At 64.5% G+C, this 169,294-nt stretch carries 147 protein-coding genes, 1 tRNA gene and 6 pseudogenes; 101 read left to right on the top strand and 53 right to left on the bottom strand.

Features of this window, described 5'->3' with window-relative positions; genetic code table 11:
- From AB4Y44_RS14380 to AB4Y44_RS14390, 3 genes are all read right to left on the bottom strand, one after another.
- On the bottom strand, positions 1 to 708 hold a 708-nt coding region (locus tag AB4Y44_RS14380), incomplete at its 3' end, for an electron transfer flavoprotein subunit alpha/FixB family protein (protein WP_368699986.1).
- Between the two features lie 2 nt (positions 709 to 710).
- Entirely contained in the window at positions 711 to 1,484 is a 774-nt protein-coding gene (locus AB4Y44_RS14385; protein ID WP_342922458.1) for an electron transfer flavoprotein subunit beta/FixA family protein, read from the bottom strand.
- Positions 1,485 to 1,528: 44 nt separating this feature from the next.
- Positions 1,529 to 2,716 carry an FAD-dependent oxidoreductase gene (locus AB4Y44_RS14390; protein ID WP_342922457.1) on the bottom strand — a complete coding sequence of 396 codons (1,188 nt, stop codon included), beginning with the start codon at positions 2,714 to 2,716 and terminating at the stop codon, positions 1,529 to 1,531.
- 183 nt (positions 2,717 to 2,899) lie between these two features.
- Here AB4Y44_RS14390 and AB4Y44_RS14395 point away from each other — a divergent pair, with 183 nt between their 5' ends.
- Together AB4Y44_RS14395 and hutG are read left to right on the top strand one after the other, a co-directional pair.
- On the top strand, positions 2,900 to 3,865 hold the full coding sequence (locus AB4Y44_RS14395) for a LysR family transcriptional regulator (RefSeq protein ID WP_342922456.1): 966 nt from the start codon (positions 2,900 to 2,902) through the stop codon (positions 3,863 to 3,865).
- Between the two features lie 35 nt (positions 3,866 to 3,900).
- Positions 3,901 to 4,716 carry an N-formylglutamate deformylase gene (gene hutG / locus AB4Y44_RS14400; RefSeq protein WP_342922455.1) on the top strand — a complete coding sequence of 272 codons (816 nt, stop codon included), beginning with the start codon at positions 3,901 to 3,903 and terminating at the stop codon, positions 4,714 to 4,716.
- A gap of 238 nt (positions 4,717 to 4,954) precedes the next feature.
- Here the strand turns inward: hutG and AB4Y44_RS14405 are convergent, their stop codons facing one another.
- The gene (locus AB4Y44_RS14405) at positions 4,955 to 5,557 is read right to left on the bottom strand and encodes an XRE family transcriptional regulator (RefSeq protein WP_342922454.1); all 603 of its coding nucleotides are present in this window, start codon (positions 5,555 to 5,557) and stop codon (positions 4,955 to 4,957) included.
- Between the two features lie 180 nt (positions 5,558 to 5,737).
- Here AB4Y44_RS14405 and glnT point away from each other — a divergent pair, with 180 nt between their 5' ends.
- From glnT to AB4Y44_RS14430, 5 genes are all read left to right on the top strand, one after another.
- A complete protein-coding gene (gene glnT / locus AB4Y44_RS14410) occupies positions 5,738 to 7,123 on the top strand; it encodes a type III glutamate--ammonia ligase (RefSeq protein WP_342922453.1) in 1,386 nt (461 codons plus the stop codon).
- A gap of 11 nt (positions 7,124 to 7,134) precedes the next feature.
- Positions 7,135 to 8,043, top strand: a complete 909-nt coding sequence (locus tag AB4Y44_RS14415; protein ID WP_368699987.1) for a class II glutamine amidotransferase — start codon at positions 7,135 to 7,137, stop codon at positions 8,041 to 8,043.
- Entirely contained in the window at positions 8,031 to 8,720 is a 690-nt protein-coding gene (locus tag AB4Y44_RS14420) for a protein glxC (RefSeq protein WP_342922451.1), read from the top strand. The genes AB4Y44_RS14415 and AB4Y44_RS14420 overlap by 13 nt, the downstream gene beginning before the upstream one ends.
- Positions 8,721 to 8,742: 22 nt before the next feature.
- Positions 8,743 to 10,107, top strand: coding sequence for an FMN-binding glutamate synthase family protein (locus AB4Y44_RS14425; protein WP_342922450.1), 1,365 nt, complete (start codon positions 8,743 to 8,745; stop codon positions 10,105 to 10,107).
- Positions 10,108 to 10,336: 229 nt separating this feature from the next.
- A complete protein-coding gene (locus tag AB4Y44_RS14430; RefSeq protein WP_368699988.1) occupies positions 10,337 to 11,728 on the top strand; it encodes an ammonium transporter in 1,392 nt (463 codons plus the stop codon).
- A 67-nt stretch (positions 11,729 to 11,795) separates the two neighbouring features.
- On the opposite strand, the gene AB4Y44_RS14435 is transcribed toward AB4Y44_RS14430, so the two are convergent.
- From AB4Y44_RS14435 to AB4Y44_RS14460, 6 genes are all read right to left on the bottom strand, one after another.
- Positions 11,796 to 13,235 carry a cytosine permease gene (locus AB4Y44_RS14435; protein WP_368699989.1) on the bottom strand — a complete coding sequence of 480 codons (1,440 nt, stop codon included), beginning with the start codon at positions 13,233 to 13,235 and terminating at the stop codon, positions 11,796 to 11,798.
- A 116-nt stretch (positions 13,236 to 13,351) separates the two neighbouring features.
- Entirely contained in the window at positions 13,352 to 14,821 is a 1,470-nt protein-coding gene (locus AB4Y44_RS14440) for an aldehyde dehydrogenase (protein WP_368699990.1), read from the bottom strand.
- A gap of 12 nt (positions 14,822 to 14,833) precedes the next feature.
- On the bottom strand, positions 14,834 to 15,871 hold the full coding sequence (locus tag AB4Y44_RS14445) for an LLM class flavin-dependent oxidoreductase (RefSeq protein WP_342922446.1): 1,038 nt from the start codon (positions 15,869 to 15,871) through the stop codon (positions 14,834 to 14,836).
- Between the two features lie 11 nt (positions 15,872 to 15,882).
- Positions 15,883 to 16,842 (bottom strand): flavin reductase, encoded by a 960-nt coding sequence (locus AB4Y44_RS14450; RefSeq protein ID WP_368699991.1) that lies wholly within the window; start codon positions 16,840 to 16,842, stop codon positions 15,883 to 15,885.
- Position 16,843: 1 nt separating this feature from the next.
- Positions 16,844 to 17,662 (bottom strand): alpha/beta fold hydrolase, encoded by an 819-nt coding sequence (locus AB4Y44_RS14455; RefSeq protein ID WP_368699992.1) that lies wholly within the window; start codon positions 17,660 to 17,662, stop codon positions 16,844 to 16,846.
- Positions 17,631 to 18,233 (bottom strand): amino acid synthesis family protein, encoded by a 603-nt coding sequence (locus AB4Y44_RS14460; protein WP_158761342.1) that lies wholly within the window; start codon positions 18,231 to 18,233, stop codon positions 17,631 to 17,633. Before AB4Y44_RS14460 ends, AB4Y44_RS14455 begins: the two co-directional genes overlap by 32 nt.
- A gap of 151 nt (positions 18,234 to 18,384) precedes the next feature.
- Here AB4Y44_RS14460 and AB4Y44_RS14465 point away from each other — a divergent pair, with 151 nt between their 5' ends.
- The 13 genes from AB4Y44_RS14465 to AB4Y44_RS14525 all read left to right on the top strand — a co-directional run bounded on the left by AB4Y44_RS14465 (position 18,385) and on the right by AB4Y44_RS14525 (position 32,165).
- Positions 18,385 to 18,675: a DUF1330 domain-containing protein gene (locus tag AB4Y44_RS14465; RefSeq protein ID WP_342922443.1), complete on the top strand. Its 291-nt coding sequence runs from the start codon at positions 18,385 to 18,387 to the stop codon at positions 18,673 to 18,675.
- 125 nt (positions 18,676 to 18,800) lie between these two features.
- Positions 18,801 to 19,487: a GntR family transcriptional regulator gene (locus AB4Y44_RS14470; protein ID WP_342922442.1), complete on the top strand. Its 687-nt coding sequence runs from the start codon at positions 18,801 to 18,803 to the stop codon at positions 19,485 to 19,487.
- 295 nt (positions 19,488 to 19,782) lie between these two features.
- Complete coding sequence (locus tag AB4Y44_RS14475; RefSeq protein WP_368699993.1) at positions 19,783 to 20,673, top strand: alpha/beta fold hydrolase; 891 nt, start codon at positions 19,783 to 19,785, stop codon at positions 20,671 to 20,673.
- Entirely contained in the window at positions 20,666 to 21,634 is a 969-nt protein-coding gene (locus AB4Y44_RS14480; RefSeq protein WP_368699994.1) for a flavin reductase family protein, read from the top strand. The genes AB4Y44_RS14475 and AB4Y44_RS14480 overlap by 8 nt, the downstream gene beginning before the upstream one ends.
- A 117-nt stretch (positions 21,635 to 21,751) precedes the next feature.
- Positions 21,752 to 22,783, top strand: coding sequence for an ABC transporter substrate-binding protein (locus AB4Y44_RS14485; protein ID WP_342922439.1), 1,032 nt, complete (start codon positions 21,752 to 21,754; stop codon positions 22,781 to 22,783).
- A gap of 41 nt (positions 22,784 to 22,824) precedes the next feature.
- Positions 22,825 to 23,709, top strand: coding sequence for an ABC transporter permease (locus AB4Y44_RS14490; protein ID WP_342922438.1), 885 nt, complete (start codon positions 22,825 to 22,827; stop codon positions 23,707 to 23,709).
- 1 nt (position 23,710) lies between these two features.
- Positions 23,711 to 24,505: an ABC transporter permease gene (locus AB4Y44_RS14495; protein ID WP_368699995.1), complete on the top strand. Its 795-nt coding sequence runs from the start codon at positions 23,711 to 23,713 to the stop codon at positions 24,503 to 24,505.
- Between the two features lie 16 nt (positions 24,506 to 24,521).
- Positions 24,522 to 25,610 carry an ABC transporter ATP-binding protein gene (locus AB4Y44_RS14500; RefSeq protein WP_342922436.1) on the top strand — a complete coding sequence of 363 codons (1,089 nt, stop codon included), beginning with the start codon at positions 24,522 to 24,524 and terminating at the stop codon, positions 25,608 to 25,610.
- 11 nt (positions 25,611 to 25,621) lie between these two features.
- Positions 25,622 to 26,329, top strand: a complete 708-nt coding sequence (locus AB4Y44_RS14505) for a GntR family transcriptional regulator (protein ID WP_342922435.1) — start codon at positions 25,622 to 25,624, stop codon at positions 26,327 to 26,329.
- Between the two features lie 122 nt (positions 26,330 to 26,451).
- Positions 26,452 to 27,585 (top strand): porin, encoded by a 1,134-nt coding sequence (locus tag AB4Y44_RS14510; protein ID WP_368700074.1) that lies wholly within the window; start codon positions 26,452 to 26,454, stop codon positions 27,583 to 27,585.
- A gap of 80 nt (positions 27,586 to 27,665) precedes the next feature.
- Positions 27,666 to 29,126: an NAD-dependent succinate-semialdehyde dehydrogenase gene (locus AB4Y44_RS14515; RefSeq protein ID WP_342922434.1), complete on the top strand. Its 1,461-nt coding sequence runs from the start codon at positions 27,666 to 27,668 to the stop codon at positions 29,124 to 29,126.
- Positions 29,127 to 29,161: 35 nt separating this feature from the next.
- Positions 29,162 to 30,535 carry an MFS transporter gene (locus AB4Y44_RS14520; protein WP_368699996.1) on the top strand — a complete coding sequence of 458 codons (1,374 nt, stop codon included), beginning with the start codon at positions 29,162 to 29,164 and terminating at the stop codon, positions 30,533 to 30,535.
- 31 nt (positions 30,536 to 30,566) lie between these two features.
- Positions 30,567 to 32,165 carry a methyl-accepting chemotaxis protein gene (locus tag AB4Y44_RS14525; RefSeq protein ID WP_368699997.1) on the top strand — a complete coding sequence of 533 codons (1,599 nt, stop codon included), beginning with the start codon at positions 30,567 to 30,569 and terminating at the stop codon, positions 32,163 to 32,165.
- Between the two features lie 1,711 nt (positions 32,166 to 33,876).
- Here the strand turns inward: AB4Y44_RS14525 and AB4Y44_RS14530 are convergent.
- From AB4Y44_RS14530 to AB4Y44_RS14550, 5 genes and pseudogenes are all read right to left on the bottom strand, one after another.
- Positions 33,877 to 34,251, bottom strand: coding sequence for a hypothetical protein (locus AB4Y44_RS14530; RefSeq protein WP_368699998.1), 375 nt, complete (start codon positions 34,249 to 34,251; stop codon positions 33,877 to 33,879).
- 77 nt (positions 34,252 to 34,328) lie between these two features.
- Positions 34,329 to 34,539, bottom strand: a pseudogene (locus tag AB4Y44_RS14535) (co-chaperone GroES); the annotation flags it as partial.
- A gap of 343 nt (positions 34,540 to 34,882) precedes the next feature.
- Positions 34,883 to 36,001, bottom strand: a complete 1,119-nt coding sequence (locus tag AB4Y44_RS14540; RefSeq protein WP_368699999.1) for an RNA polymerase subunit sigma-28 — start codon at positions 35,999 to 36,001, stop codon at positions 34,883 to 34,885.
- Positions 36,002 to 36,281: 280 nt separating this feature from the next.
- Positions 36,282 to 36,809, bottom strand: coding sequence for a hypothetical protein (locus tag AB4Y44_RS14545; RefSeq protein ID WP_342922469.1), 528 nt, complete (start codon positions 36,807 to 36,809; stop codon positions 36,282 to 36,284).
- 517 nt (positions 36,810 to 37,326) lie between these two features.
- Positions 37,327 to 37,494, bottom strand: a complete 168-nt coding sequence (locus AB4Y44_RS14550; protein WP_368700000.1) for a hypothetical protein — start codon at positions 37,492 to 37,494, stop codon at positions 37,327 to 37,329.
- 514 nt (positions 37,495 to 38,008) lie between these two features.
- Between AB4Y44_RS14550 and AB4Y44_RS14555 the strand changes: the two genes are divergently transcribed.
- From AB4Y44_RS14555 to AB4Y44_RS14575, 5 genes are all read left to right on the top strand, one after another.
- On the top strand, positions 38,009 to 39,226 hold the full coding sequence (locus tag AB4Y44_RS14555) for an ATP-binding protein (RefSeq protein ID WP_368700001.1): 1,218 nt from the start codon (positions 38,009 to 38,011) through the stop codon (positions 39,224 to 39,226).
- 514 nt (positions 39,227 to 39,740) lie between these two features.
- Positions 39,741 to 40,181: an Hsp20/alpha crystallin family protein gene (locus tag AB4Y44_RS14560; protein ID WP_342922428.1), complete on the top strand. Its 441-nt coding sequence runs from the start codon at positions 39,741 to 39,743 to the stop codon at positions 40,179 to 40,181.
- Between the two features lie 15 nt (positions 40,182 to 40,196).
- The gene (locus AB4Y44_RS14565) at positions 40,197 to 40,604 is read left to right on the top strand and encodes an Hsp20/alpha crystallin family protein (protein WP_368700002.1); all 408 of its coding nucleotides are present in this window, start codon (positions 40,197 to 40,199) and stop codon (positions 40,602 to 40,604) included.
- 362 nt (positions 40,605 to 40,966) lie between these two features.
- Positions 40,967 to 41,536 (top strand): Hsp20/alpha crystallin family protein, encoded by a 570-nt coding sequence (locus AB4Y44_RS14570; RefSeq protein ID WP_342922426.1) that lies wholly within the window; start codon positions 40,967 to 40,969, stop codon positions 41,534 to 41,536.
- Between the two features lie 44 nt (positions 41,537 to 41,580).
- A tRNA-Lys gene (locus tag AB4Y44_RS14575) sits at positions 41,581 to 41,653 on the top strand.
- 136 nt (positions 41,654 to 41,789) lie between these two features.
- Here the strand turns inward: AB4Y44_RS14575 and AB4Y44_RS14580 are convergent.
- The 5 genes and pseudogenes from AB4Y44_RS14580 to AB4Y44_RS14600 form a co-directional block, all read right to left on the bottom strand.
- Positions 41,790 to 42,179 carry a hypothetical protein gene (locus AB4Y44_RS14580; RefSeq protein ID WP_342922425.1) on the bottom strand — a complete coding sequence of 130 codons (390 nt, stop codon included), beginning with the start codon at positions 42,177 to 42,179 and terminating at the stop codon, positions 41,790 to 41,792.
- 92 nt (positions 42,180 to 42,271) lie between these two features.
- Entirely contained in the window at positions 42,272 to 42,526 is a 255-nt protein-coding gene (locus tag AB4Y44_RS14585) for a hypothetical protein (protein WP_368700003.1), read from the bottom strand.
- Between the two features lie 109 nt (positions 42,527 to 42,635).
- On the bottom strand, positions 42,636 to 44,258 hold the full coding sequence (gene groL / locus AB4Y44_RS14590) for a chaperonin GroEL (protein ID WP_342922423.1): 1,623 nt from the start codon (positions 44,256 to 44,258) through the stop codon (positions 42,636 to 42,638).
- 75 nt (positions 44,259 to 44,333) lie between these two features.
- The gene (gene groES / locus AB4Y44_RS14595) at positions 44,334 to 44,651 is read right to left on the bottom strand and encodes a co-chaperone GroES (protein WP_238468788.1); all 318 of its coding nucleotides are present in this window, start codon (positions 44,649 to 44,651) and stop codon (positions 44,334 to 44,336) included.
- A gap of 271 nt (positions 44,652 to 44,922) precedes the next feature.
- Positions 44,923 to 45,075 (bottom strand): annotated as a pseudogene (locus tag AB4Y44_RS14600) (diguanylate cyclase); the annotation flags it as partial.
- A 195-nt stretch (positions 45,076 to 45,270) separates the two neighbouring features.
- Here AB4Y44_RS14600 and AB4Y44_RS14605 point away from each other — a divergent pair.
- The 11 genes from AB4Y44_RS14605 (at position 45,271) to AB4Y44_RS14655 (ending at position 53,822) form a co-directional block, all read left to right on the top strand.
- Complete coding sequence (locus AB4Y44_RS14605) at positions 45,271 to 45,711, top strand: Hsp20/alpha crystallin family protein (RefSeq protein WP_342922421.1); 441 nt, start codon at positions 45,271 to 45,273, stop codon at positions 45,709 to 45,711.
- A gap of 39 nt (positions 45,712 to 45,750) precedes the next feature.
- A complete protein-coding gene (locus AB4Y44_RS14610) occupies positions 45,751 to 46,164 on the top strand; it encodes an Hsp20/alpha crystallin family protein (RefSeq protein WP_342922420.1) in 414 nt (137 codons plus the stop codon).
- Between the two features lie 80 nt (positions 46,165 to 46,244).
- Complete coding sequence (locus AB4Y44_RS14615; RefSeq protein WP_342922419.1) at positions 46,245 to 46,526, top strand: DUF6566 family protein; 282 nt, start codon at positions 46,245 to 46,247, stop codon at positions 46,524 to 46,526.
- Positions 46,527 to 46,631: 105 nt separating this feature from the next.
- Entirely contained in the window at positions 46,632 to 46,940 is a 309-nt protein-coding gene (locus tag AB4Y44_RS14620; protein WP_342922418.1) for a hypothetical protein, read from the top strand.
- Positions 46,941 to 47,177: 237 nt separating this feature from the next.
- On the top strand, positions 47,178 to 47,420 hold the full coding sequence (locus tag AB4Y44_RS14625; RefSeq protein ID WP_238468362.1) for a hypothetical protein: 243 nt from the start codon (positions 47,178 to 47,180) through the stop codon (positions 47,418 to 47,420).
- A gap of 32 nt (positions 47,421 to 47,452) precedes the next feature.
- Positions 47,453 to 48,046: a hypothetical protein gene (locus AB4Y44_RS14630; RefSeq protein ID WP_368700004.1), complete on the top strand. Its 594-nt coding sequence runs from the start codon at positions 47,453 to 47,455 to the stop codon at positions 48,044 to 48,046.
- A 269-nt stretch (positions 48,047 to 48,315) separates the two neighbouring features.
- Positions 48,316 to 49,281 (top strand): LysR family transcriptional regulator, encoded by a 966-nt coding sequence (locus AB4Y44_RS14635; protein WP_368700005.1) that lies wholly within the window; start codon positions 48,316 to 48,318, stop codon positions 49,279 to 49,281.
- A gap of 52 nt (positions 49,282 to 49,333) precedes the next feature.
- Positions 49,334 to 50,743, top strand: coding sequence for an FAD-dependent tricarballylate dehydrogenase TcuA (gene tcuA / locus AB4Y44_RS14640; protein WP_342922415.1), 1,410 nt, complete (start codon positions 49,334 to 49,336; stop codon positions 50,741 to 50,743).
- The gene (gene tcuB / locus AB4Y44_RS14645) at positions 50,730 to 51,950 is read left to right on the top strand and encodes a tricarballylate utilization 4Fe-4S protein TcuB (RefSeq protein ID WP_368700006.1); all 1,221 of its coding nucleotides are present in this window, start codon (positions 50,730 to 50,732) and stop codon (positions 51,948 to 51,950) included. Before tcuA ends, tcuB begins: the two co-directional genes overlap by 14 nt.
- Before the next feature lie 64 nt (positions 51,951 to 52,014).
- Positions 52,015 to 53,334, top strand: coding sequence for an MFS transporter (locus tag AB4Y44_RS14650; RefSeq protein WP_342922413.1), 1,320 nt, complete (start codon positions 52,015 to 52,017; stop codon positions 53,332 to 53,334).
- A 155-nt stretch (positions 53,335 to 53,489) separates the two neighbouring features.
- Positions 53,490 to 53,822, top strand: coding sequence for a LysR family transcriptional regulator (locus AB4Y44_RS14655; protein ID WP_368700007.1), 333 nt, complete (start codon positions 53,490 to 53,492; stop codon positions 53,820 to 53,822).
- Here AB4Y44_RS14655 and AB4Y44_RS14660 read toward each other — a convergent pair.
- On the bottom strand, positions 53,790 to 54,512 hold the full coding sequence (locus AB4Y44_RS14660) for a FadR/GntR family transcriptional regulator (protein ID WP_368700008.1): 723 nt from the start codon (positions 54,510 to 54,512) through the stop codon (positions 53,790 to 53,792). The two genes, AB4Y44_RS14655 and AB4Y44_RS14660, sit on opposite strands and share 33 nt — an antisense overlap.
- A 231-nt stretch (positions 54,513 to 54,743) precedes the next feature.
- On the opposite strand from AB4Y44_RS14660, the gene AB4Y44_RS14665 reads away from it, so the two are divergent.
- The 9 genes and pseudogenes from AB4Y44_RS14665 to AB4Y44_RS14705 form a co-directional block, all read left to right on the top strand.
- The gene (locus AB4Y44_RS14665) at positions 54,744 to 56,294 is read left to right on the top strand and encodes a sugar ABC transporter ATP-binding protein (protein ID WP_368700009.1); all 1,551 of its coding nucleotides are present in this window, start codon (positions 54,744 to 54,746) and stop codon (positions 56,292 to 56,294) included.
- Positions 56,287 to 57,318 carry an ABC transporter permease gene (locus AB4Y44_RS14670; RefSeq protein ID WP_368700010.1) on the top strand — a complete coding sequence of 344 codons (1,032 nt, stop codon included), beginning with the start codon at positions 56,287 to 56,289 and terminating at the stop codon, positions 57,316 to 57,318. The genes AB4Y44_RS14665 and AB4Y44_RS14670 overlap by 8 nt, the downstream gene beginning before the upstream one ends.
- Before the next feature lie 53 nt (positions 57,319 to 57,371).
- On the top strand, positions 57,372 to 58,319 hold the full coding sequence (locus tag AB4Y44_RS14675; RefSeq protein WP_342922408.1) for an ABC transporter substrate-binding protein: 948 nt from the start codon (positions 57,372 to 57,374) through the stop codon (positions 58,317 to 58,319).
- A gap of 82 nt (positions 58,320 to 58,401) precedes the next feature.
- Positions 58,402 to 59,418, top strand: coding sequence for an aldo/keto reductase (locus tag AB4Y44_RS14680; protein WP_368700011.1), 1,017 nt, complete (start codon positions 58,402 to 58,404; stop codon positions 59,416 to 59,418).
- A gap of 134 nt (positions 59,419 to 59,552) precedes the next feature.
- The gene (locus AB4Y44_RS14685) at positions 59,553 to 60,563 is read left to right on the top strand and encodes a zinc-binding alcohol dehydrogenase family protein (RefSeq protein WP_368700012.1); all 1,011 of its coding nucleotides are present in this window, start codon (positions 59,553 to 59,555) and stop codon (positions 60,561 to 60,563) included.
- Positions 60,564 to 60,594: 31 nt separating this feature from the next.
- Positions 60,595 to 61,755 (top strand): mannitol dehydrogenase family protein, encoded by a 1,161-nt coding sequence (locus AB4Y44_RS14690; protein WP_368700013.1) that lies wholly within the window; start codon positions 60,595 to 60,597, stop codon positions 61,753 to 61,755.
- Complete coding sequence (locus AB4Y44_RS14695) at positions 61,752 to 63,278, top strand: altronate dehydratase family protein (protein ID WP_342922404.1); 1,527 nt, start codon at positions 61,752 to 61,754, stop codon at positions 63,276 to 63,278. Before AB4Y44_RS14690 ends, AB4Y44_RS14695 begins: the two co-directional genes overlap by 4 nt.
- A 416-nt stretch (positions 63,279 to 63,694) precedes the next feature.
- The gene (locus tag AB4Y44_RS14700; RefSeq protein ID WP_368700014.1) at positions 63,695 to 64,033 is read left to right on the top strand and encodes an L-rhamnose mutarotase; all 339 of its coding nucleotides are present in this window, start codon (positions 63,695 to 63,697) and stop codon (positions 64,031 to 64,033) included.
- 119 nt (positions 64,034 to 64,152) lie between these two features.
- Positions 64,153 to 64,317, top strand: a pseudogene (locus AB4Y44_RS14705) (tartrate dehydrogenase); the annotation flags it as partial.
- A gap of 51 nt (positions 64,318 to 64,368) precedes the next feature.
- On the opposite strand, the gene AB4Y44_RS14710 reads toward AB4Y44_RS14705, so the two are convergent.
- The 4 genes from AB4Y44_RS14710 to AB4Y44_RS14725 all read right to left on the bottom strand — a co-directional run bounded on the left by AB4Y44_RS14710 (position 64,369) and on the right by AB4Y44_RS14725 (position 69,350).
- Entirely contained in the window at positions 64,369 to 65,466 is a 1,098-nt protein-coding gene (locus tag AB4Y44_RS14710) for a PAS domain-containing protein (RefSeq protein ID WP_342922402.1), read from the bottom strand.
- A gap of 222 nt (positions 65,467 to 65,688) precedes the next feature.
- Entirely contained in the window at positions 65,689 to 66,651 is a 963-nt protein-coding gene (locus AB4Y44_RS14715; RefSeq protein ID WP_342922401.1) for a PDR/VanB family oxidoreductase, read from the bottom strand.
- A gap of 80 nt (positions 66,652 to 66,731) precedes the next feature.
- Positions 66,732 to 68,192 (bottom strand): NAD-dependent succinate-semialdehyde dehydrogenase, encoded by a 1,461-nt coding sequence (locus AB4Y44_RS14720; protein ID WP_368700015.1) that lies wholly within the window; start codon positions 68,190 to 68,192, stop codon positions 66,732 to 66,734.
- Between the two features lie 9 nt (positions 68,193 to 68,201).
- On the bottom strand, positions 68,202 to 69,350 hold the full coding sequence (locus AB4Y44_RS14725) for a ring-hydroxylating oxygenase subunit alpha (protein ID WP_342922399.1): 1,149 nt from the start codon (positions 69,348 to 69,350) through the stop codon (positions 68,202 to 68,204).
- Positions 69,351 to 69,746: 396 nt separating this feature from the next.
- On the opposite strand from AB4Y44_RS14725, the gene AB4Y44_RS14730 reads away from it, so the two are divergent.
- The 8 genes and pseudogenes from AB4Y44_RS14730 (at position 69,747) to AB4Y44_RS14765 (ending at position 79,791) form a co-directional block, all read left to right on the top strand.
- Entirely contained in the window at positions 69,747 to 71,192 is a 1,446-nt protein-coding gene (locus tag AB4Y44_RS14730; RefSeq protein ID WP_368700016.1) for a cytosine permease, read from the top strand.
- A gap of 24 nt (positions 71,193 to 71,216) precedes the next feature.
- Positions 71,217 to 72,368 (top strand): porin, encoded by a 1,152-nt coding sequence (locus AB4Y44_RS14735; protein WP_368700017.1) that lies wholly within the window; start codon positions 71,217 to 71,219, stop codon positions 72,366 to 72,368.
- Positions 72,368 to 72,493: pseudogene (locus AB4Y44_RS14740) on the top strand (LysR family transcriptional regulator); the annotation flags it as partial. The gene AB4Y44_RS14735 and the pseudogene AB4Y44_RS14740, both read left to right, overlap by 1 nt.
- Positions 72,494 to 72,549: 56 nt before the next feature.
- The gene (locus AB4Y44_RS14745) at positions 72,550 to 73,785 is read left to right on the top strand and encodes an SRPBCC family protein (protein WP_368700018.1); all 1,236 of its coding nucleotides are present in this window, start codon (positions 72,550 to 72,552) and stop codon (positions 73,783 to 73,785) included.
- A gap of 256 nt (positions 73,786 to 74,041) precedes the next feature.
- The gene (locus AB4Y44_RS14750; protein ID WP_368700019.1) at positions 74,042 to 75,631 is read left to right on the top strand and encodes an amino acid permease; all 1,590 of its coding nucleotides are present in this window, start codon (positions 74,042 to 74,044) and stop codon (positions 75,629 to 75,631) included.
- Between the two features lie 63 nt (positions 75,632 to 75,694).
- Positions 75,695 to 76,963, top strand: coding sequence for an NAD(P)/FAD-dependent oxidoreductase (locus tag AB4Y44_RS14755; protein WP_368700020.1), 1,269 nt, complete (start codon positions 75,695 to 75,697; stop codon positions 76,961 to 76,963).
- Between the two features lie 168 nt (positions 76,964 to 77,131).
- Positions 77,132 to 78,550 (top strand): MFS transporter, encoded by a 1,419-nt coding sequence (locus AB4Y44_RS14760; protein WP_368700021.1) that lies wholly within the window; start codon positions 77,132 to 77,134, stop codon positions 78,548 to 78,550.
- Positions 78,547 to 79,791 carry an amidohydrolase family protein gene (locus AB4Y44_RS14765; protein ID WP_368700022.1) on the top strand — a complete coding sequence of 415 codons (1,245 nt, stop codon included), beginning with the start codon at positions 78,547 to 78,549 and terminating at the stop codon, positions 79,789 to 79,791. Before AB4Y44_RS14760 ends, AB4Y44_RS14765 begins: the two co-directional genes overlap by 4 nt.
- Positions 79,792 to 79,856: 65 nt before the next feature.
- Here AB4Y44_RS14765 and AB4Y44_RS14770 read toward each other — a convergent pair whose 3' ends face one another.
- On the bottom strand, positions 79,857 to 81,596 hold the full coding sequence (locus AB4Y44_RS14770) for a glycerol-3-phosphate dehydrogenase/oxidase (RefSeq protein ID WP_368700023.1): 1,740 nt from the start codon (positions 81,594 to 81,596) through the stop codon (positions 79,857 to 79,859).
- A gap of 15 nt (positions 81,597 to 81,611) precedes the next feature.
- A complete protein-coding gene (locus AB4Y44_RS14775; RefSeq protein ID WP_368700024.1) occupies positions 81,612 to 83,129 on the bottom strand; it encodes an FGGY-family carbohydrate kinase in 1,518 nt (505 codons plus the stop codon).
- A gap of 181 nt (positions 83,130 to 83,310) precedes the next feature.
- Between AB4Y44_RS14775 and AB4Y44_RS14780 the strand changes: the two genes are divergently transcribed.
- The 12 genes from AB4Y44_RS14780 (at position 83,311) to AB4Y44_RS14835 (ending at position 95,878) form a co-directional block, all read left to right on the top strand.
- Positions 83,311 to 84,288, top strand: a complete 978-nt coding sequence (locus tag AB4Y44_RS14780; RefSeq protein WP_368700025.1) for a sugar-binding transcriptional regulator — start codon at positions 83,311 to 83,313, stop codon at positions 84,286 to 84,288.
- Positions 84,288 to 85,910: an FGGY-family carbohydrate kinase gene (locus AB4Y44_RS14785; protein WP_368700075.1), complete on the top strand. Its 1,623-nt coding sequence runs from the start codon at positions 84,288 to 84,290 to the stop codon at positions 85,908 to 85,910. Before AB4Y44_RS14780 ends, AB4Y44_RS14785 begins: the two co-directional genes overlap by 1 nt.
- 20 nt (positions 85,911 to 85,930) lie before the next feature.
- Complete coding sequence (locus tag AB4Y44_RS14790) at positions 85,931 to 87,439, top strand: glycerol-3-phosphate dehydrogenase (protein WP_368700026.1); 1,509 nt, start codon at positions 85,931 to 85,933, stop codon at positions 87,437 to 87,439.
- A gap of 47 nt (positions 87,440 to 87,486) precedes the next feature.
- A complete protein-coding gene (locus tag AB4Y44_RS14795; RefSeq protein ID WP_368700027.1) occupies positions 87,487 to 88,419 on the top strand; it encodes a sugar phosphate isomerase/epimerase family protein in 933 nt (310 codons plus the stop codon).
- A 12-nt stretch (positions 88,420 to 88,431) separates the two neighbouring features.
- Complete coding sequence (locus AB4Y44_RS14800) at positions 88,432 to 89,454, top strand: dihydroxyacetone kinase subunit DhaK (RefSeq protein WP_368700028.1); 1,023 nt, start codon at positions 88,432 to 88,434, stop codon at positions 89,452 to 89,454.
- The gene (dhaL, locus tag AB4Y44_RS14805; RefSeq protein WP_368700029.1) at positions 89,451 to 90,104 is read left to right on the top strand and encodes a dihydroxyacetone kinase subunit DhaL; all 654 of its coding nucleotides are present in this window, start codon (positions 89,451 to 89,453) and stop codon (positions 90,102 to 90,104) included. The genes AB4Y44_RS14800 and dhaL overlap by 4 nt, the downstream gene beginning before the upstream one ends.
- A gap of 51 nt (positions 90,105 to 90,155) precedes the next feature.
- Positions 90,156 to 90,812, top strand: a complete 657-nt coding sequence (locus AB4Y44_RS14810) for a DUF2291 family protein (protein WP_368700030.1) — start codon at positions 90,156 to 90,158, stop codon at positions 90,810 to 90,812.
- Complete coding sequence (locus AB4Y44_RS14815; protein ID WP_368700031.1) at positions 90,809 to 92,365, top strand: sugar ABC transporter ATP-binding protein; 1,557 nt, start codon at positions 90,809 to 90,811, stop codon at positions 92,363 to 92,365. The genes AB4Y44_RS14810 and AB4Y44_RS14815 overlap by 4 nt, the downstream gene beginning before the upstream one ends.
- Before the next feature lie 27 nt (positions 92,366 to 92,392).
- The gene (locus tag AB4Y44_RS14820) at positions 92,393 to 93,487 is read left to right on the top strand and encodes an ABC transporter permease (protein WP_368700032.1); all 1,095 of its coding nucleotides are present in this window, start codon (positions 92,393 to 92,395) and stop codon (positions 93,485 to 93,487) included.
- A gap of 69 nt (positions 93,488 to 93,556) precedes the next feature.
- A complete protein-coding gene (locus tag AB4Y44_RS14825) occupies positions 93,557 to 94,507 on the top strand; it encodes a D-ribose ABC transporter substrate-binding protein (RefSeq protein ID WP_368700033.1) in 951 nt (316 codons plus the stop codon).
- Between the two features lie 110 nt (positions 94,508 to 94,617).
- The gene (locus tag AB4Y44_RS14830; RefSeq protein WP_368700034.1) at positions 94,618 to 95,379 is read left to right on the top strand and encodes a triose-phosphate isomerase; all 762 of its coding nucleotides are present in this window, start codon (positions 94,618 to 94,620) and stop codon (positions 95,377 to 95,379) included.
- A 43-nt stretch (positions 95,380 to 95,422) separates the two neighbouring features.
- Positions 95,423 to 95,878, top strand: coding sequence for an RpiB/LacA/LacB family sugar-phosphate isomerase (locus tag AB4Y44_RS14835; protein WP_069267212.1), 456 nt, complete (start codon positions 95,423 to 95,425; stop codon positions 95,876 to 95,878).
- 32 nt (positions 95,879 to 95,910) lie between these two features.
- Here the strand turns inward: AB4Y44_RS14835 and AB4Y44_RS14840 are convergent, their stop codons facing one another.
- Both AB4Y44_RS14840 and AB4Y44_RS14845 read right to left on the bottom strand, forming a co-directional pair.
- Positions 95,911 to 96,567, bottom strand: coding sequence for a methionine ABC transporter permease (locus tag AB4Y44_RS14840; protein WP_368700035.1), 657 nt, complete (start codon positions 96,565 to 96,567; stop codon positions 95,911 to 95,913).
- Positions 96,568 to 96,609: 42 nt separating this feature from the next.
- Positions 96,610 to 97,425, bottom strand: coding sequence for a MetQ/NlpA family ABC transporter substrate-binding protein (locus AB4Y44_RS14845; RefSeq protein WP_342922392.1), 816 nt, complete (start codon positions 97,423 to 97,425; stop codon positions 96,610 to 96,612).
- 295 nt (positions 97,426 to 97,720) lie between these two features.
- Here AB4Y44_RS14845 and AB4Y44_RS14850 point away from each other — a divergent pair, with 295 nt between their 5' ends.
- Together AB4Y44_RS14850 and AB4Y44_RS14855 are read left to right on the top strand one after the other, a co-directional pair.
- Positions 97,721 to 98,449 (top strand): basic amino acid ABC transporter substrate-binding protein, encoded by a 729-nt coding sequence (locus AB4Y44_RS14850; RefSeq protein ID WP_368700076.1) that lies wholly within the window; start codon positions 97,721 to 97,723, stop codon positions 98,447 to 98,449.
- Between the two features lie 63 nt (positions 98,450 to 98,512).
- Positions 98,513 to 99,295 (top strand): amino acid ABC transporter permease, encoded by a 783-nt coding sequence (locus AB4Y44_RS14855; RefSeq protein ID WP_342922391.1) that lies wholly within the window; start codon positions 98,513 to 98,515, stop codon positions 99,293 to 99,295.
- 62 nt (positions 99,296 to 99,357) lie between these two features.
- Here AB4Y44_RS14855 and speB read toward each other — a convergent pair whose 3' ends face one another.
- Positions 99,358 to 100,311 (bottom strand): agmatinase, encoded by a 954-nt coding sequence (speB, locus tag AB4Y44_RS14860; protein WP_342922390.1) that lies wholly within the window; start codon positions 100,309 to 100,311, stop codon positions 99,358 to 99,360.
- Positions 100,312 to 100,635: 324 nt separating this feature from the next.
- On the opposite strand from speB, the gene AB4Y44_RS14865 reads away from it, so the two are divergent.
- From AB4Y44_RS14865 to AB4Y44_RS14915, 11 genes are all read left to right on the top strand, one after another.
- Positions 100,636 to 102,330 carry a 5-guanidino-2-oxopentanoate decarboxylase gene (locus AB4Y44_RS14865; protein ID WP_368700036.1) on the top strand — a complete coding sequence of 565 codons (1,695 nt, stop codon included), beginning with the start codon at positions 100,636 to 100,638 and terminating at the stop codon, positions 102,328 to 102,330.
- Complete coding sequence (locus tag AB4Y44_RS14870; protein WP_342922388.1) at positions 102,327 to 103,820, top strand: aldehyde dehydrogenase family protein; 1,494 nt, start codon at positions 102,327 to 102,329, stop codon at positions 103,818 to 103,820. Before AB4Y44_RS14865 ends, AB4Y44_RS14870 begins: the two co-directional genes overlap by 4 nt.
- A 146-nt stretch (positions 103,821 to 103,966) precedes the next feature.
- Positions 103,967 to 105,064, top strand: coding sequence for a PotD/PotF family extracellular solute-binding protein (locus tag AB4Y44_RS14875; protein WP_368700037.1), 1,098 nt, complete (start codon positions 103,967 to 103,969; stop codon positions 105,062 to 105,064).
- Positions 105,065 to 105,069: 5 nt separating this feature from the next.
- Entirely contained in the window at positions 105,070 to 105,996 is a 927-nt protein-coding gene (locus AB4Y44_RS14880; protein ID WP_342922386.1) for an ABC transporter permease, read from the top strand.
- Positions 105,993 to 106,835 carry an ABC transporter permease gene (locus AB4Y44_RS14885; protein WP_368700038.1) on the top strand — a complete coding sequence of 281 codons (843 nt, stop codon included), beginning with the start codon at positions 105,993 to 105,995 and terminating at the stop codon, positions 106,833 to 106,835. Before AB4Y44_RS14880 ends, AB4Y44_RS14885 begins: the two co-directional genes overlap by 4 nt.
- Positions 106,836 to 106,876: 41 nt before the next feature.
- Positions 106,877 to 107,950 (top strand): ABC transporter ATP-binding protein, encoded by a 1,074-nt coding sequence (locus AB4Y44_RS14890; protein WP_342922384.1) that lies wholly within the window; start codon positions 106,877 to 106,879, stop codon positions 107,948 to 107,950.
- Positions 107,951 to 108,005: 55 nt separating this feature from the next.
- Complete coding sequence (locus AB4Y44_RS14895) at positions 108,006 to 108,830, top strand: transporter substrate-binding domain-containing protein (RefSeq protein WP_368700039.1); 825 nt, start codon at positions 108,006 to 108,008, stop codon at positions 108,828 to 108,830.
- Between the two features lie 43 nt (positions 108,831 to 108,873).
- A complete protein-coding gene (locus AB4Y44_RS14900; protein ID WP_368700040.1) occupies positions 108,874 to 109,632 on the top strand; it encodes an amino acid ABC transporter permease in 759 nt (252 codons plus the stop codon).
- On the top strand, positions 109,632 to 110,288 hold the full coding sequence (locus AB4Y44_RS14905; protein ID WP_368700041.1) for an amino acid ABC transporter permease: 657 nt from the start codon (positions 109,632 to 109,634) through the stop codon (positions 110,286 to 110,288). The genes AB4Y44_RS14900 and AB4Y44_RS14905 overlap by 1 nt, the downstream gene beginning before the upstream one ends.
- Positions 110,289 to 110,327: 39 nt before the next feature.
- Positions 110,328 to 111,053: an amino acid ABC transporter ATP-binding protein gene (locus AB4Y44_RS14910; protein ID WP_368700042.1), complete on the top strand. Its 726-nt coding sequence runs from the start codon at positions 110,328 to 110,330 to the stop codon at positions 111,051 to 111,053.
- Positions 111,054 to 111,085: 32 nt separating this feature from the next.
- Positions 111,086 to 111,982 carry a LysR substrate-binding domain-containing protein gene (locus AB4Y44_RS14915; RefSeq protein WP_368700043.1) on the top strand — a complete coding sequence of 299 codons (897 nt, stop codon included), beginning with the start codon at positions 111,086 to 111,088 and terminating at the stop codon, positions 111,980 to 111,982.
- Positions 111,983 to 112,007: 25 nt separating this feature from the next.
- Here the strand turns inward: AB4Y44_RS14915 and AB4Y44_RS14920 are convergent, their stop codons facing one another.
- The 10 genes from AB4Y44_RS14920 to AB4Y44_RS14965 all read right to left on the bottom strand — a co-directional run bounded on the left by AB4Y44_RS14920 (position 112,008) and on the right by AB4Y44_RS14965 (position 122,821).
- Entirely contained in the window at positions 112,008 to 113,648 is a 1,641-nt protein-coding gene (locus tag AB4Y44_RS14920; protein WP_368700044.1) for a Na/Pi cotransporter family protein, read from the bottom strand.
- Between the two features lie 27 nt (positions 113,649 to 113,675).
- A complete protein-coding gene (locus AB4Y44_RS14925; RefSeq protein ID WP_368700045.1) occupies positions 113,676 to 113,852 on the bottom strand; it encodes a hypothetical protein in 177 nt (58 codons plus the stop codon).
- Positions 113,852 to 114,649, bottom strand: a complete 798-nt coding sequence (locus AB4Y44_RS14930) for an ABC transporter permease subunit (protein WP_133184943.1) — start codon at positions 114,647 to 114,649, stop codon at positions 113,852 to 113,854. The genes AB4Y44_RS14925 and AB4Y44_RS14930 overlap by 1 nt, the downstream gene beginning before the upstream one ends.
- On the bottom strand, positions 114,633 to 115,529 hold the full coding sequence (locus AB4Y44_RS14935; protein WP_368700046.1) for a 2-aminoethylphosphonate ABC transporter permease subunit: 897 nt from the start codon (positions 115,527 to 115,529) through the stop codon (positions 114,633 to 114,635). Before AB4Y44_RS14935 ends, AB4Y44_RS14930 begins: the two co-directional genes overlap by 17 nt.
- Positions 115,522 to 116,676, bottom strand: a complete 1,155-nt coding sequence (locus tag AB4Y44_RS14940) for an ABC transporter ATP-binding protein (protein ID WP_342922374.1) — start codon at positions 116,674 to 116,676, stop codon at positions 115,522 to 115,524. The genes AB4Y44_RS14935 and AB4Y44_RS14940 overlap by 8 nt, the downstream gene beginning before the upstream one ends.
- A complete protein-coding gene (locus AB4Y44_RS14945) occupies positions 116,676 to 117,707 on the bottom strand; it encodes a 2-aminoethylphosphonate ABC transporter substrate-binding protein (protein WP_342922373.1) in 1,032 nt (343 codons plus the stop codon). The genes AB4Y44_RS14940 and AB4Y44_RS14945 overlap by 1 nt, the downstream gene beginning before the upstream one ends.
- An 89-nt stretch (positions 117,708 to 117,796) precedes the next feature.
- Positions 117,797 to 119,245: a phosphonoacetaldehyde dehydrogenase gene (gene phnY, locus AB4Y44_RS14950; protein WP_368700047.1), complete on the bottom strand. Its 1,449-nt coding sequence runs from the start codon at positions 119,243 to 119,245 to the stop codon at positions 117,797 to 117,799.
- Between the two features lie 77 nt (positions 119,246 to 119,322).
- Positions 119,323 to 120,594, bottom strand: a complete 1,272-nt coding sequence (phnA, locus tag AB4Y44_RS14955) for a phosphonoacetate hydrolase (RefSeq protein ID WP_368700048.1) — start codon at positions 120,592 to 120,594, stop codon at positions 119,323 to 119,325.
- Positions 120,595 to 120,605: 11 nt separating this feature from the next.
- On the bottom strand, positions 120,606 to 121,766 hold the full coding sequence (locus tag AB4Y44_RS14960; protein WP_368700049.1) for a 2-aminoethylphosphonate--pyruvate transaminase: 1,161 nt from the start codon (positions 121,764 to 121,766) through the stop codon (positions 120,606 to 120,608).
- Between the two features lie 233 nt (positions 121,767 to 121,999).
- Positions 122,000 to 122,821 (bottom strand): DeoR/GlpR family DNA-binding transcription regulator, encoded by an 822-nt coding sequence (locus AB4Y44_RS14965; protein ID WP_342922369.1) that lies wholly within the window; start codon positions 122,819 to 122,821, stop codon positions 122,000 to 122,002.
- Between the two features lie 291 nt (positions 122,822 to 123,112).
- Between AB4Y44_RS14965 and AB4Y44_RS14970 the strand changes: the two genes are divergently transcribed.
- The 5 genes from AB4Y44_RS14970 (at position 123,113) to AB4Y44_RS14990 (ending at position 131,621) form a co-directional block, all read left to right on the top strand.
- A complete protein-coding gene (locus tag AB4Y44_RS14970) occupies positions 123,113 to 125,593 on the top strand; it encodes an FAD-dependent oxidoreductase (protein ID WP_368700050.1) in 2,481 nt (826 codons plus the stop codon).
- 71 nt (positions 125,594 to 125,664) lie between these two features.
- Positions 125,665 to 126,528: a LysR substrate-binding domain-containing protein gene (locus AB4Y44_RS14975; RefSeq protein ID WP_368700051.1), complete on the top strand. Its 864-nt coding sequence runs from the start codon at positions 125,665 to 125,667 to the stop codon at positions 126,526 to 126,528.
- Between the two features lie 391 nt (positions 126,529 to 126,919).
- Positions 126,920 to 129,865, top strand: a complete 2,946-nt coding sequence (locus AB4Y44_RS14980) for a molybdopterin oxidoreductase family protein (RefSeq protein ID WP_368700052.1) — start codon at positions 126,920 to 126,922, stop codon at positions 129,863 to 129,865.
- 15 nt (positions 129,866 to 129,880) lie between these two features.
- Positions 129,881 to 130,615, top strand: a complete 735-nt coding sequence (locus AB4Y44_RS14985) for a 4Fe-4S dicluster domain-containing protein (protein WP_368700053.1) — start codon at positions 129,881 to 129,883, stop codon at positions 130,613 to 130,615.
- A gap of 52 nt (positions 130,616 to 130,667) precedes the next feature.
- Positions 130,668 to 131,621: a dimethyl sulfoxide reductase anchor subunit family protein gene (locus tag AB4Y44_RS14990; protein WP_368700054.1), complete on the top strand. Its 954-nt coding sequence runs from the start codon at positions 130,668 to 130,670 to the stop codon at positions 131,619 to 131,621.
- Between the two features lie 46 nt (positions 131,622 to 131,667).
- Here the strand turns inward: AB4Y44_RS14990 and AB4Y44_RS14995 are convergent, their stop codons facing one another.
- Entirely contained in the window at positions 131,668 to 132,432 is a 765-nt protein-coding gene (locus tag AB4Y44_RS14995) for an IclR family transcriptional regulator (RefSeq protein WP_368687784.1), read from the bottom strand.
- Between the two features lie 218 nt (positions 132,433 to 132,650).
- Here AB4Y44_RS14995 and AB4Y44_RS15000 point away from each other — a divergent pair, with 218 nt between their 5' ends.
- From AB4Y44_RS15000 to AB4Y44_RS15010, 3 genes are all read left to right on the top strand, one after another.
- Complete coding sequence (locus AB4Y44_RS15000) at positions 132,651 to 134,105, top strand: aldehyde dehydrogenase family protein (RefSeq protein WP_368700055.1); 1,455 nt, start codon at positions 132,651 to 132,653, stop codon at positions 134,103 to 134,105.
- Positions 134,102 to 135,769 carry an AMP-binding protein gene (locus AB4Y44_RS15005; protein WP_368700056.1) on the top strand — a complete coding sequence of 556 codons (1,668 nt, stop codon included), beginning with the start codon at positions 134,102 to 134,104 and terminating at the stop codon, positions 135,767 to 135,769. Before AB4Y44_RS15000 ends, AB4Y44_RS15005 begins: the two co-directional genes overlap by 4 nt.
- 67 nt (positions 135,770 to 135,836) lie before the next feature.
- On the top strand, positions 135,837 to 137,219 hold the full coding sequence (locus AB4Y44_RS15010) for an MFS transporter (RefSeq protein ID WP_342922361.1): 1,383 nt from the start codon (positions 135,837 to 135,839) through the stop codon (positions 137,217 to 137,219).
- Between the two features lie 97 nt (positions 137,220 to 137,316).
- Here AB4Y44_RS15010 and AB4Y44_RS15015 read toward each other — a convergent pair whose 3' ends face one another.
- A complete protein-coding gene (locus AB4Y44_RS15015; protein ID WP_368700057.1) occupies positions 137,317 to 138,234 on the bottom strand; it encodes an NAD(P)-dependent oxidoreductase in 918 nt (305 codons plus the stop codon).
- A 233-nt stretch (positions 138,235 to 138,467) separates the two neighbouring features.
- Between AB4Y44_RS15015 and AB4Y44_RS15020 the strand changes: the two genes are divergently transcribed.
- The 4 genes from AB4Y44_RS15020 to AB4Y44_RS15035 all read left to right on the top strand — a co-directional run bounded on the left by AB4Y44_RS15020 (position 138,468) and on the right by AB4Y44_RS15035 (position 142,855).
- Positions 138,468 to 138,671: a DUF3311 domain-containing protein gene (locus AB4Y44_RS15020; protein ID WP_324157821.1), complete on the top strand. Its 204-nt coding sequence runs from the start codon at positions 138,468 to 138,470 to the stop codon at positions 138,669 to 138,671.
- Positions 138,672 to 138,746: 75 nt separating this feature from the next.
- The gene (locus AB4Y44_RS15025) at positions 138,747 to 140,159 is read left to right on the top strand and encodes a sodium:solute symporter (RefSeq protein ID WP_368700058.1); all 1,413 of its coding nucleotides are present in this window, start codon (positions 138,747 to 138,749) and stop codon (positions 140,157 to 140,159) included.
- Positions 140,160 to 140,174: 15 nt separating this feature from the next.
- On the top strand, positions 140,175 to 141,851 hold the full coding sequence (locus AB4Y44_RS15030; protein ID WP_368700059.1) for an amidohydrolase: 1,677 nt from the start codon (positions 140,175 to 140,177) through the stop codon (positions 141,849 to 141,851).
- The gene (locus AB4Y44_RS15035; RefSeq protein ID WP_368700060.1) at positions 141,848 to 142,855 is read left to right on the top strand and encodes a GTP-binding protein; all 1,008 of its coding nucleotides are present in this window, start codon (positions 141,848 to 141,850) and stop codon (positions 142,853 to 142,855) included. Before AB4Y44_RS15030 ends, AB4Y44_RS15035 begins: the two co-directional genes overlap by 4 nt.
- A 39-nt stretch (positions 142,856 to 142,894) precedes the next feature.
- Here AB4Y44_RS15035 and AB4Y44_RS15040 read toward each other — a convergent pair whose 3' ends face one another.
- The 3 genes from AB4Y44_RS15040 to AB4Y44_RS15050 all read right to left on the bottom strand — a co-directional run bounded on the left by AB4Y44_RS15040 (position 142,895) and on the right by AB4Y44_RS15050 (position 147,050).
- Positions 142,895 to 144,214, bottom strand: coding sequence for an MFS transporter (locus tag AB4Y44_RS15040; protein ID WP_368700061.1), 1,320 nt, complete (start codon positions 144,212 to 144,214; stop codon positions 142,895 to 142,897).
- A 137-nt stretch (positions 144,215 to 144,351) separates the two neighbouring features.
- Positions 144,352 to 145,989, bottom strand: coding sequence for a GMC family oxidoreductase (locus AB4Y44_RS15045; protein ID WP_368700077.1), 1,638 nt, complete (start codon positions 145,987 to 145,989; stop codon positions 144,352 to 144,354).
- Between the two features lie 197 nt (positions 145,990 to 146,186).
- Entirely contained in the window at positions 146,187 to 147,050 is an 864-nt protein-coding gene (locus tag AB4Y44_RS15050; protein WP_368700062.1) for an IclR family transcriptional regulator, read from the bottom strand.
- Positions 147,051 to 147,382: 332 nt separating this feature from the next.
- On the opposite strand from AB4Y44_RS15050, the gene AB4Y44_RS15055 reads away from it, so the two are divergent.
- The 4 genes from AB4Y44_RS15055 to AB4Y44_RS15070 all read left to right on the top strand — a co-directional run bounded on the left by AB4Y44_RS15055 (position 147,383) and on the right by AB4Y44_RS15070 (position 153,662).
- Positions 147,383 to 148,798 (top strand): NAD(P)/FAD-dependent oxidoreductase, encoded by a 1,416-nt coding sequence (locus AB4Y44_RS15055; protein ID WP_368700063.1) that lies wholly within the window; start codon positions 147,383 to 147,385, stop codon positions 148,796 to 148,798.
- Between the two features lie 627 nt (positions 148,799 to 149,425).
- A complete protein-coding gene (locus AB4Y44_RS15060; RefSeq protein WP_368700064.1) occupies positions 149,426 to 150,895 on the top strand; it encodes an amino acid permease in 1,470 nt (489 codons plus the stop codon).
- 62 nt (positions 150,896 to 150,957) lie between these two features.
- Positions 150,958 to 151,938, top strand: coding sequence for an AAA family ATPase (locus AB4Y44_RS15065; protein ID WP_368700078.1), 981 nt, complete (start codon positions 150,958 to 150,960; stop codon positions 151,936 to 151,938).
- Entirely contained in the window at positions 151,935 to 153,662 is a 1,728-nt protein-coding gene (locus AB4Y44_RS15070; RefSeq protein ID WP_368700065.1) for a cobalt chelatase, read from the top strand. Before AB4Y44_RS15065 ends, AB4Y44_RS15070 begins: the two co-directional genes overlap by 4 nt.
- A gap of 60 nt (positions 153,663 to 153,722) precedes the next feature.
- On the opposite strand, the gene AB4Y44_RS15075 is transcribed toward AB4Y44_RS15070, so the two are convergent.
- From AB4Y44_RS15075 to AB4Y44_RS15095, 5 genes are all read right to left on the bottom strand, one after another.
- Positions 153,723 to 154,484 carry a sulfite exporter TauE/SafE family protein gene (locus AB4Y44_RS15075; RefSeq protein ID WP_368700066.1) on the bottom strand — a complete coding sequence of 254 codons (762 nt, stop codon included), beginning with the start codon at positions 154,482 to 154,484 and terminating at the stop codon, positions 153,723 to 153,725.
- The gene (pta, locus tag AB4Y44_RS15080; protein ID WP_368700067.1) at positions 154,481 to 155,521 is read right to left on the bottom strand and encodes a phosphate acetyltransferase; all 1,041 of its coding nucleotides are present in this window, start codon (positions 155,519 to 155,521) and stop codon (positions 154,481 to 154,483) included. Before pta ends, AB4Y44_RS15075 begins: the two co-directional genes overlap by 4 nt.
- 166 nt (positions 155,522 to 155,687) lie before the next feature.
- Complete coding sequence (gene xsc, locus AB4Y44_RS15085; protein WP_342922348.1) at positions 155,688 to 157,499, bottom strand: sulfoacetaldehyde acetyltransferase; 1,812 nt, start codon at positions 157,497 to 157,499, stop codon at positions 155,688 to 155,690.
- A gap of 157 nt (positions 157,500 to 157,656) precedes the next feature.
- The gene (locus AB4Y44_RS15090) at positions 157,657 to 158,061 is read right to left on the bottom strand and encodes a nuclear transport factor 2 family protein (RefSeq protein WP_342922347.1); all 405 of its coding nucleotides are present in this window, start codon (positions 158,059 to 158,061) and stop codon (positions 157,657 to 157,659) included.
- 151 nt (positions 158,062 to 158,212) lie between these two features.
- Positions 158,213 to 159,787, bottom strand: a complete 1,575-nt coding sequence (locus AB4Y44_RS15095; protein WP_368700068.1) for a PLP-dependent aminotransferase family protein — start codon at positions 159,785 to 159,787, stop codon at positions 158,213 to 158,215.
- 566 nt (positions 159,788 to 160,353) lie between these two features.
- Between AB4Y44_RS15095 and AB4Y44_RS15100 the strand changes: the two genes are divergently transcribed.
- The 3 genes from AB4Y44_RS15100 to AB4Y44_RS15110 are packed head-to-tail and all read left to right on the top strand — an operon-like array spanning position 160,354 to position 162,999.
- Positions 160,354 to 161,181, top strand: coding sequence for an ABC transporter permease (locus AB4Y44_RS15100; protein ID WP_368700069.1), 828 nt, complete (start codon positions 160,354 to 160,356; stop codon positions 161,179 to 161,181).
- A gap of 24 nt (positions 161,182 to 161,205) precedes the next feature.
- Positions 161,206 to 162,225: an ABC transporter substrate-binding protein gene (locus AB4Y44_RS15105; protein WP_368700070.1), complete on the top strand. Its 1,020-nt coding sequence runs from the start codon at positions 161,206 to 161,208 to the stop codon at positions 162,223 to 162,225.
- 36 nt (positions 162,226 to 162,261) lie between these two features.
- Positions 162,262 to 162,999, top strand: a complete 738-nt coding sequence (locus tag AB4Y44_RS15110; RefSeq protein WP_342922343.1) for an ABC transporter ATP-binding protein — start codon at positions 162,262 to 162,264, stop codon at positions 162,997 to 162,999.
- An 8-nt stretch (positions 163,000 to 163,007) separates the two neighbouring features.
- On the opposite strand, the gene mdtD is transcribed toward AB4Y44_RS15110, so the two are convergent.
- A complete protein-coding gene (mdtD, locus tag AB4Y44_RS15115) occupies positions 163,008 to 164,474 on the bottom strand; it encodes a multidrug transporter subunit MdtD (RefSeq protein WP_368700079.1) in 1,467 nt (488 codons plus the stop codon).
- An 84-nt stretch (positions 164,475 to 164,558) separates the two neighbouring features.
- Here mdtD and AB4Y44_RS15120 point away from each other — a divergent pair, with 84 nt between their 5' ends.
- A complete protein-coding gene (locus AB4Y44_RS15120; protein WP_368700071.1) occupies positions 164,559 to 165,419 on the top strand; it encodes a LysR family transcriptional regulator in 861 nt (286 codons plus the stop codon).
- A 41-nt stretch (positions 165,420 to 165,460) separates the two neighbouring features.
- Here AB4Y44_RS15120 and AB4Y44_RS15125 read toward each other — a convergent pair whose 3' ends face one another.
- Together AB4Y44_RS15125 and AB4Y44_RS15130 are read right to left on the bottom strand one after the other, a co-directional pair.
- A complete protein-coding gene (locus AB4Y44_RS15125; protein WP_342922471.1) occupies positions 165,461 to 165,583 on the bottom strand; it encodes a hypothetical protein in 123 nt (40 codons plus the stop codon).
- Between the two features lie 155 nt (positions 165,584 to 165,738).
- Positions 165,739 to 165,969, bottom strand: a pseudogene (locus AB4Y44_RS15130) (LysR substrate-binding domain-containing protein); the annotation flags it as partial.
- Between the two features lie 74 nt (positions 165,970 to 166,043).
- Between AB4Y44_RS15130 and AB4Y44_RS15135 the strand changes: the two are divergent.
- From AB4Y44_RS15135 to AB4Y44_RS15145, 3 genes and pseudogenes are all read left to right on the top strand, one after another.
- Positions 166,044 to 166,199, top strand: a pseudogene (locus AB4Y44_RS15135) (helix-turn-helix domain-containing protein); the annotation flags it as partial.
- A 507-nt stretch (positions 166,200 to 166,706) separates the two neighbouring features.
- Entirely contained in the window at positions 166,707 to 167,708 is a 1,002-nt protein-coding gene (locus tag AB4Y44_RS15140) for a UPF0149 family protein (protein ID WP_368700072.1), read from the top strand.
- Between the two features lie 211 nt (positions 167,709 to 167,919).
- The coding region (locus AB4Y44_RS15145; protein WP_368700073.1) for an SNF2 helicase-associated domain-containing protein at positions 167,920 to 169,294 on the top strand (1,375 nt) is incomplete at its 3' end.

The raw sequence follows: 169,294 nt of genomic DNA on the forward strand, positions 1-169,294 counted from the left end.
GGCGTTCGGCGCGTAGCCGGCATCGACGGCGGCGCGCGAGGCGCCGAGTGCGGCGCCCAGCGTGTCGGCAAGCCGTCCGAGGCGCGCCATGTTCTCCTGTGAGGCGAGGCCGCGGCCGCCTGCAATCACGACGCGCGCAGTGCCCAGGTCTTGCCCGCTTTGTTCGGCGGCGCGACGCTCGACGAGCCGCGTGGCCGCGAACGGGGGAATCGGTGCGAGCGCAACGACATCCGCTGCGCCGCCTTTTGCTGCCACGGGGGCGAACGACGAGGGTCGCACGCTGGCATAAGTGAGCGCCGTGGCGCTCGTCACCGTCGCGATCACACTGCCCGCATAGAGGCCGCGCACGAACTGCGTGCACTCGCGAATGGCGATCACGTCGGCGATGAATGCGGACTCGGAGAGCGCCGCCGCGCGTGGCAGCGCCGCCCGGCTGGAGGCGCGATGTGCCGCGAGCACCGTCGAATAGTCTCCCGCGAGGGCGAGCAATTGCGCCGCGATGGTTTCGGGCGCGAGCGCATCGGCTGCGCCAGCGGAAGCGACCAGTACGCGCTCGATGCCACTCACACGCGCCGCCGCCGGCGCGCTCGACGCATCGAATACGAGCAGATCGACGGGCTGCCCCAGTTGCAGCGCAGCGCCCGTCACTCGCAGCGTGACATCGGCAATCGACCCCACATCGGTGTCGGCCAGAACCAGCGTTCTCATAGTCAAACTCCCACGGATTCAAATACGCGTCGATCGGCAAGTGTTGCAAGCAGCGCTCCGACGTCGTCTACCTTCACACCAGGCTCGCGCACCGGAGGATCGTTTAGTTTCAGCACATGGCTGCGTGCGTCGGACACGCCGCCGAGCGTCGCCGCTTCACGCGCGGCAAGCGGCTTCTGCTTGGCCTTGACGATGCTCGGCAGCGTCACGCGGCGCGGTTCGGCCAGTCGAAGATCTGCGCTGACCACGGCGGGGCCGTCGAGCTGCCACGTCGCCGTACCCGCATCATCACCGCAGTTCACGCGCCAGCCGCCGTCCACTGCTTCGAGTGCGCTCGCGTTCAGCGCCTGCGGCCAACCCAGTAGCGCGGCGAGCATGGCGGCCACGCCGCCCACGTCGCCGTCGATGGCCTGCTTGCCGCACAGCACGAGACCATATTCGGCCTCCTTGATGTGCGTGGCCACGAGCCGCGCAACGGCCAGCGAATCGAGCGAGGCCGTAGCAGAACCCGTGTCGATCAGCACGGCGCCGTCGGCGCCCATGGCGAGCGCGGTGCGCAGCACGTCCTGGTGCGCGGGCAGGCCGCAGGTCAGCACCGTGACATGCGAGGCCACGCCAGCCTCTTTCAGTTGCAGCGCCTTTTCGAGCGCGCATTCGTCGAACGGATTGAGCGACATCTTGAGTCCGGCCGTATCGATCGCGCCGGCGGCGCTCAAGCGCACACGCACGTTCGGATCGACCACGCGTTTTACGGGCACCAGAATGCGGACAGTCATCAGTTTTCTCCTGTTTGCATGCGAAAGCACATCGGTCGATGGCGTTACGACACCGCGCCCAGACCGTACTTGCCGGTCAGCAGCGCGCCGCTTGCAAAGCGTTCGAGTGCATACGGTTCGAGGGAGACGTCGGGGGGCAGGCCGAGCGCGTGCTGCGCGAGCAGCTTGCCGATGCCCGGCGAGAGCTTGAAGCCGTGGCCCGAGAAGCCGAAGCCCACGGTGAGGCCTTCCACGTCGGCGATGTTGCCGAGCACGGGGTTCCAGTCGGGCGTGACGTCGTACACGCCGGTCCACGAAGAGGCGAGTCCCGCCGTTTCGTAGGCGGGGAAGTGTTCTGCCACCTGCGCGCCGACTTCCGCCACATAGTCGAGCGAGATATCGCCCTGCTCGGTCTCGGGCGCGTTGAGCGTGTCACCCACCACGCCTTCTGAGACCAGCATCTGGCTACCGCCGTAGCTGCGGAAATAGAGCATGCCCGGCGAGCCGAGATCCTTGAACGCCGGCATGGCGAACGTGTAGGGCGCGGCTTCGCATTCGAGTGCGAGCACGGTGTGGCGCTCGGGCTTGACCGGCAGCGGCACCCCGATCCACTCGGAGAGTTCGGGCGTCCAGATGTTCTGCGTGCTGATGAGCGTGCCGCAGCCAAAGCGCCCCGCCGTCGTTTCCACGCCTACCACGCGGCGGCCCTCGCGCACGACACCGGTCACGCGCACGCCTTCCATGATCTTGACGCCGCGCCGGCGTGCGGAGCGCGCGAAGCTGGTCGCGACGAGGTAGGCGTCGGCAAAACCGGCTTCGGGTTCGAAGCCGATCAGCGCGGCGTCGTCGAAGGTGGCGATGGGCAGGCGCGCCTGCGCCGCCTGGCGGTCGAGCAGTTGCACCTCGATGCCCATGTCCTGCTGCGCGCGCAGCGAGGCGGCCAGCGGGTCGAGCTTGTCACCTTCGGGCGCGCTGATCATGTAGCCGCATTTGATGAGGCCGCACGACGCTTCGTCATCGCCGAGATAGTCGGCGAAATTGTTGAACGCCCACCAGGAGGCGCGCGCGAGTTCGACGTTCTGGCGCACCGAGTAATGCGTGCGCAGCAGCCCGGAGGACTGCGAGGTGGTACCGGCGCCGATCGTGCCCTGATCGAGGACGAGAACGCTTTTCGCGCCGAGCGCTGCGAGATGGTGGGCGACGGACGTGCCGATCACGCCGGCGCCGATCACGACATAGTCAAAGTGGCTCATGGGGCCCCCGAGGGTGAACGATGGGCAAATTCTGCGTCCGGGGTGCGCGCCATAATTTTGTATTAGGCAAACTTATGGTTCATCACCGCAATCGCTCATCCTCCGCGTGCTGGCCGTCCAGGGCGGCATCATGCGGAAGACGGCGCGGTGGCGTCATTTGCCCGGACATCCGTGGAGCAGCCCATGAGACGTACCCACGCGCCTATCGACCTCAACGCCTTGCAGGCCTTTCTTGCGGTGTGCGAAACCGGATCGATGACAGGCGCGGCCAAGCAGCTCGGCGTGAGCCAGAGCGCGGTGAGTCAGGCAATCGCGGCGCTCGAGCGCGACCAGGGCGTAGTCCTGTTCGATCGCGAGAGCCGGCCTCCACGCCCGAACGTCGCGGGCCGCGCGCTGCTTGAACTGGCGGGCTCGCTGCTCGAGCACGCGCAGATGGTCAGTGCGCGCATTGGCGACGCGTCGAACGCGGGCACCTTGCCGGTAAGGCTTGGCTGCGTGGATTCGTTCGCGGCGACCGTGGGCCCGGAACTGATTCGCGCGGTGTCGGGCTCGGCGCGGCAGATTGCGTTGTGGTCCGGCTTGACCCCGGGTTTGAGCAAGCAGCTACACGATCGCGAACTCGATCTCGCGGTATGCACGCAGACGACGCTCAACGACGCGCGCATCGTCGAGGTGCCGCTGTTTTCGGAAGCATTCGTCGTGGTCGTTTCACGCGCGTTGCTCGCGGAGCGCAGGAACATCGACTGGCGCACGCTTGCGCTCGAAATGCCGATGATCCGCTACACCCCGCGCTCGGTGATCGGACAGCAGGTCGAGCGTTATGCGCGGCACCTCGGCATCAATAGTCCGCGCCGCTATGAATTCGACGCGACCGACCCGCTCCTGAGCCTCGTCGCGGCCCGGCTCGGCTTTGCGATTTCCACGCCGCTGTGTCTCTGGCAGGCGCGCCATTATTTGCCCGAGATCGACGTGTTGCCGCTGCCAGCCGGACGGCTCGGGCGGCGTGACTTCTTCCTGCTGCATCGGCAGGGTGAGTGGGACGCATTCGCACATGAAATCGTCGCATTGACGCGGCGTGTCCTGGACGCCTCCATCAGGCCGGCGCTCGCGCGCGCCTTGCCGCAACTGCCGGAAGACGCTTTGATGTAGCCGAATCGAAATTTTTGTACGAGAGGAGTATGAAGATGTCCGAACTATTTTCGCTGGAGCGCGGCGACGCGCCGTTGCTCGTATCGATACCGCATCTGGGCACGCAGATTCCCGCAGCGCTGCGCCATCTCTATACGGACGAAGCGCTCACCGTTGCCGATACGGACTGGCATCTCGATCGTCTTTATGCCTTTGTGCGTGCGCTTGGCGCGACGGTGATCGGCGCGCGCGTCTCGCGCTATGTGATCGATCTGAACCGGCCGCCCAACGACGAAAGCCTCTATCCCGGCCAGACGACGACGGGCCTGTGCCCCGGCGAAGCGTTCCGCGGCGAACCCATCTACGGGCCCGGCTGCGCACCCGACGCGGCGGAGCGGGCCACGCGCGTCGCGCAATACTGGCAGCCGTATCACGACGCGCTTGCGGCGGAGCTTGCGCGACTGCGCGAGCGGCACGCGAACGTGCTGCTGTGGGAAGCGCATTCGATCGCGAGTGTGCTGCCGCGGCTGTTCGACGACAAGCTGCCCGACCTCAACCTGGGCACGCAGGACGGACGCACCTGCTCGCACGTGGTGCAGCAGGCCGCTGTCGATGCGATGGCCGCGAGCCCGTACACGTGGGTCGCGAACGGGCGCTTCAAGGGCGGCTACATCACGCGAAACTACGGCGCGCCGGAACGCGGCATTCATGCGGTTCAACTGGAGATGTGCCAGTCCACCTACATGAACGAGCGTGCGCCATTCGACTACGTCGTGGAACGTGCCGAAACCGTGCAGCCCACGCTTTCCCGCATGGTCGGTTCGGCGCTCGACGCAGTGCAGGCGCTCGCACCGACGTCCGCGCTTTCATAAGCAATTCTGATACTCGAACGTAAGCCCGCGTCCTGATTCAGTGCAGTGGCGCACAGCAGGCAGGAAAACCGCGCACCGTCAGCAGGCAAACAACGATGCGAGCGAATCAGGAAAGCGAGATGGCGAGGGCCCGCATGCGCGCCAGGTGTTTATCGGCAGGAATGTTTTATTCATGGGGATAAACATGGCACGGACGTTGCATAAGAGGTAGTGCAGGCAAGATGGCAGGGCCCGTGCCTCAATCGGCAGTTCCCGGCGGATAGATGAAGATCGACAGGAACTGGATGGGCGTCTTGATGAGTCGCTCGGGGCCATGAGGAATGTCGGCCTGGAAGGTGAGCGTGTCGCCGGGATGGAGGATGTAGGTCTGCTGGCCGTGGCGGTATTCGATCACGCCCTTGAGCATGTGGATGAACTCCGTGCCCGGATGCTCGAAGGTCGGGAACCGCTCGGCTTCGTCTTCGAGGGTGATGAGAAAGGGTTCGAAGGCTTTGCGCGGGCCCTGGTCGTAGGCAAGCAGATGATAGGTGTGGCCGCGTTTGGTGCCCTTGCGAACGACTTCCATGCCGGCGCCTTTCTTGACGAGCTGCGCGTCGCCTTGCGGAACGTCGAAGTTGCGAAAGAGCGTGGAGAGCGAGACGCCGAGGGCTTGTGCAATGCGGTGCAGAACGTCTAGTCCGGTAGAGGTCTGCGCGTTCTCGATCTTCGAGAGCATGCCGCGGCTGATGCCGGCCTGGTCGGCGACCTGGGCGATGGTCAGATCGTGACGCTGGCGTAGTTCGCGGATCGTCGCGCCCAGGTAGCGTTCGAGTGGTGCTTTGCTGTCGTCCCCGATTTGCATGTTCGGCCTCGGTTAAAAGCAGAAGCGTAGCAGGCGGAGCGCATACGTGTGCGCTGAATGTTTCATGTCAAGAAATAAAGTTGCATATGGAGAATTTTCGAAAAGGACAATGCGCGTGCGCACCGACGTGATGTCGGGCGCACCGCTCTTTCAACCGCGGATGAGTTGCAAGGAGTGACGATGAATCTCAATGACGCAAAACTGCCGGTCAACGAGCTGGGAAGCGTGCCGCGCTTCGGCTCGGCCGACGACGCGCAGAGCTGGCTCAGTCAGCAGGGCGTGAAATACGTGCTGGCGCAGTTCGTGGATATTCACGGCGTGGCGAAGGCCAAGTCGGTGCCGGTCTCGCATCTGAAAACGGTGCTCAAGGCCGGCGCCGGTTTCGCAGGCTTCGCGATCTGGGGCGTGGGCATCGAGCCGAATGGCCCGGACTTCATGGCGGTGGGCGAACTCTCGACGCTTACGCCGGTGCCGTGGCAGCCAGGTCTCGCGCGTATCGTCTGCGACGGACACGTCGAAGGCGAGCCCTGGGCCTACGACACGCGTGTGACGCTCAAGCGTCAGGTCGCGCGCGTGACCGAACGCGGCTGGACGCTTTTTACCGGCCTCGAACCTGAATTCTCGCTGCTGCGCCGCTCAGCATCGGGCACGCTCGAACCATGCGACCCGAGCGACACGCTTGCGAAACCGTGCTACGACTACAAGGGGCTTTCGCGCACACGCGTGTTTCTCGAGCGCCTGACAGACGCCATGCGCGCGGTCGGCATCGACGTCTATCAGATCGATCACGAAGACGCCAACGGCCAGTTCGAAATCAACTACACGTATGCCGATTGCCTGACCTCGTGCGATCACTACGTGTTCTTCAAGATGGCCGCCTCCGAGATCGCCAACGATCTCGGCATGATCTGCTCGTTCATGGCCAAGCCGTTTGCGAACCGGCCGGGCAACGGCATGCACATGCACGTCTCGATCGGCGACGGCAAGCGCAACCTGTTCGCCGACGCCGCCGATCCGCTCGGCATGGGACTCTCGAAGCTCGGCTACCAGTTCACTGCGGGCCTGCTCAAACATGCGCCCGCGCTCACGGCGCTGTGCAATCCGACGGTGAACTCGTACAAGCGCCTCGTGGTAGGCCGCTCGCTCACTGGCGCGACATGGGCGCCCGCCTATGTGAGCTACGGCGACAACAACCGCTCGACGATGGTGCGCATGCCGGGCGAGCGCATCGAACTGCGCCTGCCCGATGGCTCGTGCAATCCGTATCTCGCGACGGCGGCCGTGATCGCGGCGGGGCTGGACGGGATCGACAGTGAACTCGATCCGGGCGCGCCCGCCAACGAAAACCTCTACGAGTGGTCGCCCGCGAAGCTTGCTGAGCACGGCATCACGGTGCTGCCTCAAAACCTCGAACAGGCGCTCGACGCGCTCGAAGCGGACACGCTCATCTGCGAGGCGCTTGGTCCGGTTGCGCAGGAATTCATCAAGCTCAAACGCATGGAATGGCTCGAATACATGCGGCACGTTTCCGACTGGGAACTGAAGAGCTACCTCGAATTTTTCTAAGGAGAAAACCTATGTGTGGAATCGTAGGCTTGCTGGTGAAGACGCCAGCGCTACGCGAGAAGCTCGGCGAACTGATGGTGCCGATGCTGATCGGCATGACCGAGCGCGGTCCCGATTCGGCGGGCCTGGCCGTCTTCGGCAAGGAAGTGGATGCAAGCCAGCGCAAGCTGAGCCTCTATTCGGGCTTCACGGAAGAGGGCGCGCAGTTTCCGTGGCAAACGCTGCTCGACAGGCTCAACCTTGCAATGGACGTGACGGCGCGCATCGACGCGAAAGCCAATCATGCGGTGCTCACGCTGCAGGGCAATCCGGACACCGTGAAGGCGTGGCTTAACGAGCAGTATCCGAAACTTTATCTGCTTTCCACGGGCCGCTCGATCGATCTGTACAAGGACATCGGGTCGCCTGCCGAGGTGGCGCAGCGCTACGACTTCACGAGGCTCAAGGGCTCGCACCTCGTGGGCCACACGCGCATGGCAACGGAGTCGGCGGTCACGCCCGACCGGGCGCATCCGTTCACGGCCGGTGAAGATTTTTGCCTCGTGCACAACGGCTCGCTCTCGAACCCGTATGGCGTGCGTCGCAAGCTGGAGCCGCTCGGTATCCACTTCGATACCGACAACGATACGGAAGCCGCGTGCCGCTTTCTCGAATGGCGCCTGCGTGAAGGCGACTCGCTGCCCGATGCGCTGCAAAAAGGCTTCGAGGAACTGGACGGTTTCTACACGTTCCTGATGGGCACGTCGAGCGAGCTTGCGCTCATTCGCGATCCGTTCGCGTGTAAACCCGCTGTCGTGGCCGAAAACGACGACTACGTGGCGATCGCTTCCGAGTTCCGCTCGCTCGCGCATTTGCCCGACATTCGCAACGCGAAGGTATTCGAACCCGCACCCGAGGAGATGTACGTATGGAAGGCGTGATTTTCGATCTGGAAGGAAAGGGCGTCCGGGAACTCAACGAGTACCTGCATGGCGACGGCGCGATACTGAACGGCCAGCGCGTGAGCGTGACCTCGCCCAACGGCGCGCACAACATTGCGGTGGGTGTGGACGCCAACGTGCAGATCACCGTCGAAGGCCATGCGGGCTACTACGCCGGCGGCATGAACAAGCGCGCGAGCATCGTGATCGAAGGCAGCGCCGGGACGGGCGTGGGCGAGAACATGATGAGCGGCAAGGTGCATGTGCGCGGCTTCGCCTCGAACGGCGCGGGCGCCTCGGCCCACGGCGGCCTGCTCGTGATCGACGGCGACGCGGGCCTGCGCTGCGGCATCTCGCTCAAGGGCGGCGACATCGTGGTGGGCGGCTCGGTGGGCAGCTTCTCCGCGTTCATGGCGCAGGCGGGCCGCATGGTGATTTGCGGCGACGCGGGCGACGCGCTTGGCGATTCGCTCTACGAAGCGGTGCTCTACGTGAAGGGCAACGTGAAATCGCTCGGCGCCGACGCGCAATTCGAGCCGATGACCGACGCCGACCTCAGCGCCGTGCGCGAACTGCTCGGCGCGGCAGGGCTCGATCACGATCCGGCGCAGTTCCGCCGCATCGCTTCGGCCCGCACGCTCTATCACTGGAACGCCGACGCGGACCAGGAATACTGAACACACGATCGAGAAGGTCCCCATGGAAACCAAACCGGTTCATTTCGCGCGTCTGCAACAGGAAGAGTCCAGCACCTTCGACCGCAAGACCATCGACTACATTCACACCGCTGCTCAGCGCGGCCTCTATGAAATTCGCGGCCTCGGTTCGAAGAAGAGCGTGCCGCACTTCGACGACCTGCTGTTTCTCGGCGCCTCGCTCTCGCGCTATCCGCTCGAAGGCTATCGCGAGAAGTGCAGCTCGCAGACCGTGCTCGGCACGCGCTTTGCGAAGAAGCCGATCGTGCTCGACACGCCTGTGACCATTGCGGGCATGAGCTTCGGGGCGCTCTCCGCGAACGTGAAAGAAGCACTGGGTCGCGCGGCCACGGCGGCGGGCACCTCGACCACCACCGGTGACGGCGGCATGACGCAGGAAGAGCGCCAGTCATCGAAGACGCTGGTCTATCAATGTCTGCCTTCGCGCTACGGCTTCAATCCCGACGACGTGCGCCGCGCCGATGCCATCGAAGTCGTGATCGGCCAGGGCGCCAAGCCGGGCGGCGGCGGCATGCTGCTCGGCCAGAAGGTGAATCCGCGTGTGGCATCGATGCGCACGCTGCCCGCAGGCGTCGACCAGCGCTCGGCGAGCCGCCACCCCGACTGGACCGGCCCCGATGACCTCGCCATCAAGATTCAGGAACTGCGCGAGATCACCGACTGGCAGAAGCCCATCTACGTGAAGGTCGCGGCCACGCGCACGTTCAACGACGTGAAGCTCGCCGTGCACGCGGGCGCCGACGTGGTCGTGATCGACGGCATGCAGGGCGGCACGGCGGCCACGCAAAGCTGCTTCATCGACAACGTGGGCATTCCGACGCTCGCGGCGGTGCGCCAGGCCGTGGATGCGCTCGAAGACCTCGACATGAAGGGCAAGGTGCAACTGATCGTCTCGGGCGGCATTCGCACGGGCGCAGACGTGGCGAAGGCGCTCGCGCTCGGCGCGGACGCGGTGGCCATCGGCCAGGGCGTGCTGATGGCGCTCGGCTGCAACAGCGAATCGTATTTCCAGAACGGCGCGCTCCACTCGGCGGTGGGCGACTACGCGGCGCTCAACACCGCGCCGGGCTTCTGCCATCACTGCCACACGGGCAAATGCCCGGTGGGCGTGACGACGCAGGACGCCGTGCTCGAAAAGCGCCTGGAACCGGAAGAGGGCGCGCGCCGCGTTAAGAACTACCTCAAGACGCTCACGATGGAACTCACGACCATCGCGCGCGCGTGCGGCAAGCAGAACGTGCATCACCTGGAGCCGGAAGACCTCGTGGCGTTGACGGTCGAATCGGCGGCCATGGCGCGCGTGCCGCTGGCGGGCACATCGTGGATTCCCGGTTTGAACATGCGTTGATCGTGCCGTAGAACAAGACGTAACGCAAGCCGTAAAACAAGCGGTATTTGCAGCACCGGGCGCGCGGGCGAGGAGACTGCCGCGCGCACCGTCGAAACGCGCAAGCGGGCGCACGACAAGCCGGCAGCGCAGGCCATGCACTGTTATCCAACTTCTTTCCCACACGCGCGTCGTGAAGGCCGCGCCGCTTGCGCGCGCCTTAAGCAACGCCTTTCTACAGGATCGTGCAATGAAAAGCTTGGGCAAACTACTCGTGGTAATCGGCGCACTGGCGCTCTCGCTGCCTGCGCTCGCACAAGGCGCCGCCGCGCCGGTGCCGAACAAGGGCGACACCGCATGGATGATCGTCGCGACGCTGCTGGTCGTCATGATGGCGGCGCCGGGCCTCGGTCTCTTTTACGGTGGCATGGTGCGCGCGAAGAACATGCTTTCCGTGCTGATGCAGACGCTTGTGATTTTCTGTCTGCTCGGCGTGCTGTGGGCCGTGTATGGCTACAGCGTTGCGTTCACCGAGGGCAATGCGTTTTTTGGTGGCTTCAGCAAGATGTTTCTCGCGGGCTTGACGCCCGACACCACCGCCGCCACGTTCAGCAAGGGCGTGGTGATTCCCGAATTCATCTACGTGTCGTTCCAGCTCACGTTTGCGGCGATCACGCCCGCACTCATCATTGGCGGCATTGCCGAGCGCGCGAAGTTCTCGGCGGTGCTGGCCTTCATGGTGCTGTGGTTTACGTTCTCGTACCTGCCGATTGCGCACATGGTCTGGTATTGGGCGGGACCCGACGCGTACACGAGCGCCGCGGCGGCAGAAAAGGCCAACGCGACAGCGGGCTTCCTGTTCCAGAAGGGCGCGCTCGACTTCGCGGGCGGCACGGTCGTGCATATCAACGCGGGCATTGCGGCCCTGGTGGGCGCGATCATGATCGGCAAGCGTGTGGGCTTCGGGCGCGAGCACATGGCGCCGCACAGCCTCACGATGACGATGATCGGTGGCTCGCTGCTGTGGGTGGGCTGGTTCGGCTTCAACGTAGGCTCGAATCTCGAAGCGAACGGCGCGGCAGCGCTCGCCTTCGTCACCACGCTGCTTGCGACCTGCGCGGCGACCGTCTCATGGACCGTCGTGGAGTGGACGCTCAAGGGCAAGCCGTCGATGCTCGGCGCGGTATCCGGCGCCATTGCGGGGCTCGTGGTGATCACGCCCGCATGCGGCTTCGTCGGACCGATGGGCGCGATCATTATGGGCTTCATCGCGGGCGCGCTCTGCTACTGGGGCGTGAACGGCCTCAAGCGCCTGCTTGGCGTGGACGATTCGCTCGACGTGTTCGGCGTGCACTGCATCGGCGGCATTGCGGGCGCGCTGCTCACGGGTGTGTTTGCTTCACCGAAGCTTGGTGGCACGGGCGTCTATGACTATGTGGCGAACAAGGTTGGCGACTACGATATGGCGAGCCAGATGATCTCTCAATGCTGGGGCGTGGGCACGTCGCTGGTGTGGTCGGCCGTGGTGTCGTTCGTCGCGTTCAAGCTCGTTGATATGGTGATTGGCCTGCGCGTCGACCAGGAAGGCGAGCGCGAAGGCCTGGACGTCAGCTCGCACGGCGAGACCGCGTACAACGGCTGAGCACGATCGCAGCTTGTCGCAAACGCCTGCGTTCAGTTAAGGCCTGCGCCAGCCGTCACGCGGTTGCTCAGGCCGCTTCCCTGACCGGGGCCGCTCGTTCGGCCGCGCGAGCCTCTGGCGCAGCCGTGCGCGTGGAACGCGAACGGTCCTTCGAAGCGAACACGTAGTAGGTCAGCGCAGTCGCGACGAGGCCAACCATCCACGAGACATCGGCGTTGCCGACGATCGACGCGAGCGCGCCGTGGAAAAAGCTTTCCGCCATGAATGGCACCTGAACTGCGATGCCGAAGAGGTAGATGGCGATGGCCTTGAAGTTGAAGGACCCGTACACGCCACCGTGGCTGCTCACAATTTCCGCGACGCGATAGCGCCGGTGGTTGATCAGATAGAAGTCGACCAGATTGATCGCGACCCACGGCGCGAGCACGATGCGCATCGCAAAGATCGCCGTCAGGAAGATCGCGATGAAATTGCTCGAGGCCCACAGCGCCGTGACAGTAGAGGCGACCAGCAAGGCGGTCGAAAAGACGATGCGCACCGTGCGGCCAGGCACCCAGTCGGGGCGGAAGGTCTGCGCGGCGGTAATGAACGACAACACCCCGCCATACAGATTCATCCCGTTGTGGCCAATGATGTTGACGAGGAAGAGGAAGATCAGCACATAGCCGAACACGCCCGTTTGGGTGCGGATGGCTTGCATGGCGTCGGTGGAGTGGCCGGTGCTGACCGCCAGCACGCCGAAGAGAAACGCGAAAATGGTGCCGAGCGAGGTGCCGAAATACGTGAACGCGAAGGTCTTCGCAAAGCCCGCCGAGGTCGGCAGGTAGCGCGAATAGTCGGACGTATAGGGCGCGAAGCTGATTTGCCAGACGGCGCACAGCCCGAACGTCGCGAACCAGTTCGACACGTCGAAATGCCCCTGCCGCAAGATCTGCGCGTTGAGCCCCGGCGCCATCATGATCATGCCGATCAGTAGCGCGCCGCCCATGAACCAGGCGCCAATCTTGTTGAAGCGGTGGATGAAGTGATAGCCGATCACGCCGACGAGCGTCGCGAGAATGGCGCCGAGTACGGTGCCTACCGGCACGGGCACCGCGGGCGCGGCGGTGTGGAGCGTCTTGCCCGCCAGGATGATGTTCGAGACGAAGAAGCCGAGATAGATCAGCGTGGTGAAACTGACCACGAGCAGCGAGCCATAGCGGCCGAATTGCGCGCGGCTTTGAATCATCTGTGGCACACCGACGAGCGGGCCTTGCGCAGAGGTGAGGGCGTGAAAAATGGCGCCGAAGAATTGCCCGGCGACGATGGCGAGAATCGCGCTCATCACGTCGAGGTGAAAGACCAGAACCGAAGTCGCGCCGGAAATCACCGCAAGCGGCGCGACATTCGTGCAGAACCACAACGTGAACAGATCGGCTGGCTTGCCATGCCGATTCTCGGGAGCGACATACTCGATCGAGTTGCTTTCAATGGTCAGAACGCTGTTGTCGTTCGCCGGGTTTTTCATAGTGTCTCCATCTTTATTGCACAGGCCGAGCCACGCCACGAAGGTGGCGCGGCATGGCCTTGAACGGCTTTGAAGCGGCTTTGGAACGGCTTTGAAGCGGTGCAGCGGGGAACGGATCAGCGCATCACGAACGGATCGCTGATCGGTTCGTCCGAGGTGCGCAGCCACACGGACTTCGTCGTCGTGTATTCGAGCGCGGCAGCCATGCCGCCCTCGCGGCCGTGCCCGGAAAGCCCGAAGCCGCCGAACGGCACGAGCGGCGAAACCGCCCGATAGGTGTTGATCCAGACGATCCCCGAGCGCACGCGCCGCGAAATGCGATGTGCGCGGGTGAGGTTGGTGGTGAAGATGCCCGCCGCGAGTCCGTAGGCGGTGCTGTTCGCCTTCTCGATAGCTTCCTGTTCCGAAGCGAACGTATCCACCGAAAGCACGGGCCCAAACAACTCCGTCGTGATGCTGTCCGCGTGGCTCGCGCCCGAGCAGTCCAGAATCGTCGGCGCGTAGTAGTAGCCGTCACGCGCCAGCGCCTTGCCGCCGGCAAGCACCTTTGCACCCTGACTCACGGAACTCGCGACGATCTTCTCGATGTTACGCAGTTGTCGTTCCGTGCACAGCGGCCCGTATTCCGTCGTCATTTCATCGGGCGAGCCCACGCGAATGCGCGAAACGCGCTCCACGAGCAACGCGAGGAATTCGTCTTTGACGGACGCCTCGATCAAAAGACGCGAGCCCGCCACGCAGCTTTGGCCGCTTGCGGCGAAAATCGCCGCGACCTGCGCATTCACCGCGCTCTGAATATCGGTATCGGCGAACACGATGAACGGCGACTTGCCGCCTAGTTCCAGCGAGACCTTGGCAAGATTGTTCGACGTGTTCCTGACGATATGCCGCGCGGTTTCAGGGCCGCCCGTGAAGGCCACCTTGTCCACCTTGGGATGACTGCTGAGCACCGCGCCGCATTCCGGCCCGAAGCCGGTGATCACGTTGACTACGCCCGGCGGAAATCCTGCCTCGTGCACGAGCCTCGCGAACTCGAGCAGCGGGCCGGGGGCTTCCTCGGAAGCCTTCAGGACGACCGTGCAGCCGGCGGCGAGCGCCGGCCCGACCTTCACGGCGGAAAGGAACAACTGGCTGTTCCATGGAACGATGGCGGCGACCACGCCGACGGGTTGCCGTTCGAGCCAGACCTGCATGTCAGGCTTATCGACGGGAATATGGCTACCCTCGATCTTGTCGGCGATCCCGGCGTAGTAACGGTAGAACTCGGCCACATAAGCGATCTGGCTCGACGTCTCGCGAATGATCTTGCCGGTGTCGTTCGTTTCAATTTCAGCGAGTCGCGGCGCAGCCTTTTCGACGAGCCCGGCCAGCTTGTGCAGCAGCTTGCCGCGCGCCGAGGCGGTGAGGCCGGCCCACGCAGAATCGGTCAGCGCGCGGTTGGCCGCCTCGACGGCACGGTTGACCTGCTCCGCGCGCGCTTCGGGCATTTGCGCCCACACTTTGCCCGTGGCCGGGTTCACGCTGCCGAACGTCGCGGCGCCCGGTTCGAACTGGCCGTCGATATATAGCTGAAAATGAAAATCCATGGAATCCGCCCCTTACCTGAATGCAGGCATGACGTCGTTGATCATGCGCTCGAGTGACGCCTTCTTACGCTCGAAGCTCATGCCGGTATCGATCCAGAACGAGTACTCGTCGAAGCCGAGTTTCTCGTAGGCCCGCAGACGCCCAATCACTTCCTCGGGCGTGCCGATGACGTTGTTCTTGCGCATCGCCTCCGGCGTGTAGAACGGGTGAGCGCCGATCTCTTCCTTCGTGAGCGGCTTGATCATGCCGCGGCTCACAGGGCGCTCATTCTTGAACCACGCGCCGAAGTAGTTGTAGAACGTGTTCACTTCGTCGGCCGCGATCTGCGCGTCGTCTTCGCCGCTCGCCACATACGTGTGACGCAGCAGCATGATCTGCGGGCGCGGCACGTTGCTGAACTTCTCGCACGCGGCGTTGAAGTGGCCGACGAGCTTCTCGACCTCTTCGTCGCCGAAATGCAGCGGCGTGACCTGCACGTTGCAACCGTTGGACACCGCGAATTCGTGGCTGTTCGGATCGCGCGCGGCCACCCAGATCGGCGGATGCGGGCGCTGCAGCGGCAACGGCGAAGACGTGGTCGAGGGGAATTTCCAGAACTCGCCTTCGTGCGCGTAATCGCCTTCCCAGAGCTTTTTCACGGCCGGAATGAGTTCGCGCATGCGCTGGCCTGCGCCCCACGCGTCGAGCCCCGGCATCAGGCGTTCGTACTCGAACGAGTATGCGCCTCGTGCGATGCCCAGATCCAGACGACCATTCGAGATGATGTCGGTCATCGCGGCTTCGCCCGCGAGCTTGATCGGGTGCCAGAAGGGCGCAATGACCGTGCCAGTGCCGAGCCTCACGTTCTTAGTCTTGTTGGCGAGGTCCGCGATGTTGAGGAACGGATTGGGCGCGATCGTGAAGTCCATCGCGTGGTGCTCGCCGGTCCAGATGGCGTGCATGCCGCCGCGATCGGCGATCTGGCACAGCTCGACCATTTCGTCATACAACTGCTTCTGACTGGTCTGGTCGGAGACGCGCTCCATGTGAACGAATAGTGAGAATCGCATGATGGAACCTTTCAGGAATGAAGCGGGCGGACTGTGCCGTTGCTATGGTCGCCGAAGTACATCCCGTAGCTCTTCAGTTCGCTTTCCTTGCGGTAGCGCTGGAGCATGCTGGCGAGTGCGCTGTCCTGGAACGCTTGCGTTTGCACGTCTTCCAGGCTGACGAACTGGGCCGAGGCGTCGCCCGTTGCGGCGAGTTCATCGGGGGCGCTGCACAGGAACGAGATGTACTGGTAATGGGTTTCGGTATTGTTGTAGACCGAATAGATGAAGCTTGCCGATGCATCGGGCTGGTACTTCGTGAAGATCTCGGCGAGCGCCTTGTCGGCGCCTTCCTTGCCGATTTCTTTCGAGGGCAGGCCCCATTTGCCGTCTGCGGTTTTCACGAGCAGCACCTTGTCCTCGCGCGCGATGATCGCGCTTACGATGACTTTCGGACCCGCGATGACTTCCGCCGACACCTTGGCCGGCGTGAAATAGCCGCCGCGATAGTAGCCAAGACCGGCGAAGCCCGCGGAATGAAACGCCTCGACCCGGCCGACGATCAGCGCGTGGTCGCCCGCGTCGATCACGGCGTGCGTCGTGCAGTCGAACCAGGCGCTGACGTCGCCGATGAGCGGGTTGCGGTTGGCGCTCAATTGCCAGTTCACGTTGGCGAAGCGGTCGTCGCTCGGCCGCGCGAACGTGTTGGACAAATCCTTTTGTCCTTCCGCGAGGATGTTGATGGCGAAATGGCCCGCGGTGGAAAACGTCTGGTAATTGCTCGACGTCTTCGCAATGCTCACCAGCAGCAGAGCGGGGTCGAGCGAAACGGACGAAAACGAATTGGCGGTGAAGCCGAGCGGCTTGCCGTCGTCCGTCGCGGTGGTCACGATCGTCACGCCCGTCATGAACGCGCCGAACGCGTCGCGCAGTTCGCGCGTGTTGATCTTCGCTGCTTCCGGTTGTACTACCTGGCTCGTGTCTTGGCTCATTTCACAATTCCACTTCGTGATTTTCCGCCTGCGGCTCCGTTTGCAACCAGGCCCGCAGCGCGCGATTGACTTCGTCAGGCGCGGTCAGGTTCACCATGTGGCGCTCGTTTTCGAGCACCACGACTGTGCCGTTGTGCGCGGCTTGCGCCATCTGTCTTGCCATCTCCGGCGTCGAGTTCGGATCGTCGGAGCCGGTCAGGACGAGAGCAGGGCAGCGAATCGTGTGCCAGCCGTCGGCGTACACATCGTCGCCGCCAGCAAACGCCGTATAGGCCGTGGCGTAGCCCGCGAGGTTCACCGACTTCAGCCACGACTCGACCTTTTGCGCCGCCACTTGCTGCGCCTCCTCGGCGTTGAACCAGCGCCGCAGCGGCGTATCCACATCGATGGTGCCGGAGCGCAACTCGGCGGCACGCTGCAGCACGGCGTCGCGCGCCGCTTCGGTGCGCCGGTACACACCGTTCAAGACTGCCACACGCTTGACCAGATCGGAACGCGTGACCGCGACGCCGGCCGCGATCAGCGAACCCATCGAGTGCCCCGCCAGATTGACGGGACCCACGTGCAGCGCCTCGATGAAACTGGTTGCCCACTCAACGAACTGCGGCAAGCCGGCACCCGCTTCGAGCGCATCGCTTTGACCGTGGCCCGGCATGTCGACTGAAATCACGCGGAATTCGGCCGAGAGGTCTTCGATCTGCGGATACCACGCGCTCGCCTGCATGCCCACGCCGTGAATCAGCACGAGCGGTTCGCCCGCGCCTTGCTCCAGATAGTGCGCGACGCGCTTATTTGACAGCTGCAGGGTTCTTGACGTCATTTCCGAGCTCTGCGAGGTCTTTGTAGCGATCGCCAATGCGGTGATGCGGACGGCCACCCGTTGCGGCGCCAATGGCGATGACGAGTTCGTCGGCGGCCGGCGCATCGGCAATCGAAAACTGCAGCGTGAGGTAGTGCGAGCGGCGGCCTTCGTCGTTCTTGTCCATCATCGGGATGAGCAGCGGCGCATTGGCCGGGCCGCGCGTGTTGTTGAACGCGAGATACGACTTCGCGCCTACAGCAGAGCGATAGGTGTTGCCGAAGTGCAGCGTGTGAATGAGCGCGGACGCATGCTCCAGTTCGCCCGAAAGACCCACGATGGCGCTCTTGCCGAACGCTTCGACCGCTTCGCCCGAACCGGCTTCGTCGATGATGAGCTTCGTGAGGTGTTCGCTCAGTTGCGGCGCGAGTGCGCGAATCTCGGGCGAGAGGTCTTCCACGTAACCGCGGCCCGCCCACGGGTTCTTGATCACCGCGACCGCGCCGATCATTTTCAGCGGCTTCGCAGCGGCCTTGTCGCCGTCTACGAAGACGTTCTCGACATGGAGGATGGATTTGCGAATCAGGCTCATGGCAACTTCCTTCGTACGTTGATTGTGCGAAGCATTGTGGTATACCATGTTACGGCATGCCATGAGTGTTAACCCGATAACAGGCCGCGCGCCCCGGCTGGGAAGCCTGCCGTGCCTTTTGTCCCATTCAGGAAAATGAAAAGGAGGAGAGATGACTGCATACTGGATCGCCCATGTGACCGTGCTGGATCCCGCGAAATACAAGGACTACACGGACATCGCACCGCTGGCGTTCAAGCAATTCGGCGCCGTCTTCCTGGCACGCGGCGGCGCGGCGCAGGTGCTGGAAGGCGAGTCGTTCGCACGGCATGTCGTGATCCGGTTCCCGGACATGCAAACGGCGCTCGACTGTTATCACTCGCCGGAGTATCAGGCGGCAAAAGCGAAGCGCGATGGACATTGCGTGGCCCACATCACGATCGTCGAGGGCCTTGAAAGCTGAATGTGCCCTTGCTTGGGGCGCCATGGCGTTGGCAAAAGGAAAGCCGGAGCTTAATTGCGTCATAATATGGCATTCCACGCCCACGCCTGGTGCGCGGGCGTTCGTCCCTCTCCTGAACGCTGCCTATGCAAGACCTCAAAATCGACCGCAATGCCAAGACCCTGCGTGAGCTCACGCTCGACAAACTGCGCGGCGCGATAGTCCAGGGGTATTTCCGGCCGGGCACGCGGCTCGTCGAACGCACGTTGTGCGACGAGCTTGGCGTGAGCCGCACGGTGGTGCGCGAGGTGCTGCGCCATCTGGAAACCGAAGGCTTGGTTGAAATCGTTGCGGGAAAAGGCCCGATCGTGGCGCGGCTCGACCCCGCGCAAGTGGGCGAGATCTACGAGCTGCGCGGGCTGCTCGAAGCCAACGCCGCCCGGGCCTGCGCCGAAAACGCCACGCCGGAAGTCGTGGAGCAGTTGCGCGCGATCCGCGCGATCATCGAAGACGCGTTCGAAAAGCGCGACCTGCCGCGCGTGGTGGAGCACACCGAACGCTTCTATGAAACGCTGTTCGAAGCCGCCAACAAGCAGGTGTCGCTCACGGTGGTCAAGACGCTCAACGCGCGCATCAACCGCTTGCGTGCGTTGACCATCGCGATGCCCGGGCGCGGTGGCGACTCCAATCGCGAAATGAACCTGTTGCTCGACGCCATCGAGCGGCGCGACGGCGAAGCGGCCTCCGCGGCGTCGTTCGCGCATATCAAACGGGTCTCCGAGCTGGCGCTGTCGGCGCTCGCCCAGCAGAACGAAGCACCAGGCGACGCCTGACGCGCATTTCAGCGCAGACAAAAAGAAAGGCCGCCGGCATGTGCCGGCGGCCTTTCTTTTTGTCTGCTCAATCCGTTCAAGGCGGACCTGGTGCGAAGCACGCCAATAAAGTCAGGGGAGAACTCATGGTATTCCATAATATTGATCACGTTGTTGTGAACCGTAAGATGGCATACCATAATCTCATCGAACGCGATCAGCGGACCCGCTCTAGATCAGGAGGCTCCATGAACTTTGCACAAGGTACCGGCCGCTGGTCCGCATGGCTTGCATCGCTGTGCCGAGCGTGAATCCCATGAAGCCTGAGTGCGCTCGCGAACGCCCCATCGCGCTTGTTCAGCGCGGCCGAACCGCTGGCACGAGCTATAGCGTGTACGCGCCGCAATCTGACGCCGCGTGCGAAACCGTGGTACTGATCCATGGCGTGGGCATGGATCAGAGTGTGTGGGCGCCGCAGATCGATGCGTTGTCCGAATCGTTTCGCGTCGTCGCCTACGACATGCTGGGGCATGGCGAGAGCGCGTTGCCGAGCGCGCAGCCCACGCTCGACGAATACGCCGCGCAACTCGAGTCGCTGCTCGACGCCATCCAGGTCGAGCGCGCACACGTGGTGGGGCATTCGATGGGCGCGCTCGTCGCGCTCGAATTCGCGCTGCTCAACGCGCCGCGCACGTTGAGCGTGGTTGCGCTGAACGCGGTGTACGACCGCACGCCAGCGCAGCGCGAAGCGGTGATGACGCGCGCGGCCAGTCTCGGCGAAGCGCCTGCAGCAAGCGGCGTGGACGCGACGCTCTCGCGCTGGTTCGGCAACCCGATTCCGGGGCATCTGACCCAGGCGGCGCAGGCGGTGCGTGCGCTGCTGCTCGCCGTCGATCCCGTGGGCTACGCGCGCACGTATCGCCTTTTCGCATCTTCCGACGACGCGCACGTGGGGCGTCTCGCAAGTCTTGCGGTGCCGGCGCTCTTTCTCACCGGCGAGTGCGATCCGAATTCGAGCGGGCAGATGTCGCACGCGATGGCGGCGGTCGCGCCCCGCGCCCGCGCGGAAGTGATCGCGAACGCGCGCCACATGATGAACGTCACCGACCCGGAACGCGTCAACGCAAGCCTGCTCGCGTTCCTGGCCGAGGCATCGGCGACGCAGGCGGCCAATACCGCAGCAAACACAGGAGAACGCCATGGCTGAGCTGATGACTGCCCACCCCGCGCAACCGGCTTTCGATATCGCCGAATTTCGCCGCGCGCTGGGCGCTTTCGTGACGGGCGTGACCGTCGTCACTACGATCCAGCCCGATGGCTCGCCGCGCGGCTTCACGGCCAACTCGTTCACCTCGGTGTCGCTCGATCCGCCGCTCATTCTGGTGTGCATCGCGAAGACGGCGTCGAGTTATGCGGTGTTCTCGCAAACGCGCCGCTTCGCCGTGAGCGTGCTCGCCGAAGACCAGCAGCAGGTTTCGGGCGTGTTCGCCTCGAAGGCCGCCGACAAGTTCGCGCAGGTGCCCTGGAGCACGCGCAAAACCGGCGCGCCCGTGATGGACGGCGCGGCGGCGAGCTTCGACTGCACGACGCATGATGTCGTGGACGCGGGCGACCACATGATCCTGATCGGCCGCGTGGTGGACTTCGTGCAAACGAGTTCGACGCCGCTTGGCTACTGCCGCGGTGCATACGTGAACTTCAGCCTCTCGCAGGATGCACTGGCCGCAGCCGGTGTGCGAGCGAAAGTGGGCGCGATTCTCGAGCACCGCGACGGGCTCGTGCTGATCGACACGCCCAATGGCGTGGCGTTGCCGACGGGCATCAAGCTCGAACCGGCAAGCGACGCGGCGAGCCTGCGCGGCGTGCTCGCGAAACTCGGCCTGCGCGCGCATCTCGACTTTCTCTTCGCCGTGTTCGAAGACGGCGGAGGCAGAGGGCCGGGCGAGCATATCTATTACCGCGGTCGGGTGATTCACAGCGGCTCGCCCTGGCTCGACAGCAGCATCCGCATCGTGCCGCTCTCGCAGATCCCCTGGGACGAAGTGAGCGACGACGCTGTGCGCTCGATGCTCGAACGCTATGTGCGCGAACGCAAGCAGGACGCATTCGGCATTTACGTGGGCGACAGCGAAGCCGGCACCGTGCAGGCGCTCGCCCTCGCGCATTGAAGAGGCGCCGGCCAGCAGAAGGGCTGCAGCACGATGCAGAACATAAACAAGAAGCCGGCACGAATCTCGCCGCCGGCCTGACGAAGCGACAACCACCCGTTTCCCCTGGAGAAAGACATGAGCAGCAGAAGCATCCCGTTTATTGCACCGATCGCCGTGCTTTGCGCATCTGCGCTCACGGTTGCGCCGGCATTTGCCGCAGATTCCATCGTCTTCACGAGCTGGGGCGGCACCACGCAATCGTCGCAACAGAAGGACTGGGCACAGCCGTTCACGCAGGCGAGCGGCATCACCGTGCTGATGGACGGCCCGACCGACTACGGCAAGCTCAAGGCGATGGTCGACAGCGGCAACGTGAGCTGGGACGTCGTGGACGTGGAGGGCGACTTCGCCTATGCCGCGCAGAAGGCCGGCCTGATCGAGCCGATCGACTATTCGGTGGTGAAGAAGGACGATCTGGACCCGCGCTTCGCGTCGCAGGCCGCGGTGGGCAGCTTCTATTACTCGTTCGTGCTCGGCTACAACAAGGCGAAATACACGGGCGCGCAGCCGCAAACGTGGGCTGACCTGTTCGACACCGGGCGCTTCCCCGGCAAGCGCACGTTCTACAAGTGGTCGGCGCCGGGCGTGCTCGAAATCGCGCTGCTCGCCGACGGCGTGCCGCCCAACAAGCTCTATCCGCTCGACCTCGACCGCGCGTTCAAGAAGCTCGACACGATCAAGAGCAACATCGTGTGGTGGAGCGGTGGCGCGCAGTCGCAGCAACTGCTCGCGTCAGGCGAGGCGCCGATCGGCATGTTCTGGAACGGACGCCTGCACGCGCTCGCGCAAACCGGCGTGCCCGTCGGCATTTCGTGGAACCAGAACCTCACCGCCGCCGACATGCTCGTGATCCCGAAGGGCGCGAAGCACCGCGACGCCGCGATGAAGTATCTCGCCGCGGCGACGAGCCCGCAGGCCCAGGCCAAATTTGCAGCCGATACGGGTTACGCGCCGATCAACGTGAAGTCGGCCGCACTGATGTCGCCGGCCATGGCGAAGACGCTGCCCGATCAATACAAGGCATCGCAGATCAATCTCGACATGAAGTACTGGGCCGAAAACCGCGATGCGATTGCGAAGCGCTGGTACGCGTGGCAATCGAAGTAAAGCGAGTCCCGACGTCGCGAACCGGTTCAAAAGGAAACATCATGCCTAACGTATTGAGTACCGTCGCGCACCCGGCCGCGGCAGCCACGCGCAAACGGCGCGACTGGCGCAGCATGCGACTGCTGGCGCCCGCCATGCTGCTGCTCGTGATCTTCTTCCTGCTGCCGGTGCTCTCGCTGCTGCTGCGCAGCGTTCTGGAGCCGACGCCGGGTCTGCACAACTATCAACAGTTGCTCGGCTCGACCACGTATTTGCGCGTGTTCGGCAATACGTTTCTCGTGGCGACGGTCGTGACGCTCGTTACGCTGCTCGTGGGCTTTCCGATGGCGTGGCTGCTCGCCATCGCGCCGCGCAAGGTCAGCGCCGTGTTCTTCGCGATCCTGCTGCTGTCGATGTGGACCAACCTGCTCGCACGGACCTTCGCATGGATGGTGCTGCTGCAGGAAACGGGCCCGATCAACCGCATGCTGATGGCGAGCGGCGTGATCCATGAGCCGCTCTCGCTCGTCAACAACTTGACGGGGGTGACGATCGGCATGACCTACATCATGCTGCCGTTTCTCGTGATGCCGCTGCACGCCACGCTGCGCAGCATCGACCCTTCGACGCTGCGCGCCGCCGCCGTGTGCGGTGCAAGCCGCTGGCAGGCCTTCTGGCGCATTCTCGTGCCGCTCGCCATGCCGGGCGTCGCCTCGGGCGCGCTCATGGTGTTCGTGATGGCGCTGGGCTACTTCGTCACGCCCGCACTGCTGGGCGGACCCTCGTACATGATGCTCGCGGAACTCATTGCGCAGCTCGTGCAGGAACTCTTGAACTGGGGCCTCGCCGGCGCCGCCGCGTTCGTGCTGCTCGCCGTGACGCTCTCGCTCTATGCGCTGCAACTGCGCTTCACGCGGAATGCCCGCGCAAGTCTCGGAGGGCGCTGACATGTTGCTCGATTTCGATCGCCTGGGCGCGTTGCGCTGGATGTTGCTGGCCGTGGGCGGGGCCGTCGCGCTGTTTCTCCTGCTGCCGATCGTCTTTATCGTCGCGCTCTCGTTCGGCGACTCGCAGTGGCTCATCTTTCCAGCGCCGGGCTGGACGCTCGAGTGGTACCGGCAGCTCTTCACCGATGCGGGCTGGATCGACTCGCTGCTCACGAGCGCGAAGCTCGCCGTGATCGTCACGGTGCTCTCCGTCGCCATCGGTTTCCTCGCTTCGCTTGCGCTCGTACGCGGCAGGTTTCGCGGGCGTGGCGCGGTGCAGGCCTTCTTCATCACGCCAATGGTGCTTCCGGTCGTGGTGCTTGCCGTCGCGCTCTATGCGTTCTTCCTGCGCGTCGGCATGAACGGGACGATGACGGGCTTCGTGACCGGCCACCTGATCATCGCCTTGCCGTTCTCGATCATCTCGATCAGCAATTCGCTCTCGAGCTTCGACACGTCGCTGGAAGACGCCGCGCTCATTTGCGGCGCCTCGCCGCTGATGGTGAAGCTGAAGGTGACGCTGCCAGCCATCCGGCTCGGGCTCTATGCCGCGGCGATCTTTTCGTTCCTCGCTTCGTGGGACGAGGTGGTCGTGTCCATCTTCATGTCGAGCCCGACGCTGCAGACGCTGCCGGTGCGGATCTGGTCCACGCTGCGCCAGGACCTCACGCCTGTCGTTGCAGCGGCGTCTTCGCTACTCGTCGCGTTGACAACGTTATTGATGCTGGCGGGCGCTCTCGTGCGTCGCGGCCGCTAATCGAGGTAAACAAGCCATGACTGCTTTCCTGCAAATCCAGCGCCTGCGCAAGACCTACGACGACGTCGTCGCCATCGACCAGGTGTCGCTCGATGTGCGCAAGGGCGAATTCATGACGTTCCTCGGACCGTCGGGGTCGGGCAAGAGCACGACGCTCTATATCGTCGCGGGCTTCCAGGAGCCCACGGAAGGCCGCGTGCTGCTCGACGGCAAGCCGCTGCTGGCGGTGGCGCCCAACAAGCGCAACATCGGCATGGTGTTTCAGCGCTATACGCTCTTTCCGCATCTCACGGTGGGTGAGAACGTGGCGTTTCCGCTGCGCGTGCGCCGCCGCCCCGAAGCCGAAGTCACGGCGAAGGTGGAAAAGATGCTCAAGCTCGTGCATCTGTCCGAGTGCCGCGACCGTATGCCCGCACAGCTCTCGGGCGGCCAACAGCAGCGCGTGGCGATTGCGCGCGCGCTGGCTTACGATCCGCCCGTGCTGCTGATGGACGAACCGCTCTCGGCGCTCGACAAGAAGCTGCGCGAGGAAATCCAGCTCGAATTGCGCCGCATTCACCAGGAAACGGGCGTGACGATCCTCTACGTCACGCACGATCAGGAGGAAGCGCTGCGACTTTCCGACCGCATCGCCGTGTTCAACAAAGGCCGCATCGAGCAGGTCGGCACGGGCGAGGAGCTTTACGCGAACCCGGCTTCGCGCTTTGTCGCGAGCTTCATCGGCAATTCGAATTTCCTGCCCGTGAAGGTGACGAGGAGCAGCGAAGGGCGCATGAACGGCGTGTTCCCGAATGGCCTTGAAATCGCCTCGGACGCCTTCAATCCGTCACTCGCCGCCGGCGACGACGGCACGCTGATGATCCGCCCGGAGCAGATGCGCATCAGCTCGCTGCAAGGCGCAAACGGCACGACAGGCTTGCCCGTGACCGTGCGCGACGTCACCTATCTCGGCGACGCCATGCACTATGCGGTGGCCACGCCCTGGCAGCAGGAGATTTCGATCCGCATGCCGGCGGCGCATCGCCACGACGGCGGCATCATGATCGGCACGCAGGCGCTCGTCGACTGGGACGCGCGCGACGTGCGCCTGTTCGCGCAAGCGTGACGGCGGCTGTCATGAGTGACGCACTGCCATCGCTGCGGGTCGAACGCCCCACGGCCACCTTGCGGGAACTCGCGCTCGAAAAAATGCGCACGGCCATTCTGGAGGCGCATTTTCATCCAGGCGAGCGGCTGGTCGAGCGCTCGCTGTGCGAGATTCTCGGCGTGAGCCGCACCGTGGTGCGGGAGGTTTTACGTCATCTGGAAACGGAGGGTCTCGTCGACTCGATTCCGAACCAGGGGCCGATCGTCGCCGTGCTCGATTTCGACACGGCGGCCGAGATCTACGAAATACGCGCGCTGCTCGAAGGCGAAGCCGCCATGGCATGTGCGCAGCATGCCGACGAGCGCATCGTCGCGGATCTCGCCGGCTTCATCGACCGGATCCAGGCGGCCTTCGAAGCGCAGGACCATCCGGCCGTGAGGACGCTCACCACGGCCTTCTACGAGCGCATGTTCGTTGCCGGGCAAAAGCGTGTGGCCTGGGAAATCGTGCAGTCGTTGACTGCGCGCATCAACCGCTTGCGAGCCCTGACGATCGCTTCCGACGACCGTGGCCGCCAGGCCGTCGATGAGATGCACCGCATCCTGAACGCCATTCAAGCCGGCAACGCAGCCGGCGCACGCGAGGCCGCGATCGCACACGTGGACAGGGTGGCCGAGATCGCACGCAAGCTGCTGGCCCAGGGGCACGAACACGCGCTTTGGCGCCAGGCAGGATAAAGCGGCTGGCTTCGGTTTGGCTTCCGTGGTTCAAGCAACGAGCATCATTTCCATTAATTAGTAATACAAATTACTGACAACAGCAAGGAGAAGACGTGGCGAGCTGGGGACTCAAGAAAACATTGGCGTTCGCGCTATTGGGAAGTGCGTTCGTTGCGACGGGTGCGCACGCGCAGTCGTCCGTCACGCTATATGGCGTGATCGACGAGGGGATCGACTATGTCAACAACAGCGGCGGCCATTCGCTCTGGCGCATGCGCGACGGCACGTACGACGGCGTTTACGGCAGCCGCTGGGGCCTGAAGGGCACGGAAGATCTCGGCAGCGGGCTGAGCGCGCTGTTCAAGCTCGAATCGGGCTTCAGCACCGAGAACGGGCAAATGCGTCAGGGTGGGCGCTTATTCGGACGCCAGGCCTACGTCGGCCTTTCCGACACGCGCTTTGGCACGGTCACGCTGGGCCGCCAGTACGACTCCGTGGTGGATTACCTGCAACCGCTCACGGCGCCGGGCCAGCTTGGCGGCCCGCTCGTGCACGCCGGCGATATCGACAACACCGACAACTCGTTTCGCGTGGACAACGCGATCAAGTACGCGAGCCCGAAGATCGGGGGGCTGACCTTCGGCGGAGTGTATTCGTTCACCAACACCAACGCGTCGGGGCGCGGCACGACGGGCTTGTGGAGCCTCGGCGCGAGTTACTCGCTCGGTTCCCTGACCGTTGCCGGCGCCTACCTGTACGCAAAAGACCCCGCGCTGCTCCTGAGCGACGGCAACTACGTAGGCAACACCACCGGCGCGGATGTCGGCGCGAGTGGCCCGTTCAGCTACGTCGGCAACCCTCGTAACGAGCAGATATTCGGCGCGGGCGTGAACTACGCGCTCGGCTCGGCGACGCTCGGCATCGATTACACCAATACGAAGTTCAATGACGCTAACGGCACCGATGGCACGGTGATCTTCACGAACTACGAGGCGTGGGGCCGCTACAACATCACACCGGCATGGTACGTCGGTGCGCAATACGTCTATACGCACGGCAGCATTGGCTACAGCCAGGCGGTTCCGATCTATCACCAGGTGGGACTCACAACGTCGTACTCACTCTCGAAGCGCACGGCGCTCTATGCGATGGGCGTGTGGCAGAAGGCAGCGGGCGCGGCAACCAATGCCGACATCTTCGACGGCGCGGTGGGCTCTGCGTCGTCCAACAACCATCAGATCGCGGTACGCGTAGGCATGTACCACCAGTTCTGATCGTTGGAGCGCTCCGCCCGGTGAGCAGCTGCGGGCGGAGCGCGGCATCAACCCAAATTTTTGCACCGAAGGAAAGTCACGTGGAACTGAAGACCCTGTTGAAGGATGCGGCGCTGTTGCGCCAACAGGCTTATATCGATGGGCAATGGTGCCCCGCCGACTCGGGCGCGAGCTTCGACGTGTTCGACCCGGCGACGGGCGCACCGCTCGGCAGCGTTCCTTTGATGGGAGAAGCTGAAACGGCGCGGGCCATCGAGGCGGCCAACGCCGCGTGGCCAGCGTGGCGTGCGCGCACGGCCAGGGAGCGTGCGGCAGTCATGCGCCGCTGGTACGAATTGATGATCGAGCACGCCGACGATCTCGCGCTGATCCTGACTGCGGAACAAGGCAAGCCGCTCGCGGAGGCGAAGGGCGAGATCGCCTATGGCGCGTCGTTCATCGAATGGTTCGCGGAGGAAGGCAAGCGCGTAGCGGGCGACACGCTAGCCACGCCCGCGTCGGACAAGCGACTCGTGGTCATCAAGGAACCGATCGGCGTTTGCGCCGCCATCACGCCGTGGAATTTCCCGACGGCGATGATTACGCGCAAGGTGGGGCCGGCGCTCGCGGCAGGCTGCCCGATCGTCGTGAAGCCTGCGGAAGCCACGCCGTTTTCCGCACTCGCGCTCGCGGTGCTGGCGGAGCGCGCCGGCGTGCCACGGGGCGTGCTCAATATCGTCACCGGTGACCCCAAGGCGATTGGCGGCGCGCTGACAAGCAGTCCTGTGGTTCGCAAGCTCTCCTTTACCGGCTCGACGGCTGTGGGGCGCTTGCTGATGGCGCAGAGCGCGCCAACGGTGAAAAAGGTGACGCTCGAGCTCGGCGGCAACGCGCCGTTCATCGTATTCGACGACGCGGATCTCGACGCCGCGGTGGAAGGCGCCATCGCCTCGAAGTACCGCAATAACGGGCAAACGTGCGTCTGCACGAATCGCTTCTATGTGCATGAGCGGGTTTACGACGCGTTCGCCACGAAGCTGGCGGCAGCCGTGAAGGGGTTGAAGGTAGGGCACGGCACGGAGGGCGGCGTCACGCTGGGACCGCTCATCAACGAGGCAGCGGTCAGAAAGGTCGAAGCGCATATCGCCGATGCAGTGGGTAAAGGCGCGACGCTCGCCACGGGCGGAAAGCGTCACGCGCTCGGTCATGGCTTTTTCGAGCCCACGGTGCTGACCGGCGTCACCGCGCAAATGGATGTGGCGAGAGAAGAGACCTTCGGCCCGCTTGCGCCGCTGTTGCGCTTCTCGAGCGACGAAGAAGTGGTGAATCTCGCCAACGACACGGAGTTCGGACTCGCCGCCTATTTCTACAGCCGCGATATCGGCCGCGTCTGGCGCGTGGCGGAGCAGCTCGAATACGGCATGGTGGGCATCAATACTGGCTTGATCTCGAACGAAGTGGCGCCGTTCGGCGGCGTGAAGCAATCGGGTCTGGGCAGGGAAGGGTCGCACTACGGCATCGATGACTATCTCGTCATCAAGTACCTGTGCATGGCGGTTTGATCGCCGGACACACATAAAAAGGGGAGCACGCCGCCATGAGTACGCCGTCATCGAGCCGCGCCGAGGTCGCGCTGGATCGAGCGCAAAGCGAAACCGGTCACCGCCTCGATGCCGCGACCATTGCGATACCGACTCGCGTGACGCTGCGGGTCGTCGCGATCTGCCTCGCGATGATCCTTGCCGAAGGCTACGACGTCGCCATTTACGGGGCGGTGCTGCCCATGCTCACGCATGGCACCGCCTGGTCCTTGTCGGCGCTGCAACTGGGCGCGATCGCAAGCTGCTCGCTGGCGGGCATGATGATCGGCGCGATGGGCGCGGGCACGCTCAGCGACATGATCGGGCGGCGGCGCATGCTGCTCGGCAGCGCGGCGCTCTTTTCCGCGATGATGGCAGCCGCCGCGCTCGCGCCAACGCCAGCGTGGTTCGTCGTCGCGCGGATCGTGGGCGGACTCGGGCTTGGCGGCGTCGTGCCGACCGCGGCGGCGCTCACCGTTGAATACTCGCCGCCTGGGCGCCGTTCTTTCAACTATGCCTTGATTTACACGGGATATTCGCTGGGCGGCATTCTGGTCGCGCTGCTCGCGATGAACTGGTTGCCCACGCACGGCTGGCGGTTGCTGTTCGGCGTGGGCGCCGCGCCGCTCATCCTCGTGGCGCTCACGGCGCGCCATTTGCCGGAGTCGCTGGAGTTCCTGTTGGCGAGAAACCGCATGGCGGAGGCACGCAGCGTCGCGCGAGCGCTCGGCATCCGGCATTCGGCGCTCGAGAACGAAGCCGAAACGCGGGCCGTGCTCGCTACAAACGCCGAGAAAGCCGCACCGATTCGCACGCTCTTCGACGCATCCAATGTGCGCGCGACCCTGGCGTTCTGGATCGCGATGTTCATGGGCTTGCTTTTGCTCTACGGCCTGAGCACCTGGTTGCCCCAACTCATGCGCAAGGCCGGCTTTCCGCTCGGATCGAGCCTCGCATTGCTGGTGATGCTCAATTCAACGGCGGCTTTGGGCTCGCTGCTTGGCGGCGCGGTAGCGGACCGCCTGGGTTCGAAGTGCGTGGTCAGCGTGCTTTATCTGCTCGCAGCAGCCAGCCTGTGCGCGTTGCCGTTCGCCCATGGCACGCTGCAAACCTATGTGCTCGTGGGCATTGCCGGGGTGGGCACGATTGGAAACGCGATGCTGCTTGGCGCGTACATCACGCGCTACTATCCGCCCCGCAACCGGGCGACGGGTATTGGCTGGGCGCTGGGCATCGGGCGTTTCGGCGCAATCGCCGGGCCCTTGATCGGCGGCGCGCTGGTACAGGCGAGCGCGCCGCTGCGGTGGAATTTCTACGCATTTGCGGGCGCGGGTGTCGCGGCGGCGCTAGCTGTGCTAGCCGTACCGAAACACGTTTCGAATATGGAATAACAACGAGCGGGTTGGCGCTATTTCCTCCATCATGAAGCTAATAAAGAACCTACCCATTGCGGCAAAAACCGGCGTTGCATTTGCCTGTGCAATCTTTTTCTTCGTGGTCAGTGCGTGCATTTGCCTCGCCAGTGTCCGGGCAATCGATCAGAAGCAGAAGGAGTTCGAAGCATCTGAGCAAACGCTGCTTCTACTAAAGGACGGGACATCCGATTACCTCAACATCATCTGGGCCGTGCTGGCGAACAATCTGAACGGAAAGCCCGGACACAAGGCGTGGATCGACCAGCACCGGGCGGATTTTGGAACGCGACTGGCGGCCCTGCGCACGCTTGACGGTACGCCAGACACCACGCATCTGACGCAAGCCTGCCAGCAGGAATATGACCGTTGGCTCAATACGGTCGTCGATCCCCTGGTGGACATGCGCAAGAAGGTAGACGCTTTCTCTGTCAACGTGAGCGATCTCTCGGCACTCACTGAGGGCTTCGGATCGTACCTGGGCACAGACAAGCTCATTGCCGCCGTCGACAAGCTCGAACGCTACGAAAAAGACCGTATGCTTGCGAGCGCCAGTGAACTGGATTCGCTGCGTGCCCGAATCTACGTGACGATATTGACGAGCACCGTAATCGCGGTCATTGCGTCCATTCTTGCCGCTACGTGGCTTTCGCGCCAGGTGTCCCGTCCGCTCAAGCAAGCCGTTACCGTTGCCACACGCGTGGCAGAAGGCGACCTCACAGGGAATATCGAAGCGGCGTCGATGGACGAGACCGGACAACTCATGCGCGCCTTGAATGCAATGAACGAGAGCCTCGCGAGAATCGTCAGCGGCGTTCGAACGGGTACGGAAAGCATCGCGACCGCATCGAGCGAGATCGCGGCCGGGAATTTTGATCTCTCGTCGCGCACTGAACAACAGGTTAGCTCGCTCGAAGAAACGGCGGCCAGCATGACGCAGCTAACCCATACCGTTCGACAGAACGCGGACAATGCGCGGCAGGCGAATGCATTAGCTACGCGAGCGTCCGGCATGGCGGAGGCGGGAGACGAGTCGGTCTTGAATATGGTTCAGACCATTCGCAATATCAGTAGTAGCTCGAACCAGATCTCCGAGATCACCGCCGTGATCGAGGGCATTGCGTTTCAGACCAATATCCTTGCGCTGAACGCCGCTGTCGAAGCGGCGCGCGCCGGCGAGCAGGGCCGTGGCTTCGCGGTGGTCGCAAGCGAAGTCCGCGGGCTTGCACAGCGCTCGGCTACGGCTGCCAAGGAAATCAAGGAGTTGATTGATTCGTCGGTGGTGGCGATCCTGAGCAGTTCGAAGCAGGCAGACGCCGTGGGCGAGGCAATATCGGAAGTGAAGATAGCGATAAAGCAGGTTGCCGGCATCGTCGGCGAAATTGCCGACGCCTCCGACGAACAGAGCCGCGGAATCGACGAAGTCAATCAGGCAGTGAACCAGATGGACCGGTTTACCCAGCAGAATGCGGCGCTCGTGGAGCAAGCGGCCGCAGCGGCGCGCTCTCTTGAAGAGCAGTCGATGCATCTCAAGAATGCCGTAGCCGTGTTTGCGCTCGGCGGACGGGATAAGGTGCGTGCAAGCCAAGATCATGCGCATGCGCCGTAATGAGAGATGGAGGACGAGTGTCGCCCAGTCCGTGGTCAGTTTCCCATGCTGAGCTTAATCAGCGGCTCCGGAATTGTAATGCGGACCTTGTTGTGTGTGGTGGGGGACGGCGCATCTAAGCATTCGTGGATGCCTCCACATTTAAAATAAATATAATTAGTGAAGTGTGATACGTATTCCTTATTAAATAATGTGCACGTTTACTCAATGGCGTCAGCATGAGCGACCCGCGTCGCTCACGTGAGTGGAGTTCTTTGGATTGCGTTTTTTTCCAGGCGGGCAAGCCAGATTGCCGATCATCCGCGCCGTCTGTCGACGCCACGATAACGCCGCACTGACTCCGCCGTGACACCGTCAGCCGCCGCAGTGTTGGTTTCGCGTCAGTTAGGCGGATGGCCTGCTGGTCACGGATGGATGGGCTTGTTCGTGAGGAGGTAAAGCGTGATCCGCAACGAACTCGTTACGTCGTACCGCTCCGCACGCCGAGCGGTACGACACCGTCAACACGGCCGCTTATACATCCCAGCCAGCTCGGGGTTCGAACCAGTTCGGTACTGGCATGCCGACGTGCTTGCACAGGATCTCGATCAAATTTTTGATTTTCGAAGGGAGCGATTCGAAAAACGGAGCTGGCATGCATTTTTGAATATTCGTCATTGGACCAACGCCGCTCTGTGTCACGGGAATATCCTTAGACAAATGCGCCACTTTTCAGTGGGCGTATTTTTCTCGTGAAGTTGACGCCAGTGTGAAAACGTCTTTTCACCAACACAATTTACGAACGCTTCGAGGCAAGCTGCGGCATTAATGACTGCCTCAATTCTCTCGCTGTATATTTCATCGGGAAACGAGCCTTTGGCAGCCTCCAGTTCAGCGGCTCTTCGGCAGTGCCTTACCATTGCGCGGTAGAAGATTGGCTAGGCATGGAAGCGGGTATACATCTTCCCATCACGCAGACTGAATTCTTCGAACGAAGACAGAAGAGGCGGAGGAGACGCTGCTTCCTTACCCGCCTGCTTCATGGCCGATTGAAGAGAGTGAAGTTGCGCACGAATGGGAACCCGAATCGACTCTAGCCATTCAAAAAATTCACGAATCTCGTCTGCCGGTGGCCGACCAGTACCTTCAGCACGCGTTGCGTCCAGGGCTGTGAAACGTGGCGTGATTTCATCTATCGCTGAAAGGTCAATCTCGTCCGAAACCCATTTTCCGTAGTTCCGATTCTCAACTGTCAAAAACTCGGCGATCTGCCACTGCCAGAGTTTCCCCTCGTCGAATACCTGAAAGTGCGAATACGCGGACAGTTTTGGATCCCAGACTTCATAAGGGTTATCCGCCGACTGAAGCTCGGCTCAGGCAGGCGGCGCATGCGCGATGCGGCCGGGCAGTACCTTCCCGGCTACGTGGTCTCACCGCTGCTTCCCCCCACGCGCGTGCTCTGGCTGGATTATCCCGCCGACGGGGATGCCTTGGGCATTGTGCGTTCGACCACGCATGTCGTCCCGCTCCGCGAGACGGCCACTCGCGGCTGATCTGATCGCGCTCGCACCGCCCGTTGTTCTGGAACCGCTATGGGCGCTTTCCTCTGTCAACCGCGCGTGAGGCTGGTCCCCGTTGCCGGCGAAAGATCGACCGGCGCGGGCATTCGCATGCGGCTGCAGCAACCTGGTCAGGCCGTGCGGAAGTTGATGTTCGGGCGCTTCCCCTTGCCTTACCAGACCGGAAACACGACGTCCGGCTGCGGCGAAAATTGAATGCCCGAGCCGGGGCAGATCACGCGGCCCCGGACGGCGACGCGCTGGTTCAGGTACGGTAGCAGGAGCGTGGGGGCTGGTGCGCCTCCTTCACCAAGGAGAATGTCGGACACTTCCTTGTCATTGCACGGCGACGTCGAGGGGCGATCCAGCATGATCGTTGTATAGTCGCCCGGCGCGTACTTCCCGCTGCCACGCTGAATAGTCCCAGTGATCCAGATGTCGTATTGCAGGGGCAACGTCGGCAGCGGCGGGCTGGCAGACATGGCGTTCTCTGACCATAGCCCGGCAATCACAATTGCCGGGACCAGGATACGCAATCGTCTTTTCATGGCGCAAGCCTTTTGACGTCCGGTGCACGTCACTGTTTTCTTTTCACTCCTCCGAAGTCGGCATCTATCACATCCTCGTACTTGCCGAACAGCACATGGTCTCCAACCTTCAGATCCGGCACGCACCGTTTGGCCGTCCTGGAACCGCTTTCCGGGGCCAACGGCGATGACTTCACCCTGATCGGGTTTCTCACCGGCGGTAGCCGGTATGACGATGCCTGCCGCGATCTTGCGCTCCTTTTCGACACGCTTGACCACGAGCCGGTCATGCAAGGGCGTGAGCTTCATGATCCTGCTCCCTGAGACGCCGTGCGGGCGTGGCCAGCTCCCGCATGCGTACCAGTGCGCCTGCTCCCGGAGGGCCTGCGGACCAGTTTGGCGGGCGCCGTCGCAACATGGCCGACCGGCCCAACCGTGGCCGGTCGCACCGCAGGCGCGATCGAAGCCGTTGCCGCGCACGCCACGGGATCGCTCGCGGGGAACGTTTCCTGCAACGCTTGATCAAGCAGTTTGTCGATGTCAACGACGCTATCTCGCGTCAATATCGTGGTCGGTTTCATCGTTGGCCTCCGTCGTCAGTCGGGAAAATTCGGTCCTCCCGCGATCAACCATGATCTGGCCGCCTGCGTTTTTATGGGAGATCGCGGCGTGTCGCCTCGTCGAAATCCCTGGCCAGCCCGGGCGCGAGCGGCAGCGTCCCCGGCACGATGTAACCGGCGGGCTCGGCCGTCGCCTCGGGTGTCAGTCGCAGGTCAGCGAGTCTGGCCCTGAGGAACGCGTCGGCATGCGCAAGCCGGTCCTCAAGTTCCGGCTCCGTAATGCCCAGAACCTGCGCTGCGGCATCCGCAGGCTGCGCTTCGAGGCGGCAGAGCGTGACAGCCCGTCGCCAGGGTTCCGGCAGCTCCGCAAGCAGCGTTGCCACCAGCTCGCGAAGTTCCCGGGTCATGACCACATCCTCCGGCGTGTCGTCCATTGCCGGCACCACGTCCTCGAGACACAGGACCTCGTCGGGCTGCCAGTACTCGAACAGAAGTTCGTCGTCCTCATCGTGTGGCTCGTGCAGCTGGACGGGTAGCCTGCCTTCGAGTGAAATGCATCGGCCTTCCTCGCTCTGTCGATGCGCCACTTCGCCGGCAAGCTGTTCCAGCGCGATCTGGTAGAGCCACTGCAGCGGTTCGAGCTGCCGCGGGCGCTCTGCCTGTCGCTCGCAGGCACGGGCCAGGGCCTCGTCGACGATGTCGTCGACCGTCGGGTCGCCTGTCGCGAGATCGCCCCGCGCCTGGAGATATGCGAGTTCCCGCTGAACGAAGCGTTGCAGCGGTGCGAGCAGGGGGCGCACGAACTCGCCGAACCACGCTGATCTGGCGTCCGTCTGCTCCGCCAGTGCCGCCTTGAACCGCCGCAACCCGGCGCGCCGTTCCTTGCGGCGCCAGGCATCCTCGTGACGCAGATGCGCGACGTGTCGTTCGAGCTGCCGCTCCAGTTCAGTCATGGAGAGTTCGATCGCCGTGGCCGGCTCCGGCGAATCATTCCCGCTCGCGAGAGTTCCTCCTGGTAACACCACCTGGAACCGTACGCGGTAGATACCGCGATGCCGGCTTCTTTCCACCGTCGCATGCAGCCGCGCCAGCCCGGCCGGAAAATGCGACAGATGCGGCTTCAGGCGTCGCTGCGTAAGGCGGCCAATCAGGTCTTCCAGCTCCGGGCGGGAGAGCTTCGCAACGTTGCGGTAACTGATCGACGTTTTCATCTCAAACCTGCGCATATCCGGGCGCGCCTCGGTGGCAAGCGACGCTAAGCCCGTTTGGCCCGGGCCCCACGCCAATTGGGGCGGTGGGCCGGATCTGTGAATACATGCCTGCTGCCTCGCCAGTCGTGCCAGCCTGTGTCCAGTAGTCAGAGGTCCTGCTTAAAATCGCCAGCCAGGTACCCACAGCGAAGCTGACGAGTCGGGCACTCGGGCAGCGACGCCGCGCATTGCCGGACGTCTCCTTGGCGCGCAACGCCCTGCAGAATGCGCCGCGCGACTCTCATCCCTCCGTGTCGCTAGCGCCACCGGCGTCCGGTTCCCTTTTTTCCAGAGCCAGGTACGTGTGGGCCGCCACCAGCCCGAACACGATGTGATTGAAGAAACTCACCCAGCCCCGGGCATCGGCAAACCAGGAGAACCATTGCGTCATGCCATAAAAGTTGACCACGTACAGCAGGACACCGAATACGGCACCCACCAGCGAAGCCATCCCGACGCTGGAATCCAGGCTGAATGGCGCCATGATCACCGCCAGAATGACCGCGAAGAGGATCGCGAGCACGAAGTGCGTGAGCAGCGCCACCATTACGACGCCCGGTGCAAACGTAGCGGGTTGTGCGAGCAAGTCGCGGCCCGTCACGATTGCCGCAATCATCCGCAGCGGCGACCATACGCTTCGCCCCGCAACGCCCATGGCAAAAAGTTCGATCACCAGGAAAACCGCGCCCGCCACGCATCCGCCCATGACCGCTGCGGGCCACTCAGGCATACGGCGAACGAAATGATGTGAATGCATGTGAAGTTCCATCATGACCTCCTCGAGACCTTCGGGGCTTTCCTCACCGACGCCACCGCCAGACCGCCTCCACGACATCCGGCGGCGGTCCGCAAAACGCACGACGGTTCACGAGCCGCACGGCGTACTCCAGTGCTTCCGATTCCGCCTCTGCACGACTCGGCCAGCGCCGGCAGAGCCGTGGCAGGTGCCAGTTCACGAAGACCTCGCCATCCCTCAAGACCTGAACAAATACAAGATATCCGTTCGCCGCCGTTCGCTCCTGGCATGCTGCCGGGCGTACGTGTCTCACCGCCATGGTGTGCATACGGACCTCCAGTCCGTTGCGCATCTCGACTCTCACCCGTTCCATTGAGGCACCCCCTCGCGCGTGCACCGGTATCGCACCAGCCGTGCGGGGCTCCAGCGAAAACCGCTCAGAACCTGGTGCCCATCGCTTCATGGAACCACGGCCGGCGTACCGCATGATCGACGTACCGACGTCGCGAGCGGTGCTCGCACGGCAGCCGCGCTGCTAACCGCGGCGCAGCTAAAACGTGAGTTGCCGAAACGTCTGCCGCACGACGGCAATGCGGTCCGACAGCGTGGGTCGAGCACGCTGCGTGACCGGCCGGAAACCGCCGGTAAGGACGACTATCGTACGGTGGAGGTGCTCGAACAGCGTGGTCGAAGCCGAGCGTAGGTGAGGGTAGCTCATCGTCTTCTCCTTCGACGCAGCAAGGAAGAGAACGGGCTTGCGCGCTCCAGTTCGCCTGCCATGCTGCGGGGCAAACAAATCGAAACACGCAGCATGCAACCGGTCCATCACCGTGCACACTGCCTGAGCTGGATATAAGTTAGTTTCACTGATGAAAATTTTCAAGGTCGTGCGAGGGATCCCCGCAACCTGGACGACGAGCCAGTTTGCGGCTTCCGGTGGCCGAAAACCGGAGTGACCTGTACGGACCGGATCGCGTCAGAATATGCATCCGTGCCTCACGGAGGACACCATCTTTTCACGGTAGCGAGCAGCAGCGCCACCTCAGGCTGGTCGTCGACAGGCAGGATAGAAGGCATTCTGCTGGTCGGTAGAGTCGTTTCCGCGACGCGGAGCAAATAGCGTTCCCGAGCGCTGGCCTCAAAGATACTGGCCGCCGAGGCGGTGCGATGGAACGATAATGTGTCCTCGCATGCGCGTCTTTGCGCAACGATTCACGCATTGGGTACGGATCATGACCGATTCTCGAACGGGAACCCTGCACGCCCTCGCCGGATTTCTCCGACGGGAACAGGTGCGCCTGACGGAAAGGTGGATGCAGGCGGTTGCTGCCGATCCCGACCTCATCGAGGCGGACCGGCTGACCTGGGAGCAACTGGCCGACCACCTGCCCGCCATCCTGAGCGGCATCTGCGTCGCGCTCGAAGAGCAGGATCTCCAGCCGGTAGAACGGGCCATCGAACGCGATGCGAGGCAACACGGAAGTGTGCGCTGGCAGCAGGGTTACCGCATTGATGAACTCGTGCGTGAACTGGAGCTGTTCCGGCAGGAACTGGGCAACGCCGTCCGGGCCTTCGCGGAGTCCGACGGCACGTTCGCCCGCGACCATGAATCCCGCGCCCTGCGCCTGATCGACGAGGCGCTCAGTTTTGTCACCCTGGCGTCCATTCGCGAGGCCATCAGCGAACGTGACCGGACCATCGCGGAATACACGAGCCAGCTGGAGCGAGCCAACCGGGCGTTACGGGAACAGCAACGCCGGGTCAGCGAATTGCACCGGTCGCGCATGCAGATCACGCGCAGCCTCGTGCACGACCTGCGCAACTTCCTGAATGCCTTTTCGGTCGACCTGCAGCTGATTGCGCGTGTTCCATCCAGAGCCGAGGCCGGGCTGGCGCTTGCGACCCGGCAGGCAAATGACATGAAGCAGCTGGTCGACGAAATGATGGAGTATTCGGTCGTCGTTGGCGAAAACAACCAGAACTGCATCGAGCCGGTCGATCTGCCCATGCTGTTCGACGAACTGGTCACGGCCGCCCGTCCGGGGATCGAAGCGAAGGGCCTGCGTCTGTCTGCCCGCCTTGAGGCCGGACTGGTCCGGGTGCGGTCGAGCCGCATCAGGCTCAAGCAGGTTGCGCTGAACCTGCTGTCGAATGCGACGAAATATACCCGCGAAGGGGAAATCGAACTGGTCATCGAGAGATGCGGAGACAGCCAGTGGTCCATGCGGGTTGCCGACACCGGTGTCGGCATTGCACCGTCAGACACGGAACGCGTATTCAGGGAGTTCGAGCGGGCCGCTGGCGATGACGTCCCGGGTGCCGGTCTGGGGCTGGCGATCGTCAGGGAGCTGTGCCACTCGCTCGAGGGCGAGATCCATTTCGAGTCCCGCGAGGGGCAAGGCACGACGTTCGAAATCCGCTTTCCTCTCGACCTGAAGCCGATAGGCTGAAGCTGCGGCCGCCGGCGCGCGATCTGACAGGCTGCGCGCAGGGTGCGCGCCTCGCGATCGGTGTTCTTCGTGTGTCGATGACGCGGATCCAGCCCGACCTGTCCTCCACCGCACGCCCTGGTCGCGCTGGAGGCACGCTCAGGCAGCCAGTCCTGCTATCCCGTTTTCAGTCCGCATCACTGGATCGGCGGTGCGGTGCACAGCTTTTCGGCCAGAGCCGTACACGGTGCGGGCCCAGGGTCAACCAGTCGGTATCGAATTCCATCATGTCCGCCACTTGCTGCATGGTTCCGCCGCGATGATAGGATCTGACAAAAATTCTTCAAGGGCGCTCCCCTGCATTTCCCCCTTGAAATCCTCGTCAGAGTGCCTATCTTAGGTTTCGCTCAGGCAGACGCGCGGCTCGCAATGTCCCGTGCGCTGCGTGTTTCGATTTGTTTTGCCAGACGCTGGCAGGCGAACTGGAGCGCGTAGGCCCGTTCGCCTCCCGGCATCACTTGAGGAGAACTGCATCATGAGCGATTTCTACTCCGGATCTGACCTCTTCAGCGAGTTCGACCGACTGCAACGGCAGATGGCAAACCTCTTTGGTACCTTCCCGTCCAGTCTTCGGGCGAGCCGCTTCGGCGCGTTTCCGCCGGTCAACATTGGCGCGACCGACGACTCGATCGAGATCGTCGCATTTGCACCCGGCGTCAATGCGGCGGAACTCGACGTCTCGATCGACAAGGGGCTGCTGACCATCAGCGGTGAGCGCAAACCTGCACAGCCGGATACCAGCGAGGACACGCGTCTATATGCGCAGGAGCGCTTCACTGGCGCGTTCCGGCGGGTGATCGAGCTGCCGGAGAATGCAGATCCCGACAAGGTTCAGGCGCGCTACGAGAATGGCTGCCTGTCGATCGCTATCGGCAAGCGCGAATCCTCGAAGCCTCGCGCGATCACTGTCCAGTAATCCGGGGAGCCGAAAATGAGCGATACCACTGAATTGAGCAGGCGCGACCCGTCGGCCGTCACGCGCCCCGGGGATGAGCCGTCGGCGCGACGGATGACAATTACTCCCGCCGTCGATATCTACGAGGACAGTCAAGGCGTCACACTTTGGGCCGACCTGCCAGGAGTTACCAGGGACAAGCTCGATGTGCGGGTCCATGACGGCAATCTCGCCATCGAGGCTGAGGCTGTCGTGCCGACACCGGCAAATCTGCGGCTGCAGCATGCCGAGGTCCGTGAGCCGCGCTTTGCGCGCACGTTCACGCTCTCCCCGGACTTCGACACATCGAAGATCGAGGCAAATCTGAAGGACGGCGTACTGAAGCTCATGATCCCACGCCGTGACGAGGCGCGCCCGCGGCGGATCGAAGTGCGTACGGGCTGAAGTCGGCGCGTGATGCGGCAACGGCAGGAAGCACAGCGGGTGGCGGCGGCCTCGCTGCCCCCGCCGACAGCGCAGGCCCGGACGAGCGAGGCCGCTCCCGACGGCAATGTCCGTGGCCAGCATTGCGATGGCCGACTGCCACCTGCACCAGCATGCACGGCGGTGGTTCACCGCAGCAGAAGCGCCGCGCGATGCGCTGTCGTGCGCCGTCAGTAGGATTGGAAAGGGAACATTCGCGGCCGCGGAGCGCAAGGCGGGCGGCCAAACCGCTCCCGAGGCCCAGTCCGAAAACGTCGACGGTGGAAAGGCAGCGGTGCGGGTGCCATAACCGGTTCTCCTGCCAGGTTCCAGAGGAGGAAACGATGAATCCCGATCCGAAAAAGTGGAATCCCTTCAAGTTCCTTCGCGGGGCTGTGCGCAAGTCCGATGCGGACAGCACGGAAAGCCCGCCGACGAGCGAAAACGAACAATGGCGGGCCCCGCTGCCCGACATTGCGCGATTGTTCTCACGGGAACCATGGCGCGCAGTGGAGGAGTTTTTTCACGACCCGTTTGCAGGCCGTAGCGCGCTCGAACGATGGTTCGGCGACTTCAGTTCATCACGCTTCCAGCCGCGCATCGACGTCGTCGATGAGGGACCGGTGCTGCGCGTGACCGCAGAACTGCCCGGGATGGAGCGCGAAGATGTGAAGGTGAGCGTCGAGGACGGCGCAATCGTGCTGCGTGGTGAGAAAAAGCAGGACGTGCGCAGTGAGGAAAACGGCTGCTACCGGCTGGAGCGTGCGCATGGACGCTTCGTGCGCACGATCCCGATGCCTGAATACGCCGATCCCGGACGCGCCCTGGCAAAATTCGACAGCGGTGTGCTCACGTTGACCGTACCGAAAACAGAGCCGGTACCGTCCACGAGTCGCACGATCGATATCAGTTAGGGCGAGCCTGCAAAGCGCAATGACGGCGGGCAAAAAAGAGGACTGGGTCGTTAGCTCAGCTGGTAGAGCAGCGGACTTTTAATCCGTTGGTCACTGGTTCGAATCCAGTACGACCCACATGCAGCCGCGCATCCGACGCCAGCCGGCAAACGTGGCTTCGACTCCGTTTGACTGCAGGCACGGGCGGGAGAACGGTCCCTCCAGAATCAGGGACATCAAAAGCGCCCGTCTCGGGGCGAGGACGGCGCCAGGTTCAACCAGGCCATGGATGGCGGTCAGCCACCGGTGTGCACGGGGTTCCCGACAAACATCTTATGGCGTGGTCCTTCGGGCCGGGTCGAATCTCGCACCAGAATTCCTGGTGGCGGGCGCCGAGACGTCGGGCCGCCTCATAGCGATGAAAATGACTGGCAAGCCAGAACTGGCAGCCATCAAAGAAGACCTTCATCGCCGGCTGCGCCCCGCGCATGAATCCGCTGCGGACGGCAGCCATAGCGTCCTGCAGCGCAGCATCAGCGAACAACCCCTTAGAGGCAAGCTCATCGTCAACCGAGAGCTGCAAGAACTTGAGATAGTCCCGGCCGAGCACGCCGCCGGGAAGTTTCACCGAAGAGCGGGCGGGCGAACGAGGATGGCTGGGCATGATGTCTGATTCTGCGGGGACAGCAAGACGGTCGTGATGCGGGCTATGTCGCCACACTCCCGATCCCGATCGATCTGGCTGGCCGGGGCAGTTCATTCCTCAGCCATAAGATGGCGGATAACCAGCGCCGGGTCGGCGATATCCAGAATCAGCCGGCGAAGGATGCGCCTGCGCATGTGCTCCTCGTCGAGCGTCCACGGTGCGCCCTTTTCGCTGAGATAGCGAGCGAGGGCATCCTGGTTGTCTGCGCCTGCCGGCAGGTCAAGCCGCACGGCCAGCAGTCCCGCCACGACGTCATCGATCTCGATGTCGAGCGGTCTTGAGTCAATGAAGAGTTCGAGTTTCATGACGGTCTCGGGCAAAAAGCGGCACTGCCCCCGCGAAGACTAAAAGAACAGTGCCGAAGAAAATGCACCGGCCGGGCTGGACGACCGGTGCAGAGCGGAACCGATGCGGTCAGTACTCCAGTTCCGGGGCGCTCGCCTGCGCCGGCTTCTCGTCCTTCGGCGCGTCGGCCACCGTTGCATCCGTCGTCAGGATCAGCCCTGCGATCGATGCGGCGTTCTGCAGAGCCGTGCGCGTGACCTTGGTGGGATCGACCACACCCGCCTCGACAAGATCGCCGTATTCACCGGTGGCCGCGTTGTAGCCGAAGTTGCCCTTGCCCTCGAGCACCTTCGCGATGACCACCGAAGGCTCATCGCCGGCGTTCGAGGCGATCACGCGCATTGGCGCTTCGAGTGCGCGCAGGACGATCTGGATGCCCGCGTCCTGATCACTGTTGACGCCATTCAGGCTCGTCACGGCCGAACGCGCGCGTACGAGCGCGACGCCACCACCCGGCACGATGCCTTCCTCGACCGCCGCACGCGTGGCGTGCAGTGCGTCGTCGACGCGGTCTTTCTTCTCCTTCATCTCGACTTCGGTCGCCGCGCCGACCTTGATCACGGCCACGCCGCCGGCGAGCTTTGCCACGCGCTCCTGCAGCTTCTCGCGATCGTAGTCACTCGTCGCTTCCTCGATCTGCGCACGGATGGCCTTCACGCGCGCCTCGATGCGCTTCTCGTCACCGGCGCCGTCGATGATGATGGTGTCGTCCTTGCGTACCTCGACACGTTTCGCGCTCCCGAGATCTTCGAGCGTGGCCTTCTGCAACTGCTTGCCGGTCTCTTCCGAGATGACGGTCGCACCCGTGAGAATGGCGATGTCTTCAAGCATCGCCTTGCGACGATCGCCGAAACCGGGCGCCTTGACGGCGGCAACCTTCAGGATGCCGCGCATCGCGTTGACTACAAGCGTAGCCAGTGCTTCACCGTCAATGTCTTCCGCGACGATCAGCAGGGGCTTGCCTGCCTTGGAGCTCGCTTCGAGGACCGGGAGCAGGTCCCGGATATTCGAGATCTTTTTGTCGTGCAGCAGGATCAGCGCGTCGTCGAGATATGCGGCCTGCTTGTCGGGATCGTTGATGAAGTAGGGGCTCACGTAGCCGCGGTCGAACTGCATGCCCTCGACCACGTCGAGTTCGTTCTCGAGTGACTTGCCATCCTCGACCGTGATCACGCCTTCCTTGCCGACTCTCTCCATCGCGTCAGCGATGATTTTCCCGATTGCCTCGTCGGAGTTGGCCGAGATGGAACCGACTTGAGCGATTTCGCGGTTCGTCGAAATCGGTTTGGACAGCTTGCGCAGTTCGTCGAGCACGGCGGCGACAGCCTTGTCGATACCGCGCTTCAGATCCATCGGGTTCATGCCCGCGGCGACGTGTTTCATGCCTTCCTGCACGATCGCCTGGGCAAGCACCGTGGCTGTGGTGGTGCCGTCGCCGGCCACATCGGCTGTTTTCGATGCGACCTGTTTCACCACCTGCGCACCCATGTTCTCGAAGCGGTCCTTCAGCTCGATTTCTTTCGCGACCGACACGCCATCCTTCGTGATGGTCGGCGCACCGAAGCTGCGCTCGATCAGCACGTTGCGGCCTTTGGGTCCGAGCGTGACCTTCACGGCGTCGGCGAGCACGTTCACGCCCTTGACGATACGGGCGCGGGCGCTGTCATGGAATTTGACGTCTTTTGCACTCATGTTGTTGCTCCGGGTAAAGTCGTAGACTCAACACGTCGCGAACGACCGGGCGGGTGTCCGCGACCGGTCGAAAGTTCAGGCGGCCTTGCGGGCGGCACCCGCGTCGGCCTCGAGAACGCCCATGACGTCCTCCTCGCGCATGACGAGCAGTTCCTCGCCATCGACCTTGACGGTCTGGCCTGCGTATTTGCCGAAGAGCACCTGGTCACCGACCTTCAGCTGGAGCGCGCGCAGCGTTCCATCCTGCAGCAGCCGGCCGCTGCCGACGGCGACGACTTCGCCCTGTTCTGGTTTTTCTGCCGCTGAGTCGGGAATCACGATGCCCGAGGCCGTCGTCCGCTGCGTTTCGATTCGCTTGACGATAACCCGGTCGTAGAGGGGACGAATCTGCATTTCCATCTCCTGAGCGATTAAAGGATCACCAATAAGGGAATCCGGCTGCATATGGGGCGCGTGAAAAGCCTCCGTGCAGCCGAGCCAATGTCTGGCGGAAAGCGAAATAGAGGCGGCCATCGCGCCCTTCAAGGGGGCGTGAAAATAGCTATTTGTAACAAATTGTTTCAGTGCGACAGCAGGACGCGATGGACGGCGCCGAGGCGATAAACCGTGCGGCCGCGCCCGCCAGGCCGGCGGGGCGCCGGTGATACCGGACACGGTGGCTGGCGGGCAGGACAAGCGGCGTCGCGCGCCAGAATCCGTGCCAGTGGAGTATTGCGATGAGCGGCGTATTCACCTGCGCCGCCGCCATGACGGTGACGGCAAAGAGCGGCAGGCGCACGGTGCGGATCTGCTCCTGAAGCCTGTCGAAAAGGTCCATGAAGCCTCCCGGTTGACATGTTGCAGGGCCTCTTGAAATTTCCGTTCCTTGCGCTATTTTATGCATCGCTCAGGCAGTCGCGATAAGCGCTGCGTGTTTCGATTTGTTTGTCGGCGGGGCTTCCCACGGGCAGGCGGACTGGAGCGCGTGGTTCCGTTCGTCTTCGTGCGCGGCCCCGGTTTCTGGGAGCCAGTCATGAGCGATCTTTTCTTCAGCACCGATCTGCTGGGCGAATTCGACCGCCTGCAACGGCAGATGGCCGGCGTCTTTGCGGGCTTGCCCGCAAGCCTGCGCGCCACGCGCAGCGAAACCTTTCCACCCGTCAACATCGGCAGCACCGACGACAGCGTCGAGATCGTCGCGTTCGCGCCAGGACTCGATCCGGCAGCAATCGACGTCTCGATCGACAAGGGGGTGCTGACGATCAGTGGCGAGCGCAAGCCGCCGCAACCTGAAGCGGACGATGAGACGCGCGTCTACGCCAGGGAGCGCTTCATGGGGGCATTCCGGCGCGTGATCGAGCTGCCGCAGCACGCGGTCCCCGACAAGGTCAGTGCGCGCTATGTGAACGGCTGCCTGACGGTGAGCGTCGGTCGTTCCGAGGCGTCGAAGCCACGCGCCATCGCCGTCCAGTGAGCCGGCGCAAATGGAGTACGTGAAAGCACGGAGGACATCATGAACGACAGCACTGAACTGGCCACCCGTGAGTCGCGCACTGACGTTGCCTCGCGCGAGGGTGCGCAACCTGCGAAGCAGCTGACCCGGATCTCACCTGCGGTTGACATCTTCGAGGACAGCCGCGGCATCACGCTATATGCCGACTTGCCGGGCGTGCCGCGCGAAAAGCTCGACGTGCGCGTGCAGGACGGCAGTCTGAACATCGAGGCCGAGGCAGTGATTCCGGCTCCATCAGGACTGCGCCTGCAGCATGGCGAGATGCTCCACCCGCACTTCAGACGCGCCTTCACGCTTAGCCCCGATTTCGACGCCTCGCGCATCGACGCGCAGTTGCGCGATGGCGTCCTGAAGCTCACCGTTCCTCGTCGTGAGGAGGCAAAGCCGCGACGCATTGAGGTGAGCGTTGGCTAGGCGTACGCACAGGGGCAAGTCCGGTCATGCGGCGTGGGCCGCACGGCCCGCGCCGCGTGACCTGTCACGCGGAGGTATTTATGGACAACGTACGCAGCGAATGCTGGAAGGGCTTCGTGATCGAGACCAGCGCGTTTCCGGTTCGGCACTGCGCGCTGCCTCACGCCGGCCGCGATACGTACGTGGCCGTCGTGCGCATCCGGCACGCGGAGCAGACGGTCGCGGACTGGCATCTGCCGCGCTACGCCCAGCACTGGGCAAGCGTGGACGAGGCGCATCGGGAGACGGTCGAGTACGCAATACGCGCCATCAACGCGGGCTGTCTGAACGACACGGGTTCGCCGGCGCGATTCCTCGCGTGACAGCGCCGCGTTGCATGGTAGCGCAGCCCCTGTCCGGCTTGCACTACGTTTCGTTTTTCTGCAGGGGGCCGCTGCTTTCGGGACCCTGCTTTACGGGAGAAGAAAATGCTCAGTCCACACGAATTTGCGACGCTGATGCTGGTTCGTCAGGCGCCGGACCAGCTCGACATGGACCGCGCCGAGCTCGACGCGCTGCTCGAACGCCAGCTGGTCATGCTGGAACATTGCGCCGAGGGCGCACGCCGCGCATACCTGACCGGGAAGGGCCGAACGTTTCTCGACGCGCTCCACCCGGGGGGCGCAAGCCGTCGATGCCGGAAGACCGCCGGCAACGGCGGTGGGGAGAGGCCGGAGCCGTCCCCCGTGCCGGGCAGCCAACCGACGGATATCGTGGTGCCGGGACATGCAGACTGAATGGTTGTGCGATCGCAACGCCTGGCTTGTCATCTCCGCGGTCGCGTGTGGGCGCGAGGTTGCCGTGAAACTCTCCGGTAACCGCGGTGCGATACAGGTCGTCGCGGCAGCGTCCAATCGATGGCGACCCGAGCGTGCAGGTCGGGGAATGACAGTTGCTGCACTTAACAGACTGGACGACGCGAATTCCGCGTGTCCGGAACTGTTTCGGAAATGATGCTCAGCCGGAGGTGTGATATGCAAACGGACAAAGTCATCGAGTATCACGGCTGCGAGGTCCGGCCGGTGGTCACCGCCACCGGGAGTGGCCGTTACACAGCTGCGGCCGTCGTCACCGACCGGGCGGGCGAAATACGCACGCTCGGTGTCGATGGAGATTTTGCCAACGTCCAGGAGGCACGCGATGAAGCGCTGGAGCTTGCCGTCGCATGGATCCAGCAGCGCTCGGTTGTTTCGGACCGGTATGTCCGACGGACCTAGCCTCCAATCAGCAACTGCCGTCCGGACGCAGGGTGAACAACGGTGCATTCGAGGGTCGATCCGAGTCCGGTTCGCCGTGCTTCCGGAACTGTTTGGGCACAAGCCACCTCGAGGAAAAGAGAATGACAGATATTGCAGTCATCGATCCCGACGACGAAGACGTGCTTTATGAACGCATCCGGCTCCTGCTCTTTAGCGCTGACCTGCCGGTGCAGCGTCTGCAGGCCGACATCGACGATATCGGACGTTTCACCACGCCGGATGTGCGCTCACCGCACGTGCGCCTGGTCGAGGCCATGCCGCCGCTTACGCCCGCTGCGGAAGCGATCGTGCGCGCCATGATCCGCGCATACGGCATTGAGCTGTTCGGGCGCGGCAGCGCGAATTCCGGGCTGCGTGCCTTGATCAAGGCTGGACCAGTCAAGTTTGGACAAACCGCCTTGATGCTGGGGCCTGACGCGCCCGTGCCGGTGCGTGCCCGTGCGCTCGTCGAGGAGTTCAACCGAATTTTCGAGCGCTACCCCGAAAGCGGTTTCCCGCAGGCGCGATACTTTCTTTCGGCTATCGGGCTGCCAGTCGGGCGCGACATGAATTCGCGAGAGCGTCGCTCCCTCCAGCGCAACTAGCCGGCGTTAAGTAGCGTCGGCAGATACCTTTGCGCGCCGGATCCAGACACTGCGCGACCTGCCGACTGCAGAGCGCTCCGCAAGCTTGGAGAACTCGATATGACGGGTAGTCAGTCCGATAGGGAGGAAGCGATCAATGGGGAATGAGTTTCTCCTTGGCGAGTTACGAGCGCTGGCATGACGGGTGCGCGAGGCGCCGCGAGAAGCCCTTTGCGTCCAGTGCCATTCTGCGACAATATCGGCGAACTCTCGTCTTCGCCGATCGTGAAATGGAACTCAGACAACTACGCTATTTTCTCAGCGTCGTCGAGCATGGCAGCATGGGCAAGGCCGCGCTGGAACTCGGCGTTGTCACTTCCGCGCTGAGCCAGCAGATCAGCCGTCTGGAAGGCGAACTGTCTACGCGCCTGCTGCAGCGGACCTCCAGCGGTGCCGTGCCCACCGACGCCGGTCTCGCGTTCTGGCGCCAGGCGCAACTCGCGCTGCGCCATATCGACGATGCTGCGCTCGCCGCCCGCGCCGCCCGGCTCTCGGGCCACGTGAGCGTGGGCATGGCGCCCAGCACCGCCAGCGTACTCGGCGTCGCCTTCATGCAGGCCATGCGCACGCGCTATCCCGACGTGCGCCTGCGCATCGTCGAAAGCCTCTCCGGCTATCTCGCCTCCATGTTGAGCGCGCGCCAGATCGATCTGGCCGTGCTCTTCCGCCCGGAACCCGCGCAGCGCTGGAGCGTGGTATCGCTGCTCGACGAGCGGCTCTTCGTGATTGGCGCTCCCGAACTGGCAGGCATGCCAACCGGCGTATCCGTGAAGCTCGGGAAACTGGGCGAGCTGCCGCTCGTGCTGCCCAGCGGCGTACATGGTTTGCGCTCGCTGCTTTCCGCTTCGTTCCGGCGCGCCCGTTATGAGCCGAACATCGTGGCCGAGGTGGACGGCCTCGCTTTGCTGATGGACTTCGTGCGCGCGGGCAGCGCTGCGACCATCCAGCCCGGCGCCGCGCTCGCGCGGCCGGAGAACGGTGTGCTGGCAAGCGTGCCGGTGGCCGAAAGCTACGCAACGCGGCCCAACATGATCGCGAGCGTCTCCGACGACGAGCTTTCGCCTGCGGGGCTCGCCGCTCGTGTGGTGCTCGCCGACGTGGCCCGCCAGCTCGTGCGCGAAGGCCGCTGGCCGGGGGCGCGCCTGCGCCAGGCGGAGGCCTTCACAAAAACTGAAGGCCCGTTGACGACCCCCTGATGGCGGAGGCCGAGCGCGACCGTTAGAGTGCGTCCGAAAGGAGGCAAATACGATGGTCGATGTACTTGTGGTCGGAGGAGGCAATGCTGCGCTCTGTGCGGCGTTGATGGCGCGCGAAGCGGGCGCGTCGGTTCTGATGCTCGAATCGGCGCCGCGCGAATGGCGCGGCGGCAATTCCCAGCACACGCGCAATTTGCGCTGCATGCACGACGCGCCGCAGGACGTCCTGGTTGACGCGTATCCGGAAGAGGAATATTGGCAGGACCTCCTGAAGGTCACCGGCGGCATTACCAATGAGCATCTCGCGCGGCTCACGATCCGCGCGTCGTCCTCATGCCGCCCCTGGATGCAAAAGCACGGCGTGCGCTTTCAGCCGCCGCTTTCCGGCGCGCTGCACGTGGCGCGCACGAACGCCTTCTTCATGGGCGGCGGCAAGGCGCTCGTCAACGCGTATTACCGCAGCGCGGAAGCACTGGGCGTGCAAATTCGCTACGACACACCCATCGACGCGCTGGAACTGGACTGCGGCCGCTTCGTCGCGGCGAAGAGCGGCCGCCAACGCTTCGAGGCGCGCGCCTGCGTGCTGGCCGCGGGCGGCTTCGAATCGAACCGCGAATGGCTGCGCGAGGCGTGGGGGCAGAACGAGCGGGGCGAGTGGCCCGCCGACAATTTCCTGATCCGTGGCACGCGCTTCAACAAGGGCGTGCTGATCCGGCACATGATGGATGCCGGCGCGGACATGATCGGCGACCCGTCGCAATCGCACTGCGTCGCCATCGACGCCCGCGCCCCGCTCTATGACGGCGGTATCTGCACGCGCATCGACTGCGTTTCGCTGGGCGTGGTCGTCAATCGCGACGCCGAGCGCTTCTACGACGAGGGCGAAGACTTCTGGCCCAAGCGCTATGCGATCTGGGGCCGGCTCGTCGCGCAGCAGCCGGGGCAGATCGGCTACTCGATCATCGATTCGAAGGCCATCGGCCGCTTCATGCCGCCCGTTTTTCCGGGCGAAAAGGCCGACACGCTGCCCGAACTCGCGCGAAGGCTGAATCTGCCGGAAGTCCGCTTCGTGGAAACGCTCACGCAATACAACGAAGCGTGCCGCGTGGGCACATTCGACCACACCGCGCTCGACGACTGCCATACCGAAGGCCTCGCACCCGCCAAGACACACTGGGCGCGCCCCATCGACACGCCGCCGTTCTACGGCTACGCATTGCGGCCTGGCATCACGTTCACGTATCTCGGCCTCAAGACCAACGACCGCGCCCAGGTGCATTTTGGCGGCGAGGCGAGTGAGAACCTGTTCGTAGCGGGCGAAATGATGGCGGGCAACGTGCTCGGTAAGGGCTATACGGCGGGCGTTGGCATGTCGATCGGCACGGCGTTCGGGCGCATTGCCGGCACGCAGGCCGCACGCGCCGCAATTCAGACGACGGAGACTCACCATGCAGCGCACTGACGCTCTCGCGACCGAACACGCGCGCACAGCGCCGTCCGATACAAAGAAAACACTTCAGGGGACCCAAGTCAGCGGCTCACGCGTAATTCCCATCGTGCCGTTGACCGAAAGCGAGGGCGAAGTGACACGGCAGATGCAGATCTGCAACGCGTGCCGCTACTGCGAAGGCTTTTGCGCCGTGTTCCCGGCGATGACGCGCCGCCTCGAGTTCGGCAAAGCCGACGTCAACTATCTCGCCAATCTCTGCCACAACTGCGGCGCGTGCTATCACGCGTGCCAGTACGCGCCGCCGCACGAGTTCGCCGTGAACGTGCCGAAGGCGATGGCGAAGGTGCGCCTCGAAACCTACACGGAATACGCATGGCCCGCCGCGCTGGGCACGTTGTACAAGCGCAATGGCGTGACGCTCTCCGTTGCGCTGGCGGCCGGCCTCGCGCTCTTTTTGCTGCTCGGCACGGTGCTGCAAGGCGGACTCGGCGGCAACGTCGTGTCCGCGAACTTCTACGCGATCTTCCCGCACAACCTGCTTGCGGCGCTGTTCGGCATGGTGTTTCTGTTCGCCGTCGTGGCGCTCGGCATTGGCGTAACGCGCTTCTGGCGCGACGTCTCACCGGCCATGGCGAGCGCGAGCCCGCCCGCAATGGCGGAAGCGGCAAAGAACGCACTGACGCTGAAGTATCTGGACGGGGGGCACGGTGAAGGCTGCAACGAATCGAGCGACGCCTTCACGCTCGCGCGGCGGCGCTTTCATCACTTCACCTTTTACGGGTTTATGCTGTGTTTTGCTGCAACGGTGGTGGCGACGGTCTATCACTACCTGTTCGGCCTCGAAGCGCCATACGCATTCCTCAGCGCGCCGGTGCTGCTGGGCACGGCGGGCGGTATCGGGCTGATCATCGGGCCGGCGGGGCTACTGTGGCTGAACCTGAAGCGCCATCCCGAACAGGGCGATGCGCGCCAGCGGCCGATGGACCGCGGCTTCATCGCGCTGCTGTTGCTTACGAGCGCCTCGGGGCTCGCGCTGCTGGCGTTTCGCGCCACGGCGGGCATGCCGTGGCTGCTGGCGGTGCACTTGGGGATCGTGATGGCGTTGTTTGCGACGCTGCCGTACGGCAAGTTCGCGCACGGCGTTTTCCGAGCGGCGGCGCTGCTGAAATCATCCGTTGAAAAGCGCCAGCCCAATACGCTGGGCCTGGGTTCTGACTAGGCGAGTGACGCACCACAGGAACATCGCGCCGCTCGCCGGCATACCAACTAGAGGAGACACAATCATGACCCCCACAGACCTGGGCGCCGGCACGCCAGGCGGCTCGAGCCGCTCCAAGGCCGCAACCGTCCTGCGCGTGACGAGCGGCAACTTCCTCGAACAGTTCGACTTCTTTCTGTTCGGTTTTTACGCCACGTCGATTTCGAAGATATTTTTTCCGACGTCGAGCGAGTTCGCCTCGCTCATGCTCACGTTCGCCGTGTTCGGCGCGGGCTTCCTGATGCGTCCGCTCGGCGCGATCTTTCTCGGCGCGTATATCGACAAAGTAGGGCGGCGCACCGGCCTCATCGTCACGCTGTCGATCATGGCGAGCGGCACGATCCTGATCGCCTGCGTGCCGGGTTACGCGACCATCGGTTTGCTCGCGCCCGCGCTCGTGCTGATCGGGCGGCTGCTGCAAGGCTTTTCGGCGGGCGCGGAGCTGGGCGGCGTGTCGGTCTATCTCGCGGAAATGGCCACGCCCGGCGCCAAGGGCTTCTATACGAGCTGGCAGTCGGCCAGCCAGCAGGTGGCCATCGTGTTCGCGGCGGCGCTCGGCTATGCGCTCAATCACTGGATGAGCGCGCAGCAGATCGGCGCGTGGGGCTGGCGCATTCCGTTCTTCATCGGCTGCGCGATCGTGCCGTTCCTGTTCATGCTGCGCCGCTCGCTGCAGGAAACCGAAGAGTTCAAGGCGCGCCGGCATCATCCGGGCGTGGGCGAAATCTACGCGATGCTGCTCGGCAACTGGCGCATCGTGATTGGCGGCATGCTGCTCACGGCGATGACGACGACCACGTTCTATCTCATCACCGTGTACACGCCGACGTTCGGCAAGTCTGTGCTCAAGCTCTCCACGGAAGACAGCCTGATGGTGACGCTGCTCGTGGGTGTGTCGAACTTCATCTGGCTGCCCATTGGCGGCGCATTGTCGGACCGCATTGGCCGCAAGCCGATTCTGCTCGCCATTTCGATACTCGCAATTTTCACGGCGTATCCGGCGTTGTCGTGGCTCGCCGCCGCGCCGAGTTTTGGCCGCATGCTGAGCGTGCTGCTGTGGTTCTCATTCTTCTTCGGTATGTACAACGGCGCAATGGTCGCCGCGCTCACCGAAGTTATGCCCGCGGAAGTGCGCGTGGCGGGTTTTTCGCTGGCGTTCAGTCTCGCGACCGCGCTCTTTGGGGGCTTCACGCCCGCCGTGTCGACGTTCCTCATTCAGGTCCTGCACGATAAGGCCGCGCCCGGCTACTGGCTCAGTTTCGCGGCGCTGTGCGGGCTGGGCGCGACGCTTGGGCTCTATCGGCGCAGGGCAGGGCAGAACGCTTCGGCGGCTCCTCTGGGATAAATAAGCGCGCTTCGTTCGTCCTTGCCACGCTGGCAGATGCCCGCCGAGGACGCGCTGCTCTCGCTCTTCGCGCGCTCGATAACCGACGTCTTGCTACGCCGTACGATACTCGTGGACAATTCCGCGCGCCTGTACGGCTTCCCCATGTTGCCCGCTTGATCCGCACGGTGCGTATGATGGCGACAAACAGCGCGGCACCGGGCCACGCGTTCCACTACGTCTCGCCATCTATGAAAATGGATCTTCTGGGCCTGCAGATGCTCGTTTCGGCCATCGAGTCGAAAAGCCTTTCGCGGGCCGCCGAAAACGAGAACCTCGCCACCTCGGGCGCAAGCAAGCGCATCGCGGAACTGGAGCGGCGGCTGGGCGCCGTGCTGCTGGTGCGCCAGGCACGCGGCGCCGAACCCACGCCCGTCGGTCGAGCGAATACGCGAATACGCGAGTACCGAGCCCTGTTAGGCATTTTCACTTGCTTGCCCTGTATCTGATTTTTTCAGCGCACCGCTTATCCATCGCTCCCCGGAAGCCTTGAGATGAGCACGCATCGCTGTCTGCGCCGCGATAGGATCGCCGGCCTGCAAGGCCCTCAGGACTTCTTCATGCTCGCATACCGCCTCGGTCCAGGTTTGAGGACTTTCCGTATGACCGCGCATGGCAGCCGCGATCGGATCGTGGCGGCTATCGAAGAGTTCGCCCACAAAGCGACTGAGCACGGAGTTCCCCGCAGCCTCCGCGATCAGCATGTGGAATTGCCGGTCCGCTTCGACAGGAGATTTGCCCGCAGCCGAAAGTTTGCGCATCCGCTCGATTGAGCGGCGCAGGCGATCGAGTGTGGCCGCGGTAATGCGCGCTGCGGCGAGCACCGTTACGCTGCCTTCGATCGCCGCGCGCGCCTGCATGAGCTCGGACGGACTATCGCCAAGGGACCCCACCGCGCTCTCATCATCGATACCTGTCTCACGCACGTAGACGCCGGATCCGACACGGATCTCGACCTTGCCACCGATCTCCAGCGCAATAAGCGCCTCACGCAGGGAGGGCCGCGAGACGCCAAGCTTGATGGCGAGTTCCCGCTCCGGTGGCAGGCGCTCGCCCGCCGGGAATTCACCCTGACGAATCAATGTGAGGATCTGGGTAGCAATGGATTGGTAAAGCCGCTTGGGTTCGGTAGATTTCACGATGAGGTTCGGTGCCTGCCAGCTGCCGACAAGTTGAACGGCCCATAGAGTCTAGCATTTCGGCTGAAGTACCGTGGGACAAGCGATTGCGCCCGTCCCAGGGTTTTCCTTATAGGTAAGACCAGTTAACGAAAAACATATTGGCTTGACCAATAACTGAGTTTGCCGTCTAATCCGTCTCAATTGGACTGACCAGCGCGAAGCCAGGCCGGCCATGTCAAAGGAGACGAGATGAGCGTGCCCAACGGGCTGCCCAGCCTGGATGCAGAACTCCATAAGCCACCGAACGAGGAGATCCTTCGCCTCGAAGGTATCGGAAAGCGCTTCCCGGGCGTGATCGCACTCGATGGCATCAACCTCGATCTGCGCTGCGGAGAGGTCCACGCCATTTGCGGCGAAAACGGGGCGGGCAAGTCCACGCTGATGAAGATCATCAGCGGCCAATACCGACCGGACGTCGGTCTGATCCGCTATCGCGGCGAGGCCGTGCAGTTCCTCTCGACTTCCGAAGCGCAGACCGCAGGCATCGCGATCATCCATCAGGAACTGAACCTGGTGCCGCATCTGAGCGTGGCGGAGAACCTCTATCTGGCGCGCGAGCCAAAGCGTGGACCCTTTGTCGACACGCGCAGGCTCAACGCGGATGCAACGCGTTGTCTTGCACGCATCGGGCTGGATGTGGCGCCCACGACGCTGGTCGGGACGCTCTCGATCGCGCAGCAGCAGATGGTCGAAATCGCCAAGGCGCTTTCGCTAGACGCTCAGGTTCTGATCATGGACGAGCCGACGTCGTCCCTTACGGAATCGGAAACGGTCCAGCTTTTCAGGATCATCAAGGAACTGCGCGCAGCGGGCGTGGCGATTCTCTACATCTCGCATCGGCTCGACGAGATGGCGCACATTGTCGATCGCGTGACGGTTCTGCGCGATGGCCGTCACATCTCGACCGATGACTTCGCTGCGCTGAGCGTCAACGATATCGTTGCGCGCATGGTCGGTCGCTCGCTCGAGGACGCCTATCCGGCCAGGCAATCTTCTCCTACCGAAGAGGTGCTGCTGGGCGTGAAGGATCTGCACCGCAACGGTGTGTTCGGCCCGGTCTCTTTCGAGCTGCGCAGAGGCGAGATCCTCGGGTTTGCCGGCCTCATGGGTGCTGGCCGCACCGAGGTTGCGCGCGCAATCTTCGGCGCTGACAGGCTGGATAGCGGAACGATCACGCTTCATGGTCAGCCGGTGAGCATCCGCTCACCGAGAGAGGCCATCCGGCACGGGCTCGCCTATCTGTCCGAAGACCGGAAGAGGGAGGGCCTTGCCCTGATGATGCCGGTTGCCGCGAACATCACGCTGGCAAATGTGCGCGCCATTGCGTCACGCACGGGCTTCCTGCGCTTTCGGGAGGAGCACCAGGTCGCCGAACGATACGTCAAGGAGCTGGCGATCCGGACGCCATCGGTCAATCAGATCGTGCGCAATCTTTCCGGCGGCAACCAGCAAAAGGTCGTGATCGGCAAGTGGCTCTATCGTGGCTCAAAGATCCTCTTTTTCGACGAGCCGACACGCGGTATCGACGTTGGCGCGAAGTTCGCCATTTACGGGTTGATGGACCGGCTTGCCGCAGAGGGCGTTGGTGTCGTGCTCATCAGTTCCGAGTTGCCCGAACTGCTCGGCATGACGGATCGGATTGCCGTCTTCCACGAGGGCTGCATGACTGCGGTTCTCAATACCGCACATACCAGTCAGGAGGAAATCATGCACTACGCTTCGGGGCGCACCCATGCTTGAAATGACATCAGACTCGACCCAGGCCGCGAGGCAGACCGCCCAGCAACGGCGCCGCGACCTTATCCAGAAGTTTGCTGCATTGGGCAGCCTGATTGTGCTCCTGGCGGCATTTTCTGTGACGAGTTCGGCGTTCTTCTCGGTAGGCAACCTGATGACCGTCTGCCTGCAGGTGACGTCAATTGCCTACCTGGGCGTTGCGGCTACGTGTGTCATCATCACCGGCGGCATCGACCTCTCGGTCGGCTCCGTTCTTGCACTCGCGGGAGTTTCCGCAGCACTACTGACAAAGGCGGGCGCGCCCGTGCCGGTCGCGATGCTGTGCGGGGTGCTGGTCGGCGCGCTGTGCGGGACCGTCAACGGAATCTGCGTGACGCGTATGGGGTTGCCGCCGTTCATTGCGACACTGGGCATGATGCTCGTCGCGCGGGGTCTGGCGCTGCAGATTACCGGCGCCCGCCCGGTTTCAGATCTGGGCGACGCGTTTGGCGCACTCGGAAACGGGGCGCTGTTTCGCGTCTCCCATATTGGCGCTGACGGATTTCCGGACACAACGTTTCCGGGTATCCCCTATCCAGTCGTCATCATGATCGTCCTGTTCGTCGCAGTCTCGGTGTTGCTGTCAAAGACCTCGCTTGGCCGCCACATATACGCGGTGGGCTCGAATGCGGAAGCAGCACGGCTTTCCGGCGTGAACGTTCAGGGCGTGACGCTTTTCACGTACGTCCTCTCCGGTGCCATGGCCGGAGTGACGGGCTGTGTGCTGATGTCCCGACTCGTCACCGGGCAGCCCAACGAGGGTGTCATGTACGAGCTCGATGCGATTGCGAGTTCGGTCATCGGCGGCACTTCGCTGATGGGAGGTGTAGGCACGATCTCGGGAACGGCAATCGGGTCGTTCGTCATCGCTGTCCTGCGCAACGGACTCAACATGAACGGCGTATCGAGTTTCATCCAGCAGATCATCATCGGCGTCGTCATTCTCGGGACCGTCTGGATCGACCAGTTGCGAAATCGCAAGCGGTAATCACACGTAGTTCAACCACCACACGAAGTTCAACCACAAGAGAGGAGCGAGACATGCGAAAGCTTTCCCTGCTGACGGTATCGGCGATGTTGTGTGCAGCGTTCAGTACCGGCGCCTATGCTGCAGGCGGCGAGATCGCCGTGATCGTCAAGACGGTAAATTCGAACTACTGGCAGAACGTCCAGAAGGGCGCGAACGCGGCGCTTGCAGAAACGAAGGGCTATACGATGACCTTCCAGGGGCCGGCCGCCGAGTCGGACATCGCCGACGAGGTGAACATGGTCGAGAACGCGGTCAACCGGCACGTGGCAGGCATCGTGCTGGCGCCTTCCGACCCTGACGCTCTCGTGCCTGCCATCAAGAAAGCCTGGGAAGCACATATCCCGGTGGTGCTGATCGACTCGGCAATCTCGGACTCGGGCAAACCGTATTACCAGTCGTTCCTCTCGACCGACAACGAGAAGGCGGGCGAACTGTGTGCCCAGGCATTGATCGCTCGTGTAGGACAGACGGGCAAAATTGCAGTCATGTCGTACGTGCCCGGCGCGGGGTCGGAAGTTGGCCGGGTAGGCGGCTTCCGTAAATACATCGCGGCCCATTCGAAGCTGCAGATTGTCGGACCTTACTACTCGCAGTCGCAGATGGCGACAGCACTGAACCAGACAACCGATGTGCTGTCCGCGAATCCGGACCTGAAAGGCATCTTCGGCGCGAACGAACCGACCGCAGTTGGCATGGGACGCGCGCTCAAGCAGGCAGGCAAGGCTGGCAAGCTGGTGGCAGTCGGTTTCGATGGCAATGAGGATCTGCAAGGCTTCGTTCGCGACGGCACCATCCAGGCGATTGCCGTCCAGGGGTCGTGGCAGATGGGAAACAAGGGAGTCCAGACGGTGGTCGGCGTCATCGAACACAAACCCGTCGCGAAGCTGGTCGATACCGGTGTAGTCATGGTCGACAAACCGAACCTCGACTCCCAGGAAGCGAAGAACGTCCTCTACTGATGGTGGCCGATCTGCGACGAAGCCATTGGGCTCGTCGCAGGGAGCCTTCACGGTATTCCCCTGACACCTGCCTCCCCGGTTTATGAACGCTTCCGAAAAACGCGCCTTACCGCGCAGTGGCCTGGAACTGACCAGGCTTGGCCTTGGCTGCTCCCAACTCGGCGGGCTCTACCGTGCCATGTCGGCCACCGATGCCTGCGCATTGGTCGACGCCGCCTGGTCCGCAGGCGTGCGCTACTTCGATACCGCGCCGTATTACGGCTATACACTCTCCGAGCGGCGCGTCGGGCAGGCACTCGCGGCGCGTCAGCGCAACGCTTTCACATTGAGCACGAAAGTGGGTCGTTTGATGCGCCCCGATGTCGGTGTCGAGCCCGGTGAGGATGGCTGGGCCGAACCGCTGCCGTTTCGCCCCGTGTTTGACTATAGCTACGAGGGCATCATGCGCTCGTACGAAGACAGCCAGCAGCGCCTCGGCCTCGCGCAAATCGATATCCTGTATGTCCATGACATCGGCAGTCTGACTCACGGCGATCGACATACGCACTACTGGAGCCAACTTACGGCCGGCGGTGGGTTTCGCGCGCTCGAGGAGCTACGCGCGGGCGGCGAAGTCCGCGCAGTCGGTCTTGGCGTCAACGAGTGGGAAGTCGCCGTTGATGCATTGAACGAAGCGCCGCTCGACGTCATTCTGCTGGCCGGCCGCTACACCCTGCTCGAACAGGGTGCGCTGGAGCCGCTGCTCGATCGCTGCACCCGCGTAGGCACAGGCGTCGTCGTGGGTGGCGTGTTCAATTCGGGCATACTCGCTGGCAACGGTAAGTTCAACTATTCGGAAGCGCCAGCCGAAGTCGTCGGGAAGGTGGGTCGCCTTTCTGCTCTATGTGAGCGCTTCAATGTTCCACTTCCTGCAGCGGCGCTGCAGTTTCCATTCGCGCATGACGCTGTCGTTTCCTGCGTGATCGGTGCGCGTAGTGTTTCCCAGCTGCAGCAGAACATCACGTGGCTCGAACAACCCGTGCCGGCGGACTTCTGGGGCGCGCTTGGCCAGGGAGGACTGATCGCCCCAGATGCGCCGGTTCCCGGGAGTCGTCAATGACGCGGCGTGTCGACGCACACCAGCACTACGGGTGCAACGAAGCACGTGCCGGCCACTGGCCTCCACGCGACCTGGATGCGATCTATCGGTGCACACCGAGCCACCATACCTGACCTGATCGAGAGGACATCAACATGCTTAGCGTGATCTGCGAATCGCCCGGGGTACTGCGCGCCGAGGAGCGTGATTTACCCGCGCGGGGTGACGGCGAAGTACTGATGCGGGTCAGCCGTGTCGGGATTTGCGGTACCGATCTGCATATTTTTACCGGCAGTCAACCCTACCTCCAATACCCGCGCGTAATGGGTCATGAACTGTCAGCAGTGGTCGTCGAGGCAGACCCTGACTCGGGGTTCGCGGCTGGCGACGGCGTCTACGTCATGCCCTATCTGTCGTGCGGACACTGCGTCGCGTGCCGTCAAGGCAAGACGAACTGCTGCGTCAACATCCAGGTGCTGGGTGTGCATCGCGATGGCGCACTGACCGAGTATCTCAGCGTGCCTGCGCAGTTCGTGCACAAGGCGCAAGGGGTGTCGCTCGATCAGGCGGCCATGCTCGAATTTCTTGCCATCGGCGCACATGCCGTGCGGCGTGCCGATGTGTCGCCCGGTCAACGGGTGCTCGTGGTCGGTGCAGGCCCGATTGGCATGGCTGCGATGATCTTTGCCAGGCTGCGCGGTGCCACGGTCGTTTGTCTGGACACGCGCGCGGACCGCCTTGAATTCTGCAAGTCGCATCTGGGCGTCGATGCAGCGGTCGCGGTGGGCCCGGACGACGTGGCGCAACTCGCATCGCTCACGCATGGCGAGTTTTTTGATGCGGTCTTTGACGCGACCGGCAACATCGATGCGATGAACCGCGGCTTCGCCTTCGTCGCACATGGCGGCAAATACACCCTCATCTCGATCGTGCCGGGCCAGGTGACATTCTCCGATCCGGAATTTCATAAGCGCGAGACCACGTTGCTTGCAAGCCGCAACGCTACCGCCACCGATTTCGAAACCGTGCTGGAGGCGATGCGTGCGGGCCGCATTCCTGACCAGGCGTTGAATACGCACCGCATGCGCCTTGCCGAGGTGCCCGACGCATTTCCGCGATTGCTGGAACCCGGACAGACCGTTGTCAAGGCGTTGGTCGAATGTTGAGTTACATGGCGAAGCAATCAGGACAGGCAGCATGAGCACACCCATTCTTCAGTTCGGCACCAGCCGGTTTCTGCTGGCCCATGTCGCCTTTTTCGTATCGCAGGCCCTTGAGCGCGGCGACGCGATCGGCGGAATCGGCGTTGTGCAGACCACGGGCACTCCGTCGAGCCGTGCGCGAATTGCCGCACTTGCGCATACACGCAGTTATCCCGTCCGCATTCGGGGCAGGGAAGGCAGTGTGGCCGTCGATCGCGTCGTCGATTGCCACGCCGTCCAGAAGGCGTGGGTCGCCGATCTTGACTGGGCAGACATTCGTCGCGTCATGATCGAGGAGGTGCGGGCCATTGTCTCGAACACGGGCGATGCCGGTTACCGGCTTGACGACCGGGACTCGGCGGACATGCTTGTTGGCGACGAACAGGTGCCGCACAGCTTTCCGGTGAAGCTGATGGTTCTCCTGCATGCACGTTGGCAGGTGCGTCCCGATGATGGTGTGTCGATCTTTCCCTGCGAACTTGTCGAGAACAATGGCAACACGCTTCGCGATATCGTGCTCGGCGTGGCACGGCGATGGGGAATGCCGGCGACGTTTATCGGGTATCTGCAGCATAGCTGCGTCTGGGTAAACTCACTGGTCGACCGGATCGTGTCCGAGCCGATCGACCCGGTCGGCGCAATCGCCGAACCGTATGCGCTATGGGCCATCGAGCGGCGTACGGGCATGGAGTTGCCATGTGTGCACGAGCAGATTGTCGTGACAGACGACCTGCGTACCCATGAGCGTCTGAAGCTCTTCTTTCTCAATCTCGGCCACAGCTGGCTCGCCGATCGGTGGATCAACGAGCGCCGCCCGTCGAACGAAACGGTGCTGGTGGCGATGAGCGATCCCCGACTTCGGGACGGTATCGAGGGAATCTGGCACGAGGAGGTCTTGCCGGTGTTCGACGCATTGGGCCTGCACAGTGCCGCGGAGCGCTACATCGAAAATGTGCGCGACCGGCTGCTCAATCCCTGGCTGGCTCATCGTATCGCGGACATTGCGACCAATCACGGAGAAAAGGTCAGACGGCGAATAAAGCCGCTGATCGAACTCGCGGATTCGTTATCGCTTGCCGCCACACAGCCGCGCTTGCGGAGCATGCTGGCCGCGCAGAACCGCCTGGACGCTGTAGAAGGGAGGCATGCAACATGAACGTGGAGACGTTTCTGGTGCTTCACCGTGAAGACAACGTTGCAGTGGCGCTTCGCGCGCTGGATGCAGGCACGCAGATCGATACGAATGGGCAGCAGGTTCAGGTCTTGACGCCCGTGCCAGCCGGTCACAAGGTGGCGATACGGAACATCGCCCGCGGCGCGTCCGTGACAAAGTATCAGCAGACGATTGGCGTTGCGCTATGCGACATCGCTGCGGGCGAACACGTTCACGTACACAACGTCGACATGCCTGAACGTCACGGGAGTGGGCAGTCGGGCCACGAAACGGCGCTTCGGTCCGCAGAGATCGACCGTTCCGACACGTTTCAGGGATTCGTGCGGCCGGACGGTCAGGTAGGAACGCGCAATTACATCGGCGTTATCGCGAGCGTCAACTGCTCGGCCAGTGTTTGTCATGCGATAGCGGATGCGTTCCGGGGGGCAGCCATGGAGGCCTTCAGAAACGTGGACGGTGTTGTCGCGATTACGCACCAGAGCGGATGCGGGATGTCGGCCTCCGGTGACGGAATCGCGATATTGCGTCGGACACTGGCCGGTTATGCGCGCAATCCCAATTTTGCGGCCGTGCTGTTTGTCGGACTGGGTTGCGAGGTCAATCAGGTCGAGGATCTCGCGGCTTCGTTGCGAGCGCGCCATGACGGGTCGATCAGAACGCTCGTCATCCAGGACGCAGGCGGTGTCCGCGAGGCGGTGACGCGGGGAGCCGCGATCGTACACGAACTGCTCGAAGTGGCAGATCGGGCCGTGCGCACAACAGTACCTGTGGCGCGGCTAAAAATCGGGCTGCAGTGCGGCGGTTCGGACGGGTACTCGGGAATCACCGCCAATCCCGCGCTCGGCGTGGCGGTCGACCTGATCGCACGCAATGGCGGCACCGCAATCCTGTCGGAGACGCCGGAGATTTACGGGGCAGAACATCTGCTGACGGCGCGGGCTGCGTCGGATGACGTCGCCGAGCGTCTGCTCGCGAAGTTGCGGTGGTGGGAACGCTACGCAGCGGAAAATGGCGGCGAAATGAACAACAATCCGTCGCCCGGTAACAAGGCAGGTGGCATCACAACGATCCTTGAAAAGTCACTGGGAGCAGTCTCGAAAGCAGGCGGCACCGTATTGAACGCGGTCTACGACTACGCTGAGCCGGTATCTGAAAGCGGACTCGTCTTCATGGACACGCCGGGCTACGACCCGGTGTCGGCTACGGGGCAGATAGCGGGAGGGGCCAACCTGGTCTGCTTTACGACTGGACGCGGCTCAGTCTTTGGTTCCAGGCCGGCTCCTACCATCAAGATTGCAACCACCACGGACCTGTTCGAGCGAATGCGCACGGACATGGACTTCAACAGCGGCGACATCGTCGACGGTCGTCTGAGCGTCGAGGAAGCAGGGATGCAATTGTTCCAGTTCATTCTGGAGGTTGCATCCGGAAGGCGAACGTGCAGCGAGGAAAACGGAATCGGTGATCGCGAGTTCGTTCCCTGGCTGCGGGGGGCGATCATGTAACGGGCGACGCCCGGGTATGGCATGCGGGGAGCAGAGATGGATTGCGAGGAACAGATCGAAAGCAGCGTATCCGGATTGCCGGCTCAGGAGGCATGGCAGGAATTCCGGTTGTCGTCGCTTGAACAATCACTTGTGCAGGAAGCGTTGTTGCTGCTTGTTGGCACGCGGACACGGGCGATGGAGCTCACCGCAGAGATGTGCCAGAAACGACGCCTTGCGGTGCCTGGCGTTCACGATTTTCACCTTCCTGCAGTGCTTCATCTCTTACGGCGATTCGGCGCTAGCGGTTAGCGATGCGACTGTGAGGGATGAGGTTTGCGATTCATTTGACGACATGCTTGGAATGCCATGCGGCAGCAAGCCACGCAAGGCGTGATCCCAGCTGAATGACTGCGGCGTTTATAACAGGAGTGATCGTGCGTTACTGCTTCGCCCTGGATCTGAAAGAAGATCCTGAGCTTATTGCCCGTTATGAAGAACTTCACCGCCAGGTTTGGCCTGAAGTGATCCGGCACATACGAGACCATGGCGTTCTGGGCATGGAGATTTACCGTCTGGGAACCCGATTGCTCATGGTGATGGAAACAGACGACGCAATATATGACGCTGACAGGATGGCGACTGCTGCTCAAAATGACGCCATGGTCCAGCGGTGGGAAGCGTTGATGTGGCAGTTTCAGACGCCCACACCGTGGACTCCGTCCGGACAGAAGTGGATGGCGATGAGCCGGATATTCGACCTGGCACAGCAATAGAATCGCTGGCGAGCGCGGCTCGGCGAAGGAATGAATCGGGCTCCTTGAGGACAGTGAACATGCCGTGGACAAACGGTGAGGCGCGTACGACGGGGGAACGGTATGTTCCAGGGCTTGACTTGATGCTGGACTTCCTCGGCAACGGCGACGCGCAATTCAAGGCCGCGCACGACGCGATCATGCAGGCCATCGAAAAGGTGCTGGTGGAAGGCCCGCGCACGCCCGACATGGGCGGCACGGCGAACACGACGGAGATCGGCAGGGCAGTCGCCGCAGCGCTTTGAGCACGTCGGCGTGGGGTGTTCCGGCAGGACACCCCGGTGCTTCTCACGCACTCAGTGCGGCGCGGCTCCCGTGGCCGCGTTTTCTTCGGCGCCCGGCTGTGCAGCCGCGGAGACGCCTGCGGCCATGTCGGCAGGCTGCGCGGCGCGGCACAGTGACGTGAGCCACACGTCCTCGCCATGCGGTGCCACGCGGGCGTAGCCTTGCTCCACCACCAGCCGCCACGTATCGTCGGGCAGTGCCGCCCGATACAGCACGCGATAGTCGGCGCGGTGCGCGAGCGCTTCGTTCACGGCCGCTTCGCGCGCCGCGCGGTCGTCCGGGTGAATGTGCCGTGATAGCTCGACATAGTGGCGCGGCGCGTGCGCCGGATCGACGCCGAACAGGCGGCACCATTCGTCCGAAACGATCAGCTCGTCCTGCGCGCGCAGCCAGCGCCAGGCGCCGAAGCCCGCAATGCGCGCGGCATCGTTGAGCAGTTGCAGGCGCCGTTGCTCCGCGGATTCCACTTCCTTGCGCGCACTGATGTCGATGGTGGTGCCCACCACGCGCACCGGGCGCCCCGCGTCGTCCAGCAGCGTGGCGACGCGCGACTCGATCCAGCGGATCTGCCCGTCCGGCAGGATGATGCGGAAGTCCCAGACGCGCGGCGCCGTGCTCGCAACCAGCTCCCTGAGCGTCTCGTCGTTCAGCCAGATCGAATCCTCGGGATGGAGGATTTCCCAGAATTCGGCGTTGCTGTGAATCTCGCGGCCATAAAGCTTTGCGCAGTTGCTCGAATAGATCAGCTCGTCGGTGACGAGATTCCATTCCCACGTCACGATGCCGGCCAGTTCCTGCGCTTGCTTCATGCGCGCCTCGTTCGACATGATCTCGGCGGTATAGCGGCGGCGCAGATCGGTCATCGGCAGCTCGGTATTGCCCGCGATGCCGAGGTCTTTCACGGCTTCGTCGCCGTAGCGCAGCCAGACCCAGTTGACGTCGAGAAACGCCGCGAGGCGGCGCAGGTTCGAATAGTCGATCTCGCCACCGCGCGTCCACTTGTGCACGGCGGGGCGTGATATGCCGACGGCGTCGGCGACTTGCTGCAGGCTCAGCTTCTTGTGCTCGAGCAGCACTTTCAGACGGAACGCGAACGTATCCTCGGACATCCATTTCCCTCTGTGACGAATCTCGCGCGGTCGAAAGAATCAAGCGCAAAAGGGCGGCATACACCCCAGGGCCGCCGATCGGGGCCGGGTATATGCCGCCTCTGATGAATCGGGCGCGCGGCCCGGACGTTTCGTCCGCTCCGTAACTCCCGCTAGTTTAACGGATCGGCAAGCGGGCCGTTCCGGACGCACGACTCATGGTGTCCCGCATACGCAGCCGGCCTAGAGGTCGATCACGAGGCGCGGCGTGCGCGCACGCGACACGCACAGCAAAACGGTCTTCTGCGCGGCTTTCTCGTCGTCGTCCAGATACTGGTCGCGGTGATCCGCCTCGCCTTCGAGAATGCGGACTTCGCAGGTGCCGCACACGCCTTCGCGGCACAGCGACTCCACCGTCACGCCCGCGCGCTCGATGGCCTTGAGGATGGTCTCGTCTTCGCCCACTTCGAGTTCGATGCCGGACTTCGCCAGTATGACCGTGAATGCCTTGCCGCCCGTGTCCGTCGCGGCGAACTGCTCCGAGTGCAGCTGCGCCTTCGGCCAGCCCAGCAGCGCGGCGTTCGCGTAGACGGCGTCGTTGAGGCCTTGCGGGCCGCAGACGTAGACATGCGCGTCGCCGGGCAGATTGTGGAAGAGCTTGAAGAGATCGAGCTTCTGGCCTTCGCTGTCGACGTAGCAGTGCACGTTGGCCGCGTGCGGGCCGGTCTTCAGTTCGTCGACGAAGGCGCCGTGCTCGGGGCTGCGGTACGCGTAGTGCAGTTCCAGCTCGAGATCCTCGGGTCGATGCTCGGCCATTTGCGCGAGAAAAGGCGTAATGCCGATGCCTCCCGCGATGAATACGTGCCGCTTCGCAGCTTTTTCTAGTTCGAACAGATTGGCGGGGGAGCCGATCGCGAGCCGCGTGCCTGCCTCGACCTTGTCGTGCATGAAGGCGGAGCCGCCGCGCGACGCCTCCTCGCGGCGCACGGCGATCTGATACTGGCGCGTGTCGTGCGGCGAGCTCAGGAGCGAATACGCATTGTGGTGCCACCGCTCGCCGTCCTGCATCGAGACGAGCACGTGGGCGCCACCGCTGAATTCGGGCAGCGGTGCGCCATCGGGCAGCGCGAGCGTGAAGCGCTTGATGAGCGGGGTGAGTTGTTCGACGGCGACGACGTCGACAGTGATCGATTCGCGGGCGTTCATGTTGACTTCCTTGACTTCTGAATCCGGAAAAAGCAGCGGATGCGGCACGGCCCGCATCCGCTCGAAGCTGGGCGCCCGCCTTAGCGCGTGACACCCGCCATGCACAGGTACTTGATCGACAGATAGTCTTCGATCCCGTACTTCGAGCCTTCGCGGCCGATGCCCGACTGCTTCACGCCGCCGAACGGCGCGACCTCGTTGGAGATCAGTCCCGTGTTGATGCCGACGATGCCGTACTCGAGCTGCTCGGCCACGCGCCAGATACGGCCGATGTCGCGGCTGTAGAAGTACGCGGCGAGGCCATAGATCGAATCGTTCGCGAGCTGCACGACTTCGGCGTCGCTCGAAAAGCGCACGATGGGCGCGACCGGCCCGAAGATTTCCTCGGCGAGCACGGCCATGCCGGGCTTCGCATCGGCGAGCACGGTGGGCGCATAGAAGTTGCCGCCGCGTGCATGCGGCGCGCCGCCCGTGACTACGCGTGCGCCTTGCGCCACGGCGTCGCGCACGAGGCCGTCGACCTTGTCGCGTGCGGCTTCGGTAATGAGCGGACCGATGTTCACGCCTTCGGCGAAACCGTCGTCCACCTTGAAGGCGCTCACGCGCTCGGCAAAGCGGCGGCAGAACTCGTCGTACACCGCGTCGTGCACGTAGAAGCGGTTCGCGCACACGCAGGTCTGCCCGGCGTTGCGGTACTTGGAGAGCAGGGCGCCTTCGATGGCGGCGTCGAGATCCGCATCGTCGAACACGATGAACGGCGCGTTGCCGCCCAGCTCCAGCGAGACCTTCTTGACCGTGTCCGAGCACTGGCGCATCAGGAGCCGGCCCACTTCGGTCGAGCCCGTGAACGTGAGCTTCCTGACGAGCGGGCTCGACGTCATTTCGAGGCCGATCTCGCGCGACTTGCCCGTGACGATGTTGATCACGCCGGCCGGAATGCCGGCCTGTTCCGCCAGTGCCGCGAGCGCGAACGCGGAAAGCGGCGTCTCGTTGGCGGGCTTGATGACGATGGTGCAGCCGGCGGCCAGCGCCGGTGCGGCCTTGCGGGTGATCATTGCAGCCGGGAAATTCCACGGCGTGATCGCGGCGCACACACCGATCGGTTCCTTCGTCACGACGAGGCGCTGGTCCGGGTTCGGGCTCGGGATCACGTCGCCGTCGATGCGCTTGCCCTGCTCGGCGAACCACTCGATGAACGAGGCCGCGTAGCCGATCTCGCCGCGCGCTTCCGCGAGCGGCTTGCCTTGCTCGCGCGTCATGATCCGGGCCAGCGCTTCCTGGTTCGCCATGACGAGTTCGAACCAGTTGCGCAACAGGCGCGCGCGCTCCTTCGCGGTGGTGGCGCGCCAGGCCGGGAAGGCGCGGTGCGCGGCCTCGATGGCCGCGCGGGCTTCCGGCGCGCCCATGTTCGGCACGTTCGCGATGCGCTCGCCCGTGGCGGGGTTGGTCACCTCGAGCGTGGCACCGTCGTCGGCGCCGCGCCACTGGCCGTCAATATAGGCCTGCTCACGCAGCAGGCCGGGATGTTGAAGGTTCGTCATGCTGGCCTCTTAGTCCTGATACTGCTGCGCGAGCAGGTTGTGGAAGTGCGCGATGCCGTGCTCGCTGATGCCGCTGCGCTGCTTGTCGACCATGATGCGGCCCTGGCCGCGATAGCCGCGCGACTTCAGGCCTTTCTGCACGCTTTCCACGAGGCGCAGGTCTTCCGGGCGGAACACGGTGCGATACCACTCGATCAGCTTCTGCTGCTCTTCGGTCGGCTCGTCGTTCAGGAAGTAGATGTCGTAGTGCTGGAGCGTGACTTCGGCGCTCATCGGGAATTCGTAGATGACGGTCATGAAGTCGCTGCCCGGCGGCACGTTGAACATCGTGCAAGGCCACGCCCAGTAGCCGCTGAAGCTCGGGTCCTTCACGGACGGATCGAGCTTGAACGAGCGCTCCGACGACTGCGCATGACCGAACTGCACCGTCCAGTTGCCGTGCAGCGTGTGCGTGTACTGGTCGATCTTCACGGAGTCCGAGAAGCCGGGGTGAGCCGGGCCGCAGTGGTAGCACTCCAGATAGTTATCGACGATCGACTTCCAGTTGGCCGGCGTTTCGGTCACGAAGCGGGCGGCCAGCTTAAGATCGTCGATCACGGGGCAAGCCTTGCGCAGGCTGGCTTCGAGGCCGGGCAGCTGCGCTTCCACGCCTTGTGCGTCCGGGTTCAGGTTGATGAACACGAAGCCTGCGTATTCCTCCACGCGCACCGGCACGAGCGTCGAGTTCTCCTTGTCGAACGACTCCACGTGATCGCAGTTGTTGGCGTGCGCGAGCGCGCCGTCGAGCTTGAACGCCCAGGCGTGGTACGGGCAGGTGATGACGTTCTTCGCCTTGCCGCTGCCTTCGAGCAGCTGGTGGCCGCGGTGCGGGCAGACGTTGTAGAACGCCCGCAGCACGCTGTCCTTGCCGCGCACGAGCAGAATGTTTTCGCCCACCACCTCGCGCGTCACGTAGGCGTTCGCTTCGGCCAGTTCGCTGCGGTGCGCGACACAGATCCACGCGTTCTCGAAGATCTTCTGTTCTTCCGACTTGTATACCGCCTCGGAGGTGTAGTAGCTCGCCGGGATGGTCCAGGCGAGTTCCGGGTTGGCGCAGAAGTCGGCCGGCAGTTTCGGCTGTTCGGGTTGCTTGTGAAATTCGATCGGGAGGTAGGTCATGGGTCCGCCGTACTGGGTTGGTTAACTATCAGTTACGTTGAAACTATAAGTTAACGCAAATATAAGTGAAATTTTGGCGACGGTGGATCAGGGTTATCCCTTGACGCTGACGGATGTGCCTCTTCCGTTGATGCGCATGCCGTATTCTTGTTCTTATTAATCAACGTCCATTGACGTTTGGCAAAACAAATCGATTTCTCCCCGGGCGTCAATAGGAGGATGCGATAGTGCGACGAAATCCTCTACGGTGCGTACCATTGTTAACTGTTGGTTTTTGATTAACCGCAGGATAACCGCGCCGTGTCCGGAAACTGGAACCTCTGGTATCGGGGCCGGCGCGGGAAGCGCAGCCGCGTCAAGCGGGGCCGCGCGAGCCACCCCACAACTGGAGGAGACATGTCCCAAGAGGCAATAGCCGAAGCGCTGGCCAATGAGCCGTCGCGCGCCAAATCGCGAATCGAATCACGCTCGATCGACTACGTGCCGCTCGCCGAACGCAAGGGCCGGGCGTGGCACCTGTGGCCCGTATGGTTCACGGGCGATGCCAACCTCGCGACCATCGCGGCCGGTGCGATCGGCATCAGCATGGGCGGCAACCTGCTGTGGAGCGCGATCGCCATCGTGCTCGGCAACGTGCTCGGCACCTTCTTCATGGCGTTTCATTCGAGCCAGGGGCCGCAGCTCGGGCTGCCCCAGATGATCCAGTCGCGCCCGCAGTTCGGCTATATGGGCGCGTTGCTCGTGTGGGTGGTCGCGCTCGTCACCTATATCGGCTACAACTCGTTCAACCAGCTGATGGCGGGGCAGACCGCGCATCATCTGCTTGGTACCGAACCGCATCTGAGCTACATCGTCTTCACCGTGATTGCGGTCGCGCTCGCGGTATTCGGCTATGACCTGATCCACAAGGCGCAGCGCTGGCTCGCGTTCGCGCTGCTCGCGGCGCTCACGATCTTCAGTATCGGCATGTGCGTGAAGGTGCCGTTCCCCGCTGGCCAGTTGAGCCTCGCCGGTTTCAAGACCACGCCGTTCCTCGTCCAGCTCTTTTCGGCGGCGGCTTATCAGCTTTCGTGGTCGATCTACGTTTCGGACTACTCCCGATATCTGCCGCCCACTACCGGTGTGCGTGCCACCTTCTGGTGGACCTTCCTTGGCGCGTTCATCGGCGGCGTCTGGATGATGCTGGTCGGCACCGCAGCGGCGGCGCTCAACGCGCAGATCGAGATTTCCGATGCGGTCCAGCGCGCGGGCGACATGATCTTTCCGGGCTTCGGCACGGTCACGCTGCTGCTTTCGCTGCTGGGGTTGCTCGCCATTACCGGCCTGAACTTCTACGGCGCCTCGCTCACGTTGCTCAGCATCACCGACTCGTTCAAGCCGCTCAAGTCGAACGCGGCCAAGCGCGTATTAAGCCTCATCGTGGTAGCCCTCACGGCGACGTCGCTCGCGTTCGCGGCGTCGGACAACTTCATGGGCAAGTTCGGCGATTTCCTCGGCATTCTTGGCTACCTGTTCACGCCGTGGACCGCGATCAACCTGGTCGACTTCTTCATCGTGCGCCACTCGCATTACTCGGTGCGCGAGATCTTCAACCCGCGCGGCATCTACGGCCGCTGGAACTGGCGCGGACTGACCGCTTACGGGGTGGGCTTCGTCGCGATGATCCCGTTCTTCAAGACGGAGCTTTACACCGGCCCGGTTGCCAATGCGCTTGGCGGCACCGACATCGCGATGCTCGTGGGCCTGCCCGTCGCCGCGCTGATTTATCTGTGGACCTGCCGCTCGCTCGACATTGAAAAAGAACGCCAACTCGTGCGCGAAGCCGACCGCGGCCTGAACTGATTGCGCCACCACAGCGACTACAACATGAAATCGATGAACACAATGCGGCTTGCCGCACTGCACGCGGCTGCGCTCGCGCTCGCCGCGCTTCCGGTGGCAGCCCGTGCACAAAGCAGCGTCACGCTCTACGGCGTCCTCGATGCGGGTGTCACCTATGTGAGCAACGCCGGCGGCTCGTATCAGGTGAAGTTCGACGACGGCGTTTCGTATGGAAACCGCTGGGGCCTGCGCGGAACCGAGGACCTGGGCGGCGGGCTGAAGGCCGTCTTCAAACTGGAGAGCGGCTTTCACATTGGCAACGGCAAGCTCACCAACGGAGGATCGCTTTTTGGCCGCCAGGCTTATGTAGGTCTGCAAAACGACTGGGGCACGCTCACATTCGGCAACCAGATCGACATGACACAGGAGTTCGTCTACCTGTACAACGCCTCGTCATGGGCGAGCGGCTACGCGATCAACCAGGGCGACTTCGACCGCATGAACGGCGACCATCTGCCGAACGCCGTGAAGTTCATGTCCAGCACGTTCGGCGGCTTCCAGTTCGGTGGCATGTACTCGTTCAGCAATACGCCGGGGGACTTCCACACGGGCAGCGCGTGGAGCGTGGGCGCACAGTATCAGCACGGCGCGTTCTCGATGGGTACGGCCTATACGCAGTTGAACAATCCGTCGGGCATCTACGCGTTCGATCCATACAACATGATCGGCGTGCGCACGTTCTTCGGCAGGCCGACCGTGAGCGTCGATCCCGCTACGGGCACCGTCACCTCGCTCTATGCCAACACGCCGTTCCCCGTGGACAAGCAGGGCGCCTTCGGCGTAGGCGCGAGCTACGTAGTCGACAACGTCACGCTGATGGGCGCGTTCACGTACACGCAGATCAAGGCGTTCGGCGAGAGCGAGCATATGCAGGTCGCCGAGGGCGGCGCGAACTGGCAGATCACGCCGGCGGCAAGTCTCGTGGGCGGCTACCAGTACACGCACTTCGACGGGCATCACTGGAACCAGCTCTCGGCGGCGATGCATTACCTGCTGTCGAAGAGCACGGACATCTATATCTCGGGCGACTGGCTGAAGGCGTCGGAAGGCGTGGATGCGGTGATCGGCTATAGCTTTACGCCGTCTTCCACGACCACGCAGGCCGATGTGCGCATCGGTATGCGCCACACGTTCTGATGAAAGCGGCTGCCACCCCGGAGCTGGACGACCTGCGGGTCTTCTGCACGGTCGCCCGCAAGTCGAGCTTCAGTGCGGCCGCCGACGCGCTTTCCGCCTCGGCGGCGTACGTGAGCAAGCGCGTCTTTTCCTGGGTGCGGGCGAACGTTTCGTGGAATCCGACTAAAAAGGAGTGTTTGGCGTGATCGATTTTGCCCGTGTTCGTTCGTTGCTCGAGGCGCGGCGCGAAGGCTACAGCCTCGCGGGAGACTTCTATACGGACCCTGCCATGCACGAACTCGACATCGAGGTGGTCTTCTCGAACGAATGGCTGTTCGCGTGCAACGTGGCCGAAATTGCGCGCGAAGGCGACTACGTCACGCTCGATATCGGCAAGACTTCGGTGGTCGTGCTGCGCGCGAAGGGCGGGGGCGTGGGCGCGTTCTTCAATACCTGCCGCCATCGCGGATCGCTTCTTTGCACCGGGCCGGCGGGGCATGCGAAGCGGCTGGTCTGTCCGTACCATCAGTGGGTCTATGAACTCGACGGCAGCTTGCTGAGCGCGCGCCAGATGCCCGCCGGTTTCGATCGCGAGGCGCATGGCCTGCGTCCAGTTCATGTCGAGGTCATCTGCGGGATGGTCTATGTCTGCATCGCCGACACGCCGCCCGACATCTCACGCTTCAAGGCGGCGGTCACGCCGTATATCGCGCCGCACCAGCCCGATCGTACCAAGGTCGCCTTTTCCATGACGATCGTGGAAGAGGCAAACTGGAAACTCGTCATCGAGAACAATCGCGAGTGTTATCACTGCGTGGGAAGCCATCCGGAACTGCTCGCCACGCTGATTGAATTCGCGCTGCCTGACGACCCGCGCGCGAACCGCGATTTCCAGCTCCTGATGCAGGAAAAGACGGCACTCTGGGAGCATCTCGGGTTACCGCATCTGCCCGCGGACGGCGGCACGGAATTCCGCTGCATTCGCTTGCCGTTCCATCGCGGCGCGGTCTCGTTCACCGCCGATGGGCGCCCTGCGTGCAAGAAGCTGCTGGGCGGCCTGACCGAGCCCGATATCGGTTCGATGCGGATGTTCAGGGCTCCGAACAACTGGAACCACTTCCTTTCGGACCATATCATTCATTTTCGCGTGCTGCCCCTGTCGGCCACGCAAACTGCGCTCAAGACTACCTGGCTCGTGCACGAAGAGGCCGTAGAAGGCGTGGACTACGACATAGAGACGCTCACAGCGGTATGGCGGGCGACCAACGAGCAGGACGCCACGCTGGTGATGCAAAATCAGCGCGGCGTGAGTTCGAAGGCGTATGCGCCGGGGCCTTATGCGCCTTCGGAGTTCATGCTGACCAACTTCACCAACTGGTACGCGCAGAAGCTGGCGGAATACGTAAAGGGAGCACGGTGGGCGATTTCGCAGGCTTGATGAAAAAAGTGCATCAATTAGTTCTTAAATATCGTTTGTAGCCAGCGTTTCCCAATCCCTATACTCGGTCCGGCGTTGCGTGTGTGCTGCACACCGCTGACGTATTCACGGCCGCTTCGTTTCAGGCGTGCGGCCACCCCAAAAAAATGAAGACGGCACGTACGTCAGTCGGTCCCGTGCGTGAATCCCGCAAGAGGGGAGCGGGAAGGCCAGACGTGCTTCGCCTCTGAAAGTCGACATGGAGACAGCGCACGTCATGCGTTCACAATCCGGCAACCATTCTGAGAATCCATCCAGCTCGAGACCCCGGAAGCCCAAACTCCATCGCAGCCTGCAAGCGCGCCACTTGCGCATGATCGCCATTGGCGGCTCCATTGGCACGGGCCTGTTCGTGGCCACGGGCGCATCGATTTCGCAGGCCGGCCCCGGCGGCGCGATCCTTTCGTACATGGTGATCGGCCTGATGGTCTATTTTCTGATGACGAGCCTCGGCGAGATGGCGGCGTTCATGCCGGTTTCGGGCTCGTTCGCCGCATACGGTGCAAAGTTCGTCGACGAGGGCTTCGGTTTTGCCATCGGCTGGAACTACTGGTATAGCTGGGCCGTGACGATCGCAGTCGAACTCGTCGCGGCGCAACTCGTGATGGGCTACTGGTTCCCGCACGTGCCGGGCATCTGGTGGAGCGCGCTCTTTCTCGCCGTGGTCTTCTCGTTCAACGCGTTGTCGGTTCGCGGCTTCGGCGAGGCCGAGTACTGGTTTGCGTTGATCAAGGTGCTGACCGTGCTTGCGTTCATCGCGATCGGTCTCCTGATGATTTTCGGCATCCTGCACGGCGGGCCGAGCAATGGTTGGGATAATTTCACGATCAAGGACGCGCCGTTTGCCGGCGGCTGGAGCGCGATGCTCGGCGTTGCCATGATCGCGGGCTTTTCGTTCCAGGGCACGGAGATGATCGGCGTCGCGGCGGGTGAAGCCGAAAATCCGGGCGCGACGATCCCGCGCGCCGTCAAGCAGATCTTCTGGCGCATCCTGCTTTTCTACGTGCTCGCGATTTTCGTCATCGGCGTGCTCGTTCCCTACACGGATCCCAACCTGCTGAAAAGCGACGTGACCGATATCGGCGTGAGCCCGTTTACGCTCGTATTCCGGCGTGCCGGTCTTGCGTTTGCGGCCGGCGTGATGAATGCGGTCATCCTCTCCGCCGTGCTGTCCGCCGGCAATTCCGGCATGTATGCGTCGACCCGCATGCTGTACAACCTCGCCATGGAAGGCCGCGCGCCCCGGCTGTTTGCGAAGCTCTCGCAGGGCGGCGTGCCGCGCAACGCACTGTACGCGACGACCGCGGTCGGGGCACTGTGCTTTCTCTCGTCGCTCTATGGCGACAAGACGATGTACCTTTGGTTGCTGAATCTGTCGGGAATGGCGGGTTTCATCACGTGGCTCGGCATTGCGGTCAGCCATTATCGATTCCGCAAGGGATTCCTGAAGCAGGGCTATCGCCTCGAGCAACTGCCGTATCGCGCGAAATGGTTCCCATTCGGCCCGATTCTCGCCGCCGTGCTGTGTACCGTCGTCACGCTCGGCCAGAACTATCAGGCTTTCCTTGCCAATAAGATAGACTGGGTAGACGTGGCCGCGACCTATATCGGCCTGCCGCTCTTTCTCGTGGTCTGGTTGGGCTATTCGATCGTGCGCAAATGCCGGCGGGTTCGCTACGAAGACATGGAGATCGCGCCGTGGATCGAACGCCAGATTGCGGCTTCGACCGAGACTGCGTCGAGCGCCGGCTATCCCGCGAGCATTGCCAGCCAGGTGAATCAGGTGAAGGCGGCTTCGGACGTGTGATCCCGCGCTGCTGGCGTCGACCTTCTCCTGTTTTCCTTTCGCACATCGAAATTCTGCAATCGCATGAACAATTACTACGAATCCACCGTCTCTCGCCCGTCCTACCCGCAACTGACCGGCAAGACCGATACGCAAGTCTGCATTGTCGGCGGCGGCCTCGCCGGTCTGAATACCGCGCTCGGGCTAGTCGAGCGCGGCGTGCGCGACGTTGTGGTGCTCGATGCCGAGCGCGTGGGCTTTGGCGCATCGGGCCGTAACGGCGGCTTCGTGTTCGGCGGCTACAGCCTCGACAATGCCGATCTGCTGCGCACGCTGGGACACAGCCAGGCGCGCTCCCTGTACCGCCTCACGGTCGACGCCGTGGATCTGATCCGCACGCGCATCTCGCGCTACGGAATCGATTGCGAGATCGTCGATCGTGGCGTCATGCTCGCGAACTGGTTCGATGATCCGTCGCGGCTCGACGCCACGCGCACGCTGATGAAGCGCGACTTTGGCGTCGACTGGGAGCCGGTGACCAAGGACGCGTTGCGCGCGCAGTTGAAGACCACGCGTTATCACGGCGGCCTGTTCGAGCCCAACGCTTTTCATTTCCATCCGCTGAAGTACGTGCTCGGCGTTGCGAACGCCGCGGCGCAGGGCGGCGCCCGAATTTACGACCAGTCGCCGGTGCGCGCGATCGAGCGGAGCGGCGCGGGCTTCGTCGTGCGCACCCCGCACGGCACCGTCACCGCGAAGGACGTCGTATTCGCCGGCGGCGGCTATGCGCGCGGCGTCGCACCGCGTATCGAGCGCGCGGTATTGCCGATCGCGACCTACGTGATCGCCACCGAGCCGCTTGGCGCGCGCCTCGCCGATGCGATCGACGCGCCGTATGCGGTCTACGACACGCGCTTCGCGTTCGACTATTACCGGCCGCTGAAGGACACGCGCATTCTTTGGGGCGGCCGGATCTCGGTGCTCGACCGCGGTCCGGAAGCCATCGCGCGACTGCTCAAGCGCGACCTCGCTCGCGTGTATCCGCAACTGGCGGATGTGAAGATCGAGCATGCCTGGGGTGGCTTGATGAGCTACGCGCGGCACAAGATGCCGCAAATCGGTCGAGACGCCGACGGCGTCTGGCATGCCATCGCATTCGGCGGCCACGGCATGGCGCCCACCACGGTCGCGGGCGAGACGCTCGCCGACGCGTTGGCGCTGGGCGTGCCGGTGCCAGAAGGCTTTTCCGCATTCAGCCTGACGCGCACCTTCGGCCTCGCGGGCCTCGCAGCCGCACAACTGACGTACAGTGCTTTCCAGGCGCGCGATGCGCTGGCTGCATACCGCCACTGAGCCCCGCATTCACTCAGCCGCTCCGCTCGCGTGCCGCGCGCGGGGTGTGCCGCTGTGCTGGAATCCGCATGTTCGGTGCGGTTTGTTGTCAAGACGCGTCTATTTCGGCTCCCTATACTCGCCTGACATTGCCCGGCGCCACGCCACTCCCCCTTCTGGAGGCAAGCCATGTCGACGATTCCAGCACGCATAGAACGCATGCCGTATTCGAGCTTTCATCGGCGATTGTTGTGGCTGGGAGGGCTGGGCTATGTGTTCGATGCGATGGATGCCGCCGTGCTGGCCTTCATGCTGCCGGTGCTGCGCACGCAGTGGCATCTGAGCAGCGTACAGACCGGCGTGCTCGGCAGCGGCACCTTCATCGGGTATTTCTTCGGCGCCGCGCTCGCCGGCATCCTCGGCGACGTGATCGGGCGGCGCGCGGTCATGGTGTGGGCGCTGATCATCTACTGCATCGCTTCGCTCATTAGCGCCGGGGCGCAGGACTGGCCGTTCTTCATGGCGACGCGCATCGTCGCCGGCGTTGGCACCGGCGCGGAAAGCGCCATCGTGGCGCCGTTTCTCTCCGAGTTCGTGGCGCGCAAGTATCGCGGCACGTTCACCGGCAGTCTGGCGGCGTTCTTTTCGTTCGGCTTCGTCGCCGCCGCGGTGCTCGGTTATCTGGTCATCCCGCTGGCACCTGATGCCTGGCGCGTCGTCTCGGTGATCACCGCGCTGCCGGTCGTCATGTTGCTGTGGTGGCGGCGTGCGCTGCCGGAGTCCCCGCGCTGGCTCGATACGCGCGGCAGGACCGCCGAAGCCGAGGCGATCGTCGACAAAATGGAAGCGGAGGTGCGCGCCAACGGCTTGCAGCTCGAGCCGCTACAAGCGCACGAGCCGGCCGCGCCAGTGACCGCGGGGCGCGGCACGCCGCTCGGCAACCTCAAGGCGCTCTGGTCGCGCGAACTGGCGAGCATCACCGCGATGGCCTGGCTCATGTGGCTGTCGATCACGTTCAGCTACTACGCGTTCTTTACGTGGATTCCTGGCTTGCTGGTGCAAAGCGGCATGACCATCACGCGCAGCTTTTCGTATGCGCTCGTCATGTACCTCGCGCAAATCCCCGGTTATTTTTCGGGTGCGTGGCTCAATGAAAAGATCGGCCGCCAGGCCACCATCGCGAGCTACATGGCCCTTGGCGGCCTCTCCGCGCTGGGACTCGCGCTCACCCACGGCAATGCCGAAATCCTGACCGCGGGCTTCCTGCTGTCGTTCTTCATGAATGGGACCTATGCCGGCGTCTACGCTTTCACGCCCGAAGTGTTCCCAACCGACGTTCGTGCGACCGGCATGGGCGTCGCTTCGGCAATCGGGCGCCTGGGCGCGATCGCCGCGCCCATCCTCGTTGGCTATCTCTACCCGCGCCTCGGCTTTGGCGGGGTTTTCGGCGCCACGACGCTGGTGCTGATCATCGGCGCGCTCGCGGTTCTGATCATGGGCGTACCTACGCGTGGCCGTTCGCTCGAAGAAATTGCCGCCATGCGCATGAAACGTTCAGAGTCGGCACATGGCTCGCTCGCGCGAGACAACCGAGGGGGGAACGTATGAACCGCATCCTGTTCAAGAACGGCGCCTTGCTCGATCCGCTGCAAGGCACATTGCAGCCGGGCCACAACCTGCTGGTGGAGGGCGACACGATCAAGGCGGTGTCGACACAGCCGATTGACGTGCACGGCGCGCAGGTCATCGACCTCGCCGGCAAGACCGTCATGCCGGGCCTGATCGACCTGCACGCGCATATGGTCGCGACACAGTTCGACTTGCCGGCCCAGGCAAGAATGCCCAACGTCTTCGTCACGCTCAAGGCGGTGCCGATCATGCGCGGCATCTTGCGGCGCGGATTCACGACCGTGCGCGATGCGGGCGGTGCGGGCCTCGCGCTGAAGCAATCGATCGAAATGGGCCTCGCGCAGGGGCCGCGCCTGTTCGTTGCCGGGCGCGCGCTCAGCCAGACCGGCGGCCACGGCGACGTGCGCGCGCGCTCGGACTTCATCGTCGGCGACGCGCCTTGTAACTGCTGCGTGCGCGTCGGGGCCTTGAGCCGCGTCGTCGACGGCGTCGACGCGTTACGCCGGGCCGTGCGGGAAGAACTGCAGATGGGCGCCGACCAGATCAAGATCATGGCCTCCGGCGGCGTCGCGTCGCCGACCGATCCGGTCGGCGCGCTCGGTTACTCAGAGGACGAGATCCGCGCGGTCGTCGCCGAAGCCCACGCGCGCGGCACCTACGTGATGGCGCACGCCTATACGCCCGAATCGATGCAGCGTGCGGTGCGCTGCGGGGTACGCACCATCGAGCACGGCAATCTGATCGACGCACCGACCGCCGCGCTGATGGCCGAGCACGGTGCGTACGCGGTGCCCACGCTGGTGGCCTACGAAGCCTTGCATCTCGAAGGGGAGCGCTACGGCTTGCCCCCCGAGAGCGCGGCCAAGATTGACATCGTGCGCGAGGCCGGCTTGCAGTCACTGGAAATATTCAAACGCTCCGGCGTCAAGATGGGCTTCGGCACCGATCTGCTCGGCCCGTCGCATCGCATGCAAAGCGACGAGTTCACGATTCGCGCGCAAGTCCTGACGCCTGCGGAGATCATCAGCAGCGCCACCACCATCGGCGCCGAAATCCTCGGCATGACCGGCAAGCTGGGACGCCTGGCACCGGGCGCCTATGCCGACGTGCTGGTGGTCGATGGCGATCCGCTGCGCGACCTGGGCTGCCTCGGCGGCCAGGGCGATCACATTCCGCTCGTGATGAAGGGCGGACACGTCGAGTTCAACGAATTGCATTGAAGCGGTCAAGGCACGCTAGCCGAATTGGCAGACAGGCTGGCACTTGTGCGGACATGCGGACATCACTAGTGAATATTCCGGGCTGCAACCTCGCCGCTGGAAAGCACAACTCCATGACGCTCACGCGCTATTTCACGCGTCGCATCGATTTCCTGCAGCGTGCGTGCCGAATCCCATCCCAGCGCCTGTGCGGCAATCGCGGAGACTTCCAGCAACAATGCGTTCGTCAGATGCCCTGAGATCGCAATGGTCGTGCGGCGGAACACCAGATCCGCGAGATGCGTCACCATATCTTGCTCGCACAGGTATCGGATTTCATGGGTCGTATACCCCGCCTCGCCCGTGAGCGAATGATCCCGGCGTCCGTCCTGCGCATGCGCGCAGGACGTGGCGACCGCCGCCGCCGCTGTGCCATAGCGGGCGAAAAGCGTCTCGGCCCGTGCCGCTGGAATAGCGTGGTGTTGTGCGAGCGCGTCGATCCACGCGTCCCGCTTGCCTGCATCGTGCGGATAGTCACGGCCTCCGCCGATCGGCTCGTGGCGCGTGCTGATCCTGCGTGAGCGTTCGAGGCGTCCAAGCACATCGTCGGCGACGGATTCCGCAAATCCGCGAAAGGTCGTCCACTTGCCGCCTACCAGCGACAGCACGGGGATCTGCGTACCCGGCAGGTGATCGACGTGCACCACATGATCGCGGCTCACATCGCCCGGATTCGCAGCGTCTGAAAAAGGCAGTGGCCGCACGCCGCTATACCGGAAGGCGATATCCGATTGCTTGAGATCCACACCCGGAAAGACTTCACGCAAGACGCCGAGCATATAGGCAACCTCGTCGTCCTCGCAGCGTACGCCGTCCGGATCGTCAACCCGGATATCGGTCGAGCCGATCAGCAACTTGTCCATGAACGGATAGATGAGCGAAATGCGGCCGTCCTTCGAGCCGTAGTACACCATGCGGCCGCGCAGTTGCGCATGGAGTTCGGGATGGTTCACGATCAAATGCGATCCCTTCGTTCCGCCGATATATTTCCGCTCGATCCCGAACGCAGCATTGACGCTGTCGATCCACGCGCCGCCCGCGTTGACGACGATCGCGGGCTCCGTGGCGATGCGTTCTTGCGTCACGAGATCACGCAGCCATACGACGCCGTTCTCCGCGTGATCGACGCTCACGTAGTTGGCTGCGGCAGCGTGCTCGCAGGCAGCGAGACCATCGGCGACGAGTTCGAAGTTCAACCGTTCGGCTTGCGTCACTTTGGCGTCGTAATACGTGGCGGTCGCCTTGATCGCGGGATCGAGCAGCGGCAGGCTCTGCAGCGATCGTTTCCTGAGCGCGAAACGGTGCCGCGGCATCGTGCGGTCATGCCGGCCGAGAAAGTCGTACATCGCCAGACCGATCTTCGAGATGACCGCGCCGCGATCGGCGAGCTTTGCCTTCATGCCGAAGAAGCGGCGCGCGGACGCGATCATGCCGCCGAAGTACGAGTGAATCGGCAATACGGTTTCGAGCGGCCGCACATAATGAGGCGCGTTTTTCAGCAGCAGGTTGCGCTCCAGCGTGGATTCGGCCACGAGGCGAAACTCGCCGGTTTCGAGGTACTTCACGCCGCCATGGATGAGCCGCGACGGCGCGCTGCTCGCCCCCGAAGCGAAATCCGTCTTGTCGATCAGCAGGCAGTCGACGCCTTGCAATGAGAGGTCGCGAAAGAGGCCCGCGCCGTTGATGCCGCCACCGACAATCAACACGCTGACCTTCGGCTGTTGTCTCACGCGGGCGAGAAAGAATTTGCGGTTTCGTTCTGTCATCGTTGCGCTCCCCTTTCAGTGCGCGATGGCCGCATGTTCGAGCGCGGGCCACAAAGGCTGCATGGCTGCCGTGAGCCGCGACCAGAGCGCATACGCCTCGTCGAGTTGGCCATGTCGTTGGGTGTCCGGAACGTACGTGTGCGCGACCCGGCACGCGTGCGCGGTCGCTTCGGAAAGCGAGGCGAAAACATCCACGCTGACACCGGCGCAGAGCGCAGCGCCAAGTGCGCTGGCCTCCCGACTCTCGGGAATATCGATCGCGACGCCGAGGACATCGGCGAACAGCTGCGCAAGCAGGGGACTCGACGAACCTCCGCCAGTCAGCCCGGCACGACGCGCAGGAAACGCGCACGTCAATGCTTCGACATGCCAACGGTGATTGAACACCATGCCTTCGAGCACGGCCCGCGCCAGATGCGCGCGACGATGCCACGAGCGTATGCCGAAGAACGACGCACTCGCCGGCTGCTCGAACGGCGAGCCGAACAGGAACGGATGAAACATGACCGAACTCGGCTCCGCGAAGGCCGCTTGCACTTCGTCGCCGATCAGGTCGAACAACGAGCAACCTCGTCGCGCGGCTTCCTGCGTTTCGTGCTGAAAGAGTTCGCGCAACGCCCAGTCGACGTTGCTCGATGAAGCAGGCGAGATGGACATGTTCATCCACTGGCCGGGGCGCGTGCCATTGCGGCACGACCAGCGCGGATCCCGTTGCGGTCGATCGGAGAGGATTTCGTTGATGCTGAACGTGCCCGCCGTAATCGAAACAACACCCGGCTCGATGTTGCCCATGCCGAGCGCGCTCGACGTGACGTCGTGCAGCCCGCACGCAACCGGCGTGCCTTCCTTCAGCCCGGTCTGCGCGGCGGCCTGGGCGGTGATCCGGCCGGCGGGCGCTGCCGAAGCGATGATCTGCGGCCGCGCATGACCGATCGACGTCAGGCCGTAGAGCGCCAGGACTTCGTCGCTGTATGTCTGCGTATCGACATCGGTGAACGACGAACTCGCTTCGGTCGGATCGGTGGCCGGCACGCCGGTCAGGCATAGACGAAGCCAGTCCTTGCAAAAGAGCACGTGGCCGATCTTCGCAAAGCGCTCTGGCTCGTTGAACTGGATCCACTTGAGCAGGCTCACCGCGGCGTAGGGATAGGGCTGCTGTCCCGTCAGCGTCAGCGCTTTTTCGAGCACGCCGGCCTCACGCCAGCGCTCGGTTACGTCGAAAGCACGACTGTCGAGCGACAGGACGCCCGGTCCGAGCGGCGCGCCGGCGCGGTCGACGAGATAGAGCCCGTCACCGTGCCCGGTCACGCCCACCGCCGCAATCGAGTCCGCCGGAATCTTGTGCAACGCATCGCGGATGGCGCCGCAGGCCGCTGCCCATACCGCTTGCATGTCCCGTTCGACGTGCCGCGCGCGCGGTTGGCGCTGCTCGACGCGCCCGCTTCCCACCGCGACGGTGCGCCCGGATGTGTCAAAAACGACGGCCTTGGTCGCGGTCGAGCCGCTGTCGACGCCGAGTAAATAGCGCTCCATCGTGTCTCCGTGCTGTTTTTTGATGCGCTGCAACAGTGTCCTTCCGGCCCCTTGAGCAGGCGACGACCATCCAGGGTTATCGCGGATGGCAGCTGGCGAAAGGAATGCTTACCTTGAAGTCACTGAAATAAATTTCAACTCACGAAAAAAATATCACTTTTTGTGGGTGCATGGAGACAACATGACGAAAATCGCCGGAAAGCGTGACGCCGAGGACAGCCTTGCGATACGCGCGGCCTGGCTGCACTACGCAGCCGGGCAGACCCAGGCCGACGTCGCCTCCCGACTCGGCGTGAGCAGCGTCAAGGCGCACCGGTTGATCACGCGCGCCAATCAGAGCGGCGCGATCAAGTTCACGATCGACGGCGATGTCGCCGAATGCGTCGTGCTCGAAGCCGAACTGGCCCAGCGCTACGGCTTGAGCTACTGCGAAGTGGTGCCGGATCTGCACGAAGGCGACTTGCCGTTGCGTGCGCTGGGCGTCGCGGGGGCGTACTTCCTGCAACGCGAGATCGCGGCGCGCCAGGACGGCGTGATCGGCATCGGACACGGGCGCACGCTCGCCGCCGTGGTTGCGAACATCCCGCGCATGGACGCGGGCACGGTGCGTTTCGTGTCGCTGCTCGGCGGCGTGACGCGCAAGTACACCGCGAATCCGTACGACGTCATCCACAAGCTCGCCGACCAGACGGGCGCGGTGTCGTACGTGCTGCCGCTGCCGTTTTTCGCCAATACCGCGGAGGATCGCGAGGTGCTGCTCTCGCAGCGTGGCGTGCGCGAAGTGTTCGATCTCGCGGCGCATGCGGATTTGATGGTCGTCGGTATCGGCTCGGTGGACGAGGACGCGCAGCTTGTCGCGTCGCAGATGATCGAGCCGGCCGAAATCGAGGAAGTGCGCAGCAAGGGCGGCAAGGGCGAACTGCTCGGCCATTTTTTCAGCGACACCGGCGAATCCGTCGAAACGTCGCTGGCGGCGCGCACGGTCGCGCCTCCGTTGGCCGATCTGACGAGTCGGCGCATCGTGGCCATTGCCGGAGGCGCGTCGAAGATCGCGGCCATCCGCGCCGTCCTGAAGAGCGGTCTCCTTAGCGGCTTGATCACCGACGAGGCCACGGCGCTCGCGCTGAATGGCGACCCTGTCGAGAAGGAAGCGCCGTGATGGATAAGGTCATGGGCGCAGTCAAGGGCAACGCGGCACGAGATCTCGTCGTCGGCATCGACGCGGGCACCTCGGTCATCAAGGCCGTGGCCTTCGATTTGTCGGGACGGCAGATTGCCGTGGCCTCGCTGCCCAATCGCTACACGACCAGCGCCGATGGCGCGGCGACCCAGTCGCTGGCGCAAACCTGGGCCGATTGCGCGCAGACCTTGCGCGATCTCGGGGCCAAGGTCGAGGGCCTCGCGCAGCGCACGCAGGCGCTGGCGGTCACGGGCCAGGGCGATGGCACGTGGCTCGTCGGTGCGGGCAACCAGCCCGCAAGCGACGCCTGGCTGTGGCTCGACGCGCGCGCCGCGAACACGGTGCGCGCCTTGCAGGAAGGTCCCGCGAGTCGCGCGCGCTTCGAGGCGACCGGCACCGGGCTCGCCGCCTGCAGCCAGGGCGCACAGATCGCCCATATGGCCGCGACGATGCCGGACGTGCTGGCGCGCGCCGAAGTCGCACTGCATTGCAAGGACTGGCTGTATCTCAATCTCACCGGCGTGCGCGCGACCGATCCCTCGGAGGCGAGCTTCACCTACGGCAACTTCCGCACGCGCCGCTACGACGACGCAGTCATCGACGCACTCGGCCTGAGCGCGCGGCGCGGCCTGCTGCCCGAGATCATCGACGGGACCGAACTCACGCATCCGCTCTCTGCGCAGGCCGCAGCCGAGACGGGCCTGCTGGCCGGTACGCCCGTGTCTCTCGGCTTCGTCGATATCGTGCTGACGGCGCTGGGCGCGGGCATCCACAGCGAAGGCGCGGCGGGCGCGAGTTGCTCGATCATCGGCTCGACGGGCATGCACATGCGGGCCATGCGCAACGAGAACGTGCATCTGAACGCGGAAGGCACGGGCTATGTCATCGCGCTGCCGTTGCCGGGCATGTCGGCGCAGGTGCAGTCGAACATGGCGGCCACACTGAACGTCGACTGGGTGCTCAATCTCGCCTGCGATCTGCTCACGCAGTTCGGCACGAGCCTTTCGCGCAGCGACCGGATCAAATGCATCGACGGCTGGCTGCAGGAGGGGCGGCCGGGCTCGCTGCTGTATCACCCCTATATCTCGGATGCGGGCGAACGCGGGCCGTTTGTCGAGCCCAACGCGCGTGCGGACTTCATTGGACTGACGAGCGAAAGCCGCTATCCGGACCTGGTCCGCGCCGTGGTCGAAGGGCTCGGAATGGCCGCACGCGACTGCTACACGTCGATGGGCATACCCATGCCCGACGAGCTACGCCTGACCGGCGGCGCGACGCGTTCGCGCGCGTTGCGCGGCGTGCTCGGCGCCGTGGTCGGCGCGCCCACGCGGATCTCCACCCGCGAGGAAGCGGGCGCGGCCGGTGCGGCCATGATGGCGGCGGTTGCGCTCGGCGTGTACCCGAACATGAATGCGTGCATCGCCGAATGGGTGACGCCGCTGCTGGGACAGCCCGAGTCGCCCGATGCGGAATTGACCCGGTTGTACGCGCAACTTTTCCCCGCGTATCGCAAGGCACGCGAGGCGCTGGTGCCGACGTGGGCGGAAACGGCCCGATTGCTGAAATCCCGCCATCGGCCAGTTTCCGCAAGCCTCAACTAACGTCGAACATGGAACGTGAGATGAGCGAGAAGGACATGGTGGACCTGTGTGTCATCGGCGGCGGCATCAACGGCGCGGGTATCGCGCGCGATGCGGCGGGCCGCGGGCTGTCGGTAATGCTGTGCGAGAAGGACGATCTCGCGCAGGGCACGTCGTCGCGTTCCGGCAAGCTGGTTCATGGCGGCCTGCGTTATCTGGAGTACTACGAATTCCGGCTCGTACGCGAGGCGCTGATCGAGCGCGAAGTGCTGCTCAATGCCGCGCCGCACATCATCTGGCCACTGCGTTTCGTGCTGCCGCACAGTCCCGGCGATCGTCCCGCCTGGCTCGTGCGCACCGGCCTCTTCCTGTATGACCATCTTGGCGGCCGCAAGAAGCTGCCGGGCACGCGCTCGCTCGATCTGTGGCGCAATCCCGAAGGGGCGCCGATCAAGGACGAGTACCGCAAAGGCTTCGAGTATTCCGACTGCTGGGTCGACGACGCGCGCCTCGTGGTGCTCAACGCCGTGGATGCCGCCCGGCGCGGCGCCGAAGTGCTCACGCGCACCGCCTTTGTTTCGGCGCGGCGCGAGGGCGGGGCGTGGCGCGTGGAACTGCGCGACGCGCGCAACGGCGCGACGCGGGTGGTGAGCGCGCGGGCGCTGGTCAACGCGGCCGGACCCTGGGTGTCCGAAGTGATCGGGCGCGCGGGCGCGCAGTCGACGCGCAAGGTGCGGCTCGTCAAGGGCAGCCATCTCGTCACGCCGAAGTTCTGGGAAGGTCCGCATTCCTACCTCGTGCAGAACCACGACAAGCGCGTGATTTTCATCAACGCGTACGAAGGCGACAAGGCGCTCATCGGGACGACCGACGTCGCCTGGGATGGCGCCCCGGAAACGGTGGCGATCACGAACGACGAGATCGACTATCTGCTCTCCGCGGTGAACCGCTATTTCAAGCATCCGTTGCGCAAGCAGGACATCGTGGAGACGTTCTCGGGCGTGCGCCCGCTCTACGACGACGGCAAGGGCAATCCGTCGGCGGTCACGCGCGATTACGTGTTCGACCTGGACGTTAGCGGCGGCGCGCCGCTCCTGAACGTCTTCGGCGGCAAGATCACCACCTTCCGCAAGCTCGCCGAGCACGCGCTGCAAAAGCTGCAGCCAACCTTCCCGAAGATGGGCGCGGACTGGACCGCAGCCGCGACGCTGCCGGGTGGCGACATCGAAGGCGCCGACGTGCCGCGTTTCATGGCGAAGCTCCAGGCGCAGTACGAATGGCTGCCGCGCGACCTGTTGCGCTATTACGCGCAGACGCACGGCACGCTGACCGCCCGGGTGATCAACGGCGCGACCTCGCTTGCCGGTCTGGGCCGGCAATTCGGGCCGAGCTTCTATGAGGCGGAGGCACGTTATTTGATGGCTAACGAATGGGCTGAGTCGGTCGACGACATGCTCACGCGGCGCACCAAGCACGGCTTGCACATGAGCGCCGCGCAAAAGGCCGCCTTCGGCGTCTGGCTCGACGGCCTCGTCAGGAAATCCGCGTAAGCGGGCGGGCCGCAACCCCGAGGCAACCCATAGGACACGACACGAACATGGCATTCACACTCGCACTGAACACGAATCCGCTGGTGAACCGCTTCGCGGAGCCGGGCGACCTGATCGACGCCATTGCGCACGACATGAAGATCCGTGACGTGCAGTTGACTCACGAGTTCATCAATCCGTCGTGGCCGGCAGCAACGACACGCAGGCTGACGCGCGAGATGCGCGCGGCGCTGACGCGTACCGGCGTGCGCATCACGTCCGGTATGACGGGGCCGTACGGGCGGCTGAACCACTTCGGTCATCCGGACGCCGCAGTGCGCCGCTATTACGTCGACTGGTTCAAAACCTTCGCCGATATCACCGCCGACCTGGGCGGCGATTCGATCGGCACGCAGTTCGCCATCTTCACCTACAAGGACTTCGACGACCGGGCGCGCCGCGACGCGCTGATTCAAACCGCGATCGATTGCTGGGCCGAAGTCGCCGAACATGCGAAGGCGGCGGGGCTGAAATATGTGTTCTGGGAACCCATGTCGATCGGCCGCGAGTTCGGCGAGACCATCGCCGCGTGCATGGCGCTGCAGGACAAGCTGAGCGCCGCAAACATGGCGATTCCCATGTGGATGATGGCCGATATCGACCACGGCGACGTCACCAGCCCCAATCCCGACGACTTCGATCCGTATGCGTGGGCGCGCGCCGTGCCGCGGGTGTCGCCGATCATTCACATCAAGCAGTCGCTGATGGACAAGGGCGGTCATCGTCCTTTCACCGCCGAGTTCAACGCGCGCGGCCGCATTCAGCCCGAACCGCTGATCAAGGCGCTGCACGAAGGCGGTGGACGCGACAACGAGATCTGCCTCGAACTGTCGTTCAAGGAGCGCGAGCCGACCGACCGCCAGGTCGTCGAGCAGATCGCCGAATCCGTGGCGTTCTGGGCGCCGCATTTCGATTCCGGCGTTGCCGATCTGAATATCTGAGGGGATCCGACGATGCACGGCACGAGGACACAGAAACTGATCAACGACGGCGACGCCGCCGTCGACGAGATGCTGGAAGGCATCATGGCTGCCCACGGCGATCTGCTCACGCGCAACGACAGTGCGCCGCGCGCGATCGTCGCACGCAACGGGCCGCGCGCCGGCAAGGTGGCGCTCGTGATCGGCGGCGGATCGGGCCATGAGCCGACGTTTCTGGGCTTCGTCGGCAAGGGGCTGGCCGACGCGGCGGTGATCGGCAACGTCTTCGCGTCGCCGCCGCCGCAACCGGCCGTGGATGCCGCGCTCGCCGCGCATGGCGGCGCGGGCGTGCTGTTCATGTACGGCAACTACGCCGGCGACGTGATGAATTTCGACATGGCCACCGAGATGCTCGAACTCGAGGGCGTCGAGGCGCGCACGGTGCTGACGACCGACGACATCGCCTCGGCGCCGCGCGAGAAGCGCGCAACGCGCCGCGGCGTGGCGGGCAACGTGTTCATCTTCAAGGCGGCGGGCGCCGCCGCCGATCTGATGATGCCGCTCGACGAGGTGGAGCGCGTGGCGCGTCATGCCAACGCGCGCACCTACACGCTGGGGGTGGCGCTCGCGCCGTGCTCGCTGCCGCAAACGCGCCGTCCGAACTTCGAGATCGCGCCCGGTGAAATGGAAATCGGCATGGGCATACACGGCGAGCCGGGCATGCGCCGCGAGCCGCTGCGCACGGCCGACGCCATCACCGACGAAATCATGGATGCGATCCTCGCCGAGATGGACGCGGCAAAGGGCGATCGCGTTGCCGTCCTCGTGAACTCGCTCGGTTCCACGCCGCTCATGGAGCTGTACATCCTCAACCGCCGCGTGGCGCAGCGGTTGAAGGAAGCAGGGCTCGTGGTGCATCGCACGCTGGTCGGGCCGCTTTGCACGTCGCTCGAAATGGCGGGCGCGTCGATCACGGTGATGCATCTGGACGATGAACTTCAGCGCCTCATCGATCACCCGTGCGAATGCGCGATGTTTCAGCAGAGGGCAGCATGACGCCCGCGCTGACGACCGCCGATATGGCACGCCTGTTCCGCGAACTCGCGGACGCCATCGCGAAGGCGCGCGACGAGCTTTGCCGGCTCGATGGCGAGATCGGCGACGCGGATCACGGTATCGCGATGGAGCAGGGCTTTAGCGCTGCCTCGAAAGCGATCGAGGGGCTGCCGGCGGAAGCCACCCTCGCGGATCAGTTGAACGCGGCGGCCAAGAGTTTCCTGAACGCGGTGGGCGCTTCGTCGGGACCGCTTTATGCCACGGCGTTCATGCATGCGGCGAAGGTTGCCGGTGCGCGCCAGGCACTGCCACTGAACGAGGCACCCGGCCTGATCGTTGCGATGGCCGAGGGCATCCACTCGCGCGGCCGGGCCGAACTCGGCGAAAAGACCATGGTCGACGCCTGGGCGCCCGCTGCGGCGGCGATCGAACACGGCATGGAGGAGGGCTTGCCGGTGCGCGAGATCATGACGCGCGCGGGCGAGGCGGCAACGGCGGGCGCCGAATCGACGATCGCGATGGTCGCGACCAAGGGTCGGTCGTCGCGTCTCGGTGAACGCAGCATCGGGCACATGGACCCGGGCGCGGCGTCGGCCGCGATGGTGGTGAATGTGATCGTAGAAAACTGGAGGAGACATGGCACGGATTGAATGGCCAGGCGGCCGGCAAAGCCGCGGTACCGACGCAACGGAGGTGAGCCAATGAGCGCCATTGCTCCATCGACGAAGGGTCACGGCGGGCACAAGGCTCGCCTCGTGATCGAAGTGGTATTGCTGGTGATCTTGCTGGTTGCGATGGCGATGAGCACGAAGGTCGTGAAGATCGGCTCCAGCGCGGACTCGCGGACCCAGGAATTCGAACCGGCCGCCTACGGCAAGAAGCAATTTCCGAAAACTCAGGCCGCCATCGAAAAGCGCGCAGTCGATGCCGCCACGCTGGCCGCGGCCATCGCCAAGGATCAGGACGCGGCGGGCAAGCAGTACGGTGTGGCCGGCGGCGGCGTGGGTCCCGAGACGTCGGTGAAATTCACCGGTGTAGCGGGCAAGGCAGATGCGGGCGTGTACGAGGTGAAAGTGCCGGGTTTGCCTGATTCGCTCGTCGTGCGCGTGCAGACGGGGCCGGCGATCAACGGCACGGATCTGCGCGACGCTACCGGCGACATCAGCTTCGGTCAGTTCACCAACCAGATCGACTATCAGAACGCCGGCTACGCGATCAATGCGGAAATGAAGAAAGAGGTCCTGTCGAAAATCGATACGACCAAACTGACCGGCAAGACCGTCTCGGTCGTCGGCGTATTCCAGCTGATCAATCCGAACGGCTGGCTCGTCACTCCTGTGAAGCTGGACGTCAAATGAGCACCGCGACCCCAATCACGACACCTGGCGCAACGAAGGACGGCGTGCTGTTGTCCGCGCGCAACATCGTCAAGTCTTACGGCGGCGTGCATGCCCTGAAGGGCGTGAACTTCGAGATCCATCGCGGCAAGGTCACGACGCTGTTCGGCGAGAACGGCGCAGGCAAGTCGACCCTGATGAAGATACTGTCCGGCGTGGAAAAGCCCACGTCGGGTGAGATCGAACTCGACGGCGAGCGCGTCGCCTTCGCCTCGTCGAGCGATGCGCGCGATCACGGCATTTCGATCATTCACCAGGAGTTGAGCCTCGCGCCCAATCTGAGCGTGCGCGACAACATCTTCATGGGCCGCGAGCTGCGCACGCCGACCGGCGTGGACTTCGCCGAAGAGGCGCGCCAGACGCAGGCACTGATGGTCGACCTCGAAGAAGAGATCGACCCGATGACGCTGGTCCGCGACCTGCGCCTCGGCCAGCAGCAGGTGGTCGAGATCGCACGTGCGCTTTCGGTCGATTCGCGCATCCTCATCATGGACGAGCCGACTTCCGCGTTGAGCGCCTCCGAGGTCGAGGTGCTCTTCAAGGTGATTCGCGACCTGACGAGCCGCGGCGTGTCGATCGTGTACATCTCGCACCATCTCGAAGAAGCGTTGCAGGTCACGGACTACGCCGTGGTCCTGCGCGACGGCAGGATCACCGCCACGGCGCAGCGTAAGGACATCGACCTCGGCTGGATCGTGCGCAACATGGTCGGCGAGAATTTCGATCTCGGCTCGCCGCCGACGGGTTACGCGTTCGGCGACGTCGCGCTCGACATCGACGACATCAGCGTCGCCGACGAATCGGGCACGGGCACCTCGGTGGTCGATCATCTGTCGCTCGAGGTGCGCGCCGGCGAGATCGTCTGCATTTACGGCTTGATGGGCGCGGGCCGCACGGAACTGCTCGAAGCGGTGGCCGGCCGCACGCACCTGCCTGTCACGGGCGGCAAGGTGCTGCTCGAAGGCGAGGACATGGCGTCGCTGAGCATTGGCGAGCGCATCGCGAAGGGCCTCGTGCTGGTGCCGGAGGACCGGCAGCGCGATGGCCTCGTGCCGACCATGAGCGTGGGCTCGAACATGTCGCTCGCGAGCATCCGCTCCTTTGTGAAGGGGTTCCTGATGTCGGCTGGCGCCGAGCGCGAACTCGTGGGCGAATCGATCCGCAACGTGCACGTCAAGACCTCGGGAGCGGGGGCGTCGATCCGCTCGCTCTCGGGCGGCAATCAGCAAAAGGTGGTGATCGGCAAGATGCTGGCGACCGGGCCGAAAGTCATTCTGCTCGACGAACCCAGCCGCGGCATCGACATCGGCGCGAAAGCGGAGGTGTTCCGCCTGCTCGCGGAGAACGCGAAGCAAGGTCTGGCCGTGGTCTATTCGACTTCGGAAGTCGGGGAGTGTCTGAGCGTCGCGCATCGCATCATCGTCATGCGGCGCGGCAAGATATCCGCCGAATTCGGACCGGATGCCAACAAGGACGACATCATGGCCGCCTCGGGCGAAGCCGTGGTTGTCTGATCGTAGCAATGCCAGGAGACATTCAACATGAACCATGCCGCCAAAACACCGAGATCCAGTCGCTTCGGCGGAGAAGGGCTTGACTTCGGCAAGATCCTGCTCGAAGGACGCGCGTTTTTCGCGCTGATCGCCATTGTCATTATCTTTTCCTTTCTGTCACCTAATTATTTCGCACTAGAAAACTTCCTGACCATGGCCTCGCACGTGGCCATTTACGGGATCCTTGCGATCGGCATGCTGCTCGTGATCATCAACGGGGGGATCGACCTCTCGGTTGGCTCCACGCTCGGACTCTCCGGTGTCGTCGCGGGATTCTTCATGCAGGGCGTGACGCTGAACATGCTCGGCGTCGTGGTGTATCCGCCGGTCTGGGTGGTGGTCGTGCTGTGCTGCGCGCTCGGCGCGCTCATTGGCCTCGTCAACGGGATTCTCATTGCGCGCTTCCGGGTGCCGGCCTTCGTCGCCACGCTCGGCGTCATGTATGTCGTGCGCGGCTTCGCGCTGCTGATGACCAACGGTCTCACCTACAACAACCTGGGCGGACAGGCTGACCTTGGCAATACCGGTTTCGACTGGCTTGGTTTCGACCGGATGTTCAACGTGCCGGTGGGCGTGCTGATCCTGGTGGTGATCGCGGTTCTCTGCAGCCTCATGCTCAATCGTTCGGCATTCGGCCGCTGGCTCTATGCCTCGGGCGGCAATGCCCGCGCGGCGGAACTTTCGGGCGTGCCGGTGAAACACGTGCAGATCAGCGTGTACATGCTCTCGGGCATCTGCGCGGCGATCGCCGGTCTGATTCTCTCCTCGCAGCTCACCTCCGCCGGTCCGACGGCGGGCACGAGCTACGAGCTGACGGCCATCGCGGCCGTGGTGATCGGAGGCGCGTCGCTGATGGGCGGCACCGGCAATATCCGCGGCACGCTGCTCGGCGCATTCGTGATCGGCTTTCTGTCCGACGGTCTCGTGATCATTGGCATTTCGTCTTACTGGCAAACCGTATTCACCGGCGCGGTCATCGTCCTCGCGGTGTTGCTCAATGCCATTCAATATCGCCGCCGTGTCAAGCGCCCCGCGCCGACCGGTGGACAACTGGCTTCTTCGCAAGGCGGCGGCAAGGCCTGAGCCGTACGGCCGGCAAGCGAGAAGTGAATTGACGCCTTTCACCATCATCCACTGAGGAGGAGACAACTCATGACCTGCAAGACAAAGACCACGATCCTTGCGGCCCTGGCCCTGGCCGCACCCTTGTTCGCCGGACAGGCTCAAGCCGCCGGCCTCATCAGCATCATCGTCAACGATCCTGCGAACCCGTACTGGCTGGCCGAAGGCAACATTGCTTCTGCCGAAGCCAAAAAGCTCGGTTACACCGCGAATGTTTCCGCATCGAAGGGCGACACGAATACCGAGAGTCAGCAAATCGACACCGCCATCACCAACAAGTCGGTCGCGATCATTCTCGACCCGGCCAACGCGAGCGGTTCTGTTGGCGCCGTGAAGAAGGCGATCGCCGCGAAGATCCCGGTGTTCCTCGTCAATGCGGAAATCAATCAGCCGGGCCTCGCCAAGGCGCAGCTGGTGTCGAACAACGCTCAAGGCGCGGCCCTCGGCGCCCAGCAATGGGTCAAGGACGTCGGCTCGAAGAGCAATTACGTCGAACTGCTCGGCGCGCCCTCCGACAACAATGCCGCGACGCGCTCGAACGGCTACAAATCGGTGCTGAGCCAGTATCCGGATCTGAAGATGGTGGGCTCGCAAGTGGCCAACTGGGACCGTACGCAAGGTTTCAATGCCACGCAGAGTCTGATGCAGGCGCATCCGGACGTGATTGGCGTCATCAGCGGCAACGACGAAATGGCGCTCGGCGCGATCGCCGCGCTCAAGCAGTCCGGCAAGCTCAAGAGCGTGAAGGTCGGCGGCTTCGACGGCTCGCCCGCAGCGGTCGCGGCGGTCAAGGCTGGCGAGCTGCAGTACACGGTGCTGCAACCGGTCGCCGAGTTCTCCGCCAAGGCGGTGCAGGAGGCCGACCAGTACCTGAAAACCGGCAAGACGGGCGCATCGAGCGAGAAGCAGCTGTTCGACTGCGTGCTGATCACCAAGGCGAACGCGTCGAAGTACACCGCGCCGTTCGTGCTGTCGAAGTGAGTCGACTGGCGTATTGATCACTGTGCCGGACTGGCGGCTCGAGCCACTGCCGCCTGTTCCGGCGCGACATGCGCCGTGAGACGTGAGCGCATAGGCGCAACAAGGTAACCATGACTGACTCCCTCTTTTGGGTCGGCACGAGCTGGAAGATGAACAAGACGCTGGCGGAAGCGATCGCTTTTGCCGAGCGCATGCTTGCCAGCCCCGACGACCCGCGAATTCAGTGCTTCGTGATTCCGCCTTTCACCGCGATTCGGGAAGTCAAATCCATTCTTGCGAAGACCGACATCAAGGTCGGCGCGCAAAACATGCACTGGGCCGAGCACGGCGCCTGGACCGGTGAGATAGCGCCGCCGATGCTGGTCGATTGCGGCATGGACCTCGTCGAACTCGGTCATTCCGAACGGCGCGAGCATTTCGGCGAAACCGACGACACCGTTGGCCTCAAGGTCGAGGCGGCCGTGCGCCATGGGCTGACGCCGTTGATCTGTGTTGGCGAGACGCTCGCCGACAAGCAAAGCGGCCGCGCCGCAGAAGTGCTGACTGGCGAGGTCCGCGCTGCGCTGGCAAGACTCAGTCCGGAACAGCGTGCAGCGCCGATTCTGCTCGCGTACGAGCCGGTGTGGGCCATTGGCGAACGTGGTGTTCCCGCCAGCCCCGAGTACGCCGATGCGCGACAGGCGGAAATCATTCAGGTCGCGCAGGCGATTCTCGGCCGCCGCATCCCGTGCCTGTACGGCGGCTCGGTCAACCCCGACAACTGCGCGGAGCTCACCGCCTGCCCGAATATCGACGGGCTCTTCATCGGCCGTTCGGCGTGGGATGTGAGCGGGTATCTGGACATATTGAAGTGCGTCGGGGCAGTGCTCTGACCTCGATGCGGGCTTGCCAACCCTTATTCTCAAGGAGTTCGTCATGAAAGTGGCCATTGGAGGCGACAGTGCCGGAGTCGGATTGGCCCGGGTGCTGGCCGACTATCTGAAAGATCGTTTCGACGTTTTCGAAGTGTCGAGCAACGAAGCGAATCCGAACGAGTTTTACGCCAATCTCTCGGACCGCGTGGCGTCGGGCGTGATCAGCGGCGCATATGACCGCGCGATTCTCGTGTGCGGCACCGGCATCGGTGTCAGCATTTCGGCGAACAAGGTGCCGGGCATTCGCGCCGCGCTGTGCCACGACACCTATTCGGCGGAACGCGCGGCGCTCTCTAACAATGCGCAGATCATCACAATGGGTTCGCGTGTGATCGGGCCGGAGGTGGCCAAGGCCATTGCCGACGCGTTTCTGGACAACACGTTCGACGAAAACGGGCGTAGCGCGGGGAACGTCGCGGCGATCAACGAGGTGGATTCGAAGTATCACCATCGGTGATTCGACGGATTTCCCAGTGCGGCTGGGTGTCATCAGCGCTTGCGATCGACGCGGCGCGCGAAATGTTCGCCGACCAGCTGAATCACCGATACGAGCGCGACCAGTATGAAGATCACGACGATCATCACCTGGGTTTCGTAGCGTTCGTAGCCATAGCGAATCGCCATGTCGCCAAGGCCGCCGCCTCCGACCGCGCCAGCCATCGCCGACATGTCGATCATCGCGATTGCGGTTACCGTGACGCCGCCGAGAATGCCGGGCAGCGCTTCGGGCAACAGCACGTGGTGGACGATCTGGGAGCGTTTGCAGCCCATCGCGCGCGCGGCCTCGATGAGCCCTGGCTCGACACCGCCGAGATTGACCTGGACGATGCGCGCAAAGAACGGAATCAGGTTCGCGCTCAACGGCACGACGGCGGCCCACGCGCCCAGCGTCGTACCGACGATGAAGCGCGTGACGGGCAGCAGCGCGACCAGCAGAATGATGAAGGGGATCGCGCGGAACATGTTGACGGCGGTCGAGAGCGTCTTGTGCAGTAGCGGTCGCGGATACAGCCCGCCCGGTGCGCTCACCGTGAGCACGATCGCGAGCAGCATGCCAGCGACGATCGCGATCAGCATGGATGCCCCCACCATTAGCAGGGTTTGCAGCAGAGCCTGCACGTAGCGGTCAGCCAGGGTTGGCGACATAGCCTTTCACCTCGATGGAAACATGCGCAGGCATGCGAACTATCAGAATGCGGGAATCACGGACCCATTGAAGTGTGTCTGGATAAAGTGCCTGACTTCCGCTGACTGATACGCCTTGACGAGCTTCGGCACCCACGGCGCGTTGCGGTCCTGCTCGCGCACCGCGATGATGTTCACGTACGGGTTGTGCTCCTTGTGCTCGACCGCGATGCCGTCGCGCGTGGCGTACAGTCCCGCTTCGGACGCCACGTTGTTGACGATGGCCGCGGCATCGACATCGGGCAGCGAGCGCGCCTGGACGAGCGGGTCGGCCTCGACGAAATTCAGTTTGCGTGGGTTGGAGCGCACGTCCTGTAGCGAAGCGGTGCCGGTGTAGGGATCGAAGCCGTCGCGCAACGTGATGAGTTTGTGATCGCGCAGGATCACGAGAGCCCGGGTCTGGTTGCTCGGGTCGGCAGGAATGCTGACCGTTGCGCCGACAGGAAGCGCCTCGAGCGACTTGTACTTCTTCGAGTAGAAGCCGATGGGCGAAATATACGTGTCGCCAGCCGCCACGATCTTGTAGCCACGCGACTTGACCTGATCGCGCAGATACGGAATGTGCTGAAAGGAATTGGCGTTCAGATCGCCGTTGTTCAGCGCCTCATTCGGGCTTGCGGTGCCGCTGATGACGATGGCCTCCACGTCCAGCCCGTCCTTCTTCGCAACCTGCGTGACGACTTCCCAGATCTGCTCGTCTACGCCGCCGGCCACTCCCACCTTGAGCGGCGTCGGCGCGCCGGCGGAGAAGGCGGGGCCGCTGGCAAACGACAGCACGAGTGCGAGCGCGGCGAGAATGGGCAGGGTGCGTCGAATCATAAAGATGGCTCCGGGGGTGAAAGGATCAGTTGGCACGCCGGGCCATTATAGAAACGCAGATCTGCGTGGCACTACGAATGGATTGTCGAATGCTAATGACGCGCGGCGGTCCATCCATGTCCACCAGGCCAGCTTGAGTGACGCGTTACGGTTGCAATACGCCGCGCGATCGAAGCGGGATGTAGACGAATTTTGGCTGATAGGCTTTTTAGTGGATTGCTATATACTTTTCCAACTTTTCTTGTCTCGGGGCGACGACGCTGTGAAAAAAATCCTCCTCACCCTTGCCGCCTCGGTGGCCGCCTGTGCTATCTGGTCCGTCGCCGCACACGCGGAAGACCGCGAACTGGTTGTGGCATCGAGCGCCACCTATACACCGTTCGCGTTTGAAAACAAGGACAAGCAGATCGTAGGCTTTGATATCGACATCATCGACGCGATCGCCAGGCAGCAGCATATGAAACTGCGGATTGTGAACACGCCGTTCACGAGCATCTTCGCGTCGCTCAACAATGGCGACGTGGACCTGGTCATTTCCGGCGTCACGATCAACGATAAGCGTAAGCAGAGTTTTGACTTCTCGGCGCCGTATTTCGATGCGCGCCAGTTGATCGCGGTGCCGAAGAACAGTCCGGTGAAATCGCTGAAGGACCTCGATGGCAAGAAGGTCTCCGTGGTGAGCGGTTCCACGGCGGACGATGTCATGAGCCGCGAGGTGGGCAAGACCAACCCGAATATCCGCCGTTTCGAGAGCACGCCGCTCATCATTTCCGAACTCGCTTCAGGTGGCGTAGACGCGGCAATTGGCGACAACGGTGTCATTGCGTACCGCGTATCGCACACGCCTGGTCTCAAGACCGTGGAAGACGCAAATTTCCCCAAGGAATACTACGGCATCGTCGTCCGAAAGGGCGACAAGGCCGTGCTGGACAAGATCAACGCCGGCTTGGCTGCGATCCGCGCAGATGGCAGCTACAACGTGATCTACAGGAAGTGGTTCAACCAGGACTTCAAGCCGCAATAATGGCGTGATGCACCGGCGCGCGCCGGGCCCGCCCGCGCTTCAGCCTTTTATCGAAAGTTGAGCATGGAAGACAGCAATCCGGTCATGTGGTTCGGCTGGTTCCGCCCGGACATCCTGGTGGAGTACAGGCAACTGTTCTGGGAGGGGGCGCTGGTCACCGTTGGCACGACGGTGGCCTGCGTGCTGATGGGCTGCGCGCTGGGCCTCTTGCTGGCGCTGGCGCGGCTTGCCGACGCGAGGCATCAGCCATGGCGGACGATGTGCAAGTATGTGCTGCGCTGGCCGTCTACGGCTTATGTGAGTTTCTTTCGCGGCACGCCGTTGTTCGTGCAGATCTTGCTGATGCATTTCGCGGTGATGCCGGTGTTCATCCATCCGGTGCACGGGCTCTTGATCAGCGGCGATCTGGCTCGTGCCTTGAAACAGAATCACGGGGCGCTGATCTCCGGCGTGGCGGCGCTGACGCTGAATTCAAGCGCCTATATCTCCGAGGTGTTTCGCGCGGGCATCCAGTCGATTGCGATCGGCCAGAGGCAGGCGGGCCAGTCGCTGGGCATGACGCACGGACAGATGATGCGTTACGTCGTGATCCCCCAGGCCTTCCGGCGCATGCTGCCCCCACTGGGCAACAACGTGATATCGCTGCTCAAGGACACGTCGTTGATCTCGGCAATCGGTCTCGGTGAGATGGCCTACGCTGCACGCACAGTGGCCGGCGCCTACGGCCGCTACTGGGAGCCTTACCTGGCGATTGCAGCAGCATACTGGCTGATGACATTGGCGCTGACAATGGGCCTGCGCAGGCTGGAGGATCACCTGGCGCGCACCGATCGCGTCGCACGGTAGTCCAATATCTAAAGGCTGACGGAGCAGAGCGGGGTCGCCGCCAAACCTGGCGATATCCCGACTCACGCGCGGCGCTTCACACCCGGCAGCACGCACAGCGCCTCGTAAGCCAGATTGGCGGCAAGCAGGGCGGTGGTGCCGAACGGATCGTACGGCGGCGCGACTTCGACCACATCGGCGCCCACCAGGTCGAGCCCCCACGCGCCACGAATGATTTCGAGGGCTTGCGGGACCGTCAATCCAGCGATCTCCGGCGTGCCGGTACCGGGCGCGTACGCCGGGTCGATGCCGTCGATATCGAAACTCAGATACACCGGCCCTCCGCCAACGTGCTCGCGCACCTCTGCCATCAGCGGTTCGAGCGAGTGGTTCCAGCACTCCTCGGCCTGCACCACGCGAAAACCCTGTTCGCGGCACCAGTCGAAGTCTTCGGCGGCGTAGCCGGTGCCGCGCAGACCGATCTGCACCACACGCTGGCAGTCGAGCAGCCCTTCCTCCACTGCGCGGCGAAACGGCGTGCCGTGCGCAATCTTCTCGCCCATCATCGTGTCGTTGACATCCGCGTGCGCGTCGACGTGGATCAGGCCGACCTTGCCGTGCCTGCGATGAATGGCACGCAGGATCGGCAGCGTGATCGTATGGTCGCCGCCTAGCGTGATCGGCGTTGCGCCGTGGCTCAGGATGGCGTCGTAGGCCGTCTCGATCCGTGCGATCGAATCGGGGAGGTTGTACGGATTGATCGCGACATCGCCGATATCCGCGACGCGCAGCGAATCGAACGGCGCGGCGCGTGTCGCCATGTTGTACGGGCGCAGCAACACCGATTCGGTGCGAATCTGGCGCGGCCCATAGCGCGCGCCGGTGCGATTCGATGTGCCCAGATCGAACGGCACGCCGACGAAGCATGCATCGAGCCCTTCGGCATTCTCCACGTTGGGCAGTCGCATCATCGTCGCGATCCCGCCGCAGCGCGGCATCGCGTTGCCGCCCAGGGGCTGGAAATATTCCATGTCCATGATTCGCTCCAGTTGCGTTCGGTTAGACACAAAAGCATTCGCTGAATGCATTTTCTGCGCGAGGGCGGGACGCGAACAATCGAAATAATTTCATGCGACGCATGTCCTCCCGTCATGGATCGGCGTAAACCCTCGCACCTCGCCGTGCATAGGCGAGTTTTCCTCAGGTCATGCAAGAAGCTCATGCACCTCATGAAAACATATCGATTGTCCGCGCCGCGCGGCGCCGCCGAGAATGGTTTGGACAACGACGCAGATGCATGTGCATAGGCCAGCCGGGCCGGCATCGGCATCGGGCGGTACCAACCAGGAACGCGACCATCCATGAACTATCCGGAATTCACCGCCAGCTTCGAGGAAGCCGGCGCGCGGCCAATTCAGTGGCCCCATACGACGGGCCTGACTTGCGGCGAGGCGCTCGTCACCCTGCTCGAAGGATACGCCGTCCAGTACGTGTTCGGCATTCCGGGCGTGCATACGGTCGAGCTTTATCGGGGTCTCGCCGCTTCGTCCATTCGCCACGTCACGCCGCGCCATGAGCAGGGCGCGGGGTTCATGGCGGACGGCTATGCACGCGTGACCGGAAAACCGGGCGTGTGCTTCATCATCACGGGGCCGGGCATGACGAACATCGCGACCGCGATGGCGCAGGCGTATGCCGACTCCATTCCGATGCTGGTGATATCGAGCGTGAATGCACGCCGCGAACTGGGCAACGGAGACGGACGCCTGCACGAACTGCCGTCGCAGCGCGACGTGTTTTCCGGGCTCACTGCGTTCTCGCACACGCTGCTCGATGCTGCGGAACTGCCCCACGTGCTGGCCCGCGCATTCGCCGTTTTCGGCGGCGCGCGGCCGCGTCCGGTGCACATCGAGATTCCGCTGGACGTGATCGTCGCGCCCGCTCGCGGCATGAACCTGCTGCCGGCCGCACGGCCGGCGAGGCCGGCGGGGTGCCCGGCGGCCCTCGCTGCGGCGGTAGACCTGCTTGCCACGGCGCGACGTCCGCTGATTCTCGCAGGCGGTGGCGCGCTGCACGCCGCGGCCGAACTGCAGGAACTCGCTGAACGCCTGCAGGCGCCGGTTGCGCTGACGATCAATGCCAAGGGCCTGCTGCCGCCCGCGCATCCGCTGCTGCTCGGCTCGACGCAATCGCTGCCGCCAACGCGGGCGCTGGTCCGCGAAGCGGACGTCGTGCTCGCGGTCGGCACCGAGTTGGGCGAAACCGATTACGACGTGGTGTTCGACGGCGGCTTTGCGATCGAGGGCCGGCTGATCCGCATCGACATCGACGCGCAGCAACTGATGCGCAACTTCAGTCCCGACGTGGCCATCGCCGCCGACTCGCGGCAAGCGCTTGGCAGCCTGTCGACGCGGCTGCATGAAGGCATCATGTCGGCGCGTCAGCGCGACTGGGGCGCGCAGCGGGTTGCACTCGCGCGGCAGGCCGTGGAGGACGGCTACGACGCGCCGACACGCTCGCAGAAGCGCCTTGTCGACACGATCACGGCCGCGTTGCCGCACGTCATCATTGCGGGCGACTCGACCAGCCCTGTGTATGCGGGCAACTTCGTGCACGACGCACCGCAGCCGCGTTCATGGTTCAACTCGTCGACTGGCTACGGCACGCTGGGCTATGGGCTTCCCGCAGCGATTGGCGCGAAGCTCGCCGCGCCCGATCGCCCCGTGGTTTGCCTGATCGGGGACGGCGGGCTGCAGTTCACGCTGCCGGAACTCGCCAGCGCCGTGGAAGCCCGGGTGCCCGTGGTGGTGCTCCTGTGGAACAACTTCGGCTACGGCGAGATACGCCGCTACATGACGGCGCGCGACATCGTGCCGGTCGGCGTCGATATCCACACGCCGGATTTTCTCGCGCTGGCGCGCGGTTTCGGCTGCGTGGCCGCTCGCGTGGATACGCCCGATACGCTTGCCGCCGAGTTGCAGCAGGCCGTATCGCGCGACATCCCGACCGTGATCGAAGTGAACGAGGCCGACTGGTTTGCGCGGGTGCCGGCATGAAACAGCATGAAGGGTTCGAGCTGCGTACGCAGCTCTACATCGACGGCTTCTGGTGCGCGGGCGAGGGCGGGCAGCGTCTGCCGGTCGTCAACCCATCGACCGAAGAAACGATTGTCCACGTCGAGGCCGGCAATGCCGCCGATGTCGATTGCGCGGTGCGTGCCGCCGCACGGGCCTTCCGCACCTGGAAGAAGACAACCGGCGCGCGGCGTGCAACCTTGCTGCGTGCGATCGCGAGCGGCGTGAGCGACCGGCGCGAGCATCTGGCGGCGCTGCAGTCGCTCAACAACGGCAAACCACTGGAGGAAGCGCGAATCGACGTGAGCGACGTGATTGCCACGTTCGAGTACTACGCGGGCCTCGCCGAACAACTCGACGCAATCGGCGAATCCGGGGTCGCGATTCCCAGCGACGACTATCAGGCGAGCGTCCGGCGCGAACCGGCAGGCGTGGTTGCGCTGATCGTGCCATGGAATTTCCCGATGGTCACCACGGCGTGGAAGCTCGCGCCTGCGCTTGCGGCCGGCTGCTCGGTCATTCTCAAGCCATCCGAAATCACGCCGCTTCCCGAACTGGAGCTTGCGGCGATCATCGCCGACGCCGGCGTGCCGAGAGGCGTGGTCAACGTCGTGACGGGCACGGGCACCGAGGTCGGGGCGCCGTTGGCGGCACACCCGCTCGTCGCGAAGGTTTCCTTTACCGGCAGCACTGCGGTTGGGGCGCAGGTCATGAAAACCGCTGCGGATACGATCAAGGGCGTGAGTCTGGAACTGGGTGGAAAGTCCTCCATCATCGTGTTCGCCGATGCGGACCTCGATCTCGCCACCGACCTCGTTGCGGGCGGCGCGTTCTTCAATGGCGGCCAGATGTGCTCGGCCACTTCGCGCGTACTGGTTGAGCGACCGATAGCGGACGCACTCGCCGCGCGGCTTGCCGACCGCGCAACGCGCACAGTCGTCGGCGATCCTTTCCAGCCCGGCGTCCATATGGGGCCACTCACCAACCGCGCGCAGTACGAACGCGTGCAGCGCTACATCGCGCGCGGCAAGGCCGACGGCGCGCGTCTCGTGATCGAAGGCGAGGCGCCAGTTGGTCCCGGCTACTTCGTGAAACCGACCCTGTTCGTCGATATCCCGGCCGAAAGCCCGCTGTGGCGCGAGGAGATCTTCGGCCCCGTGCTGTGTCTGCGCAGCTTCGATACCGAGGACGAGGCCATCGGCGCGGCCAACGATACCGAGTTCGGCCTGGTCGCCACGGTCGTCACGCGTGACGCCGGGCGGGGCAGGCGAGTGGCGGCCGAACTGGAAGCGGGTGTCGTCTGGATCAACGCGCCGCAGGTCATCTTTCCTCAGACCTCATGGGGCGGCTACAAGCGCAGCAGCATCGGGCGCGAGCTGGGTCCGTTCGGGCTCGCCGCATTTCAGGAAATCAAGCAGGTGCTCATGCCTGCCGGGGCCGGCGCGGCTCCGGAAAACATTCGCGGTGCATGAGCTTTTGTCATGGCGCGCATGCAGAGATTTCGTTTGTTGCGGGTTTTTGACGCACGTAGAGTCCATTCACGCAGCACGTTCGCGTGATTTTTGGTAATGGCAGCGCGCATTGGGCAGCGCCCATACGGTTCAATCAGGAGATGACCATGCAGGGGATCAAGCTGGGGAGAAGGCAGGCCATTCAGGCAATCGGCACGGCTCTGGCGGCATCGGCCTTGCCCATGCCATTCATCAGTACTGCCAGGGCACAGGAAAAGAGCTATGCGGGCAAGACCCTGCGGCTGCTCACCTGGTCCGACGACACCGGCGCAGCGGCTTTGCGCAACATCGCTGCCACGTTCAGCCAGAAGACCGGCGCGCAGGTCATCGCCGACCGCGCCGATGGCACCTCCGGCATGGTCGCGAAACTCAAGGCGGCCGGCGACCGGCCGACCTACGACGTGATCACGCTTGCCGGGGTCGGCGCCTCCGGTCTCGCCGATGCGGGCCTGCTGACGAAGCCGGATCTGAACAAGCTGCCGAACCTCAAAGACGTCGCGCCGCAATACCGCATGGGCGCCAACGGATTCGGCATCGGCTACCTGCTGTGGTCGGACGGTCTCATCTACAACACGTCCACCGTGAGGACCGCGCCCTCGACCTACGAAGCCCTTTGGGATCCGAAGTATGCGGGACGCCTGTTCCTGCCGCCGCCCGAGTGGGCGGAGGCGGTCGACCTCGCGATCATCGCCGCGAAGATGGCGGGCGGCTCGCAGCAGAATATCGATCCGGGCTTCAAGAAGCTCGCCCAGTTGAAGGACCGCGTGCTGACGCTCGGCGAAAACCCGAACCAGGTCGCCGATCTGTTCCGCACCGGCTCGCTCGACATCGGCGGCATCTATGCACCGGCATTCTTTCCGGAGCAGATCCGCAAGCCCGAGTACAAGATGGCCGTGACTTACGGCATGAAAGAGGGCTTCGCAACCCAGCTGATGTTTACGGTGATTCCGAAGTCGCATCCCGGCGATATCGACCTTATTCACGCCTTCATCAATCATTCGCTCGATGCCGGCGTGCAGGGCCGCATGGCCGCCGACGTGCTCAACGGTCCGGTGAACTCGCGCGCGGTCATTCCCGCCGAAAGCCGCGCCTTCGTGCCGTCGCCGCAGCAGATCGCCGAGAAGGCCGTGCTTCACGACGACAAGGCGCTCGCCGCGTTGCAGCCTGCGTGGATCAAGCGCTTTACCGAGATCTTTTCCGCGTGAGCGCCATGTCAGCCCTCTCTTCACATCGCGCGGGCACGCCGGCGCAGGCCGGCGAATCGACGGCCCAGCCCGCCACCGCAACGGCGCTGCCGCGTGTGCCGCCGTTGCTGCTGCTTGCACCGATCCTCGCGTTTCTCGCCGTGCTGATCGCGGCGGCGCTCGCCGTGCTGCGCATGAGCTTTGGTGTGCCAGGCAACGAGTGGCATGCCTTCACACTGCAGAATTACGTCGACCTCGGGGACGCCTACTTCCTGCGCTCGCTCTGGCTGACCTTGCGGCTGGCCTTCCAGAGCATGATCGTGGCCGTCGTGCTGGCGATTCCCGTGGCACTCGCGATGGCGCGCACGCAGTCGCGCACCGCACGGCGCCTCCTGCTGGCCGGCGTGCTGCTGCCGCTGCTGGTCAACCTGCTGCTGCAGGGCTACGGGTGGCTCGTGATGCTGGGGCCTGCGGGCCTCGTCAATCACGTGCTCATGGCCACCGGCCTGATCGGGCGTCCGGTGTTGTGGCTGTATCGCGAGAACGGCGTGCTGCTCGGACTGATTCAAACGGCCTTTCCGCTCGCCGTGCTGCCCATCTCGAGCGCGATGCGCGCGGTGTCGCGCTCGTACGAAGAGGCGGCGGCCACCCTCGGCGCAAGCCGCTGGCAGACGCTGCGCCACGTGATGCTGCCGCTGGCGATGCCCGGCATCGTCTCGGGCGCGTTGCTCGTGTTCGCCTATAACGCGAGCGCGTTCGCGGTGCCATTGCTGCTGGGCGGACGCCGCGTGCCGATGCTCGCCGTGCTCGTGCACGATCAGGTCGCGCCGTTGCTGAACTGGCCGGCCGCGTCTGCCTCGGGTGTCGTTCTGATGGCCGCGACGCTTGCGGTGATGGCCATCTCGCAACGGCTGGTGCGCAACCTGCAACGTCACCCGGAGTCCCGCTCATGAATGCCTTGCGTACCCCCCTGACGATGCCCGGCCGCCTCAGCCGCGTGACCGAATGGTGCGCGACGATCGTGCTCTTTCTTGCCGCGCTGCCGATCCTGACGATGATCACGATGTCGTTCGGCAATTCGGACACACTCGAATTTCCGCCACAGAGCTTCGGCCTGCACTGGTATCGGGCCGCATGGCACACCTTCGTGTCGCCCGATGCGAGCGACGTGCTGTCCATGGGCACCGCGCTCACGACGAGCCTCATCGTCGCTGTCTCGACGATGTTCATCGCCACCGCCGTCTCGGTGCCCGCTGCCTACGCACTCTCGCGCTACCGCTTTCGCGGCAAGGCGGTGATCGAGCAACTGGTCGCGTTGCCGCTCGTCTATCCGCTCGTGATGCTGGGGCTTTCGCTGCTGCTCGTTTTCAATGTCCTGCCGGTAGAGTTGGGCGTGGGGCGGCTCGTCATTGCGCACGTGATCCTGGCGCTGCCGTTCACGGTGAAGAACTGCGCGGCATCGGTTGCGTCGATCGGACCGGAGTTCGAGGAAGCCGCCTGCGTGATGGGCGCGAGCCCGCGGCGTGCGCTCGTCGACGTCGTGCTGCCACTCATGCGCCCCGGCATTCTCGCCGGCATGCTGTTCGCGTTCATCATTTCGTTTAACGAGTTCACGGTGACGTTCTTCCTCTACGGCATCAACACGATGACGCTGCCGGTCTGGCTCTACAGCCGCACCGTTTCGTCGCTCGACCCAACCGTGTTTTCGTTCGCGGTCTTCATCGTGCTGATCGACTTCGCCTTGATCTGGCTGCTCGAAAAGCTCGTCGGCGACGCAGGCGTGGCGCTCTGATCGCCGCCTCTCACGCGGCCCCCGGGCACAAAGGAACTCTCATGACTCATCTGTCTTTGCAGGCCATCACCAAGCGCTTTCACAACGCGTTCGCGGTCGACCACGTCGATCTCAACGTTCCGGACGGCAAGCTGGTGTGTTTTCTCGGGCCGTCCGGCTGCGGCAAGACAACCCTGCTGCGTATCATCGCGGGCCTGGAGACGCCGACGTCCGGATCGGTGATGTTCGCGGGGCGTGACCTCACGCAGGTGCCGGCCAACCGGCGCGACTTCGGCATGGTGTTTCAGTCGCTCGCGCTGTTCCCTCATATGACCGTCGCCGCCAATGTCGCCTATCCGCTGCGTCTGCGCGGCGTCGACAAGAGCGTACAAGCGAAGCGCGTGGCCGAACTGCTCGAACTGATCCAGCTTCCGCACATGGCGAACCGGCCCGTTACGCAGCTTTCCGGGGGGCAGCGCCAGCGCGTGGCGATTGCGCGTGCGATTGCCTCGTCGCCGAAACTGCTGCTGCTCGACGAGCCGCTCTCGGCACTCGACGCGAAGCTGCGTGAAGCGATGCAGGTCGAGATTCGCCTGCTGCAACAGCGGCTTGGCATCACGACGATCATGGTCACGCATGACCAGCGCGAAGCGATGACGATGGCCGACGAGATCGTCGTGATGCAGAAAGGGCGCATCGCCCAGGTCGGCAGGCCGCTCGACATTTACCGCGATCCCGTGAATGAATTCGTGGCGGACTTCATCGGCCTCGGCAACATCCTGCCCGTGACGCTCGAAGCCGACGCCGGCATCGCGCTACCGGGCGGCCAGCGGATCGCCGTCAATGCCGCGATGCGCGCGCCGGAGCGCTCGGGCGACATCCGCCTGCTGATTCGCCCGGAAGACGTGTGTGTGCGGCCCATGACGGCGGAACCCGGCCCGAACGTCGTTGCCGGCAAGGTGACGTTCGTTCGCGACGTGGGCGCGCAGATCGAAGCGACGATCGATTGCGACGGCTTCACGCTCACCGCCGCCACCACGCCCCGCGAGACGCCTGACCTCGAGGTGGGGCGGCCGGTGCTGGCCGAGATGCCGGCCCACGCGTGCAGGCTGATTCCGGCGCACACCGCGCACTGAAAAGCCGCGTTGAAATCTTTTACCCCCAAAGAAGCAGCTGGAAGGAGACATCGTCATGAACACCACTCACGTCACCACGAACCCCATGCAGCGCCTGGTGGCTCGCACCATCGCAGCCTTCGCGCTTGCCGGCATGGCTGGCCTCGGCGCGTTCGCACCGCTCGCGCATGCGGATGCGCTCGACACGATTGCGAAATCGGGCGTCGTGCGTGTCGGCGTTTTCGAGGACTATCCGCCGTTTGGATCGATCGGACCCGACATGAAGCCGCAGGGCTACGACATCGACGTGGCCAATCTGATCGGCCGAGCCCTGAACGCGAAGGTCGAACTCGTGCAGGTGACGGGCGACAACCGCATGGCCTATCTGGCGGATCACAAGGCGGACATGCTGCTCTCGGTTGGCCAGACGCCCGAGCGCGCGAAGGTCATCGACTTCTCGCAGCCGTATGCGCCGTACTATCTCGCGGTATTCGGTCCGAAATCGTTGCCGGTGAAGAATGCGGGCGATCTGGCCGGCAAGACGGTCGCCGTTGCGCGCGGCACACTCGAAGATCTGAGTGTGTCCAAGGTGGCGCCGCCCTCCGCGGTCATCAAGCGCTTTGACGACCCGAACGGCGCGATTTCCGCTTTCCTGTCCGGTCAGGCCCAACTGCTCGTGGTTGGCAATGACGTTGGCGCGACGATCATGGCCCGTCATCCCGCCAATGATCCGGAGCAGAAGTTTTCGTTGTTCAGCTCGCCAGATCACGTGGGCCTGAACAAGAACGAGCCGCGCCTGAAGCAGAAAGTCGACGACGCCATCGCGGCTGCAAAGAAGGACGGCTCGATGAACGCCATCTCGCTCAAGTGGCTGCGTGCACCGCTGCCGGCCAGTCTTTGATGCGCTCCGGCTCCCGCTTACCTGAACGACAGACGGCGCAGCGATGACTTACACATTCGACTTTAGTGACTTCGGTCTTTATGCGGGCATGCTCGCGCGCGGCGTGGAAGTGACGCTCGGTCTGACGGCGGTCTCGACCGTGCTGGGCGGCCTGCTCGGGATTGCCGGCGCGAGCCTTGCCGTTGCGGGCCCGAGGTGGGTGCGCGCGCTGGTGGCCTCCTACGTCGAGCTGATCCGCAATACGCCTTTTCTCGTGCAGCTGTTCTTCGTGTTCTTTGGGCTGCCGGGTCTGGGCGTGCAGATCAACGAGATGCAGGCGGCGGTACTGGCAATGACCGTGAATCTGGGGGCCTACGCGACCGAGATCGTGCGCGCCGGCATCGACTCGATCCCTCGCGGCCAGCGCCAGGCGGCGATGGCGCTCGGCTTGCAGGGGCGGCAGGTTTTCCGCCACGTGGTGCTGCCTCAGGCGCTCGCGAACGTCTTCCCGGCGTTGCTGGGCCAGGTGCTGATCGTGATGCTCGGCTCGGCCGTCGTTTCGCAGATTTCCGTGCCCGACCTGACCTACGCAGCCAACTTCATCCAGTCGCGCAATTTCCGCTCGTTCGAGAGCTACGTGATCGTCACGGTGATCTACCTTCTGCTGTCGATCGTGTTGCGGCTGCTCATCAACCGGCTCGGCAAGGGCCTCTTCGCCGGACGCACGGCGCGCGGCGCCGGCGCCTCGCGCACAACCCTGCGCGCGTGGTTTTCCGGTCGCGCCCGCATGGCGGCATCCGGCCTTTCGAAGGAGCGTTCGTAATGGTCGAGTTCACTCTCTGGGATATCGCGCGCAATCTGCTGCTGGCCGCGCGCTGGACCGTCCTGCTCTCGTTTTGCGCGTTCGTTGGAGGCGGCATCGCGGGCCTCGTGCTGCTCGCGATGCGCGTGTCGCCGTTGGCCTGGCTGCGCCGCATCGCCGTGCTGTACGTCGAGCTGTTTCAAGGCACGCCACTGCTGATGCAGCTCTTTCTCGCGTTCTTCGGGCTGCCACTCGTGGGAATCGAAGTGTCGCCGTGGCTCGCCGCAACGGTGACGCTCACGCTCTACACGAGCGCCTACCTGGCCGACATCTGGCGCGGGTGCGTGGAAGCCGTGCCACGAGGGCAGTGGAGCGCCGCGGCCAGCCTCGGCATGACATGGCCTCAGCAGCTGCGTTACGTCGTCTGGCCGCAGGCATGGAAGATCGCCGTGCCGCCCACGGTCGGCTTTCTCGTGCAGGTGGTGAAGAGTACGGCGCTCACGTCGATCATCGGCCTGACCGAGCTGACCAAGACCGGAACCATGATCACGAACGCCGTGTTTCGTCCGTTCCCGATCTACGCAATGGTCGCACTGCTGTACTTCGCGATGTGCTTTCCGCTCACGTGGTATGCACGTGTGCTCGAAGGCCGCCACCAGCATGCCCGGCACCGCTGAACGCATGAACTTCAACGCTCTTCAGAAGCAGGTTTCCACATGATTACTATTAACAACGTATCGAAGTGGTACGGTCAGTTCCAGGTGCTCACTGACTGCACGACGGAAGTGAAAAAAGGCGAAGTCGTCGTGGTGTGCGGCCCGTCGGGCTCGGGAAAATCGACGCTCATCAAGACGGTCAATGGCCTCGAGCCGTTTCAGAACGGCGAGATCAGAGTCAACGGCGAGTCGGTTCGGGACAGGCAGACCAACCTGTCGAAGCTGCGCGCGAAAGTGGGCATGGTCTTTCAACACTTCGAACTCTTCCCGCATATGTCGATTACCGAAAACCTCACGCTCGCACAGGTGAAGGTGCTTGGCCGGCACAAGGACGAGGCCGCGCAAAAGGCCCTGGGGCTGCTGCATCGCGTCGGCTTGCGCGCACATGCGGACAAGTTTCCCGGCCAGCTCTCCGGCGGTCAGCAGCAGCGTGTCGCGATCGCCCGCGCGTTGTCGATGGACCCGATCGCGATGCTGTTCGACGAGCCAACCTCGGCCCTCGACCCGGAGATGATCAACGAAGTGCTCGACGTGATGGTCGAACTCGCTCAGGAAGGCATGACGATGATGTGCGTCACGCACGAGATGGGCTTCGCGAAGAAGGTGGCGAATCGCGTGATCTTCATGGATCAGGGGGGTATCGTCGAAGACGATCTCAAGGAGGCGTTCTTTGCGCAGCCGAAGTCCAGCCGCGCGAAGGACTTCCTTTCAAAGATCCTTCACTAGGCCGCTTCCGTCAAACCGGAAACGCGAATCCCATGCGACGCCTTCCTCCCCTCAACGCACTGCAGGTATTCGAAGTGGTGGCCCGCCACCGCAGCTTCACCTGTGCTGCAGAACACCTGTGTCTCACGCAGGGCGCGGTGAGCCGGCAGATCCTCTCGCTGGAGGACTACTACAAGTTTCCGCTTTTCATCAGGGGAAAGAAGGGGCTCACCCTGACGACCGAAGGCGAGATGCTGCTGCCCGTCGTGAAGGAGGGCCTCGCGCGCATCGAGGAGACGTCGGCGCGCTTGACGCGGCAACGCACCGATCTCGCCATGAAGGTGCCGACCTGCATCATGCGCTGGATGTTGCCGCGAATCATGCGGTTCCAGGGCGAGCACCCCGACTTGCTGGTGCAGATCACCGCAACCTGGCAGCACGACGTCGACTTCCAGGCCGAGCCATTCGATGCCGCGATCATCTACGGTTCGTCCCCCGGGGCCGATGTTCACGCGGTGCCGCTGTTCGACGAGCAGATTACGCCGGTATGCGCGCCGGAACTGCTGAACAGCAAGCCGCTCGCCCAGTTCGACGATCTCTCGCAATTCACGCTGCTGCACCCGACGCGGGACCATCGTGACTGGAGGCGGTGGCTCGATCAGGTTGGCGCGACCCAGGTGGACGCGAACATGGGACCGAGTTTCGAAACACTCGATCTGGCGACGAACGCGGCCATGCAAGGCTTCGGCATCGCGATCGGCGACCGCACGCTGGTCGATGACGACCTCGTGGCGAAGCGGCTCGTCATGCCGTTCGACACGGTGATCGAAACGGGCGCGCGCTATTACTTTGTCTATCCCGAGTGCGTGGCGCATCAGCCAAAGGTAAAGCTCTTCAGCGAGTGGATGGCACGGAATCACCAACCACAACCGGCGATTGCGCCGGTATAGCAACCGCCAGGCGAGCGGCGCACGCTCAAACCTGCGCCGCCGCTTCGTTCGCTTTATCGCGTTCCAGCAGGGGATAGGCGAGCGCGCAAATATGCGACTGGATGCGCACGAGATCGCGCAGCACGTCGAGATGCAGCGAACTCGAGGCCACGCTGTCCGGCTGACCTTCGCGCAGCCGTTCGAGGTGGCGTTCGCGCGTCAAACGTTCGAGTCGCCTCAGAGCCTGTTTGTCGGCGATGAGCTGCGCCGCGGTTTGTGTGCGCCCCGACACGAGCAGGGCCTGGGCGCGGCGAAAGCTGTCGATTACCGAGTCGTGCAGCATGCGCAATTCTTCGGTGCCCTCGGCCGAAAAGCTCAGTTGCATCTTGATCTTCTTCTGCGCGATCTCGAGCAGATTTCTGTCGATGATGTCGCCGATATGCTCGAGATTGATCACGGCGGTCATGATGTCCGACGCCCAGCGCCGGTCCTCTTCGCTGAGCGGCTCGCGGGTCAGTTCGGTGACGTATCGCTTGATCGCGTCGTGGAGCGCGTCCACGGTGTCGTCGCGGCTCGCGATGTCGCTCACCGCGCGGCGGTCATTGGCAAGCAGCACCGGCACGCTCTCGCGCAGCATCGCCTCGACGATCTCGCTCATTCTGATCACTTCGCGCGCCGCGCACGCCAGCGCCAGCGGCGGAGACTGCAGGGCGCTTTCGTCGAGGTAGCGCGGCGAACCCGCGTCGTCGCCCGCAGCGGGCGAGGGCATCATGCGCTCCAGCAGACGCGCCACCGGATCGAGCAGTCCGATGAACACGACGGCGATGGCGACGTTCAGGCCGGTGTGGAAATCGGCGATCGTGCGGCTGGCGTCGCCGGGCAGCGTGTCGAGCAGGCGCGCGAGCGGCGAGCAGACGGCGAGCAGCAGCACGCATACGCCGCCGCGCAGCAGCAGGTTGCCGGCGGGCAGCCTGCGGCGGCTGAGATCGTCCCCCTTCGCTGCCTCGAAGTACGGATTGAGCGCGCTCCCGACGTTCGCGCCGAGCACCATCGCGATCGCGATGTCCAGAGGCACGGTATGCAGCTTCGCGAGCGACATCACGAACAACACGACCGGAATGCTCGAATGCGCGGCCCACGTGAGTACGCACGCCAGCGCGGCGTTGAGCACGGGTTCGCCGGACAGCGCGCCGAGCACCGTACGCAGCGCGGGCGCGGTTTCCGCGGGCTGCACCGTCGAGACGAGCAGCGTGAGCGCAAGCAGCATGAGTCCGAGCCCGATCGATGCCCGGCCGATATCGCGGCTGCGCGAGCCCTTGCCCCTTTCGAACAAGGCCATGCCGATCAACAGGCACGCGGGCGAGATCCAGCTGAGATCGAGCGAGAACGCCTGCACGATCAGCGTCGAGCCCACGTTCGCGCCGAGCATCACGGCGAGTCCCGTCACCGCTCCCATCAGGCCGCGCGCCGCGAAGGACGACGCGATCATGCCGGTTGCCGTACTGCTCTGCAGCGCGCCGGTGATCGCGAGTCCTGCACAGAATGCGTTGAAGCGGTTGCCGAGGCTGCGCGCCATGAAGCGCCGTAGCGCAGCCCCGAACGCGCGCATGAGCCCGGACTCGACCATGTGCAGGCCCCACGTGAGCAGGGCGACACCGCCCGCGAGATGAAGCACGATCAGGATCATCCGGCGCCTCCTTTGTGTTGTTTTCGCCTACATCGCCTGCACGCCTGCCTCGATCGCCTCCTCGAGTATCGCCAGCGCGTCGAGCGCTTCGCGCTGCCGCGCGCGGCGGCGGACGGTGAGGTCCGTGTCGCTCTCCGACTGGGCGACCGCGCGGTCCATGTGCTCGCCGCGCGGGTTCGTCGATGCGAGGCGCGATGGGCTCATCAGCGCACCGCCGCTTTGGTCGAGACGCGCGAGAGCGCGAGCAGCACGAGGAGCGTGCCGCCGCCCAGCACCATCGTGAGGGTCGACGCGTCGAAGATCGCACCACGGTCGGACAACGCGAAGATGCCGACGGGCAGCGTGACCCAGCCGGGCGGGTAGATCATCAGGGTCGCGCCCAGCTCGCCCATCGACAACGCGAAGCTGAGGCTGAACGACGCCAGCAGATACGGCGCGATGAGCGGCAGGGTCACGCGGGTCAACTGGTAGAACGGCCGCGCGCCGAGGCTTTCGGCGACCTCGCCATACTCCGGCGCGAGCCGCGAGAGCCCTGCGGACACATTGCCGTACGTGAACGCCGAAATCAGCAGGAAATGGGCGAGAAACACGATCGACGCGGTGCCGTTGAGCAGGACGGGCGGCTGGCTGAACGCGACGAGCAGCCCGAGCCCGATGGAGACCGACGGCACCGCGCTCGGCACGAAGAAGACGACATCGAGCACACGCTTCGGCATGCCCTTCATGCCGCGCAACGCGAGTGCGGCCCATGTGCCGCTCACGAGTGCCGCCGCGCTGGCGAGCGCCCCGGTGAGCACGCTCACGCGCAACTGGTCGGCCGAATCCGTGTGGAACACCCGCGCGTAGTGCGCGAGCGTCAGGTGGCTCGGCAGGATGCCGTTCCACTGTCCGCTCACGCTGGCGAGCGCGATCATCGCGACCGGCAATCCATAGATCGCGGCGAACAACAGCGCCGTCGCGCTCCAGGTCGATACCTTCGCCCATTTAGCCCAGAGCAGCACGGCGACCTCCGCAAAGTGACACGACTGTCCGGTAGCAGGCGTAGAGCCCGAGCGACAGCGCGATGTTGATGACGGCGATCACGCAGGCCGTGGTGTAGTCGAACTCCTGAATCGCCTTGCCGTAGATGAGCAGCGGCAGGGTGATCACATCTTTCGCGCCGATGAACAGCACGATGCCGAACTCGTTGACGGTCAGCAGCAGGCAGAGGCTGCCGCCAGCGAGCAGCGCGGGCAGCGCGGCGGGCAGGATGATCTGCCGGATGATGCGCAGCGGCTTCGCGCCGAGACTGCTCGCCACTTCGATCTGCGCGTTGTCGATCTGCGAGAAGCAGGCGAGCAGCGGGCGCATGATGAACGGCGTATAGACCGTCACCTCGGAGAGTACGACGCCCCACTGTGTGTACAGGAAGTCGACGGGCGGCAGGTTCAGGTGGAAGAACGTCATCAGCGACTGGTTCAACAGACCCGCCGAGCCGTACACGAACGTGAAGGCGAGCGCGACGAGGAAGGTCGGCAGTGCGATGAAGGTATCGATCAGACGACCGACGAAGCGTGCGCCGGGAAACGGCACGAACGCGATCACGAGCGAGAACACGAAGCCCAGCACGAGGCAGCCCGCCGACGCGCTGACCGCAATGGCGATCGTGTGATAGAGGCCGCTCAGGAACTGTCGCGAATGCAGCACGGCCGCGAAGTTCGCGAGCGTGAGCGTGTGAGTGCTGGAGTCGGCCCCGCCGCCCAGCGCCTGCAGCGCGATGAGGCCGAACGGGTAGAAGAAGATCGCCGCCAGCACCACGAGCGGCGGCGCGATCCAGAGGCCGCGCCAGCTGGCCGGGGCGCGGCCGGCCGGCACGGGCGGCGCAATGACGAGATCAGCCATGGCCTTCGACCTCCGGTACGAGCGTGACGTCCGCGGCGTCGAAATGAACGGACATCGCAGTGCCGGGCTCCGGCGGGCTTTCGAGCGGCGCACGCGTGAGGCGCAGCGCTTCGCCACCGACATCGAGTACGACGCTGTGCAATTCGCCGAGCCACTGCACGCTCTGCACGACGCCCGTCACGCGATTGGACGCTTCCGTGCGCGGCCTGAAGTGCAGATCGTGTGGCCGCACACACACGTAACACGCGCTGGCGGCGGGCAGGCCGTGATGATTGCGCCCGACGATCGAGAAGTCCCCGCAGCGTACCCGTGCGAAGCCGTCGGCCGTGGGCTCCAGCTGCAGCGCCGGCAACACGTTCGCACGCCCGAGGAACTCCGCCGCAAATCGGTTCGGCGGATGCCGGTAGAGCCCCTGGGTTTCGCCGTGGGCCACCAGCTTGCCGTCGCGCATGATGCCGATATGGTTAGCGAGCGTGAGCGCTTCGGTCTGATCGTGCGTCACATAGAGCACGGTCAGCGTGGGCAGGCTGCGATGCAGCTTCGCCAGCTCGTCGAGCATCGAGCGCCGGATCTGCGCGTCGAGCGCGGAGAGCGGCTCGTCGAGCAGCAGCACCTGAGGCTGGATCGCGAGCGCGCGCGCGATCGCCACGCGCTGCTGCTGGCCGCCGGAGAGTTCGCGCGGATAGCGCTTCGCATATTTCGACATGCCGACGAGGCCGAGGCACTCGGGCACCCGCGTGCGGATCGTGTCCGCATCGGTGCCGCGTGCACGCAGGCCAAAGGCGACGTTGTCTTCCACACGCATGTGCGGAAAGAGCGCGTAGTTCTGCACGACCATGCCGATGTTGCGTGCATACGGCGGCAGACGCGTCACGTCGCGCTCGCCGATCACGATGCGTCCTGCGCTCGGCTGCACGAAACCCGCGACGGCCCGCAGCGCGGTCGTCTTGCCGGAGCCCGAGGGGCCGATGAGCGCGACGATCTCGCCGGGCTTCACGGTGAGCGTGAGTGAGTCGAGAATGGTCTGGCCGCCGTACGTCACCGAGACATTCTCGAAGCCGATTCCGCTGGCGCCGTGCGCGACCGCCGCCGGCACCGCGGGGGCCTGCGGCGCAGGCCCGCGTTCCATGGTGAAGGTATTGGCCATTAGTTGCTCGAGATCGCCTGGTTGTAAGTTGCCACGTCGGACTTCAGGTCATGCATGACCTGGTTCCAGTCGGGCTCCCAGATTTCGACGCCCTGCAGCATCGCGCTGAGCGTCTTGAAGTTGGCGTCCGTGGGATGCACGTCGGTGCGCACGGGCATGCCATAGGCGGACTTGCTCACGTCCTGCTGGGCCTCGGCGCTCAGGAGGAAGTCGATCAGCTTCTTGCCGTTGTCCGTATGCGGCGCGCCGGCGACGAGGCCGATGTAGTAGGGCAGCGAGAACGTGGCGCGGCGCCCGCTCGGGCCGGCGGGGAAGAAGACCGAAATGTTCGGGTTGTCGCGCATCTGCGAGAGGTTCATCTGCAGATCGCCGTTGGCGACGTAGAGTTCGCCCTTGTTGACGAGCGCCGTGAGCTTGCCCGTGGAAGCGGACGGTCCCAGGTTGTTCACCTGGAGCTTGCGCAGATACGCGAAGCCGCCGTCCTTGCCATCGAACGCGTGGAAGGTCTGCAGCATCAGCGCGGTGCCGTCACCGGCCTGGCCCGGCGTCGAGTACTGCACCTTCTGCTTGAACTGCGGCGCGAGCAGGTCCGTGTAGGCCTTGGGCGCGCTCTTGAGCACCGCGGAGTTGTAGATGAACGTGGGGTAGTTGTCGACCATGGCGACATACAGCCCCTTGGCGTCCTTGTCGCGCGCGGCGATCTTGTCGGCGCCGGCCGGGGTGTAGGGCTGCAGCAGGCCGTCGGCCGCGGCCTTCTGCATGAACGGCGGCAACGTCACGAGCACGTCGGCCTGTATATTCGACTTCTCCTTGCCGAGGCGATCCACCACGCCGCTCGAACCGGCCTCGATATATTGGACCTTGATGCCGGTTGCCTTCGTGAAGGCTTCGAACTGGTTGCCGAACCAGCTGGGCGTGCCGTCGTGAAGACCGTCTGCGCTGTAGATGGTCACGACGCCGGATTGTGCATGCACGGAGCCCGCTGCGAAGGCGAAGGCACAGGTCACCGCGGCGATCAGTTGAGTTTTCATATTCAACCTTCCTTGAGTTCGGATGCTGAAAAAAACCTCGTAGGGCCGCGCGCTGGCGGCTTGCGTCGCAATCCTGCCGGTTGCTGCCTTTATTCCCAAGGCATGGACCAGGTCCTGACGTTGGTGTAGCTCTTCATCGCCTCGACCATGCCTTCCTTGTAGCCGTTGCCGGAGTCCTTGATGCCGCCGAACGGCGACATCTCGGTGCGGTAACCCGGCACTTCCCAGACGTTCACGGTGCCGACCTCCAGTTCGTTGACGAACTTCGTCGTGTAGTCGAGCCGGTTCGTGCAGACGCCCGAGGAGAGACCGTAGGCGGTCGAGTTCGAGATGCGGATGATGTCTTCGATCTGGTTGGGAACGCGAATGATCGGGATGACCGGCCCGAAAGTCTCCTCGCGCACGAGTTCGCAGTCGTAGGGCACGTGATCGACGACGGTGGGGGCGAACAGCGCGCCCTGGCGGGGGGCGCCGTAGAGCACGCGTGCGCCGTGCGCTTCGGCGTCGGCCACGCGGCGCTCGAACAGTTGCGCGGCCGCTTCGTTGATGACCGTGCCCACGTCGACGCTCGGGTCCAGCGGATCGCCGCACTTGAGCTTCTTCGCGTGCACGAGCACACGCTCGACGAAGGCATCCGCCACGCTTTCCACCACGAGAATGCGCTTGACCGCCGTGCAGCGCTGGCCGGAATTCTTGGTCGCGCCCGTCACCGCGAGCAGCGCGGCGCGGTCGAGGTCGGCGTCTTCCATGACGATGAGCGGGTCGTTGCCGCCCAGTTCCAGCACGGTGCGGCGGTAGCCCGCGTGCTGGGCGATGTACTTGCCCACGCGTACCGAACCGGTGAACGTGACCAGGTCGCAGTGCGGGTCCGTGATCATGCTGTCGCCCATCGTGCGCGGATTGCCGGTGACGACGCTCAGCATCTCGGGCGGCAGGCCCGCTTCGTAGAGCACGTCGGCGAGGGCGAGCGCGGTGAGCGGCGTGAGTTCGGTGGGCTTGAGCACCACCCGGTTGTTGGTCGCGATGGCCGGCGCGAGCTTGTGGCTCACCATGTTCAGCGGATGGTTGAACGGCGTGATGGCGGAAATCACGCCGAGCAGCGGCAGACGCGTCGTGAAGATCTTGCGGTTCTTCCCGTTCGGGCTGATGTCGCACGAGTAGACTTCGCCGTCGTCCTTGATCGTCAGTTGCGCGGCGAACGACCAGACATCGTAGGCGCGGCTTGCTTCGTAGAGCGAATCTTTCCAGCACAGACCCGACTCCGCGGTGATGAGGCGTGCGAAGTCCTCCTTGCGGTCGCGCAGCGCTTCGGCGGTGGTCTGGAGGATGCGCTGACGCTCGAAGCGCGTGAGGTGCGGGCGCGCGGCGTGCGCTTTGGCGAACGCTTCCTGCACGTGTTCGGGACGGCCCGCGGGCACGGTGCCGACCACTTCGTTCGTATAGGGGTTGAAGACTTCGATCACTTCGTCGGTCGAGACCCGCCGGCCGGCGATGCGCATGGACTCCTGCCTGAATGCGGGTTTGGTCATGACGTTCATCGCATACCTCGTTCTATGATCCGGTTGGGCACGCCCCCCTCGCGAATGCGAGCGGCGGCGTGCGGGGGCATTCGTTGTCAAGCGGCGGCGGCTTGTGCGACGTGGTTCAGCGCGACATCGAAGATGTCGAAGTTGCGCAGCGCGCGGCCCTGTGGCCAGTCGGTCTTGCGGTTGACGATGAGCGGCACGTCCTGCTCCGAGATCCCGCCATGCGAGCGCAACGGTTCAGTGAGGCCGGAGAAGTCGTGGCGCGCGGCGCTGGTGCCGAACACCTTGGCGCGCGCGCCGACCACGACGAGGTCGCCGATCCGGTCGGGTGGCAGTTCGAAGCGCTCGCATGCCGCCTCGCTCGTCAGCGCGAGGTCCACGCCCGCGGTGTTGCGCAGTTTGTCGAGCAGTGTCGCCGCGCCGGCCGCGTCGGTGCCCTCGGGCAGGTAGACGGTGGCGAACGAGCCGAGTGCGCCGTGGTGCGCGACGTAGGGATCGGTGATCGGCAGGATCACGCGCGTGCGGCCCTGACCGGTCCACTCGTCGAACAGGTCCTGGAGGTAGAGCACGTCGGGTTCGCCATTCGCGCGGTGCTTGTCGTTCATGCCATGGTCCGCCGTGATCGCGAGCACGCAGCCTGCGGCGTCGAGTTTGCCCACATAGCGGTCGAACATCGCGTAGAAGTCGTTGGCTTTCTGCGCTCCCGGCGCGGCCTTGTGCTGCACGTAGTCGGTCGTCGAGAGATACATCAGGTCGGGGCGAAACGTTTCCAGAAGCTTCACGCCGGCGGCGAACACGAACTCGGAGAGATCGGCGGAGTAGACGTCGGGCAGCGGCTTGCCGACGAACGCGAGCAGGTCGCCAAGACCGTTTTGCTCGCGCGTCGCCTGATCGGCCTTTTCGGCCGAGAACGCAATGGCGCGGCCGCTCGCGAAGTCGAGCCCCTTGCCGAGCAGCGTGCGCAGTTTGTCCTTCGCAGTAACGACCGCCACTTTCGCGCCGGCGTCGTGGAACGCCGCGAAGATCGTCGGAGCGCGCAGGAAACGCGCGTCGTTCATCATCACTTCCTCGCCGCTCGCACGGTCGTAGAAATAATTGCCCGCAATACCATGCACTTTCGGCGGGCGGCCCGTGAGGATCGAGAGATTGTTCGGGTTGGTGAAGCTGGGGATCACGCACTGCGCAATGCGGCTCGTGCCCGTGCGCAGCAGCTTCGCCAGATGCGGCGCGCGGCCTGCCTTGATGGCCTCCTCGATATACGCCGGCTCGGAGCCGTCGAGGCAGATCACCACGACGGGTGCGGCGGGAAAGCGGTATTCGCGGCCGTTCACGGCCACTGCGGTGTCATTCAGCGTGCTCATTGCGTCTCCATTCAGGCTGTCTTTTCGATCTGGCCGACCATGCCCATTTCTTCGAGGACCTCGCCGATCGCGGCGAGTGCGGCGCGAATTTCCTTTTCGCCGATCCGGCCAATACAGCCGATGCGGAACGAGTCGGCCACCGTGAGCTTGCCCGGATAGATCACGAAGCCGCGCGCCTTCAAACTCCCGTAAAACTGGGCAAAAACGAAGCGCGGGTCATCGGGCATGTGAAACGTGACGATGATCGGCGCCTGCAGCGCATCCGCGAGCAGCGGCCGGAAGCCGAGCGCGCGCATGCCGTCGAGCAGGATCCGGCAGTTGGTGCGATAGCGTCCCCCGCGGCCGGCTACACCGCCTTCGGCATCGAACTCATCGAGCGCCTGGTGGAAGGCGACGATCACGTGCGTGGGCGGCGTGAAGCGATACTGGCTCGTCTTCTCCATGTTGAGCCACTGGTCGTGCAGGTCGAGCACTAGCGTGGTGGCGTTTCCTTGCGTGCGCTTGAGCGCTTCGACCCGGCAGATCACGAAGCCGAGGCCCGGTACGCCTTCGATACACTTGTTGGAAGATGCGGCGACCGCGTCGATGTGCATGGCCTGCACGTCGATGGGCAGCGCGCCGAAGGCGCTCATCGAATCAACGAGATAGCCCTTGCCGTATCTGGCCGCCAGTGCGCCGATCTGCGCGATGGGGTTGAGAATGCCCGAGGTCGTCTCGCAGTGAACGGTGAACAGGTGCGTGATGGAAGGGTTGCTCGCCAGCAGCGCCTCGACCGCGGCGAGGTCCGGCGGCGTGTCTTCGGCGGTTTCGTGCACCACCGTCCTGCGCCCGGCGATGTCGAGAATGCGCTTCGCCCGCTTGCCATAGGCGCCATTGATCAGCACGAGGACTTCGCCATCGGCGGGCACGAAGGTCGTGAGCATGGCCTCGACGGCGAACGTGCCCGAGCCTTGCATGGGCACGGTTACCCAGTCATCCGAACCGTTCGCTATCCTGACGAGTCGCGTGAGCACTGAGCGGTTGATTGCGATGAAGTTCGCATCGCGCGAGCCCCAGTCGTGAACCATTGCCGCTTTGACGGTGCGCGAGGTGGTGAGTGGACCGGGCGTGAGGAGCAGCGGATCGCCGGTTTCTGAAGCTGCAGGGGAGGAAGCCGTGGAAGTTGCCGTCATGGGGTGTCTCCGTGAAGGTCTGTTCTGACTGTCTGACTGCCGTGTTGAAGTCACTTTAGGACGTGCAACAAAAACAGTCAATATGCCACTATTTGCCACAACACCAGGGGATACGCTGATGCGTCGGCAGTGACTGCGTCAGATGCGCCGCGGCAGGCCGCAGCGCGACCCGGCACTGCGTGCGCGCAGGGGAACGACGTGGAGATGGATGGGCTAACGCCCGTGTATGCGGTTCAGCGCTCGCCGCTCGCGACGATCACTCGCCACTGCTGCAGTTCGAACGCACGAGCGATACGCGGGGGCGGCGGCGCATCGACGACGACGCCTGCGATGTGCGGCACGGGCGTGATCCGCACGGGCGTGCCGTGCTCGAACTTGGTGTGGTCGGCGAGCACGTAGACCGCTTTGCCGGCGTTCATCATCAGATGCCGCTGCTCGGCGGCGAGCCGCGAGTAGTCGGTGAATTCGCCTTCCGGCGAGATACCGCTCACGCCGAGAAAAACGAGGTCGACGCGATAGTGGGCGAGCGCGGTCATCGTCTCGATACCGAATGCCGCTTCGTCGTTCGGCTCGATGTCGCCACCGAGCACGATCACTTTCACGCCGGGCGCGCGGCACAGGAGCAGGCCGATCGGCAGGCTGTTGGTGATGACCGTGAGGTCGCTGTGGTTCGTGAGCGCAGCAGCGAGGCCCAGCGTGGTGGACCCCGAATCGAGCAGCACGACCATGCCGTCGGCGACGAGCTGCGCCGCCGCGGCGCCGATGGCCGCCTTGCCCGCTGCGTTCGCCGCTTCGCGCGTGGCAAGCGACGGTTCGTCAACCGCGCGCTTCGCCGCGCCGCCGTGGACCAGACTCAGGCGGCCCTGTTCCGCGAGCGCCTTTAGATCACGACGGATCGTTTCGCGCGAGACGCCGAGCGTCATGCTCATGTCGGCGACACTCACTGAGCCGCTCGCATCGAGGCTTTGCAGAATGTAGTCGGTGCGTCCGACGGCGAGACGGCGGTTCAGCGGCGCGGGTGGAACAAGGGGTGGGGCGGCGCGGTCATCTGGCATGGTGTTGCCTTTCAGGAAAGGAAAGCGCGGCGTTGCCCGTGAACTGGACGCACAAGGGTAAGCCACAAAATACCACAAATTGCCGAACCGTTCGTTCCTGTCGAAGACGTGGCAAATTACCGTTGTTTTATGACGGTCGCGCGGTGCCACGCCACCCAGACGAGGCAGAGACCCCACGGCAAGCGCCCAGGGCTCGTGGCAAATGGAGTTGTTTTTTGTGGCGTCGTGTTGCATTATTTGGCGCGGTAGCTGTCCTCGCAACGCATTTCACTCCGCATCGAGGCCCACCCTATGCCTACCCCTGTCCCTGCGCATGCGCGCGTCGTGATCGTCGGCGGCGGTATCGTCGGCTGCTCCGTGGCTTACCATCTCGCGAAACTCGGCTGGAGCGACATCGTCCTGCTCGAACAGGGCGTGCTCTCGTGCGGTACGACGTGGCACGCGGCGGGTCTTGTCGGCCAGTTGCGCGCGCAGCACAGCATGACGAAGCTCATTCGCTATTCCACGGCCCTTTATGCCGAACTCGAGGCCGAAACGGGACTTGCCACGGGCTGGAAGCAATGCGGATCGCTCTCGGTGGCGCGCACGCCGGAGCGGATGACCCAGCTGAAACGCACGGCCGCGTCGGCGCGCGCCTATGGCGTGACCTGCGACGTCATCGGGCCGCGCGAGGCGGGCGAGTTGTGGCCGGTGATGCGCACCGACGACCTGCTTGGCGCCGTCTGGCTGCCGGGTGACGGCAAGGCGAATCCGACGGACCTGACGCAGTCGCTCGCGCGCGGCGCACGCATGCGCGGCGCGCGCGTGGTCGAGAACACGCGAATTGCGGCTGTGCACACGGCCGCCACGCGCGCGGGGCGCGCCGTCACCGGGGTGACGTGGCGCAACAAGGACGGCGACGAAGGCACCCTGCAGGCCGACCTCGTCGTGAACTGCGCGGGACAGTGGGCAAAGGCGGTCGGCCGGTTCGCTGGCGTCACGGTGCCCCTGCATTCGGCGGAGCACTATTACATCGTGACCGAGCGCATCGCGGGCGTGCATCCCGATTTGCCCGTCATGCGCGATCCCGACGGCTTCATCTACTTCAAGGAGGAGGTGGGCGGCCTCGTGATGGGCGGCTTCGAGCCCAATGCGAAGCCGTGGGGCATGAACGGGATTCCGGAGAACTTCGAGTTTCAGCTGCTGCCCGACGACTGGGATCAGTTCGAAGTGCTGATGGAAAATGCCTTGCAGCGCGTGCCGGCGCTTGAAACGGCGCAGGTTCGCCAGTTCTACAACGGGCCGGAATCGTTCACGCCGGACAACAACTTCATTCTCGGCGAGGCGCCCGAGCTGCACGGCTTCTTCGTGGGCGCGGGCTTCAACTCGATGGGCATCGCCTCGGCGGGCGGCGCCGGCATGGCGCTCGCCGAGTGGATCGTGGCCGGCGAGCCGACCATGGATCTGTGGCCCGTGGACATCCGCCGCTTTGCGCGCTTCAACGGCAACGACACCTGGCTGCGCGACCGCGTAAAGGAAACGCTGGGGTTGCACTATGCGATGCCCTGGCCTAATCGGGAACTCGACACGGCGCGGCCGTTCCGGCGCTCGCCGCTCCATGCGCTGCTTGCCGACGACGGCGCGTGCTTCGGCAGCAAGATGGGCTGGGAGCGCGCCAACTTCTTCGCGCCAAAGCCCGCCGAGGCGCGCATCGAGTACGCGTTCGGCCAGCAGAACTGGCTGGCGTGGAGCGGCGCGGAGCACCGCGCCTGCCGCGAGCGCGTTGCGCTGTTCGACATGACATCGTTTGCCAAGCTGCTCGTCAAGGGGCGTGACGCGGAAGCGGCACTGCAGGGCATCGTCGCCAATGACGTCGCCGTGCCGGTCGGCACCACGATCTATTCCGGCATCCTGAACGATCGCGGCGCTTACGAGTCGGACGTGACGCTCACGCGCCTGGCGGAAGACCAGTATCTCGTCGTCACAGGTTCCGCGCAGGCGACGCGCGACTTCGACTACCTCGAGAAAGCGATCGGGCACGACCGGCATTGCGTGCTCGTCGACGTGACCAGCCAGTACGCGGTGCTCGCCGTGATGGGGCCGCACTCGCGGGCGCTGCTGCAGAGTGTCTCCAGGACGGACTGGAGTCCCGCGGCCTTCCCGTCTGGTCAAAGCCGCGAAGTCGATATCGGCTATGCGACCGTGCGCGCAACGCGCGTGTCCTACGTCGGCGAACTGGGCTGGGAGCTGTACGTTCCCGTCGAATTCGCCGTGGGCGTCTACGAGACGCTGCACGCGGCGGGTGAAGAGTTCGGGCTGGTGAATGCGGGCTACTACGCAATCGAGTCGTTGCGCCTCGAGAAGAGCTACCGCGCGTGGGGCCGCGAACTCTCGCCCGAGCACACCCCCTTCGAAGCCGGGCTCGCCTTTGCGTGCAAGCTCGACAAGGACATCGCCTTCCGGGGGCGCGGCGCACTGCTGCGTCTGCGCGACCAGCCATTGCAGCGTCGACTCGCCGTGTTCAGCGCCGACGGCGCAAGCGACCGCATGCTATGGGGCGGCGAAGGCATTCTGCGCGACGGCAGGCCGGTTGGCTCGGTCACGTCGGCCGCCTTCGGCCACACGCTCGGCTGCCCGGTTGCCATGGGCTATCTTTCGCGCCCGGATGGGGCTGTCGATGCCGCGTGGCTCGCCCGGGGGCGTTACACGATCGACGTGGCGGGAGAGCAGATTCCCGCGACGCTGCATCTGCAAGCGCCATACGATCCGCGCTCGTTGCGCATGAAGAGTTGACTGAGTGATTGAGGGCAACTGAAGGGCTGCTCGCGAGCGGGTCAACGGCATCGTCCTCCCAGGGTGGCAACATGCATTATTCGCAATTGCGGGCATTTCATGCGGTGGCGGAGCAGGGCGGCTTTTCGAAGGCAGCCCGCGCGCTTGCGCTTACCCAGCCGGCGATTTCCGATCACGTGCGGCGCCTCGAACAGGACTATGCCGTACAGCTATTCGAGCGCACCGCGCGGGGTGTCGAACCGACGGACCTCGGACGGCGCCTCTACGCGGTGACACGCCAGATGGTGGCCTGCGAGCGCGACGCCCGTCGCTTGCTCGAAGCCGCGGGTGAGCTCGAGTCGGGCGAGCTTTCCCTCGTCGCCGACGCACCGGACCTGGCGATGCGGCTGATCGGCGCGTTCCGGATGCGCCATCCGGGCATCGTGGTGAAACTCTCGGTGGCCAACGCGACCGAGTGCATGCAGCGCGTGCTTGCTGGCGTTGTCGATGCCGCGATCTCTGCCGCGCGGGTCGTGCATGCCGGCCTGGAAACGCGGGTGCTGTGCGAGGCGCCGCTCGTCGCCGTCGTTCCTGCCGGCAGCGCGCTAGCCACACAGGCGGCGCTCAGCTACGAGGCGCTCGTGCTCGAACCGATGATCTTCCGCGAAACGCAATCCGTCACGCAGCAACTGCTCGAAGCGGAACTGGTGCGCAAGGGCCTGCAAGTGCGTCCCGTGCTGTACGTAGAAGGTCGCGAAGCATTACAAACCGCCATCGCGCAGGGCGTTGGCGTGGGTGTCATCGCGCGGGCGGAGTTCGGTGGCTCGCCGGGCGTCCGTGCGATTGCGCTCGCCGACTGCCAGGTCCGCATGGTCGAGTCGTTGGCGCGGCTCGCGGACCGTCCAGCGTCGAACCTCCTCGATGCACTGTTTAGTACCGACCCCGTCTCGCCCTGACTTCGGGCTCGATCGTTGCTGCCCCCCAGCCGGGACAACGATCGACTCATCCGCAACAGAAGGCATCTGTCATGAAACGCGAAGCATGAAAGAGCGAGCAACGTTACCAGCGTGCCGACACGGGAAATCGTCAGTCTCCTGTTCGGTCATGAAGTGAAGCAACCCACGCTCGTGCGCGCGTAACGCGCTGTGCCGCCGCGCGGCCTCGTTCCCCGCAGCCCCGTCCAGCTTCGAATCCAGACGTCAATCCACTCGCGCCGCCCGCAACTATCGGGCGCGCCGATGAATGAGATCGCAAATTGCGAGTTTTTCTATTGGCCGCTCATTTATACGATATTCATTGTCCGCACAAAGTTTGTGCAGCTGCACCGCAAGCGCATCTGGAGGAGCGATGGAACATCAGCCCCGCACGCAGAACGAAAAGCTCGAGGTCAAGACCACGACATGCTACATGTGCGCGTGCCGCTGTGGCATACGCGTGCATCTTCGCGACGGCGAGGTTCGTTATATCGACGGCAACCCCGAGCATCCGCTCAATCAGGGTGTGATCTGCGCCAAAGGCTCGTCGGGCATCATGAAGCAGTATTCGCCGGCGCGCCTCACGCAGCCGCTGCTGCGCAAACCGGACGCCTTGCGCGGCAACGCCCAGTTCGAGCCCATCTCCTGGGAAGCCGCGTTCGACATGCTGGAAAAGCGCCTCACGCACTTGCGCGCGACCGACCCGAGGCAATTCGCGCTCTTCACGGGCCGCGACCAGATGCAGGCGCTCACAGGCTTGTTCGCCAAACAGTTCGGCACCCCAAACTATGCGGCGCACGGCGGCTTCTGCTCGGCGAACATGGCGGCCGGCATGATCTATACGATGGGCGGCTCGTTCTGGGAGTTCGGCGGACCGGACCTCGACCGCGCCAGGCTGTTCTTCATGATCGGCACCGCGGAGGACCATCACTCGAATCCGCTGAAGATTGCGATTTCGAAGTTCAAGCGCGCGGGCGGCCGCTTCATCGCCATCAATCCGATCCGCACGGGCTACGCGGCAATCGCCGACGAGTGGGTGCCGATCCGTCCCGGCACGGATGGCGCGCTGTTCATGGCGCTCATGCGTGAGCTGATCGAACGCAATGCGTATGACCGCGAGTTCGTCGAGCGCTATACGAATGCCGGTGAACTGCTCGACCTGCGCGCCGACCGCGATACGTATGGCCTGTTCGTGCAGGACCCGACGGTCGAAGTGCGCAATCCGCTCTTTCCGCAGAATCACCTCTGGTGGGACGCCGCGAGCCAGCGCGCAGTGCCGCATCACGCGCCTGGCGCGCGTCCCGCGCTGGAAGGGCGCTACACGCTCGCAGACGGCACGCCCGTCGCGCCGTCGTTCGAGTTGCTGCGCGAGCAGGTGGCCGACTGCACGCCGGAGTGGGCGGCGCAGATCACCGGCATTCCCGCCGCGACGATCCGCCGGCTGGCCCAGGAAATGGCCGATGTCGCGCGCGATCAAAAGGTTACGTTGCCGATTCAGTGGACCGACGCCTGGGGCGAAACGCACGAAACCGTGACGGGTGCGCCCATTGCCTTTCACGCCATGCGCGGGCTCGCCGCGCATTCGAACGGCTTTCAGTCGATACGCGGCCTCGCAGTGCTGATGTCGCTGCTCGGCACCATCGACCGGCCCGGCGGTTTCCGGCACAAGTCGCCTTATCCGCGTGCCGTGCCGCCCTCGGCGAAGCCGCCCAACAGCCCCGACGATGTAAAGCCGAACACGCCACTCGCGAACGGTCCGCTGGGCTGGCCCGCCGCGCCCGAAGATCTGTTTATCGACGCCAAGGGCGAGCCCGTGCGCATCGACAAGGCGTTTTCGTGGGAGTACCCGCTCGCCGTGCATGGTTTGATGCATAGCGTCATTACGAACGCGTGGCGCGGCGATCCGTATCCCATCGATACGCTGTTGATCTTCATGGCCAACATGGCATGGAATTCGTCGATGAACACGATGGAAGTCCGCAAGATGCTGGCGGACAAGCACGAGAACGGTGAGTACAAGATTCCGTTCATCGTGGTGTGCGATGCGTTCCAGTCGGAGATGACGGCCTTCGCCGATCTGATTCTGCCCGACACGACCTACCTCGAACGCCACGACGCGATGTCGATGCTCGACCGGCCCATTTCCGAATTCGATGGTCCGGTGGACTCCGTGCGCGTGCCCGTCGTCCCGCCGACGGGCGAATGCAAGCCGTTCCAGGAAGTGCTCGTCGAGCTGGCGAGCCGCCTGAAGCTGCCGGCCTTCACGACGCCCGAAGGCACGCGCAAATACCGCGACTATCCGGACTTCATCATCAATCACCAGACGGCGCCGGGCTCGGGCGTGGGCTTCCTGATCGGCTGGCGCGGCAAGGACGGCGACAAGGCGCTGGTCGGCGAACCGAACCCGCGGCAGTGGGAGGAGTACGCGAAGCACAACTGCGTCTACCACTACACGCTGCCCGAGTCGCTGCAGTACATGCGCAACTGCAACGGGCCTTACCTGGACTTCGCCGTCGAAAAGGGTTTTCGCAAGTTCAACGAGCCGATCGTCATCGCGCTTTACTCGGACGTGATGCAGAAGTTCCGGCTCGCCGCCCAGGGCAAGACGAAGGGCCGGCAACCGCCCGAGCATTTGCGCGCGCGCATCGAGCAGTACTTCGACCCGCTGCCGTTCTGGCATCCGCCGCTCGAGCACGACGCGACCGATCACGCGCAGTATCCGCTCGCGGCCGTCACGCAGCGTCCCATGGCGATGTACCACTCGTGGGACTCGCAGAACGCCTGGCTGCGGCAGATTCATGGCGAGAACTATCTGTACATGAATCCGCGCACGGCGGCGGCGCAGGGCATCGAGGACGGCGGCTGGATCTACGTCGAATCGCAATGGGGCAAGGTGCGGTGCCTCGCGCGCTACAGCGAAGCGGTCGAGCCGGGCACGGTCTGGACGTGGAACGCCATCGGCAAGTCGGCGGGCGCGTGGAATCTCGGACCCGACGCCAACGAATCGCAGCGCGGCTTCCTGCTGAACCACCTGATCGCCGACGAGATTCCCGTCAAGCGTGCCGATCACACGCGCACGTCGAACTCCGATCCGGTCACGGGGCAGGCCGCGTGGTACGACGTGCGCGTGCGCATCTACCCGGCGGAGGCGCACGCCGACCACACGCTGCCGCAGTTCGCCCCCATGCCCGCGCTGCCCGGCGCCGTCGGCACGAACGGCACCGGGGCGGGCGGCCTCATCCATCGCGTCGTACAGACGTATTTCGCCGGGCGCGGCGAGTTTGCCGCGCGTCTTGCGAAAGCCACGCAACGCAAGTGAAACGGAGAGCATGCTATGACACAGATGGCGCTCGTGATCGATCTGAACGTCTGCGTGGGCTGCCACGCGTGCGTGACGAGCTGCAAGGAATGGAACACGTCAGGCGAGGCGGGCAGTCTCGCCGACTTTCGCCCGTATGACGCCGATCCGTCGGGCACGTTCTTCAACCGCGTGCAGACGTTCGAAGCCGGCGAGTTTCCGCTTGCCGACACCATTCATTTCCCCAAGTCGTGCCTGCACTGCGAGGACCCGCCGTGCGTGCCGGTCTGTCCGACCGGAGCAAGCTACAAGCGCAAGGAAGACGGCCTCGTGCTGGTCGACTACGACCGCTGCATCGGGTGCAAGTACTGCGCGTGGGCCTGCCCCTACGGCGCGCGCGAAATCGACGAAGCGCGCAAGGAAATGACCAAGTGCACGCTGTGCTCCGACCGCATTTACAACGAAGCGCTGCCGGAGCGCGATCGCAAGCCCGCGTGCGTGCTGGCGTGCCCGACCTCGGCGCGCCTCTTTGGCGACATTCACGATCCGGAGTCGGTCGTGTCGAAGGCGATCCGCGAACGGGGCGGCTATCAGCTGATGCCCGAGTGGGGAACCCGGCCGTCGAATCACTATCTGCCGCGTCAACCGGTGACGTCCTGCGGCAGCGGCTCGTGTTCGTGCAAGACAGCGGGCACGGGGGAGACCGATACGCTGGAAGCGCAGGTCGAACACGGCGCGCTCAATCTCGCGTCGGTCGCCACGCGCGTATGAGCACGCCAGCGCGCCCGCATGGCGCACCCCGAATCGAAGAGTGGAGAACGGTATGAATCCGGCATTTTCCGTGGTGTTTCTCACCACACTGAGCGGTGCGGGCCAGGGCTTGCTGATCGCGCTCGTCGGCGTGGAGCTGGCGCAACGGCTCGGCTTCGGCGACGTGGCAGCGGTTCCGGCGATGTTCTATGTCGTCGGTGCGGCGCTTTCGTGCGCGCTGGGCGCATTGGGGCTCGTGGCGTCGTTCTTTCATCTCGGCCATCCCGAGCGGGCATGGCGGGCCATCGCGATGTGGCGCACCTCGTGGCTGTCGCGCGAATGCCTGTGTCTTCCCGCGTTTCTGGCCTGCACGTTCGCCTATGGTCTCGCGCACCTGCTCGGGGCCTCGTATTCCCTGGCAATCGGGGGCGTGGCAGCCGTCGCGAGCCTGCTGCTGTTCGTGTGCACCGCGATGATCTACGCGTGCCTGCGCTTTCTGCAGGAATGGGCGACGCCACTCACGCTGGTCAATTTCGTCTTGCTCGGCTGCGCGTCCGGCTTCACGCTCGCGACCGCGTGCGCCGCAAGATTCGCACCGGCCATGGCGGTGCCGCTTGCCGTCTGCGCCTGCGTGTTGACGCTGGCGGGCTGCGCGTCGCGCACGGCCTCGCTCGTCCGCAATGCGCGCCTGCGCCCGAAATCGACCGTGCAAAGCGCGACCGGCATTCGTGCGGCACGCGTCGAGCAGAAGTCGCGCGGGTTTACGGCGGGGGCCTTCAATCTGCGCGAGTTCTTTCACGGCAAGACGCCAGGCGCGCTCAAACGCATCAAGTGGGCGTTCCTGATCGCGGCGTTCCTCGCTCCCTTCTGCCTCGTGGCGATCGGCGGCGGCATTCGATCCGTGGGGCTATCCTTCGCGGTGTTTTGCCTGGCGGCCGTGATCCAGTACGCGGGACTGGTGGCGGAGCGCTGGTTTTTCTTTGCTGAAGCGCGGCATCCGCAGAATCTCTACTATCAGCGTTCCTAGTGGGAGGCTTCTCGCCCCGAGGCGTTGCCGGTGGCTAAATGCAGCCTTACTCGCGGAACGTCTTCGCGGTTTCGGTTGCGGCATGCCTCAGTTCAGGCACGAAGGCGAGCAGGTCGTCGAGCGCGACGCGCCCGACCGGCGCCTGGACGGCAATCGCCGCGCACGCACGGTTGCGGTCCAGCATCACGGGCACGGCGATCGCGATCAAGCCCTGTAAATGCTCCTGATTGTTGATCGCGAGCTGGCGGCGCCGTGTCACCGCCAGTTCCTTGCGCAACGCTTCTCGGTCGGTGATCGTTTGCTCCGAATGCGCGCGCAGCGGCAGCGTGTCGATCATGCGGTCGCGCCGCTCCTTGGGCAGAAAGCTCAGCAACAGCTTGCCGCTCGCCGAACAGTGCAGCGGCACGTGCGAGCCCGGCTGCAGATGCATGCGTAGCGGCCATTCGGTCTCCACGCGGTCGACATAGACCACGTCGTTGCCGGCGAGCATGGTGAGATTGCAGGTCTCGCCGATCTTTTCGACGAGCTGTTCGAGCAGCAAATGCCGCGCCGCCGCCGGCCCCGCATGCATCAGCACGTTCACCGCCATCATTCTCACGCGCGCCGAACACTCGTAGAGCTTGTCGTTGGCGCCGCGCGTGACGAGCCACGCGTCGGTGAGCTGCGCCAGGATGCGGTGCACGGTCTGCTTGGGCAAACCGAGCGCATCGACCAGATCCATCATCGCCAAAGGACGGCCCGCCTGGGCTAGGGTTTCCAGCACGCGGAACGCGCGGACTGCCGCCGCATTCGATTGGTTCGATGTGGACACGCTTGTCTCCTGCGTCGGTTGCCCTTGTGCGGTCGACGCCAGCTTTCCCGTCATTGTGCATCTCCCGGTGCGATTTTCGGGACTGGTGAAAGTCCCGAAAATCGCATATTCCGCGCCGTCATAGCCGTGTGTCACCGAATGTGCGGGAATCGGGACTCGCATTCACGCGCCGATGAATAGATTGGCAGTACAGCCAATTATTTGATCGGAGCGCGCCGATGAATGTGAGAGAGACCGTTGCCAATGCCGCCGGTGCGGACAAACCCGAAGCGGCCGCGCCGCAGATCGCCGCGCTCGTAGCGCGTGCGCGTGCGGCGCAGCAAGCGTTCGAGTTCGCCGGGCAGGCCACCCTGGATACCGCCGCGGCGGCGGCTGCGTGGGCGATCATGGAGCCCGGCCGAAACCGCGAGCTGGCCGAGCTGGCGGTGCGCGACACGGGGCTCGGCAACGCCGACGACAAGTTCCGCAAGAACTATCGCAAGACGCTCGGGCTGCTGCGCGACCTGCACGGGAAAAAGACCTGTGGCGTGATTGCGCGTGACGAAGCCACGGGCATCGTCGAGATCGCGCGCGCGGTCGGGGTCGTCGCGGCGATCACGCCCTCCACCAATCCGGCCGCGACGCCCGTCAACAAGATCGTCAACGCGCTCAAGTGCGGCAATGCGGTGATCGTCGCGCCTTCGCCGAAGGGTTATGGCGCGTGCGAGGCGCTCATCGGCTTCATCCACGCGCAGTTCGCCAAGGCGGGGCTGGACCCGGCGCTCGTGCAGATGCTGCCCGCGCCGGTGGACAAGGCTGCCACCGCCGCGTTGATGCGCGAAGCCGACCTCGTGGTCGCGACGGGCTCGCAGGCCAATGTGCGCATGGCCTACGCCAGCGGCACGCCGGCCTTCGGCGTGGGGGCCGGCAACGTGGCGTCGATCGTCACGCGCACGGCGAACCTTCGCGATGCGGCGCACAAGATCGCCGCGTCGAAGACCTTCGACAACGCGACGAGTTGCTCGTCGGAGAACAGCACCGTGATCGACGAGGCGGTCTACGACGCGATGCTGCACGAACTCGGCGCCTGTGGCGGCGTGCTGCTCGACGCGCAGCAAAAGGCGCAACTGCAAGCGGTGATGTGGACCGACGGCAAGCTCTCCTCGCGTTGCACCGCAAAATCCGCGGCGCAGATCGCGCACGCCGCCGGCCTCGACGAACTGGCGGAGGTGGCGGCGCGTACGAGCGCGTTCCTGATGGTCGAGGAGAGCGGCTTCGGCGCGGCGCATCCGTTTTCGGGCGAAAAGCTCGCGCCGGTGCTCACGGTCTATCGCGCGCGCGACTTCAGCGCGGCGGCGGATATCGTGCGCAGTCTCTACGCGTACATGGGCGCGGGTCACTCGGTTGGCCTGCATACGGACGACCCGGATCAAGCCGTGACGCTGGGTTCCACGCTGCCGGTGGCGCGCGTGATCGTCAACCAGGCGCATTGCTTCGCGACGGGCGGCAACTTCGACAACGGCCTGCCGTTCTCGCTCTCGATGGGCTGCGGGACCTGGGGGCGCAACAACTTCTCGGACAATCTCGGCTTTCGCCAGTACCTGAACATCACGCGCGTGGCGTACCCGATCGCGGAGCACGTTCCCGAGCTCGACACCTTGCTCGGCGACTATTTCCGGAGGTTCGGCCAATGAGCGCGCCCGCCACGATCCGCGCGCTGATCGAAGCCCGCGCCGCACAGTATCCGGACAAGCCCTTCCTGCTGGCCGCGCCCGACGAAGGCGCCAGCGAAGATGCCGGCGCAGTCGCCGGCAGCGCCACGGCGACGGGCGCGACGCTGACCTTCGGCGCGCTGCTCGAGCGTTGCCGCGCGCTCGAGAGCCGCTTCCGCGACGCCGGCCTCAAGCCGGGCGACGTCGTTTCCGTGCTGATGGGCAACGGCATCCAGACTGCCACGCTGCTGCTCGGCGCGATGTACAGCGGACTGATCGCGCATCCGCTCAACCTGCTTTGCCAGGCGTCGCAGCTTGCCTATATCGTCGAGCATTCGGATACGCGGATGATCTTCGCGAGCGCACAGACCAGCGGCGCGCTCGCGGCGGCGCTCGCCGCGCTGCGCGAGCAGGGCATGTCGCGCCACATCGCGCTCGTGCGCACGGAGCCCGATGCCGTTGCCTTGCCGGTGCTGCCCGCACTCGAAACTGTGGCCGCCCATGGGGCGAGCGCTGTGCCGGCGGCGGCGAGCCTCGCGGGCCTCCCGGTGCTGGACTCACCGCCCGTGGGAACTCAGTCCGGGCCCGCTGCTGCCGACATCGCCCTGCTGATGTACACCTCGGGCACGACCGGTGCGCCGAAGGGCGTGCTGCTCAGCCACGCCAGCCTTCATGCGAACGCGCGCAACATCAGCCTCGAGCACCGGCTCGCCGACGATGACCGCGTCCTGGCATCGCTGCCGCTCTATCACATCAACGGCCTCGTCGTGACCTTGCTTGCGCCGCTCTGGCACGCGGGCTCGGTGGTGCTGACGCCGCGTTTTTCCGGGCGCACGTTCTGGCGCGACGCCGCCAGCTACGGCTGCACGTGGATCAACGTGGTGCCGACCATCGTCGCCTATCTTCTCAACGGCGACGAACCGCGCGGGCTCGACCTCTCGGCGCTCAAGTTCTGCCGCAGCGCGTCGGCTGCGCTGCCCGCGGACCATCATCGCGCGTTCGAGGCGCGCTTCGGCATCGGCGTCATCGAAACGATGGGGATGACCGAGACCGCCGCGCCCGTCTTTAGCAATCCGTACGATGCATCGCAGCGCCGCATCGGCAGCATCGGCCTGCCATCGGGCGGCGAAGCGCGCGTGATCGATCGTGACGGCCATGAATGCGGACCAAACGAGTGCGGCGAAATCGTGCTGCGCGGGGCCCAGGTCATGCACGGCTACTACAAGCGCGGCGAGGACACGGCGAAGGCGTTTACCACCGACGGCTGGCTGCGCACTGGCGACCTCGGCTATCGCGACGACGAGGGCTACTTCTATATCAACGGCCGCTCGAAGGAACTGATCATCAAGGGCGGCGAGAACATCGCGCCGCGCGAGATCGACGAGGCGCTGCTGCGCCATCCGGGCGTGCTCGACGCGGCGGCCGTCGGCGTGCCCGATCCCGCCTATGGGCAGGAGATCGTCGCGTTCGTGGTGGCGCGCGAGGCGCACTGGCAGGGCGCGCCCGACCCGAACGCGCTGCGCGAGCACTGCCTGCGCGAACTGGGCCGCTACAAAACGCCGAAAGAGTTCCGCTTCGTGACCGAGTTGCCGCGCGGCCCCTCGGGCAAGGTCCAGCGGCTGAAGCTCGTGACGCCCTCGGGCTGAGACACCGCTGCACGCATCCGACCCGCCGATACAAGCGACACAAAAGAGAGACTCAGGAGACGACGACATGAAGCAGCACGCGCAGCGCGTCAAGACGCGCCATATCATTCTCGCGGTCATGTGCCTGATGTATTTCATCTCGTACATCGACCGCGTCAACATCGCGGTCGCGGGACCGCTGATCCGCCACGAAATGGGCCTGAGCGCGGTACAGCTCGGCCTGGTATTTTCCGCATTCGCCTATCCCTATGCCGTCATGCAGATCATCGGCGGCTGGCTTTCGGACAAGTTCGGTCCGAAGCTCGTGCTCACCGTGCTCTCGCTGATCTGGGGCGCGGCGACGCTCGCCACGGGCTTTGCCGGCAGTGTCGCGATGTTGGTCGGGCTGCGCTTCGCGCTCGGCGTGGGCGAGGGCGGGGCGTTTCCGACGGCCACACGCGCGTTCACGTACTGGATGCCGGTGGGCGAACGCGGATTCGCGCAGGGCATCACGCACAGCTTCGCGCGCCTGGGCGGCGCGATCACGCCGCCGCTCGTGCTCGCGGTGGTCGTGGCGGGCGGCTGGCGCGACGCGTTCATCCTGCTCGGCATTGCGAGCCTCATGTGGACGGTGCTCTATCTCTTCGTGTTCACGAACTCGCCGGAACAGAACCGGCGCGTCACGCCCGAAGAGACCGCCGAGATCGGCTATTGCAAGGGCGACTGCGACCGCGCGAAGCACGCGGCGACACCATGGCGCAAGCTCGTGCGGCGCATGTGGCTCGTCACGTTCGTCGACTTCTGCTATGGCTGGCTGTTGTGGGTCTATCTCACGTGGCTACCGTCGTATCTGAAGGAGTCGCGCGGCTTCGACCTCAAGCAGCTCGCGCTCTTCACGGCGCTGCCGCTGCTCGCCGGCGTGGTGGGCGACACGCTCGGCGGCGTGGTCTCCGACCGGATCTACAAATGGACGGGCCGGCTGCGCTTCGCGCGCTGCTCGGTGCTCGTGACCGGCATGGGCGGCTCGCTCATTTTCCTGCTGCCCATGGTGTCCGTCGCGAACCCGATGGTCGCGGTGCTGTTCCTCTCCGCTTCGTTCTTCTTCCTCGAGATCACGAATCCGGTGCTGTGGACGTTGCCGCTCGATATCGCCGGCAAGTACGCGGGCACGGCGGGCGGCATGATGAACACGGGCTTCGGCATTGCGGGGATGGTGTCGCCGGTCGTGTTCGGCTACCTGATCCAGCACACCGGCAGCTACAACGTGCCGTTCCTGATCTCGGCCGGCTTGCTGGCGCTGGGCATCGTCGCGGCGCTCTTCATCGATACCTCACGCACGGTCGAGGCCGACGAGGAACGCGAGCGGCGCATGGGCCCGGAAGAGGCAGGGGCCTTCGCGTTCCTCGACAGCATGCCGACGGTGCGGCTCGAGCGGCACACGCTGCGGCGCCCGCTACGCTGGTGGCGCTGAGCCTCGCAGGGTGCGAAGCGTGAGGCACTGCATGCGGCGGCCCTGAAGGCATCCGCGGGCTTCCGGCGCCTTGCGAGGGCCGCCGCCCAGGTACGCCTTATGCGCCGCCGTCGAGCTTGCGCAGGCGCCAGATGAGGCTCGACGTGTCGAAGCGGCTGCCGCCGAGGCGCTGCACGTCGCCGTAGAACTGGTCGACGAGCGCCGTGACCGGCAGCGCCGCGCCGTTGCGCTTCGCTTCGTCGAGGCAGAAGCCGAGGTCCTTGCGCATCCAGTCCACGGCGAAGCCGAAGTCGAACTTGTTGGCCATCATGGTCTTGCCGCGGTTGTCCATCTGCCAGCTCGCGGCGGCGCCCTTGCCGATCACGTCGAGCACGAGCGCCATGTCGAGCCCGGCGCGCTCGCCGAAGTTGATCGCCTCGGACAGCCCCTGCACGAGGCCGGCGATGCAGATCTGATTGACCATCTTGGCGAGCTGGCCGGCGCCCGCCGCGCCCACCAGCGTCACGGCCGCTCCGTAGCGGGCGAGCGTGGGCTTCGCGCGCTCGAAGGCCGCGGCTTCACCGCCGCACATGATCGTGAGCTTGCCGTTCTGGGCGCCCGCCTGGCCGCCCGACACGGGCGCGTCGATGAAATGCAGGCCATGCTCGGCGGCTTGCGCCGAAAGCTCGCGCGCCACGTTGGCGGAGGCGGTCGTGTGGTCGGCAAACACGGCGTCGCGCGCCATGCCGGCGAAGGCGCCGTCCGCGCCGAGCGTGATGCTGCGCAGGTCGTCGTCGTTGCCGACGCAGGCGAGCACCAGATCGGCGCCCTGGGCCGCTTCGCGCGGCGTGGCGGCCGCGCGGCCGCCGTATTCGGCGACCCATTGCGCAGCCTTTGCGGCGGTGCGGTTGTAGACCGTGACGTCGAGCCCGGCCTTGGCGAGATGGCCGGCCATGGGATGGCCCATCACGCCGAGGCCCAGAAACGCGACACGGCGTACCGGATTGGGGGCGGACGAGGATGCGGATTGGCTCACAGTGGCTCCTTGGGGTGGGGTTTGAGGCTGGGGCGCTTTCATTATCTCAGCTATCGGCGCGGCGCCTGGGCAGCACCGGCACGAGGCGGCGCCGGCCCGGACGCGGCCTGGACTCAACGATAAGGCGCGTCTGGCACTAGCCGCGCGCGTTTTTGTCAGCCGATACTCGGTACAACAAGACGGCCTGGCTCGCGACGGGAGCAGGGCGCCCAGGCCCCCAAAAGGAGACAAGGATGCTCAGGTATCTGATCGGAATCGGCCTCCCTTTTCTGGGCGTCATCGGCGCGCTGCCCTGGGTGGCGGCGCAGCAGGACCGCTACGTCTTCGGCGTGCCCTTCATCTACGCGTGGATCTTCGCCTGGTTCCTGCTGACCTCCGGGTGTCTCTTCATCTGCTGGCGCTGCTTCGACCGGCACCGCTACGCGAACGAGCACTAGCGGGCGCCCGCGGCGCAGACCGCATTCGCGCGCCACCGCCGCCCATCCCACCGTCTCCACCCTGGAGAGCCGCGCATGTCCACATTCGTCTTCTCGCTCCTGATCGCCTTTTCGCTGTATCTCGCCATCCGCTCCCGGCGCGGCCACGGCAAGCAGAGCGTGCACGACTTCTTCGTCGCGTCGCGCCAGTTCGGCGTCGCGCTCGTGTTCTTCCTCACGGCCGGCGAGATCTACAGCATCGGCACGATGGTCGGCTTTCCGGGCGGCATCTATGCGAAAGGGCCGACCTACGGCATCTGGTTTCTCGGCTACATCCTGCTGGCTTACCCGATTGGTTATTTCATCGGGCCGCGCATCTGGGAGGCCGGCAAGCGGCACAACGCCATTACCCAGGCGGACCTCTTCAAGGGCCACTATCGCAGCCGCGCGCTCGAGTTGATCGTGGCGGGCTCGTCCATCCTGTTCCTGATCCCCTGGGGCGAACTTCAGTTCACGGGCCTCGTGTCCGCCCTCAAGGGACTCGGGTGGCACGTGCAGCCGGTCTGGCTGATCGTCGTGTGCGCCGCGCTCGCGTTCACCTATATCGCCATTTCCGGCGTGCGCGCCTCCGCCTGGATCGCGGTGCTCAAGGACATCCTGATGCTGCTCGCGATCGTCGTGACCGGCGTGGCCGCCGCGTGGATGGCCGGCGGCACGCACGAGGTGTTCCATGCCGCGAGCCACCAGGTGAGCAACGCCATGACGCCGCCGCAGCTGCGCTTTTCCATGAGCACGATGCTGTTCCAGTCGCTCGGCTTCTACATGATGCCGTTCGCGGCGCAGGGCTTCTTCACGGCGCGCGGGCCCAACACGATCCGCCGGACCCAGATCGCGATGCCGCTCTACATGTTGATGTACCCGTTCCTCGTGGTGGCCTCGTACTATGCGCTCAGCGCGAACCTCAAGCTCGCCTCGCCCAACGACGCGTTCTTCGCGGCCGCCGTCCACCTGCTGCCCGACTGGCTGCTCGGCCTCGTCGCGGCGGGCGCCGCGCTCTCGGGGCTGCTCGTGCTCGCGGGCATCTGTCTCGCGATCGGGCCGATCGTCACGCGCAATCTCATTCCGAACCTGCCCGAGACGCGCCAGAAGCGCACCGCGAAATTCGTGATCGTGGCCTATCTGCTGGTGTCGATCGCCACCACGCTGCTCACGCCGAACCTCATGCTCTTGCTCATCAACCTGACCTACTACGGCGTGACGCAGTTCCTGCCCGGCATGCTGATCCTGCTCGCCCGACGCCAGGTGCGGCCAGGCGCGGTGGCGGCAGGCATCGTCTGCGGCCAGGGCCTCGCGATCGTGTGCTACGTGCTGCATATCGGCTTCGGCGGCATCAATCTCGGGCTCGTGTGCCTGGCTGTGAACGTGCTCGTCGTCTTCGTGGGACATATCCTGTTGCGGCCGTCCGGGCGGCGCTATGGCATGCCCGATCCGCTTCACCATCATTCATAGGAGTTGAGCCTGTCAATGAATCCGCAAGCCTCGTCTGCTTCTGCCGGTCAGCCGGTCACGGTCTTCGCGGCGCGCCGCATCCTCACGCTCAACCCCGGCCAGCCGCATGCGACGCACGTGGCCGTGCGCGAGGGGCGCATTCTCGCGGTCGGCACGAGCGAGGACGCCGCGCGGTGGGAGACGCAATACGGCGCCTGCACGCACGACGACACGCTGCGCGACAAGGTGTTGATGCCCGGGCTCGTCGAAGGCCATTGCCACCTGATGGAAGGCGCGGTATGGGATGCGGTCTACGTGGGCTACTACGACCGTCGCGGGCCGGACGGCAAGCTGTGGCACGGGCTGCGCACGCTCGACGCGGTGCTCGAACGCCTCTCGGAAGCCGAACGCGCCATGACCGAAGACGGCCCTTTGCTCGCGTGGGGCTTCGATCCGATCTACTTCGGTGCGGCGCGTCTGACGACACGCGAACTGGACACGGTCTCGGCGAACCGCCCGATCGCCATTCTCCATGCGAGCGTGCATTTGATGAACGTGAACAGCGCGATGCTCGCGCTCGCCGGCATCGACGAGGACACCGACGTGGACGGCATCGCGCGCGACGCGCAGGGCCAGCCCACGGGCGAGCTGCAGGAATTCGCGGCGATGTTCCCGATCTACCAGGTGATTGGCGGCAAGCTCGCGATCGCGGCCAGCGAGAAGCCGCACGCGGTCTGGAATTTCGGCCGCGTCGCGCAGCTCGCGGGCGTGACGACCGCGACCGATCTCGTCAACGACCTCTCGCCCCAGGGCAACCAGACCTTGCACAGCGTCACGGCCGACCCCGAGTACCCCGTGCGCATCGTGCCCGCGTTCGCGCCGCAGCGTAATCCCGCGCAACGCGCGGCCGGCGTGCTGGAGGCGATGGCGGGCAATACCGACAAGCTGCGCTTCGGGCCGGTGAAGTTCATCGTCGATGGTTCGATCCAGGGCTTCACCGCACGCGTGCGCTGGCCGGGCTACGCGGGCGGACAGCCCAACGGCCTGTGGCTGATTCCGCCCGGGCAGCTGGTCGAAGTGTTCGAGCCGTACCACTGCGCGGGGCTGCAGCTGCATATCCACACCAACGGCGACGAAGCGACCGAGGTCGTGCTCGACGCGATTGCGACGCTGCTCGCGCGCCATCCGCGGCCCGACCACCGGCACACGCTGCAGCACTGCCAGATGGCGGACGCGGCGCAATTGCGGCGCATCCGTGCGCTGGGCCTGTGCGTGAACTTCTTCGCGAACCACATCTACTACTGGGGCGATGCACACTACGGCCAGACCATGGGCCCGGACCGCGCGAACCGCATGGACCCGGCCGGTTCGGCGCAGCGCGTCGGCATTCCCTACGCGTTGCATTCGGACGCGCCCATCACCGCGCTGAGCCCGCTGTTTACCGCGTGGTGCGCGGTTCGGCGCGAAACGGCCAGCGGGCGCGTGCTGGGCGAGGCGGAGCGGCTCACCGTCGACGAGGCGCTCCATGCGATCACGCTCGGCGCCGCGTACACGCTGCGCCTCGATCACCTGATCGGCAGCATCGAAGTGGGCAAGTTCGCCGATTTCGCGGTGCTCGACGAAGACCCGAGCACCTGTGCGCCCGAGCGGCTGAAGGACGTGCCGGTGTGGGGCACGGTGCTCGGCGGACGCGTCATGCGCGCCCCGCGATGAATCCCGCCGCCACGCCCGCGACCGTGCGCGCGCCGATCGACCTCGCGGTGATCGGCGGCTACCTCGGCGCCGGCAAGACCACGGTGGTCAACCAGTTGCTGGAGGCGCCGCACGGCAAGCGCATTGCGGTGCTCGTCAACGACTTCGGCGCCGTGAATATCGACGCCCGGCTCGTGCGCGCGCGCAGCGACGACGTGATCGAACTCGACAACGGCTGCATCTGCTGCACGATCGGCGGCGCGCTCGTCGATGCGCTTGCTCGCCTCGCCGCGCGCGAAGAGCGGCCAGACCTGCTGCTGATCGAAGCGAGCGGCGTGTCCGACCCGGCGAAGATCGCCCAGGTGGGCTTGCTCAACGGCGCGTTTCGTCTCACGGCGGTGCTCGTGATTGCGGATGCGCTCGAGTTCGTGCACACGCTCGCCGATCCGCTGGTCGGCGCGATGGCGCAGCAGCAGATCGACAGCGCGAGCGCGGTGATCGTCACCAAGCTCGATCTGATCGAGGCCGGTGCGCGCGAGCGCGCCGTCGCGGACGTGCGCGCGCTTGCGCCCACCGACATCGTCGTGGCCGCCGATCACGGGCGCGTCCCGCCCGCGCTGCTGTTCGACGCGAGCGTGCCGCAAACGCGCGCGCTCGCCGATGTCAGGCGCTGGCAGCACCAGCCGCTCGGGTCGAACGCTGGCGTGTTTCCCGCCTTCGCGAGCATGACGCTTGCTGCGCCCGACGTGCTGGACAAGGCGCGCCTGCGAGCGTGGCTCAAGGCGCTGCCGCGCACGATCCTGCGCGCTAAAGGTTTCGTGCGCGTGGCCGATGCGGATGGCGGCATCAGCACTCGCGTGTGCCAGGTCGCTGCTCGCCGGCTGCGCATGACGCCGCCCGCACAGGGCGAGCATGCGGCGGCGAGCGCGGAGAGCGTCATCGTCTTCATCGGCTTCATCGATCCCGAAACCGAAACGATGCTGCGCGACGGACTGCTTGCGTGTTGCGTGCATACCGCCGCGTAGCGCCGCATTCAAGGCCGCGCGTGCAGCGCGGCGAACCGTTCACCGCACACCGCTGATGGCAAGATGCCGCGTGTGATGGCGGCGGCCCACCCAGGCGGCCGAAAGCGCGCTCACGAGACCCGCGAACATCGTGTAGAGGCAGATGAGCCACGGATCGCCGCCGTTGCGCTGCAAAAGCCACGTCGCGATGATCGGGCTGATGCCGCTCGCGAAGATGCCGGAGAACTGATAGACGAACGAAATGCCGGAGTAGCGCACGTTGGCGTCGAACAGTTCAGCGAAGAGCGCCGCCTCGGGCCCGTAGACCGAAGCGTAAATGACGCCCAGCGGAATGATCACGGCGATCCACACGAACACCGGCGAGCCGCCGCTGTGCTTCATGAGCCAGAAGCCGAAGAACGACGACAAGCCCGTGAAGAGCGAGCCCCAGAAGTAGATGCGCGTCCTGCCGATGCGGTCCGAAAGGCGGCCGAAAAAAGGAATCGTGAAGATCATCGTGAAAGCGGCGGCCATGACGGCGAGCAGGGCGTCGGTGCGCGAGAGCTTGAGCGTCTGCGTGAGATAGGCGATCGTGAAGACGGCGAAGACATTGAAGAACACGCCGTCGATGAAGCGTGCGCCCATGCCGGCGAGCACGTTGCCGGGATAGCGGGACAGCACCTCGGCGATCGGCACGCGGACTTCGGCGCCCTGTTGCTTCACGCGCTCGAACTCGGGTGTTTCCAGCACGCGCAGGCGGATATACATGCCGATCGCGACGAGCGCGAAGGAAAGGAAGAACGCCACGCGCCAGCCCCAGGCGAGAAACTGCGCATTGCTGAGCACGGAGGAGAGCAGGGCGACCACGCCCGACGCGAGGCAGAGCCCGATCGCGAGGCCGATTTGCGGGATGCTCGCATAGAGGCCACGTTTGCCTTCGGGCGCGTATTCGAACGACATCAGCACGGCGCCGCCCCATTCGCCGCCGAGGCCCAGACCCTGCGCGACGCGCAGGACGAGCAGCAGCGCGGGCGCCCACAGGCCAATCTGCGCATAGGTCGGCACAGTGCCGATCAACACGGTGGCGACGCCCATGATCGAGAGCGTCATGATCAGCATGCTCTTGCGGCCGAGCCGGTCGCCGAAGTGACCGAACACGATGCCGCCGAGCGGACGGCTCAGGAAGCCCACTGCGAAGGTGCCGTAGGCGAGCATCGTCGAGATGAGCGGATCGCCGCTCGGGAAATAAAGCTTGTTGAAGACGATGCCGGCGACGACGCCGTAGAGGAAGAAGTCGTACCACTCGATGGTCGCGCCGATCAGGCTCGCGACGACCACGCGCCTCATCTGCCTGGCATCGGTGCGGGGCAATGCGTTCATGGCTGTCTCCTTTTTGGGCGCACCTGGTGCGGTGCGGTTCCTTGAAAAGCAGGTACTTTCGTCAGGTATCCTTTGTTTGCTGCGTGTCGTTGCAGTGCTGCATGGACTACTTGCTTGAACCCCTGAGTGTGGTGACTTCAGGGGTGGGCCTCGGCATGCTCCCGGTGCGGCTCGGTGAGGCCCGGGTGGTCCTCGAGAATCATGTCGGCGGCTTTCTCCGCGATCATGATCACGGGGGCGTTGGTGTTGCCCGAGACGAGCTCGGGCATGATCGACGCATCGACGACGCGCAGCGCGGCGAGGCCATGCACGCGCAGGCGATCGTCGACGACCGCAGTCGCGTCGCGGCCCATCCTGCAGGTGCCCGCGGGGTGATAGATGGACTGGCTGAACTGGCGCGCCGCATCCAGCAATTCGGCATCGCTCTGATACCGCTCGCCGGGCACGAACTCGGACACGATGTGCGGCGCGAGCGACGGCGCGGCGGCAATGCGGCGCGCCACCCGAATGCCGCCGATCACGACGGGATGGTCGCGCGGATCGGACAGATAATTGGCGCGAATGGCCGGGTACTGGAGCGGGTCGGCGGAGCGGATTTCCACGCTGCCGCGGCTATGGGGCCGCAACTGGCAGACGGACGCGGTGAATGCCGAGAAGGGATGCGCGCCCTGGCCGGGCTTGTCGGCGCTCAGCGGCTGCATGTGGAACTGGATGTCGGGGCGCTCGACCGCGGGGTTCGAGCGCGTGAAGATCGCCACCTGGCTGGCCGCCAGCGTGAGCGGCCCGGTGCGCCAGAGCGCGTATTGCAGGCCGATCCACGCCTTGCGCAACGGATGGTTGACTTCGTCGTTGAGCGTGCGTTCGCGCGTGCGGAACACGAGCCGCACCTGAAGATGGTCCTGCAGGTTCTGGCCGACGCCCGGCAAGTCATGCAGTACGGCAACGCCCGCGTTGCGCAACACATGCGCCGGACCCACTCCGGAGTGCTGAAGAATTTGCGGGGAGCCGATCGCGCCCGAAGCGAGAATCACCTCGACGCGCGCCCGCGCGGTCTTCTTCACGCCGTCCTGCAGATACTCCACGCCGACCGCGCGGCGCCCTTCGAACAGGATCCGGCTCGCCTGCGCCCGCGTTTCCACGATCAGATTGCTGCGTTTGCGCGCGGGTTTGAGAAAACCCTTCGCAGTGCTCCAGCGAAAGCCGTTATAGGCGGTCTGCTGAAAGTAGCCGACCCCTTCCTGGACCGCGCCGTTGTAGTCCTCATTGAGCGGGATGCCGATCTCCTGCGCCGCGGCGATGAAATGATCGGCAATGGGCCGGCGCAAGCGCAGGTCGGAGACCTTCAGCGGTCCGCCGACGCCGTGCCAGGCGTTCGCGCCACGCTCCTGATCCTCGGACTTCCTGAAATACGGGAGAACGTCGGCATAACTCCAGCCGCGATTGCCGAGCGCCGCCCAGCGATCGTAATCCTCGCGCTGCCCGCGCACGTAGAGCAGACCGTTGAGCGAACTCGATCCGCCGAGCACCTTGCCGCGCGGCCAGTCGATCTGCCGGCCGGCCACGCCTTCGTCCGGCTCGGTGCGGTAGCACCAGTCGAGCGCGGGGTCGTGCATGGTCTTGAAGTACCCGACTGGGATGTGGATCCACGGATTGTTGTCTTCGCCACCCGCTTCGAGCAGCAGCACGGCGTTGCGCGCGTCGGCACTGAGCCGGTGGGCAAGCACGCAACCGGCCGATCCGGCGCCGACGATCAGGTAGTCGACCTCATGGTCCATGAATCCCATCTCCTCGAAATCCTGGAGCGGCATGGCGTGCCGCGTTTTCGGATCAATGTCGGGGAAGGGGATGCCGACCGCAAGCATCGATCGTGCGCGCGGGCCGAAAGTGAAACGGAAACTGCCGAAACGGAATCAGAAAGCCACGGCGCAGCGCGGACCTTTTGCCGCCGAAGCGGCGACGCGCCGGGGTCCGCTCAGGCGAGCGAGAGCCCCTGGAGCAGCGGCGCGAGTCGGCTCGCCGTCTGCTTCATGCGGCCCACCGACTCCAGCAGTTCCTCGAGGGTCGCGCGCGCGGTCGGGGCGTGCACGGCGAGCGCGGCGAGGACGTGTTTGCTGGCGGGGTCGCGCACCGGCACCGCAATCGCCACCATGCCGCGCACGAACTCTTCGTTGTCGATGCCGATGCCGCGCACCGCGAGCTGTTCGAGCTCGGCCGCGAGCGCCTTGGGGGCGGTCAGGGTGCGGTGCGTCATCTTCGTCAGCACGAGGCGTTCGAGCAGCGCGTTGCGCTCGAGCACGCTCATCTGCGAGAGGAATAGTTTGCCGCTCGCGGTGCAGTGCAGCGGAACATGCATGCCCGGACGCATCTCCATGCGCAATGGCTCCGTCGTCTCGACGCGCTCGATATAGAGCACGCGGTCGCCGTCTAGCGCGGTGAGATTGCAGGTTTCGCCGAGCGACTCTACGAGTGTGCGCAGCAGCACGCGGCACGAGCGCGTGAAAGTGTTGTTGGCGAGCGTGGCGAGCGCGAGCTGCGCCGCGCGCGGGCCCAGCGCGATGCTGCGGTCGTGCCCGCGCGAGTCGGGCATGTGGATCACGTAGCCGCGCGCTTCCAGCGAATCGATGAGTCGCAGCAGCGTCGCCTTGGGAATGTGCAGCCGCGCGGACAACTGCGAAAGCGTGTACGGCTGGCCCGCGGACGCCAGTTGCTCCAGCACCACGAGCGCGCGCAGCACGCGGGCGTCGTCGGCCGACGACTCTTCGCGCAGCGCGGGGGTATGGTCTTGCGCCCTGATTTGCGGTGGGGCTTGCGTCGTCTCTCGCGCTGTGTCGCGCATCGGTCTCCTCCTGAAGGGCGTGGAAATGAAACGAATTGTTCGAGTTTCCCGGCACATTTCAGTATGAGCGCAAAGTTCGCGCGGCTACGTAGCGGATTACCCCGATATGTCATGCAAATGATTCGCGCGCTGTAACAAGCCGCTGTACCAGGCGATACCGGTCCACTGGCTCTACCTGCGCCAGTCTGGTCTGCCTAGAATTTTTCACAACAGAGCGCCAAAGAACGACGACAGCTTTGCAAGGAGACAGGCATGACGAACAGGCAGTCGGCAGAAACCGCTTTCGTAGCGGAGCGTGCAAGCGTCTTCACGAAGCCTGTGGAGCATTGATCATGGGATACAGCACAGTCGATCCCACCGCCGCTGGCTTTGCCGCGAGCGATTCCGACTCCACGAAGTACGACCCCAGGTACGATCCGCTCGTCTCGCCGGGCCCGGGCGTCGGCAAGGATTACGCGCCGACCTACTGGGTCGCGACGGCGGGCAGCCCGCCGCCCGACGACGGGCCCGTCACGAGGGATCTCGACGTGGATGTCGCGATCATCGGTGGGGGCTACACGGGGCTCGCCACGGCGCTCTGCCTCGCACGCGAGCATGGCATCAAGGCCGTGGTGCTGGAGGCGAACCGCACGAGCTGGGGCTGCAGCAGCCGCAATGGCGGACAGGGGCAGAACGCCTCGGGCCGCCTGTCGCGCTCGCAATGGATCGAGCGCTGGGGCAAGGATGTCGCGCTGAAAATGCACGACGAGATTCAGCAGGGCTTCGATCATTTCAAGGAACTCGTTGCAGAGATCGATTGCGATCCACAGCCGGGCGGCCACTTCCTGATCGCGCACCGGCCGCGCATCATGGCGAAGCTCGCCGCCGAGGCGAAGGTCTGGAAGGACGTATTCGGCTACCCGTCTGAGCTATTGAGCGCGCAGACGTTTCGCCGAGAATTCGTCGACGATCACGAGGCGGCCGGCGCGCTGCATGATCCCGAAGGGATCGGCATTCACGCGCTGAAGCTGGCGTTCGGTTATCTGCGCCTCGCTCGTGCCGCTGGCGCGAAGGTTCACACGAGCAGCCCGGTGATGGGATGGGAGACCATCAACGGTGTGCATCATTTGCGCACGCCGGGCGGCGTGGTACGGGCGCGGGCGGTTGGCATCGCGACCGGCGCGTACACGGCGCAGACGCTGCATCCCACGCTGCGCAGCAAGGTCATGCCGATTCTCTCTAACTCGATGGTTACGCGTCCGCTTACCGAAGCCGAGATCGCCGCTTGCGGCTTTCGGACGACTCAGGTGCTCACGGATACGCGTACGTTGCGCTTTTACTATCGGTTCTTGCCCGACGGGCGATTGCAGATTGGCAGCCGCAGCGCGATTACCGGTGAGGATGCGCCCAATCCTCGGCATCTCGATCTGCTCAAGGAGGGCATGGCGCGCAAGTTTCCAGCGCTGCGTGGCGTGCAGATCGATTATTCGTGGTGGGGGTGGGTGGATGTGAGCCACGACATGATGCCTCGGGTGTGTCAGCCCGATCCCCTGCAATCGGTGTTTTATGCACTTGGCTATGGGGGTAATGGCGTGTCTTATTCTCAGCAGGCGGGGAGGAGGCTTGCCGAGCGTATCGCTGGTAAGGGTGGACAGCTTACGCTGCCGATTTTTACTACGCCGTTGCCTGGGCATCCGTTTGCGCCGTTCCGACGGATTGGGCAGAGGATGCTTTATTTGCAGTATTTCAGGCGGGATGAGAAGGCTTGAGGTTTGGGTTTTGGGTTTTCCTGTGTTCGCGTCGGTACGCACGCGTTGCCCCTGTGCGGGGCGGCACCTACTTTCTTTGCAGCGGCAAAGAAAGTAGGCAAAGAAAGCCGCTCAAACCGCTAGCGCCTGCCACGGTTCGTATCTCGACGTAAATTGTGAATGGCTCCGGAGCGTCTGTCATCTCGCACCTTCAAAGGTAGTGACAAGGCGCTCATACTTCCGGCGGCGCTCCGCGCGCCGAAGGGCATAACCTTGAACCATTGGTGCGCGTGCGTTTTCGCGCATGCTTGTTCGTGCCACCTGGTTTCCCATGCAGACCCGACCGCAGCGCGCGCAGCGAGCAGCGGGATGAATGACTGCCTTGTCACTCAGTTGGGTGGTGCGAGGCGACAGACGCTCCGGAGCCATTCACCATTTACGGCGAGATGTGAACTGTGGCGGGCGGTGGCGGTGTGAGCGGCTTTCTTTGCCTACTTTCTTTGCCGCCGCAAAGAAAGTAGGTGCCGCCCCGCACAGGCAACGCGTGCGTACCGACGCGAACACAGGAAAACCTAAAAAAACTAAATCAAACAAAAAAAGCGCCACCCAAAAAGGCGCCCCAAAAACCGAACCCAAAATGGAGGTGACATGCAACCCCCGAAGGACAACCAGCAACTGAAATGCGGCCTCAAGCAGCGCCACATGACAATGATCGCCCTCGGCGGCGTGATAGGTGCCGGCCTCTTTGTCGGCAGCGGCGTCGTGATCCAGCAAACAGGCCCAGCCGCCGTCCTCTCCTTCCTCATCACCGGCGGCCTCGTCGTGCTAGTCATGCGCATGCTCGGCGAAATGGCCTGCGCCATGCCCGCAGTCGGTTCGTTCTACGAATATGCACGCCTCGCCTTCGCCACCTGGCGCGGACCGGGCAAGCTGGCCGGCTTCCTCACCGGCTGGATGTACTGGTACTTCTGGGTCATCGTGGTCGCTGTCGAGGCGGTGGCAGGCGCCAAGCTCGTCCAGTTCTGGCTACCCGACGCGCCCGCGTGGCTCATCAGCCTCGTATTGCTCGTGCTCCTGAGCGCAACGAACCTGATTTCGGTCGGCAGCTACGGCGAGTTCGAATTCTGGTTCTCCTCGATCAAGGTCGCGGCGATCATCGTTTTCCTCTTTCTCGGCGGCCTCTATGTGCTTGGATTGTGGCCGTCGTCGCTGCATACGACCGCCGTATTGCCGACGCTGCTCGGCCATGGCGGCCTCATGCCGAAGGGCATCGGGCCGGTGTTGAGCGGCGCCGTCGCGGCCACGGGCTTCTACTTCGGCGCGGAGATCGTCACGATCGCGGCGGCCGAAGCGCGCGAGCCCGCCAAAGCCGTCGCGAAGGCCACGAACTCGGTCATCACGCGCGTCCTCGTGTTCTACGTCGGCTCCGTGCTGCTCGTGGTCGCGCTCGTGCCGTGGAATTCGCCGGCCATGTCGACGCCCTATGTGAGCGCGCTCCAGGTGATGGGCTTGCCCGCCGCCGCGAACATCATGAACGCGATCGTGCTGACTGCCGTGCTTTCGGCGCTCAACTCGGGGCTTTATGCGGCCTCGCGCATGCTGTTCGCACTGACCCGCCACGGCGACGCCCCGGCGGCGCTCGCGAAAGTCAACCGCCGCGGCGTACCGGTGCGCGCGATCCTGCTTGGCACCGTGTTCGGCTATGTATCGGTCGTGATGTCGTACGTGTCGCCGGATACGGTGTTCGCGTTCCTCGTCAACTCGTATGGCACGGTCGCGATCTTCGTCTATCTGCTGATCGCCCTGTCGCAACTGCGCCTGCGCAAGCGCCTCGATCCGGCGGCCGTTGGCGAGCTGCGCGTGAAGATGTGGTGCTTCCCCTACCTCACGTGGGTGGCGATCGCTGGCATGGTGGGGATTCTCGTCGCAATGGCGTTCATCCCCGAGCAGCGTAAGCCGCTCTGGCTCGGCGTGGCGAGCCTCGTCGTGCTGCTCGTCACCTACGCATGGCTGCAGCGCCGCGCGCGTATCCGTGAGCGTGCCCGCGAGTACGCGCCGTCCTTCGCGACGTGGCCGCCCGCCGCAACCGGAACGGGCGCGGGCCGCTACGGCAAATGAAGCCGCAGCCTGCAAACAGTCATGAACGCGACAAGGAGAACGCGATGACCACGGAACGCGCGATGGAGGGCCCGGACCGCCTGGTGTCGGTGCGCGAGCGCTTCGGCTTCGATTCGAACCTGATGGTGCCGGCCTTCAGCGAGCGCGACGCCCACGTGCCCGACGTGGATGAGGCCTATCGCTTCAACCCCGAAGTCACGCTCGCCATACTCGCCGGCTTCACGCGCAACCGGCGGGTGATGGTGCAGGGGCTGCACGGCACGGGCAAGTCCACGCATATCGAACAGGTCGCCGCGCGCCTGAACTGGCCCTGCGTGCGCGTGAATCTCGACGGCCATATCAGCCGGCTCGATCTCGTCGGCAAGGACGCGATCGTGGTGCGCGACGGCCGCCAGGTCACGGAGTTCCAGGAGGGCATCGTGCCGTGGGCGCTGCAGCGTCCGGTCGCGCTGATCTTCGACGAATACGATGCGGGCCGCCCCGACGTGATGTTCGTGATCCAGCGCATTCTCGAGCGCGACGGCAGCTTCACGCTGCTCGACCAGAACCGCGTGATCCGCCCGCACGCCCACTTCCGCCTCTTCGCGACCACCAATACGATCGGCCTCGGCAATCTCAACGGCCTGTATCACGGCACGCAAATGCTGAATCACGCGCAAATGGACCGCTGGAACGTGGTCGCCACGCTCAACTACCTGCCGCGCGAGGAGGAGGCCGGCATCGTGCTCGCCCGCGTGCCGGAGATGTCCGACGAGGCGGGCCGGCAACTCGTCGATTCGATGATCAGCATGGCGGCGATGACGCGCAAAGGCTTCGCGACCGGTGATCTTTCCACGTTGATGTCGCCGCGCACCGTGATCGACTGGGCCGAGAACTGCCAGATTTTCCGCGATCCCGCGCTGGCGTTCCGGCTCACGTTCCTCAACAAGTGCGACGAAGCGGAGCGGCCGATCGTCGCCGAGTATTACCAGCGCTGCTTTGGCGTCGAGCTGGACGCTACCTCCACCGCGCAGGGCGGTGAACCGCGGGAACCGCACGCGTGAGTGCCACGCCCACACCCGAGGCAGTGCGCACCGCGCTGCGGCGCGAGTCGCTATGCGCGGCCGCCGTGCGCGCGCTCACCGGCGACGCCGCGCTCCATTATCGCGGCGGGCGGCTTTGCCGCGGGTCGCGGCCCTTGCCGCTCTATGCGCCGCATCTGCGCAGCAACGTCTACGAGGACGAGTTCGCTTCGCTGCGTGGCGCCGCCGACGCCGCCGCGCAACGGCTCCTCCATTCCGACGCGGCGTTGCACCGGCTGCTGGCTCCCAACGCCCCGATCGAGCGCCTGCTGTTCGAGCTGTGCGAGCAGGTGCGCTGCGAGGCGCAATTGCCGCCCGGCATGCCGGGACTCGCGCACAACTTGCGGCATCGCTTCGAAACGTGGTCGCGCGCGTATTGCCGGGCAGGCTTGACCGAAGGCCATCTCGGCATCCTGCTCTACACAGTGGCGCAGATCGCCTGGTCGCGCGTGACCGGCTGGCCCGTGCTCGACGAGACCGAGGACCTGATCGAAGCGACACGCGCCGGCATCGTGCCCGAGATCGGCGTGCAGCTTGCGGGGCTGCGCGCGACTCGCGCAGATCAACGCGCCTACGCGGCGCATGCCCGCGAACTGGCGCGCCGCGTCGCGACGATGCTCGACGACGCGCGCGCGGCAAGTGCAGAGGACGACGCCGACGAAGCCCGCGCAGCCGACGACGCGTTGACGTCGTTCTCGCTGTGGGTCGACTTCGACGAAACGAGTGTCGAACTGCCCGCGCTCGCGCCGACCGGCGTGAGCCGCGTGCTGGCCGAAGCGGCGAATGGCTATCGCGCATACACGACGCAGTACGACCGCGAGATCCGGCCCGCCACGCGCGTGCGCGAAGTGCTGTTGCGCGAGTATCGCGAGCGGCTCGACGGGCGCATCGCCGCGTGCGGCATCAACGTCGCGCGCCTGGCGCGCGCGCTGCAGGCAGCGATTGCGGTGCCGCAGCGCGATGGCTGGCTCTTTGGCGAGGAGGACGGCCGCATCGACGGCCGACGCCTCGCGCAGGTCGTCAGCTCGCCCGCCGAGCGGCGCGTGTTCAGGCGCGAGCGATTCGAGCCGCGCAGCGATTGTGTGGTGGGCTTCCTGATCGATTGCTCGGGGTCGATGAAGGCGCATATCGAGCCCGTTGCGATGATGGTCGATCTGCTCGCGCGCGCATGCGAGCAGGCGGGAATCGCGACCGAGGTGCTCGGCTTCACGACGCTCGCCTGGAACGGCGGCCGTGCGCGTGCGGACTGGCTAGGGGGCGGACGGCCGCCGCATCCGGGGCGCCTGAACGAGACCTGCCACATGGTGTTCAAGTCCGCCGACGAGAGCTGGCGGCGCGCTCGCCCGGCCATCGCCGCGCTCCTCAAGGCGGACCTGTTTCGCGAGGGCGTGGACGGGGAGGCCGTGGAATGGGCGTGCGCGCGGCTCGCGGGCCGCACCGAGGCGCGGCGCATTCTCGTCGCGATCTCGGACGGCAGCCCGATGGACACGGCCACGGCGCAGGCGAACGATGCCTTCTATCTCGACAATCACCTGAAGGAGGTGGTGGCGAGGCACGAGGCGATGCGCGATGTCGACGTGATCGGGCTGGGCGTCGGGCTCGATCTCAGTCCGTACTACCGGCATTGCGTCGCGCTCGACTCCGGCGAGCCGCCCGATATGGCCCGGCTGATCGGTCTCGCGCGATGGATTGGGGCGCTGCGTTAGCGCAATGGCGGCGGCCTGCGCACAGTCATCGATTCCTGCGCGGGCCATCACCCGCTCACATCACACCATCAGTTCCTTCACCGCACACAGTACGAGCGAAGCGCCGATGGTCATCAGCACGCCGAACGCCAGCCTGCGCATCGCGAGGGAAGACAGCGGCGGCGGGTAGTGGCGCGCCGCGAGCGTCATCAGCATCACGACCGGCGCGGCGAGCGCGGCCTCGATGCAGATCGAAGCGGGAAGCTCGCCCTCCCAGGCGCTGAACAGCACGCGCACAAGCGACGTGACCGTGAAGAGCAGGATCAGTGCGCAGCGAATCTCGATCAGCTCGAGCGGCTGGCGATAGAACTGGAAGATGAGCGGCGGCCCGGACACGCCGAACATGCCGCTCAGCAGGCCGCCGCACACGCCGCTCACGAAAAAGCTGCGGTCGCCCGAGCGTTGCGCGAGCGGCACGGGCCGCAGCGCGGCGCACAGGCCGCCATACAGCACGACGGCGCCGAGCAGCAACTGCAGCATGCCGGAGGCCGAGGCGCTCAGGTAGTCAAGCACCATCACGCCGACTACGACCGAAGGCAGCACGCCGAGCGTCGCCGCGCCCACGGCCCGCCAGTCGATATGGTGGAGCTTGCCGGGCAGTGCGGCCGCACTGTTCGCGAGCGTCACGAGGCTCAGCAGGGTGGCGATGCTTGCAAGCGGCGCGAGGCTGAAGCCGCTCGTGGCGCCCATGACGATCATGCTGAGGCCGAAGCCCGTGATCGTCTGAAAATAACTGGCTGCGCCGATCACGGCGATCAGCACCAGGACCTTCTCATGCGTCATGCTGCGTGGGGTTCCTTCGAGTGAGTGACGTCGCGTTGGCGGGCCGTCTGCGCCTGGACCGCCGTGGTGGCGATCACGTAATAGATATCCTCGGGGCAGCAGCCGCGCGAAAGATCGTTGGCGGGCCGGTTCAGGCCCTGCATCAGCGGGCCGATGGCCTTCGCGCCGCCAAGGCGCTCGGCGAGCTTGTAGCCGATATTGCCCGCGTCGAGATTCGGGAAGACCAGCACGTTCGCGTGGCCGCCGCACTGCGAATGCTCGATCTTGCGCTCGGCGATCTCGGCCACGAGCGCCGCGTCGAGCTGCACGTCGCCATCGACGCAGAGGGCGGGGCGCTGCTCGTGCACGCGCCGCGTCGCCTCGATCACCTTGTCCACGCTCGCATGGTGGGCGCTGCCGCTCGTCGAAAACGACAGCATCGCGACGCGCGGCTCTTCCATCAGCAGGCTGCGCGCGCTGTCGGCGGCGGCCATGGCGATCTCGGCGAGCTGTACGGCGTCGGGGTCCACCACGAGCGCGCAATCGGAGAAGATCAGGCCGCCTTTGTAGCGATGAAACGGCTCGCACAGCATCATCAGGAAGAAGCTCGAGACGAGCTTGAACGACGGCTCGACGCCGATCAGCTGGATGGCCGAGCGCACCACGTCGGCGCTGGTGTGAACGGCGCCCGCCACCGAACCGTCCGCGTGGCCGAGACGCACCATCAGGTTGGCGAAGACGAGCGGCTTCGCGGCCTCCTCCCACGCGAGCGCGGGCGTCATGCCCTTGGCGCCGCGCAGCGTGACGAGTTCGTCGGCGAGGGCCGTGCGCCATGGGCTCTCTTGCGGGTCGATCAGCGCGATCTCGCCGAGCTCGACCGACTCGCGTGCGGCGGCCGCGCGGATCGCGCCCGGGTCGCCGAGGAGCATGATGCGAGCAATGCCCTCCTGGTGCGCCCGCGCCGCGGCGGCGAGCACGCGTGGGTCATCGGCTTCGCACAGCACGATGCGCATGGGCGCGAGGCCGGCGCTTTCGACGATACGGTTCAGGGCTTTCATGGTGTCATGGGCTCATGGACGCACAAACGGACAGACGCACGCCAGCAGCTGGCGTGTCCAGACGAAAACCGGCCACAAGCGGGTGCCCCGCCTGCGGCCGGCAATCGGAGGCAGGCCGCACGCACCTACTTGCAACGTACGGCGCGCGCGGGCTGCGGCTGGCCCTTCAGACGAAGTCCTTGTACTTGTCGAGCAGGCGCACGGGCTTCGAGAGCGCGTCGCGGCGGAACGGATCGCCGAGCTCACGCGTGCACATGATCTCGACGATGGTCGTCTTGCCCTGGTTCATCTGCAGATCGATCGCGCGCTTGAGTGCCGGGCCCACGTCCTCGAGCTTGTCCACCACGATGCCTTCCGCGCCCATCGCCTTCGCAATGCCGGCGAAGCTCGGGCTGTCCAGTTCGCCCGCCACGAAACGACGATCGTAGAAGTCCACCTGGTTCTTCTTCTCGGCGCCCCATTGGCGGTTATGGAACACGACGGCCGTCACCGGAATGTTGTGACGCACGCAGGTGAGCGTTTCCATCAGGCTCATGCCCCAGGCGCCGTCGCCCGCATACGAGATCGCGGGGCGGTGGGGCGCGGCCACCTTCGCACCGATGATGGTCGGGAACGCATAGCCGCAGTTGCCCCAGCTCATCGCGGCGAAGAAGCTGCGCGGCTTGTTGAAGCGCAGATAGCTGTTCGCGACGGAGTTGATGTTGCCGATGTCGGTCGACACCATGACGTCCTCGGGCATCGCCTTCTCGAGCTCGCGCAGCACCTGGCGCGGATGCAGATACTCGCCGCCGGTGGGCGTGCGCTCGTGCTTCTGCTCTTCGATCATGTCGAGGCTGTAGGCGTCGCGCTCGTGCGTCCACGAGTCGAGTTCCTTTTCCCACGCGGCCTTTTCGGTGGCGATCTGGTCGGCGCGCTCGGCGCGGTTGGCGTCGCTCGCGAGCGTGCGGTTCGCGAGACGCTCGGTCAGCGCCTGCGCCGACGCCTTCGCGTCGCCGCAAATGCCCACCGAAATCTTCTTCACGAGGCCGAGCATCTTGTGATCGGCGTCGATCTGGATGATCTTCGCGTCTTTTGGCCAGTAGTCCATACCATGTTGCGGCAGCGTGCCGAACGGTCCGAGGCGCGAGCCCAGCGCGATCACGACGTCGGCGCGCGAGATCAGCTTCATCGCGGCCTTCGATCCCTGGTAGCCGAGCGGGCCGCACCAGAGCGGATGATTCGCGGGGAACGAATCGTTGTGCAAGTAGCTGTTCACGACGGGCGCACCGAGCCGTTCGGCGAGCGCCTTGCACTCCTCGATCGCATCGCCCATCACGACGCCGCCGCCGGAGATGATGACGGGGAACTTCGCGCCGGCGATCAGATCCGCCGCTTCGTTGAGGCTTTCGTCGCCGCCGGGGCCGCGGTCGAGCCGGCGCGGCTGCGGAATCTCGGCCTTGATCTTGCCGTAGAAGTAGTCGCGCGGAATGTTCAGCTGGGTCGGGCCCATTTCGGACATGGCACGGTCGAAGCAGCGCGCGGTGTACTCGGCCATGCGCGCGGGGTTCGTCACGTGGCCCTGGTACTTCGTGAACTCCTGGAACATCGGCAGCTGATTCGCTTCCTGGAAGCCGCCGAGGCCGATGCCCATCGTGCCCGCCTCGGGCGTGACGATCACGACCGGGCTGTGGGCCCAGTACGCCGCCGCGATGGCCGTCACGCAGTTGCTGATGCCGGGACCATTCTGGCCGATCACGACGCCGTGGCGGCCCGATACGCGCGAGTAGCCGTCGGCCATGTGCGCCGCACCCTGCTCGTGAACGACGGGAATGAGGCGAATGCCGGCGGGCGCGAAGATGTCCATCGCATCCATGAACGCGGAGCCCATGATGCCGAACATGTCGGTCACGCCGTTGGCCGCGAGGGTTTCGACAAAGGCCTCGGACGGGGTCATGTCCTGCGGGCCGCTGGCCGTCTGGGTGGGGGTCTTTTCGCTCATCAACTGTCTCCGGTTATCGTTTGACGGAATGCCGTGTTTCGAATGCTATTCGGCGCCCAATGTGGGTCAAGGGATTCCGTCCTTGATGGGTGAATCTGAAATGGAATGGAACGATTCGTTTCAAAACACTGGCGACCGCTGCGCCGCTGCACGCGGGTCAGGCGGGCTGCTTCGGGCGCTCCTTGCGGAACGCGCGCTTCACGGCGATCAGGCCGTCGCGGAATTCGAAGAGATCGCAGCCTTCGGCCTCGATGCGCCAGCCTTCGGCATGCGTGCCGCTGAACACCCATTCGGATACACCGCGTTCGTCCGCGACGTAGTGGCGGCCGTTGCCCCAGCGGGCGTCGGGGAACGTGCGAAAGACCGCCTCGAAAGCAGCGCGCACCGCCTCGCGCCCGACGAAGCGGGTGCCATACACTTCGGGACCGCCGGCCGCGTCGAACACGCAGTCTTCGGTCATGAACCCCATCAGCGCGTCGGCGTCATGACGGTTGAAGGCATCGGAAAAGGCGGCGAGCGTGTCGGCCGTGACGGCGGGTTGGGCGCTGAGCGTGTCTGCCATACGTGTCTCCAGTGGAAAAGCCGGTGCCGTCCGGTGCGCGAGGACTCGCGCGCGGCACGGTATATCGACACGTTAGGGTTTGCCTGCCGACGGCGGTAGCACCAGTGCAGAGCTTTCGCCTGGGCCAGCGCCCGCGCAGTTACGCGAAGACTCAGGCGGGCCGCTGCTTGCGCACGACCTCGGCAAGCGCGCGCACGCCGGGTTCGATTTTCTCGAGCTTGATGGCGGAGAATCCCATGCGGAACCATGGGCTGTGTTCGGCCTCGTCGGCGAAGAACACGCCGCCGGGCTCGATCAGGATGCCGGCCTCGCGCGCGTCGTCGGCAAGGCGCGCGGAGTCCAGCCACGCCGGTCCCTGGACCCAGCACGACGCGCCGCCGCCGATCGGCACGTAACGCACCTCGGGCAGATGGGAGTCGAGCGCCGCCATCAACGCGCGGGCGCGCTCCTTGTAGGCATGCGCGAGCCGGCGCAGGAGCGCGTCGTGGTGTCCGAGCGCGAGGAACGTCGCGAATGCGCGCTGGATATAGGCCACCGGGTGCCGGACCATCAGCCGGCGCAGCGAGCGCAACTCGCGCACGAGCTCCGGCGGGCCGACCACATAGCCGAGACGCAGGCCGGGGGCGAACGTCTTCGAAAGGCTACCCACATAGATCACGCGATCGGCCGTATCGAGGCTCTTCAAGGCGGGATGCGGTGTGCCGGAAAACGTGTTTTCGCTCTCGTAGTCGTCTTCGATGATCACGAAGTCGTGCTGCTGGGCGAGTTCGAGCAGCGCCTGGCGGCGCGCAATGGGCATGGTGGCCGTGGTGGGGCACTGATGGCTCGGCGTGACGAACACGTAATCGCAGCGGGCGAGCGAGTCGCGCAGGCGCACCGGGTCGATTCCTTCGCCGTCGATCGGCAATTCGAGCAGCTGCGCGTTGCGATTCACGAAAATATTGCGGGCATCGGGATATCCCGGATTCTCGAAGCCGACCGTCGTGTTCTTGCCGCAGAGCAGGTCGGCGACGAGATAGAGCGCCTGCTGGCAGCCATTCGTGATGATGATCTCCTCGGGCATGGCGAACACGCCGCGCCGCGGCAGCACACGCGTGCGGATCTGCTGGATCAGCGACTCGTCATCGCGCTCGATCAGGTCGGGCGCCCAGTTGCGGATCTCCATAATCGAGAGCGCTTTCAGGCAGCATTCGCGCCAGTCGTTGGTCGGAAAGAGCGATTGATCGAACTGCCCGTAGATGAACGGATATGCGTAGTTCTGCCAATTGGCGGGCTTGACGATGTTGCGCTGGGCGGAGGGCGGGCGCACGATGCGCGATTTCCACGCGGGCGGGGCAGGCATGCGGGCGTCATGGGGCTCGACGACGTCGGGCTGCTGCACCCGTTGTTGCACGCGCTGCTGGACCCGCTGCCGGACCCGCTGTTGGACCGTTACGCCGTGCAGGCCCTCCAGCATCTCGGGGTTGACGAAGTGGCCGCTGCGCTCGCGCGAGACCAGATAGCCTTCCTCCACGAGCATCTGGTAGGCGAGCACCACGGTGTTGCGCGCCACGCCGAGCTGCTCGGCCAGCTCGCGGCTCGACGGCAAGGCGGAGTCCGGCGGCAGTTGCCCGTCGAGGATGGAGGCCACCAGCATCTCGCGGATCTGGTGCTGCAGACTTGCCTTCGACTCCGGTGACCGTCGGAATTGCTGTGCCCAAAGGGCGGACGGGGTACGGGTCGGCATGCTTGCTCCTGTGATTGATGACAGTGGCGAGAGGACGTTTGAGCAACCGTATTGCAGCAAAATCGGCCAGTCAATCAACACACGATATTCAACACTGGGCGTCCGAGTCGATTAGGTAAATTTCGGAGCGACGGTTCGCGACGAGACGGTCAGCCCGGCGCTTGCCGAAAGAAACTCGACGTGCACGCGCTCGCGAGGCCCTTGCTGCGGCGCAGCGCGACCGGCTGGCGGGCCTTGCGCCGGCGAGCGCCGGGAGTTCGAATAATCGGAAGAAATCGGCTGGACGGTGCTTGCGGCGCATCGGGAAAGCGGCAGACAGCAGTCATCCGCCACTGGCCCCATCGGAACTTCCTGCCTGGTACTACCCGCCGCTTTATTGATTGAGAATGCTTGACTAAACGGGCGAGTTCGCGAGTGCGAAATAAAAGAAGCCGAAATTCGCCCTGGTAGCCGCTGACTATACTTGAACTCAGACGGAACCCGAACCGAACGCGAAACTTCGCGCTGGCGTGCGCATTGTTTTTCAACTTGAGGAGACGGCGGTGAGAGCCCTACCCAGACTAAAGATGATGAAGCATCACGCGGATTCGTCGATCGAGCCGGTCATCAAGATCCGCCGCGGCCGCGGGAAAATGAATGCCTGGTGGTTGACCACCGCCGTGCTCGTGATGTGCGTCGTGCTCTGGCAGGCCGTATCGATGGCGCGCGTCTTCCCACCGTTCGCGCTGCCCTCGCCGGTGGCGGTGTGGCAGGCCTTTGTCGAAATCGTCCACAACGGATACGGCGGCCAGTCACTCGTCAGCGACATCCTGATTAGTTGCTTTCGCATCGTTATTGGTTTTGTGGGCGCGATTGCGATTGGCGTACCGATCGGGCTGCTGATGTCACGCAACAAGATCGTGTTCGACATCATCGATCCGCTGCTGCAGTTCGTGCGGCCGGTTCCGCCGCTTGCCTATATTCCGCTGCTGGTGGTGTGGTTCGGCATCGGCGAATTGCCCAAAGCCATTCTGATTCTGGTCGGCACCATTCCCGTGATCATCATCGGCACGATGTCGGGCGTGAAAAGCACGCCGCCGCTGCGCATCGAGGTTGCCCGCACGCTCGGCGCGACCAACGCGCAAATCTTCCGCAAGGTCGTGCTGCCCTCGGCCATGCCGGAGATCTTCACCGCGATGCGCGTGGGTATCGGCGTGGCGTGGACCTGTCTGGTTGCCGCGGAACTGATCGCGGCGAGCAGCGGCCTGGGCTGGCTCGTGCAATTCGCCGGACAGGCCTTGCAGGTTGCCATCGTGATCGTCGGCATCGTGATCATCGGATTGATCGGATATGCGATGGAGCTGGCGATTCGAAAAATCGAAAATATCGTCGTACCGTGGCGCGGACACAACTGATCGGGTGACTGGAGGAGACGAAAAATGAAAAAGATGCAATGGGTCTATGGCATGAGCGCGGCTGTGCTGGCGAGCAGTTGTCTGGTTCCTGGCGCGGTGTATTCGCAGAGTAAGCCCGAGGTGATCATCGGCTACGAGGACAACGGCGCCGATCCGTACATGGTGTCGATGGCCGAGCATCTGTTCGAAAAACAGATGAACGCCGATGTCCAGTACAAGCTCTTCAGCTCGGGCCCGGCGGCGATGAGCGCATTGGCATCGAACAGCCTCACGTTCATGTGCGGGCTGGGCGTGCCGCCGCTCGTCACGGCGATTGCACAGGGCTTGCCGATGACGATCGTGTACAACCAGGAGCGCTATACGAATGCGGCCGGCATCGTGGTCAAGCCGGATAGCGGCATCCACGACGTCGCGGGGCTGCAAGGCAAGAAGATCGCGATCGTGGCCGGCTCGCAGGCCTCGTTCGAGCTGGCGACCTTCCTGGCGGCTGCGCATGTGCCGTATGCGTCCGTCACGCAAATCAACATGGCGCCGCCGCAGATGCGCACCTCATGGGTGACCGGTGCGATCGACGCGGCGATCGTCTGGGATCCGGTATTCAGCGCGCTGCGTACGTCTGGCGGCAAGACGATCAAGACGGACGGTGACTTGCCGCGCGAAGCCTCGAGCTACAACGTCTGTATCGCCAACGCCGACTGGGCGAAGGCGCATCCGGATCTGGTCCGCGGTTTCGTGGCGGCGCTCGACCAGGGCTATCAGGTGACGATGAAGGATCGCGACAAGGCGCTCGGCGAGATGGCGAAAGCCACGGGCGTGACGGTGCCGGTGGCAACGAGCGAACTCGCCGGTTACGAGCTGTTTTCCGGCGCCGACCAGACCACGCCGAAAGTCATGGGCCTCGACGCGGGCGTCAAAACCTCCGCCACGTACCTGACTCTGGTGAACACGGCCAAGGTGCTCAACTCGATTGGCCGCATTCCGAGTGTGCCGGCGAGTTTCGACAACAACGTCGCGCCGCAATACTCGAAGCATCTGGCGCATTGATCCATTGACTGTCTGACTGTCGAGCAGGAGACGAACTTGAACATCGTCATCGATTCTCTGTACAAGACCTTCGGCGCCACCTCGGCACTGGAAAACATCAATCTGCAGTTCCGGGGCGGCGAATTCATCACCGTGCTCGGCGCCTCGGGCTGCGGAAAGACGACCTTGCTGCATCTGCTCGCCGGTCTGACTTCGCCCACCAAGGGCAACATCTATGTCGATGGCGAGATCAAGGATCAGCCAGGGGCCGACCGTGTCGTCGTGTTCCAGCAGGCCGGCTTGTTTCCGTGGCTCAGCGTGGAAGAAAACATCGAGTTCGGGCCGTCGCTGCATGGGGTGCCCAAGGCGCAACGGCACAAGGAGTCGGCGGACATTCTGCGCATCATCGGTCTGGAGTCTTTCGCGCGGCACAAACCCTATGAGCTATCGGGCGGCATGCAGCAGCGCGTGGCGATCGCGCGGGCGCTCGTGATGAAGCCGAAGGTGCTGCTGATGGACGAGCCCTTCGGCGCACTCGATGCGCAGACGCGCAGTTCCATGCAGACGTTCTTGACCGCGCTGTGGGAGCAGCTCCATTGCACGGTGGTCTTCATCACCCATGACATCGACGAAGCAATCTTTCTCGGTACGCGCCTCGTCGTGCTTTCGGCGCGGCCGGGGCGGGTGGCACTCGACGTACCCATCGAACTTGACCGGCCGCGTACGCCGGAAGTCGCGTTCGAATCACACTTTCTGGATCTGAAGAAACGCGCGATGGGGATTCTTGCGCACTGATCGCGCGCTTAGCGGCGAGCGGCCGTCGACGCCATCGCAGAAGGCGCAGCGGCGAGGCGCGTCTGCGTGTCGATGCGGCGGAAGACCAGGGCGGAGATCAGCGTGATCGCGCCCACGCCCGCGAAGCTCATGCGAAAGCCGGGCGCAACCGATCCCCACTGCGCCTCGCCAAGGCTCACGAGCGCGCCGCCAATGGTGACGCCGAGTCCCATCGCGAGCATTTGCACCATCGAAAAGAGGCTGTTGCCGCTGCCGGCGTCTTCGTGCGAGAGGTCCTTGAGCGTGACGCTGTTCATCGCGGCGAACTGCATCGAGTTGGCCGCGCCGAAGACGGCCAGCACGGCAAGCTCCACGGCGACAGGCGTGCCGCGCGAGATCAGTGCGAACGCAACGATCGATGCGCCCACGATCAGCGTGTTGACCAGCAGGAACGTCTCGTAGCCGTAACGGCGGATCAGCGGCGCAATCCAGCGTTTGGCGACCGTCCCCGCGAGCGCGGCGGGCAGCATCATGAGGCCCGAGCGCAGCGGCGAGTAGCCGAGCTCGAGTTGCATGAGCAGCGGCACGAGGAACGGCACGGCGCTCGAGCCGACGCGGCAGACGAGATTGCCGATCAGGCCGACGCTGAAATTCGGCTCGCCGAACAAGCGCAGCTTGAATAGCGGTTCGCGGTGGCCGCGCGCATAGGCCACGTAAGCGCAGGCGGCCGCGATGCCGAGCGCGAAGAGCCCGGCGGACCACACGGCGCGATGCGTCTGGACCGGCGTGTCGAAGGCCAGCGAGAGCGCAATCATGCACAGCGACACGAGCGCGCAGCCGGCGAGATCGAACGGAGGCGCCGCAGTGCTCGACGCGTTCGGCAGATAGCGGTGCACCGCGAACACGCCGGCAAGGCCGATCGGCACGTTGATCAGGAAGATCCAGTGCCACGAGATCGCCTGCACGAACCAGCCGCCGAGCGTCGGGCCGACGATCGGCCCCACCTGGCCCGCCACCGAAATGAGCGCGAGCGCCGAGACGTACTGCTCGCCGCTCACCGCACGCAGCACCGCGAGCCGGCCGATCGGCATCAGCATCGATCCACCGATACCCTGCAGCACGCGCGCGACCACGAGTTGCGCGAGCGTGTGCGCGCTCGCGCAGCACAGCGAGCCGAGCACGAAGATCAGAATCGCGACGAAATAGACGCGGCGAGTGCCGAAGCGGTCGGCGAGCCAGCCCGAAGCGGGCGTGAGCATGGCCATGGTCAGCGTGTACGCGACGATGACCGGCTGCATCACGAGCGGTCTCACGCCAAGGCTGCGCGCAATGGAGGGAAGCGCGGTGTTGACGATCGTCGTGTCGAGCGTCTGCATGAAAAAGCCCGCGGCGACGATCCATAGCAGCGCCGTGTGGCTCGAATTTTTGTTCATCTGGAACTTCTCGGCGCGCCGCGTTGGGGGCGGGTACGGCTTTGCGGCGCAATTGTCATCAATGGCGTCATGATATTGTTACCCTCGCTCATCGGGAACCCCAGTAGAGACTTTGACTGTCATCGGCATTGCCGATAACCATCCGCCATGCTCAATCCCATCTGGCTCAGGACCTTCGAAGCGGTCGCACGCTGCCACAGTTTCACCGAAGCGGCGCGCCAGCTCGGCCTTACGCAGTCGAGCGTGAGCGATCACGTGCGCCGGCTCGAAGAGGCGATCGGGCGCCGCCTGTTTATCCGCGACACGCATTCGCTCGCCATCACGTCCGATGGCGAGGCGATGCTGGCGCATGCCGGCAGCATCCTGCAGGCGATCAACCGTGCCGAATCGCAGTTCCGCGCGCCACGCCTGCGCGGGCGGGTGCGGCTCGGCTGTTCCGACGACGTTGCGCTCGGCCCGCTGCCCGCCGTGCTGACGGCGTTTCGCAATGCGCATCCCGACGTCGAGCTGGAGATCACCATCGGCATGACGGGCCGGCTTTACGAGCTGCTCGATTCCGGCGCCATCGACCTGATGGTGGGCAAGCGGCGGCTGGGCGACAGACGCGGCACTGTGCTCTTCACCGGACGGCTCGAATGGCTCGCGCGCGCCGGTACGACGATGGATCTCGCGCAGCCGCTGCCGCTCATCCTCGTCGCCGAACCGAGCGTGACGCGGGCCGTGGTGCTCGACGCGCTTGCGCAGACCGATTTCCGCTGGCAACTGGTGTGCACGAGCAGCAGCCATTCGGGCTGCGTGGCGGCGGCGCGCGCCGGACTCGGCGTCACCGTGCGGCCCCAATACCTTGCCGCGCGCGGACTGGCGCCGCCCGTGAACGTCGCGAGCCTGCCGGCGCTGCCCAATGTCGAATTCATCGTGCTCGCGGGAAAGCGGCTCTCCCGCCCGGCGCAAACGCTGCTGCAGCTCATGCACGACAGCGACTTGCGCGGCTCGTGGATCGGTGAATGAGCGCGAGGCGGGAAGGCGGGGAATGCGGCGCGGCGCGCGGATCAGGTCTCGCCGGATTCGAACGCGCTCTCCGCACGCAGCACTTCGACGAACGCCTGCTGGACGGTCGTGCCGAGCCAGTCGGTGCGCACCGTGTAGCCGACCGCGCGGGTTGCTCCCGGCAACGCCAGATCCAGTGCGACCAGCTCGCGCCCCGGATAGGCGTCGCGTATCTGCGCGCGCGAGAGTAGGGGGAGGCAATCGCTTCCATCAGCATGGCCAGCCTCTTGCGCACGGCCACCACATAGGGATTGGCAAACAGTTCCGATTCCTGCACCGATCCTGCGAGGCGGGGCTCGCGCAGCCCGCCGACGATGATGTCGAGCCCGCCGCTGCGCCGTTCGCGCAGCAAATGCGCATGGGATCCTTCTTCGACCGTGACGCGCGCCTCGGGATACCGCTCGCGCAACCGTTGAATGGCGCGCGCGACGAGGCGCGGCGGCAACAACGGCAACACGCCGATCGCAACCTTGCCGGCGAGTCGCCCGCGCGCGTACGCCAGTTCCTCCACGTTTCCCCGCTGATGAAGAGATGCCCCACGTCGATCGGCGCGTCGTCGCCCGCGAGGATCACACCGCGCTCGACGTCAAGAGCGCGGTCCGCCAGGCGTCGGGGAATCTTTCGGCGGCGGCGCGCAGTCTTGGTATCACACGCGCGCAACTTGTTTATCGGCTTAAAAGAGCTTGCATCGGAATTCTTGTCGGGATCGTTGGCCAAGAGTGTCGAAACGTCGATCCCTAAGGATACGTCGAACGAAAATTGTCGCCAATTCTCACTGCCTCGCCGACTGACCGAAAGTGGCCGAGACCAAAAGTTCGCCGTACGACTGTCGGTAAGCAATGGGGCTGCCCCGCGACCGCTGCGAACCGGGCGAGGGCCGACACTGCTGCGACGACGTCGCCCCAACAGCCCAGGTTGGCTGACCGGTGGCGTGATGACAATGCGCCGCCGCACCGCGGGCATCCGCGATGCCGGCGTGGATGCGTTCCAGCCAGCACGTGCGGTTCGGACTAAGGCACGCGCGCATGCCATCGTGACAGGCCCCTGGCAAACAAACCGCCGACAGGGCAGCCAAAGCGTTCATCGCGTGTCGCCCGGGGTCCGGTCTATGCATCGCGCCTCGGATAAAATGCCGGGACTGCGACACTGGCCGAAATGCCTCACGAGCGCGGCGTAGCGCTGAACGTCGACGGCAACGGCGACGCGGAAGAACTGCATCGCGGTTGCCGCATACCGCACGGACAAGTCATGAAATTCGATCATCCTGATCCCGAACTCAACAATCCGTTGACTGACGAAGAGCTGGAATTCCTCGAACGCTTTCTTTCGGGCAATGCCGTCTGCAACGCTGCGATGGGTGCGGTCATGTTGCATGGGTTTCTGACTGCCGTCATCTCCGGACCGAACGCGATCATGCCGGCCGCGATCCTTCCCTGGATCTGGGATGCCAGGCACGCAACCCGTCAACCCAGATTCCTGTCGGCAGGCCGGGCTCGCAAGGTCACCGGACTGATCTTTCAATACTGGAACGACATCAACGACACCCTGAATCAATGCCCCGACCTGTTCGAACTCCCGCTGCACATGACCGTATACGAGGGCGAAGAGGTTCCTGTCCTCGACGAATGGTGCGAGGGATATTGCAAGGGCATCGACATCGACCGGGAGGCCTGGGAGCCGCTGATCGAACGGCACCCCTGGTGGTTCAATATCATCCTGCTGTTCGGCACCGCCTCCGGATACGAGGAGTTGGCGCGACGGGACTACACGGTCGGGCAACGCCGGTCGTTTGTCCTCCAGCTCGCAGCATCGGTACTCAATATCCATCGCCACGGGTGTGAGGAACGTCGCAGATTGATAGGGCAGGGCGAGCAGCCTGGCACGATCCCGGCAGGTTCATCGCCGAAAGCCAGAACGGCGACGCAGACCAAACCGACGAATCGGGACGCCCAGGACGGGAGCGTGTCCAAAGATGTGTTCCTCGTGGATTCGCTCGGTCGGCTGACGGACGACGCGTTTCACCCGCTGGCATTGTCCCCGCTGGCTACGCGCATCACGCGTGGCGGTACGTCTGTCGATGCGCACATCTATCGCGCCGGCGATGAGGGTCGCGACGGCTGGATACTGGAAATCATCGACGCGTCCGGGACGTCCACCGTCAGGGACGAGCCGTTCCCGACAGATGGGGCCGCGCTGGCCGAAGCATTGAGCACGATCAACATGCACGACATCGCCCCCGGTAGCCGGTGACGGACCGTGCCCGCGTCGTAACGCTGAGCGCGCCCGCACCCGGACGGGCCTGGCGTTGCGCGCCGTGAACGGATGCGTTGCCCGGCGATGTCATGTGACGTGCTGCGAAACAATCCGTCCTAGGACCAGGACCGGTCATTTTTCCCACGGCGCAGCCGATACGTGATCGTTTCCGTCTGCATTTGAAACCGGGCCTTCCCCATCAACTGTCATGTCCTTGACCGATACCGATCGCCTTTCGCCAAGAATCACACCTGCTGGCCACCTGCTTGCCGCGCCGGACGTCGAGGCGCCTGTGCTGCCCGATGACGTAGCGCTGGGCGTGGTTTTCGCGCGCGGCGCCGGTCACGGGCTGCTCTATCTGGGAAGCTCTACCATCGGGCGGGCATTGCCGCCCGCCTGGGCGTGGTGGCGAGAACTGGGAGCCCGCTATGTCACGGCCCTGTGCACTACAACGGAAAGTGGGGAAATCGCGGTCGCAGAGCCAGACCCAACGGAGCTCGGCACACTGATCGACGACGCGCCACCCATGACGGGCGCTGAATATCTCACGCCGGATGTTCTGGCGGCACTGTGGAGCGAAATCGATGGCGCCCTGCGCGACGAGCTCGCTGAATCGGGAGAGTCACTTCAGGCATTCCTCAGGTCGCGTCATCCTGCATGGAATCTGGTGGGCCGGGTTCACTTCAACCTTGCCGAAAACCGCAAGGATCCCGAAGCACCTTTCGCGTTCCTGGCTACATACGCTGCGCGCCTGTCGGCCCATGGCAAGACGCAGCATCAACCCCTTTCGCGGGCGCTCGAAGAGTTCTCCGGTGCGCGCAACAAGGCGCAGCTTCTCTCCCTCCTGATGCCGGTCCAGCGTGCCGCTGAACGCTGCGACTGGTTGCGCGCGATGGTTGAATCGCGCGAAATCTACCATCCGTTGCGCTGGATGCCGGCCGACGCGTTTCGCCTGCTCTCCGATTTGCCGGCCCTGGAATCGGCCGGCATCATGGTTCGACTACCGGCGAGCTGGGCCGCGGGACGCCCCGCGCGGCCCGCGGTCAGGGCGAGCGTCGGGACGCGGCCTCCGTCACGCCTGGGCAGGGAAGCACTGCTCGACTTCAGGATGGAGGTGTCGCTCGATGGCGAAGCGTTGAGTCCGGCCGAGATCCGGAGTCTGCTCAAGGGGGCCGACGGCCTTCAGTGGATTCGCGGGCGCTGGATCGAGGTGGACACGAAGAGGCTGGGCCGCCTGCTTCAGCGCTTTGAAGGTCTGGAAAAGGCCGCGCAGGCGGGACTGCCGCTGAACGATGCGCTGCGTCTTCTGGCGGGCGTCTCCGGTGATGAAGATGACGCGTTCGGCGAGCGCGACTGGTCGCAGGTCGTGGCTGGCGACTGGCTTTCACAGATGCTGCAGCAGTTGCGCCAGCCGGAAGGCCTGGCGCAGGTCGATCCGGGTCCCGATCTGAAAGCTCAGCTTCGACCGTACCAGCAGGCCGGTGTGCGCTGGCTCTACCTGCTCAGCCAGCTCGGGCTCGGAGCGTGTCTTGCCGACGATATGGGTCTCGGAAAGACGATGCAGGTCCTCTCCCTGCTACTGA

This window comes from Paraburkholderia sp. BR10937, from assembly GCF_040965695.1.
In the GTDB taxonomy this organism is placed as follows: Bacteria; Pseudomonadota; Gammaproteobacteria; order Burkholderiales; family Burkholderiaceae; genus Paraburkholderia.

Bases quoted from the DNA above. Each gene is read 5' to 3' on its own strand.
- AB4Y44_RS14385 (WP_342922458.1), bottom strand. From the start codon at position 1,484: ATGACTGTCCGCATTCTGGTGCCCGTAAAACGCGTGGTCGATCCGAAC.
- AB4Y44_RS14390 (WP_342922457.1), bottom strand. From the start codon at position 2,716: ATGAGCCACTTTGACTATGTCGTGATCGGCGCCGGCGTGATCGGCACG.
- AB4Y44_RS14395 (WP_342922456.1), top strand. From the start codon at position 2,900: ATGAGACGTACCCACGCGCCTATCGACCTCAACGCCTTGCAGGCCTTT.
- hutG (WP_342922455.1), top strand. From the start codon at position 3,901: ATGTCCGAACTATTTTCGCTGGAGCGCGGCGACGCGCCGTTGCTCGTA.
- AB4Y44_RS14405 (WP_342922454.1), bottom strand. From the start codon at position 5,557: ATGCAAATCGGGGACGACAGCAAAGCACCACTCGAACGCTACCTGGGC.
- glnT (WP_342922453.1), top strand. From the start codon at position 5,738: ATGAATCTCAATGACGCAAAACTGCCGGTCAACGAGCTGGGAAGCGTG.
- AB4Y44_RS14415 (WP_368699987.1), top strand. From the start codon at position 7,135: ATGTGTGGAATCGTAGGCTTGCTGGTGAAGACGCCAGCGCTACGCGAG.
- AB4Y44_RS14420 (WP_342922451.1), top strand. From the start codon at position 8,031: ATGGAAGGCGTGATTTTCGATCTGGAAGGAAAGGGCGTCCGGGAACTC.
- AB4Y44_RS14425 (WP_342922450.1), top strand. From the start codon at position 8,743: ATGGAAACCAAACCGGTTCATTTCGCGCGTCTGCAACAGGAAGAGTCC.
- AB4Y44_RS14430 (WP_368699988.1), top strand. From the start codon at position 10,337: ATGAAAAGCTTGGGCAAACTACTCGTGGTAATCGGCGCACTGGCGCTC.
- AB4Y44_RS14435 (WP_368699989.1), bottom strand. From the start codon at position 13,235: ATGAAAAACCCGGCGAACGACAACAGCGTTCTGACCATTGAAAGCAAC.
- AB4Y44_RS14440 (WP_368699990.1), bottom strand. From the start codon at position 14,821: ATGGATTTTCATTTTCAGCTATATATCGACGGCCAGTTCGAACCGGGC.
- AB4Y44_RS14445 (WP_342922446.1), bottom strand. From the start codon at position 15,871: ATGCGATTCTCACTATTCGTTCACATGGAGCGCGTCTCCGACCAGACC.
- AB4Y44_RS14450 (WP_368699991.1), bottom strand. From the start codon at position 16,842: ATGAGCCAAGACACGAGCCAGGTAGTACAACCGGAAGCAGCGAAGATC.
- AB4Y44_RS14455 (WP_368699992.1), bottom strand. From the start codon at position 17,662: ATGACGTCAAGAACCCTGCAGCTGTCAAATAAGCGCGTCGCGCACTAT.
- AB4Y44_RS14460 (WP_158761342.1), bottom strand. From the start codon at position 18,233: ATGAGCCTGATTCGCAAATCCATCCTCCATGTCGAGAACGTCTTCGTA.
- AB4Y44_RS14465 (WP_342922443.1), top strand. From the start codon at position 18,385: ATGACTGCATACTGGATCGCCCATGTGACCGTGCTGGATCCCGCGAAA.
- AB4Y44_RS14470 (WP_342922442.1), top strand. From the start codon at position 18,801: ATGCAAGACCTCAAAATCGACCGCAATGCCAAGACCCTGCGTGAGCTC.
- AB4Y44_RS14475 (WP_368699993.1), top strand. From the start codon at position 19,783: ATGAAGCCTGAGTGCGCTCGCGAACGCCCCATCGCGCTTGTTCAGCGC.
- AB4Y44_RS14480 (WP_368699994.1), top strand. From the start codon at position 20,666: ATGGCTGAGCTGATGACTGCCCACCCCGCGCAACCGGCTTTCGATATC.
- AB4Y44_RS14485 (WP_342922439.1), top strand. From the start codon at position 21,752: ATGAGCAGCAGAAGCATCCCGTTTATTGCACCGATCGCCGTGCTTTGC.
- AB4Y44_RS14490 (WP_342922438.1), top strand. From the start codon at position 22,825: ATGCCTAACGTATTGAGTACCGTCGCGCACCCGGCCGCGGCAGCCACG.
- AB4Y44_RS14495 (WP_368699995.1), top strand. From the start codon at position 23,711: ATGTTGCTCGATTTCGATCGCCTGGGCGCGTTGCGCTGGATGTTGCTG.
- AB4Y44_RS14500 (WP_342922436.1), top strand. From the start codon at position 24,522: ATGACTGCTTTCCTGCAAATCCAGCGCCTGCGCAAGACCTACGACGAC.
- AB4Y44_RS14505 (WP_342922435.1), top strand. From the start codon at position 25,622: ATGAGTGACGCACTGCCATCGCTGCGGGTCGAACGCCCCACGGCCACC.
- AB4Y44_RS14520 (WP_368699996.1), top strand. From the start codon at position 29,162: ATGAGTACGCCGTCATCGAGCCGCGCCGAGGTCGCGCTGGATCGAGCG.
- AB4Y44_RS14525 (WP_368699997.1), top strand. From the start codon at position 30,567: ATGAAGCTAATAAAGAACCTACCCATTGCGGCAAAAACCGGCGTTGCA.
- AB4Y44_RS14530 (WP_368699998.1), bottom strand. From the start codon at position 34,251: ATGAAAAGACGATTGCGTATCCTGGTCCCGGCAATTGTGATTGCCGGG.
- AB4Y44_RS14540 (WP_368699999.1), bottom strand. From the start codon at position 36,001: ATGAAAACGTCGATCAGTTACCGCAACGTTGCGAAGCTCTCCCGCCCG.
- AB4Y44_RS14545 (WP_342922469.1), bottom strand. From the start codon at position 36,809: ATGGAACTTCACATGCATTCACATCATTTCGTTCGCCGTATGCCTGAG.
- AB4Y44_RS14550 (WP_368700000.1), bottom strand. From the start codon at position 37,494: ATGAGCTACCCTCACCTACGCTCGGCTTCGACCACGCTGTTCGAGCAC.
- AB4Y44_RS14555 (WP_368700001.1), top strand. From the start codon at position 38,009: ATGACCGATTCTCGAACGGGAACCCTGCACGCCCTCGCCGGATTTCTC.
- AB4Y44_RS14560 (WP_342922428.1), top strand. From the start codon at position 39,741: ATGAGCGATTTCTACTCCGGATCTGACCTCTTCAGCGAGTTCGACCGA.
- AB4Y44_RS14565 (WP_368700002.1), top strand. From the start codon at position 40,197: ATGAGCGATACCACTGAATTGAGCAGGCGCGACCCGTCGGCCGTCACG.
- AB4Y44_RS14570 (WP_342922426.1), top strand. From the start codon at position 40,967: ATGAATCCCGATCCGAAAAAGTGGAATCCCTTCAAGTTCCTTCGCGGG.
- AB4Y44_RS14580 (WP_342922425.1), bottom strand. From the start codon at position 42,179: ATGCCCAGCCATCCTCGTTCGCCCGCCCGCTCTTCGGTGAAACTTCCC.
- AB4Y44_RS14585 (WP_368700003.1), bottom strand. From the start codon at position 42,526: ATGAAACTCGAACTCTTCATTGACTCAAGACCGCTCGACATCGAGATC.
- groL (WP_342922423.1), bottom strand. From the start codon at position 44,258: ATGAGTGCAAAAGACGTCAAATTCCATGACAGCGCCCGCGCCCGTATC.
- groES (WP_238468788.1), bottom strand. From the start codon at position 44,651: ATGCAGATTCGTCCCCTCTACGACCGGGTTATCGTCAAGCGAATCGAA.
- AB4Y44_RS14605 (WP_342922421.1), top strand. From the start codon at position 45,271: ATGAGCGATCTTTTCTTCAGCACCGATCTGCTGGGCGAATTCGACCGC.
- AB4Y44_RS14610 (WP_342922420.1), top strand. From the start codon at position 45,751: ATGAACGACAGCACTGAACTGGCCACCCGTGAGTCGCGCACTGACGTT.
- AB4Y44_RS14615 (WP_342922419.1), top strand. From the start codon at position 46,245: ATGGACAACGTACGCAGCGAATGCTGGAAGGGCTTCGTGATCGAGACC.
- AB4Y44_RS14620 (WP_342922418.1), top strand. From the start codon at position 46,632: ATGCTCAGTCCACACGAATTTGCGACGCTGATGCTGGTTCGTCAGGCG.
- AB4Y44_RS14625 (WP_238468362.1), top strand. From the start codon at position 47,178: ATGCAAACGGACAAAGTCATCGAGTATCACGGCTGCGAGGTCCGGCCG.
- AB4Y44_RS14635 (WP_368700005.1), top strand. From the start codon at position 48,316: ATGGAACTCAGACAACTACGCTATTTTCTCAGCGTCGTCGAGCATGGC.
- tcuA (WP_342922415.1), top strand. From the start codon at position 49,334: ATGGTCGATGTACTTGTGGTCGGAGGAGGCAATGCTGCGCTCTGTGCG.
- tcuB (WP_368700006.1), top strand. From the start codon at position 50,730: ATGCAGCGCACTGACGCTCTCGCGACCGAACACGCGCGCACAGCGCCG.
- AB4Y44_RS14650 (WP_342922413.1), top strand. From the start codon at position 52,015: ATGACCCCCACAGACCTGGGCGCCGGCACGCCAGGCGGCTCGAGCCGC.
- AB4Y44_RS14665 (WP_368700009.1), top strand. From the start codon at position 54,744: ATGAGCGTGCCCAACGGGCTGCCCAGCCTGGATGCAGAACTCCATAAG.
- AB4Y44_RS14670 (WP_368700010.1), top strand. From the start codon at position 56,287: ATGCTTGAAATGACATCAGACTCGACCCAGGCCGCGAGGCAGACCGCC.
- AB4Y44_RS14675 (WP_342922408.1), top strand. From the start codon at position 57,372: ATGCGAAAGCTTTCCCTGCTGACGGTATCGGCGATGTTGTGTGCAGCG.
- AB4Y44_RS14680 (WP_368700011.1), top strand. From the start codon at position 58,402: ATGAACGCTTCCGAAAAACGCGCCTTACCGCGCAGTGGCCTGGAACTG.
- AB4Y44_RS14685 (WP_368700012.1), top strand. From the start codon at position 59,553: ATGCTTAGCGTGATCTGCGAATCGCCCGGGGTACTGCGCGCCGAGGAG.
- AB4Y44_RS14690 (WP_368700013.1), top strand. From the start codon at position 60,595: ATGAGCACACCCATTCTTCAGTTCGGCACCAGCCGGTTTCTGCTGGCC.
- AB4Y44_RS14695 (WP_342922404.1), top strand. From the start codon at position 61,752: ATGAACGTGGAGACGTTTCTGGTGCTTCACCGTGAAGACAACGTTGCA.
- AB4Y44_RS14710 (WP_342922402.1), bottom strand. From the start codon at position 65,466: ATGTCCGAGGATACGTTCGCGTTCCGTCTGAAAGTGCTGCTCGAGCAC.
- AB4Y44_RS14715 (WP_342922401.1), bottom strand. From the start codon at position 66,651: ATGAACGCCCGCGAATCGATCACTGTCGACGTCGTCGCCGTCGAACAA.
- AB4Y44_RS14720 (WP_368700015.1), bottom strand. From the start codon at position 68,192: ATGACGAACCTTCAACATCCCGGCCTGCTGCGTGAGCAGGCCTATATT.
- AB4Y44_RS14725 (WP_342922399.1), bottom strand. From the start codon at position 69,350: ATGACCTACCTCCCGATCGAATTTCACAAGCAACCCGAACAGCCGAAA.
- AB4Y44_RS14730 (WP_368700016.1), top strand. From the start codon at position 69,747: ATGTCCCAAGAGGCAATAGCCGAAGCGCTGGCCAATGAGCCGTCGCGC.
- AB4Y44_RS14735 (WP_368700017.1), top strand. From the start codon at position 71,217: ATGAAATCGATGAACACAATGCGGCTTGCCGCACTGCACGCGGCTGCG.
- AB4Y44_RS14750 (WP_368700019.1), top strand. From the start codon at position 74,042: ATGCGTTCACAATCCGGCAACCATTCTGAGAATCCATCCAGCTCGAGA.
- AB4Y44_RS14755 (WP_368700020.1), top strand. From the start codon at position 75,695: ATGAACAATTACTACGAATCCACCGTCTCTCGCCCGTCCTACCCGCAA.
- AB4Y44_RS14760 (WP_368700021.1), top strand. From the start codon at position 77,132: ATGTCGACGATTCCAGCACGCATAGAACGCATGCCGTATTCGAGCTTT.
- AB4Y44_RS14765 (WP_368700022.1), top strand. From the start codon at position 78,547: ATGAACCGCATCCTGTTCAAGAACGGCGCCTTGCTCGATCCGCTGCAA.
- AB4Y44_RS14770 (WP_368700023.1), bottom strand. From the start codon at position 81,596: ATGACAGAACGAAACCGCAAATTCTTTCTCGCCCGCGTGAGACAACAG.
- AB4Y44_RS14775 (WP_368700024.1), bottom strand. From the start codon at position 83,129: ATGGAGCGCTATTTACTCGGCGTCGACAGCGGCTCGACCGCGACCAAG.
- AB4Y44_RS14780 (WP_368700025.1), top strand. From the start codon at position 83,311: ATGACGAAAATCGCCGGAAAGCGTGACGCCGAGGACAGCCTTGCGATA.
- AB4Y44_RS14785 (WP_368700075.1), top strand. From the start codon at position 84,288: ATGGATAAGGTCATGGGCGCAGTCAAGGGCAACGCGGCACGAGATCTC.
- AB4Y44_RS14790 (WP_368700026.1), top strand. From the start codon at position 85,931: ATGAGCGAGAAGGACATGGTGGACCTGTGTGTCATCGGCGGCGGCATC.
- AB4Y44_RS14795 (WP_368700027.1), top strand. From the start codon at position 87,487: ATGGCATTCACACTCGCACTGAACACGAATCCGCTGGTGAACCGCTTC.
- AB4Y44_RS14800 (WP_368700028.1), top strand. From the start codon at position 88,432: ATGCACGGCACGAGGACACAGAAACTGATCAACGACGGCGACGCCGCC.
- dhaL (WP_368700029.1), top strand. From the start codon at position 89,451: ATGACGCCCGCGCTGACGACCGCCGATATGGCACGCCTGTTCCGCGAA.
- AB4Y44_RS14810 (WP_368700030.1), top strand. From the start codon at position 90,156: ATGAGCGCCATTGCTCCATCGACGAAGGGTCACGGCGGGCACAAGGCT.
- AB4Y44_RS14815 (WP_368700031.1), top strand. From the start codon at position 90,809: ATGAGCACCGCGACCCCAATCACGACACCTGGCGCAACGAAGGACGGC.
- AB4Y44_RS14820 (WP_368700032.1), top strand. From the start codon at position 92,393: ATGAACCATGCCGCCAAAACACCGAGATCCAGTCGCTTCGGCGGAGAA.
- AB4Y44_RS14825 (WP_368700033.1), top strand. From the start codon at position 93,557: ATGACCTGCAAGACAAAGACCACGATCCTTGCGGCCCTGGCCCTGGCC.
- AB4Y44_RS14830 (WP_368700034.1), top strand. From the start codon at position 94,618: ATGACTGACTCCCTCTTTTGGGTCGGCACGAGCTGGAAGATGAACAAG.
- AB4Y44_RS14835 (WP_069267212.1), top strand. From the start codon at position 95,423: ATGAAAGTGGCCATTGGAGGCGACAGTGCCGGAGTCGGATTGGCCCGG.
- AB4Y44_RS14840 (WP_368700035.1), bottom strand. From the start codon at position 96,567: ATGTCGCCAACCCTGGCTGACCGCTACGTGCAGGCTCTGCTGCAAACC.
- AB4Y44_RS14845 (WP_342922392.1), bottom strand. From the start codon at position 97,425: ATGATTCGACGCACCCTGCCCATTCTCGCCGCGCTCGCACTCGTGCTG.
- AB4Y44_RS14855 (WP_342922391.1), top strand. From the start codon at position 98,513: ATGGAAGACAGCAATCCGGTCATGTGGTTCGGCTGGTTCCGCCCGGAC.
- speB (WP_342922390.1), bottom strand. From the start codon at position 100,311: ATGGACATGGAATATTTCCAGCCCCTGGGCGGCAACGCGATGCCGCGC.
- AB4Y44_RS14865 (WP_368700036.1), top strand. From the start codon at position 100,636: ATGAACTATCCGGAATTCACCGCCAGCTTCGAGGAAGCCGGCGCGCGG.
- AB4Y44_RS14870 (WP_342922388.1), top strand. From the start codon at position 102,327: ATGAAACAGCATGAAGGGTTCGAGCTGCGTACGCAGCTCTACATCGAC.
- AB4Y44_RS14875 (WP_368700037.1), top strand. From the start codon at position 103,967: ATGCAGGGGATCAAGCTGGGGAGAAGGCAGGCCATTCAGGCAATCGGC.
- AB4Y44_RS14880 (WP_342922386.1), top strand. From the start codon at position 105,070: ATGTCAGCCCTCTCTTCACATCGCGCGGGCACGCCGGCGCAGGCCGGC.
- AB4Y44_RS14885 (WP_368700038.1), top strand. From the start codon at position 105,993: ATGAATGCCTTGCGTACCCCCCTGACGATGCCCGGCCGCCTCAGCCGC.
- AB4Y44_RS14890 (WP_342922384.1), top strand. From the start codon at position 106,877: ATGACTCATCTGTCTTTGCAGGCCATCACCAAGCGCTTTCACAACGCG.
- AB4Y44_RS14895 (WP_368700039.1), top strand. From the start codon at position 108,006: ATGAACACCACTCACGTCACCACGAACCCCATGCAGCGCCTGGTGGCT.
- AB4Y44_RS14900 (WP_368700040.1), top strand. From the start codon at position 108,874: ATGACTTACACATTCGACTTTAGTGACTTCGGTCTTTATGCGGGCATG.
- AB4Y44_RS14905 (WP_368700041.1), top strand. From the start codon at position 109,632: ATGGTCGAGTTCACTCTCTGGGATATCGCGCGCAATCTGCTGCTGGCC.
- AB4Y44_RS14910 (WP_368700042.1), top strand. From the start codon at position 110,328: ATGATTACTATTAACAACGTATCGAAGTGGTACGGTCAGTTCCAGGTG.
- AB4Y44_RS14915 (WP_368700043.1), top strand. From the start codon at position 111,086: ATGCGACGCCTTCCTCCCCTCAACGCACTGCAGGTATTCGAAGTGGTG.
- AB4Y44_RS14920 (WP_368700044.1), bottom strand. From the start codon at position 113,648: ATGATCCTGATCGTGCTTCATCTCGCGGGCGGTGTCGCCCTGCTCACG.
- AB4Y44_RS14925 (WP_368700045.1), bottom strand. From the start codon at position 113,852: ATGAGCCCATCGCGCCTCGCATCGACGAACCCGCGCGGCGAGCACATG.
- AB4Y44_RS14935 (WP_368700046.1), bottom strand. From the start codon at position 115,529: ATGGCTGATCTCGTCATTGCGCCGCCCGTGCCGGCCGGCCGCGCCCCG.
- AB4Y44_RS14940 (WP_342922374.1), bottom strand. From the start codon at position 116,676: ATGGCCAATACCTTCACCATGGAACGCGGGCCTGCGCCGCAGGCCCCC.
- AB4Y44_RS14945 (WP_342922373.1), bottom strand. From the start codon at position 117,707: ATGAAAACTCAACTGATCGCCGCGGTGACCTGTGCCTTCGCCTTCGCA.
- phnY (WP_368700047.1), bottom strand. From the start codon at position 119,245: ATGAACGTCATGACCAAACCCGCATTCAGGCAGGAGTCCATGCGCATC.
- phnA (WP_368700048.1), bottom strand. From the start codon at position 120,594: ATGAGCACGCTGAATGACACCGCAGTGGCCGTGAACGGCCGCGAATAC.
- AB4Y44_RS14960 (WP_368700049.1), bottom strand. From the start codon at position 121,766: ATGACGGCAACTTCCACGGCTTCCTCCCCTGCAGCTTCAGAAACCGGC.
- AB4Y44_RS14965 (WP_342922369.1), bottom strand. From the start codon at position 122,821: ATGCCAGATGACCGCGCCGCCCCACCCCTTGTTCCACCCGCGCCGCTG.
- AB4Y44_RS14970 (WP_368700050.1), top strand. From the start codon at position 123,113: ATGCCTACCCCTGTCCCTGCGCATGCGCGCGTCGTGATCGTCGGCGGC.
- AB4Y44_RS14975 (WP_368700051.1), top strand. From the start codon at position 125,665: ATGCATTATTCGCAATTGCGGGCATTTCATGCGGTGGCGGAGCAGGGC.
- AB4Y44_RS14980 (WP_368700052.1), top strand. From the start codon at position 126,920: ATGGAACATCAGCCCCGCACGCAGAACGAAAAGCTCGAGGTCAAGACC.
- AB4Y44_RS14985 (WP_368700053.1), top strand. From the start codon at position 129,881: ATGACACAGATGGCGCTCGTGATCGATCTGAACGTCTGCGTGGGCTGC.
- AB4Y44_RS14990 (WP_368700054.1), top strand. From the start codon at position 130,668: ATGAATCCGGCATTTTCCGTGGTGTTTCTCACCACACTGAGCGGTGCG.
- AB4Y44_RS15000 (WP_368700055.1), top strand. From the start codon at position 132,651: ATGAATGTGAGAGAGACCGTTGCCAATGCCGCCGGTGCGGACAAACCC.
- AB4Y44_RS15005 (WP_368700056.1), top strand. From the start codon at position 134,102: ATGAGCGCGCCCGCCACGATCCGCGCGCTGATCGAAGCCCGCGCCGCA.
- AB4Y44_RS15010 (WP_342922361.1), top strand. From the start codon at position 135,837: ATGAAGCAGCACGCGCAGCGCGTCAAGACGCGCCATATCATTCTCGCG.
- AB4Y44_RS15020 (WP_324157821.1), top strand. From the start codon at position 138,468: ATGCTCAGGTATCTGATCGGAATCGGCCTCCCTTTTCTGGGCGTCATC.
- AB4Y44_RS15025 (WP_368700058.1), top strand. From the start codon at position 138,747: ATGTCCACATTCGTCTTCTCGCTCCTGATCGCCTTTTCGCTGTATCTC.
- AB4Y44_RS15030 (WP_368700059.1), top strand. From the start codon at position 140,175: ATGAATCCGCAAGCCTCGTCTGCTTCTGCCGGTCAGCCGGTCACGGTC.
- AB4Y44_RS15035 (WP_368700060.1), top strand. From the start codon at position 141,848: ATGAATCCCGCCGCCACGCCCGCGACCGTGCGCGCGCCGATCGACCTC.
- AB4Y44_RS15040 (WP_368700061.1), bottom strand. From the start codon at position 144,214: ATGAACGCATTGCCCCGCACCGATGCCAGGCAGATGAGGCGCGTGGTC.
- AB4Y44_RS15045 (WP_368700077.1), bottom strand. From the start codon at position 145,989: ATGGACCATGAGGTCGACTACCTGATCGTCGGCGCCGGATCGGCCGGT.
- AB4Y44_RS15050 (WP_368700062.1), bottom strand. From the start codon at position 147,050: ATGCGCGACACAGCGCGAGAGACGACGCAAGCCCCACCGCAAATCAGG.
- AB4Y44_RS15055 (WP_368700063.1), top strand. From the start codon at position 147,383: ATGGGATACAGCACAGTCGATCCCACCGCCGCTGGCTTTGCCGCGAGC.
- AB4Y44_RS15060 (WP_368700064.1), top strand. From the start codon at position 149,426: ATGCAACCCCCGAAGGACAACCAGCAACTGAAATGCGGCCTCAAGCAG.
- AB4Y44_RS15065 (WP_368700078.1), top strand. From the start codon at position 150,958: ATGGAGGGCCCGGACCGCCTGGTGTCGGTGCGCGAGCGCTTCGGCTTC.
- AB4Y44_RS15075 (WP_368700066.1), bottom strand. From the start codon at position 154,484: ATGACGCATGAGAAGGTCCTGGTGCTGATCGCCGTGATCGGCGCAGCC.
- pta (WP_368700067.1), bottom strand. From the start codon at position 155,521: ATGAAAGCCCTGAACCGTATCGTCGAAAGCGCCGGCCTCGCGCCCATG.
- xsc (WP_342922348.1), bottom strand. From the start codon at position 157,499: ATGAGCGAAAAGACCCCCACCCAGACGGCCAGCGGCCCGCAGGACATG.
- AB4Y44_RS15090 (WP_342922347.1), bottom strand. From the start codon at position 158,061: ATGGCAGACACGCTCAGCGCCCAACCCGCCGTCACGGCCGACACGCTC.
- AB4Y44_RS15095 (WP_368700068.1), bottom strand. From the start codon at position 159,787: ATGCCGACCCGTACCCCGTCCGCCCTTTGGGCACAGCAATTCCGACGG.
- AB4Y44_RS15100 (WP_368700069.1), top strand. From the start codon at position 160,354: ATGATGAAGCATCACGCGGATTCGTCGATCGAGCCGGTCATCAAGATC.
- AB4Y44_RS15105 (WP_368700070.1), top strand. From the start codon at position 161,206: ATGAAAAAGATGCAATGGGTCTATGGCATGAGCGCGGCTGTGCTGGCG.
- AB4Y44_RS15120 (WP_368700071.1), top strand. From the start codon at position 164,559: ATGCTCAATCCCATCTGGCTCAGGACCTTCGAAGCGGTCGCACGCTGC.
- AB4Y44_RS15140 (WP_368700072.1), top strand. From the start codon at position 166,707: ATGAAATTCGATCATCCTGATCCCGAACTCAACAATCCGTTGACTGAC.